185 protein-coding genes, 2 tRNA genes, 1 other RNA gene, 1 pseudogene and 1 riboswitch (1 of these 190 only partly in view) are annotated in these 207,797 nt (G+C 53.9%); of the genes and pseudogenes, 106 read left to right on the top strand and 83 right to left on the bottom strand.

Annotated features, from left to right (window positions below; translation table 11 throughout):
• Together N5923_RS11830 and N5923_RS24795 are read left to right on the top strand one after the other, a co-directional pair.
• The coding region (locus N5923_RS11830) for a hypothetical protein (protein ID WP_267140560.1) at positions 1-206 on the top strand (206 nt) is incomplete at its 5' end.
• Positions 169-333 (top strand): Hok/Gef family protein, encoded by a 165-nt coding sequence (locus N5923_RS24795; protein WP_407704437.1) that lies wholly within the window; start codon positions 169-171, stop codon positions 331-333. The genes N5923_RS11830 and N5923_RS24795, both read left to right, overlap by 38 nt.
• A gap of 290 nt (positions 334-623) precedes the next feature.
• Here the strand turns inward: N5923_RS24795 and N5923_RS11825 are convergent.
• Positions 624-699: transfer RNA gene (locus tag N5923_RS11825), tRNA-Ile, on the bottom strand.
• Between the two features lie 202 nt (positions 700-901).
• A complete protein-coding gene (locus N5923_RS11820; RefSeq protein ID WP_267141134.1) occupies positions 902-1,699 on the bottom strand; it encodes an SDR family NAD(P)-dependent oxidoreductase in 798 nt (265 codons plus the stop codon).
• A gap of 163 nt (positions 1,700-1,862) precedes the next feature.
• On the opposite strand from N5923_RS11820, the gene N5923_RS11815 reads away from it, so the two are divergent.
• Both N5923_RS11815 and mug read left to right on the top strand, forming a co-directional pair.
• A complete protein-coding gene (locus tag N5923_RS11815; RefSeq protein WP_267141133.1) occupies positions 1,863-2,447 on the top strand; it encodes a TetR/AcrR family transcriptional regulator in 585 nt (194 codons plus the stop codon).
• A gap of 18 nt (positions 2,448-2,465) precedes the next feature.
• Positions 2,466-2,993: a G/U mismatch-specific DNA glycosylase gene (gene mug, locus N5923_RS11810; protein ID WP_267141132.1), complete on the top strand. Its 528-nt coding sequence runs from the start codon at positions 2,466-2,468 to the stop codon at positions 2,991-2,993.
• Here mug and N5923_RS11805 read toward each other — a convergent pair.
• The 4 genes from N5923_RS11805 to rpsU all read right to left on the bottom strand — a co-directional run bounded on the left by N5923_RS11805 (position 2,990) and on the right by rpsU (position 8,314).
• Positions 2,990-3,928: a glycosyltransferase family 32 protein gene (locus N5923_RS11805; protein ID WP_267141131.1), complete on the bottom strand. Its 939-nt coding sequence runs from the start codon at positions 3,926-3,928 to the stop codon at positions 2,990-2,992. The genes mug and N5923_RS11805 overlap by 4 nt on opposite strands.
• 250 nt (positions 3,929-4,178) lie before the next feature.
• Positions 4,179-6,020: an RNA polymerase sigma factor RpoD gene (gene rpoD / locus N5923_RS11800; protein ID WP_267141130.1), complete on the bottom strand. Its 1,842-nt coding sequence runs from the start codon at positions 6,018-6,020 to the stop codon at positions 4,179-4,181.
• A 195-nt stretch (positions 6,021-6,215) separates the two neighbouring features.
• Positions 6,216-7,961 carry a DNA primase gene (gene dnaG / locus N5923_RS11795; RefSeq protein ID WP_267141129.1) on the bottom strand — a complete coding sequence of 582 codons (1,746 nt, stop codon included), beginning with the start codon at positions 7,959-7,961 and terminating at the stop codon, positions 6,216-6,218.
• A gap of 137 nt (positions 7,962-8,098) precedes the next feature.
• Positions 8,099-8,314 (bottom strand): 30S ribosomal protein S21, encoded by a 216-nt coding sequence (gene rpsU / locus N5923_RS11790; RefSeq protein WP_001144069.1) that lies wholly within the window; start codon positions 8,312-8,314, stop codon positions 8,099-8,101.
• A 305-nt stretch (positions 8,315-8,619) separates the two neighbouring features.
• On the opposite strand from rpsU, the gene tsaD reads away from it, so the two are divergent.
• Positions 8,620-9,633, top strand: coding sequence for a tRNA (adenosine(37)-N6)-threonylcarbamoyltransferase complex transferase subunit TsaD (gene tsaD / locus N5923_RS11785; protein ID WP_267141128.1), 1,014 nt, complete (start codon positions 8,620-8,622; stop codon positions 9,631-9,633).
• 16 nt (positions 9,634-9,649) lie between these two features.
• Here tsaD and plsY read toward each other — a convergent pair whose 3' ends face one another.
• Complete coding sequence (gene plsY, locus N5923_RS11780) at positions 9,650-10,264, bottom strand: glycerol-3-phosphate 1-O-acyltransferase PlsY (protein ID WP_017801269.1); 615 nt, start codon at positions 10,262-10,264, stop codon at positions 9,650-9,652.
• A 107-nt stretch (positions 10,265-10,371) separates the two neighbouring features.
• Here plsY and folB point away from each other — a divergent pair, with 107 nt between their 5' ends.
• Both folB and bacA read left to right on the top strand, forming a co-directional pair.
• Entirely contained in the window at positions 10,372-10,731 is a 360-nt protein-coding gene (gene folB, locus N5923_RS11775) for a bifunctional dihydroneopterin aldolase/7,8-dihydroneopterin epimerase (protein WP_017801268.1), read from the top strand.
• Positions 10,732-10,879: 148 nt separating this feature from the next.
• Positions 10,880-11,704: an undecaprenyl-diphosphate phosphatase gene (gene bacA / locus N5923_RS11770; protein ID WP_267141127.1), complete on the top strand. Its 825-nt coding sequence runs from the start codon at positions 10,880-10,882 to the stop codon at positions 11,702-11,704.
• Positions 11,705-11,734: 30 nt separating this feature from the next.
• Here bacA and N5923_RS11765 read toward each other — a convergent pair whose 3' ends face one another.
• Both N5923_RS11765 and N5923_RS11760 read right to left on the bottom strand, forming a co-directional pair.
• On the bottom strand, positions 11,735-12,955 hold the full coding sequence (locus N5923_RS11765; RefSeq protein WP_267141126.1) for a multifunctional CCA addition/repair protein: 1,221 nt from the start codon (positions 12,953-12,955) through the stop codon (positions 11,735-11,737).
• A 231-nt stretch (positions 12,956-13,186) separates the two neighbouring features.
• Positions 13,187-13,807 (bottom strand): TIGR04211 family SH3 domain-containing protein, encoded by a 621-nt coding sequence (locus N5923_RS11760; RefSeq protein ID WP_267141125.1) that lies wholly within the window; start codon positions 13,805-13,807, stop codon positions 13,187-13,189.
• A gap of 220 nt (positions 13,808-14,027) precedes the next feature.
• On the opposite strand from N5923_RS11760, the gene N5923_RS11755 reads away from it, so the two are divergent.
• The 3 genes from N5923_RS11755 (at position 14,028) to hldE (ending at position 19,763) form a co-directional block, all read left to right on the top strand.
• Positions 14,028-15,353: a CYTH domain-containing protein gene (locus N5923_RS11755; protein ID WP_267141124.1), complete on the top strand. Its 1,326-nt coding sequence runs from the start codon at positions 14,028-14,030 to the stop codon at positions 15,351-15,353.
• Positions 15,354-15,411: 58 nt separating this feature from the next.
• Positions 15,412-18,267: a bifunctional [glutamate--ammonia ligase]-adenylyl-L-tyrosine phosphorylase/[glutamate--ammonia-ligase] adenylyltransferase gene (glnE, locus tag N5923_RS11750; RefSeq protein ID WP_267141123.1), complete on the top strand. Its 2,856-nt coding sequence runs from the start codon at positions 15,412-15,414 to the stop codon at positions 18,265-18,267.
• 65 nt (positions 18,268-18,332) lie between these two features.
• Complete coding sequence (hldE, locus tag N5923_RS11745) at positions 18,333-19,763, top strand: bifunctional D-glycero-beta-D-manno-heptose-7-phosphate kinase/D-glycero-beta-D-manno-heptose 1-phosphate adenylyltransferase HldE (protein WP_267141122.1); 1,431 nt, start codon at positions 18,333-18,335, stop codon at positions 19,761-19,763.
• A 41-nt stretch (positions 19,764-19,804) separates the two neighbouring features.
• Here the strand turns inward: hldE and ubiK are convergent, their stop codons facing one another.
• Complete coding sequence (gene ubiK, locus N5923_RS11740) at positions 19,805-20,092, bottom strand: ubiquinone biosynthesis accessory factor UbiK (RefSeq protein ID WP_267141121.1); 288 nt, start codon at positions 20,090-20,092, stop codon at positions 19,805-19,807.
• Positions 20,093-20,362: 270 nt separating this feature from the next.
• A riboswitch (FMN riboswitch) is annotated at positions 20,363-20,514 on the top strand.
• Positions 20,515-20,621: 107 nt separating this feature from the next.
• On the opposite strand from ubiK, the gene ribB reads away from it, so the two are divergent.
• Positions 20,622-21,260 carry a 3,4-dihydroxy-2-butanone-4-phosphate synthase gene (gene ribB / locus N5923_RS11735; protein ID WP_267141120.1) on the top strand — a complete coding sequence of 213 codons (639 nt, stop codon included), beginning with the start codon at positions 20,622-20,624 and terminating at the stop codon, positions 21,258-21,260.
• Positions 21,261-21,432: 172 nt separating this feature from the next.
• Positions 21,433-22,218: a 4,5-DOPA-extradiol-dioxygenase gene (ygiD, locus tag N5923_RS11730; RefSeq protein ID WP_267141138.1), complete on the top strand. Its 786-nt coding sequence runs from the start codon at positions 21,433-21,435 to the stop codon at positions 22,216-22,218.
• 50 nt (positions 22,219-22,268) lie between these two features.
• Here ygiD and N5923_RS11725 read toward each other — a convergent pair whose 3' ends face one another.
• From N5923_RS11725 to tolC, 3 genes are all read right to left on the bottom strand, one after another.
• On the bottom strand, positions 22,269-23,429 hold the full coding sequence (locus N5923_RS11725) for a glutathionylspermidine synthase family protein (protein WP_267141119.1): 1,161 nt from the start codon (positions 23,427-23,429) through the stop codon (positions 22,269-22,271).
• A gap of 8 nt (positions 23,430-23,437) precedes the next feature.
• The gene (locus tag N5923_RS11720) at positions 23,438-24,100 is read right to left on the bottom strand and encodes a DUF1190 family protein (protein ID WP_267141118.1); all 663 of its coding nucleotides are present in this window, start codon (positions 24,098-24,100) and stop codon (positions 23,438-23,440) included.
• 147 nt (positions 24,101-24,247) lie between these two features.
• Positions 24,248-25,735, bottom strand: coding sequence for an outer membrane channel protein TolC (tolC, locus tag N5923_RS11715; RefSeq protein WP_267141117.1), 1,488 nt, complete (start codon positions 25,733-25,735; stop codon positions 24,248-24,250).
• A 214-nt stretch (positions 25,736-25,949) separates the two neighbouring features.
• Here tolC and nudF point away from each other — a divergent pair, with 214 nt between their 5' ends.
• The 6 genes and pseudogenes from nudF to N5923_RS11685 all read left to right on the top strand — a co-directional run.
• Positions 25,950-26,585, top strand: a complete 636-nt coding sequence (nudF, locus tag N5923_RS11710) for an ADP-ribose diphosphatase (RefSeq protein ID WP_267141116.1) — start codon at positions 25,950-25,952, stop codon at positions 26,583-26,585.
• Entirely contained in the window at positions 26,582-27,007 is a 426-nt protein-coding gene (locus N5923_RS11705) for a DUF1249 family protein (protein WP_017801254.1), read from the top strand. Before nudF ends, N5923_RS11705 begins: the two co-directional genes overlap by 4 nt.
• Before the next feature lie 45 nt (positions 27,008-27,052).
• Complete coding sequence (gene cpdA / locus N5923_RS11700; protein ID WP_267141115.1) at positions 27,053-27,880, top strand: 3',5'-cyclic-AMP phosphodiesterase; 828 nt, start codon at positions 27,053-27,055, stop codon at positions 27,878-27,880.
• Positions 27,881-27,883: 3 nt separating this feature from the next.
• Positions 27,884-28,465: an esterase YqiA gene (gene yqiA / locus N5923_RS11695; protein ID WP_267141114.1), complete on the top strand. Its 582-nt coding sequence runs from the start codon at positions 27,884-27,886 to the stop codon at positions 28,463-28,465.
• 54 nt (positions 28,466-28,519) lie between these two features.
• Positions 28,520-30,415: a DNA topoisomerase IV subunit B gene (gene parE / locus N5923_RS11690; RefSeq protein WP_267141113.1), complete on the top strand. Its 1,896-nt coding sequence runs from the start codon at positions 28,520-28,522 to the stop codon at positions 30,413-30,415.
• A gap of 105 nt (positions 30,416-30,520) precedes the next feature.
• Positions 30,521-30,805: pseudogene (locus N5923_RS11685) on the top strand (contact-dependent growth inhibition system immunity protein); the annotation flags it as partial.
• Between the two features lie 81 nt (positions 30,806-30,886).
• On the opposite strand, the gene N5923_RS11680 reads toward N5923_RS11685, so the two are convergent.
• Entirely contained in the window at positions 30,887-31,972 is a 1,086-nt protein-coding gene (locus N5923_RS11680; protein WP_267141112.1) for an iron-containing alcohol dehydrogenase family protein, read from the bottom strand.
• Between the two features lie 9 nt (positions 31,973-31,981).
• On the bottom strand, positions 31,982-33,160 hold the full coding sequence (locus tag N5923_RS11675) for an aminotransferase class I/II-fold pyridoxal phosphate-dependent enzyme (RefSeq protein WP_267141111.1): 1,179 nt from the start codon (positions 33,158-33,160) through the stop codon (positions 31,982-31,984).
• A gap of 217 nt (positions 33,161-33,377) precedes the next feature.
• On the opposite strand from N5923_RS11675, the gene N5923_RS11670 reads away from it, so the two are divergent.
• From N5923_RS11670 to N5923_RS11635, 8 genes are all read left to right on the top strand, one after another.
• A complete protein-coding gene (locus N5923_RS11670) occupies positions 33,378-34,193 on the top strand; it encodes a MetQ/NlpA family ABC transporter substrate-binding protein (protein ID WP_267141110.1) in 816 nt (271 codons plus the stop codon).
• Between the two features lie 8 nt (positions 34,194-34,201).
• Positions 34,202-35,215 carry a methionine ABC transporter ATP-binding protein gene (locus tag N5923_RS11665; protein ID WP_267141109.1) on the top strand — a complete coding sequence of 338 codons (1,014 nt, stop codon included), beginning with the start codon at positions 34,202-34,204 and terminating at the stop codon, positions 35,213-35,215.
• Positions 35,208-35,876, top strand: coding sequence for a methionine ABC transporter permease (locus N5923_RS11660; protein ID WP_267141108.1), 669 nt, complete (start codon positions 35,208-35,210; stop codon positions 35,874-35,876). The genes N5923_RS11665 and N5923_RS11660 overlap by 8 nt, the downstream gene beginning before the upstream one ends.
• 78 nt (positions 35,877-35,954) lie before the next feature.
• The gene (locus N5923_RS11655; RefSeq protein ID WP_267141107.1) at positions 35,955-38,276 is read left to right on the top strand and encodes a molybdopterin-dependent oxidoreductase; all 2,322 of its coding nucleotides are present in this window, start codon (positions 35,955-35,957) and stop codon (positions 38,274-38,276) included.
• Positions 38,277-38,429: 153 nt separating this feature from the next.
• Entirely contained in the window at positions 38,430-39,452 is a 1,023-nt protein-coding gene (locus tag N5923_RS11650) for an isopenicillin N synthase family dioxygenase (RefSeq protein WP_267141106.1), read from the top strand.
• 24 nt (positions 39,453-39,476) lie between these two features.
• Positions 39,477-40,280 carry a MetQ/NlpA family ABC transporter substrate-binding protein gene (locus N5923_RS11645; protein ID WP_267141105.1) on the top strand — a complete coding sequence of 268 codons (804 nt, stop codon included), beginning with the start codon at positions 39,477-39,479 and terminating at the stop codon, positions 40,278-40,280.
• Positions 40,273-41,061 (top strand): methionine ABC transporter ATP-binding protein, encoded by a 789-nt coding sequence (locus N5923_RS11640; protein ID WP_267141104.1) that lies wholly within the window; start codon positions 40,273-40,275, stop codon positions 41,059-41,061. Before N5923_RS11645 ends, N5923_RS11640 begins: the two co-directional genes overlap by 8 nt.
• A complete protein-coding gene (locus N5923_RS11635; RefSeq protein WP_267141103.1) occupies positions 41,049-41,717 on the top strand; it encodes a methionine ABC transporter permease in 669 nt (222 codons plus the stop codon). Before N5923_RS11640 ends, N5923_RS11635 begins: the two co-directional genes overlap by 13 nt.
• Positions 41,718-41,897: 180 nt before the next feature.
• Here the strand turns inward: N5923_RS11635 and N5923_RS11630 are convergent, their stop codons facing one another.
• Entirely contained in the window at positions 41,898-43,946 is a 2,049-nt protein-coding gene (locus tag N5923_RS11630; RefSeq protein ID WP_267141102.1) for a DUF4034 domain-containing protein, read from the bottom strand.
• Between the two features lie 270 nt (positions 43,947-44,216).
• Here N5923_RS11630 and N5923_RS11625 point away from each other — a divergent pair, with 270 nt between their 5' ends.
• Together N5923_RS11625 and N5923_RS11620 are read left to right on the top strand one after the other, a co-directional pair.
• Positions 44,217-45,494 (top strand): acid phosphatase, encoded by a 1,278-nt coding sequence (locus N5923_RS11625; protein WP_267141101.1) that lies wholly within the window; start codon positions 44,217-44,219, stop codon positions 45,492-45,494.
• 128 nt (positions 45,495-45,622) lie between these two features.
• Positions 45,623-46,522: a LysR family transcriptional regulator gene (locus N5923_RS11620; protein WP_267141100.1), complete on the top strand. Its 900-nt coding sequence runs from the start codon at positions 45,623-45,625 to the stop codon at positions 46,520-46,522.
• Positions 46,523-46,555: 33 nt separating this feature from the next.
• Here the strand turns inward: N5923_RS11620 and N5923_RS11615 are convergent, their stop codons facing one another.
• Positions 46,556-46,864: a putative quinol monooxygenase gene (locus N5923_RS11615; RefSeq protein WP_267141099.1), complete on the bottom strand. Its 309-nt coding sequence runs from the start codon at positions 46,862-46,864 to the stop codon at positions 46,556-46,558.
• A gap of 29 nt (positions 46,865-46,893) precedes the next feature.
• Positions 46,894-47,475 (bottom strand): NAD(P)H-dependent oxidoreductase, encoded by a 582-nt coding sequence (locus N5923_RS11610; protein ID WP_267141098.1) that lies wholly within the window; start codon positions 47,473-47,475, stop codon positions 46,894-46,896.
• Positions 47,476-47,665: 190 nt separating this feature from the next.
• Between N5923_RS11610 and N5923_RS11605 the strand changes: the two genes are divergently transcribed.
• The 4 genes from N5923_RS11605 (at position 47,666) to N5923_RS11590 (ending at position 51,588) form a co-directional block, all read left to right on the top strand.
• A complete protein-coding gene (locus N5923_RS11605; RefSeq protein ID WP_267141137.1) occupies positions 47,666-48,400 on the top strand; it encodes a transporter substrate-binding domain-containing protein in 735 nt (244 codons plus the stop codon).
• 241 nt (positions 48,401-48,641) lie between these two features.
• Positions 48,642-49,781 carry an LLM class flavin-dependent oxidoreductase gene (locus N5923_RS11600; protein WP_267141136.1) on the top strand — a complete coding sequence of 380 codons (1,140 nt, stop codon included), beginning with the start codon at positions 48,642-48,644 and terminating at the stop codon, positions 49,779-49,781.
• Positions 49,781-50,635, top strand: coding sequence for an ABC transporter substrate-binding protein (locus tag N5923_RS11595; RefSeq protein ID WP_267141135.1), 855 nt, complete (start codon positions 49,781-49,783; stop codon positions 50,633-50,635). Before N5923_RS11600 ends, N5923_RS11595 begins: the two co-directional genes overlap by 1 nt.
• Positions 50,632-51,588, top strand: a complete 957-nt coding sequence (locus N5923_RS11590; RefSeq protein ID WP_267141097.1) for an aliphatic sulfonate ABC transporter substrate-binding protein — start codon at positions 50,632-50,634, stop codon at positions 51,586-51,588. Before N5923_RS11595 ends, N5923_RS11590 begins: the two co-directional genes overlap by 4 nt.
• A gap of 221 nt (positions 51,589-51,809) precedes the next feature.
• Here the strand turns inward: N5923_RS11590 and N5923_RS11585 are convergent, their stop codons facing one another.
• From N5923_RS11585 to N5923_RS11550, 8 genes are all read right to left on the bottom strand, one after another.
• Complete coding sequence (locus N5923_RS11585) at positions 51,810-52,148, bottom strand: hypothetical protein (protein ID WP_267140563.1); 339 nt, start codon at positions 52,146-52,148, stop codon at positions 51,810-51,812.
• A gap of 19 nt (positions 52,149-52,167) precedes the next feature.
• Positions 52,168-53,826 (bottom strand): ABC transporter ATP-binding protein, encoded by a 1,659-nt coding sequence (locus N5923_RS11580; protein ID WP_267140564.1) that lies wholly within the window; start codon positions 53,824-53,826, stop codon positions 52,168-52,170.
• A 3-nt stretch (positions 53,827-53,829) separates the two neighbouring features.
• Positions 53,830-54,717 (bottom strand): ABC transporter permease, encoded by an 888-nt coding sequence (locus tag N5923_RS11575; RefSeq protein WP_267140565.1) that lies wholly within the window; start codon positions 54,715-54,717, stop codon positions 53,830-53,832.
• The gene (locus N5923_RS11570) at positions 54,714-55,715 is read right to left on the bottom strand and encodes an ABC transporter permease (RefSeq protein ID WP_267140566.1); all 1,002 of its coding nucleotides are present in this window, start codon (positions 55,713-55,715) and stop codon (positions 54,714-54,716) included. Before N5923_RS11570 ends, N5923_RS11575 begins: the two co-directional genes overlap by 4 nt.
• Positions 55,703-56,428, bottom strand: a complete 726-nt coding sequence (locus tag N5923_RS11565; RefSeq protein ID WP_267140567.1) for an aspartate/glutamate racemase family protein — start codon at positions 56,426-56,428, stop codon at positions 55,703-55,705. Before N5923_RS11565 ends, N5923_RS11570 begins: the two co-directional genes overlap by 13 nt.
• Positions 56,429-56,733: 305 nt before the next feature.
• Positions 56,734-58,338, bottom strand: coding sequence for an ABC transporter substrate-binding protein (locus N5923_RS11560; protein WP_267143743.1), 1,605 nt, complete (start codon positions 58,336-58,338; stop codon positions 56,734-56,736).
• A gap of 125 nt (positions 58,339-58,463) precedes the next feature.
• On the bottom strand, positions 58,464-59,312 hold the full coding sequence (locus N5923_RS11555) for a VOC family protein (protein ID WP_267143942.1): 849 nt from the start codon (positions 59,310-59,312) through the stop codon (positions 58,464-58,466).
• A 23-nt stretch (positions 59,313-59,335) separates the two neighbouring features.
• On the bottom strand, positions 59,336-60,487 hold the full coding sequence (locus N5923_RS11550) for an amidohydrolase (RefSeq protein WP_267143744.1): 1,152 nt from the start codon (positions 60,485-60,487) through the stop codon (positions 59,336-59,338).
• 246 nt (positions 60,488-60,733) lie between these two features.
• Between N5923_RS11550 and N5923_RS11545 the strand changes: the two genes are divergently transcribed.
• On the top strand, positions 60,734-61,906 hold the full coding sequence (locus N5923_RS11545; protein ID WP_267143745.1) for an amidohydrolase: 1,173 nt from the start codon (positions 60,734-60,736) through the stop codon (positions 61,904-61,906).
• A gap of 5 nt (positions 61,907-61,911) precedes the next feature.
• On the opposite strand, the gene N5923_RS11540 is transcribed toward N5923_RS11545, so the two are convergent.
• The 6 genes from N5923_RS11540 to N5923_RS11515 form a co-directional block, all read right to left on the bottom strand.
• Complete coding sequence (locus N5923_RS11540; protein ID WP_267143746.1) at positions 61,912-62,778, bottom strand: ketose-bisphosphate aldolase; 867 nt, start codon at positions 62,776-62,778, stop codon at positions 61,912-61,914.
• An 87-nt stretch (positions 62,779-62,865) separates the two neighbouring features.
• Positions 62,866-63,717, bottom strand: a complete 852-nt coding sequence (locus tag N5923_RS11535; RefSeq protein ID WP_267143747.1) for a class II fructose-bisphosphate aldolase — start codon at positions 63,715-63,717, stop codon at positions 62,866-62,868.
• An 11-nt stretch (positions 63,718-63,728) separates the two neighbouring features.
• Positions 63,729-64,820 carry a PTS fructose transporter subunit IIC gene (locus N5923_RS11530; protein WP_267143748.1) on the bottom strand — a complete coding sequence of 364 codons (1,092 nt, stop codon included), beginning with the start codon at positions 64,818-64,820 and terminating at the stop codon, positions 63,729-63,731.
• Positions 64,821-64,845: 25 nt separating this feature from the next.
• Positions 64,846-65,160 (bottom strand): PTS fructose transporter subunit IIB, encoded by a 315-nt coding sequence (locus N5923_RS11525; protein ID WP_017801222.1) that lies wholly within the window; start codon positions 65,158-65,160, stop codon positions 64,846-64,848.
• 23 nt (positions 65,161-65,183) lie between these two features.
• Entirely contained in the window at positions 65,184-65,654 is a 471-nt protein-coding gene (locus tag N5923_RS11520) for a PTS sugar transporter subunit IIA (protein WP_267143749.1), read from the bottom strand.
• Positions 65,655-65,675: 21 nt separating this feature from the next.
• Positions 65,676-67,241 carry a BglG family transcription antiterminator gene (locus tag N5923_RS11515; RefSeq protein WP_267143943.1) on the bottom strand — a complete coding sequence of 522 codons (1,566 nt, stop codon included), beginning with the start codon at positions 67,239-67,241 and terminating at the stop codon, positions 65,676-65,678.
• 460 nt (positions 67,242-67,701) lie between these two features.
• Between N5923_RS11515 and parC the strand changes: the two genes are divergently transcribed.
• The 3 genes from parC (at position 67,702) to ftsP (ending at position 72,408) form a co-directional block, all read left to right on the top strand.
• Positions 67,702-69,975, top strand: coding sequence for a DNA topoisomerase IV subunit A (parC, locus tag N5923_RS11510; RefSeq protein ID WP_267143750.1), 2,274 nt, complete (start codon positions 67,702-67,704; stop codon positions 69,973-69,975).
• Positions 69,976-70,122: 147 nt separating this feature from the next.
• Positions 70,123-70,860, top strand: coding sequence for a 1-acylglycerol-3-phosphate O-acyltransferase (locus N5923_RS11505; RefSeq protein WP_267143751.1), 738 nt, complete (start codon positions 70,123-70,125; stop codon positions 70,858-70,860).
• A 123-nt stretch (positions 70,861-70,983) separates the two neighbouring features.
• Positions 70,984-72,408 carry a cell division protein FtsP gene (gene ftsP, locus N5923_RS11500; RefSeq protein WP_267143752.1) on the top strand — a complete coding sequence of 475 codons (1,425 nt, stop codon included), beginning with the start codon at positions 70,984-70,986 and terminating at the stop codon, positions 72,406-72,408.
• Positions 72,409-72,450: 42 nt separating this feature from the next.
• Here the strand turns inward: ftsP and dkgA are convergent, their stop codons facing one another.
• Together dkgA and yqhD are read right to left on the bottom strand one after the other, a co-directional pair.
• Complete coding sequence (gene dkgA / locus N5923_RS11495) at positions 72,451-73,275, bottom strand: 2,5-didehydrogluconate reductase DkgA (RefSeq protein ID WP_267143753.1); 825 nt, start codon at positions 73,273-73,275, stop codon at positions 72,451-72,453.
• 92 nt (positions 73,276-73,367) lie between these two features.
• On the bottom strand, positions 73,368-74,525 hold the full coding sequence (gene yqhD, locus N5923_RS11490) for an alcohol dehydrogenase (protein WP_267143754.1): 1,158 nt from the start codon (positions 74,523-74,525) through the stop codon (positions 73,368-73,370).
• Positions 74,526-74,703: 178 nt separating this feature from the next.
• Between yqhD and N5923_RS11485 the strand changes: the two genes are divergently transcribed.
• Entirely contained in the window at positions 74,704-75,594 is an 891-nt protein-coding gene (locus N5923_RS11485; protein WP_323372743.1) for an AraC family transcriptional regulator, read from the top strand.
• A gap of 30 nt (positions 75,595-75,624) precedes the next feature.
• Here the strand turns inward: N5923_RS11485 and N5923_RS11480 are convergent, their stop codons facing one another.
• The 5 genes from N5923_RS11480 to N5923_RS11460 form a co-directional block, all read right to left on the bottom strand.
• On the bottom strand, positions 75,625-76,290 hold the full coding sequence (locus N5923_RS11480) for a DedA family protein (RefSeq protein ID WP_267143755.1): 666 nt from the start codon (positions 76,288-76,290) through the stop codon (positions 75,625-75,627).
• A gap of 135 nt (positions 76,291-76,425) precedes the next feature.
• Positions 76,426-77,616: a cystathionine beta-lyase gene (gene metC, locus N5923_RS11475; protein ID WP_267143756.1), complete on the bottom strand. Its 1,191-nt coding sequence runs from the start codon at positions 77,614-77,616 to the stop codon at positions 76,426-76,428.
• Positions 77,617-77,731: 115 nt separating this feature from the next.
• The gene (locus N5923_RS11470; protein WP_267143757.1) at positions 77,732-79,024 is read right to left on the bottom strand and encodes a TRAP transporter large permease; all 1,293 of its coding nucleotides are present in this window, start codon (positions 79,022-79,024) and stop codon (positions 77,732-77,734) included.
• Positions 79,025-79,033: 9 nt separating this feature from the next.
• Positions 79,034-79,540 carry a TRAP transporter small permease gene (locus tag N5923_RS11465; protein ID WP_267143758.1) on the bottom strand — a complete coding sequence of 169 codons (507 nt, stop codon included), beginning with the start codon at positions 79,538-79,540 and terminating at the stop codon, positions 79,034-79,036.
• Between the two features lie 13 nt (positions 79,541-79,553).
• Positions 79,554-80,522 carry a TRAP transporter substrate-binding protein gene (locus tag N5923_RS11460; RefSeq protein WP_267143759.1) on the bottom strand — a complete coding sequence of 323 codons (969 nt, stop codon included), beginning with the start codon at positions 80,520-80,522 and terminating at the stop codon, positions 79,554-79,556.
• A gap of 320 nt (positions 80,523-80,842) precedes the next feature.
• On the opposite strand from N5923_RS11460, the gene exbB reads away from it, so the two are divergent.
• Positions 80,843-81,577, top strand: coding sequence for a tol-pal system-associated acyl-CoA thioesterase (gene exbB / locus N5923_RS11455; RefSeq protein WP_267143945.1), 735 nt, complete (start codon positions 80,843-80,845; stop codon positions 81,575-81,577).
• 5 nt (positions 81,578-81,582) lie between these two features.
• Positions 81,583-82,005: a TonB system transport protein ExbD gene (gene exbD, locus N5923_RS11450; RefSeq protein WP_267143760.1), complete on the top strand. Its 423-nt coding sequence runs from the start codon at positions 81,583-81,585 to the stop codon at positions 82,003-82,005.
• A 104-nt stretch (positions 82,006-82,109) separates the two neighbouring features.
• Here the strand turns inward: exbD and N5923_RS11445 are convergent, their stop codons facing one another.
• Complete coding sequence (locus tag N5923_RS11445) at positions 82,110-84,185, bottom strand: putative bifunctional diguanylate cyclase/phosphodiesterase (protein WP_267143761.1); 2,076 nt, start codon at positions 84,183-84,185, stop codon at positions 82,110-82,112.
• A gap of 168 nt (positions 84,186-84,353) precedes the next feature.
• Positions 84,354-86,456 carry a putative bifunctional diguanylate cyclase/phosphodiesterase gene (locus N5923_RS11440; RefSeq protein ID WP_267143762.1) on the bottom strand — a complete coding sequence of 701 codons (2,103 nt, stop codon included), beginning with the start codon at positions 86,454-86,456 and terminating at the stop codon, positions 84,354-84,356.
• A 555-nt stretch (positions 86,457-87,011) separates the two neighbouring features.
• Between N5923_RS11440 and N5923_RS11435 the strand changes: the two genes are divergently transcribed.
• From N5923_RS11435 to N5923_RS11380, 13 genes are all read left to right on the top strand, one after another.
• On the top strand, positions 87,012-87,578 hold the full coding sequence (locus N5923_RS11435) for a spore coat protein U domain-containing protein (protein ID WP_267143763.1): 567 nt from the start codon (positions 87,012-87,014) through the stop codon (positions 87,576-87,578).
• A gap of 80 nt (positions 87,579-87,658) precedes the next feature.
• The gene (locus N5923_RS11430; RefSeq protein ID WP_267143946.1) at positions 87,659-88,132 is read left to right on the top strand and encodes a Csu type fimbrial protein; all 474 of its coding nucleotides are present in this window, start codon (positions 87,659-87,661) and stop codon (positions 88,130-88,132) included.
• 31 nt (positions 88,133-88,163) lie between these two features.
• Positions 88,164-88,868: a fimbrial biogenesis chaperone gene (locus N5923_RS11425; protein WP_267143764.1), complete on the top strand. Its 705-nt coding sequence runs from the start codon at positions 88,164-88,166 to the stop codon at positions 88,866-88,868.
• Between the two features lie 3 nt (positions 88,869-88,871).
• Positions 88,872-91,322, top strand: coding sequence for a fimbria/pilus outer membrane usher protein (locus N5923_RS11420; RefSeq protein ID WP_407704435.1), 2,451 nt, complete (start codon positions 88,872-88,874; stop codon positions 91,320-91,322).
• Positions 91,319-92,314, top strand: coding sequence for a Csu type fimbrial protein (locus tag N5923_RS11415; RefSeq protein WP_267143765.1), 996 nt, complete (start codon positions 91,319-91,321; stop codon positions 92,312-92,314). Before N5923_RS11420 ends, N5923_RS11415 begins: the two co-directional genes overlap by 4 nt.
• 294 nt (positions 92,315-92,608) lie before the next feature.
• Positions 92,609-94,279 (top strand): ShlB/FhaC/HecB family hemolysin secretion/activation protein, encoded by a 1,671-nt coding sequence (locus N5923_RS11410; RefSeq protein WP_267143766.1) that lies wholly within the window; start codon positions 92,609-92,611, stop codon positions 94,277-94,279.
• Positions 94,280-94,291: 12 nt separating this feature from the next.
• Positions 94,292-104,989 (top strand): hemagglutinin repeat-containing protein, encoded by a 10,698-nt coding sequence (locus tag N5923_RS11405; RefSeq protein ID WP_267145235.1) that lies wholly within the window; start codon positions 94,292-94,294, stop codon positions 104,987-104,989.
• Positions 104,989-105,297 (top strand): hypothetical protein, encoded by a 309-nt coding sequence (locus N5923_RS11400; protein WP_267143768.1) that lies wholly within the window; start codon positions 104,989-104,991, stop codon positions 105,295-105,297. Before N5923_RS11405 ends, N5923_RS11400 begins: the two co-directional genes overlap by 1 nt.
• A gap of 222 nt (positions 105,298-105,519) precedes the next feature.
• The gene (locus N5923_RS11395) at positions 105,520-106,857 is read left to right on the top strand and encodes a VENN motif pre-toxin domain-containing protein (protein WP_267143769.1); all 1,338 of its coding nucleotides are present in this window, start codon (positions 105,520-105,522) and stop codon (positions 106,855-106,857) included.
• Positions 106,823-107,116, top strand: a complete 294-nt coding sequence (locus tag N5923_RS11390; protein WP_267143770.1) for a hypothetical protein — start codon at positions 106,823-106,825, stop codon at positions 107,114-107,116. Before N5923_RS11395 ends, N5923_RS11390 begins: the two co-directional genes overlap by 35 nt.
• Before the next feature lie 272 nt (positions 107,117-107,388).
• Complete coding sequence (locus N5923_RS24790; RefSeq protein WP_407704441.1) at positions 107,389-107,574, top strand: hypothetical protein; 186 nt, start codon at positions 107,389-107,391, stop codon at positions 107,572-107,574.
• Between the two features lie 350 nt (positions 107,575-107,924).
• A complete protein-coding gene (locus N5923_RS11385) occupies positions 107,925-108,845 on the top strand; it encodes an Rpn family recombination-promoting nuclease/putative transposase (protein WP_267143771.1) in 921 nt (306 codons plus the stop codon).
• A gap of 431 nt (positions 108,846-109,276) precedes the next feature.
• Complete coding sequence (locus tag N5923_RS11380; protein ID WP_267145234.1) at positions 109,277-110,686, top strand: aminotransferase-like domain-containing protein; 1,410 nt, start codon at positions 109,277-109,279, stop codon at positions 110,684-110,686.
• A gap of 1 nt (position 110,687) precedes the next feature.
• On the opposite strand, the gene N5923_RS11375 is transcribed toward N5923_RS11380, so the two are convergent.
• Positions 110,688-111,173, bottom strand: coding sequence for a YlaC family protein (locus tag N5923_RS11375; RefSeq protein WP_267143773.1), 486 nt, complete (start codon positions 111,171-111,173; stop codon positions 110,688-110,690).
• Positions 111,174-111,291: 118 nt separating this feature from the next.
• A complete protein-coding gene (locus N5923_RS11370) occupies positions 111,292-111,708 on the bottom strand; it encodes a flagellar type III secretion system protein FlhB (protein ID WP_267143774.1) in 417 nt (138 codons plus the stop codon).
• A 433-nt stretch (positions 111,709-112,141) separates the two neighbouring features.
• Here N5923_RS11370 and N5923_RS11365 point away from each other — a divergent pair, with 433 nt between their 5' ends.
• The gene (locus N5923_RS11365) at positions 112,142-113,149 is read left to right on the top strand and encodes a sigma-54 interaction domain-containing protein (RefSeq protein WP_267143775.1); all 1,008 of its coding nucleotides are present in this window, start codon (positions 112,142-112,144) and stop codon (positions 113,147-113,149) included.
• Positions 113,150-113,160: 11 nt separating this feature from the next.
• Here N5923_RS11365 and N5923_RS11360 read toward each other — a convergent pair whose 3' ends face one another.
• Positions 113,161-113,625, bottom strand: a complete 465-nt coding sequence (locus N5923_RS11360; protein ID WP_267143776.1) for a hypothetical protein — start codon at positions 113,623-113,625, stop codon at positions 113,161-113,163.
• Positions 113,600-114,532, bottom strand: coding sequence for a winged helix-turn-helix domain-containing protein (locus tag N5923_RS11355; RefSeq protein WP_267143777.1), 933 nt, complete (start codon positions 114,530-114,532; stop codon positions 113,600-113,602). Before N5923_RS11355 ends, N5923_RS11360 begins: the two co-directional genes overlap by 26 nt.
• A 563-nt stretch (positions 114,533-115,095) precedes the next feature.
• Here N5923_RS11355 and N5923_RS11350 point away from each other — a divergent pair.
• The 10 genes from N5923_RS11350 (at position 115,096) to mdcH (ending at position 123,901) form a co-directional block, all read left to right on the top strand.
• Positions 115,096-115,785 carry a FliA/WhiG family RNA polymerase sigma factor gene (locus N5923_RS11350; RefSeq protein WP_267143778.1) on the top strand — a complete coding sequence of 230 codons (690 nt, stop codon included), beginning with the start codon at positions 115,096-115,098 and terminating at the stop codon, positions 115,783-115,785.
• Between the two features lie 232 nt (positions 115,786-116,017).
• Complete coding sequence (locus N5923_RS11345) at positions 116,018-116,611, top strand: cupin domain-containing protein (protein ID WP_267143779.1); 594 nt, start codon at positions 116,018-116,020, stop codon at positions 116,609-116,611.
• Between the two features lie 251 nt (positions 116,612-116,862).
• The gene (gene mdcA, locus N5923_RS11340) at positions 116,863-118,518 is read left to right on the top strand and encodes a malonate decarboxylase subunit alpha (RefSeq protein ID WP_267143780.1); all 1,656 of its coding nucleotides are present in this window, start codon (positions 116,863-116,865) and stop codon (positions 118,516-118,518) included.
• Complete coding sequence (locus N5923_RS11335) at positions 118,518-119,372, top strand: triphosphoribosyl-dephospho-CoA synthase (protein ID WP_267143781.1); 855 nt, start codon at positions 118,518-118,520, stop codon at positions 119,370-119,372. Before mdcA ends, N5923_RS11335 begins: the two co-directional genes overlap by 1 nt.
• A 17-nt stretch (positions 119,373-119,389) precedes the next feature.
• The gene (gene mdcC / locus N5923_RS11330) at positions 119,390-119,689 is read left to right on the top strand and encodes a malonate decarboxylase acyl carrier protein (RefSeq protein ID WP_267143782.1); all 300 of its coding nucleotides are present in this window, start codon (positions 119,390-119,392) and stop codon (positions 119,687-119,689) included.
• Positions 119,682-120,518 carry a biotin-independent malonate decarboxylase subunit beta gene (locus tag N5923_RS11325; RefSeq protein WP_267143783.1) on the top strand — a complete coding sequence of 279 codons (837 nt, stop codon included), beginning with the start codon at positions 119,682-119,684 and terminating at the stop codon, positions 120,516-120,518. Before mdcC ends, N5923_RS11325 begins: the two co-directional genes overlap by 8 nt.
• On the top strand, positions 120,515-121,318 hold the full coding sequence (gene mdcE, locus N5923_RS11320; RefSeq protein ID WP_267143784.1) for a biotin-independent malonate decarboxylase subunit gamma: 804 nt from the start codon (positions 120,515-120,517) through the stop codon (positions 121,316-121,318). The genes N5923_RS11325 and mdcE overlap by 4 nt, the downstream gene beginning before the upstream one ends.
• Before the next feature lie 108 nt (positions 121,319-121,426).
• Positions 121,427-122,386, top strand: coding sequence for an AEC family transporter (locus N5923_RS11315; RefSeq protein ID WP_267143785.1), 960 nt, complete (start codon positions 121,427-121,429; stop codon positions 122,384-122,386).
• A gap of 4 nt (positions 122,387-122,390) precedes the next feature.
• Positions 122,391-123,002 (top strand): malonate decarboxylase holo-ACP synthase, encoded by a 612-nt coding sequence (locus N5923_RS11310; RefSeq protein WP_267145233.1) that lies wholly within the window; start codon positions 122,391-122,393, stop codon positions 123,000-123,002.
• Positions 122,999-123,901, top strand: coding sequence for a malonate decarboxylase subunit epsilon (mdcH, locus tag N5923_RS11305; protein WP_267143787.1), 903 nt, complete (start codon positions 122,999-123,001; stop codon positions 123,899-123,901). Before N5923_RS11310 ends, mdcH begins: the two co-directional genes overlap by 4 nt.
• Here mdcH and N5923_RS11300 read toward each other — a convergent pair.
• Positions 123,867-124,817, bottom strand: coding sequence for a LysR family transcriptional regulator (locus N5923_RS11300; RefSeq protein ID WP_267143788.1), 951 nt, complete (start codon positions 124,815-124,817; stop codon positions 123,867-123,869). The genes mdcH and N5923_RS11300 overlap by 35 nt on opposite strands.
• Before the next feature lie 262 nt (positions 124,818-125,079).
• Here N5923_RS11300 and N5923_RS11295 point away from each other — a divergent pair, with 262 nt between their 5' ends.
• Entirely contained in the window at positions 125,080-127,542 is a 2,463-nt protein-coding gene (locus N5923_RS11295) for a sensor domain-containing protein (RefSeq protein ID WP_267143789.1), read from the top strand.
• A gap of 36 nt (positions 127,543-127,578) precedes the next feature.
• Here N5923_RS11295 and ftnA read toward each other — a convergent pair whose 3' ends face one another.
• Positions 127,579-128,091 (bottom strand): non-heme ferritin, encoded by a 513-nt coding sequence (gene ftnA / locus N5923_RS11290; protein WP_267143790.1) that lies wholly within the window; start codon positions 128,089-128,091, stop codon positions 127,579-127,581.
• A 526-nt stretch (positions 128,092-128,617) separates the two neighbouring features.
• Here ftnA and N5923_RS11285 point away from each other — a divergent pair.
• The 3 genes from N5923_RS11285 to N5923_RS11275 are packed head-to-tail and all read left to right on the top strand — an operon-like array spanning position 128,618 to position 130,885.
• A complete protein-coding gene (locus N5923_RS11285; protein ID WP_267143791.1) occupies positions 128,618-129,289 on the top strand; it encodes a nucleoside recognition domain-containing protein in 672 nt (223 codons plus the stop codon).
• Positions 129,279-129,752, top strand: a complete 474-nt coding sequence (locus N5923_RS11280; RefSeq protein ID WP_267143792.1) for a YjiG family protein — start codon at positions 129,279-129,281, stop codon at positions 129,750-129,752. The genes N5923_RS11285 and N5923_RS11280 overlap by 11 nt, the downstream gene beginning before the upstream one ends.
• A gap of 29 nt (positions 129,753-129,781) precedes the next feature.
• On the top strand, positions 129,782-130,885 hold the full coding sequence (locus tag N5923_RS11275) for a M20 peptidase aminoacylase family protein (RefSeq protein WP_267143793.1): 1,104 nt from the start codon (positions 129,782-129,784) through the stop codon (positions 130,883-130,885).
• Between the two features lie 315 nt (positions 130,886-131,200).
• Here N5923_RS11275 and N5923_RS11270 read toward each other — a convergent pair whose 3' ends face one another.
• On the bottom strand, positions 131,201-132,832 hold the full coding sequence (locus N5923_RS11270; RefSeq protein ID WP_267143794.1) for an ABC transporter ATP-binding protein: 1,632 nt from the start codon (positions 132,830-132,832) through the stop codon (positions 131,201-131,203).
• A 286-nt stretch (positions 132,833-133,118) separates the two neighbouring features.
• Between N5923_RS11270 and N5923_RS11265 the strand changes: the two genes are divergently transcribed.
• The 11 genes from N5923_RS11265 (at position 133,119) to N5923_RS11215 (ending at position 146,231) form a co-directional block, all read left to right on the top strand.
• Positions 133,119-133,625: a MarR family winged helix-turn-helix transcriptional regulator gene (locus N5923_RS11265; protein WP_267143795.1), complete on the top strand. Its 507-nt coding sequence runs from the start codon at positions 133,119-133,121 to the stop codon at positions 133,623-133,625.
• 112 nt (positions 133,626-133,737) lie between these two features.
• A complete protein-coding gene (locus N5923_RS11260; RefSeq protein ID WP_267143796.1) occupies positions 133,738-135,069 on the top strand; it encodes an NAD(P)/FAD-dependent oxidoreductase in 1,332 nt (443 codons plus the stop codon).
• A gap of 47 nt (positions 135,070-135,116) precedes the next feature.
• Entirely contained in the window at positions 135,117-136,781 is a 1,665-nt protein-coding gene (locus N5923_RS11255; protein WP_267143797.1) for a peptide ABC transporter substrate-binding protein, read from the top strand.
• 21 nt (positions 136,782-136,802) lie between these two features.
• Entirely contained in the window at positions 136,803-137,753 is a 951-nt protein-coding gene (locus N5923_RS11250) for an ABC transporter permease (protein ID WP_267143798.1), read from the top strand.
• A 10-nt stretch (positions 137,754-137,763) separates the two neighbouring features.
• Positions 137,764-138,645 carry an ABC transporter permease gene (locus N5923_RS11245; RefSeq protein ID WP_267143799.1) on the top strand — a complete coding sequence of 294 codons (882 nt, stop codon included), beginning with the start codon at positions 137,764-137,766 and terminating at the stop codon, positions 138,643-138,645.
• 24 nt (positions 138,646-138,669) lie between these two features.
• A complete protein-coding gene (locus tag N5923_RS11240) occupies positions 138,670-139,998 on the top strand; it encodes an NAD(P)/FAD-dependent oxidoreductase (protein WP_267143800.1) in 1,329 nt (442 codons plus the stop codon).
• Positions 139,999-140,273: 275 nt separating this feature from the next.
• A complete protein-coding gene (locus tag N5923_RS11235; protein ID WP_267143801.1) occupies positions 140,274-141,293 on the top strand; it encodes a LacI family DNA-binding transcriptional regulator in 1,020 nt (339 codons plus the stop codon).
• 17 nt (positions 141,294-141,310) lie between these two features.
• Positions 141,311-142,138 (top strand): sugar phosphate isomerase/epimerase family protein, encoded by an 828-nt coding sequence (locus tag N5923_RS11230; RefSeq protein ID WP_267143802.1) that lies wholly within the window; start codon positions 141,311-141,313, stop codon positions 142,136-142,138.
• A gap of 260 nt (positions 142,139-142,398) precedes the next feature.
• On the top strand, positions 142,399-143,127 hold the full coding sequence (locus N5923_RS11225; RefSeq protein WP_267143803.1) for a gluconate 2-dehydrogenase subunit 3 family protein: 729 nt from the start codon (positions 142,399-142,401) through the stop codon (positions 143,125-143,127).
• Positions 143,128-143,145: 18 nt separating this feature from the next.
• Positions 143,146-144,915 (top strand): GMC family oxidoreductase, encoded by a 1,770-nt coding sequence (locus N5923_RS11220; protein WP_267143804.1) that lies wholly within the window; start codon positions 143,146-143,148, stop codon positions 144,913-144,915.
• Between the two features lie 2 nt (positions 144,916-144,917).
• On the top strand, positions 144,918-146,231 hold the full coding sequence (locus tag N5923_RS11215) for a c-type cytochrome (protein WP_267143805.1): 1,314 nt from the start codon (positions 144,918-144,920) through the stop codon (positions 146,229-146,231).
• A 36-nt stretch (positions 146,232-146,267) separates the two neighbouring features.
• Here the strand turns inward: N5923_RS11215 and N5923_RS11210 are convergent, their stop codons facing one another.
• Both N5923_RS11210 and N5923_RS11205 read right to left on the bottom strand, forming a co-directional pair.
• The gene (locus N5923_RS11210) at positions 146,268-147,617 is read right to left on the bottom strand and encodes an amidohydrolase family protein (protein ID WP_267143806.1); all 1,350 of its coding nucleotides are present in this window, start codon (positions 147,615-147,617) and stop codon (positions 146,268-146,270) included.
• An 84-nt stretch (positions 147,618-147,701) separates the two neighbouring features.
• On the bottom strand, positions 147,702-148,184 hold the full coding sequence (locus tag N5923_RS11205) for a heme-degrading domain-containing protein (RefSeq protein ID WP_267143807.1): 483 nt from the start codon (positions 148,182-148,184) through the stop codon (positions 147,702-147,704).
• 305 nt (positions 148,185-148,489) lie between these two features.
• Between N5923_RS11205 and N5923_RS11200 the strand changes: the two genes are divergently transcribed.
• The gene (locus N5923_RS11200; protein ID WP_267143808.1) at positions 148,490-149,938 is read left to right on the top strand and encodes a sugar porter family MFS transporter; all 1,449 of its coding nucleotides are present in this window, start codon (positions 148,490-148,492) and stop codon (positions 149,936-149,938) included.
• A 62-nt stretch (positions 149,939-150,000) separates the two neighbouring features.
• Here the strand turns inward: N5923_RS11200 and N5923_RS11195 are convergent, their stop codons facing one another.
• From N5923_RS11195 to N5923_RS11165, 7 genes are all read right to left on the bottom strand, one after another.
• Positions 150,001-150,708 carry an urea carboxylase-associated family protein gene (locus N5923_RS11195; RefSeq protein ID WP_267143809.1) on the bottom strand — a complete coding sequence of 236 codons (708 nt, stop codon included), beginning with the start codon at positions 150,706-150,708 and terminating at the stop codon, positions 150,001-150,003.
• Between the two features lie 13 nt (positions 150,709-150,721).
• Positions 150,722-151,387, bottom strand: a complete 666-nt coding sequence (locus tag N5923_RS11190) for an amino acid ABC transporter permease (RefSeq protein WP_267143810.1) — start codon at positions 151,385-151,387, stop codon at positions 150,722-150,724.
• Complete coding sequence (locus tag N5923_RS11185) at positions 151,387-152,037, bottom strand: amino acid ABC transporter permease (RefSeq protein WP_267143811.1); 651 nt, start codon at positions 152,035-152,037, stop codon at positions 151,387-151,389. The genes N5923_RS11190 and N5923_RS11185 overlap by 1 nt, the downstream gene beginning before the upstream one ends.
• 7 nt (positions 152,038-152,044) lie before the next feature.
• Positions 152,045-152,698 (bottom strand): urea carboxylase-associated family protein, encoded by a 654-nt coding sequence (locus N5923_RS11180; protein ID WP_267143812.1) that lies wholly within the window; start codon positions 152,696-152,698, stop codon positions 152,045-152,047.
• A 1-nt stretch (position 152,699) separates the two neighbouring features.
• Entirely contained in the window at positions 152,700-153,311 is a 612-nt protein-coding gene (locus N5923_RS11175; RefSeq protein WP_267143813.1) for an urea carboxylase-associated family protein, read from the bottom strand.
• Between the two features lie 4 nt (positions 153,312-153,315).
• Positions 153,316-154,155 (bottom strand): transporter substrate-binding domain-containing protein, encoded by an 840-nt coding sequence (locus tag N5923_RS11170; protein WP_267143814.1) that lies wholly within the window; start codon positions 154,153-154,155, stop codon positions 153,316-153,318.
• A 267-nt stretch (positions 154,156-154,422) separates the two neighbouring features.
• A complete protein-coding gene (locus N5923_RS11165; protein ID WP_267143815.1) occupies positions 154,423-155,274 on the bottom strand; it encodes a MurR/RpiR family transcriptional regulator in 852 nt (283 codons plus the stop codon).
• A gap of 219 nt (positions 155,275-155,493) precedes the next feature.
• Here N5923_RS11165 and N5923_RS11160 point away from each other — a divergent pair, with 219 nt between their 5' ends.
• Positions 155,494-156,318, top strand: a complete 825-nt coding sequence (locus tag N5923_RS11160) for a Cof-type HAD-IIB family hydrolase (RefSeq protein ID WP_267143816.1) — start codon at positions 155,494-155,496, stop codon at positions 156,316-156,318.
• 72 nt (positions 156,319-156,390) lie between these two features.
• On the opposite strand, the gene N5923_RS11155 is transcribed toward N5923_RS11160, so the two are convergent.
• Positions 156,391-156,466 (bottom strand) — tRNA-Phe (locus N5923_RS11155).
• Between the two features lie 568 nt (positions 156,467-157,034).
• Here N5923_RS11155 and N5923_RS11150 point away from each other — a divergent pair.
• The 5 genes from N5923_RS11150 to N5923_RS11130 all read left to right on the top strand — a co-directional run bounded on the left by N5923_RS11150 (position 157,035) and on the right by N5923_RS11130 (position 163,265).
• Positions 157,035-158,507 (top strand): MOP flippase family protein, encoded by a 1,473-nt coding sequence (locus N5923_RS11150; RefSeq protein WP_267143817.1) that lies wholly within the window; start codon positions 157,035-157,037, stop codon positions 158,505-158,507.
• Entirely contained in the window at positions 158,504-159,427 is a 924-nt protein-coding gene (locus N5923_RS11145) for a glycosyltransferase family 2 protein (RefSeq protein WP_267143818.1), read from the top strand. The genes N5923_RS11150 and N5923_RS11145 overlap by 4 nt, the downstream gene beginning before the upstream one ends.
• 25 nt (positions 159,428-159,452) lie before the next feature.
• On the top strand, positions 159,453-160,289 hold the full coding sequence (locus tag N5923_RS11140; protein WP_267143819.1) for a glycosyltransferase: 837 nt from the start codon (positions 159,453-159,455) through the stop codon (positions 160,287-160,289).
• A 27-nt stretch (positions 160,290-160,316) separates the two neighbouring features.
• Positions 160,317-160,595 (top strand): DUF2622 domain-containing protein, encoded by a 279-nt coding sequence (locus N5923_RS11135; RefSeq protein WP_267143820.1) that lies wholly within the window; start codon positions 160,317-160,319, stop codon positions 160,593-160,595.
• Positions 160,596-161,123: 528 nt separating this feature from the next.
• Positions 161,124-163,265 carry an ornithine decarboxylase gene (locus tag N5923_RS11130; protein WP_267143821.1) on the top strand — a complete coding sequence of 714 codons (2,142 nt, stop codon included), beginning with the start codon at positions 161,124-161,126 and terminating at the stop codon, positions 163,263-163,265.
• A 94-nt stretch (positions 163,266-163,359) separates the two neighbouring features.
• Here N5923_RS11130 and N5923_RS11125 read toward each other — a convergent pair whose 3' ends face one another.
• Positions 163,360-163,986, bottom strand: a complete 627-nt coding sequence (locus tag N5923_RS11125) for a TetR/AcrR family transcriptional regulator (protein WP_267143822.1) — start codon at positions 163,984-163,986, stop codon at positions 163,360-163,362.
• A gap of 292 nt (positions 163,987-164,278) precedes the next feature.
• Between N5923_RS11125 and N5923_RS11120 the strand changes: the two genes are divergently transcribed.
• Positions 164,279-165,499 carry a Tm-1-like ATP-binding domain-containing protein gene (locus N5923_RS11120; protein WP_267143823.1) on the top strand — a complete coding sequence of 407 codons (1,221 nt, stop codon included), beginning with the start codon at positions 164,279-164,281 and terminating at the stop codon, positions 165,497-165,499.
• 2 nt (positions 165,500-165,501) lie between these two features.
• Complete coding sequence (locus N5923_RS11115) at positions 165,502-166,332, top strand: phosphoenolpyruvate hydrolase family protein (protein WP_267143824.1); 831 nt, start codon at positions 165,502-165,504, stop codon at positions 166,330-166,332.
• 183 nt (positions 166,333-166,515) lie between these two features.
• Here N5923_RS11115 and mltC read toward each other — a convergent pair whose 3' ends face one another.
• The 3 genes from mltC to mutY are packed head-to-tail and all read right to left on the bottom strand — an operon-like array spanning position 166,516 to position 169,006.
• Complete coding sequence (gene mltC, locus N5923_RS11110; RefSeq protein ID WP_267143825.1) at positions 166,516-167,595, bottom strand: membrane-bound lytic murein transglycosylase MltC; 1,080 nt, start codon at positions 167,593-167,595, stop codon at positions 166,516-166,518.
• 50 nt (positions 167,596-167,645) lie between these two features.
• Complete coding sequence (locus tag N5923_RS11105; RefSeq protein ID WP_017803480.1) at positions 167,646-167,918, bottom strand: oxidative damage protection protein; 273 nt, start codon at positions 167,916-167,918, stop codon at positions 167,646-167,648.
• Positions 167,918-169,006 (bottom strand): A/G-specific adenine glycosylase, encoded by a 1,089-nt coding sequence (gene mutY, locus N5923_RS11100; protein ID WP_267143826.1) that lies wholly within the window; start codon positions 169,004-169,006, stop codon positions 167,918-167,920. Before mutY ends, N5923_RS11105 begins: the two co-directional genes overlap by 1 nt.
• 155 nt (positions 169,007-169,161) lie before the next feature.
• Between mutY and trmB the strand changes: the two genes are divergently transcribed.
• From trmB to N5923_RS11085, 3 genes are all read left to right on the top strand, one after another.
• A complete protein-coding gene (gene trmB, locus N5923_RS11095) occupies positions 169,162-169,881 on the top strand; it encodes a tRNA (guanosine(46)-N7)-methyltransferase TrmB (protein WP_267143827.1) in 720 nt (239 codons plus the stop codon).
• Positions 169,881-170,207 carry a YggL family protein gene (locus N5923_RS11090; RefSeq protein ID WP_267143828.1) on the top strand — a complete coding sequence of 109 codons (327 nt, stop codon included), beginning with the start codon at positions 169,881-169,883 and terminating at the stop codon, positions 170,205-170,207. Before trmB ends, N5923_RS11090 begins: the two co-directional genes overlap by 1 nt.
• A gap of 92 nt (positions 170,208-170,299) precedes the next feature.
• Positions 170,300-171,013: a YggN family protein gene (locus tag N5923_RS11085; protein ID WP_267143829.1), complete on the top strand. Its 714-nt coding sequence runs from the start codon at positions 170,300-170,302 to the stop codon at positions 171,011-171,013.
• Positions 171,014-171,098: 85 nt separating this feature from the next.
• On the opposite strand, the gene hemW is transcribed toward N5923_RS11085, so the two are convergent.
• Genes hemW through N5923_RS11065 form a run of 4 tightly spaced genes read right to left on the bottom strand, consistent with a single transcriptional unit; the run spans position 171,099 to position 174,129 of the window.
• The gene (gene hemW / locus N5923_RS11080) at positions 171,099-172,235 is read right to left on the bottom strand and encodes a radical SAM family heme chaperone HemW (RefSeq protein ID WP_267143830.1); all 1,137 of its coding nucleotides are present in this window, start codon (positions 172,233-172,235) and stop codon (positions 171,099-171,101) included.
• Positions 172,228-172,821, bottom strand: coding sequence for an XTP/dITP diphosphatase (locus N5923_RS11075; protein WP_267143831.1), 594 nt, complete (start codon positions 172,819-172,821; stop codon positions 172,228-172,230). The genes hemW and N5923_RS11075 overlap by 8 nt, the downstream gene beginning before the upstream one ends.
• Positions 172,822-172,855: 34 nt before the next feature.
• On the bottom strand, positions 172,856-173,407 hold the full coding sequence (locus tag N5923_RS11070) for a YggT family protein (RefSeq protein WP_267143832.1): 552 nt from the start codon (positions 173,405-173,407) through the stop codon (positions 172,856-172,858).
• Positions 173,408-173,415: 8 nt separating this feature from the next.
• A complete protein-coding gene (locus N5923_RS11065; RefSeq protein WP_267143833.1) occupies positions 173,416-174,129 on the bottom strand; it encodes a YggS family pyridoxal phosphate-dependent enzyme in 714 nt (237 codons plus the stop codon).
• Between the two features lie 16 nt (positions 174,130-174,145).
• On the opposite strand from N5923_RS11065, the gene N5923_RS11060 reads away from it, so the two are divergent.
• Positions 174,146-175,207: a type IV pilus twitching motility protein PilT gene (locus N5923_RS11060; RefSeq protein ID WP_267143834.1), complete on the top strand. Its 1,062-nt coding sequence runs from the start codon at positions 174,146-174,148 to the stop codon at positions 175,205-175,207.
• On the opposite strand, the gene ruvX is transcribed toward N5923_RS11060, so the two are convergent.
• The 8 genes from ruvX to metK form a co-directional block, all read right to left on the bottom strand.
• Positions 175,176-175,592 carry a Holliday junction resolvase RuvX gene (gene ruvX, locus N5923_RS11055; RefSeq protein ID WP_267143835.1) on the bottom strand — a complete coding sequence of 139 codons (417 nt, stop codon included), beginning with the start codon at positions 175,590-175,592 and terminating at the stop codon, positions 175,176-175,178. The genes N5923_RS11060 and ruvX overlap by 32 nt on opposite strands.
• Complete coding sequence (locus tag N5923_RS11050; RefSeq protein WP_267143836.1) at positions 175,592-176,155, bottom strand: YqgE/AlgH family protein; 564 nt, start codon at positions 176,153-176,155, stop codon at positions 175,592-175,594. The genes ruvX and N5923_RS11050 overlap by 1 nt, the downstream gene beginning before the upstream one ends.
• Before the next feature lie 93 nt (positions 176,156-176,248).
• On the bottom strand, positions 176,249-177,193 hold the full coding sequence (gshB, locus tag N5923_RS11045; protein ID WP_267143837.1) for a glutathione synthase: 945 nt from the start codon (positions 177,191-177,193) through the stop codon (positions 176,249-176,251).
• Between the two features lie 138 nt (positions 177,194-177,331).
• A complete protein-coding gene (rsmE, locus tag N5923_RS11040; protein WP_267143838.1) occupies positions 177,332-178,063 on the bottom strand; it encodes a 16S rRNA (uracil(1498)-N(3))-methyltransferase in 732 nt (243 codons plus the stop codon).
• Between the two features lie 75 nt (positions 178,064-178,138).
• Positions 178,139-178,852: a deoxyribonuclease I gene (gene endA / locus N5923_RS11035; protein WP_323372744.1), complete on the bottom strand. Its 714-nt coding sequence runs from the start codon at positions 178,850-178,852 to the stop codon at positions 178,139-178,141.
• Between the two features lie 120 nt (positions 178,853-178,972).
• On the bottom strand, positions 178,973-179,485 hold the full coding sequence (locus N5923_RS11030) for a SprT family zinc-dependent metalloprotease (RefSeq protein ID WP_267143839.1): 513 nt from the start codon (positions 179,483-179,485) through the stop codon (positions 178,973-178,975).
• Positions 179,486-179,563: 78 nt separating this feature from the next.
• The gene (locus tag N5923_RS11025) at positions 179,564-180,961 is read right to left on the bottom strand and encodes a sugar porter family MFS transporter (protein ID WP_267143840.1); all 1,398 of its coding nucleotides are present in this window, start codon (positions 180,959-180,961) and stop codon (positions 179,564-179,566) included.
• Between the two features lie 514 nt (positions 180,962-181,475).
• Entirely contained in the window at positions 181,476-182,627 is a 1,152-nt protein-coding gene (gene metK / locus N5923_RS11020; protein WP_267143841.1) for a methionine adenosyltransferase, read from the bottom strand.
• Between the two features lie 861 nt (positions 182,628-183,488).
• On the opposite strand from metK, the gene speA reads away from it, so the two are divergent.
• Positions 183,489-185,465 (top strand): biosynthetic arginine decarboxylase, encoded by a 1,977-nt coding sequence (speA, locus tag N5923_RS11015; protein WP_267143842.1) that lies wholly within the window; start codon positions 183,489-183,491, stop codon positions 185,463-185,465.
• Between the two features lie 55 nt (positions 185,466-185,520).
• On the opposite strand, the gene N5923_RS11010 is transcribed toward speA, so the two are convergent.
• A complete protein-coding gene (locus N5923_RS11010) occupies positions 185,521-185,979 on the bottom strand; it encodes a hypothetical protein (protein WP_267143843.1) in 459 nt (152 codons plus the stop codon).
• Positions 185,980-186,263: 284 nt separating this feature from the next.
• Between N5923_RS11010 and speB the strand changes: the two genes are divergently transcribed.
• Positions 186,264-187,187 carry an agmatinase gene (gene speB, locus N5923_RS11005; protein ID WP_267143844.1) on the top strand — a complete coding sequence of 308 codons (924 nt, stop codon included), beginning with the start codon at positions 186,264-186,266 and terminating at the stop codon, positions 187,185-187,187.
• Between the two features lie 8 nt (positions 187,188-187,195).
• Here the strand turns inward: speB and idi are convergent, their stop codons facing one another.
• The 4 genes from idi to loiP form a co-directional block, all read right to left on the bottom strand.
• Entirely contained in the window at positions 187,196-187,756 is a 561-nt protein-coding gene (idi, locus tag N5923_RS11000) for an isopentenyl-diphosphate Delta-isomerase (RefSeq protein WP_267143845.1), read from the bottom strand.
• Between the two features lie 54 nt (positions 187,757-187,810).
• Positions 187,811-188,785, bottom strand: coding sequence for a terpene synthase family protein (locus N5923_RS10995; RefSeq protein WP_267143846.1), 975 nt, complete (start codon positions 188,783-188,785; stop codon positions 187,811-187,813).
• A 2-nt stretch (positions 188,786-188,787) separates the two neighbouring features.
• Positions 188,788-190,155, bottom strand: coding sequence for an NAD(P)/FAD-dependent oxidoreductase (locus N5923_RS10990; protein WP_267143847.1), 1,368 nt, complete (start codon positions 190,153-190,155; stop codon positions 188,788-188,790).
• Positions 190,156-190,253: 98 nt separating this feature from the next.
• Positions 190,254-191,006, bottom strand: coding sequence for a metalloprotease LoiP (gene loiP / locus N5923_RS10985; RefSeq protein ID WP_267143848.1), 753 nt, complete (start codon positions 191,004-191,006; stop codon positions 190,254-190,256).
• Positions 191,007-191,297: 291 nt separating this feature from the next.
• Here loiP and tkt point away from each other — a divergent pair, with 291 nt between their 5' ends.
• The 7 genes from tkt (at position 191,298) to N5923_RS10950 (ending at position 199,754) form a co-directional block, all read left to right on the top strand.
• Positions 191,298-193,289: a transketolase gene (gene tkt / locus N5923_RS10980; RefSeq protein WP_267143849.1), complete on the top strand. Its 1,992-nt coding sequence runs from the start codon at positions 191,298-191,300 to the stop codon at positions 193,287-193,289.
• Between the two features lie 380 nt (positions 193,290-193,669).
• Entirely contained in the window at positions 193,670-194,689 is a 1,020-nt protein-coding gene (gene epd / locus N5923_RS10975; protein WP_267143850.1) for an erythrose-4-phosphate dehydrogenase, read from the top strand.
• 51 nt (positions 194,690-194,740) lie between these two features.
• Positions 194,741-195,904, top strand: coding sequence for a phosphoglycerate kinase (gene pgk / locus N5923_RS10970; protein WP_267143851.1), 1,164 nt, complete (start codon positions 194,741-194,743; stop codon positions 195,902-195,904).
• A gap of 96 nt (positions 195,905-196,000) precedes the next feature.
• A complete protein-coding gene (fbaA, locus tag N5923_RS10965; RefSeq protein WP_267143852.1) occupies positions 196,001-197,080 on the top strand; it encodes a class II fructose-bisphosphate aldolase in 1,080 nt (359 codons plus the stop codon).
• A 194-nt stretch (positions 197,081-197,274) separates the two neighbouring features.
• A complete protein-coding gene (mscS, locus tag N5923_RS10960) occupies positions 197,275-198,153 on the top strand; it encodes a small-conductance mechanosensitive channel MscS (RefSeq protein ID WP_267143853.1) in 879 nt (292 codons plus the stop codon).
• Positions 198,154-198,295: 142 nt separating this feature from the next.
• A complete protein-coding gene (gene argO, locus N5923_RS10955) occupies positions 198,296-198,919 on the top strand; it encodes an arginine exporter ArgO (protein ID WP_267143854.1) in 624 nt (207 codons plus the stop codon).
• Between the two features lie 106 nt (positions 198,920-199,025).
• The gene (locus N5923_RS10950) at positions 199,026-199,754 is read left to right on the top strand and encodes an oxidative stress defense protein (protein WP_267143855.1); all 729 of its coding nucleotides are present in this window, start codon (positions 199,026-199,028) and stop codon (positions 199,752-199,754) included.
• Between the two features lie 30 nt (positions 199,755-199,784).
• Here the strand turns inward: N5923_RS10950 and N5923_RS10945 are convergent, their stop codons facing one another.
• On the bottom strand, positions 199,785-200,684 hold the full coding sequence (locus N5923_RS10945; RefSeq protein ID WP_267143856.1) for a LysR family transcriptional regulator ArgP: 900 nt from the start codon (positions 200,682-200,684) through the stop codon (positions 199,785-199,787).
• 194 nt (positions 200,685-200,878) lie between these two features.
• On the opposite strand from N5923_RS10945, the gene rpiA reads away from it, so the two are divergent.
• Together rpiA and serA are read left to right on the top strand one after the other, a co-directional pair.
• Complete coding sequence (gene rpiA, locus N5923_RS10940; protein WP_267143857.1) at positions 200,879-201,538, top strand: ribose-5-phosphate isomerase RpiA; 660 nt, start codon at positions 200,879-200,881, stop codon at positions 201,536-201,538.
• A gap of 314 nt (positions 201,539-201,852) precedes the next feature.
• Positions 201,853-203,091, top strand: a complete 1,239-nt coding sequence (serA, locus tag N5923_RS10935) for a phosphoglycerate dehydrogenase (protein ID WP_267143858.1) — start codon at positions 201,853-201,855, stop codon at positions 203,089-203,091.
• Between the two features lie 123 nt (positions 203,092-203,214).
• Here the strand turns inward: serA and N5923_RS10930 are convergent, their stop codons facing one another.
• The 3 genes from N5923_RS10930 to zapA form a co-directional block, all read right to left on the bottom strand.
• Entirely contained in the window at positions 203,215-203,805 is a 591-nt protein-coding gene (locus N5923_RS10930) for a 5-formyltetrahydrofolate cyclo-ligase (protein WP_267143859.1), read from the bottom strand.
• A 64-nt stretch (positions 203,806-203,869) separates the two neighbouring features.
• A non-coding RNA gene (gene ssrS, locus N5923_RS10925) (6S RNA) lies at positions 203,870-204,053 on the bottom strand.
• 40 nt (positions 204,054-204,093) lie between these two features.
• Positions 204,094-204,423, bottom strand: a complete 330-nt coding sequence (zapA, locus tag N5923_RS10920; protein WP_017803516.1) for a cell division protein ZapA — start codon at positions 204,421-204,423, stop codon at positions 204,094-204,096.
• Between the two features lie 171 nt (positions 204,424-204,594).
• Between zapA and N5923_RS10915 the strand changes: the two genes are divergently transcribed.
• The 4 genes from N5923_RS10915 to ubiI all read left to right on the top strand — a co-directional run.
• Positions 204,595-205,173: a YecA/YgfB family protein gene (locus tag N5923_RS10915; RefSeq protein ID WP_267143860.1), complete on the top strand. Its 579-nt coding sequence runs from the start codon at positions 204,595-204,597 to the stop codon at positions 205,171-205,173.
• 78 nt (positions 205,174-205,251) lie between these two features.
• Entirely contained in the window at positions 205,252-206,523 is a 1,272-nt protein-coding gene (pepP, locus tag N5923_RS10910; protein ID WP_407704440.1) for a Xaa-Pro aminopeptidase, read from the top strand.
• The gene (gene ubiH / locus N5923_RS10905) at positions 206,520-207,698 is read left to right on the top strand and encodes a 2-octaprenyl-6-methoxyphenyl hydroxylase (protein ID WP_267143862.1); all 1,179 of its coding nucleotides are present in this window, start codon (positions 206,520-206,522) and stop codon (positions 207,696-207,698) included. Before pepP ends, ubiH begins: the two co-directional genes overlap by 4 nt.
• A 13-nt stretch (positions 207,699-207,711) precedes the next feature.
• Positions 207,712-207,797, top strand: partial view of an FAD-dependent 2-octaprenylphenol hydroxylase gene (ubiI, locus tag N5923_RS10900; protein ID WP_267143863.1) — the beginning only. It continues 1,117 nt past the right edge of the window; 86 of the gene's 1,203 nt are visible here — the first part of the coding sequence; it begins with the start codon at positions 207,712-207,714; its stop codon lies off the right edge, out of view.

The raw sequence follows: 207,797 nt of genomic DNA, 5'->3' as shown, positions 1-207,797 counted from the left end.
GGAAATTCATTAAGGTAGACTGTCTGGTGGGTGCTCTGGATCTTTATATCCTGAGCATTTGCAAAGGATATAAAAGAGAAAAGCCCCATACGACTGTTAATCGATATGAGGCTAGTCCAATGCTTGAGAACATCAGGTTAGCCTCTTGCCCAGGAAAATGCAATATGCATGGAGGCCATGATGCTGCAAAAATTTATAGTGCTTAGTCTGAGAATTATCGTCGTAACAATAGTTATGTTGGGATTGATAATACGGGATTCAGTTTGTGAATTCCGCATAAGGCAGGGCAATATGGAGGTTGCGGTTACCATGGCTTGCAAATCCAGCGGGTAACGCAACCCAACGGCGGGGTAAGTCCCCGCCCGTTGGTAGTTATAGAGCATGATCCATGAGCACCCTTTTTATTTTCCGGGTTTTAAACTCCAGATTCGTTATTAGCTATAATTATTTTAAATACCATAATGTGAGTTATTTGATCCGCGATTTCCCTTCATTTAAGGTTTTTAGGGCTTAAGGCAATGATCAATTAATGGCTGCTGCCATTTTATCGCCACTGAAAAGCAGCAAACAAAAAAGCCACTCCTTGCGAAGTGGCTTAATTATATGATTTTAAAGCTAAAATTTGGTGGCCCCTGCTGGACTTGAACCAGCGACCAAGCGATTATGAGTCGCCTGCTCTAACCACTGAGCTAAGGGGCCTGCGGGGCGGGATTATAAAGTAACTCTGGTGCGCAATCCAGTGATAAGCATTCAGTTGTCTTTTTTTTCAGCAACTTCCGCCTGGTGCAAAGCATCTGAATCACAAGGTTTTAATCCGTCGCACCGCACTTGCCATTGATTTTTTGCATCTCACTTTGGTCGGTTTTTGTTTACCCACAGCAGCGAAGCGCCAAAACTATGACTAACGGTAGCGTGAAGCCGACTGGCTAAGCGACAGGCCAGGGATCATCGCTGAGCGCGCACTATCATATTGTTGCCACTGCCCGATATCTTCCAGTGCAGGAATAGTGACCACTTCGCCTGAATCCAGTCCTCGCAGGCTGGCATCCACCATCGTGGTCACTTCCATCAGCATATGTGCCGGCAGATCGTCGATGGACCTGCCTGAACGCTCAAAGATCTCGGTGCGGGTTAAGCCCGGCAGTACCGCCTGTACGCGAACGCCATGTTGTTGCAACTCTCTGGCCAGTGCGCGCGTCAACGTCAGGACAAAGGATTTGCTGGCGTTATAAGCGCCGTTAGAGGTTTCATGCACCAGTGATAATACCGATGACACATTGATAATTGTGCCTTGTCCGCGCGCCTTAAAGCTGTTTCCGGCGGCATGGGCGAGACGGGCTGGCGCAGTGATATTCAGTGCGAGCATGGTTTCAATTTTACTGATATCGGCTGTAAGGAAATCACCGTCGACACTCATTCCGGCATTATTAAGCAGCAATGTGATCTGTGGATCCTCCGTCAGACGCTGAGCGATGCGGCTCAGATCTTTGGCGAGGGTCAGGTCTGCCGCAACCACTTCAACACGAACGCCATGGGTGCTGGCCAGTCTGACCGCCAGTGATTCAAGGCGTGCCCGGTTGCGCGCCACCAGAATAAGGTCGTAGCCGCGCTGCGCAAGGCGTTCAGCGTAGGTTGCGCCGATACCGGCAGATGCGCCGGTGACTAATGCAGTTCCTGAAGATTGTGTAGCGAAAGACATAGTGAACTCCTGAATATGATGGTCATCATTTCTGTGTGTGGATAAATATGACGATCATCATATAAACAGTCAATAGCTGGCAGGGTTTGAATATGACGGTCGTAATAATTATTATGATTGTCATAACCTATAATGGTGACTGATTGCGAAGCGGGAGAGTGAGATGGAACATCTGAGTCACAAAGCGCGCACCCGGCAGCGCATCCTTGACGAGGCCGCCAGTGCAATGCGTGTATTGGGCACTGAGGGCATAGGTGTCGCTGCATTGATGAAACGGGCAGGGTTAACCCACGGCGGTTTTTACGCTCACTTCCGTTCACGTGATGAGCTGGTCGCCGAAACCATCGATCATATTTTTGCTCAGTCGCAGGCAGCACTGGCGGCGACGCTGAATGAACCAGATGCGAAAATCGCGTTGCGGGCATTTATTGACCTTTACCTGTCCGATAAGGTGCGTCTGGCGCCTGAGCAGAGTTGTCCACTGCCTGCGTTGTCTGGGGAGGCTGCCCGGCTGCCAGAAGCGGCCCGGGCGCGTTTTGATTGCGGCGTACAATATATGCATCAGTTAATCCGTTCGCGGCTGCACCAGCGCGGAGAGAGCGATGCTGATGTGATGGCGACCTCAGCGCTGGCAGAGCTGATTGGTGCGATGTCGCTGGCGCGCGCCTGCCCTGATGAGCAGCGTGCGGCGCAGATGCTGGCCAGTTCGCGCCATAGCCTGAAGCAGCGTTTACATCTGTTACCTTAAGTGATAACCCGGAACCTTATGAATAATAATAGTGAACAGCCGATTACCGATATTCTGGCGCCAGGTCTGCGTGTGGTGTTTTGTGGCATCAATCCCGGCAAATCCTCGGCGCATCACGGATTCCATTTTGCCCATCCGGGTAACCGTTTCTGGAAAACCGTCTGGCAGGCGGGATTTACCGACCAGCTGCTGAAACCGGAACAGGAGCAAAGATTGCTGGAGACGCGCTGCGGCATCACCATGCTGGTTGAGCGTCCCACCGTACAGGCAAATGAGTTGTCGGCGCTGGAACTGCGTGATGGTGGTAAGGTATTGATTGAGAAAATTCAGCTGTTCCAGCCAGTTGCGCTGGCGGTGTTAGGTAAAGAGGCTTTTAAGCGCGCTTTTCGCCAGAGCAAGGTGGAGTGGGGCAGACAGGCCATCACTATTGGCGCCACCGAAGTCTGGGTGCTGCCGAATCCCAGTGGGCTGAATCGCGCAACTCAGGAGAAGATGGTGGAGTCTTATAAAGAACTCGACTCCACACTGGCACTGCGCGGTCTTTAACGCCGGCGATAAAGATCGCCAATAATGCTGTTTTTATTGACCAGCTTCAGCCGCATAATAGATTCAATACCGCTGCGATTCGCGCTGTTAAGTTTGATTAGTGGCGGCGGAACCAGCGGCGCATTATTCAGGCACAGCCATTTCGCCAGCTGATAAGCATCCCAGTTAAGATGTTCCTGATATAAAAAGGCGTTCGCTTCGCTGCGTTTCAGATAAAGATTGAGGTTATCACATTGCCGTTGCGCAATCTGCTGCGCCAGATAGACCAGCAAATAGTCTGGTTTATGGATCTTTTGTGCAATCTCGGCATAGTCCTCCCGTGCCTGTATCATATGGTAATAGCCTCTGGCACCCAGCTCTTTTAGCGGTGATAAAATATCCAGCCATTTGCGGATAAAAGGATTATCAGGCGGAACGCAGAGGAACCAGCTTTCTATCACCGGATAATTTCTGTTGGTTGTGGAGATATCCCGATAAAAACCTATCAGGTCGTGATTTGCTGCCTGATTAACCTGATGTACCCACGCCAGGCTGTGATAAAACAGGGTAGAGGCGTCAATCCAGATGCCGCCAAATGTCGCGAGGATCTCCAGGCGAATAATATCGGATTTATTCGCCAGCGGAATATCAGTGGCGGTAAAGTTAACGGGTGGGATATAGTCACTCAGATTTTTTGCATTAAGCAATATTAATGAGTGGTCCGGGTTTTGTAATTGCATGCGGTTGACCATCCGGCGAATATAATCAGGCAGGTTTTCATCCTCCCAATAGATCCAGATAGTTCTGGGGATTATCCCTTTTGTTCCAGACGCCGCAATAACACTGATATCATCTTCGTTTAGCTGATTATAACTGAACAGTGGTGTGTTTTTGTGGGCTAACGCATAGGCGACCACATCCAGTATTTTTTTTACCCGGCTGGCAGTCTTATTCATTTATAGCCTCTGTGAAATGAAGAAGAAATAAAAGAAACTGCTATCCTGGCACTATTTATCGTCATATTCACGACGGTAAAATCTGATTGTTAATCTTCTGACGCTGGGTTGAATAAATGCTGGTCCGAATTTTTACGTCGTTATTATTAGTAATGAGTCAGTTAATCAGCCATTAAAATAAAAAAATAACCAGAGTGCGGGCAATAAAAAACCCCGGCAAGCCGGGGTTTTTTGTCACTTCAGCGCACGATTAATCGTCGAGGAAGCTACGCAGAACTTCAGAGCGGCTTGGATGGCGCAGTTTACGCAGCGCCTTCGCTTCAATCTGACGAATACGCTCACGCGTTACGTCAAACTGTTTGCCCACTTCTTCCAGCGTGTGGTCAGTGTTCATATCGATCCCGAAACGCATACGCAGCACTTTCGCTTCGCGCGCGGTCAGGCCAGCCAGAACATCATGCGTTGCAGAACGCAGGCTTTCTGAGGTGGCGGAGTCCAGCGGCAGCTCCAGCGTGGTGTCTTCGATAAAATCGCCCAGATGTGAATCTTCATCATCACCAATCGGCGTCTCCATAGAGATTGGCTCTTTAGCGATTTTCAGCACTTTGCGAATCTTATCTTCCGGCATCAGCATGCGCTCAGCCAGCTCTTCCGGCGTCGGCTCGCGGCCCATCTCCTGCAGCATCTGGCGCGAAATACGGTTGAGTTTGTTAATGGTCTCAATCATATGCACCGGAATACGGATGGTACGCGCCTGGTCGGCGATTGAGCGGGTGATAGCCTGACGGATCCACCAGGTCGCATAAGTTGAGAACTTATAACCACGGCGATATTCAAACTTATCAACGGCTTTCATCAGGCCGATGTTACCTTCCTGAATCAGATCAAGGAACTGCAGACCACGGTTGGTATATTTCTTGGCGATCGAAATAACCAGACGTAAGTTTGCTTCCACCATCTCTTTCTTCGCACGACGCGCTTTCGCTTCGCCGATTGACATGCGACGGTTGATATCCTTTACCTGCTCAATGGTCAGGCCGGTTTCTTCTTCAATCTGCGCCAGCTTCTGCAGGCTGCGATAAACATCATCAGCCACATCGTTCAGCTTCTCGGACCATGGCTTGTTCATTGCCAGTGCCGCTTTGAACCAGGTCTGGCTGGTTTCATTGCCGGTGAACAGCGTAATAAAGTTCTTCTTCGGCATTTTGCACAGTTCAACGCACAGCTTCAGGATCAGACGTTCCTGCGTACGAACGCGGTCCATCATGATACGCATGCTGTTAACGAGGAAATCGAACTGTTTCGGCACCAGGCGGAACTGTTTGAACACGTCAGACAGGTTCTGAATCTCAGCGGCGGCTTTCGCATGGCTACGGCCATTGGCTTTGATTACGGTACGTGTAATTTCGTACTGGTTACGTAAATCAGTAAATTTCTCGCGCGCCAGTTCCGGATCGATGCTGTTGTCATCTTCTGCATCGTCGTCGTCATCTTCGCTATCATCGTCGTCAGTGTTACGCTCTGCTTCAGAGAGTTCAGAGCCGACGTGAGTGGCCGTTGGTGCGATGTCTTCTTCGGCGTTCGGATCGACAAAACCGGTGATCAGATCGGACAGACGCGCTTCGCCCGCTTCTACGCGGTCGTACTGCTCAAGCAGGTAGGTAATTGCTTCCGGATATTCAGCAACAGAGCACTGTACCTGGTTGATACCGTCTTCGATGCGTTTAGCGATGTCGATTTCGCCTTCGCGCGTCAGCAGTTCTACGGTACCCATTTCACGCATATACATGCGGACCGGGTCGGTGGTGCGTCCAATTTCAGATTCTACGCTGGATAACACTTGAGCAGCCGCTTCAGCAGCGTCTTCATCGGTATCAGAACTGTTCTCATTCAGCATCAGATCGTCGGCGTCAGGCGCTTCTTCGACTACCTGAATGCCCATGTCGTTGATCATCTGGATGATGTCTTCGATCTGATCGGAGTCGACGATATCTTCCGGCAGATGGTCATTGACCTCGGCATAGGTCAGATAGCCTTGCTCCTTACCACGGGTGACAAGTAGCTTTAGCTGTGACTGCGGGTTTTGCTCCATAAGACGGTATCCACACTTCTGTTAAATTAGATTGGTGTCGGTCGGCCATGCAGCCAACAATAACAGTTGAAGGCTTTTAGATTATTGCCGCTGCCCTCGTTGCGGCTGTCGGGACCAGCCCGAACGGTATTCGGCACTTAAGCCGCTGAGTTCTTTTCTGCAGGGGCGGCGTTCTCGCCGCCCGCAATAATTCGGTTACTTCCGCGCCAGCGCCTGGTTTAGTGACCACAGTTCGCGGCGCTCTTCGGCATTCAGACCTTTGGTCCGTTCACGCGCGATAAGCTCTTCCTGACGCTGCTCCAGTGCTGAATCGTACATACTGGCCAGCGAATCTTTAAACATGGTTTCAACTTCTTCATCTACTACCATGTGGTTCCATGTCGCCAGCGTTTCAAGGTTCTGGCTAAAATTTGTTCCGCGATATAACTCTAGTAGCTGTCCGGTGGTCAGGCCAGGGTGAGCAGTGCAAGTATTCACTAACTCAACAAATAGCGGCAGACCAGCCATCTTCGACTGCTCCAGACCCTGCAACGATGGCACCATCGTCGCCAGCTGCGGATTTTGCACCAGCAGTCCAATAAGTATACGCATGGTTGTGCGTTTTAGCTGCGGCGCCAGATTCGGCGTGGCATTTTCCGCTTTTTTTGGCAACAGCTTTTCCAGCTGGCTGTCGTCGAGAATGCCTAAATTTTTCCCCAGCGCCTGGCGCATATAGATGCGCAGTGTTTCACCCGGAATCTGGCTAATCAGCGGCAGCGCCAGGGTGCTGAGACGCGCACGGCCATCACGCGAAGATAAATCGACCTGCGGCATCAGTGAGTCAAATAAGAAGGTGGAGAGCGGTGTTGCCTGCTCCATCCGCGCTTCAAACGCCGCTTTGCCTTCCTTGCGTACCAGTGTATCCGGGTCTTCCCCGTCAGGAAGGAACATAAAGCGTAGCTGACGACCGTCGGTCATGTAAGGTAATGCCGTCTCTAAAGCACGCCATGCTGCTTCGCGACCGGCACGATCACCGTCATAACAACAAATTACGTTATCGGTCGAACGAAAAAGAAGTTGAATATGGTCGGCAGTTGTCGACGTGCCCAGCGAAGCCACAGCATAATCGATGCCAAATTGCGCCAGCGCCACCACGTCCATATAACCTTCCACAACCAACAAACGTGCAGGCTCTGGATGGTTTCTATGTGCTTCATACAGGCCATAAAGCTGTCGGCCTTTGTGAAAAATCTCGGTTTCCGGTGAGTTAAGGTATTTCGGCATACCATCACCTAATACACGTCCACCAAAACCGATAACGCGTCCACGCTTATCGTGAATAGGAAACATCACGCGTTCACGAAAACGGTCATAGCTGCGACCTTTATCGTTGGTCACCAGCATACCGGCATCAATCAGCGACTGACGATTCTCTTCGTCGCGACCAAAACGTTTTAATACGTTGTCCCAGCCTGGCGGGGCAAAACCAATCGCAAACTGCTTAATGATTTCCGCACTCAGTCCGCGTTGCGCCAGATAGTCACGAGCCGTCGTCGCGTTGTCCTGTGGTAGTGCTTGTTGATAGAAGGTGCTTAAGCCTTCCATTAACTGATACAGGCTTTGGCGCTGATGACGTTCCAGCTGAGTTGGGCCACTCCCGGCTTCATACGGCACTTCAAGGCCATATGCAGTGGCAAGCTCTTCAATGCTCTCGACAAATTCCAGACGATCATAGTTCATCAGGAAATCAATCGCATTACCGTGTGCGCCACAGCCGAAGCAGTGATAAAACTGTTTTTCACCATTTACTGTGAAAGAGGGGGTTTTCTCGTTATGAAAAGGACAGCACGCGTGATAGTTCTTACCTTGCTTCTTTAGCTTTACGCGCGCATCGATAAGATCCACGATGTCCGTGCGAGCCAGTAAGTCATTGATAAATACACGTGGAATACGTCCAGCCATAAGCCCCGTTGTTCTGCCTGTGAAAGTGGTTCAGCTCATAAACGAGAACAAGCCGCGCATTCCTTTCGGAAAGCACGGCCTCTTAATGACTCTGTCTGCGCGTAATACGCGGCGGAGGGGTTAACCTCCAGAAGAAATTAGTACAGACGAGTGCGGCGTGCGTTTTCGCGAGCCAGTTTCTTCGCGTGGCGTTTTACTGCAGAAGCTTTAGCGCGCTTACGCTCAGTCGTAGGTTTTTCATAAAACTCACGACGACGAACTTCAGCCAGAACGCCTGCTTTCTCACAAGAACGCTTGAAGCGACGCAGTGCTACGTCGAATGGCTCGTTTTCACGTACTTTAATTACCGGCATGTAACTCTCACCTCGGATAAATTCGGTTTTGCGGCTGACGTCAGTGCCAGCTCATTTCAAAATGGTGCGGAATTTTACTCCAACATACGCTGCGTTGTAAAGCACCATGAACTTATGAAACCAACAGAAGCGCCTGTGCGGCTGCCGGTTAATTTTCAGGGGGCTGATTATACATCAATCAATTTGCTCAAGGGGGAATATTTTACGCTTTTTGCTGATTAAATGCGCGTTCAGCCGTCAAAATAGCCGCAGGCAGAGGGGGGCTTATGCTAAAATGCGCGCCGCGATAATGAGGTAAACAATTGATGCGTGTACTGGGAATTGAAACGTCCTGCGATGAAACCGGCATCGCAATATATGATGATATCAACGGTCTGCTGGCTAACCAACTGTATAGTCAGGTAAAACTGCATGCGGATTATGGCGGTGTGGTGCCAGAACTGGCCTCGCGCGATCATGTGCGTAAAACCGTGCCGCTGATTCAGGCAGCATTGAAAGAGGCCGGGCTGACGGCACAGGATATCGATGCCGTCGCCTGGACCGCCGGCCCAGGTCTGGTCGGTGCGCTACTGGTCGGCGCAACCATTGGTCGCTCGCTGGCGTTTGCCTGGGGCGTGCCTGCGGTGCCGGTACACCATATGGAGGGGCATCTGCTGGCGCCGATGCTGGAAGATAATCCACCGGCATTTCCTTTTGTGGCGCTGCTGGTCTCTGGCGGACATACCCAGCTGATAAGCGTAACCGGCGTGGGTGAATACACTTTGCTGGGCGAATCGGTGGATGATGCCGCAGGTGAGGCCTTCGATAAAACCGCCAAGCTGCTAGGACTGGATTATCCCGGCGGACCGATGCTGGCGAAAATGGCGCAACAAGGACAGGCCGGACGCTTTACTTTCCCACGGCCGATGACCGATCGCCCGGGAATGGATTTCAGCTTTTCAGGACTGAAAACCTTTGCGGCGAACACCATCCGTGAAAACAGTGCTGATGCGCAGACCCATGCCGATATCGCCCGCGCTTTCGAAGACGCGGTTGTCGATACGCTGGCGATTAAGTGCAAGCGTGCGCTGGAGCATACGGGTTATCAGCGGCTGGTGATTGCAGGAGGCGTCAGTGCTAACCGTACGCTGCGCAGCAAACTGGCGGAGATGATGCAGGCGCGGGGCGGTGAAGTGTTTTATGCCCGTCCGGAGTTCTGTACCGATAACGGCGCGATGATTGCCTATGCTGGCATGGTGCGGCTGAAAGGCGGCACCCGCGGTGAGCTAAGCGTCACCGTGCGGCCACGCTGGCCGCTGGCTGAATTGCCGCCTGTCTGACTGAAAAAAATCCGCATCAGGCGGATTTTTTATTTTTACCCTTCTTTCTCTTCCAGATGCGGGTTTCCTGGCCGCGCCACAGACGCTGAATATTGTCGTGATGACGTAGCAGTATCAGGCAGGAGAGCATCGCCACCGGGAAGGTGAACTGCGGCTTAAACCACCAGACGTAGAACGGGGCGATCAGGGCGCTGATAATCGCGCCGAGCGAAGAGTAGCCGCTGAGCAGTACAGTCAGCAGCCAGGTGCCGGTCATCAGCCCGGTCAAGTCCCAGCCGATGGGAGCAATCGCGCCCAATGCCGTCGCTACACCTTTCCCGCCTTTAAAATGGAAGAACAGCGGATAGATATGTCCAAGGCAGGCGGCAATGCCGGTCAGGCCAAGGAACACTGGCGAGACGCCGAGGAAGTAAGCCAGCCATACCGGCAGCATCCCCTTCAGTACATCAAACACCAGCACCGCCGCCGCGGCGCCTTTGCCACCGATACGCAGCACATTAGTGGCACCGGGATTGCCGGAACCGCTAAGGCGTGGATCGGGTAAGCCTGCGAGGCGACAAACCAAGATCGCACTGGAAATGGAGCCGCACAGATACGCGAAAATGATCATACCAGGCGCGATTGCACTCATAACAACGTTCCGTTCCGTAAGGGTCGTTTTATTCTCGTCATCTGTGGATAATACGCATAATCCGCCGGAAGTGGTATCCGGCTAACGCAAAAACAGAGAGCGTCATCATGGATATCGTATTTATTGAGCAACTGACCGTCATCACCACTATTGGTGTTTATGACTGGGAACAGACCATTCAGCAGAAGTTAGTGTTCGATGTCGAAATGGCGTGGGATAACCGTAAAGCGGCAGCCAGCGATGATGTTAATGACTGCCTGAGCTACGCCGATGTCTCGGAAGCGATTATTTCCCACGTCGCTAACGGCAAGTTTGCGCTGGTGGAACGCGTGGCGGAAGAGGTCGCTTCATTATTGTTGTCGCGTTTCGCTTCGCCGTGGGTGCGGATCAAAGTGAGTAAACCCGGTGCGGTAGCGCAGGCGGCGCAGGTTGGCGTATTAATTGAGCGCGGGACTAATCTGAAATAAACCCAATGTGATTGCCATCACAATGAAACCAAACCACATTATGGTGTGTCATAAGCCTGATTCACTCGTAGCTGGCATATTTTTCTGGCGGTAGCCTGCGCAGCGACCGCCTTTTAATGGTTTAAAAATTTAGGGTAGAGGACATTTGATGGCAGATATTCATCAGCTTTGGGTGGCAGCAATCCTCGGGATTGTTGAGGGGCTTACCGAGTTCCTTCCCGTCTCATCCACCGGTCATATGATCATTGTCGGCCATTTGTTGGGATTTGAAGGGCAGAAAGCCGAAACGTTTGAGGTGGTGATTCAGCTGGGGTCAATTCTGGCGGTAGTCGTGATGTTCTGGCGCCGGCTGTTTGGTCTGATCGGCATTCACTTTGGCAGCAAACCGGTAAAGCATGAAGGGACCGGTAAAGGGCATCTGACACTGGTCCATATTTTGCTGGGGATGGCTCCGGCAGTGGTGATTGGTCTGGTGCTGCATGACCAAATCAAATCGCTGTTTAATCCGATTAACGTGATGTATGCGCTGGTAGTTGGCGGCGTGCTGCTGCTGGCGGCCGAGTTCCTGAAGCCGAAGAAGCCAAAGGCGGAAGGTATTGATGATATTACCTGGCGTCAGGCGTTTATGATTGGTTGCTTCCAGTGTCTGGCGTTGTGGCCGGGCTTCTCACGCTCTGGCGCGACCATTTCCGGCGGGATGCTGATGGGTGTCAGTCGTTATGCTGCATCAGAATTTTCATTTATTCTGGCTGTGCCGATGATGATGGGCGCCACGGTGCTGGATCTCTATAAGAGTATGGGCTTCCTCACCATGGCTGACCTGCCGATGTTTGCCGTCGGTTTTGTCACCGCGTTTATTGTCGCGCTGATCGCCATTAAAGCCTTCCTGCACATTATCAAACGTATTTCGTTTGTGCCGTTCGCTATCTACCGCTTTATTCTGGCGGCAGTGGTTTATATGGTATTCGTTTAGATTTAATTCAGGGGCCAGCATAGCTGGCCCTTATCCTGCTTTCCACGCCTCCAGCGCCGCCACTCTTCTGCGCGTCAGCTCTTCCCGCACAGCCGGACCTTTAAAACCTGCTTCAACCACTGCTTTGCTGGAAACCGCCAGCGCCACCTGAAAAGCCTCACGCAAATAGTCACCCTGCGGATAAGGATTGCTTTCAAAGCCAGTGCGTCCGCGCGCATCTGCCTCACTGGTCAAGGCGATCTGCTCCACACGCAGCGGTTTGCGCCAGGCATCAACGCGGTCAAACAGCTGGATCAGCGTTTCCGGCGCGTGGTTCTGTATGCCATGCACTAAATCGTGAAACTCCGCGACCAGCATCGCCAGATCACGCGCCGCATTCGGTACCCGCAGGCGCTGGCACAGTGCGGCCACTAGCGGTACGCCGGCAGGGCCATGACCATGATGGCTGGGCCATTTCTCCGGCGGCGTCAGCGCTTTGCCAAAGTCATGGCACAGGGTGGCAAAGCGGATATCCACTTCCGGGCTGAGCTGGGCGGCAATCGCCAGCGTCATCAGGGTGTGCACACCGGTATCGATTTCCGGGTGCCATTTCGCCGGTGCCGGTACGCCATACAGATTATCGATCTCCGGGAACAGGATCGCCAGCGCCTGGCAGTCGCGCAGCACCTGAAAATAGACCTGCGGATTGGCTGACTGCAAAGCGTTTTCCGTCTCTTTCCACACCCGCTCGGCAGTCAGTTCGGCCAGTTCACCGCTGGCAGCCATCTGCTGCATCAACGCCATGGTTTCATCGGCAATGCGGAAACCAAGATGGGCAAAGCGGGCGGCGAAACGCGCCACACGCAGCACACGCAGGGGATCTTCGTTAAAGGCAGCAGAGACATGACGCAGCAGGCGCTGTTCGAGGTCGTCGCGGCCGCCGTAAGGATCGATATATTCGCCATGCTCATCACGGGCAATGGCGTTAATCGTCAGGTCGCGGCGCAATAAATCCTGCTCAAGGGTCACCTCGGCGGAAAAGTCGGTGACAAAACCGGTATAGCCTTTGCCTGACTTACGTTCGGTGCGCGCCAGCGCATACTCTTCACGGCTGGCAGGATGCAGAAATACCGGAAAATCACGGCCTACCTGTTGATAACCCTGATCCAGCATGGTTTGCGGCGTGGCGCCGACCACCACCCAGTCTCTGTCTTTGATCGGCAGCTTAAGCAGTCCATCGCGTACCGCGCCACCGACAAGATAAGTTTTCACTAACAGCTCTCCAGAACGCTTTGGTCGCGAAATTCGGGGAATGAAAATCAATTAGCGTAATTGTCGCACAAATGGCGGGCATAACAAAAAAGGGTTGCGTCAGCATGGGCGGCGAGAACGCCGTCATCAAGATCGTCGCAAATCATCAACACGGGCGGCGAGAATGCCGCCCCTGGGGAATGCTGCATGTAGAGGCGGCGTTCTCGCCGCCCGTTGCTCAACGACGTAAAATCAGTTCATCCAGCGATCGTTCTTTTTACGGCGCGGGATCATATGCGGCAGCAACAGGCCCAGCAGCAGACCGACGCCCGCCACGCCGCCACCATACATAAACCACTGCATAATAATGGTGCGTTGTTTATCATCCAGCTGCACATTGGCGGCACTGACTTTCTTCTGCGCCACCACCAGCTCGTTCTTCAGCTTCTGATTTTCATCTTTCAGCCCGTTGATCACGCTGTCACTGCCTGAAACTTTCTTCTGCATATCAGCAGTGCGCTGATTCCAGCTGCCATCGATATTGGCCAGCTTATCAGTCAGATCTTTCACCTGTTGTTCCAGTTCCGGCACCCGGGTGCGCAAGCTGGGTTGCGCGCTCAGCTGCGCCAGCGGGATCCAGGTGGTGCGGCCATTAGCATCGCGAATCTGACCATATTTGCTGCTGTCATTGGTCTGCAACAGCGTCACTTCTTCGCCTGCATTGACGCTTCCCACCAGACGGTAATCATCACTCGGACCACTGCGTACCCATGTGGAGAGTTCATCGGAAATATAACGCTTCTCTTCGGCGTGCGCGGAAAGGGCAACGGTAAAAGTGAGCAAAGTCAGGCCAATAAGCTGTGATTTCTTCATTAGATGTCGTTTTTGCATAATGTCCGGAAAAGTAAGGGCACAGTCTGGAGAGGCTCTGCATAAATCTGAATGAGAACTTTCCTGTTCTCAGCGTGATGCAAATGCGCTCGCGAAAATGTAAGAAAGCCGAGACAGCAGTGGTTTTTCTGCATTACTCTTCACTCTTAACCATTTGCTAAATCTCAGCTGCCTGCGCCAGTGAGTAATTGAATAAGAAATTATGACCATCGAAATCGAACTAAAGTTCATTGTATTGCCGGAAGCGGCAATAAAACTTGCCGCACAACTGGCGGCATGGCCACATCAGCACACCCCGGCGGTGGCGCTGACCAATATCTATTATGAAACGCCAGACAACCAGCTACGACGCTGGGATATGGGGCTGCGCATCCGTGGCTTTGGCGAACATTATGAAATGACGTTAAAAACCGCCGGACAGACCATTGGCGGTCTGCATCAGCGCCCGGAATACAATATCGACCTGTCGCAGCCAGAGCTTGATATCAGTCTGTTGCCAGCGGAGATCTGGCCAGCGGGTTGCGATCTGGCTGCGTTGCAGCAGCAGCTGTGCGCGCTGTTCAGCACCCATTTCCAGCGCGAGAAATGGCTGGTGAGTTATCAGAACAGTGAAATCGAAGTGGCGTTTGATCAGGGCGAGGTGTCGGCAGGGGAATTCAGTGAACCTTTACATGAGATTGAGCTGGAACTAAAAAGCGGCGAACGAGATGACTTGCTGGCCTTTGCCGCTGAGCTGGCCAAAATGGGCGGTTTACGTCTCGGCAGCCTGAGTAAAGCCGCACGTGGCTATGCGCTGGCGCAGGGCAAACCGCCGCTGGCGTTACGCCCGGTGCCGGTAATGCAGGCGAAACGTAAAGCAACGGTAGAAGAGGGGATGCGTGCGGCATTTATGCTGGCGTTAAGCCAGTGGCAATACCACGAAGAGCTGTGGTTGCAGGGGCATTCGGCGGCGCTAAGCGCTGTGCAGGAAGCGCTGGAAACGTTGCGTCAGGCATTTTCCCTGTTCGGCGCGCTGGTGCCACGTAAAGCCAGCAGCATATTGCGCCAGAATCTGACCGCACTGGAAGAGGCGTTGCTGGAAGAGAATCTGGATGCGCAAAGCGTCTGTTTCAGTGCGCTCTGGCTGGATACCCAGTTAGCGCTTACTAACTGGCTGGCCACCGAGCGCTGGCGCCAGTTTATCGATGCCAAAGCGGACGCCAGACTGCAAGGCTCCTTTAAGCGCTTTGCCGATATTATGCTGGGTCGTATCGCCGCCGATCTGAAAGAGACTTTTGCCCATGTCCACCATTCGGGTGAATACCAGGATAAAGCGACGCGCCTGATGCGTCAGCTGCTGGCGGTGCATTTGTTAGCCGGCGCCTACGACAGCGCGGTGGTGAATAGCTGGCTGGGCAGCTGGCAGCAGCTGTTGCAGGCGATTCGCGACGGCCAGGAGAGCTGGCTGGAAGCCCATTGCCGTCAGGCGCTGAAACAACCGGCGTTCTGGATGAACGGCAGCGTAAAAGAGCGTCCGGAAAGCGAATAACGATTAGCGGCCACGGGTGTCGTGGCCGATTCTGATGAAACAGGTTCAGGGAGTGTTTATGTTGCCTTTGTTATCACAACCGTTGCCCACGTTAATGCTGGAGCCAGCTGCGAACGCCTGCGAACGGCTGGCGCTGCCGTTATCTCAGGCCAGCGCGCAGCAGCAGGCGGTGCTGGCGTTCAGTGATTTCGTCAGTGAAAACATGGCTCAGCACCCGGAGTGGTGGCAACAGCTGCAACAGGCGACACCTGAGCCTGATGAGTGGCGACACTATGCTGCGTGGCTGGATCAACAACTGGCAGCCGTCAGTGATGAAAGCAGCCTGATGCGCGAACTGCGGCTGTTTCGTCGTCATATGCTGGTGCGTATCGCCTGGATGCAGACGCTGGCGATCAGCAGCACTGAGCAGTCGCTGCAACAGCTCAGCGTACTGGCGGAAACCCTGATTATCACCGCGCGCGACTGGTTATATCAGGTCTGCTGCAGCGATTTTGGCACCCCCTGCAATGCCGCCGGTGAAGCGCAGCCGCTGCTGATTTTAGGCATGGGCAAACTGGGCGGCGGCGAGCTGAACTTCTCCTCTGATATCGACCTGATCTTCTCTTATCCGGAAAACGGCAGTACGCGTGGTGGTCGTCGTGAACTGGATAATGCGCAATTCTTCACCCGTCTTGGTCAGCGACTGATAAAAGTGCTCGATCAACCGACGGTTGATGGCTTTGTCTATCGCGTGGATATGCGTTTGCGGCCATTTGGCGACAGCGGCCCACTGGTATTGAGCTTTGCGGCGCTGGAGGACTACTACCAGGAGCAGGGACGCGACTGGGAGCGCTATGCGATGGTGAAAGCGCGGCTGATGGGCGGCGCAGACGACCGCTGGAGCCAGGAGCTGCATCAGATGCTGCGGCCCTTTGTGTTTCGTCGCTATATCGATTTCAGCGTGATCCAGTCGCTGCGCAATATGAAAAGTATGATTGCGCGTGAAGTGCGCCGCCGTGGCCTGACTGACAATATTAAGCTGGGTGCCGGAGGCATCCGCGAAACCGAATTTATCGTGCAGGTTTTCCAGCTGATCCGTGGCGGACGTGAGCGCTCGCTACAGCTGCGATCCCTGCTGCCTGTGCTTCAGTCGATTGGCGCCCTGAATCTGTTATCTGCTACGCAGCTTAACCAGCTGCATGACGGCTACCTGTTTTTACGCCGTCTGGAAAATCTGCTGCAAAGTATCGCCGATGAGCAGACCCAAACCTTACCCGCTGATGAACTGAACCGCGCGCGGCTGGCCTGGGCGATGGGCTTCAGCGACTGGCAGGCGCTGCATATAGCGCTGGATAGTCATATGGCGGCAGTGCGGGCGATTTTTGATGAGTTAATTGGCGACGACACGCCGGATATCGATGAACAGCAGGATGGTGCCGATTATGGCGTCTTGTGGCAGGACACGCTGGATGAAGCCGAACTGGCGCCGCTGGTGCCACATCTGGACGACATCGGCCGCCACAGCCTGCTGCGCGAAATTAATGATTTCCGCAAGGATGTGGATAAACGCACCATTGGGCCGCGTGGCCGTCAGGCGCTGGATCAACTGATGCCGCGCCTGCTCAGTGAAGTCTGTCCGCGCGAAGATGCGGCGATTACCCTGAGCCGCCTGACGCCACTGCTGCTTGGCGTGGTAACCCGCAGCACCTATCTGGAGCTGCTGACCGAATTCCATGGCGCGCTGAAGCATCTGATTAGCCTGTGCGCCGCATCGCCGATGCTGGCCAGCCAGCTGGCGCGCCATCCTTTACTGCTGGACGAACTGCTCGATCCCGCCACCCTGTACCAGCCTACTGCGACCGATGCCTATCGCGATGAGTTACGCCAGTATCTGCTGCGTATACCGGAAGATGATGAAGAGCAGCAGCTGGAAGCGCTGCGCCAGTTTAAGCAGGCGCAGCATCTGCGTATTGCGGCGGCGGATATTGCTGAAACGCTGCCGGTGATGAAGGTCAGCGATCATCTTACCTGGCTGGCGGAAGCGATAATTGAATCGGTGGTGCAGCAGGCGTGGCATATGATGGTGCAGCGCTATGGCGCGCCTTCGCATCTGACGCAGGACGGTGAGCGCGGTTTTGCGGTAGTGGGTTATGGCAAGCTGGGCGGCTGGGAGCTGGGATACAGTTCCGATCTCGATTTAGTGTTTCTGCACGACTGTCCGGTGGATGCGGTGACCGTCGGCGAGCGCAGTATCGATGGCCGCCAGTTCTATCTGCGCCTGGCGCAACGGATTATGCATCTGTTTAGCACCCGCACCTCATCCGGCATTCTGTATGAGGTGGATGCACGTCTGCGTCCGTCCGGCGCGGCGGGGATGCTGGTCAGTACCTTTGAGGCCTTTGATGATTATCAGCGCAACGAGGCCTGGACCTGGGAACATCAGGCGCTGGTGCGCGCACGCATTGTCTATGGTGAGCCGCAACTTAGCCGCCGTTTTGATGATATCCGGCGCGGCATTCTTTGTCTGCCGCGTGAAGCTGAACAGCTGAAAACAGAAGTGCGTGAGATGCGCGAAAAGATGCGGGCGCATCTTGGGAGCAAGCATCGCGGGCGCTGGGATATCAAAGCCGATGCGGGAGGTATCACGGATATTGAATTCATTACGCAATATCTTGTCTTACGTTACGCTTCACAACAGCCGAAGTTAACGCGCTGGTCGGATAATGTGCGCATCCTTGAACTGCTGTCTGCGTACGGCAGGATGGATGAGGCGGAAGCGAAAGCGCTGACCACCGCCTATGTCACGTTGCGTGACGAGTTGCATCATCTGGCATTACAGGCGTTGCCAGGGCATGTCGATGACGAGTTGTTCTCTGAGGCGCGTCAGGAAGTTACCGCCAGCTGGCAGCGCTGGTTTGATCATCCGCAGGGGTAGCAAGCAGATAGCGCAATTGTGCTATTATCCCGCGCAATATTTTTTCGTAGTCTGGAGTGTCAGGAATGAAAGTAACACTGCCCGATTTTAGCCGTGCAGGCGTGCTGGTAGTTGGCGATGTGATGTTGGATCGTTACTGGTATGGCCCAACCAGCCGGATTTCACCGGAAGCCCCGGTGCCGGTCGTTAAAGTGGATAACGTTGAAGAGCGTCCGGGCGGCGCGGCTAACGTGGCAATGAATATTGCATCGCTGGGGGCCGGATCGCGCCTTGTCGGTCTGACTGGCGTTGACGATGCTGCTGGTGCGCTTAGCGCGACGCTGAATAACGTCAATGTGCAATGCGATTTTGTCGCGGTGCCTACTCATCCGACCATCACTAAATTACGTATCCTTTCACGTAATCAGCAGCTGATCCGCCTCGATTTCGAAGAGGGCTTCGAGGGTGTTGATCCGCAGCCAATCCATCAGCGTATCAGCGCCGCGTTACCGCATATTGGTGCGCTGGTGTTATCCGATTACGCCAAAGGCGCGCTGGCCAGCGTGGAAACCATGATCAAACTGGCGCGCGCGGCAAATGTGCCGGTGCTGGTGGATCCGAAAGGCACTGATTTTGCCCGCTATCGCGGCGCCACCCTGCTGACGCCGAACTTCTCCGAGTTTGAAGCGGTGGTCGGCAAATGCAAGGATGAGGCGCAGATTGTTGAACGTGGTATGCAGCTGATTGCGGACTTTGAACTGTCGGCGCTGCTGGTGACGCGTTCAGAAAACGGTATGACCCTGCTGCAGCCAGGCAAAGAGCCGCTGCATCTGCCGACTCAGGCGCAGGAAGTGTTTGATGTTACCGGTGCTGGCGATACGGTAATTGGCGTGCTGGCAGCAACGCTGGCAGCCGGAGATACGCTGGAAGAAGCCTGCTTTATGGCTAATGCCGCCGCGGGCGTGGTGGTCGGTAAGCTGGGCACTTCCACCGTCAGCACTGTCGAGCTGGAAAATGCCATTCGCGCGCGCCCGGAAACCGGTTTTGGCGTGATGGATGAAGCGCAGCTGAAACATGCGGTTGAGCAGGCGCGTAAGCGCGGCGAGAAAGTGGTGATGACCAACGGTTGTTTCGATATTCTGCATGCCGGCCATGTCTCTTACCTTGCCAATGCGCGCAAGCTCGGCGATCGTCTGATCGTGGCGGTCAACAGCGATGCCTCGACCAAACGTCTGAAAGGCGATAGCCGTCCGGTTAACCCGTTGATCAACCGTATGATCGTACTGGGTGCGCTGGAAGCGGTGGACTGGGTGATCCCGTTTGAAGAGGATACGCCTCAGCGTTTAATCGCAGATGTATTGCCGGATCTGCTGGTAAAAGGCGGCGATTATAAGCCGGAAGAGATCGCAGGCAGCAAAGAGGTGTGGGCGAACGGCGGTGAAGTTCGTGTGCTGAACTTTGAAGACGGTATCTCGACCAGTAATATCATCAAAACCATTCGTTCCGGCAAAAGCTGACGACTGGTAAGGGGACGGGCGTGGCCCGTCCCACATCAGTTTTACTGTGGATCTTCGGTTGTAATCACTTCTTTCGGCGCATTTTCGCTGGCGCGACTTTCCAGAGTTGCCAGACGTTGTTCCAGCGCCGCCAGTTTTTCTCGGGTACGCAGCAGCACCTGAGTCTGGACATCAAACTCTTCGCGATTTACCAAATCCATGCGCGTTAGCTGTGCCTGTATTACCTGACGGATTTTCTTTTCAACGTCGTCGCCGAATTCACGAATGCCCTTTGGCATCGACTCATGAACCTGACGAGCAAGTTGTTCAATTTTTTTCGGGTCAATCATGGCGGTTTCCTGGTCACAACAAGTATCTGATAAGTGTAATGCCTGAGAGCAAAAGGATAAACCTGAATTCGATATACCCGTCATACTTCAAGCCGCAGATGCGTTGGCTGCACCCGCTCACCGCGGTCACATAGTTATCTATGCTCCCGGGATGAGCGGGCTTGCCGCCTTCCTGCGACTCGAATTATTTAGGGTATAAGCAGCAAACTGCATATCAATTTGCCGTTTTTGTTCGTTGCTCTGATTTTTTAATGGCGCTATAGTTAGCTTGCTTATTCTCAGGGCGGGGCGAAATTCCCCACCGGCGGTAAATCAGCTTACGCTGAAAGCCCGCGAGCGCTTCAGACCGCCAGGTCTGAAGGTCAGCAGACCCGGTGTGATTCCGGGGCCGACGGTTAGAGTCCGGATGGGAGAGAGTAACGGCATTTTCGGGCTACGGCCTGACTGCGTTATTTTTTTGTCACAGCATGACACTCCTCAAGATCGCCCTGATTCTGGTAACCCATACACTTATAAAGGTTTATTTACCATGAATCAGACGCTACTTTCTGAATTTGGCACGCCTGAACAGCGTGTAGAACGTGCAATCTCAGCGCTACGTGATGGTCGCGGCGTAATGGTCCTCGACGATGAAAATCGTGAAAACGAAGGTGATATGATCTTCGCAGCCGAGACCATGACGGTTGAACAAATGGCTCTCACCATTCGCCACGGCAGCGGAATTGTCTGTCTGTGCCTGACCGAAGATCGTCGTCAGCAGCTTGACCTGCCGATGATGGTGGAAAACAACACCAGCTCCTACGGCACCGGCTTTACCGTCACCATTGAGGCGGCAAAAGGCGTTACCACCGGTGTGTCGGCCAGCGACCGCCTGACTACCATTAAAGCCGCTATCGCCGATAATGCGCAGCCTGCAGACTTAAACCGTCCGGGCCATGTATTCCCGTTGCGTGCTCATCCGGGCGGCGTGCTGTCACGTGGTGGCCATACCGAAGCCACGATTGACCTGGTGACGCTGGCAGGATTTAAATCAGCAGGTGTATTGTGTGAACTGACCAATGATGATGGTTCAATGGCGCATGCGCCTGAAGTCATTGTATTTGCGAAGCAGCATAATATGCCGGTAGTGACGATTGAAGATCTGGTTGCTTATCGCCAGAGCCGTTAATGTAAGTTACAGGGGCGGCGTTATTGTCGCCGCCCCTGTTATCCCCTCCGTACAATCCCCATCCCCGTTCAAATTTATTGACTATCTCCATCACTGTTATCCGGGTTCATCTGTTAACCAAAGGGCGTAATGTAACTGGCATTAACCATTACATACTTTCCGGGGATAAATGATGAGTCAAACTCGTATGCCGGCTCTGTTCCTGGGTCACGGCAGCCCAATGAACGTGCTGGAAGACAATATCTATACCGAAACCTGGCGCAAGCTGGGTGAGACCCTGCCACGTCCGAAGGCGATCGTCGCGGTCTCTGCTCACTGGTATACCCGCGGCACCGCCGTGACGGCGATGGAAAAGCCGCGCACTATTCATGATTTTGGTGGTTTTCCGCAGGCGCTGTTTGATACCCGCTATCCGGCGCCCGGCTCGCCAGCGTTAGCGCAGCAGATTGCTGAACTGTTGTCACCGGTCGATGTGCAGCTCGATCAGGAGTGGGGTTTTGACCACGGTTCCTGGGGCGTGCTGATTAAGATGTACCCGGATGCGGATATCCCGATGGTGCAGCTGAGTGTCGATGGCACAAAACCACCGGCTTATCATTTTGAACTGGGCCGCAAACTGGCATCGCTGCGCGAGCAGGGGGTGATGATTGTCGCCAGCGGGAATGTGGTGCATAACCTGCGGATGGTGAAATGGCAGGGCGCTGCGGAGGCGTATCCGTGGGCTGAGTCGTTTAATCAGTACGTGCGCGATAATCTGAGCTGGGAAGGGGCAACTGAAGCGCATCCACTGGTAAACTTTATGAACCATGAAGGCGCTGCTCTCTCTAACCCAACGCCGGAACACTATCTGCCGTTGCTGTATGTACTGGGCGCCAGAGCGCAGGGCGAAGCCGTGTCGATCCCGGTTGATGGCATTGAGATGGCGTCGTTGAGTATGTTGTCGGTGCAGGCAGGTTAAGTTGTAGTGCAAATCATTGGCACGGGCGGCGATAACGCCGCCCGTTACAGTCACTCGACAAAAGCATGCGGATAGAAGCGGGACAGATCCTGAGTGATCAATGCGCGATCTTCGCGCAGACCAATGCCAGCTGGTTGATCGTCAATCAGCCAGCTACCGATCAGCGTATAACTGTCGCCAAACTTTGGTAGTTCATGGAACTGCTGCACAATCATGCCCTCTTCGCCATACGGCCCGTCGACACGCGCAATTTCCTGACCATTTTCGACAATGCGAATATTGGCTCCTTCACGCGAAAACAGCGGTTTCACCACATATTTTTCCATCGCCGGAACATCATCTTCAGCGAAGTAAGCGGGCAGCAGGTTAGGGTGATTCGGGAACATCTGCCACAGCAGCGGCAGCAGCGCTTTGTTGGAGATAATGCTCTTCCAGCCCGGCTCCAGCCAGCGCACGCCAGCATCTTCCAGTTTGGTGGAGAACATCTCGCGCAGCATAAATTCCCACGGATAGAGCTTAAACAGGTTACCAATCACCTGATCGTGCACATCGGTAAACTGGCCTTTTTCACCGAGGCCAATTTCATCGATATAGAGAAATTCGCTCGGCAGACCGGCTTCGGTGGCGCAATCCTGCAGATACTGCACGGTGCCACGATCTTCATCGGTATCACGGCAGCAGGCAAAGTGGAGCCAGCTAAATCCGTGTTGCTGATGCAGGTTGGCGAAGCGCTCGATCAGTTTCTCCTGCAGGCTGTTAAACTGGTCGCTGCCCGCCGGAAGATGGCCGGCATTCAGCTGATCTTCCAGCCAGATCCACTGGAAAAATGCCGCTTCGTATAGCGAGGTCGGCGTATCGGCATTATTTTCCAGCAGTTTTGCATCGCCCTTGCCATCCCAGGCGAGGTCGAGGCGTGAATAGAGTGACGGCTGCGATGTTTTCCACGAGTGACGTACAAAGTCCCAGGTGTGTTTTGGAATGCGGAACTTAGTTAACAGCTCTTCGCTGTTAACCACTTTTTCCACCACCTGCAAACACATCTGGTGCAGTTCGCGCGTGGTATCTTCGAGGTAATCGATTTGCTCAAGCGTGAACTGGTAGTACGCGTCTTCACACCAGTAGGGTTCACCGTGCATGGTGTGAAAACGAAAACCGTACTCGGTGGCTTTCTCGCGCCAGTCTGGTCGTTCGGTAATAGCAATACGCTTCATCAGGCTGATTAGCCTCCGTAAGAGCGGCTGGAGCCAGAAGCGGCGCTGCTACGTTGCATGCTGGTTTGCTTCGCTACGCTTTCACCAAAGCCGCCACGGGTGACGGTGCTGGTGGTCGCAGGTTTCGGCGCCAGTGCGGTTTTCGGTACCGTCATGCTACGGCCAGAAGTGGCGTTGCCATAGTTACGACCGGTGGCATCAACAAACTTACCGTTTGCCGGGCTGTTCGGCGCGCGTGAGGTAAACAGCGGCTGCGATGCGCCACCACTCATCATCCGGCCCATCATGTAACCGGCCATCAGCGGCATCCAGAAGCTTCCGCTCTGCTGGGTTTCAGCATTGTTGGTAGTGCCCACACCGGCCTGCGCAGGCGTCTGCTGACACTGGCTTTCGCCAAACTCAGCCACACAGTCTTCGCGGGTCGCATATTTCGGTGCGGTTTTTTCCGCTTCTTTTAATGCAGTGTTATAGGCAGTGGTGCACTGTGCGCTCTGGCCTGGATTGGCTTTTGAGCAGTCATCCGCATTCTGGTACATGGAGATGGTTTCATCAGACTGTTCGCAACCAGCCAACATAAATACTGCAGTAACGGCCAGCGCAACTGGCGTTAAATGACGTGCGCTCCAGCTCTTACGGAAGGAGGCATGATTAATTTGTTTAGTCCGTTTCATAGCAATCTGTCCTGTGCCCAAAGGTAAGCGCATAGAATAGGGGAAGAGTGGTGAAATATGAAGCGATCAACGCAGGTGAAACGGGGATCTTTACTTAGCTATACGTTTGATTGTGAAAGGGGCAGTGATTACTGCCCCTGGTAATGCTTATTGTGCGAACGGATTACGTGAAGAGCTGGCGGCAGCGCGTGGTGCAGCGGCAGGTGTTGCCTGTGCAGCAGCCGGAGCCGGGGCCAGATTACCACCGTTATCGGCGGCGCTGTCCTGTTGCGGATTCTCTGGCGCGACAGCGTCTGGCGTGGTGGCGATATCCTTGCCTAAACGGTTATTCAGCGTCGTCAGATCCTGCTCGTTCAGCGTGCCAAGCGCAGACTTAATATTCAGCTCGTTAATCATATAGTCATAACGGGCGTCAGACAGCTGCTGCTTGGCGTTGTACAGCGTGGTGGTGGCATCCAGCACATCAACGATGGTGCGCGTACCGACCGAGTAACCGGCTTCCATCGCATCCAGTGAGCTTTGCGCCGACACCACAGCCTGTTTGTAGGCATTGATGCTGCTGATCGAAGCATTCACGTTGTTGAATGATGAACGCACGGTCTGCACCGTGGTGCGGTGCGCGCTTTCCAGCTGCTCACTGGCGCTAACGAAAGCGTACTGCGCCTGTTTCACCTGTGAAGTCACCGAGCCGCCACTGTACAGCGGCAGCGTAAAGCTCAGGCCGACCTGGTTGCTGCCGGTAATGCTGTCGTTGGACGAGGTGCTCTGTCCGGCGCGGCTGCCGCCATATTTGCTGTTGGTCATGCCGCTGGACGCGGTCAGGTCAACCGTTGGCATATGGCCGGTTTCTGCTGAACGAATCTGCTCACGCGCCAGATCCTGTGACAGACGAGCGGATAACAGGCTCAGGTTACGGCTTTCCGCCTCTTTCAGCAGGGTATTCACCGGCTGTGGCTTATCCGTCTTAAAGTTATCGACATTCAGCGACGCCAGTGACGGATAGTAGTTACCGGTGACCTGACGCAGGGTTTCCAGCGCATTATCCAGCGCATTGCGGGCAGAGACTTCACTCGCCAGCACGCTGTCATACTCGGAGCGAGCGTTCTGTACATCGGTGATCGCCACTAAACCCACGTTAAAACGCTGGGTGGTTTGATCCAGCTGGCGATAGATCGACTGTTTCTGCGCTTCGATATAAGAAAGCGAGTCAATGGCGCGTAATACATTGAAATAGGCCGTGGCGGTGTTCAGCATCAGCGTCTGCTGCGCCGTCTGATAAGTGACGTCCTGGATACCGGCGGTTTTTTCCTGCAGTGTCAGCGCGCGCCATTTCGACATATCAAACAGGGTTTGCGTCAGCTGCAACGTTCCGCTGGTGGTATTGGAGTGCAGGCCGCTGCTGTCGCGATAACCGTTGTTATAGGTATAATCTGCGCCTAAACCAAGCTGTGGTAACAGTGGGCTGCGAGCTTCATTAATTTTTTCGAATGCAGCATCACGGTCGGCAGCCGAGCTACGAAGGTCAGGGTTAGTAATGCGTGCCTGTTGATAGATCTGCAACAGGTTCTCTGCCTGACTTGCGACGCTGAAGCCACCCAGGCTCAGGCCGATAAGTAATGGGAGCAGTTTCTTCATTTGCATTCCTTGTAGTGCAGCAATATTGCTATGGTAGCGCTGACATAAGTCAAAAAATAATCGCCGATTCTAGCAGAGTCTGCCGTGGGGATAAGTTGGCTGAACGTGCCATCTTTCCTTAATTTACGTAAATAATTCAGAAAGAACCATACTTCTGCAAGATTGAGATTTCAGAACCCCGGTTTTATTGCCGAAGGATTAAGGAAGCGTAACGATGACCAGTGAAAAAAAATCCCCTGTGACTTTTACAAAAAACGATGTAGAAATTATTGCACGTGACTCGCTTTACGACGGTTTTTTTTCATTACAACGCTATCGCTTTCGTCATCGTCTGTTTAATGGCGAGATGAGCGGCATCGTCGAACGCGAAATTTTTGAGCGTGGTCATGCCGCAGTGCTGCTACCCTATGACCCAGTCCGCGATAAAGTGGTGTTAATCGAACAGATTCGGATTGCCGCTTATGATACCAGCCCGACCCCCTGGCTGATGGAGATGGTGGCCGGTATCATCGAGCCGGGTGAAAGTGTCGAAGATGTGGTGCGGCGTGAAGCGGTCGAAGAGGCCGGCGTCAATGTGGGCCGGGTCAGACCGGTGCTAAACTATCTGGCCAGTCCCGGCGGCACCAGCGAGCGCTTATCCATTTTGGTGGGCGAAGTGGATGCCAGCGTGGCAAAAGGATGCCACGGTCTGGAGGAAGAGAATGAGGATATTCTTGTCCATGTGGTAAGCCGCGAACAGGCTTATCAGTGGGTGGAAGAGGGGAAAATAGATAACGCTGCCTCTGTCATCGCCTTGCAATGGCTGGAGCTGCACCATAAGAAACTACGTGAAGAGTGGGATCTGAAATGACCAAGCGCTACACTCCTGATTTCCCCGAAATGATGCGCCTGTGCGAAACCAATTTCGCCCAGTTGCGTCGCTTACTGCCGCGTAACGATGAGGCGGGCGAAGCGGTGACTTATCAGGTCAATAGCGCCAGCTATAGCATCACTATTCTGGAATCTACCCGTTACACCACGCTGGTAGAAGTGAAGCAAACCGCGCCAGCTGTCAGTTACTGGAGCCTGCCATCGATGTCGGTCAGGCTCTACCATGATGCAATGGTTGCGGAAGTGTGTTCAACGCAGCAGATCTATCGCTTTAAAGCACGCTATGATTATCCGAATAAAAAGTTGCATCAACGTGACGAAAAGCATCAAATAAACCAGTTCCTTGCTGACTGGTTGCGCTACTGTTTAGCGCATGGCGCAATGGCTGTTCCGGCCTGTTAACCGTGCGATAAGAAGCGATAATGGCGTGGAGACTAAGGATACTCTTTGGATAGCCTGTTAAAACTTCCTGTGTCGAGTGGGGACAAAATCAGGATTTTACAAATAACGGATACCCACCTTTTCGCAGGTAAAAACGAAACGCTGCTGGGTGTGAATACCTGGGCAAGTTATAACGCGGTGCTGGAAGCGATTGAAGCCGAAGGGCGTTATTACGATTTGATCGTTGCGACTGGCGATTTGGCTCAGGATCATACGGTCGAAGCCTATCAGCATTTCGCTGAGGGTATCTCGCGCCTGCCTGCGCCATGCGTCTGGTTACCGGGTAATCATGATTTTCAGCCTGCCATGTTTAACACCCTGGCCGAGGCGGCAATTGCGGACGCCAAGCATGTGCTGCTGGGCGAACACTGGCAGGTGGTGCTGCTGGATAGTCAGGTATTTGGCGTGCCGCACGGTATGCTGAGCGATTATCAAATTGAGTGGCTGGAAAAGACGCTTGCTCTGCATCCGCAGCGCCATACGCTGGTGTTACTGCATCATCATCCGCTGCCATCGGGTTGTAACTGGCTTGATCAACACAGCTTACGCAATCCTCATACGCTGGATGCGGTGTTGCAGCACTATCCGCTGGCGAGGAACTTGTTGTGCGGCCATATTCATCAGGAGCTTGATCTGCAGTGGAATGGACGGCGTGTGCTGGCTTCCCCTTCGACCTGCGTCCAGTTCAAACCGCACTGCACCAACTTCACCATCGACTCGGTCGCGCCGGGCTGGCGGTGGTTAGATCTGTATGCCGACGGACGCATGGAAACAGACGTTCAGCGCCTGCAAACCCAGGCGTACAGTCCCGATCTCGATTCCGAAGGTTACTGAGTAATGGCCACGCTGCTCTATCTGCATGGTTTTAACAGTTCGCCACAGTCGGCTAAAGCGACGCAGTTTAAACAGTGGCTGGCGCAGCATGCGCCGGATATCGAGATGCTGGTGCCGCAACTGCCGGCTTTTCCCGACCAGGCGGCGTTGCTGCTGGAAAAACTGGTGATGGAACGCGCCGGTGAACCTCTCGGCGTGGTGGGTTCTTCACTGGGTGGCTACTACGCCACCTGGCTGTCACAATGCTTTCTGTTACCGGCGGTGGTGGTTAACCCGGCGGTGCGTCCGTTTGAGCTGCTGGCGGACTATCTGGGCGACAACGAGAACCCATACACCGGTCAGCAATATGTGTTAGAGTCTTGCCACATTCACGATCTGAAAGTCATGCAAATTGACCCGCTGGAGTCGCCGGATCTTATCTGGTTACTGCAACAAACGGGCGATGAAGTGCTCGATTACCGTCAGGCGCTGGACTACTACAGTGCCTGCCGCCAGACGGTAGAAGAGGGCGGAAACCATGCCTTTATCGGATTCGAACGCCATTTCTCGCCGATTCTCGACTTTATTGGTCTGAATCACGCCTGAAGCGCTTGCGCGAGCATGGCTAATCGTTTTTAAGCCACCAATCAGATTTATACGATGACTCAATCCAGCTATAACGCTGATTCCATTGAGGTACTCAGCGGCCTCGAACCCGTTCGCCGACGTCCGGGAATGTACACCGACACCTCGCGCCCGAACCATCTCGGCCAGGAAGTCATAGATAACAGCATTGATGAAGCGTTAGCGGGTCATGCCAAACGTGTAGAAGTGATTCTGCATGCCGATCAATCACTGGAAGTGATCGATGACGGCCGTGGTATGCCGGTGGATATTCATCCGGAAGAGGGGGTGCCAGCCATTGAGCTGATCCTCTGTCGTCTGCATGCCGGTGGTAAATTTTCCAACAAAAACTATCAGTTTTCTGGCGGCTTGCACGGCGTCGGTATCTCGGTGGTTAACGCCCTGTCGACGCGCGTGGAAGTCACGGTGCGCCGTAACGGCGAAGTGTACGAAATGGCGTTTGAAAATGGCGACAAAGTGCAGGATCTTACGGTAACCGGCACTGTCGGTAAGCGTAATACCGGCACACGCGTTCACTTCTGGCCGGATGTCTCCTTCTTTGATAGCCCACGTTTCTCGGTCACCCGCCTGGCGCATGTGCTGAAAGCCAAAGCGGTGCTCTGTCCGGGCGTGGAGATCGTGTTCAAAGATAAAGTGAACAACACCGAGCAGCGCTGGCACTACGAAGATGGTCTGAATGACTATCTGGCGGAAGCGGTCAACGGCCTGCCGACGCTGCCGGAAAAACCGTTTATCGGTTCCTTCTCCGGCGATGTCGAAGCGGTGGACTGGGCGCTGCTGTGGCTGCCGGAAGGCGGCGAACTGCTGACCGAAAGCTACGTTAACCTGATCCCGACCATGCAGGGCGGCACCCATGTGAATGGCCTGCGCCAGGGTCTGCTGGATGCGATGCGTGAATTCTGCGAATTCCGCAATATTCTGCCGCGCGGCGTGAAGCTGTCGGCGGAAGATATCTGGGATCGCTGTGCTTACGTGCTGTCGGTGAAAATGCAGGATCCGCAGTTTGCCGGTCAGACCAAAGAGCGCCTCTCTTCACGTCAGTGTGCGGCCTTTGTTTCCGGTGTGGTGAAAGATGCGTTCAGCCTGTGGCTGAACCAGAATATTCAGATCGCTGAACAGCTGGCGGAACTGGCGATCTCCAGTGCCCAGCGCCGTATGCGCGCGGCGAAAAAGGTGGTGCGTAAAAAGCTCACCAGTGGTCCGGCGCTGCCAGGCAAACTGGCGGACTGTAGCGCACAGGATCTGAGCCGCACCGAACTGTTCCTGGTGGAAGGGGATTCCGCTGGTGGATCGGCCAAACAGGCGCGCGATCGTGAATATCAGGCGATCATGCCGCTGAAGGGTAAGATCCTCAATACCTGGGAAGTCTCTTCCGATGAGGTACTGGCCTCGCAGGAAGTGCATGATATTTCGGTGGCGATCGGTATCGATCCCGACAGTGAAGATCTCAGCCAGCTGCGTTACGGTAAAATCTGTATCCTTGCGGATGCGGACTCCGATGGTCTGCATATCGCCACGCTGCTGTGTGCGCTGTTTGTGCGTCATTTCCGTACGCTGGTGAAAAATGGTCACGTCTATGTGGCGATGCCGCCGTTGTACCGTATTGACCTCGGCAAAGAGGTCTATTACGCCCTAGATGAAGAGGAAAAAGCGGGCATCCTTGAGCAGCTGAAGCGCAAAAAAGGCAAGCCTGGCGTGCAGCGCTTTAAAGGTCTGGGCGAGATGAACCCGCTGCAGTTGCGCGAGACCACGCTCGATCCTAATACCCGCCGTCTGGTGCAGCTGACAATCGACGATGATAATGTCGATAAGACCTTAGCGGTGATGGATATGCTGCTGGCCAAAAAGCGTTCGGAAGATCGCCGCAACTGGCTGCAGGAAAAAGGTGATATGGCGGAAATCGAAGTTTAATTGCCGACTGGCACACGCTGACGTTGATCAACAGCCTCTATATTGAGCCGGGAAGCTCTGTAGAGGCTTTAATATTTATACCCCTGCACAAAATATGCTTCTGTTAAGACCTTGATTGGTGTCTTTTTTGGTCAGGATTTCGATATTTTTGGCGAAAATTTTGATGACATTATGACTGGTTACTTTGACTATGTTAACGACGAAGGGGCATGGAAAAAGCTCCACAGGCAAGTCAACACTCTTTTGGTCATCCCGGATGAAAAAGAGCTGGAAAGCATCATGCTTGAGCTTGCTGAAAATCAATTCAATCCAGAACCCTGGGGATTTACCTGGCACTCTTATTTGCAGGCTGTTGAAAGAACACTTGTTGTAAAGTTGGGCAGGCAATAGCATTTTTATCACTCAATACCGGTCATTTAAGTGATCGGTATTGAGTATTGGCGCGGAGGCGCAATTTACAGTAATAAGTGGTTAAACTGCGGTATCGATACGACCTGTAGCAATAAAGGCGGCAAGCAGTTGCTCGCGGGTAACCGTAAATGGCAGTTGCGCCGGAATATCAGTCGCGATAACCATCGCTTCAGCCAGCGTCGCCAGCAGGCTACTCTGTTCCGCCAGACCAAATTGTTGCAGGGTGGCTGGTGCATGATAACTCCTCAGCAGTTTCCACAACCCCTGTTGCCGTTCAGGATTTTTCTCTTCCAGCTGGCTCTGTACGTTAAGGCTGAATCCGACAATCTCACCGTGTAACCAGCCATGACACTGCGGGTAGCGGGTGAGCACATCATGAATTAAATGCGCCATTCCGGCGCGCGGCACCTCATCGAAAATACTGTTTGCCAGTCCGGCTAAGGCAATATTCGCGTCGATCACCTGTTTTAACGCAACTGAGGCGATGTGTTGTGTATTGTCAGCCACCGCCTGCTCGCCATGGTGATTAATCACCTCCAGCGCCGATTTGGCGGCCTGAATTTTTAGCTGTAAGCCCAGCCCGGCGTCGGGATGGTGCTGATAGAGTGAGAATTCGTACCATTTGGCAATCGCATCGACAATGCCCGCTCGTAAATAACGTATCGGTGATTGCGCAATAATCAGGGTATCGACCAGCACCCAGACTGGCGGACGCTGTTGCACCACGGAGTGATGGTGTCCGCCCTGTTGATCATATAACACCGTAATCGGTGACCAGGCGGCACAGGTCGCGGCAATAGTGGGGACATTGATCACCGCCAGATTATCCAGTAGTCCGCCAATCCCCTTCGCGGCATCCATCACCCGGCCGCCACCGACGCCAAGAATCAGTTCCGCTCCCTGTTTGCCGATCTCAATCGCCAGCTGTTGCAGCGTCTCAAGACAACAGGGGCCGTTGAGAAACCAGACCTGATAGTGAATGGCATGATGCTGCAGGCTGGTTTCAAGCGCCTGACGGGTGAGCTCCCACGCGGTCGGGCTGGTGATCAGCGCAATGCGCTGGGCCAGCGGCGCAATATAATCGCCGATCTGATTAATCACTCCGGATTGATTGAGATAATTATCCGGCGTTTTAATGGCTAGCATACGTCATCCTTACTGGAACAATTGCAGCGCAGCAATACGCTTTAAGGCGCTGAATAAAGCGTCATCATCAGCGGTCAGGCTGATACGAATAAAACCTTCACCACCCGCGCCAAAGCCCGCGCCCGGCGCGACCAGTACATGGGATTCGCTCAGTAATCGCTGCGTCAGTTGCTGGCTGCTATAGCCCACCGGCACCGGCAGCCAGAGGAAAAAAGTGCCCTGATCCGGTGGTACTGGCCAGTTTATCGCCGTCAGTTTTTCTACTACCTGTTGACGCCGTCGGTGATAGTGCGACAGATGCTGCTCAAGACGCGCAGCCGGCAGCGCCAGCGCCGTCACGGCTGCATCCTGAATCGCGCCAAATACCGTGCTGTAGCTATGGGTATGCAATTTCTTAAACGCCTGAATAATGGAGGCATTACCCACCGCAAAGCCAAAACGCCAGCCCGCCATATTGAAAGTTTTCGACAGCGTATAGGTCTCCACTCCCCACTCTTTCCCTCCGGGCATCGACAGCAGACTGACCGGCGCCTGCTGTGGCGTGCTGCCAATCGCCGCATAGGCGAAGTCATGCAGGATCGGTAGCTGGTAACGTTTTGCGAAGGCCAGTGCCGAGTTAAACAATTCAGGTGTGGCCATCGCACCGGTCGGGTTATGCGGATAGTTAAGCAGCAGCAGGCCAGCCTGACGGGCGATATCTGGCGGCACGCGATCAAAATCAGGCAGGAAACCGCGTTGTTGTTCCAGCGGAATGCCGAAAAATTGCGCCTGTGCCTGGATTGCGGCTGAACGATAGATTGGATAGCAGGGATCGGTTGAAATAATGTATTGGCCAGGGCTGAGCACCGCGCGCGGAATGCCGCTGACGCCAATATGCGACCCCTGAAAAACGGCAATTTCGCTCTCCGGATCGAGTTCGACTGCATAATTACGCTGATAAAAATCTGCAATTGCCTCTCTGACCGCTGGCTTACCCCAGAAAGAGGGATAATCATGATTGTCCGCATTATCCACTGCCGCTTTCAGCGAGGCGATAATTTCCGGCGGCGTGCGTTGATGCGGGCTGCCGCTCGACAGGTCAATCAGCGGCTTGTCGGCAGTATTAAACTGCACCGCCATTTTTTCCAGCACGCTAAACAGGTTTTCTTCCAGCTGATTTATCAGCGGTGAGGCAGAAAAATCAGGCATATTATTCTCTGGTTTTTAATTTAGTGCGCAGTAACTCTCTGCGGAAAAAGCATTTATCGGATGATGATAATAACCGTCAGAGATTTAGCAATGCATGGATTTTTTATGGATAACGTTATCAGTAAATAGCAATTGAAAACGCACCAACCTCTCTTTTAAAGCCTATATGCGTATGGTTTAATCATTTTTCTTATGGGAACTGTTCAGAGATTGAGTTATGAATGCATTGTCATTGCGTCGTTTTTTACTGCTGGTTTTATCTGCCGCTTCATTTCTGGCGAGTGCGCAGAGTCAGGATGATAAAACGATAAGATTAGGTTTTAATCCAGGCCCTTACAAAGAGCAATTTGAAAAAGGGGTGGCGCCTTTACTGATAAAAAAAGGGTATAAAGTCGAGTATAAAGATTTTAGCGATGGTATTCAGGTTAACGACGCGGTCAATAGTGGCGCGATTGAAGCCAATATTATGCAGCATCCTATTTATCTGAAATCGGTAAACGACCGTTTAGGTATTAATAATATTGGTATTGTGCAGGTGCCAACGCCGCCGATGGGTATCTATTCGCAGAAATTTAAACAGGCGGATAAACCTGCGGCCGGGACTACTATTTCAGTGCCGAATCAGGCCTCCAATGAATACCGTGCTGCGCTGTTATTACAGAATCTTGGCTGGCTGAAAATCAGCCCGGACAGCGACCCGGCGACCTTTTCGCAAAAGAATATCACTGAAAATCCTTATAAAATCATACTGAAAGAGATGGATAATGCCCAACAGGTCCGTGCCTTACCGGATGTGGATTTTGGCGTGATTCAGGGTAACTTTGCGGTATCCAGCGGCATAAAACTCTCTTCGGCGTTAAAGCTCGAAGATCCGGTGGTTGGCTTTATCAATGTGGTGACCATTGCCGGCAAAAATAAAGATGCGCAGTTCGCCAAAGACATTATCGATGGTTACCATTCGCCAGAATTTAAACAGTACATCCTTACGCATGAGCAGTATCAGGGTTATCTGTTGCCTGATTATCTGAAATGAGTAAACCGATGATTGAATTTCGTCATGTCAGTAAGACCTTTTCGAGAAAGGGCAATGAATTCCTTGCCCTGGATAATATCGATCTGAAAGTAGAACAGGGTGATATTTTTGGCATTATTGGTTATAGCGGTGCCGGAAAAAGCACCCTGCTACGATTAATCAATAATCTCGAAACGCCGACGCAAGGTGAAGTGATTGTAAATGGCAAGGCGTTGCAGGAATTTAGCAAAAGTCAGCTAAATACGGTTAAGAAAAATATCGGCATGATTTTTCAGAATTTCAATTTACTGAATGCCAAAACTGTTTATCACAATGTCGCGATCCCGCTGATTCTGCAAGGGCGCGATAAAGCTTTTATTCAGGCGCGAGTCAAAGAGTTACTGGCGTTTGTTAACCTCAGTGAAAAGATCCATAGCTATCCCGATGAGTTATCCGGTGGTCAGAAACAACGTGTCGGTATTGCCCGCGCACTGGCCACCAACCCCTCGATTTTATTATGCGATGAAGCCACTTCGGCGCTGGATCCGCATACCACCGTACAAATTTTGTTGTTACTGAAAGAGATCAACCTGCGCTACGGCATTACGATTGTGCTGATTACCCATGAAATGTCGGTGATCCAGAAAATCTGCAACAAAATGGCGGTAATTGAGCAAGGACGCGTGGTCGAGCAGGGCGAGGTACTCAGTCTGTTCGCCCATCCACAGCACCCGGTGACCGCCAGCTTTGTGCAGACAGTCATTCACGATCGTCTGCCGGAAAAGGTGGTGCAGTCACTGCGCGACAGCGATAGCGGCGCGTTACTGCGGCTGGAATTTCTCGGCACCACCGCCCGCCAGCCCTTGATCACTGAAGTGATCAAAGCCTACGACTTAGAGGTCAATATCCTGTTCGCCAGTATGTCGGAAGTCCAGGAGACGATCCTCGGCTTTATGATTGTGCAGCTACGCGGTGAGCGCTCGCAAACTGAAGCGGCAATCGGTTTTCTCAGCTCCGCGGGGGTAAAAATCAGCCATGTTTGATCTGTTTAATACGGCGGTCACCGGCGACCAGTTTTTACTGGCGATGCATGACACCCTGGTGATGATCAGCGTCTCGCTGGCCTTTGGCTCCCTGCTGGGCATTCCTCTGGGGATCCTGTTAGTGGTCTGCCGTGCTGGCGGCATTATGCCGAATCGCTTTGTCTATCGGGTGCTGAATCCGGTGATTAATATTATTCGCTCATTGCCGTTTATCATTCTGCTGATCACCATCCTGCCGCTGACCCGGCTGATCGTGAACACCACCATCGGCACGCCGGGCGCCATCGTGCCATTGATTCTGTTTATTGCCCCCTATATTTCGCGGCTGGTGGAAAACTCACTGCTTGATGTGGATGCCGGCATTCTCGAAGCCGCTAACGCGATGGGCGCCACCACGCTGCAAACTATCTGGCATTTTATGTTGCCGGAGGCGGCCTCTTCACTGGTACTGGCGCTGACTACCGCCACGATTGGCCTGCTGGGCGCGACGGCGATGGCGGGCACCGTTGGCGGCGGCGGTATCGGCGACCTGGCGATTACCTATGGCTATCAGCGCTTCGACGCCTTTGCCACTTTCTCTACCGCGCTGGTACTGATCGTCATTGTTCAGCTACTGCAAACCGTTGGCGGCTGGCTGGCTCGCCGCATCCGCCGTGAGTAAACCTCCTCCTGAATATCTTTGGCTGGCGGGCTATCGATGTCACTGACGGCTTAACCATGCATTAATCGGGTGAAACAGATGAAGTCATCAGCAGCGCAATACCATGATTTAGCCGTGATGCACTGGGGCACCTATCGGGTGCGCACCGAAAACGGCCAGTTAACCGGCATCGATCCGGTTGAGTGGGATCGCAATCCTTCAGCCATCGGTCAGTCCCTCACCGCAGCCGTGCAGGGGCCGGTGCGCGTTAAACGTCCGGCGGTGCGCCTTGGCTTTTTACAAAACCGCGCCGCATCGCGTGATGCACGCGGGCAGGAACCCTTTGTTGAAGTCAGCTGGGAGCAGGCGCTGACGCTGGTGGCCAGCGAACTGGCGCGGGTTAAAGACGAGCAGGGCAATCAGGCGATTTACGCTGGCTCCTATGGCTGGTCCAGTGCTGGCCGTTTTCATCATGCCCAGAGCCAGCTGCACCGCTTCTTCAACTGTTTTGGCGGTTACAGCGGCAGTACCAATACCTACAGTATCGCCGCCGGTGAGCGCATTCTGCCGCATATTCTTGGCGATCTCGATACCCTGCAACGGCAGCATACTCACTGGTCGGTACTGGCTGAGCACTGCGAATTATTTGTCGCGATTGGCGGCTTACCACTGCGTAATGCGCAGGTGAATGGCGGTGGCGCCAATGACCATGCGCTGAATGACTGGCTGCAAAAGATGAGTCGCAATGGCGTGCGCTTTATTAATATCAGTCCGGTCAAAAACGATCTTTCCGCCATCCCGCAGGCGCAGTGGCTGGCGATTAAACCGGGAACCGACACCGCACTGATGCTGGCTGTCGGCTATCTGCTGGTAACGGAAAATCTTCACGACAAAGATTTTGTCGCCAGCCATACGGTAGGATTTGCGCAATACCGCGCTTATCTGCTGGGTGAGCAGGATGGCGTCGCCAAAACGCCCGCCTGGGCTGCTGCTATCACCGGGCTGGCGGCCGCTGATATTGCCGCTCTGGCCCGCGAAATGGCGCGCCATAAAACGATGATCAATATCGCCTGGTCCGTACAGCGCGCCCGTCAGGGAGAGCAGGCGTACTGGGCGACCGTGGCGACCACCGCGTTGCTGGGACAAATTGGCACTGCCGGTGGCGGATTAGGCTTTGGCTATGCCTGCACTAACCTTGCCGGAGCGGATCGACGCGTGTTTTCCGGGCCGCGCCTGCCAGTGGGTGACAATCAAGTTGCGACGCGTATCCCGGTGGCGCGTCTGGCGGATATGTTACTGCAACCCGGCGAGCCCTATGATTTTGACGGTCAGCGGTTGCGCTATCCTGATATTCGGCTGGTTTACTGGGCCGGTGGCAATGCCTTTCACCACCATCAGGATCTCAACAAACTGATTCTCGCCTGGCGACGTCCGGAAACGGTAATCGTCCATGAGCAGTACTGGACGGCCCAGGCAAAATTTGCCGATATTGTGCTGCCCGCCACCACCTCGCTGGAACGTGAAGATATCGGCAGCGCCAGCAATGACGGGTTTATGATCGCCATGCGCCAGCATATCGACGCCTTTGCCGAAGCGCGCAGCGATTACGCTATTTTTAGCGCGCTGGCGGAAAAAGTGGGTTGTGCCGAATCCTTTACCGAGGGGCGGGACGCCTTCGCCTGGCTGCAACATCTGTATGAGGCTTCACGACCGCGGGCAGTGGCCGAGGGCATTTCGTTGCCGTCGTTTGCCGGATTCTGGCGCAGCGGTAAGCTGGAATATGCCCGGCCCGATCGCCCGCAAATTCTGTTGCAGGCATTTCGTGATAATCCGGCGCTGGCGCCGCTCAGTACCCCTTCCGGTAAGATAGAACTGTATTCGCAAACCGTGGCGGATTTCGCTTATCCCGAGTGTCCGGGTCATGCTTACTGGCATCAGCCGGAAGCTGACTATCAACAGGCATTAGCCCGTAAGTGGCCACTGCATCTGCTTTCCAGTCAGCCACGCACCCGTCTGCACAGCCAGTACGATCATGGCAAGGTCAGCCAGCAGAGTAAAATTTCAGGCCGTGAACCCATCTGGCTGCATCCCGCTGACGCCGCCGCGCGTGAAATTGTGGCGGGCGATATCGTCAAAGTATTCAATCAGCGTGGCGCCCTGCTGGCCGGGGTGGCACTGAGCGAGGCGATAATGCCCGGTGTGGTGCAAATGGCAACCGGTGCCTGGTACGATCCGCTGGATGTGATGCAGCCTGACTCGCTGGATAAGCATGGTAATCCCAATGTGCTGACCGAAGATTGTGGCAGTTCAAGACTGGGGCAGGGATGTACGGCGCAAAGCTGCCGGGTAGAAATTGTGCGTTTTGACGATCCCCTGCCGCCGATAACCGCGTATCAACCGCCGCTATTTGTTAATTATTAATCGGTTATTACCCTGGGTTATTATTAATATTTCCGCTTGTTGCCAGCTTTTTTTAAATCCCACTTTACTGCTATAGATAGAATATAATTTTCGTAGCTGAGTTTCAGGCAAACTGGCAAGGTGAAGTTTCATAAATAACAGGAGTGTTTATTAATGAGTAACGTGAAGCCTCTGGATCTTCCGGTTATTGATTTTTCATTGCTGCACGGTGATGAAAGTCAGCGTCAGCATTTCCATGAAAAACTTGGACAGGCTGCGCGTGATGTTGGCTTTTTTTACCTTATCAACCATGGCATTGATGCGCAGTTATTAAATAATGTGCAGCGCGTCTCGCGGGCTTTTTTTGATCTGGATAAAGAACAGAAACTTAAAGTGAAAATGGAGAATTCGCCCCATTTTCGCGGTTATAACCTTGAAGGAGTGGAAATAACCCGCAGTCAGCCAGATTATCGTGAGCAATTCGATCTTGGTGCAGAACGGCCGGCGCTGACGTTAGATGAAAACTCACCAGCCTGGGCGCGTTTACAGGGGCCAAACCAGTGGCCCGACGCGTTACCAGAATTGCAGACGGTGCTGACCACTTATCAGCGGGCAATGACCAATATGGCGCTGGAAATGCTGCGTGCCTTTGCTGTTGCGCTGCAACTGCCGCGCAATGCCTTTGATAATCTTTATGGCGCTAAGCCTAACGAACATATCAAACTGATCCGCTATCCTGGCCGGCCGGAAACTGGCTCCCGGCAGGGCGTGGGCGCGCATAAGGACTCCGGATTCCTCACTTTTCTGCTGCAGGATAAACAACCGGGATTGCAGGTTGAAGTGACGCCAGACCATTGGGTCGATGCGGTGCCGGTTGACGACGCTTTTGTGGTCAATATCGGTGAACTGCTGGAGCTGGCGACTAACGGCTATCTGCGCGCCACCGTCCATCGCGTGGTGTCGCCGCAAGCAGAGAATGAGCGTCTGTCGGTGGCCTTTTTCCTTGGCGCTGAACTTGGCGCCGTGGTGCCGGTGTATCAGTTACCGGCGTCCCTGGCCAGCCTCGCACAGGGACCCGCCAGCGATCCGCTTAATCCGCTATTACGCGATGTGGGCTGGAATTACCTGAAAGGACGTCTGCGTTCGCATCCTGATGTGGCAAAACGTTTTTATGCCGATTATATCCAAAATAATTAAACACAAAAAATAAGAGCAAATAAGATGATCAAAGCAACTGCATTAACCTTGTCTGGCTTAGTTCTGTTAATTTCCCAGGGGCTGCAAGCCGCCCCATTGCGGGTGGCAGCCGATCCGCTGCCCCATGCGGAAATTTTAGAATATGTGAAGAAAATAGATCCGTCGCTCGATTTTACCGTGATTGAATTAAGTAATGGCGTTAACGCCAATGAGCTGCTGGCGGCCGGTGATGTCGATGCTAATTATTTTCAGCATTTGCCTTATTTGCACGATCAGGAGAAAGCATTAGGCAAAAAATTTAATGTCGCCGCGACTGTGCATATCGAACCGCTGGGTATCTATTCACATAAAATAAAAAGTCTGGCGGCGCTGCCTGAAGGGGCAAGCATTGCGGTACCCAATAATACGACCAATTTAAGCCGTGCGCTGTGGCTGTTGCAGGACAAAGGGGTGATTCGCCTTAAGACGGAAGGCGGTGCGGGTTCAACGCTGGTGACCCCGGCGGATATCAGTGAGAATCCGAAGAAAGTGAAAATCGTGGAAATTGAATCGCCGCAGATCCCACGCGCCCTTGACGATGTTGATGCGGCGATTATTAACGGCAACTACGCGCTTGAAGCGGGACTGGTGCCAGCCAAAGACTCACTGGGTCTGGAGTCAGCTGCTCATAACCCTTACGCCAACCTGCTGGTCACTAACCCACAGCTGGCTAAGGATCCACGGGTGATTCAGCTGGCAAAAGATTTAACCTCACCGCAGGTGGCTGAGTTTATCCGTCAGCACTATAACGGTTCGGTGATTCCGGTCGCGGATCAGAAGAATGATTAAACTGGAAAAGCTCTCGAAACATTATTCGGATACGCCGACCCCTGCGCTGCAGGAGGTATCGCTACAGATTGATAAAGGGAGCATTTTCGGCATTCTGGGGCGTAGCGGCGCAGGCAAGAGCACCCTGTTACGCTGCCTTAATTTACTTGAGCGGCCCACCTCGGGTGAGATCTTCGTCGACGGACAAAATATTACCCGCTTAAGCGTGGCCGAGTTACGCCGTCAGCGGCAGCAGATGGGGATGATCTTCCAGCACTTTAATTTGCTGCATTCGCTAAATGTGGCGGCGAATATCGCCTTGCCGTTAGAGATCGCCGGTATGCCGGCCGGTCAGCGGCGGCAGCGCGTCAAAACCCTGTTGCAGCTGGTGGGGCTGGAGGAGTTTGCCGCAGCCTGGCCTTCTCAGTTATCCGGCGGCCAGAAACAGCGTGTTGGTATTGCCCGCGCATTAGCCGTGCAGCCTGACTATTTACTCTGTGATGAAGCGACCAGCGCGCTGGACCCTGAAACCACGCTGTCAATTCTCGATCTGCTGGCGGATATTCAGCGTCAGCTGCATATTACGGTGGTGTTGATCACCCATGAAATGACGGTGGTAAAGCGCATTTGCCATGGCGCTGCGCTGCTGGAAAAAGGCCGGCTGATTGAAAGTGGTTCCGTGTCACAGATTATGGCTAACCCGCAGAGCCGTTTGCGCCAGATGCTGGTGCAGGATGGCGCAGCGGATCGCGCCTTCCTGGCAAAACACCATGCAGAGGAGCTTTCGCAATGGGTAGCATAAGCTGGGAGCGCTTTCAGTCATTGTTGCTGAACGCCACGCTGGAAACCTTATATATGGTGGCGCTGGCAACACTGTTTACGGTGCTTATCGGCCTGCCGGTTGGCGTGCTGCTGTTTCTCACCCGTCAGGATGGCATCTTTCCGCAGCGCTGGCTCTCGCGGCCATTAAATGTGCTGGTGAATATCGGCCGGGCATTGCCGTTTGTGGTACTGCTGATTGCGCTGATCCCGTTTACCCGTCTGCTTATCGGCACCACATTAGGCAGCACGGCGGCGGTGGTGCCGATTACGCTGGGGGCTTTCCCCTTTTTTGCCCGTATCGTGGAGAATGCGCTTGAAGAAGTCGATCGCGGACGGGTGGAAGCGGTGGTCTCTATGGGCGGCTCCAACTGGCATATTGTCAGCCGCGTGTTATTACCTGAAGCCTTACCGGCGCTGATGAGCGGCATTACGCTGACGGTAGTGATGCTGATTGGCTTTTCCGCGATGGCAGGCGTTATCGGCGGCGGGGGATTAGGTGATCTGGCGATTCGCTACGGTTACCAGCGTTTCAATAACCAGATAATGTTCGCCACGGTGATTGTGTTGCTGCTGCTGGTCTGGCTGGTGCAACGGATGGGAGACCAGCTGGTGCGCGGGCTGGCGCATCGTCGCTAGCAGCCAGCGCGGCTTAACGCCGGAACGCGTAAATCTTTCCTCGTTCCGGCGTTAAACGTTGCCGCTTACTTACGGCGCGGCAGTGGATCTTTCAGGTAACGCTGAACATTTTTCTTATGCTTACGCTGCGCAAATACGGCGGCGATAAGTCCGAAAAAAATCATTAAAAACATCATGTTGTTATTCTCCTGACGGCATCATATTCACTAAGTCCATTTGCCATGCCGGTACTTTAGAGGCGTCCTGTTTTGCGCGGATACGAAAGATAAAACGCAGAGTAAAATAGTCGGTCATCATCCGGCGCATCTGACGGTAATCCTCCGCGTCATCCCAGCTCTGGGCATACTCAATCCAGTATTTTGCCAGCCACATATTTTTCGCCATACCCCGGCCATTCCAGGCCGCATAAGCATACAGATAAGCGATATAGGCGGTTTGTTGCGGCCCCACTTTGCCATCCAGTAGCAGCAGAGCGCACTGCTGCTCCAGCGCAAAACGCTGATCGTCGACATCATCTGACCAGAACAGCGCGCAGGCGTAATCATATCGCGCCATGGCGTGCCCGTGGTCTGACGCCTCAACCAGTAATGTTATCCGCTCAGCATTCAGGCGATTGCTCTCTGCCGGTGACGAGGCGGTTAGCGCCTGCTCTTCCAGCGCGCGGCTTTTGCGGAACAGCGCCTCAGCGGAGCGCTCCCGACAGGCGATATCGAGGTAGTATTCAGCTTTATCGGCCGCGGGGGCCAGTTCCAGCCGCTCCGCCAGTTTAGGATGTTGTCCGGCAAAGAGTTCTGTCAGTAACAGCGTACCAGGCAGATACTCTCTGGCGCTTAGCTGCAACAAAAAATCTTTCGCCGCCGCGGCATGGCCTAAACCACACAGGCGCTTGAAAATCACCCCCAGCATCTCCACTGGCATCGCCGCAGCAGAATCCAGCAGGCGCTGAAGCCACCAGTCGGCGGGTTGCTGTAGCTGAATATCTTGTGTCGGATAAAGGCGGGCAAAAGCACTGAACACCAGCTCGGTATGATTTTCACCGTTACCTTGTGTCGCTTCCAGATAACGCTTTAACAGGTGATCAGTATCAGCAACCTGGTAATCCGGATGGGAGGGGATTTCACTTAACCACAGGATAAGACTCTCACCGAGGCTGTAGATTACCCAGCTTTGATCGCTGTTAAGCACATACCCGATGCTGTCATAAATACGTCGGGCAAAATAAGGGCTTTGCGCGTAGAGCTTGCCATTATTATCCAGCAGGAAATGTGAACACATACCGATATAGATAATATGCGTCACCGCCATATCATGCGCTGGCATATTAAGTGATAACAGCTGGCGGAACTTTTCATCGTGCTGCTTTAATTTTTTGGCATTACTGTAATCCGGCCAGTGCTCAATGTTATTCACTTTATCCAGCATTTTGGTGCGATACAGGATATTACGCTGAGGCTCGCTCAGGTTTTTACAGTAATCACCAGCCAGAAATGCATCTATTGCCTGGTGCTTCTCATCGCCATACCAGCGGGGATAGAGGTAGTTAATGTACAGGGTGCGGACAACAATATTTTGCGCATCGCATTCCAGTGCACGGTTTAGCCAGTAGAGTGGCGCAAATGTAGCTTCTTCCGCGCTGGGCTCCGGCAGACCAGTGTTAAATGGTGTACTGGATAACGGCACGCCGCCTTTTGACTGAGCAAATTCCAGCGCTGTCGAACCATACCAGGCTAAGTCGAACTGCACCGTCTCATGACGGTTGCGAAACCACTCCGGCTCCTGAAAATGGCCTGTTGCTGAAAGCAGGTGTTGATAAAGGGTAGTGCAATGACTGTCGAGGGAAATGGCTTTTGCCGCCCAGTAGAACATTAAATCATTACTGATAGCGGCACGCTGCCACTGATTATGGCTGACAACCTCAGCGTACTGACCGCCGCGCTCTTCGCCAGCAATAGTCAGCCAGTGCTGCGCCAGTAGCTGGCAGGGATAGCTGCTCATCGGCTGAGCCTGGTGCCAGTCGATTAAATATTGCGAGATGGTTTTGTGGCTGTATATTTTCGGGCTAAGCAAAAAATCAAAATCGATAATATAGAGATAAATATTATTATCGCGATTAGCCTTAAAATCGGCATGGGCGGTGGCGAAGTATTGCGTTAGTTTTTCATACTGCTTGCTCTGCAGGTACTCTCTTAATTGTTGACGTAGAGCAAATATTTCATTTAAAGACAGCAAAATGAGATCCTTCCCGTTTGGTGACAGGCATTCGATTATATGACAATGATTGCATATTGCAGCAAATAAGGTAATAAATTTCAGGGCGTTTAATAACGTATTGGAACTATCTGTTATTTACTGGCGAGGGGTTTCCGCCATGACCGCCCGAAAAGATTTTTTCTGCGCGTATCAAGGCATGTCAAAACGTTACCTTGCAACAAAAATGTCATCCGGCGCTGCCAGACTCGACAACAGGCAAGGTAATATTTTGATTATAAGGAAAAATAAATGAAAATTCGCTTAACGATAGTGGCGGCGGCTTTGCTGTTCGCTCAGCAAGTGCAAGCCCGTACCGATGCTTTACCCCAGGCGGCGGCACTGGCAAACAGCACTTCACCGGCTTCGACCAGTCAGGCGTTTGGCGCGCTGGAAATGCAGATCCTGCAGGCGCAGCGCAATGCGTTAAAAGGCGCGGCGACAACCCTGACGCGCGACCAGCTGGAGAAGGCTAAGCAAACCGATACTCAGGCTGACCGTGCATGGCTGAAGGCCAGCGGCTATGACTTCCAGACCAGAGCCAATCAGCAGGCAGGCATTGAACTGTTATCCGCTTTCAGCGCGCTGCCGGATTCCACATTGCTGGCCAGCAGCGCCACGGTGGCGTCGATCAACCTCAATGCGGTTCAGGGCGCGCGCCATCAGGCACTGGCGGATGCCGAAGGGATCTCATATCTCTATTATCTCGCTGATGCCCTTGGCCCGCGCCTCGGTCAGGCTTTCCTGGCCGCCTATGACAAAGGCGAACTCAGCAAAGCGGCGGCGCTGATTAAAGCCAGCGAAGTCAGCACCAGCGCAGCAAAAAAACACTTTAACTATCCGCGTCCTTTCCTGGTTAAAGGCAACAGCATCCATCTGGTACCGGATGATGTGGTGGTAAAAGATAACCAGCCATATACCGCCGATGGCGGCTCGTTCCCGAGCGGACATACCAATACCGGCTATACCGATGCGCTGCTGCTGGCTGAAATGGTCCCGGAGCGTTTTGACGCGCTGATGGAGCGTGGCGCGCGCTATGGCTACTCGCGCATTGTGCTGGGGGTGCATTACCCGCTGGATATTATCGGTTCCAGAATGGTGGTTCAGCGCAACGTCGCGCATTACCTTAACGATCCGCATTATCACGCGCTGTTTAACGAGGCGCGCGATCAGCTGCGTAGCGCGCTGGAAAAAGAGTGTGGCACATCGCTGGCTGAATGCGCGCAAACTGCAGGTCAGGATGATCCTTATCGCTCGCCGGCAATGAAAGATTTCTATCGCTTTACCATGAGCTATGGGCTGCCGCAGCAGCAGGTGTCGCCGTCGCGCGTGGTGGTGCCTGATGGGGCGGAAGTACTGCTGGAAACCGCGCTACCAAGGCTGTCTGCCGCTCAGCGCCGTGCGTTAATGGTCAATAGTGCGTTACCGGCCGGTTATCCGCTTTCCGGCTCGACTGCCGATCAGGCATTCTGGCAGCGTCTCGATCTGTCGGCAGCTTTTGCGCTGGCGAAACCTGCACACAGCCACTGATTTAGGCCAAAAATGACAATTGATGACGCGGAAAACATGATAAGTTGAATTAACGTTTTGCGTTAAATCTACCAAAGTCAGGGCGACAACCAGGTCGCCCTTCTTGTTTCCGGTGTGCGGGATAGTCTGTGAAAATCACCCTTGAAGAACTACGTGCCTGGGTGGTAGTGGTCGATACCGGTTCGATTACTGCTGCTGCTGAACAGCTGAGCCAGACCAGTTCCGGTATTAGCCGCGCGCTAAGCCGCCTGGAAAACAAGCTGCAAACCACCTTACTGCATCGCACCACGCGGCGGCTGGCACTGACCGAAGAGGGGCAGGTGTTTCTGCAACACGCGCGGCAGATCCTCGCATCGGTGGAAACCGCCGAAGAGCAGATCGCCCAGCGCCGTGAGATCCCTTCCGGACGACTGCGGGTGAATGCCGCCACGCCTTTTATGCTGCATGTGATTGTGCCGCTGGTAGAGGAATTTTCGGCGCGCTTTCCGCTGATCCAGCTTGAACTGCATACTGACGACCTGGTGATTGATCTGCTGGAGCAGCAGACCGATATCGCCATCCGCATTGGCGAACTGCGCGATTCAACCATCCATGCGCGCAATTTAGGCAGCAGTAAACTGCGTCTGCTGGCCAGTCCGGCGTATCTGGCGAAATATGGCCAGCCGGTCAGCGTGGCTGATCTGGCTAATCACCGTTTAATCGGTTTTACCCAGTTAGATAAACATAATATCTGGCCGGTATGGCGCAGTGAGGGGCAGTTTTTGCAGGTGAAGCCGGATGTGTCAGCCTCCAGCGGCGAAACCATTCGTCAGCTGGCGGTATATGGACAGGGGATTGCGCGTCTCTCGGACTTTCTCAGCCGTGAGGATCGCGACAGTGGCCGGCTGGTGCCGGTGCTGGAGCAGGAGACGCAGGAAATGCGCCATCCAGTCAGTGCTGTGTACTACCGTAATACCACGCTCTCCGCGCGTATCACCTGCTTTCTCGATTTCCTCAGCGAGCAGATCGCCAGCAAACCGTTGTTATAAGCCAGGCGGATCAAACACCGCCCGGTTTACGGATTATTTTGCCGCTTCCAGCACAAAAATCTTCACATCCACCACATCATCTTTGATCGCGTTGCGATGGGCTTCCATATGCGGCATCTGCTGATGCTGCTCCAGATGACGCAGCGAATCCCAGTGCTCCAGCATAAAAATGGAGTCCGGTGAATGCTGCTTCCACGGCACCTGGGCTTTATGGTCAAGTAATGCCTGATAAGAGCCACAACCCTCCTCCTGCAATACCACCGGCGTTAAACGCGCGATTGCGGCCATCACCTCGTCGCGACGGCCCGGTTTAACACAGATTTCAGCAATGACGGTCAGCATACTGCGACTCCTGAAAGGGAATAACTAAGTTAAGCAAAGATCTTACCGAGATGCTCACGATAACGCGCGATATCGCGTGGAACATCAGGCAGCTTCATCACATCGTTGCAGATAAAGGTGGGTAATCCTTCCATGCCGAGGAACTGGTTTGCTTTATGGAAATGCAGATACAACCCATCGACGCCGACACCTTCAAAGAACTGTTCCGGATCGGTAAAGGCCTGCAGTGGTGCGTTCCAGGTCAGCGACAACATATAGGTCTTGCCCTGGATCAGGCCGCCGGAACCATATTTTTTCGCCGCATCGGAGCGTGTACGGCCATCACTGGCATACAGCTTGCCGTGACCTTCGGTAAACACTTCATCGATATATTTTTTCAGGGTCCATGGCTCACCCATCCACCAGCCTGGCATCTGATAAATTACGGTATCTGCTGCGAGGTACTTCTCAATTTCGGTAGCCACATCATAACCGTCATCCACCACGGTAATCTCGACATCATGGCCGTTATCGCGCAGGAAAGTGGCGGCAACGTTGGTCAGGGTATGGTTTAGCTCACCTTTGGAATGGGCAAACGATTTGCCCGCATCAATAATAAAAATCTTGCTCATGCGCTTTTTCTTCTCCAGTTCATGAATTTAAGTCAGTGTACGCTGGTAGCGGCCAGAGAAAAATGTGCGATTGATCACAACACCTTTGCTTCGGCAGCAATAATGGTGATGGCTGGGGTAAGGTTTCCGCCGATAAAAAAACAGAAAAGAGGGCAGTGCAGTGATAAATAAATTATGGGCCGTGACATTGATGTTGGTGGCCGGTAGCGCCAGCGCGCAGTCACATCTTGATCGCGTGATGCAGAGCAAAACCCTGAACGTTTGTACCACCGGTGATTACAAACCCTATACGTTTTTGCGCACTGACGGCAGCTATGAAGGCATTGATATCGCCATGGCGCAGTCGCTGGCAGCGAGCCTCGGGGCAAAAGTAAACTGGGTAGCGACCACATGGAAAACCCTGACGCCGGATTTCCTCGCGAAGCAGTGCGATATCGCGCTGGGCGGGGTCTCGGTGACGCTGAAACGTCAGCAAACCGCGTGGTTTGCTAATCCGCTGGGCACCGACGGTAAAATCCCGCTGGTACGTTGCACCGATAAAAAGAAATATCAGACCATCGAACAGCTGAACCAGCCGCAGGTACGACTGGTGGAACCGGCGGGCGGCACCAATGAAGCCTTTGTTCATAGCCATCTGCCCAACGGCAATCTGACCCTGTTCCACGACAATGTCACTATCTTCCAGCAGCTGGTGGATAACAAAGCCGATGTGATGATCACTGATGCTTCGGAAGCGCTGTATCAGCAGAAACGCTATCCGCAACTGTGTGCGGTCAACCCGGATAAGCCGATGCAGTATGGCGAAAAAGCCTATATGTTGCCGCGCGATGATATCAGCTGGAAGCTGTACGTCGATCAGTGGCTGCATCTGAGTACCGCTACCGGCGAGTATCAGAAGATTGTCGGCCAGTGGCTGGCTATCTGATCCCCTCCCCCATTTATGGGGGAGGGTCTGGGGGGGAATAACGTCCTGAGATCTCAGTTTTTAATCCCCCATCCTGTCCCTTCCCCCGCTTCACGGGGGAAGGGACAGTCAGTGCGGCGTTCTCGCCGCCTTATGTCCTCTAATGCCGCATTCAGGCAAAGCTTACCCATTTTGATTGTTTTTCACTGGCTGACGGATTTGCTATTGCTGTGGTTCTTTTTTTCAGCCAGGACACAACGTGATGGAAATTTACTGGTATCTCACCGCGCCAGACGGCCCGCAACCCTGGACTGCCAGCGGCAGTCGTCAGGTGAATTACGCCTATTTTCAGCAGGTGGCGCGCGCGGTTGATCATCTCGGCTTTACCGGTGCGCTCCTCGCCACCGGCGCGCACGATCCCTGGATCCTCGGCGCATCGCTGATCCCCTATACCGAGCGGATGAAATTTCTGATCGCTATCCAGCCAGGCCTGATTTCGCCGACGCTGCTGGCGAAAATGGCGGTCACCTTTAATCAGTTCTCCAAAGGACGCGTGCTGCTGAATGTAGTCAGTGGCGATAAAAACACCCTCGGCGCGTACGGCATGCATCTGGACCATGATGAACGCTATGCGCTGAGTGATGAGTTTCTGCGTGTGCTGCGCCCGTTGCTGGCAGAGCAGCAGGTCGACTTCGACGGCGACCATTATCAGATCTCGTCGGCAAAACTGGCGCTGAGTAATGGTGGCTATCCACCGCCGCCGCTGTGGTTCGGTGGTTCATCCGCTGCGGCACAGGAGGTCGCGGCGCAGCATATTGATACTTATCTCTCGTGGGGGGAAACCCCGCCGCAGGCCGCAGAGAAAATTGCGGAAGTGAAGGCGCGGGCGGCGAAATATGGCCGTCAGTTGCGCTTTGGCATCCGGCTGTATGTGATTGTGCGGGAAACCGATGAGCGCGCCTGGCAGGCGGTGGATGAGCTCTATGCCTCGATGGATGATAAGGCGATCCAGGCGCGGCGGCAGCTGGCGCAAGGCTCCGACTCGGTAGGGCAGGCGCGAATGGGCGCGCTGCACAATAATCAGCGCCCGGACAATGCGCGCGACCTGGAAATCTATCCCGGTTTGTGGGCAGGTATCGGGCTGGTGCGTCCCGGCCCCGGCACTGCGATTGTTGGCAGCCCTGAGACGGTAGAACGTACGCTGCGCGCCTATCAGGATGCGGGGGTTGAAGTGTTTATCCTTTCTGGTTTCCCGCTGCTGGAAGAGGCCTATCGTTTCAGCGAGTTAGTGATGCCACTGCTGGATGTCATGCGTGACGAAAGTCCGGCGGCCGATCGCCATGATACCTTTACCTGGGGCAATCTGTGGGATCGTCCGGTCAGTGAAGTGGAGCCGAAGTGATGCAGATCCGTCTCGGCAGCCACCCTAATAATCTCTCACTGTTTATTTTACGCCATCGCGGCGTGCTGGAGTCTGCTGCGCAGCAGCAAGGCTGGCAGATCGCCTGGCTCGACTATCAGCAGGGCGGTGACAGTGGCCGCCTGTTACGTGAGGATCAGCTGGATATCGTGGGCACCGGCTCGACCCCGCCGGTCACCAGCGCGGCAAGCGGGCTGGATGTCGCTTACCTTGCCAGCTCCACGCCACGTGATGCTAACTGCGCCTTACTGAGCGCGGCAGGCAATGATCTGACCTCGCTGCGCGGTAAACGTCTGGCGGCGATGCCAGGCTCCTTTACCGATCACTTTCTGGCGCGTCTGTTACAGCAGCAGGGGCTGCGCCGTGACGATATCGATTTACAGGATCTGCGCGGACAGGCGGCGCTGGATGCGCTGCTGAATGGTGAGATTGATGGCTGGCTGGCGATTGATCCCTGGCTGACGCGCGCTGCCGCCACTGCTGGCGTGCAGCGTATTGCTGAAGTGGGTGAGTTAATCGTCAATCGTTCACTATTCTGGACGCGCCGCGGCTGGACTGCGGCCCATCCGCAGGCCGCTGCCTGGCTGGTGGCGCAACTCCAGCACAACGATCGCTGGATTGCGCAGCATCAGCCGGACGTGGCCGACTTACTGCACCTGCATCTGAATAACACCATTACCCGTGAAGAGTGGCAGAGCACGCTCGCTGCCCGCCCCTGGGGGATTATCCCTGCCGATGCCGCACTGCTTGATGAGCAACAACAGCAGGCTGATGACCTGTACGCGGCCGGTTTTATTGACACCTCTTTTTCGTTAACACCACGGAGCAACGCATGACCCTCTGGAAAAAAAACGGCTGGCTGGGCGCACTGCTGCTTTGCAGCGCGCTGAGCGGGGCGCACGCCGCTGATGAGATCACCTTACGTATTGGTTTTTTGCGTGGGCCAACCGATCTGGCGCTGGCAAAAGAGAAAGGCACACTGGAAAAATCGCTGGCGGCCCATCAGGTCAAGGTGCAGTGGGCGGGGCCGTTTTCCGCTGCGGCACCAGCTTATGAGGCACTAAATGTTGGCTCGATTGATATGACCACCGGCAGCTCCACCGCCTTTGTCACCGCCATTGCCGCCGGATCGCCACTACGCTTCTTCGCTTATCAGGCGATGCCCGCCGACGGCGAGGGGATTGTGGTGCGCAAAGACAGCCCGATAAACAGCATCGCCGACCTGCGCGGCAAAAAGGTGGCGGTTAATAAAGGCGGCACCGGCGAGTATCTGCTGTCACGCGCGCTAAGCAGCGCCGGGCTGGCGGAAGATACGGTGCAAAAGGTCTATCTCAGTCCGTCTGACACCGGCACCGCTTTTGTTGGCGGCCATGTTGATGCCTGGGCTATCTGGGATCCGTTCCTGTCACTGGCGCAACAGAGCTACGATGCCCGCCTGCTAAGCAATGGCAAAGCGGTAGGATCGGAAAATGCCGCCGGCTACTTTGTCAGCGATGCTTTCTATCAGCAACATCCGCAGGTGCTGAAATGGGTCTACGAGGTGTTGCAACAGGAGAATGCCTGGGCGAAAGCGCATCCGCTGGAGGCGGGTAAAATCTGGGCGTCACAGATGGGCCAACCAGGTGATGCACTGGCGCAGCAGCTGGGTAACGTCAATACCGTGCCGGTTACCACCGTAGGTGAGAAAGAGGTGGCGCATATCGCGCATATCGCCGCCTGGTATCAGCAGCAGGGAATTATCAAAGCATTACCGGATATCGCCAGCCATGTGGTTAATCTGGCTGAATAACTGCCAGGGTAAGGGTAAATCCATAAGGTTAAGCAGATTTCAAACGCCTCGCACCTCGTCATGGTGCATATCATCGGCATGGGCGGCGAGAACGCCGCCCCTACATAAACCTATAAATTTCTGTAGGGGCGGCGTTCTCGCCGCCCGTAAACGGCCACTTTCAACTCTATTTTTCTTAACTGACCAGCTCAGGGGGACGCCCCCTTTTTGCTCAATAAACATTAGTGATTAATAGCGGTTTTTGACACCTGGAAAACGTTTACTTCACTGGCAGAGCACTCTTCCTGAGTGGCATCACTTTGTGTAATCAGGTTGTAAGATTTGCCGTGCTTATCATGAAAGACAAAATGAGAAACCTGAGTATACAAACCCTCCTTTTTCTTTTCAGAGGCGAGTAATTTGAACTCTGTCTTTGGTTCATCCAGTTGGTTTATATCCACGATTTTTTCGTTTTTCAGCCAGACTTCCGCCATATTCATCGGCCAGGAATGGCAATCAGGGGTTTTGGCTGCAACAGATACAGAAAACAGCAGCCCGGAAATAAGTAAAGCCTTTTTCATTGCACAACCTCCATTAAAATCACGCCGCCGCTTCACGGCGTCCTGCCAGCGACTGCAATAACTGCCGGGTATACGGATGCTGCGGCTGATGCCAGATCTGCTGATGATCGCCTTGCTCCACCGTTTCACCCTGATACATCACCATTACGCGGTCGGCGATATATTTTACCACTGCCAGATCGTGGGAGATAAACAGCAGCGACAGCTGACGTTCATGCTTCAGATCGACCAGCAGATTAAGGATCTGCGCCTGAACCGAGACATCAAGCGCGGAGACCGGTTCATCACAGATCAGCAGTGCGGGATCGACAATCAGCGCACGCGCAATGCCAATACGCTGACGCTGGCCGCCGGAAAATGCATGCGGCAGCCGTTTTAAGGCACTCTGCGGTAAACCGACCTGATCCAGTACCTGACGCACGCTCTGGGCATGGCTGGCGCGGCTCTCTGGTCGATGGACGCGCAACGGCGTAGTCAGGATCTCTTCAATGGTATGACGTGGATTCAGTGAGGCGTAAGGATCCTGAAACACCATCTGCATGCGCTGACGCAGCGGCGCCAGTTGCGCCGATCGCCACTGCGCGATCTCATGGCCATCCAGCCAGATCTTACCGCTGTCAGGCGTGAGCAGGCGCAGGATCAGCTTCGACAGCGTCGATTTACCACAGCCGGACTCACCGACCAGCCCGAGGGTTTCGCCAGGCTGAAGGGTCAGCGAGATATTCTTTACTCCGGCAGACCCGCTATCAGCGGCATAGTTAAAGCTGACATCTTCCAGTTGCAGTAACGGCGGCGCAAGACGATTTAGCGGCGCGAAGCTGCGTAGCGGCGGCGTAATCAGGCGCGGAGCCGCTTCCGGCTGATGCACAATCTCGGTCAGCCGCTGACTGAGGTAATGCGGTGCTTCCATACTATGCAGTGAGGCGGCCAATAATCCGCGGCTGTAAGCATGCTTCGGCTGGTGGAACAGTGCGGTTTTACTGTTCTCCTCGACTTTCTGCCCCTGATACATCACCGCTACCCGGTCGGCGCGCTGCTCGACCAGGCCGAGATCGTGAGTGATAAACAGCACGCCCATCTTCAGCTCATGGCGCAGGCGATCCAGCAGGCTGAGGATTTGCTGCTGCACCGTGACATCCAGCGCGGTAGTGGGTTCATCGGCAATCAGCAGCTTTGGCTCGCAGGCGACAGCCAGCGCAATCATAATGCGCTGACGCTGACCACCGGAAAAGTGGTGGGCGTAGTCATCCACCCGGCGCGCCGCGTGCGGAATATTCACCCGATCCAGCAGATCGATCGCCTGCTGGCGTGCGGCGCGGCCTGAGATCGCGCGATGGCAGCGCAGTGTCTCAGTCAGCTGCTGGCCGATGGTCAGCACCGGATTAAGCGAGGTCATTGGCTCCTGAAAAATCATCGAGATTTCATTGCCGCGTAAACCCCGCACTGTTGCCGCCGGAGCGCTCAGCAGATCGCGACCCTGATAGCGTATCGCGCCGGACAACCGCGCATTCTCCGGCGCCAGCCGCATCGCTGACAGCGCGGTAATCGATTTACCGCAGCCAGATTCTCCCACCAGCGCCAGAAACTCACCCTGTTGCAGTGCAAGATTGAGATTGCGCACCGCACGCTGATCGCCAAAACTGGCGGAAAAGTTTTCAAACTCAAGCAGCTTCGCCATGATTCAGTTTCCTTTACGACGTGGATTAAGCGCATCGTTTAGCGCGTCACCCAACAGATTCAGCGCGAGGATGGTGATCGCCAGCGCGCCGCCCGGCAGTACCGCCAGATACCAGGCGTTCTGTAATGACTGACGTCCGTCACCAATCATCGATCCCCAACTAATACGGTTAGGATCGCTAAAGCCCAGAAACGCCAGTGATGATTCGGTCAGAATGGCGGAAGCCATCAGCACCGAAATGCTGATTACCAGCGTTGGCAGCAGATTTGGTAACAGCTCGCGAAAAATAATCCGCAGATGGCTGTAGCCAAGGGTTTGCGCCGCGAGGATAAAATCCTGCGAACGCAGCTGGCGGCATTCGGTGCGCACCAGGCGGGCAATCATCGGCCAGGAAGCGAGGCCGATGGCGAAGGCGATATAACCGACCGTCGGCTGTCCGATAGCCACCAGCACTACCACCAGCAGAAACGAGGGGAAGGTCTGGAACAGCTCCGCCACGCGGATAACCACGCGATCCAGCCAGCCGCCGAAATAGCCAGCTGCGGCGCCTGCCACCACGCCCAGCAGCAGACTGATGGCTACCGCCGCACAGCCAATTTGCAGCGAGACCTGCGCACCATGAAAAATACCGGCGGCAACATCGCGACCTAATGAATCGGTGCCCAGCGGAAACTGCGCATCTTCACCCGGCCAGAGAAAAGGTTGCGCCACCATCTCCAGCGGATCGCCGGGAAACGCCCACGGCGCAATCAACGCCATAATCAGCACCGCCGTTAATAGCAGGAATCCGCAAACACCTTCGGCGGTGCGCCAGAAGCGGTGCAGCCGGGCATGCCTGATATCCGGTACCGGCGATGGCGCGGCATGGATCGGTTCGACGACAGTTTTCATTTGCTTCCCCCGATGCGCGGATCCAGCCAGCTTTGCAGCAGATCGACGGCGATATTGGCCAGCACGACCATAAAGGCTGACAGCAGCAGTACGCCGAGCACCACATTGAAATCGCGGGCGATAATGGCTTCCATCGCCAGGCTACCCAGCCCCGGCCAGTTAAAGACCGTTTCGATAACTGCTGCGCCGCCCAGCAGATTGCCAAAGTAGATGCCCGCCACGGTGGTGACCGGCATCAGGGCGCAGCGCAGGATATGACGCACAATCACTGTGCGCGGAGGCAGGCCACGGGCGTGGGCGCTGCGGATAAAGTCCTGTCCGGCGATCTCCAGCATCGCGCTGCGCGTCAGGCGCGCATAGATGGCGATAAAGTAGCTGCTTAGCGCCAGTACCGGTAACAGCGCATGGCGCAGCGTATCAAGCATCGCTGACCCGCCCGTCAGGCTGGCTCCTACCGTCTGGTTGCCGCCGCTGGGCAGCCAGCCAAGTTGCACCGAGAACAGCAGCAGGATCAGCAAGCCAATCCAGAAACCAGGCAGCGAGTAGAGCAGCAGATTAATCACCGTTAACAGCCGATCGGGCCACTTATTCGCCCACACCGCCATCACCACGCCAAAGGTAATGCCGATAGTCAGCGCCAGCAGCTGGGCCAGCAGCATCAGCAGCAGCGTGCCGGGCAGACGCCCGAAGATCAGGCTGGTGACATCGGTGCCAAAGCGCGGTGAGTAACCGAGGCTGAAATGGGCCAGATGGCTGAGATAGTTAACAAACTGCGCCAGCACCGGTTTATCCAGACCGTATTCGGCACGCAGCCAGGCCATGGTTTCGGCGGTGGCGCTACCGGACTGGCTGGCCATCACATCGACCGCATCACCCGGCACCAGCTGCAGGAACAGAAACACCACCAGCACAATGCCGACTGCGGCAGGGATCGCCTGCAACAACGCATTACCCAACGTGATGATCAGCCGCCGACCACGAATTATCAGAGGGTCCATTGCTGGCCTCCGTCCCAGACCGGTGGGCGCAGTGCCGCCTGGAAACCGTTAACCAGCGTCAGGGTGTCGTACACCGGCAGGCCAAATTCCGCCTGCAACAGCGCGCTAAACGGTGCCAGGTTGGTGCACTCCAGCAGGAAAGCGCCGCTGTGCGGATAGCGTTGCAGCGCGCTGGCCGCCGTGGCGATCACTTCAGTCGCCAGCACCGACCAGGCGACACTGTCATCACCTTGCCGAATCGAGCGGACAAATTCAGAATCAGCAGGCATTCCCGCCACCGCGGCATCGGCCGGAATACCCACCCGTGTCAGATAGTCCGCTTTCAGCGTGCTCTCATCAAAAGTGAGAATCAGTGGCGGACGCTGTGCTGGCAACGACTGCGCGAGGCTGGCATATTGCAGCAGGCTGCTGGTGACTACCGGCACCGGTGACCAGGCCGCCAGCTCCTGCTGATACCAGGAGAGATAGCCGCAACTGGTGGTCAGGCCGTCAACGCCTTGATCAATCAGTTTCTGCGCCGCACGTTTAAACGGTTCCAGCAGCTGATGCTCACCGAGATGCCCCATACGTTGCGGAATGGCTTCCTCCACCACCTGATAAATCACCGGAAACGGCCAGCTTTGCGGATTACCAATATCTCCCTGATAGCGACGGAAGTGGGTCTTAACCAGCAAAATGCCGATCGTAGCGGGTTTTCTGACTGCGATATTCATACTGAAGCCTCAAATTCCCTGACAAAATTCAAACAATAAATTAACTGACCGCTTAATCGCTGGATATCAAGTTTATGCGCATAGCTTTGCCGCTTTGGGCATAAAACTCTGCAGTAACCGCAATGCTGATCAGTTAAGATAAATACAGTTGAAAGTGGCTGTTTACTTATGGGCGGCGAGAACGCCGCCCCTACAGAAAATTCATAGGCTTATGTAGGGGCGGCGTTCTCGCCGCCCGTGCCGATGATCTGCACCATGGCAAGGCGGCAGGCGTTTGAAATGTGCTTAACCTTATAGATAAGATATTAAGGTTCGCTTTTCAGCCAGACGCCGGAAATATTGCCTTCCAGACCATCGGCAGTCAGCGAATGATCCTGTACGCGTTTATTGGCGATGGTAATAAATTGCGGTGAGGCGAGGTTAATATCCGGCAATTCACGCTGCACAATGTCCTGGAATTGCCGGAACTCGGCCAGACGCTTTTGCGGATCATTTTCGGTTTGTGCGGCTTCCAGTAATTTATCCACTTGCGGATTGCTGTAATGGGAAATATTGGTAAAAGGCACACCCGGACGATAGTTCTGCGACCAGTATAAACGCTGCACGCCAACGGTGGGATCATACAGGTTGGCATACTGGTCAATCGAGAAGGCGAAATCACGGTCGGTAAATACCCGCTTCGCATAGGTTGAAAGATCCTGTGAACGCAGGGTGGCGGCAATACCGATACGGCTTAATGCGGAGCGGACAAATTCGGCATTACGCCGGAAGGTATCATCAAAAGTATTATAATCGAGAGTGACCCGCAGACGTACGCCATCGCTGCCTTTTTTATAGCCGGCGTCATCGAGTAATTTATTCGCCGCCGCCAGATCATATTCATAAGGCGAAGGGGTGGTACTGTGGAAGGTTTTCAGCCCAGGCGCCACCGGCGTTTCGGTCGGCGTGGCGTAGCCAAAATAGACCACATTCAGCAGCGCTTTGCGGTTAATCGCATGGGCAATCGCCTGACGTACACGCAGATCTTTAAACAGTTTATCATCAAGGTTGAAATGGATGGAGGCGACGCTGTAAGAGTAATTATTGCCTTTGGTATCAAATACCAGCTCTCCTTTCTCCTTCAATCGCTTCAGTTCGCTTAGCGCCACCGGCGTGCGATAACCGATATCCGCCTGACCGGTTTGCAGATCCAGCGAGCGCACCACCGGATCGGTGGAGAATTTCACCACCAGCTGGTCGATATAAGGTTTAGGGTTGTCCCAGTAATTTGGGTTGCGCTTGTAAATGATATAGCTGCCGCGTTGCCATTTTTCAAAGATAAATGGCCCGGTGCCAACCGGATGATTATTATTCGGGTTTTTCAGCGCATCATCGCTGGTATACAGATGCTTTGGCAGAATAGGGGTTTCACCGGCGGCGAAGGCGCGAATTAAATAGGGCGCCGGATGGCTCAGTTTAAATACTGCAGTTAAGGCATCCGGGGTTTCAATCGACTCGACATTAGCAAAGGTGGCTTTGGCGCGCGGATGGGTTTTCTTTAATAAATTAATCGAGAATGCCACATCTTCGGCGCTAAATGGCTGGCCATCGTGCCATTTTACGCCTTTACGCAGATGGAAAGTATATTGCTTACCATCCGGGCTAATTTCCCATGAGGTCGCCAGTTGCGGCAGCGGATTCAGATCGTAATCATACGTCAGCAGGCCTTCATTAACTTTGCTGCTAACGGCAATAACCGGTTGTGCGACGGTGGCCAGCGCTACCAGTGAAGAGGGTTCGCTGGGTAATATTAAGGTTAAGGTTCCGCCTTTTTCCGGCGTGGTGCTGGCGCCCTGCGCAGCGGCTGAAATTAAACTGATTCCCAGGAAGAGTAAATAAATAGCACGACCGAACAGCCGTTTTATCTGCATAGCAAAGACCTCAATATTTTTTAATTGCGATGGTTTTCTCAGGTGCATCAGCAAACTAACAAATATGCGATCCGTTCACTATTAACTAAAAACGGTTTCATTAGCTGAAATATGGCATAAAGCGCTTAACGATGAAAACGCAGCGTCAGATTAAACGCATTCGCGGCATCGACCACCAGCGCATCCTGCTGCTCGCGCCATGGCACCTCGCCATGCAGCAGGCTGGCGCGGGTTTTTGCCAGATCGTCACTTTGCAGGCTGATTGCCACCATCCGCGCCTCGCCCTGATAATCAGCGGGCAGTGCACCGAAGCGGTTCTCGACATAGCTGGCGGCGGCAAAGCGTACGGTGGCGGCGCCGGCACGTAACACAAACGCGCCGTCCAGGCAGGCCACAATACGATTACTGCCAAACAGCTGACTGTAAACCTGCGCCACTCGTGCCGGATCCTGGGCGACAATCACAAATTCGCTGATATTGCTGACGGCGTTCGGGTGCTGCTGCCACGCGGGTTGCCACACTGACTGCGGCGTCAGGTGCTGGCAAAAAAAACTGCGCCCGTTGACCACCAGCTCCGGGCGTAATGACACGGTGCGAAAGCGCGCCTCCTGCTGGTTGCCGTCGGGCAGGGTGACCGGGCGATAAAAAGCCGCAGGTGCATCGCCATCCAGATCCTGACGTTGCAGATGCTGATAAACCGCATCGGCGTCGTCGGTTTTCCACACCAGCGCATTCAGACCCGGCACCGAATGCTGCAAATCGGGGCGCAAATGGGCGCGTCCTTTTTCCAGCCCCAGCAGCTCAAGGTAATTGTGCTTAAACACCGCCAGATGATTACTGGAGCCGAGCGAATGATGACCACGCGGCGTCAGCTGGAAGCCCAGCCGCTGGTACAGCACGCTGGCGCTATCCAGCTGGTCGGCCACCGTAATCACCACATGATCCAATTCAGGGGCGGGAACCGGAATCACCACCGCGACTCTCCTTGTTTTTGCCATCAGGATGCCAGGCTCTCCGGTTGCGTCAGGGCGAGCAGGGCGCGTGGCGCCAGCGCGGTAAAATAGTCGACCGCCGGTCCAATCAGCGCTTCAGCGGGATCGAATCCCGGATGGTGCAGACCAAATTCGCTGGCACTGCCGATGCTGACAAAAGCGCCTGGGATCTGTTGCAGATAGAAGGCGAAATCCTCGCCACCCATTTGCGGCGTCGCCACTTCGCTGCGATAGCCGGATTCCTGCGCCAGTTGCAGGGCAAAGTCCGCCCACTCTGGCGTATTCACCAGCGCCGGTGGACCGGCCTGCCACTCCAGCTCAGCCTCAGCGCCAAAACCGGCGGCAATACCGTTGATAATTGCCTCAATACGCTGCGGGATCTGCTGACGAATCGCATTGTTATGGGTGCGTACCGTGCCTTCCAGTTCGACCGTTTGCGGCAGCACATTCCAGGTATTGCCTGCGCTAAAGCGCGTCACGCTTACCACCACCGACTCCAGCGAACTGAAAACGCGGGCTGGCAGAGCCTGTAGCGCCAGCACAATCTGGCTGCCAGTCACAATGCTATCGACCCCTTCATGAGGGCGGGCGGCGTGAGCGCCTTTGCCATTAATACGGATCACAAAGCGATCAACATTGGCATACAGCGCGCCGCCACGGGTTTTCAGCGTACCGATCGGCAGATCCGGCGCATTGTGCATGCCGAAAATCGCCTGCACGCCCTCTAAAGCACCGGCATCGAGCAGCTGTTGCGCGCCATTGAAGGTCTCTTCGGCGGGCTGAAACAGAATACGTACCCGGCCAGGCAGCGAGTGCTCCTGCTGGCGCAGACGATACGCCACACCAAGCATCACCGAGGTATGCACATCATGACCACAGGCGTGCATCACACCGGGGTTTTGCGATTTCCAGGGGTGGCTGGTGGCTTCTTCAATTGGCAGTGCGTCGATATCGGCGCGCAGGGCAATCAATCCGGCGCCATGGCCGATTTCTGCCACCACGCCGGTTTTCAGCGGCAGCGGCAGCAGACGAATATCAGCCTGTTGCAGCCAGCGGGTAATACGTTCAGTAGTCTCGAATTCGTGGTTCGACAGTTCAGGATGCTGATGCAGCTCGCGACGCCAGCGCACCAGTTGTTCCGTGGAGATCTCGGCCATGCTTATCCTCAGGATTGTGAAACCAGGAGCCAGCTGTCTATCATGTTCAATTGAACGGTCTGAGAGAAACCAATGATTTGCACTAAGCTTTTGCGAAAATAAGCAATAGGGGGAGCGGGTGGCGGCAAAGTCAGGCGGTGCCTTTCTTATGCCATTTTTCAAGGTCACTAACGCAGATTTGTTGTTTTACCAAATACGCTCCCGATCCCACTATCAATACCATTGATAGCTGAAAAGGAATCTGTGATGAGCGACATTCTGGAAGCCCAACTGATCGCCTGGCGGCGTGAGCTGCATAGCTGGCCGGAACTATCAAATCACGAACAGGCGACCAGCGCGCGTATTCGTGGCTGGCTGGCTGAGGCGGATATTCGCATTGTTGATTATCCGATTGCCAGCGGCGTGATTGCCGAAATTGGTCATGGAGAAAATCTGATCGCCCTGCGCGCTGATATTGATGCATTGCCGATCCACGAAGCCACCGGACTCAGCTATCGCTCGCGCCATGAAGGGGTGATGCACGCCTGTGGTCACGACATTCACAGTGCGGTGATGCTTGGCGCGGCGCGCCTGCTAAAAGCGCAGGAAGCGCAGCTACCCGGTCGTATTCGCCTGCTGTTCCAGCCAGGTGAAGAGAACTGTACCGGCGCGCGCCAGTTTATCAAAGCGGGCGCGCTGAACGGGGTGCAGGCGATTTTTGGTATGCATAACGAACCCGGTCTGCCGACCGGCACCTTCGCCACGCGCGCGGGCGCTTTTTATGCCAATGCTGACCGCTTTGTGGTCCGCGTGGAGGGCAAAGGCGCGCATGCCGCACATCCGGAGCAGGGCGTCGATGCGATTGTGATTGCCAGTCAGATTATCCAGGCGTTGCAGGCGCTGACCAGCCGCAGTTTCAATACGCTGGACAGCCTGGTACTCAGTATTACGCGCATTGATGGCGGTAAAACCTGGAATGTGCTGCCCGGCGTGGTGGAGTTTGGTGGCACCGCACGCACCCATGATTTGCAGGTGCGCGCCCGGCTGGAGCAGCGGGTACGTAAGGTGGTGGAATCGGTGGCGCAGGGCTCGGGAGCCAGCGCCACGCTTAGCTGGCAGGCGGGGCCACCGGTGCTGATCAATGATGCGGAATGGGCAGATTTCAGTAGCGAGGTGGCGCGCCAGAGTGGTTACAGGGTGCAAACCGCCGATCTGCATCTTGGCGGCGAGGATTTTGCGATCTATTTGCAGCAGATACCGGGTGCTTTTGTCAGCATCGGCAGCGGCAGTGAATATGGTTTACATCATGGCGGGTTCAACCCGGATGAAGCGCTGATTGCTCCTGCCGCGCACTACTTTGCCGATCTCGCCAGCCAGGCGCTACAGCGGCTGAAACGGCAAACACCCCGCCCTGCCAGCGCGCTGACAGGGCATAAATAGCGTAATTAATTGCGATACAGATGCGCTTTACCGGTGCCGCCAAACAGCGCCATTTTGTAGCGGATCACCTCTTTTGCCGCCTTGATCGGCTCAGGATAGATAGCGTTCGGATCCCACCAGGTTTCACGGCTGAGGATCTCACGCGCTTTGGCGAAGTAAGCATATTTCATATCGCTGGAGATATTGATCTTACCGACGCCAAGCGTTACAGCTTCCGCCACTTCGGCATCCGGATTGGCGGAACCGCCATGCAGCACCAGCGGGATCGAGACGCGCTGCGAAATATCGCGCAGAATATGCATCTGTAGCTCCGGCTTCATATCTTTCGGGTAGATGCCGTGCGCGGTACCAATCGCCACCGCCAGCGTGTCGACGCCGGTGCGTGTAACGAAATCCTCCGCCTGCGCCGGATCGGTGTAGATCACTTTACTGACCCCGCCTTCAATGGTGGTGCCGGTATCGCCAATCGTCCCCAGTTCACCCTCCACCGAGATACCCACCGCATGCGCCAGTTTCACCACTTCACGGGTCAGCGCCACGTTTTCTTCATAGGGCAGCAGCGATCCGTCGATCATCACCGAGGTAAAGCCACACTGGATCGCCCGCTGTACATGGGCAATCGATGCGCCGTGATCAAGGTGGATCACAAAAGGCACTTTACTGCGCAGGGTTCTTTCACGCACATAGGCAAAGAACTCGTCGGTGACAAACTCCAGCTCGCTGGGATGAATCGAGATAATCGCCGGGGTATCGGTCGATTCGGCTTCTTCCACTACCGCACGGATAAAGCAGCTGTCGGCAACATTAAACGCGCCAATCGCAAAACGGTTTTCACGGGTAGGTTTCAGCATTTCGTGCATTGAAATCAACATGTTAATTCTCCATCAGGGTTAATTTTGGCATAAGTGTTCCCGCATCAGTGCACAGGCACTGACGGGCATTACGGTAAAAGGGTCAGATCAGGCTTTGTTGGCGGCGCCTGACCAGCTGAGGTACTGATACACCACCTGCTGACAGGCGGACTCCATCTGCGCCAGCAGATCGGCCAGTTCGGCAGTGGGCTGCTGGTGCAGGGCGGTTTGCAGCGCATTTTTTCCGGCCTCAAACACCGCCGCGCCAACGTTGATTTTCGCTACGCCATGCTGGCTGACGCGGCGGATATCGTCGGCTTTGGTGCCGCTGCCGCCATGCAGCGCCAGCGGTACCGGTGATTCGCGATGCAGCGCCGCCAGACGCTCAAAGTTAATTTGCGGCGTGACGTTCGCCGGATAGAGGCCATGCGCGGTGCCAACCGAGACTGCCAGCAGATCGATGCCGGTCTGGCTGATAAACGGTATAACGTCCTCGACCTGGGTCATTTTTACCGCCGCATCGTCGAGGTCATACATCGGCGCATCGGCGATATGCCCAAGCTCGCCTTCGACACAGACATCGGCGGTGGCGGCCATCTGCACCACCTGACGCGTCTGGCGAATATTTTCCGCCAGCGGATGGCTGGAGGCATCGATCATCAGGCCGGTAAAGCCCGCGCGGAACGACTGACCAATCAGGTCAAACGCTTTGCCATGGTCGAGACTGAGCGCCACCGGCACCGAGGCCTGCTGCGCCAGCGCCTGCACCAGCGGCATGGCGATATGCGGCGGAAAGTGCCGGCTATGGCCCTGATAAACATTCAGAATCAGCGGCGCCTGCTGCTGTTCTGCGGCGGCGATGGCCGCGCGCGCAGTCTCCAGGTTAAAACAGTTGATGGCTAATACCGCGTACTGGCGCTGCCAGGCGTCATCAATCACGGCTTTCATTGAGGCGTACATAGCTGCTCCTGTTATTCGAGAGTGAATTTAATGTCTTCGTCACGTACGTTATGGTCTTCGACGTCATCGAACTCTTCGTCAGCCTCGGTGACCGGTTTCTTAATCAGCGACAGCATCACGCCGCAGATGGCCGTACCGATACCGAGCGCCAGACAGAACATCAGCGGTTTGGTAAACAGCGGCACCACAAACATACCGCCATGCGGCACCGGCGCTTCCACGCCCCACACCATAATCAGGCCACCGGCGATGGCAGAGGCGACGACGCAGCTGGCCACCACCCGCAGCAGATCGCGGGCGGCGATGGGGATCACCCCTTCGGTAATCATGCAGATGCCCATCGGAAAGGCTGCCTTCAGCGCCTCTTTTTCCGCCCGGGTGTATTTGTGGCGTGTCAGCAGAAACGACAGGGTGATACCAAACGGCGGGATCATCGAACCGACAAACTTCACCGCTTCCGGGCCGTAGATGCCATCAACCAGCATGCCATCGGCAAACAGCGACATAGTTTTATTGACCGGTCCGCCGAAGTCGAAAGTGGCCATTGCGCCGAGGATCGCCCCCAGCAGAAACTTCGAGCCCCCCTGCATCGATTCCAGCAGCGCGATCAGCGCCTTCTGCAGCCAGATAATCGGCTGGCCGATAAAGGTCATCATCAGCAGCCCGGCGATAACCGTGCTCAGTACCGGCAGGATCATCACCGGCATCAGTCCCTGCATTGATTGCGGTAATTTAATGCTGCGCCGCAGCAGCAGCACGGTGTAACCGACGAGAAAACCACCAAGAATGCCGCCGATAAAACCGGTCTGAATCTGGCCGCAGATAAAGCCGACAATCAGGCCAGGAGCAAAACCGGGGCGATCGGCAATCGAATAGGCAATCGCGGCGCTGATCAACGGCACAATCAGTCCCATGCCCCAGCCACCGATCTGATTCAGCATCCAGGCGATGCTGCCGGTTTTTTCTGCGACCTGAGTGCCGCCAATCACCTGGCCGAGGGCGATACAGATACCGGCGGCGACAATCAGCGGGATCATCCACGAAATACCGGTAAGCAGATGCCCCTTAATCTGCTGACCGACGCTGTTTTTGTTATCGTTCATAATGTCTCTTCCGAAAAGTTGATATTCAGGCGCGTTCTAACGAGCCCGCCACTTTTTCCAGAAACTTAACCGGGGACTTAATCACAATATCCGTTTTCACCCGTACCACAGGTTTGCCTTTAAAGCGCTCTTCACCTTTTATCTTGATATCGATGGCTAAAATCACCACGTCAGCAGCGGCGATTTCACTGGCGGTTAATTCATTTTCGGTGCCAATAGTGCCCTGAGTTTCCACGCGAATATCATGGTTTAACGCTCTGGCGCCTTTAAGCAGTTTTTCGCGCGCAATATAGGTATGCGCGATGCCCGCGGTGCAGGCGGCTACACAAACTATTTTCATGTTATGCCTCGTCTTATTAAGGGTTAGCAGAGGTCGGTTTCCGCATACTGACTGAACAGTTGAATAATCCTTTCCGGGTCGGTCTCCTGTAACAGCTGAGCAATCACCTCATCGTCGGCCAGCGCGCTGGCAACCTGAGACAGCAGGCGAATATGGGTGGTGTTCTGATCTTCCAGACGCACGGCAAACAGAATAATGCAGCGCACCTTGCTGCCATCCAGCGTCTCCCAGGCGATATCCTGGCGTGTGCGGCCAATCGCCAGCGTGGTCTGTTTTACCGCCGATGATTTGCCATGCGGAATGGCAATATGGTTTTCAAAACCGGTTGAGCCTTCGGCTTCACGCAGATAAACATCACGAATAAATTCCTCTTTGCAGCTGAGCGCGCCATCCTGATACAGCAACTCGGTCAGTTCCTGAATCACCTCATCCTTGGTGGTGGCGTTCATGGTTAACGTGACCCGATTTGCATTAAGAATTTTATTAATATCCATTTCCTTCACCTCATCAGAAAATTAATGCTCAGTTGCCGGGAGCGCGTTCACCGCCTGATGCAATTTGCTGGCAATCACGCTCTCAGTTACCCGTTTAATATCGTCGTCATTAAAAAATGCCGAAACATAGACCACCGGAATCTCTGTTGTCTGCAGATGAATGGTGGAGATCACCAGCTCAATATCTTCATGCTGGCAAAAGCTGGCCATATTGCTGGCGGAGACCACACCGACGATGATCCAGTCGGGAAAGGCGCGTAAAATCCGGCTTTTCAACAGGTGCGAGGTGCCCACGCCGCTGGAACAGACCAGCAGAATGCGTTTATGGGCAATTTGTCTTTCCAGCGCGGCCTGAAAATGAATGCTCAGATAGCCGGTCTCATCTTCGGCTATTTCCTGTAACTGAAAGCGCTGACACAGCTGGCTAATCGCCTGTTGAGTAATCTGATAAATATCCCGCAGTTCATTTTTAATGTCGTCTAATAACGGATTGCGAATGCGGATATGATATTTAAGCCGGTTCAGCAGCGGTTTAACATGAATTAGCAGGCCGTCATACAGTAATTTATCACTGCGCAGATCGATATTAATCAGATCAGAGAACAGATCAATTAATGACAGTGTTAAACGTCGTGATTCACCATTGGCATATTTATAATGCGCTGGCGGGTTATCGGTATGCTCTTCCAGCACAATGCCGGAGGAGATAATATACTGGTAAATAAACCACACTTCATCGGCCGGCAGCGAATTCGCCACGCGCTGTTCGATTTGCTGCACCATATTACCGGCGATGGCGAAAATATGATTATCCACCTGCTGATAAATGGTCTCATCGCCAAGGGTTAACGAATTTCCCGCTGCCATACGGTGCATCATAATTAAGATATGGGTAAAGATATTGACGTAGTAAGGTTCACCCAGCTGCCACGCCAGCTGTTGTTCCATCTCCTGCAACAGTTGCTGGACAAAATCGACATCCGCCACGCCAAAATAACGGGTCAGGGCATGATAGCTGCCAGGATCGAGGCGCGAATGATTTACCATCCCCGGCTCTTTATGGCTCATCACCTGATTGATTAATGACACCATCGCCTGACGCACGCTGCTTTCGCTGCCTTCAATATGGGTGCCGCTCTGGCTGCGCACCAGCGTCAGTCCGAGCGGTTGCATCCAGCTTTCAATCACCTTCAGATCGTTCACAATCGATGCGCTGCTGATGAAATAGCGTTCAGAGAGTTTACTGATTGAGGTTTCGCGTGGCGTATCGCTCAGCAGCTGCGAAGCAATCTTCACCCGGCGCGCATTGTTGGCCAGCGCATCGCTTTCGCCGTCATCCACCACAATCTGCTGCTCCAGCAGAATTAAACGCTGATTATCGGCGGCGATTAACATAATGCCGGCGCCGACCTTTTTGTCAGGGTAAATATTCCACGCGGCAAGCATGGCCTCAACAAACTGCATATCGCGATGAACGGTTTTTTCTGAGACATCCAGATAATGTGCAATGTTTTTAACCGTTACATGCTCCTGATGTTGCAGCAAGTATTTCAATAGTCGGTTTTGTCGTGAGGTAAGAGGCTGCATCATATTACCCTTCTTATGTGCGTCAGATTTTCTGATGCTTATTTTTGATGAGTGTTGTTTACAGGCTTCCTTAGTTGTTTCCGGGTGGTGAATGGATGTTTAACTGACTGTGATGATTAATCTAGTCGTCGCCAGCCAAAGCGACAATACTAAAACCTGTCCGCCGGATGGGACAAAATTAAAACATCTGCCTGGCGGTTAATTAATTGAGATGGCGGTCACACTCTGTCGCTAAATAAATAAGTGTGACCCCGTTCGCATATTAAATATTATTTTAATCATTGCTGGAAAATAATCCGCTTTAAACTATTCCGTTAACTACCGGCGGTTTTAGCGGCGCGGGCTCGCGGTTCCCTGTGACAGAACATCACCAGATAAGGTACTATCCTCGCCAAACTTACCGCTGTGTGGCGTGTCGAAGTGAGCAGCCATCGCGCTGCGATGTGAGGAAATGAGAATAATGAGTGACCTGACGCAGGATGGTGCAGAGCGTCTTGCCCTGCATACCTTTACAGAGAATGCGTACCTCAACTACTCCATGTACGTCATCATGGACAGGGCGCTTCCTTATATTGGCGATGGCCTGAAGCCGGTTCAGCGCCGCATTGTCTATGCCATGTCGGAGCTGGGGCTGAACAACAGCGCCAAATTTAAAAAATCCGCGCGTACTGTCGGTGACGTGCTGGGTAAATACCATCCTCATGGCGACAGCGCCTGTTACGAGGCGATGGTATTAATGGCGCAGCCATTCTCCTATCGCTATCCGCTGGTCGATGGCCAGGGGAACTGGGGTGCGCCGGATGATCCGAAATCCTTTGCAGCGATGCGTTATACCGAATCGCGCCTGTCGAAATATGCGGAAGTGCTGCTCGGTGAACTGGGGCAGGGCACGGTGGATTATGTGCCGAACTTTGACGGCACCATGCAGGAGCCGAAAATGCTGCCTGCGCGCCTGCCGAATATCCTGCTGAACGGCACCACTGGTATTGCGGTGGGGATGGCGACCGATATTCCGCCACACAACCTGCGGGAAGTGGCGAAAGCGGCGATTACGCTGATCGACAGCCCGAAAACCACGCTGGATGAACTGCTGGATATTGTGCAGGGCCCGGACTATCCGACCGAAGCGGAAATTATTACGCCACGTAATGAGATCCGTAAGATCTATGAAAATGGTCGCGGCTCGGTGCGTATGCGTGCGGTGTGGAAGCGCGAAGATGGCGACGTGGTGATCACCGCGTTACCGCATCAGGTTTCCGGCGCGCGCGTGCTGGAGCAGATCGCCGCGCAGATGCGCAATAAGAAATTGCCGATGGTCGAGGATCTGCGTGACGAATCAAATCACGAAAACCCGACGCGTCTGGTGATTGTGCCGCGCTCCAACCGGGTGGATATGGAGCAGGTGATGAACCACCTGTTTGCCACCACCGACCTGGAAAAAAGCTACCGCATTAACCTGAATATGATCGGCCTCGATAATCGCCCGGCGGTGAAAAACCTGCTGGAGATCCTGAGCGAGTGGCTGGTGTTCCGTCGCGATACGGTGCGTCGCCGTCTGAATTACCGTCTGGAAAAAGTGCTGAAACGCCTGCATATCCTCGAAGGTTTGCTGGTGGCGTTCCTCAATATCGATGAAGTGATCCATATCATTCGTACCGAGGATGAGCCGAAGCAGGTACTGATGTCGCGCTTCGAGATCAGCGAAACCCAGGCCGAAGCGATTCTGGAATTAAAACTGCGTCATCTTGCCAAACTGGAAGAGATGAAGATTCGCGGTGAGCAGGATGAGCTGGCGAAAGAGCGCGATCAGTTACAGGCGATTCTCGCGTCAGAGCGCAAAATGAATACCCTGCTGAAAAAAGAGCTGCAGGCTGACAGCGATGCCTATGGCGATGACCGCCGCTCGCCACTGTGTGAACGTGGTGAAGCGAAAGCGATCAGTGAACATGAACTGGTGCCATCAGAGCCGGTAACCATTGTCTTGTCACAGTCCGGCTGGGTGCGCAGCGCCAAGGGGCATGATATTGACCCGTCGGGGCTGAGCTATAAAGCGGGCGACAGCTATCGTGCGGCAGCACGAGGCAAGAGCAATCAGCCGGTGGTGTTTATTGACTCCACCGGTCGCAGCTATGCGCTGGATCCGATTACGCTGCCATCGGCGCGTGGTCAGGGTGAGCCGCTGACCGGCAAACTGACGCCTCCGCCAGGTGCGGTGGTTGAGCAGGTGCTGATGGAGGCCGATGACCAGAAACTGCTGATGGCGTCTGACGCCGGTTATGGTTTTGTCTGCACCTTTAGCGATCTGGTTTCACGCAACCGCGCCGGGAAAACGCTGCTGACACTGCCAGCCAATGCCAAAGTGATGACGCCAATGGCGATTCACGACGACAACGATCTGCTGCTGGCGATCACCAGTGCCGGCCGTATGTTGTTGTTCCCGGTGGGTGATTTACCCCAGCTGTCGAAAGGTAAAGGCAATAAGATTATCTCCATTCCAGCGGCGCAGGCCGCATCGGGTGAAGATAAGCTGGTATGGCTGCTGTTGCTGCCTGCCAACAGCGCCGTGACCCTGCACGTTGGCAAGCGCAAACTGACGCTGCGCGCCGAAGAGCTGCAGAAGTTCCGCGCGGAGCGTGGCCGTCGCGGTACGCTGCTGCCGCGTGGTCTGCAACGTATCGACAAGGTTGAGGTTGATGCGCCTGCGCGTCCGACGGTGGCGGATAGCGAAGAGTAACGCCAGTTCCGGGCGCGTTGACGGCACGATAAGTGTTGCTGCGCCCGGTGTGTTTTCTGCGGAAGACAGTATACTGAGCGCCTGGCGCCCAAAGGTAAAAATAGCCTGCCGCCAGGTTCTTAGCTTGGAAGTAACCACGAGGTTGTGATGCTCTTAATTTTACGTGCCATTTTTGTCGTTATTTATTCGGTTCTGGTTTGCGTGTTTGGCTGTATTTACTGCCTGTTTTCACCACGAAATCCTCGTCATGTTGCGACGTTTGGACGCCTGTTCGGACGCCTGTCGACGGTTTTTGGCCTGAAAGTGGAGCTACGCAAACCTGAAGGCGCTGAAAACTATGGCAATGCTATCTATATTGCCAATCATCAGAATAACTACGACATGATCACTGCTGCCAATATGGTGCAGCCTACTACCGTGACCATCGGCAAGAAAAGCCTGTTATGGATCCCGTTCTTTGGCCAGCTCTACTGGCTGACCGGTAACCTGCTGATCGACCGTGAAAACCGCACCAAAGCCGTTGGCACCATTGGTGAAATGGTGAAACAGTTCGAGAAAAAAAGAATCTCATTCTGGATGTTTCCGGAAGGCACGCGCAGCCGTGGCCGCGGCTTACTGCCGTTTAAAACCGGCGCTTTCCATGCCGCGATGACCGCAGGTGTGCCGATTATTCCAATCGTGGTATCCACTACGCACGACAAAATTAAACTGAATCGCTGGAAAAATGGCTTAGTGATTATCGAAATGTTGCCGCCGGTAGATGTGAAGCAGTTCGAAAATCAGTCGGTACGTAAGCTGGCAACCCACTGCCGCGAGCTAATGACTGCTAAGCTTGAACAGCTGGACGCCGAAGTGGCCGAGCGCGAAGCGAATAACAAGGTTTAAGCCGCTATTCAGGGCTGGCAGCGCAGTATTGTGCCGCCAGCCATCGACACAGCACATCTCATATCATAAAAAAATGGAAAGCGGCCTGTTCTCCTTAGCCGCGCTTACGGGTACGGAGTTTTTATGTCCTTCAGTCGACGTCAATTTATTCAGGCATCGGGCATCGCCCTGTGCGCGGGCGCAGTGCCTTTCAGCGCCCGCGCGGCAGCCGCTAAGGGAACCGCATTGCCGGTTCCGCCGTTGCTGGAATCACGTCGTGGTCAGCCACTGTTTCTCTCGCTGCAACGCAGCCACTGGTCATTTAGCGGTGACATTAACAATAAGGTGCCGGTGTGGGGCATCAATGGCATCTATCTCGGACCGACGGTACGCGTCTGGAACGGCGATGATGTCAAACTGATCTACAGTAACCGCCTGAATGAACCGGTATCAATGACGGTGGCGGGACTTCAGGTGCCGGGCGCACTGATGGGCGGCGCACCAAGGATGATGTCGCCAGGCATTGACTGGTCGCCGGTGGTGCCGATTCGTCAGGCCGCCGCCACCTGCTGGTATCACGCCAACACCCCGAACCGTATGGCGCCGCATGTCTATAACGGCCTGGCCGGAATGTGGCTGGTGGAGGATGAGATCAGTAAAAATCTGCCGATTCCTAACCACTACGGCGTCGATGATTTCCCGCTGATTATTCAGGATAAACGGCTGGATAGTTTCGGCGCACCGCGCTATGAACCACCTTCCAATGGCGGCTTTGTCGGCGATACGTTGCTGGTAAATGGCGTGCAAAATCCCTTTGTTGAGGTGTCGCGCGGCTGGGTACGTTTACGCCTGCTGAATGCATCCAACTCCCGCCGTTATCAGCTGGTGATGAGTGATGGCCGCCCGTTTAATGTTATCGCCAGCGATCAGGGTTTTCTGCCTGCGCCAGTGGCGGTGCTACAGCTGTCGCTGGCGCCGGGCGAGCGGCGCGAAGTGCTGGTGGATATGTCACAGGGTAAAGAGGTGTCGATTACCGCCGGGGTGGCAGCGGGAGTGATGGATCGCCTGCGTGGTTTGTTTGAGCCGTCGAGCATTCTTACCTCGACGCTGGTGCTGAACCTGCGTCCAACCGGCCTGCTGCCGTTAGTGACCGATAATCTGCCGATGCGTCTGGTTGCCGATCAAATCCTTGATAGCCTGCCGGGCCGTACGCGTGAATTCCGCCTTGGCGACGCGCTGCCGGGTATCAATGGTGCGCTGTGGGATATGACGCGCATTGATACGCAGTCGCAGCAGGGGACGTATGAGCGCTGGATTATCCATGCAGATACACCGCAATCCTTCCATATTGAAGGGGTGATGTTCCTGATCAAGAGCGTTAATGGCGCGCAGCCGATGGGCGAAGATCGCGGCTGGAAAGATACTGTCTGGGTGGATGGCGATGTGGAACTGCTGGTGATGTTTACCCAGTCGTCGTCTGAGCATTTCCCGTTTGTCTATCACAGCCAGATGCTGGAGATGGCCGATCGTGGTTCTGCCGGGCAGTTGCTGGTACAGCCTGCAATGTAATAATTTGGTGCAGGGGCGGCGTTCTCGCCGCCCGTATGGTAATTAATTCAGCTCATCCGGATCCGGCCCTAAACGGTTGCCTTTATCCAGCTTCGCAATATCGCTGATTTCCGGTTTTTCCAGACGGAAATCAAACACTTTAAAGTTCTCTTCGATACGCGCCGGGGTGACGGATTTCGGGATCACTACCAGCCCGCTGTCGAGGTGCCAGCGAATCACAATCTGCGCCGGGGTTTTGCCATATTTCTTCGCCAGGCTTCTGATAATTTCCTGATCAAACACCCCTTTACCACCCTGCGCCAGCGGACTCCAGGATTCAGTCTGAATCTGGTGCATCGCATTCCACGCATGTAGCTCACGCTGTTGCAGCATCGGGTGCAACTCAATCTGGTTGACGACCGGCGTGACGCCAGTTTCATCAATCAGGCGTTTCAGGTGTGGCTGATTAAAGTTACACACGCCGATGCTTTTGGTCAGCCCCTGTTTCTGTAACTCAATGATGGCGTTCCACGCCGCCACATAGTTATCTTTTTGCGGACAAGGCCAGTGCATCAGATAGAGATCAACACTTTCCAGCTGCAGTTTTTTCAGGCTGGTTTCCAGCGCCTGTCCGGCATTCAGCTGATCGTCATTCCACAGTTTGGTGGTAATAAAGATATCGTCACGCGGCACATCCGTTTCCTGTAGCGCCTGACCAATGCCTTCTTCATTTTTATAAATTGCGGCGGTATCTATCGAGCGATAGCCGACGCTGAGCGCTTTTACTGCCGCATTGCGTGCATCCTCAATGCTTGCCTGCCAGACGCCAAGCCCAAGTTGCGGCATCATATTGCCATCGCGGAGTTTAATAATCGGTTGATCTGCCATAATGTCTCCTTTCGAGCGAGTGAACCGGCGCCTGCGACGCCGGTTTAACTTTAGAGTCTAGTCAACAACCTGAGGTTCAATGGAAATTTCGCTTAACGCGCGTCAGCATAAATTTTGCCGCTGACCTCCAGCGTGATGTCCTGATGCTCACCCAGTTGCGTCAGACCTTTCTCTTCCAGCTTCACCAGCAGCGCCGGAATGGAACTGCCATCCAGCTGATAATCCTGCATACGGGTTGGTACGCCCATCGCTTCGAAGAACTCGCGGGTGGCGGTGATAGCCAGATCAATACGCTGCTCCTCATCACCCTCTGTGAAGCCCCAGACGCGCGCAGCATACTGCAGCAGCTTGCCGCGCTTCTGCTCACGTTTGATATTCAGCAGTGACGGCAGCACAATTGCCAGCGTCTGGGCATGGTCGAGGCCGTGCATCGCGGTAAGCTCATGGCCGAGCATATGGGTCGCCCAGTCCTGCGGCACACCGGCGCCAATCAGGCCATTTAACGCCATGGTGGCGCTCCACATTATGTTGGCGCGAATATCGTAGTTTTCCGGCTCTTTCAGCGCTTTCGGGCCATCTTCAATCAGCGTCAGCAACAGACCTTCCGCAAAGCGATCCTGCACTTTGGCGTCTACCGGATAAGTCAGATACTGTTCGATAGTGTGCACAAAGGCATCCACCACGCCATTGGCAATCTGGCGCTCCGGCAGCGAGAAGGTGTAGACCGGATCCAGCACCGCAAACAGCGGCTGCACAAACGGCGAGTGGAAGGCCTGTTTGTCGCCGGTGGCGCGACGGGTGATTACCGCACCGTTATTGGATTCCGAACCGGTGGCGGGCAGCGTCAGCACGGAACCCATTGGCAGCGCCTGTTTGATCTCCGCGCCGCGCGTTTGCAGAATTTGCCATGGATCGTCACCATAGAACGCCGCTGCGGCGATAAACTTGGTGCCATCCAGCACCGAGCCACCGCCGACTGCCAGCAGAAAATCGATATTCTGTGCTTTCACCACGTCGACCGCTTTCATCAGCGTTTCATAAGAGGGGTTAGGTTCAATGCCGCCAAACTCCTGCAGATCGAAATCCTGCAAGGCGCTGTAGACCTGGTCCATCACGCCATTTTTTTTCACGCTGCCGCCACCATAGGTGATCAGCACTTTACTGCCAGCAGGAATTTCGTTGCTTAAATGTGTAATCTGATTCTTGCCAAAAAGAATGCGGGTGGGAGTATGCAGAGTAAAGTTATTCATCGTTGTTATGCCTTTTTCGCGGGGAAATGTCAGTTAACATGGTGACTATTGTCGGGATTCGCTGTCGATCTCTCAATGCTCATTTCTGCCTTTATCTTGCCTGTTTCTCCAATCCTGTGGAGAATTGCGCAGTGAACGGGCACACTCTGCCTATTGCTGACTGACAGAGAACTTCATCATGGATCATCACGCTATCTGCTCACGGCTGGCGCAACAGGTTGTCACCCTGATGACCGGTGACAAAGCCGCGCTGGCTTCGGTGCCGGATATCAATCTGATATATGCCAACCGCCCGATGGGCCGCACGCCAGTGATGTACAAGCCGGGGATTGTGATTCTGTTTCAGGGGCACAAAACCGGTTATCTTGGCACCCGTGTGTTTGATTACGATGCCACCCGATATCTGATGCTGACGGTGCCGCTGCCGTTTGAGTGTGAGACATTTGCTAGCGCAGAAGCTCCGCTGGCCGGGTTATCGCTACATGTTGATACCATGACGCTGCAGGATTTGCTGATTGATATTGGTGATGACGACAGCTTCCATCCGCAACCGCAAACGCGCGGGATTCACTCGTCGTTGCTGACCGAAGAGATGCTGTGTGCCTGCGAGCGCCTGCTGGATGTGATGTCCAGCCCGCGTGACGCCCGGGTGCTGGGACCGCAGATTGTGCGTGAAATCCTCTATCATGTGCTGGTAGGGCCATGTGGTGGCGCGCTGCTGTCGCTGATTAGCCGTCAGACGCAATTCAGCCAGATTGCCCGCGCGCTGCGCCGCATCGAACATCACTACACCGACAACCTCAGCGTTGAACTGCTGGCCGCCGAGGTCAATATGAGCGTGTCCGCGTTTCATCATAACTTTAAAGCGGTGACCAGCACCTCACCGTTGCAGTATCTGAAAAGCTATCGTCTGCATCAGGCGCGCATAATGATGCTGCACGACGGCCTGAAAGCCAGCGCGGCGGCAATGAAAGTGGGCTATGAGAGTGCATCGCAGTTTTCGCGCGAATTTAAGCGCTTCTTTGGCGTGACGCCGGGAGAGGAAGTGTCGAGAATGCGCGCCTCCTGAGGCGGCGCATTATCAGCGGGCCTGAACGACTCAGGCTCGCTGCTTGTTCTTTTTATGTTTCCACACCATCACAATACTGCCGGTCAGACCGATAAACAGCAGCGCAACGGGCAGAATCATCAGTACCGCCATCATCTGATCTTCGTGACGTTTAATAAACGGTACCTGGCTGATGCCATAGCCTGATGCCACCACAATCGTCACCCACAGTAAGCCACTCAGCCAGTTAAAGAACTGAAAACGTCCGTTTTTCAGGCCAGAAATCCCGGCCATCGTCGGTAACAGCGTACGCACGAAAGCGAGAAAGCGTCCTACCAGCAGCGCCATTAAGCCGTGACGGTTAAACATATGCCACGCACGCTGATGATATTGCGCGGGCAGATGCATCAGCCAGCTTTTTACCAGCTGCGTATTGCCAAGCCAGCGGCCTTGCAAATAGCTTAACCAGCAGCCGAGGCTGGCGGCGGTAGTCAGGATCACCATGGTCGGGATAAAGTCCATTACCCCTTTGGCCACCATTGCGCCAGCCAGCAGCAGCAGGCTGTCACCTGGTAAGAAGGAGGCGGGCAGCAAGCCATTTTCCAGAAACAGAGTAATAAACATCACTCCATAAACAATCCACACCACATCCGGATTGGCCAGCGCGGCAAAATCCTGATGCCAAAGCGCCTGCACAATCTCATGTAACACACCCATGTTTCATCCTGTTTGCTGCAGTTATCAATAATTGTAACCGCAAAAGGCAAGCGACATCTTGATCTATGGCGCGAAGGTGCGGGTTGGTTGAGCTTTTATTCACATTTCTCACCGCAGCCTGCGCCAGTTTTGGGATTATTGCGTCAGTCGGGCAAATCCGGCGGCCAGGTCGTCGATTAAATCATCAACATTTTCCAGACCGATATGGACGCGCACCAGTGTACCGCTAAAGTCGACACCGGCAACAGGACGGATTTCCGCCAGCTCTTCCGGCTGGTTAGCCAGAATCAGCGACTCAAAGCCACCCCATGAGTACGCCATGCTGAAATGCGCAAAGTGATCGAGGTAATTAGCCAGCTGCTGCGCGCTTAATTTCTCTTTCAGCACAAAGGAGAACAGACCGCTGCTGCCGCTAAAATCACGTTTCCAGAACTGATGCCCCTTGCACTGCGGCAGCGCCGGATGATTAACCACCGCGACTTCCGCGCGTTCTGCCAGCCAGTTAGCGATGCGGATACTGCTCTCTTCATGCTGGCGCAGACGAACCGCCAGCGTGCGCAGTCCACGGCTGGCCATATAGGCGGTATCGGCATCCACCATCTGACCCATCAGATAGGAGTTTTCCCGCAGCTGCGCCCAGCAGCGTTCATTGGCTACGGCAGTGCCAATCATCGCATCCGAGTGACCAATCAGGTATTTGGTCCCGGCCTGAATCGAAATATCCACGCCGAAATCGAGGGCGCGGAACAGAATACCGGCCGCCCAGGTGTTATCCAGCATAATCACCGCATCCGGCGCTTTACTGCGCACCGCCGCGACAATCGCCGGCACATCCTGTACTTCCATGGTGATTGAGGCCGGTGATTCCAGGAACACGACTTTGGTATTGGGCTGCACCAGATCGGCAATTTCCGCACCACTGCTGTGATCAAACCAGGTGGTGGAGACATTCATTTTGCTGAGGATTTTGGTGCAGAAGTCCTGCGTCGGTTCATACACTGAGCCGCTCATCAGGATATTATCACCCGCGGCGACAAAGGCGAGAATGGCATTGGCTACCGCCGCCGCACCACAGGGGTAGAGCGCACAACCCGCGCCGCCTTCCAGCTCGGTCATCGCTTCCTGTAATGAAAAGTGGGTCAGGGTGCCGCGGCGGCCATAAAACAGTTCACCGCTGGCGCGACCGGCAGTGGCGCGTTTTTTATCGGCCACGGTGTCAAACACCAGCGAGGAGGCGCGCTGAATCACGCTGTTAACCGAACCCTGAGTGAATTTTTTTGCCCGACCGGCGCTGATCAGTGCGGTCTCAATTTTCTTCTTCGTCATACCAAAGCGGCCCTGCTAAATTCATAAGAAAGAAATAACTTAACACGATTAGCCACCACGGGTTTAGACGGAATATTAATAACAGCATTACGCCCGGCTGGCCCCGGGCGTCCTGTCAGTCGGACATCACGCCAGCCATCCGTGGCAGCCACAGGGAGATGGCCGGCACATAGGTAATCAGCAGCAGGACAAACAGCAGCGCGCCATAAAACGGCAGCATCGCGCGTACCACCTGTTCTATTTTCTGCTTACTGACCGCACTGGCGACAAACAGCACCGAACCGACCGGCGGCGTAATCAGGCCGATGCCCAGATTGACCATCATAATCATGCCAAAATGCACCGGGTCGATGCCGAGCGAGTTAGTCACCGGCAGCAGCACCGGCGTTAAAATCAGGATAATCGGCGCCATATCCATCAGGGTGCCAATCAGCAGCAGCATGATATTGATGCACATCAGAATGACGTATTTATTGTCGGAAATGCCGGTGAAAAAACCGGTAATGCGGTCCGGCAGCTGCATCCAGGTCATCACCGCACCAAACGAGGCGGCAAAGCCGATCAGCACCATCACAATGGTGACGGTTTTTACCGTGCGGCACATCAGCTTTGGCAGTTCGCGCCATTTATAATCACGATAGATAAACATGGTGACAAAAAATGCCCACAGACAGGCAATTGCCGCCGATTCAGTGGCAGTAAATACTCCGCTCAGAATACCGCCGAGAATAATCACCACCGTCATCAGCCCCCAGAGCGCATCCAGCAGAATTTTGAATGCCTGTTTAAAGGGAACGCGCTCGCCTTTCGGGTAAGCACGACGATGCGCGAAGCCGATGCACATCACCATCAGCGTCAACCCCAGCAACAGGCCCGGCAGCACGCCAGCAATAAACAGCGCGGCAATCGATACCGTACCGCCCGCCGCCAGCGAGTAGATCACCGCGTTATGGCTCGGCGGGATCAGGATCGCCTGCACCGATCCGCTGGCCGTCACCGCTGCGGCGTAATCGCGTGGATAGCCTTTTTGTTCCATCTCCGGGATCATCACCGATCCAATCGACGCGGTATCCGCCACCGATGAACCGGAAATCGCGCCAAAAAAGGTCGAGGCGACAATATTAACCAGCGACAGGCCGCCGCGAATAAAGCCCACAAACACATAGGCGAAATTCACCAGCCGTCGGGCAATACCGCCTTCGGCCATAATCGCCCCGGCGAGAATAAAAAACGGGATTGCCAGCAGCGAAAATTTATTCACGCCGCTGGTCATCTGGATCATCAGCGCTTCCAGCGGCAGATCGATCCACCAGGCGCCGACCAGCGCGCTGAGTCCCACCGCATAGGCAACCGGCATGCCAACCGCCAGCAGCACAGCTAAAGTAATAAGCAGTACAAAAGCATCCATGACGACCCCTCAGGTGTTACCCATAATGACAACTGGACGATGTTCCTGTGAACCAAACGCCAGACGTTCCAGCACAAACAGCAGCGTCAGTGCCGCACCAATCGGAACCGGCAGATAGCTCTGTCCGGCGGTGACTTGTGGGAATTCAGCAATCGGTTGGATCCAGAGCTGTATGCAAAGCTGGCTGCTGTACCAGAGAATAAACAGCGAGATCACCAGCATCAGCAGATCGGCGATGCGCGACGCCAGCAGGCGCAGATTCTCCGGCAGCCGGTCGGTCAGCATCGATACGGCAATATGCGAACCGGCGCGATAACTCACCGCCGCGCCGACAAAGGTGAAGGTCACCATACACATAATCGCCAGCGGTTCCGGCCAGGATGAGCCGTCGTTCATGACGTAGCGCATAAAGATGGCAAAGGGTACGACCAGCGTCATGACCAGCAACGCCAGTCCGGCTAGCACCATGGCCGCCATATACAGCCCGTCCATCAGGTGATGACATTTATTCGCCATAAAGGACTCCTGATTATTGAACGTCAGCGATGGCTTGCATCAACTGCTGATGCTGAGCGGCATAGCGATCGCGCACCGGCTGCGTCGCCTCGATATAGGGGGTTTTGTCGATCTCGTGGAACTTCACGCCACCGGCTTTCATTTTATTAATCGACTGCAGATTGTAGGCGGCCCATAGCTGGCGCTGTTCCGCCTGCGCCTCTTTCGCCAGCTTCAGAATCAGTTGCTGATCCTGCTGGCTTAGCTTGTCCCATTTTACTTTTGAATAGAGGAACAGCTCCGGAATAATAAAGTGGCCGCTCAGGGTGTAATTTTTCACTACCGGCAGATAGTTATGGGCCACAAAGGTCGGTGGATTATTTTCGGTACCGTCAATCACCCCGGTCTGCATGCCGCTAAACACTTCGCTGACGCCCATCGGCACCGCATTGGCACCCATCGCTTTTAGCGTATCAATGGCGACCGGGCTGCCCTGTACGCGAATTTTCATCCCGTGCAGATCGTCAGCTTTAAGTACCGGGTTTTTGGTGATCAGATTGCGGGTTCCGCCATCCATCCAGCCGAGGAATACCAGTTTTGAGGCCGGGTTCTGGGTGATTTTGTTGCCAATTTCCTGACCGATCTGGCCATCCAGCACCTTATGCAGATGGTTTTCATCGCGGAAGACATAGGGCAGGGTGAAGACTTCGATCTCCGGCAGAATCGCTGCCACCGGCGCCATTGAGACACGAATAATATCGATGGCGCCCAGCTGTGCCTGCTCGATCATCTGCTTTTCATCTCCCATCACACCGCTGGGGAAAATTTTAACCTCAAGGCGATCGTCGGTGGCTTGCGCCAGCTTCTGGCCCATATGTTCTACCGCCACCACATTGGGATACCCTTTGGGGTGGACGTCGGCGGCGCGGAGGGTAGCGGCTTGTACAGCGGGAAAGAAGGTGGTCAACAGACACAAGCTGAGTACAGTTCGGGTTACATTCATCTCAGGCTCCAGAGGTCAGGTCATTGTCAGAATAAGTGGCTAAAAAAAAGTAGCGTTAAAAATGAACAGCGGCGGTGAAGCGACTCACAGTTTTGTAATATTTTGAAATGTCATTCGCTAATTTATAAAACATCATTTCATAACTGTGATGATAGTTGGATGTTCAGCATTGACCTGGACTTGCTTTTAAACAAACCAGGCGCTGAAAAACGCCAGTAAAATGTAAATAGTAATGAGAACTACTATCAATTCACTGCTAATTTGATATGATCCGCGCTTGATTTATTGATGTTGTTAATCGAGGTTGGAGACACAGCGTGGTGACCAATAATCTGATGCAAACAGATCTTTCTGTTTGGGGTATGTATGAACATGCCGACATCGTAGTAAAAACGGTAATGATTGGACTGTTGTTGGCATCCGTCATCACCTGGGCGATCTTCTTTAGCAAGAGCGTCGAACTGCTGTCCGCTAAACGCCGTCTGAAGCGTGAGCAACAGGCGCTGGCGAGCGTGCGTTCGCTGAATGAAGCAACGGAAAACAGCAAAAGCTTTAAATCAGGTAGTCTCAGTACCCAGCTGATCCACGAAGCGCTGAACGAACTGGAACTGTCTGCGGGTTCGGACGATAACGACGGCATTAAAGAGCGCACCGGCTTCCGCCTGGAGCGTCGAGTGGCGGCATTTAGCCGGCATGCTGGCCGTGGTAATGGTTACCTTGCCACCATCGGCGCCATTGCGCCCTTCGTCGGTCTGTTCGGTACCGTCTGGGGCATCATGAACAGCTTTATCGGCATTGCGAAAACCCAGACCACCAATCTGGCTGTGGTTGCGCCAGGTATCGCTGAAGCACTGCTGGCGACCGCGATTGGTCTGGTGGCGGCAATCCCGGCAGTGGTGATTTACAACGTCTTTGCCCGCATGATTGCTAACTACAAAGCCTCACTGGGCGATGTGGCGGCGCAGGTGCTGCTGCTGCAAAGCCGCGATCTGGATCTGGCCAATAGCGCCGATACGCATCGCAGCGCCGCCGCGCACAAGCTGCGGGTGGGTTAAGCGTTATGGCGATGCGATTTAACGAAGATCTCGACAGCAACGGTGAAATGCATGAAATCAACGTCACGCCGTTTATCGACGTGATGCTGGTGCTGCTAATCATCTTTATGGTTGCCGCGCCGCTGGCGACAGTGGATGTCCGCGTTAATCTGCCTGCGTCAACCAGTGCGCCGCAACCGCGCCCGGAAAAACCGGTCTACCTGTCGATTAAAGCGGATAAGCAGCTGTTTATCGGCAATGAAGCCGTCAGCACCAGTAACCTGGTTGCGGTGCTTGAAGCGCAGACCGAAGGGAAAAAAGACACCACTATTTTCTTCCAGGCGGATAAAAGCGTCGATTACGAAACCCTGATGGGCGTAATGGATTCACTGCGTCAGGCTGGCTATCTGAAGATTGGTTTGATGGGTATGGAAACCGTCAGTAAGTAATACGTCTCTCTGCCTTCATGGGCGGCGAGAACGCCGCCCTGCATAAATACAGGCTTTTTCTGTAGGGGCGGCGTTTTCGCCGCCCATGCCGGATAATTTCCCTGCTATTTATCTTCCTCGCCACCGACATAGTTTCTCAGTTCCGCCACTTTCTCCGGTGAGATGGGACGTCCCAGCAGATATCCTTGTAATGTATTGCAGCCCAGTCCGGTAAGAAACGCCTGCTGTTCGCTGGTTTCCACCCCTTCCGCAACCACCTTCAGATTCAGTGATTGCGCCAGCGCCACAATCGCGGAAACAATAGTGGCATCTTCGGTATCCGCCTGTAATTCATTCACAAAGGCGCGGTCTATTTTTAGTTCACTGGCCGGTAAGCGTTTCAGATAGAGCAGGCTGGAGTAACCGGTGCCAAAATCGTCAATCGATGCCTTTACGCCCAGCTGGGTTAATTCCGTCAGAATCCGCACGCTCTCATCCGGGTCGCGCATGGCGGTGGTTTCTGTGACTTCCAGCGTCAGCAGCTCCGCCGGGATCTGATGGGTGTTCAGCGCACTGACCACCGTTTCCACCAGGTTATTCTGCTCAAACTGCAGTGCTGACAGGTTGACGGCCACTGACCAGTGCGAATGCCCCTGCAGATGCCAGATCCGCAGCTGGCGGCAGGCTTCGTCGATCACCCAGTTGCCAATATTGACAATAATGCCGGTTTTTTCCGCCAGCGGCAGGAAGACGTCCGGCGCCAGCAATCCGCGCTCCGGGTGCTGCCAGCGCAACAGCGCTTCAAAGCCAATAATCGGGCCATGGGGCGCGCAATACTTTGGCTGATAAAACAGCCGCAGCTGCTGGTGGTCCAGCGCCAGCCAAAGATCGTTAATCAGCTGCAGCTGATTTTGCGCGATAGTGTTCATCGAAGGCTGGAAGAAGTTGTAGCCGTTACGACCATTATTTTTGGTGTGATACATCGCTGCATCAGCATTAAACAGCAGCTCACGTTCGTCGGCGCCATCGCCCGGATACACCGCAATGCCAATACTAAGCGAAACCACCAGTTCGTAACGCGAGATCTCAAAGGGCCGATCAACCGCCTTTACCAGCATATCGGCTACGGAGGCGGCATCATTGGGATCATCAATCTCGATTAACAGCACAAATTCATCGCCGCCGAGGCGCGCCAGCGTATAGTGATCGGTCATGTTAGCCGTCATACGTTCGGTAACCGCAATCAGCAGATTGTCGCCAATATGGTGACCATAGGCATCGTTGACCGCTTTAAAGCCATCAAGATCCATAAACATCAGCGCAAACTGTGATTTTTCACGGGTCGCTTTATTGATCGCCTGATCGAGACGGTCTTCCAGCAGGATACGGTTTGGCAGACGGGTCAGATTATCGTGCAGCGCCAGCTGCGCCAGTTCGCGGTTGGCTTCAGCCAGCGAGGACGCGAGAATTGAAGTACGCGCTTGCATACGCGCATCCAGCATCGATACCAGCAGCGTAATGCCGAGGATCGCCAGCGTGACGACCATCACCAAGATCGCCAGCCAGTTGCTGTTTACGCCGTAATGCGCGGTGTGACTGCCTTGCGGAAAGTTAGCGGCGGCCATCCCGGTGTAGTGCATGCCGGCAATGGCGATGCCCATAATCACGGCGGCACCTGCGCGTAGCCAGCCGGTATGGGCGCTGCGGTTACGCAGATTAAACGCCAGCCACAGCGCTGCGCCGGACGCGCCGAGTGCAATCAATATCGAGCAGGCTACCCAGCCCCAGTTCCAGACAATACCCGGCTGAAACATCAGCGCGGCCATGCCGGTATAGTGCATGGCGGCAACGCCGCTGCCCATCACTAACGCGCCGATGCACAGCCGCAGCAGCGGCAGTTCGCCATAGCAAACAATCCACAGGGCAAATATCGAAGCAGCAATGGCGATAACCATCGACAGCGCGGTCAGTGAGGCGTTATAGCTCATCACCATCGGCAGACTCATCGCCAGCATGCCGATAAAGTGCATTGACCAGATGCCGATCCCCATGGCGAAGCCACCACCGAACAGCCAGATAATCGCGGTTTTGCCACTGTTGCCGCCGACGCGCCCGGCCATATCCAGAGCGGTGTAGGAGGCCAGGATCGCCACGATAAACGAGACGAAGACCATAACCTGATCGTAAGAACTAACAAGCATAAATATTTCCAGGTGCGGTGAACCAGCAAGCTGGCTGCATAGAGTTAATCGAATTATAAGACATTATTTTTAATATTTATCAGGTTGAAATATCGGCAGATCACCGCTATGGCTTCAATGAAAATCACCGATGCCACGGAGCAGTTTTTTTTCGATCATGCTTCATATTCAGGCGGATGCCAGTGGTTGCTGGCTGTCGATATCGGGCGGAAGAGGGGCCTCACTGATAAACTTAAATTCGCCAACCTGACCGGCAGGCATTGGTTTACCTAATAAATAGCCCTGCAAAGTGTCAAATCCGAGCCGGGTTAGCAGCTGCTGCTGTTCGGCGGTCTCAACCCCTTCAGCCACAATGCGTAAGTTAAGGCGCTGCGCCATCGCCACCATTGCGGTAATGATGGTGCTGTCATCGCTGCCCTGTTTCAGTTTGTTGATAAACGTGCGGTCGATTTTTAATTCACTCGCCGCCAGCCGTTGCAGATGCAGTAGATTGGCGTAGCCAATGCCAAAATTATCTATCGATATCCTGACGCCCAGTGCCGCCAGCGCCGCAATAATCTGCTGACTGAATTGCGGATCGCGCATCGCGATCGCTTCGCTCACTTCCAGCATCAGCGACGATGCCGGCAGCTGACACTGTTGCAGCGCATTCTGTACGGTCATTACCAGCTCGCGCTGGGCAAACTGCAATTCCGATAAGTTGACTGATACCGTCCATTGCTGATGCCCTTGCTGCCGCCAGCTTTGCAGCTGGCGACAGGCTTCATTAATCACCCAGTTGCCGATTGAAATGATAAATCCGGTTTTTTCTGCCCGCGGCAGGAACATCTCTGGCGTCAGCAAACCATGTTGTGGATGCTGCCAGCGCAGCAGCGCTTCAAAACCCAGCAGGGCGCCATCGGCAGCAGAGAACTTCGGCTGGTAGAACAGGCGCAGCTCATCATGCTCAAGGGCAGTCCACAGATCGTTAGCCAGTTGCAGCTGGTGTTGCGAGTGAGTGCCCATCGAAGGTTCAAAGAAGTGCCAGCCGTTACGACCACTGTGCTTGGTGTGGTACATCGCTATATCCGCATTCAGCATCAGATCGTGTTTTTCGACGCCATCAGCGGGAAACAGCGCAATGCCGATACTGAGTGATACCGACACATGGTAGCGCGCCATAATAAACGGCTCTTCGATGGCCCTGACCAGCGTGGCGGCAAGCTGCGCGGCATCATCGGCCCCGGCGTCCTCCAGCAGCAGGACAAACTCATCGCCGCCCAGCCGCGCCAGCGTATGGCGGGCATCCAGTCGTGTTAACAGCCGTTCTGCCACACAAGTCAGCAGTCGATCACCGACATGATGGCCATAAGCATCATTAACCGCTTTAAAACCATCAATATCCATCAGCATCAGGGCAAAGTGGGAATGATGCTGCGTGGCCTGACTGATCGCCCGATCAAGCCGCGTTTCCAGCTGAATGCGGTTCGGCAACTGGGTCAGCGGATCATGGGTGGCGAGCTGCTCCAGCTCGTGGTTGGCGTGCGCCAGACGTGCGGTTAAGCGCGAGGTGCGTATTTGCGCCTCCAGCATCGATACCAGCAGGGTAATGCCGAGGATTGAAAGGGTGATGGCCGTGACCCAGACAGCCAGTCCATGCTCACTGACGCCGCTGGTCAGCATCTGGCTGCCTTGGGCGAATTGCGCAGCAGCCATGCCGGTGTAATGCATACCGGCAACCGCAATGCCCAAAATGATCGATGCCAGCGCGCGGCGCGCCAGCAAACCTCGCTCGCCGCGGCGCAGATGAAAGGCCAGCCACATGGCGCTGGTGGAAGCCAGCAGGGCGATAACCAGCGACAGGGTGACCAGCCCCGGCTGCCACTGAATAGCCGGCGTGATCATCAGCGCCAGCATGCCGATAAAGTGCATCGCTGCCACGCCACACGCGAGCAGCAGCGATCCACGCAGCAGGCGTGCGGGCGTCAGCTCACTGCGGCACACCTGCCATAGCGCCAGTATCGCAGCGACGATGGCGCTAACCAGTGAAGCGGCGGTCAGCGTCAAGTCGTAATGCATCTCCATCGGCAGCATCATTGCCAGCATACCGATAAAATGCATCGCCCAGATGCCGATCCCCATGGCGGTACCGCCACCCACTAGCCAGTAAAGCGCTGCGCGTCCTTGTGATAGCGCCACCCGACCAGCGATATCAAGGGCGGTGAATGAGGCGATAAACGCCACAAAAAAGGAAACGGCGATCAGTACAGGATCCCAGCTGGTGACGAGCATGACTCATTCCTCGTGTGGCCAATAATACCGCCGTTGACGCTGGACGGTTATATAAAAATTATTGTTATGTCGTGCTCAGAATTATGCCGTCAGTACGCCGCATTAACCGCGCCGCCGGTTATTTTTCATCTAAGGAAAGTCTGAGTCACGGGGCGGTCAGCGCTGCTGTCCAATGCCCTTATAATTTATTAAGTTAATTAATAATGCGTGATTATCACTAAAAATAACATTGGAAGGAAAATTCGGATAGATCCCCTCGACATTATCTTTGTTAGCAAACTGTAAGCCTTGATTTGTCACGCAGCTAAACCAGTTGCCGGATGAAAAATAAAACTTAAGTATAATTTTGAAATTTGCTGTAACGATTACTACCAGCCTGTTCTATAGTAAATAAATCTGATGTGTGATGATAAATGCAAACCTTGGGGTCGCACGCAGATAAACTCTTAATATCGCCATTCAGAGCGAAAACATTATGATTTTTTTAATTTCTTGTTATTGATTGCTCACCAGACTGGAAAGCACGCAAATCACTCTTATCAGTAAGGAATGGTTATGAAAATAAAGCTTTTTCTGGTGGGCTGTGGCCTGAGCCTCGGCGTTGCCTCTTCAGGCTTTGCCGCCACCACAACGGGAACAATGAACGCTACGCTGACGCTGACTACCGGTTGTCTGGTCAATGGCCAGAGCGCCACGACCGGCGTTAACTTCGGTACGTTAGACTTTGGTAGCAGCGCCGCCACCTTTGATACGCTTAATGCCACCCTGGTAGGCTCCGCCGGGAACGGTATTTTTGTGCGCTGTACTACCGGCCAGACATTTAACGTACGCGTCACCAGCAGTAACGCCGCACCCGGTACGGTGTATGGCACCGTAACCAGCGCACCGCGTTATCTGGTGCTGGGCAGTGATGCTACTCAGGGCATCGCCTATACCCTCTATAGCGATGCAGCCTTTGCCACCTCAATTGCCAACAATGCCGATCTGGTCTCCAGTGGCACACCTGACCCGGTGCTGGGCACTAACTTCCCGGTTTATGGTCGGGTTGCCGGTGGTGGTCAGAATGCCGCCATTCCTGCAGGGACTTACACGGACACCATTAATGTTGCTGTGAACTACTGATCGGGTCTGCCAGGGAGATCATCGTGGCGGGAAAGCCAGGGTTTATCGCAGTCTGCGTACGGTCGCTGTGCATACTGCTGATGTTTTATGTCAGCAGTGTACAGTCGTTGCCGACGCAGACCTTTCAGGTTGCCGCATCGATTGTGGCGGGCTGCGTGGTTTCCGGTACCAACACCGGCGTATTTGGCGCGCTTAATTTCGGCACTCACTCCGGCGTCGAAACCAGCAGCGTCAGCGCCAGCTATGTACAGAGCTCTTCCATCAACCTGGCCTGCACCCCCGGCACCACCCTGAATATGAGCATTAATGGCGGCAGCAACTACTCCACGACCCGTAACCTGAAACTGGCGAACTTTAGTAATGTTGTCGGCTACAAAATTTTTACCAGCTCCGGCCACAGCGCTGCCAGTGAAATCCCGGTCAATCAGAACGTCGCGTTGAGCTACAGCAATGCCAATAACATCACCTTACCGATTTATGGCCTGCTGCAACTTAACGGCGCCAACCGTGCCGGGAATTACACTGACACCCTGACCGTTACCCTGAGCTGGTAATGCTTCACTTCTCTTTATAAGGACATCAGGAATGAATATCGCTCGCGCCGCACTGCTTCTTCTGGCGACCCTGTTTGCTACTGTCGCCCATGCGGGCAACTCGGTGCTGATTTGGCCCATCGATCCTAAAATCGTCGGCGATGAAAAAGCGACCGAGCTGTGGCTGGAGAATCGTGGCACCAGTACCACCCTGATGCAGGTGCGCGTGTTTGGCTGGCAGCAGATCAATGGTCAGGAGCAGTATCAGACCCAGCAACAGCTGGTGGCCAGTCCACCGCTGGTGCGGATTGAACCTGGGCAGAAGCAGCTGGTGCGCCTGATTAAGCAGACCGCGCCACCGGTCGGACAGGAAGTGGCTTACCGCGTGTTGCTCGATGAAATCCCCACGCCGCAGCAGGAAGGGGAGAATCAGGCCGGGCTGAATTTCCAGATGCGTTATTCGGTGCCGCTATTTGTCTACGGCACCGGCCTGGATGCGAACAGCGCCAAACCGCAACTGAGCTGGCAGATTGTCAATCAGCAGGGTAAACCTTTCCTTGAAATGACCAATCGTGGTGCCGGGCATGCGCGTCTGAGTAAAGTGACGCTTGGCGGACGCAATTTATCCGATGGCCTGTTGGGCTATGTGCTGGCTAATTCCACCTGGCGCTGGCCGCTGTCGTTCTCCGCCCCGGCCAGCTCTGAACTGGTAGCGGAACTGAATAATAAAAGCTGGCGCAGTACCGGTTCACGCTAACGGATGAGCACCTCTTTGCTGGCGCCACCGCAACGTTACTCGCTGTTGATGACTGCGCTGTTAAGCTGCCTGTTCCCGCTAACCAGCAGCGCGGAAACCTATGACGCTTTGCCGCCACCACCGGCGGCGACCACTGGCGCCAGCAATCAGCAATATATGCTGGGGCTGGTGGTGAATGGCCGCGATAACGGCGATATTGTGCCGGTTGAGTTTCGTGACGGACATTACCTGATCCGCGCTGGCGATCTGCAACGCGCTGGTCTGCCGCAGGAGAAACTTAGCACCCCGCAGGTGGATGTGTCGGCGATGCCGGAAGTAAAGGCGGAGTACGACAGTCAGCGCCAGCGCATGTTGCTAACGGTGCCGGTCGACTGGCTGCCTGCACAGACTATCGATGGTGAAAACAAAGGCCCGCGCTATCCCGGACGTACCAGCACCGGCGCGCTGATTAACTATGACTTTTATGCCAGCCGCACCGATAACAGCGGCACGCGGCTTTCGGCATGGAATGAATTTCGCCTGTTTGGCGATGCGGGCCAGTTTGTCAGCAACGGTACCTGGCAGCAGCAGCTGGAGGGTGGCACCGGAACGCTGGATGAAGGTTATCTGCGCTATGACACTTTCTGGACCAATCAGAATGAAGCCAACACCCTCAGCTGGCGCGCAGGCGATCTGGTGACTGACGCGTTGTCATGGAGCAGCAGCGTGCGGCTTGGCGGATTGCAGATCGGCCGCGACTTCTCGCTGCGCCCGGACCTGGTGACCTATCCGCTACCGACCTTTGCCGGTCAGGCATCGGTGCCGTCAACGGTCGATCTGTTTGTTAATGGTTATCGTAACAGCTCAAATAATGTTCAGCCCGGCCCTTACTCGCTGACCAATATGCCGTTTGTTAACGGCGCCGGTAATGCGGTGATTGTCACTACCGATGCGGTTGGCCGCCAGGTGACCACCACACTGCCGTTCTATGTTTCCAGTAATCTGCTGAAACCCGGCTTATCTGATTTCTCTTTTGCTGCCGGATCGATCCGCGAAAATTACGGTATCAGCAATTTCGATTATGGCCCGGCGGCGGTCAGCGGCTCGTATCGTTACGGCGCCACCGACTGGCTGACGCTGGAAACCCATGCCGAGGGGGCGGAGTCGCTGGCGCTGGGCGGTGGCGGGGCGCAGGTCAAAATGGGGCCGCTGGGGGTGATTAATGGCGCAGTGGCGCAGAGCCAGATGTCAGGCCAGACCGGCACCCAATACAGCTGGGGTTATCAATATAATACCAACTGGTTTAGCGTCGGCACCCAGCATACGCTACGTACCAGCGAGTTTGGCGATCTGGCGCTGTATGGCAATCGCCTCGGCAGTACCGCCAGCAGCAGCTATGCGCTGAGTCGCCGCAGCGCGCAGTACAACGCCAGTGTTTCACTCGATCGTTATGGCAATGTCGGCGCCGCCTTTATCGATATTACCGGTGGCGCTGGCGACCGCACCCGTTTATGGAACCTCTCCTGGAGTAAAAATATCTGGGGTAACAGCAGCCTGTATATCTCTGCCAGCCGCGATCAGCAGCAGGGGGACTGGACCGGTGCCATCTCGCTGATGATTCCATTTGGCGAGCATGGTAATGCCAGCCTGAGCGTTGAGCGCGACCAGCAGGGTGGCGCTACCCAGCGTGCCTGGGTATCACGCTCGATGCCGAGTGATGGCGGCATTGCCTGGGACGCCTCCTGGGCGAATCAGAGCGAAGGTGGGGCTTACCGGCAGGGCAGTCTGAACTGGCGCACGCAGAAGATGGAAACGTCGGCGGGCTTCTATGGCAGCGACGACAACACTACCGAATGGGCGGATCTCTCCGGCGCGCTGGTGTTAATGGATGGCGGGTTCTTTGCCGCCAATGCGGTTAACGATGCCTTTGTGCTGGTGAAAACCAGTTACCCGGATGTCAACGTGCGTTATGAGAATCAGTCGATGGGCAAAACCGATAAACGGGGCTATCTGCTGGTGCCGGGCATCAGCTCCTATTATCCGGCGAAATATGATATCGACACCCTCGATCTGCCCGCCGATATGACCGCTTCACGGGTTGAACAACGCTTTGCGGTAAAACGGCAGAGTGGCTATCTGCTGGACTTCCCGATTGAAAAACTCCGTGCGGCCAGCGTGATTCTGCATGACCAGCAGGGTCAGCCCCTGCCGGTTTCGACGCAGATTATGCGTCCCGGCCAGGCGACTGAATATGTTGGCTGGGATGGGATTGCCTGGATGGACAACCTGGGGGCGGAGAACCCGATATCCGCGCTGACGCCGGATGGCCGCAGCTGTGAAACCCACTTAGCCATTGCCGGTGGCCAGCCGAAAGCGCTGAACACTTACGGCCCGTTAATCTGCTCATTGCCGCCGCTGCCTGCGGGTGCTTCCAGCGCGCCACAATCCGACTCGCTTTCAGGAAAACGACCATGACACGACTTTTATCCGCCCTTATCGCGCTGATCGCCCTTGGATTCGCCGCCAGCACTCAGGCGGCCTGCGGCTTGCCCGCGTCGAGCGCCAGCTTTGGCACCGTGACGTCATTTGCCGCCGGTAGCAGCGTCAGTTCCACCTCCACCACTGCCAACATTAACTGCGGATCGGGGCTGATTATCGGACTGCTGACCACTAATAACATCACTCTGGCACTGGGATCCGCCACCAATGTCGCCAGTGCGCGTGGCATTATGAAACGCGCGGGCGATAGCGGTAGCGATAATATTCCGGTGCAGCTCTGTTCGGTCTCCACCTGCGCAACAGAGATGACGATTGGCGCCACGCCGGTTACTTACAGCTCCAGTTCACTGCTTAACCTCGGGCTGGGCGGCACCTATAACTTTGCCCTGCCGCTCTATTTGCGCACTATGCTGCCCAGTCAACCGGTGGCCGCTGGCACCTATACCGTCACCCTGAATGTGGCGGTCACCTACCGGATCTGTACCGGGCTGGGGGTGGGTGGATTACTCTGCCTTGCCGGTCAGGATCAAAACGGCTCCGGCACCATTCCGATTACCGTGACGATGGTGGTCACCAATGACTGCACCACCATTACCGCGCCGAATATAAGTTTCGGCAGCGCACCGCTGGTCAGCAGTTTCTCCACGGTGTCGCAGTCAATCAGTGTGATTTGCACCAAAGGCAGTACCTATACCGTGGGTTTAAGCAATGGATCCCATGCGGTTGGCAGTGTGCGTAATATGGCCAACGGCAGCACGATGCTTAGCTACGAAATATATAAAGGCACTTCCACTACTGACCGCTGGGGACCAACCGGCACTGAGCGTCAGAGCAGTGCCAATGCCAATACCACCAGCACCGATGGCGTGACGCGCACCTATAATTACACAGCCAAAGTACTGACCACCCAGAACACCCCCGCTGCGGGAAGTTATAGCGATAATGTGGTCGTCGATTTATCGTTTTAATGCTGAAAGAAGAGCGTTAATTTGCGTTATCTTTATAGTTAAATAAATATGGATAATGGAAATTACGCTCTGTCAGGAGATTGTAAGTGATATTTGAGTCTTATTTATTTCTGCAGTGCAGTGTGCTGTTGATTGGTTAATTATGATAACTGATTTGACTTTGTTATTAGCGCTGAGCTTATCTTCAGCGCAATTTATTATATTTTATTTTTTATTAGTATGAGTTAACTGTATTTCTAAATATTAATGGTAATCTGTTGCGCATTGTTTGTTCATCAGAATTATCTGTTTATTATGATCACTTTCCGTGTATGGAAACACATACTCGCCCTGATGGTGCTGACTGGCGCGCCGGTGTGGGCCGCGCCGGTGACGCCCGCTGAGCGTGGCCAGCAACAGCAAACTCAGCATTCACTGTTACAGCAAAACCAGCAGCAACGTGAAGAACTTAGCCGCAGTTTTATGTTGCCAAAACCCGAAAACAATCGTCAGCAAAGCAATGATCAACGCTGCTTTATTATTCACTCGATTCAGATTGAGCAGGCGACATTATTACCATTATCGGCGCGTGAACATATTACGCGTCCGTTTATCAATCAGTGTCTGGGTATCACAAAAATAAGTCAAATAGTGGCGCAAATTTCCGACTGGTATATCAGTCGTGGCTATGTCACCAGTCGGGCTTTTTTGATCGAGCAGGATCTCAGTTCTGGTGAGCTGCATATCCCGGTGCTGGAAGGAAAATTGCAAAAGATCGTGATGGATAATGTGCCATCGCGCCAGTTGTACATGGCTTTCCCCGGTCTGGAAGGCAAGGTGCTTAATCTGCGCGATATTGAGCAGGGAATGGAACAGATTAATCGCCTGCGCAGCCAGCCCGCACAGATAGAAATTTTACCGGCCGATCAGGCGGGCTACTCGATTGTTAACCTGACGGCAACGCCAGAATTTCCGTTAACTGCATCCGTCGGTTTCGATAATAGCGGCCAGAAAAGTACCGGTGTTGGCCAGCTAAATGCCTCGCTGGTGGCGAATAATCCGCTTGGTCTGGCCGATAAATGGTTTATCAGCGGCGGACGCAGCAGCGACTTTTCCAGCGCTGGTGATGCCAGCAATCTGCAAACTGGCGTCAGTATTCCCTGGGGCTATGGCTTACTGGACTACAGCTATAGCCGCAGTGACTATCGCAACACCTTCGAGAATCAGGGCTTTGCGTGGTACTCCCATGGTGACAGTCAGGTTCATCGCCTGACCGGCAACTGGGTGGTGTTTCGTAACGGTGATATGAAGACCGGCGTGATGACCGGTATCAGCCACCATATCAGTCGCAACTGGCTGAATGATGCCCTGTTGCGAAGCAGCAGCCGTAAACTTACCAGTCTGCAATTCGGCATTAACCATACGCAAAAACTGGCGGGCGGTGTCGCCACCTTTAACCCGACCCTCAGTCGCGGTGTCAGCTGGTTTAACGCCGAAAACGACGGCGATAAAACCGCCGACCTGCCCAAAGCACAGTTCCGTAAATGGAGCCTGAGCGCCAGTTTTCAGCGCCCGCTGGCGCAGGATCTCTGGCTGTTAAGCAGTCTGTATGGCCAGTGGTCACCGGATCGGCTGTACGGCAGCGAGCGCTTAACGCTGGGTGGCGAAAGTTCCGTACGCGGTTTTAAAGAGCAGTATCTATCCGGCGATAACGGCGGCTATCTGCGCAACGAAATCAATTACACCCTGTTTACTTTGCCGCTGATCGGCCAGGTCAGCGTCCTTGCGGCAGTGGATGGTGGCTGGCTGCAACAGGATCACTATGATCCCTGGGCATCCGGCACCTTATGGGGCAGCGCTATCGGTCTGGGCACCACCAATCGCTATGTGGCAACCCAATTTACCCTTGGTATCCCGGTGAAGTATCCCGACTGGCTGGCACCAGATCATCTTACCGCTTACTACCGTATTTCTCTGGTGTTTTAAAAGGCAATGGTTATGGAAAATCGTCTTCACCCACTGCGTCTCCCGCAACGCCTGCTGAGCTATCTGATTTGCGGCTTAATCGCCTGGCAGCCACTGCTGCCGGCAATTTCGGCCAGCATTAATCCGGTCAATGGCAATACGCAGCTGGACAAAGCGGGTAATGGCGTGCCGGTACTCAATATCGCCACGCCGAATAAAGCGGGTATTTCCCATAACCAGTTTAAAGATTACAACGTCGGTAAAGAGGGGTTGATCCTTAATAACGCCACCGGCCAGCTGACGCAAACACAGCTGGGCGGCCTGATCCAGAACAACACCAATCTGACTGCCGGCAAAGAAGCAAAAGGCATTATCAACGAAGTGGTGGGAGCTAACCGCTCTCAGCTGCAGGGTTATACCGAAGTGGCGGGTAAAGCCGCCAACGTGATGGTCGCCAACCCCTATGGCATTACCTGTAGCGGCTGTGGTTTTATTAATACGCCTGGCGCCACCTTAACCACCGGCAAACCCTCTTTTGACAGCAACGGCAATTTGCAGGCGCTGACCGTCAGCAAGGGCACCATTACGGTTGAAGGTCAGGGGCTGGATGCCAGCCAGAGTGACGCGCTATCGATAATCTCCCGCGCCACTGAAGTGAATGCGGCGATTCATGCCCGAGATCTGAAAGTGATTGCTGGCGCCAATAAAGTGGCGGCAGATGGCGGCGTCACCGCTATTGCGGGCGAAGGCATTGCGCCGACGGTCGCGGTAGATACCGGCGCGCTCGGCGGAATGTATGCCAACCGTATTCATCTGATCTCCAGCGATAAGGGCGTGGGGGTCAACCTTGGTAACCTTAATGCCCGTCAGGGCGATATGGTGCTGGATGCCAGTGGCAAACTGGCGCTGAATAACAGCCTGACCAGCGGCACGCTGACAGCCAAAGGCGCCAGCGTCACGCTGAGTGGCGATAACAAAGTCAGCGGCGGCGCAACCGTCACTGCGCAGCAGGATCTCACGCTGCAAAATGGCACGCTGGTCAGTGATAAAAGTATCGCGCTGAGTGGCGGCGAAAATGTGCGGCTCAGCAACGCGAAACTTACCGCTGGTGCTGATATTCAGCTGGCTGCGGGTGATCTGACGGTAGATACAGCCAGCACCGCCGACGCCACCGGCAACATTAGTGTCAATGCGCAGCGTAGTATGAATAATGCCGGACAACTTACTGCCGGAGCGGATATCGATCTGCACGCCGCCACTGCCAGCAATAGCGGTACGCTGGTGGCAAAAAAACAGCTCAGCAGCCGTAGCGAGCAGCTGACCAACAGCGGCAAACTGGTGGGGGATACGCTGGATATCGACAGCAAGACGCTGAATAACCGTGGCGAGATGCTGGCGGGCCAGCAGCTGAAGATTGCGGCCAGCAGCCTGCAACAGAGCGGCACGCTAAATGCTAAAGGCAGCGCGCAACTGGCGGTCAGCGGAAAAATCGTCAACGCGGCGGGCGGCAAGATCAGTGGCGATCAACAGTTGCAGATCAGTTCGGCGGCGTTAGTCAATAACGGCACCCTGCTGGCAAATGACTTTGCACTGGATAGCCGCGAGATCGGCAACAGCGGTCTGATACAGGGAACGCAGTCGCTAAGCCTGCTTAGCGACCAGCTGGACAACCTGACAACCGGCAGCATTTACACGGCGGGCGATCTGACGCTCGATCTGCCGCAGTTTACCAACAGCGGTTTGCTGACCAGCGACAGCGCTATGTATCTGAGTGGCGACCGGCTAACCAACGATGGAGAGATTAACGCCGCGACACTGACGGCGGATAACCGCCTGTTTAACATTGGCGCGCAAGGGTTAATGCTGGCGAGCGGTACGATGCAGTTAAATCATACTCAGCTGGATAACGCCGGACAGCTGGCGGCAAATCGGCTCGACCTGCATGCTGGCACGCTAAATAACAGCGGCAAGATTATCGGTCAGCAGGCGGTTGACGTTGAATCCGCCACCGTCGATAACCGCGGCTGGCTGATTGGCAAAGCGCTGACGCTGAAGGGCGATCTGGTGAATAGCGGCCTGCTGCAGGGGGATGAGAGTCTGGGGTTGCAGGGCGACCAGCTGGTTAACGCCAGCGAAGGCCAGTTGCTTACTGGCGGCAACGCCACTATTGCTGCGGATAGTCTGGAGAACCGTGGTCTGGTGCAGGCGGATGGCTTGCAGGTCACTGCCCGCCAGTGGGATAACCGCGGCACGGCTCTTGCCACCAGTACGCTGAATGCTGAACTGACCGATAAGCTGGATAACAGCGGTTCGCTGCTTAGCAGTGGAGATATCACGCTAAATGGCGGTACGCTGACCAATAGCGGCAGTGTGCAGGGTAAAACCCTGACCATCACACCGGCACAGGTCATCAACCGTGGCGCGCTGATCGGTCTGCAAGCGCTAACGCTGGGCACGGCACGGCCTGCGATGGGGCGTATGGCGTTAGCTGCACCGGCGCAGGAGCTGCGCAACGAAAACAACGGCACGCTGTTGACCCAGGGAACCCTGACGGTAAATGGCGGCACCGTCACCAACAACGGCAGCTGGCAGGGACAGCAGATCCTGCTGCACGCCCAACAGCTAAATAATAACGGTTCTATCCAGAGTGCAGGCGATTTGCAACTGGTGCTCAGTGACAGCCTGAACTCGGCGTCGGGCAGCAAAATCAGCGCCAGCGGCAATGCCGCATTGCAGGCGCTGGCGCTGACCAGTCAGGGGGAATGGATCGCCAAAAATCTGACGTTAACTGGCGGCACGCTCAATAATGATGGCGTAATAAGTGGTGTGGAGAGCCTGACGGCAGATCTGAGCGGAGGTTTTACTCAGCAGCAGAACAAAACAATGTTAAGCGGCGGCACGCTGACACTCAATGCCGCCTCGGTAAACAACCTGGGAAGTTTGCAGGGCGATACGCTACAGATTGGCAGCGGCGTGCTGACCAACAGTGGCCGCTTACAGGGTGATAATGGCCTGACGCTAAATCTGACCGGCAACCTGACCAACAATGCCTCCGGCACGCTGCTGAGCCAGCAAGGGGTGAATCTCACCACGCCGAACCTGATTAACTACGGTCTGATTCAGGGCGGGGCGACCTCGACGGTCGATGCCACCAGCAGCGCGCGCAATGAAGGTAAATTACTGAATAGCGGTCAGCTGACGCTGACCACCGCGCAACTGATTAACAGCGGCTGGTTGCAGGCAACCACGCTAATTCTGAATGCCGCTAATGCGACTAACAGCGGCACCTTACTGGCGGAACAGCAGGGCACGCTGAGCGGTAATACACTGACTAACCAGGGCGTCACGCAGGGCGGTAATCTGGCGGTCAATTATCAGCAGCTCACCAATAGCGGTACGCTGCTGGGCAATAGTCAGCTAAATGTGACGGCGGCACAGGTGACGCAGCAGGCGGCGGGCAAACTGTTTAGCGGCGGCAATCTGCTGCTGACCAGCAACGGATTCGACCAGCTGGGTCTGGTGGTGGCGCTGGGCGATGCAACCCTGAAGCTGGTAGATGCCTTTACCGGCCGTGGCACTATCGCTGCCGGGAATCGCCTGACGGTCAGCAGTGATGGCAATTTGCTGAATAGCGGCGTTATGCAGGGGCAGGGGCTGACGTTAACCGCTGGCGGCACGCTGACCAATAATGGTCAGCTGACCACTGGCAGCGCCGACAGTGCGCTAAGCGGTAGTCAGATTGCGATGAACAGTGCCGGCTCGTTGCAGGGCGGCGGCAATGTTTCCCTGACCAGCCGGGGCAATATCACTCTCAATGGTTTTACCGGCACCAAAGGCACCATGACGCTGACGGCGCCGGGCAGCATTATCAATACCGCGCTGCTGTATGCGGGCAATAATCTCTATCTGCTGGCGAACAGTATTAAGAATCAACGTGGCGATATCCTCGCCGGTAATAGCTTATGGATGCAGCGCGATGCAGCGGGGAATGCCAATACTGAAGTGGTCAATAGTTCCGGCACCATTGAGACCAATAACGGCGATATAACAATTAAGACCGGGCATTTGTTGAATACGCGGGAAGGATTGAGCGTTACCTCAACAACGCAAAAAGCATCTGATGTGCCAGAGGGAACAGGTGCGGCTACCGTGGATGTCCGTTTGGGAGACCTGGATGAAAGTGAGCTGGGTTACAACCTCAGGACACGCGAAAGTGGTGGGAGTGAAGCTAACGGCGCTGGCAAGCACGAAATTAGATATTACACTCTGGCGCCGAATGAACTGGGAGCTGTGAAACGTTATTTGTCGGAAATTTTGACTCTCGAAGTGACTGCAACAGGCGGTAGTGGACGTATTGCCTCAGGACGTAACTTAGATATTACTGCCACAACACTGGATAACCAGGCCAGCGCCATTCTGGCTGATAAAATGATTACGTTACGAGGCAGCTCACTAAATAATGCATCCTGGTTGAATAGTGTTCGAAATACATATTTAACTTATCAGTTTGATGGCCAGCCAGCGACATACGAACTGGATGAAGATCATGGGATGACCTATTTTGCTGGACTGCCGATCGTAACGAATACCCAGGTTCGGGTTAATAATTTAGATTCACATGTCACTTACCGTCTTGCCAGCGCACCTGAGTATGAAACCCTGTCGACTGGCGGCAATTATCGTTCTGTTATCCAGGCAGGGGGGACAGTTAACGCCAGTTTCAGCAACAATATCAGCAACACCAGTACCAACGCCAATGCAGGCGGCATCAGCAATATACTCGCCGCACCTTCGCTCAATACGCTGAGTCAGGCCGGTATCAGTGGCGCGCAGCAGAAGCAAGCGCTGTCTGGCAGCGACAAAGTAACGATAGATTCGCCACAGTGGCACGATCAGTTGCAGGATGCGCTACAGATAATCAGTGGTGGCGATCCACTGGCTAATTCGGGTACCTCCGGTAATTTGCAGGGAAAATCGGTCGACACCAGTGCTTACCCACTTCCAACCAGTAATAGCGGCTATTTTGTAACCTCGGGCGATCCGAAAAGTCCCTACCTGATTACTGTTAACCCGAAGCTAAATGGTCTGGGGGAATTAGATCAGAACTTATATGGCGATCTGTACAAGTTACTCGGGCAACAACCGACGGGGGCGTCGCAGGAAACCCGCAGCCAGTATACCGATGAGAAGCAATTTCTTGGTTCCGCTTATCTGCTCGATCGCCTGCAACTGAATCCCGAATATGATTATCGTTTTCTGGGGGATGCGGCTTTTGACACGCGCTACGTCAGCAATACCGTGCTGAACCAGACAGGTAGCCGCTACCTTAATGGCCTCGGTTCTGAGCTGGATCAGATGCGTTACCTGATGGATAACGCTGCGGCCGCACAGCAATCGCTGGGGTTAGAATTTGGCGTGTCGCTCACCGCCGTCCAGGTGGGGGCGCTGGATCACAGCATCATCTGGTGGGAAGCGAGCACAGTCAATGGCGAGACGGTGATGGTGCCAAAAGTTTATCTGTCGACAAAAGATGTGGCGATAAATAACGGCAGTGTGATCGCCGGTAATAATGTGGTGCTGGAAGCGGGTGTCGTTACCAATAATGGCAGTACGTTAATCGCTGCAAATGATCTGACTGTTGATAGCCAGAATAGCGTCAGCAATCTAAATGATGCGTTGGTTAAAGCTGGCGGTAATCTGCAACTGAGCGCCCTGGGCGATATTAATAATATCGGTTCCGCTATCAGCGGAAAAATGGTCGCTCTGGAAAGCACCAACGGCAGCATTAATAATATCACCAAGGCTACGCAGTGGCAGTTTAATAGCTCAGAGGAAAGTGGCGAAAAAGTTGGCCTCAGCCATACCTGGCTGGGTAATAGTGCTGCTATTACCTCGCTGGACAGTCTTACGCTGAACGCCGGGAAAGATATTGCCATTACTGGTGCGGAGATTAAAGCAGGCGGTGACTTACAGATGAATGCCAGCGGTGATATTGCCATCACGGCAAATACCATCAATGACACTCAAAGCCAGTCTGGATTTGCTTATAACGCCCGAAAACAAGTGCAAAGCTCCAGTAGTACCGACATTCGCCATGAGGGCAGCACCGTGACTGCTGGTGGCAATCTTGGGATAAGCGCTGGTAATAACCTGACTGCCAGCGCCAGCGCAGTGGATGCGGGTAAAAATGCCAGTCTGACGGCGGGCAATGATCTTAATCTGCAGGCAAAAACGACCCAGCAAGCCAGCAGTAAAGGCAATGCTGAATCACATGCCAGCGGACTGGATCGCGCCACCCTGACCAGCGGCGGCGATCTGACACTAAAAGCCGGTCGCGACCTTACCAGTCAGGCGGCAGCGATGGCGGCGGAAGGCGATGTGGCGCTACAGGGCGGACGCGATATCAATTTGCAGGCGGTGGCGACCACGTCTGGCAGCAGCTATTACTCAGGCAATAAAACCGAAATCGATCAGTCGGTACGTCAGCAGGGGACGGAGATTGCCAGCGGGGGGGATACAACCTTACAAGCCGGGCGTGATATCAGCAGTGCGGCGACACAGGTCACGGCACAGCAGGATATAGCGGTTAAAGCGGGTGGCGATATTAACCTCACTACGGCTAACGAAAGTGACTATCACTTTGACGAAGAAACTACCGTCAAAAAGCGGCTCTTCTCGAAAACAACGACGCATACCATTGCTGAAGATTATCAGACGACGGAGAAAGGGACGCAGCTCTCTGGCAAGTCGATTGCTATTAAGGCGCAAAATGACATCACACTTACTGGCGCTTCGGTCGCCGGTGAGACCGCTGTGACTCTTGATGCAGGAAATAATCTTAATATTGAAGCGGCTACTCAGACTGAATCAACTTACCGGCTCCATGAGGTGACCAAAAGTGGCCTGATGAGTGGTGGCGGTTTGGGGATTACTATCGGAAAACAATCAGCTAAAGGTGAATACAGCGGCGCACAGGTCACGCAAAGCGACTCACGCAGCATGGTTGGCGCGGCTGGTGGTAACGTTACCCTTAGCGCGGGTAATAATCTGGTTATCAAAGGAAGTGATGTGATTGCCGGACGTGCCGCTAATGATACTCAGGGCGCTACCGGTAATATTAATGCCGCTGCACAGAATATTGCGATTCTTGCTGGCCAGGATCAGGTGCGTGAAAGTTATACACAAGAAGCGAAGAGCAGCGGAATTGGTTTGTCGCTTAGCGTAACAGCGCTGGACAGCTTACGTAATATTCGCGATGCATTGCAGTCATCAGGCTCTGTCTATCAGCAAGTTAAAGCGGTGGGAAATGAACTCGGTGCGGCATCGCTGGATAATCCCAGTGGGTTCAGTCTGACCTACAACAAATCTTCCAGCAACGCTTCGCAAGCCAGTGAAAGTCTGTATCAAAGTGGCAGCACACTCAGTGCGGGGGGCGATGTCAGGCTTACCGCCGTTGCCGGTAAAGCCAATGCAAGCGCAGGTAATATCTTGCTTGAAGGTGGGAGTATCGTCGCCGGAGGTATTGCATCTTTGCAGGCAAGTGGTGATATCGCGATTATTACCTCCAGCGATAGCCAGAAAGTAACGAGTAACAGCCAAAGTAAAGCGATGAGTCTCACCAGTTCACCATCGCTGGGCGCGCTGGCGCGTATGGGCGGAAATTCACCTAATAACGGTGACCCCGGTGTCCCCTTTGGTCTGCAAAAACAACAGGAAAATAGTGACGGCGCTTATCTGACGCAGCATGCATCATCCATCACGGGTAATGCGGTGTCGTTAACCAGTTCTGATGGTGATATTACCCTCGCGGGCTCTACTTTAACTGGTGTACAGGGTGTGAATATCACCGCCGCCAATGGCAATGTGAACATCATCAGCGGTGATAATCAGCAACTTACCAGCTCCAGTGGCAGCAGTACAACCCTGGGGGAATTAGGCGGTGATGGCTACAGCGGCACCGTTGGCTGGGGTAATTCAGCCTGGAAGAACGTCAGTGAGGGGAATCAACAGAGTTCAGTACGCAGCGGCATCGTCAGCGAACAGGGCGATGTCCATATTGTCGGGGCAAAGGATGTTCTCTTGCAGGGAGCAGATGTTTACGCAGGTAAATCTCTGGATATTGCAGGTCGGAATATCGAGCTGCAGACCGCTCAGGATAATGAAAAGAGCTCCAGCAACAGCCACTCGACACAGTATGGCGTTACCACTGCGGTTTCTGGTTATGCGGTCAGCATTGCTCAGGCAGCAGATAAAATTGCCGATGCGCGTGCAAATAATAGCGACCCCCGCTTGCAGGCGATATATGCCGCTCAGGCTGCATTAACCGCACTTTCCAGCGTTTACCAGAACACTGCGGCGGTTAAAGTGTCGGTAAGCGCCACCGCTGGCAGCAGCCATCAGTCGCAGGAGCAACAGGCTACCGCGCAGAGCGGAACAACTATCAAAGCCGATCAGGATGTCGCACTCAAAGCGGACCAGGATATTACCGGTAAGGGTGTGCAGATCGCCGGGGAAAATATTTCCCTGACTGCTGGTGGCAATATCGCATTATCAAGTGCTCAGGATACCAGTTCCCTGAAATCTGACAGCGGCGGCAATAAGTTCGGCGTGGGTGTTGGTTTTGGTCTTGGTGGTAGTCAGAATGGTTTTTCCATTGAACTGTCAGCCAGTCAGTACAGCGCCAATGCAAGCGGTAATAACCTGACTAACCATAACAGCCAGGTTGATGCCAGCAAAACGCTGACGGTTACCAGTGGTGAAAATATTACGCTTAACGGCGCGAATCTCTCCGGCAATCGGGTAGAGGTGAATGCTGGCAAAAATTTGTTAATTGCCAGTCAGCAGGACACATCAAGTTATAATAGTAAGCAGAATTCATCAGGTCTTAATGTCAGCATTTGCGTGCCGCCCATTTGCCTGGGTGCTCCGGTTCAGGGGAGCGCCAGCACAAGTGGCGGTAAGCTTTATAATGATTACGCTTCTGTACAGCAGCAAAGCGGGATTGCTGCCGGTGACGCGGGTTACGGCATTTATGTTGGCAATCATACCCAGCTGGATGGCGCAGTAATCAGTTCCACCGCCAGTGCGGATAAAAACCATCTGAGCACCGGCACTCTTGGCTGGACGGATATTGATAATCATGCAGCCCAGGCAGGTAAGGGCTATGGTGTCTCCGTCAGTTCGGAATCAATGCCGGTTGCCACCCTGGGGCAGGCGGGAAGTGATGCCACTTCCACCACTTATAGTGCGGTTTCAGCGGGCACTATTGATATCCGTAATCCGGATGCACAGCAGCAGGATGTGGCATCACTCAGCCGGGATACGGCAAATGCCAGTAATGCGCTTAATAATGATTTTGATGCGCAGAAGCTGGAAGATAAACTCACCATTCAGCGGGAGCTGGGAGCCTTAGGGCAGCAGGCTATCGGGCTGGCCTTTGATTACCAGAAAGACAAGGCGCAGAAGGCGGCGCGCGAACGGTTATCGAAGGAAGATGATGGGTTTTCTGCACTTTCCGCAGAGGAGCAGCAGAAGAAAATCGAGGCCTCGCCGGAATATCAGCAGGTCAATGATGAGTATGGTATCGGGTCAAAAAACCAGATAGTAGCGCAGGCGATAACGGGAGCACTGGCCGCTCTGGCTGGCGGTAACCAGGGTGGCGCGTTGGCGGCGGGTGCGGCACCGTTGCTGGCGCAAACCATTAAGCAGGCTTCGGAAGGTAGCGAAGCGATGCGGGTATTATTACATACCGTCGTATCAGGTTTGCTGGCGAAGGCGCAGGGCGGTAGCGTGGCTGGCGGAGCGGCTGGCGGCCTTGTGGCAGCGGTCAGTGCGGAGGAAATTAGTCAGCTGTTCTTCCAGAAAAGCGCCAGTAAGCTGAATGCGGAAGAAAAACAGCTTTTAGCTACCTTGGTCACCATTGCCAGTGCGGGCGCAGGCGGCCTGGCAGGCAGCGCTGATGGCGCAGCAGGAGCAGCCAGCGGCGCCTTTGCCGGTAAGACTGAGGTGGAGAATAACTATCTGAGTCAGAAGGACATCACGACCTTCACCGAAAAATACGCGAACGCTAAGACTGACGAGGAGAGAGAGCAGCTTCTGGCCGATCTGAAAAAACTGGATGCAGAGCAACAGATACAGGCGTTATCTACGGGAATATCGATAGCCGATCAGAAAGATGTGCTGGCAGATTTGAAGGCCCTTGCCGCATCACCGGAATGTACCGCGAAGTGTCAGGAATTGGCGGCTTACTCCATATCAGAGCTTGAGCCGGTAGCAAACAACACTCAGTTACATGAAGACAATCTTAAAAAGGGAATACTGGCGGGTGTTATTTATGCGCTGACAGTTGAGAAACCAGCATCAGCTAACTCTACTTCTGGCCTGTCTTCGTTGACGAAAGAACAGCAGCAATTAATCAGAAATGCTGAAACTATCACGACAGCGAAAGGTATACAGAATCCGTTCCCGAGGGATCTGAATGAGAAGGTCCTGTGGAATGGGGTCAAGGCTAATCCATCGGCTGGAGAGACGCTTAAAGGAATGAATAATGATCCCCGCTTCCCAGCTTCAGCGGGATTCCAGAAAATGCAGGTTACTCATGAATTACCTGATGGTTCCAATATCACAATACATTATCAATATAACTCAAATACAGGTAAGGCTTATGATATGAAAATAGTGACACCACAAGCGAATCCATTGCAGCCCGGGCCATCATTAAAGGGCAATTAATGAAAATAAAAAATGATAGATCTGAAAAAATTATTGATGTCTACGCTGTTTACTGGAGCGGCGGAGAAACTTATTTTTATGGTTTTTCAAAGGGATATAACGGGCTTCTGGCTTACAAAGCTAATAATGTAAAAATCATTGACCCTGTAATGTCAGGTGATTTTATATTCTTTGAGGGTGGGGTTTTTTATAAGCCTTTGATAGAAGAAAAGCTTCTGGATGATCTTCTTGAATATGATGAAGTTGCCTACAAACGTTTTCTTGAAATCCTGAAAGCTGAAGGTCGAATAGATCCAGACTTTTATTAGTTGAGCGATCCCGGCTTTGAGCCGGGATTTTACTAGGTAATCTAGTTAGTTACCCTTAAGTCGCGAGCCGGATGAGCATCTCTCCCGGCCGGGTGATCACCTCGATCTTCTGGCCGGCCTCAAACCCCAGTTCCGTCATCCAACGGTGCAATTAATCAGACCTTTGACAAAGAGAAAGAGCAGCAACGTCTGCAGACAGCGCAGCTGATAGGCGAGAGAGGGTTGCAGGTTGCGGATATCGCGCGCACGGAAGGGAATATTGCGGCAATCACTGCGGGTAAGGCTGCACTTGAAAAAGGCGGCACGCGGGAACCCGGTAAAAGCGCTAGTAAGAAAGATTGGGCTGAATATAACGACAAGCTGACCAGCTCCCCGGCCTGGAAAGCAGTGCAGGCGGAATGGGGCACCGGCAGCAGTATTCAGCGTGGTATTTCAGCAGCCACAGCGGTGGTGCAGGGGCTGGCAGGAGGCGATCTTGCAGCGGCAATAGCGGGAGGGGCCGCGCCTTATATTGCTTATGAGATAGGTCAGCGTATCCCGGAAGAAAACCTTGCCGGACGCTTGATGGCGCATGCAGTGGTCAATGCCGCACTGGCGGCCGTGCAGGGGAAAGATATGGCGGTTGCCGCAGCAGGCGCGGCGACGGGGGAACTGGCGGCTAAGATTGCGCTGGATGTTTACAATAAAGACGTAAGCGATTTTAAAGAGGACGAGAAACAGACGATATCAGCCCTGGCAACGCTGGCCAGTGCGCTGGCGGGTGGGTTGATTGGTGACAGCAGCGCTGATACGGTAGCAGGAGCGCAGGCCGGTAAGACGACGGTGGAGAATAATGCGCTGAGTGATATCATAGAGAACAAGGTCTCTGGCGTGTCGCAGGAAGAGAAATACCAGAAAGCGCAGCAGCAGCTTAAAACGCTGGTTGAGGAATATAAACAGCAGAACTGCGCAGGGTTAAGTCCGGATGCGTGCTCGGCAAAAATGGAAGCGCACAGCCAGGAACTGCTGACGGGTGCAGGTCTGTTTGGTGCAGACTTTGTTCCGGTAGTTGGTGATATCAAGAGTTTTGCGGAAGCGCAGTCTGCTCTTGACTATCTTGCAGCGATGGCGGGGCTGATACCGGGGCTGGGCGATGTAGCCGGAAAGGCCATCAAGGCAGCGGAAAAGGCGCTGGCGAAGGGAGATGTTGCTGAAGCGGCGAAACTGATTAATGAGGGCAATCAGTACGTATCAGCAAAAGCTAAAGATGTTCAGATCTGGTCAGAAACGAAGAAAACAGATCCTGTTTCAAACGCTTATGGCCACTGGGATAAATACAAAAGTGAATTTCCCGAGTATCAAAACTCGAAGCAATATGTGGAAGCAGCTCACAGCTTTGTCAGTGATCCACCTGCGGGAACATTAACCAAAGTTCGTAGTAATGGTGAGACGGTATATTACAATCCTTCTACTAATACATTCGCGGTGAAAAGGGTGGATGGCGCTCCCAGAACGATGTTTAAACCAGATCCAGCTGATCATGGATATGAAACAAACTTGGATTACTTTAATGGACAGTAATAGCGATCTTTTTATATGCCGGGTCTGTGGAGCCTGGCAATCAGATCCCCTGTGGGGAGATGATGGAAAAAATGCCAGCTTTAATATATGCGACTGTTGTGGCGTTGAATTTGGCTATGAAGATGCCACACAGGTAGGCTTAAAGCGCTTCAGAGAGAAATGGTTGTCTAATGGAGCCAAATGGAACAATCCAAAATACAGGCCGGAAAACTGGTCTTTAGAAGAACAATTAAAAAATATCCCGCAGGAATATCGCTAAAAAAGAATCCCGGCCACCGAGCCGGGATTTTACGTTATCAGCCAGCTGTTGCCAGCTGGATGATCATCTGTCCCGGCCAGGCGATCACCTGGATCTTCTGCCCGGTCACAACCCCAAATACCTTCATCGCGTGGCTCTCGGGCTGACTGCTTAAACTGCCGCTAAGCCTAAGTAAGTCATATGCAGTTGAACCGATATCACCCTCGATGCTGCGCTGGATATCACGCTACAGACGGCAATAGACAGCCAGAAACTCCAGTAAAGGCGGATCTATCGGTATTGATCTGACAGCGGGATCCGACAGAACCGATCTGACTATTTCGGCCAGTGTCAATACCGCAAAAGGTAATGAGAAAGGTAACAATATCAACTGGAAGGAAATCACCATTGATGCAGGCAGCCGAACATATGAAGATAATCGAGTAATAAACGATCACCTCAGGTTGCTGGCAATCTAAATAAAAACTAAATATGGTCGTAATTCAGGTTTTATGTGAGGTGAGATAAAACGGGCTGAAGTTCGTGAAGCGCCAACCCCAATAAAACATAAACTGTCAGGTGTTGACCACTGCTAAAAAATAAAGCTTCGTGTAACAATTTTCTTTCACCTCTATTTATAACACTAACTATTAATTAATGCGTCACTTGTGAAATTTCATGAAATTAGCGATATTTTTTGTGGTTATTCTCACGGATTATTAATTGCGCCTTAGCTTTTACTTTGTGTTTTGCTATTTTAACCACCACTATGATGAAAGCTCTCGACCAAAAGCAGATAATGTCAAACGGAATGACAGGACGCAGTAAAATGACTATCACCTCTACACCACATGATACAGTGTTTAAACAATTTCTCGCCGACCCGACTATCGCCAGGGATTTTCTGGAGATTCATCTGCCGTCCGCATTTTTACGGCGTTGCAACCTGGATACTCTGCAATTGGCGTCTGGCAATTTTATCGACAATAACCAGCGGGAACTTCGCGCGGATATCTATTATTCAATGAAAACGAATAGTGGAAACGGTAATATCTATTGCGTGATTGAACATCAGAGTTCACCACACAAGCATATGGCGTACCGGCAGTTACGCTATGTTGTAGCCGGGATGCAGCCCTATTACGATGCCCGGAGCGAGTCGTTACCGCTGGTGATTCCGATTGTTTTCTATCATGGTCGTAGAAGGCCTTATCCCTATTCACTCTATTTACGCAAGACAACCAATGAGCCAGAACTGGTAATGGGGCTGCATGACACCTGCTTTCTGTTGGTAGACATTACCGCCATTTCCGATAAGGAAATCCTGAAACATAAAGGGATGGCGCTGCTTGAATTTATGCAGAAGAATATCTTTGCGCATGATCTGGCGGTACACTTTGAACAACTGGTTACCTTGCTGGAAAGCAACAACATTACCGAGGCACAGCGCGCTGCGGCGATTGAATATATACTGCGGGCAGGAGATACTGCAGACACGCCATCATTTATCCAGATGCTGGCGAGGCGATTACCACAAGACAAGGAGTTAATTATGACTATGTCACAGAGACTTGAGATGAAAGGACGGCTGGAAGGGCGTCAGGAAGGGCTTCAGGAAGGGCGTAAGGAAGGGCAGCAGGAGGGCTTACTTAAAGTTGCCCGCGCAATGCTGCTTGAAGGAATAAAAACTTCTACCGTAATGAAAGTGACCGGGCTGAAAAAAGGTGTTATCAGACGACTCCGTTTTTGAATGTATTGATAAATAAAACTCAGGCTCATATTTGTAGAATTATTACCTCCGATATAGTTAATGTTATATGTTTTTTTTCGATGGAAGTTGAGCCTGATAATTCTAACCTATAGCAAATTTTAACCTTATTAGCATAAGGCCAGCTAAACATGTATATAGCTGACTGGCAGTTAAATGTTCAGCTATTGAAAACATAAAATTCCCTGTGTTAAAGCCCGACGACCTTAAATGGAATAACAGGGTTAAAAAAATGAAAAAATCGAGCTGCCAGAGAACAGCTGCAGATAGCTTAGCCTGAAGAACTTCTGTTGCACTATGAGCTTGATACTTTGCAGCTGTTGCCTTTATCTGCCACCTTCACCACCCACGACAATCCTGCCGCCATTACCTATAATAGTTCCCTTCTAACCCAAAATGGCCTGTAACAGATCGTGGCAAAATACCAACAGCTGGTGCATCAGATGCGTGCACAGATTGAAGCGGAAGTGTGGCAACCCGGCGAACGCCTGCCTTCATTACGGGAACAGGTGGCACTGAGCGGCCTGAGCCTGATGACGGTAATGCATGCTTATCAGGTGCTGGAGAGCCAGGGCTGGATCCTGTCGCGTCCGCAGTCCGGCTACTATGTGGCGCCGCGTGCGGAGTTCCTGAGTCAGCCGGTCAGCCATCAGAAGGTGCAGCTGGCGGAAACCGTTGATATCAATGCCTTTATCTTTGATGTATTACAGGCGTGTCGTGATCCCGCGATTATGCCGTTTGGTTCCGCCTTTCCCGATCCGGAGCTTTTTCCGCAACGACAGCTTATGCGTTCGCTTAATAGCGTGTCGCGCACACTTACCTCCGCCGATGCGATTAATAATCTGCCGCCGGGTAATGAAGCGCTGCGCAAAATGCTGGCGCAACGCTATGCCCAGCAGGGCATCACCGTATCACCGGATGAAATTGTGATTACCAACGGCGCAATGGAAGCGCTGAACCTTAGCATGCAGGCGGTGACCGAGCCGGGTGACTGGGTGGTGATTGAGAACCCGTCATTTTACGGTGCGCTCCAGGCGATTGAGCGGCTAAAACTGAAGACGGTGGCCATCGCCACCGATCCGCAGCATGGTATGGATCTCGATGAGCTAAGAAGGGCGCTGGCGCGCTGGCCAGTCAAAGCGTGCTGGCTGATGACCAACCAGCAGAATCCGGTAGGCTTTACGCTGACGGCGGAAAAGAAGCAGCAACTGGTCGCGCTGCTGGCGGAATATAATGTGGCATTAATTGAAGATGATGTTTACAGCGAGCTCTATTTTGGCGGCGATAAACCACTGCCGGCGAAGGCGTTTGATCACGCCAGCAATGTGCTGCACTGTTCTTCGTTCTCAAAAAATCTGGTCGCCGGTTTCCGTGTCGGCTGGGTGGCGGCGGGCAAACATGCCCAGCGCATCCAGCGTTTACAGCTGATGAGCACCCTGTCGACCAGTACGCCGATGCAGCTGGCGCTGGCCAACTATCTCGGTACGCGCAGTTACGACAGCCATCTGCGCAAACTGCGTCAGGTGCTGGAGCAGCGTAAAAATCTGGCGCGCCAGTCATTGAAACGCCACTTGCCGCAGGGTACGCGGATTAACGATTCGCGTGGCGGCTATTTTCTGTGGATTGAGTTGCCGAAGCAGGTGAATGCCACCGAGCTTTACTACCAGGCATTAAACCACCAGATCAGTATTGCGCCAGGCAGCATGTTCTCGTCAGGCCAGCAGTATACAAACTATTTCCGTTTTAATGCGTCGTGGGCATGGGATGAAGCGCAGGAAGCGGCAGCAGCGACGCTTGGCGGCCTGATAGCCGCCATGATGTGATTTAAACCGTTGCTGCCGGAGTGTTGCCCCAGGTCAGAGAATAGACGTCGTAAAAATCTACTTCGCCTTTCTTCGAGAGCAACTGGTTAATTCCGGCTTTAACATTCTCCGGGGTGGCGTGGTGGTTGAGGATCTCGCTGATCGCATCATCAGACAGGGTGCGCACATAATACCATTCGCCGTAGTAACAGACGCGCAGATCGTGCAGGTGGTCGATATCCTCAAAGCGGTATTTCGGATTGATATCCAGCAGCATCAGTACGCTCATCACCAGGATAAACACCGTTGCGCCCCAGAATGCCGGCCAGCCAAGAAAATCAGTGGTAAAGATCAGCACCACCGTCAGGGCATAACAGATATACATCGACAGCCACAGACCGGGATGGGTTTTAAGAAAGTTAAAGCTGAAGCGAGGTTTATTATCGCGCTGCTCTTCACGATTGAGTACGTCGATCTCACGCTGCAGGATCTGTTTTATTTCGTTCATTATTCACCTCGGTATACAAACTCCAACCAGGGTAAAATTAGAACACGCTGCGCCAGATAATAACAGACACAGTTATAGCTCTTTTTTCTATAACAGTTGCCGCTGGCAGCTCCATACGCTATTTACTGGAAGGGCTGCGATCCTTTGCAGGGGCACTGCCCTCTTCGCCAGCCTCAGGTTCAACGGGCAGGCAATGACCCCGACGCAGTATCAGGCTGGCGACAATCATAGCCGCCGGGATCGGCAGCAGAGTAACGAGGAATTTGAGTACCATCAGCACGTTGGTCAGTATAAGGTGAGCAGGCGTGCAGTTATCACTGAGGCGCATCGCAATCTGATTTATCGAGTTAATCGCCTCTTCAATCAGCTGCTGATAGTAAGAAAAGAAAAACGTTACGGTAAATACGCTGGCCATCAGGCCGGTAATCAGGGAGATATCAATTGATCGCGGAATTCCCCATTTCGCGCGCATCTCAGGCCGTTTACTAACACCAGGCTTTTCACTTTTGGCATCACTACTGTTACCTGGCATCATTACGTCCTCAAATGTTGAAACTCCTTCGCCAGATCGTAATAATCCTGAAAAATATTCAGCAGAAATACGCGTTCATTTAAACTCTGGCTGCCAATCATGCTGATAAAAAACTGACCATTGTCATGAGTTCATCTGGAATTGCGCCGGTTTTAACATGATAACCAGGTGAGTCTTATCATCATAAGGCAGTAGTGAATATATTCGCCTGCATTAAATAGGATACTTATGTAATATGCAATACCGCTTTTCTTATTAATGAATTAATTTTTATTTTACGAAAAAATTAATATTAATTTCTAACTTTATGATTTATATCAATTAAAGTTTTAATCTCTCATTAATTCTGGTCATAAAATTAGTCCTGAGTATATACTTGCAAACTGTTTTGTCGGCTGTTAATGATATTTCAAGCTAAAGGGAGAGGGTTATTGTTATGGATGGGATTGGGAATGTTCCCGATAAAAAATATGGCAATTATATTGCTAAAGCACCATCCAGTGTCAGTATGTTCTCGCTGGCCAGCCGTCTGGCTAAATTTAATGTTCCGGTATTGATTACCGGTGAAACCGGTACCGGAAAAGAGTGCGTGGCGAAATATATTCATCACGCCGCATTTGATCACACGGCGCCCTATGTCGGAGTTAACTGTGCGGCAATTCCGGAGAATATGCTGGAAGCCACTCTCTTTGGCTATGAAAAGGGCGCTTTTACTGGCGCAGTTAACAGTCAGCCAGGGAAATTTGAGCAAGCAAATGGTGGAACATTATTGCTGGATGAAATCGGCGATATGCCACTTTCATTGCAGGTTAAATTACTGCGTGTGTTACAGGAACAGGAAGTTGAACGGCTTGGCAGCTACAAAAAAATCCCGCTGGATATCCGGCTGATTGCCTCGACCAATAAAGATCTTAGCAGGGAGATCGCTGAAGGGCGCTTCCGTCAGGATCTCTACTTTCGGCTTGCGGTAGTACCAATTCATATTGCACCGTTGCGCGAGCGTAAGCAGGAGATTATTCCGCTGGCCGAATTCTTTATGAGCAAGTATCGCAAACTGCTCCCACAAATGCCGGCGCTGACCGCCGACGCCCGCCTGCTGCTGGAGGGTTATCACTGGCCGGGCAATGTGCGCGAGCTGGAAAACATCGTTCAGCGCGGACTGATTATGAGTGTCGATGGCCAGCTAAACGCCGCCTGCTTTGGTCTGCAACTTGCAACCGGGTTAGCGTCGGAGGCGATGCCGTGCAGCGATGTTGCGTGCGAACTGAGCGGCAACATTTCGATCAAACAGCGCGGACGAATCGCCGAATTTCAATACATTGTCGAGCTGCTCAATCTCCATCAGGGAAATAAAGCCAAAACCGCTGAATTCCTCGGCATTACGCCGCGGGCGCTGCGCTACCGGCTGGCAACTATGCGCCAGCAGGGGTTTAATTTGGGATAACCTGCCTGCATTCACTTATCGTAACTCAATATCAATCCTGACGGCATAACCACCACCCGACGATTCTCAAACTCAAAACCATTCAGCGTTGCGCCATTGTGCACCATGAAACTTAAAATATTCTGGACCAGCCGGTGGCCTTGCGGGTTGGCATAGTAGAGTGGCTGATAGCTGTAAAGTAAGCCGGATGGCGTGCGGTGTTGCAGCTGCATCTTTAATTTACTGCTGAAACTGCTGTCATCCGGGCTGGTAAGAGTAATAAACACTGCACCGCCGCGTACTTCAAAGCGCGGATTGTAAAGCTCACGTTTATCACCCTGCAAATCGTAATAGCCCAGCTGAATATTTTCGTTGGTGATCTGCGGTAAAAAAATATCGCTGTTATTGGTAGCTGGTAACGAACGAACCAGCATCGCCAGCAATAAAATCAGAAAAACCAGTACCATCAGGCTAATTGACGCATACTGCCATTTCATTGAGTTTCCGCTCCGTTTCATTAAAAATCAGGGAATTAAGCTTAGTGATATCCTGCCGCCAGTGAAACAGATTCATTGCCAGCTGACGTTGATCGCAACGACTGCGTAAGCTGATAGTCAGGTTAAGTAAGGTCACTGATGAGTGAAAATAGATATCCATTTTCACCTGCCGCTCTTTTAGCGCGTGTTCCAGCTTTATGAGTGTGGAACCCAGGATGCTATTTATCTCTTCACGTGTTCCCTCATTGCGCGGGTTAAATTGCTCTAATTGCAGCAGCCGAATCTGGCTGTAAACCCCTGCCTGAAATTCCTCAAAGCGAGGCTGTGGCGGATTATCGTTAAGCCAGATGACTGTCGCTAAGGTCAGCACAATAATCTGTAACAGAAAAATCCCCTGCCACAAACGACGCGGATATTTATCGTGTTGCGTGGCCATCTGTTGTTCACTTTCCGGCAGCGGCTCTGCAATCCACTCTTCCGCTGGCGGCAATCTTTCGGCCTCCTCGCCCGATATCCGATCCTCACCGCTCAGCCTGGCGCTTTCAGGCTGTTCGTGCTGCGGATCTTTATCAACATCAAGGCGGCGAAAATGGCAAAATGAGGCATCCAGCATATAGCCTTTTTTCGGAATGGTTTTAATAATGCGCTGCTGTTTACCGTCATCTTCTAATGCCACACGTAGCGCATGAATGGCATTAGGTAAGCTGTTACTGCCAATCACCCGACGTTCCCACACCAGCGTATTCAGCTCTTCACGCGTGAGAATCTGGTCCGCATGCTGGATCATCACAATCAGTAATTTCAGCTGATATTCGCCCAGGCGCCGCTGTTCACCATTCTGCTGGTGAATTAATGCTCCTGCGCTGATATCGATAAGCCAGTTGTTAATGACGCATTCGGCATTCATGCCAGTCCGGAAGGTTGAAATACTTAGCATTGCTATAATGAATCACTCAAAAATGCGCCTGATGTAATTAAGCAAGAAAAATCTCAATCCGTCAGGGCTGAAGATTAATTCACTTGCCGTATATTGTTTATATTTAGCGCAGGGTTATTGCGCCATTTAACCTATTCTGAAACTGTTTAAGTGTAAAGGGCATTTTTTTGATGTTTCATACTTCTCTTTTTTTAATAATGGCTTATCTATCAATATGTTTTTAAAAATGCCATTTCATAATGTTAAAGAACATTAATAATTTTTAATTGATATTATATTTACATAAATGATTTTAACTTTTCGTTTAGGGTTGGTTTATTTTATTTTGTCTTTATTTCCGCCTCAGGGAGGTTAACTTCCCCTGTGACGGAAGAGAAGTTTCCTATGGTTTCATCATCACCCTGGTTTTATTCTGTTTTAAATTCTGGCATGCGCTTTGCTATATCACTGGCCGGGCCTTTGCCATGGATGGTGATAAGTTGCCTTTTGTGGACGTATTAATTCCTGAAATGATTTTCTGAAGATTATTTAGCATGAGCGTATTGAGCGATATTACCACTCTCACGCCAGCAGAAGAGAGTGACTATTTACAACAGTGGCTGCCATTAGTTAAAGGCATCGTACGCCAGCTATCGGCGCAGGCAGATAACGTAATGGATCGGGACGATCTGCAGCAGGTGGCATTAATCGGCTTGCTGGACGCGTTACGTCGTTATGGACGTCCTGATGCGCAGTTCGCCTGTTACGCCTTACAGCGCGTCCGCGGAGCGGTGCTCGATCAGTTGCGGCTGCATGACTGGCGCCCACGTCGTCTGCGGCAGAAAACGCACAAGATCAATGATGCGGTACGCGAACTGACGCGTAAGCTCGGGCACCAGCCAACCGAGGAGGAGATTCGCCATCATCTCGGCCTGAGCAGCAAAACTTTCCAGGAGTATCTGCTGCTGGAAAGCGCCAGCAGTATGGAAAGTTTTGACGATCTGCTGTTAATCGATGGTTTAGAATCTGCATTACAGGGGCGGGTTATGGCGGAGGAAATTGAGGTTCAGCGGACTTTATCGCTGGCGCTCAGTTCACTTGATGAGCGCGAGAAAGTCATTCTCATGCTCTATCATCAGAAAGAGATGAGTCTGAAGGAAATAGCGTTAATTCTGGATTTAACTGAGGCGCGCATTTGCCAGTTGAATAAAAAGATCAGTGAAAAAATAAAAACATTCTTCTGAGTGAAACCTGCGGATGAACCTGTCCGGCAATAAATTGCTCCTGTTTTTTGAACTCTGTCATTGGTTCTACCGGTGAACATCGACACCGGTTTTTTTTCTAATCGATGTGATTTGACTTAAGTCGATAAAAATTAAGTGATTATGTGATCACGGCAGTGATGATTTCTGTTGCACCTCTGTTAATAACTGCCACACTGAATACATCGATGTTCACTTTAACGGGAGTAGTTATATGTTCCCTTCCACAGGCAATTTGTTGTTGATGATGTCATTTGCCGCCGGAACCTTTTCTGCCGGGATCTCAGGCAATCCTCAGCATCTGATGCTGGGATCGCCGTCAAATGGCGTGCCCAATAGTCCCTTGCCGCTGATTATTTATCCGCGCATCGTGCCGGATGAGATTGAAGATATCGCGGCTTATTTTGAACAGCAGTTTGCTCAACATGGCTGGAGCCCACGCTGGCGTGCGCCGGTGTTTCCTTATACCCATTATCATTCCAACACCCATGAGTTGCTGGGCGTCTGTGAAGGCTGGGCCGAAATCCTGTTTGGTGGCGAAAGCGGTCGTATGGTGACCCTGCGCGCAGGCGATGCGGTGCTGATTCCGGCAGGGGTCGGTCATCGACAAGTAGCCGCCAGTGAAGAATTTTTCACCGTTGGCGCTTATCCTGAAGGTATGGAGCCCGATACGCTACGCGATGACCAAAGTAAAATGGCGCTGGCTATCAAAAACATTCAACGTGTCCCAATGCCGCCAACAGATCCCATTACTGGCGGTGAAGGCGCCGTGACGGAACTCTGGCATCCCATCGCGGCCCAGGGCTGATTTTCCCTGTGGCGAGAAGGCCGCACTGATACAGGGGCGGCCTTCTCGCCGCCTGTCCACTCATTGCTGCCATTTTGTGACCTCAGCCACGCCTGGTGTTTTATAACCATATGAATATAAAGATAAATTTATAATCGTTACCCTCAGGCTAATGTTCCGTCGCGCGGCTTTATTGATGCAACAGGACCAACTTCTTAAAATTCATCTCAGTCAGGTTATTCACAGAACTGAATTGAATCAGGAGGTTAACCATGTTGCCTGGACAAGCGTCATCACGTGTCTGGGATACGCGCCGCAGCGAAAAGCGACGTCGCATCGCATCCCTCAATTTGCAGGGAAAAGTCTTACCCACCGCCGACTTACCGGCTTTACTGGAAAAACTGATCGCTCCCGGCGATCGGGTGATCCTCGAAGGTAATAATCAGAAGCAGGCCGATTTTCTTTCACGGATGCTGGCGGAAGTCGATCCGGCGAAAGTGCACGATCTGCATATGATTATGCCGAGTGTCGGACGCAGTGAGCATCTCGATATCTTCGAAAAAGGCATTGCCCGCAAACTCGATTTCTCCTTCTCCGGCACCCAGAGTCTGCGTATCTCGCAGCTGCTGGAAGATGGCGTGCTGGAGATCGGTGCGATCCACACCTATATCGAACTCTATGCCCGTCTGTATGTTGATCTGATCCCCAATGTGGCGCTGGTGGCGGGCTTTAAGGCCGACCGCAAAGGCAATCTTTATACCGGTGCCAGCACCGAAGATACGCCAGCGCTGGTGGAAGCCGCGGCTTTCCGTGATGGTCTGGTGATTGCGCAGGTCAACGAACTGGTAGATGACGAGTGCGATCTGCCGCGCGTTGACATTCCCGGTTCCTGGGTCGATTTTGTGGTGGTGGCCGACAAGCCGTTCTTTATCGAACCGCTGTTTACCCGCGACCCGCGCATGATCAAACAGGAACATATCCTGATGGCGATGATGGCGATTAAAGGCATCTACGCTGAGCATCAGGTGCAGTCGCTGAATCACGGTATTGGCTTTAATACCGCCGCTATCGAACTGCTGCTGCCGACTTACGGTGAACAGCTGGGTCTGAAAGGCAAAATTTGCCGTCACTGGACCCTTAACCCGCATCCGACCCTGATCCCCGCCATTGAAAGCGGCTGGGTGGAGAGTGTCCACAGCTTTGGTAGCGAGCTGGGGATGGAAAACTATATCGCTGCGCGTCCGGATGTGTTCTTCACCGGATCCGACGGATCGATGCGATCGAATCGTGCTTTCTGCCAGCTGGCCGGGCAATACGCGGTGGATATGTTTATTGGCTCGACGCTGCAAATTGATGGCTACGCCAACTCTTCAACCGTAACCCGTGGACGCCTATCCGGCTTCGGCGGCGCGCCAAATATGGGCCACGATCCACACGGCCGTCGCCACGCGACGCCTGCCTGGCTGGCGATGATCGACAAACCCGATCCAATGGTTCGCGGTCGTAAGCTGGTGGTGCAGATGGTGGAAACCTTCCAGGCCGGGGTGAAACCGACCTTTGTCGAAAAACTCGATGCGCTTGAAGTGGCGAAAGCCGCCGCGATGCCGCTGGCGCCGGTGATGATCTACGGCGATGACGTCACCCATGTGCTGACCGAAGAGGGGATTGCCTATCTCTATCGGGCACAGTCGATGGAAGAGCGTCGCGCGATGGTAGCCGCGGTAGCGGGTATTACTGATATCGGGCTGGGTGTCGATGCCGCACGGGTGGCGCAGCTGCGTCGTGAAGGCAAAGTGGCGTTCCCGGAAGATCTGGGGATCCGCCGTACCGAAGCCAGTCGTTCACTGCTGGCGGCCGGTAGCGTGGCGGATCTGGTCGAATGGTCCGGCGGTTTATATAACCCGCCAGCGAAATTCCGGAGCTGGTAATGAGGCTACAACCCGGTTTTTCCGCCACTGACGCTGAGCAGTACGCCGAACGTCTGGCCAGAGTGGCGACGGATTGTCTGATTGCTGAAGCCCGTCTCAGTCCGAAACCCGGACTGGTGGATGCCCGCGGCAACGGCGCGCACCAGGATTTAAGCCTGGCGCTAATGGAGCGCTCCGCCCACAGCCTGACGCCAACCTTCTGTCAGCTGGCGCTGCACAGCTGGCAGCGCCGTGCGGATATCGCGCTACGTCAGCAGGTCGGAAAACTGGGGCGCGAGGGTGAAGCCAGCATGATGGCGGCCACCAACGGGGTAAATACCCATCGCGGCGCTATCTGGGCGCTGGGGCTGCTGGTGTCGGCGGCGGCGATGCAGGGTGATAGCGCCAGCGCGGTGCTAATTACTGACAGTGCAGCTCGTCTGGCACAGCTGCCTGATGAGGCCGCGCCGAAGTCGTTTAGCAAAGGTCTGCGTGCTACTCAGCGCTATCAGTTGCCGGGGGCGCGTGAAGAGGCGCAGCAGCGCTTTCCGCATGTGATGCAGCTGGCGCTGCCGCAGCTGCATCGCAGCCGTCAACAGGGCGCCAGTGAAGCAGCGGCGCAACTTGATGCGCTGATGGCGATTATGACCTCGTTAAGCGACACCTGTGTGCTGTCGCGCGCCGGGCTGGCTGGTTTACAGGCGATGCAGCAGGGCGCAAAAGCAGTGCTGATCGCGGGCGGCTGTGCGCAGCCTGCCGGACGTGCAGCCCTGGCGCGGCTGGACAGTCAGATGCTGGCATTAAATGCCTCGCCGGGTGGCGCCGCGGATCTGCTGGCGGCCACCCTGTTTTTAGACCGAATAACAGAACATTAATTATCTGAGAGGACGTTATGGAACAAATCACCTTATCGTTTCCGGCCACGCGCACCCTGCAAGGCAGAGCGCTGGCGGGCGTGGTGGGTTCTGGCGATCTGGAAGCGCTGTTTGTGGCGAACACTGACAGCACGCTGCATGTCGCCATTACCACCTCGGTAGACAACAGCGAAGCGCGCTGGCGTGCGCTGTTTGACCGCTTAACCGCGCTCAGCAGCCTGCCGGGCGGTACGCTGACCATTCACGACTTTGGCGCCACGCCTGGTGTGGCGCGCATCCGAATTGAACAGGTATTTGAGGAGGCGAGCGATGCGTGACGATCGCAGTTTTATCGAGCTGAAAGCGCGTGAGCGTGCCCGTCAGCTGCTGGATAGCGGCAGCTTCCGTGAACTGCTCGACCCTTTTGCCGCCATCACTTCACCGTGGCTGAGCGGCCAGGGCATTGTGCCGCAAGCCGATGACGGCATGGTGGTCGCCAAAGGCACAATTAATGGTCAGCCAGCGGTGGTTATCGCCGTCGAAGGGGCGTTCCAGGGCGGCAGTATGGGCGAAGTCTCCGGCGCGAAAATGGCGGCGGCGCTGGAGCTGGCGGCGGAAGATAACCGCAACGGCATTGCCACCCAGGCGGTACTGTGTCTGGAAACCGGTGGCGTGCGTCTGCAGGAAGCCAACCTCGGGCTGGCGGCGATTGCCGATATCCACGCGGCGATTGTCGATCTGCGCCGCTATACCCCGGTGATTGGCGTCATTGCCGGCACCGTCGGCTGCTTTGGCGGTATGTCGATTGCGGCGGCGTTATGCAGCTATCTGATCGTTACCCGCGAGGCGCGCCTCGGTCTTAATGGTCCGCAGGTGATTGAGCAGGAAGCGGGAATCGATGAGTACGACTCGCGCGATCGGCCGTTTATCTGGAGCATGACCGGCGGCGAAGTGCGCTACCAGAGCGGCCTGGTCGATGCACTGGTCGGCGACGGTATCCAGGCGGTGAAACAGGCGGTCAATGCGGCGATTGCCAAAGGGGTGCCGGTTCAGCATCGCTCTGATAACTATCACTACTATCTGCCGCTGTTGCAGCGGTTCGATACCAGCAAACAGGCCGACGCGCAGCAAATTCAACAGCTGTTCGCCGACAAGGAGGGGTTATGAGTCATCCAGTCAGTCGCGGTGAACGCTGGCTTTCACTGCTAAGCGCAGGCGGTCAGCGCCTGTCAGGTCTCTGCCCGTCAGTACAGGTGGTGGATGGCAGTCTGGCGGGTCAGCAGGCGCGGTTTATCGCCGTGGTGCCGGATGCGGATAATCACTATCCGCGCGCGGCCAGAGGGGAGGTGGGACTGCTGGAGGGCTGGACGCTGGCCAAAGTGGTTAATGAAGCGGTCGCCGCCGATGCCGGACGTGCGGAAAAACGCATTATCGTGGCGGTGATTGATGTGCCAAGCCAGGCCTATGGCCGCCGCGAAGAAGCTTTTGGCATTCACCAGGCGCTGGCTGGCGCTGCAGGCGCGTACGCCAAAGCGCGTCTGGCCGGTCATCCGGTGATTGGTCTGATCGTCGGTAAGGCGATGTCCGGGGCGTTTCTGGCGCATGGTTACCAGGCTAATCAGCTGATCGCCTTTAACGATCCTGACGTGATGATTCATGCGATGGGTAAAGAGTCGGCGGCGCGCATCACCCTGCGCAGCGTTGAGGCGCTGGAGAAACTGGCGGCCACCGTGCCACCGATGGCCTACGACATTGGCAACTACCAGACGCTGGGCTTACTCGATACCTTGCTGGATATTCAGCAACCCGATCAGCCCACTGCCGCTGATGGTCAGCAGGTGATCGACACTCTGATCGCCGCGGTCAGTCAGGCGCGTGCTGGCGATCGTTCGCTGCGTCACCGCCTGCGTGGCGCCAATCGCCGCAGTTCCGCGCTGGTGCGCGAACGGATGCGCGCCGACTGGTAAATCATTCTGAGACAGACCTGCCAGGGGTGTCCGTGATGGCCACCCCTGAAAAAATAATAAACTCATCGCGCCTGTGCTTAATCTTAACTAATTGTTAACAGGTGATTTATGACTTACGTAATTGTTCATGCCCTTGCACCGATCTTTATTATTATGCTGTTAGGTTTTTATGCCGGTAAGGCGAAAATGGTCGATAACCATAACGTCTCACTGCTGAATATTTTTGTGATGGATTTTGCCCTGCCTGCGGCGCTGTTTGCCGCCACCGTGCAGACGCCATGGAGCGGGATTGTGCAGCAGTGGCCGCTGGTGGTGGTACTGACGCTGGCGATGTGGATCACCTATGGCGCTATCTATCTGCTGTGTACCAAAGTGTTTGGTAAAACCCCGCAGGATGCGGCGGTGCTGACCCTGACCGTTGCGTTGCCAAACTATGCCGCGCTGGGCCTGCCGATTCTCAGCAGCGTGCTGGGCGATGGCTCCACCACGTCGCTGTCAGTAGCGGTGTCGATTGCCTGCGGTTCGGTGCTGATGACGCCATTCTGCCTGCTGATCCTCGAACGTGAGAAAGCGTTAAAAGCAGGTGGCGATGCCGGTTCTTCGCTGGCGATGTTGCCGGTGCTGATGTGGCGTTCCGTTACCAAACCGATTGTCTGGGGACCGCTGCTTGGCGTGGTGCTGTCCGCTTTTGGCCTGCGGATGCCGGAACTGCTGCTGACCTCAATAAAACCACTGGGTCTGGCCGCCACCGCGGCAGCGCTGTTCCTGACCGGGGTGATTCTGTCGGCGCGCCAGCTGAAAATTAATCGGGTGGTAATTATCGGCAGCCTGGTAACCATGCTGGTGCAGCCGTTTATTGCCTGGGGGCTGGTGTTAATGCTGGGCATACATGGATCGCTGGCGATCACCGCGATCCTGATGGTGGCACTGTCAGCTGGTTTCTTTGGCGTGGTGTTTGGCAACCGCTTTGGCGTTGAGTCGCCGGATGCTGAAGCCACATTGCTGATTAGTTCAGTGCTCTGTATTGTCACCCTGCCGCTATTTATCTCACTGACCGCAGGAATCTGAACCGATGTCGCCACGCCCGCACGACCTGATCTGGCTGCATGCCGTTAACGCCCTGCAGGGCGAACTGCCCGCATGGGTCAGCAGCCAGTGGCGCGTAACATTGCCGCTGGTGGTGCGACGTGACATTCATCCACAGGGGCTGATTGCGGTTGGCGTGCGTGGCCTGCGACGCGACCAGCGCGCAGCGGCCTGGGTGGCGCCTGACGCTATCCGGCGCACGCTGGCGCCGGAAGCGCTGGCCGATGTCCCGTTGCTGCTGCGCTCGCCTTTTGTCTCACAGCAGCCGGTACAGGCGGCGATTTTGCTGGCGCAGCAACCCTGGTCGTGGTCGTGGGGGATTACCGGCAGTTGCGGATTTGCGCTGGCCAGTGAAGTGCCGGTGATGCATGGCGACAGCGATCTCGATCTGCTGATCCGCGCGCCGCAGCCGCTGGCCGCTGAAGAACTGGCGCGCTGGAGCCGGATGGTCGCCAGCCTGCCGTGTCGGGCGAACACTCAGATAGAAACTCCTTACGGTGCTTTCGCCCTCAATGAATGGCTGCGCGATGGCCGGGTATTGCTGAAAACCCATTATGGCCCGCGTATTACACAAAACCCGTGGCAGGAGGCCAAATGAAAATCTTATTTACCTTTCCGGGACAAGGTCCCCAGCGTCCCGGTATGTTGCAGAACCTGCCGGATGGCGACAGCATACTGGATTGCGCCAGTGATATCCTCGGCGAGGATGCGCGCCAGCTCGACAGCGCCACGGCGCTGCAACATACCCGGGCGGTGCAGCTCAGTTTATTGATCTGCGGTGTGGCCTGGGCGCGACAGCTTATTGCGCAGCAGGTGGCACCGGATTTTGTCAGCGGTCTGTCGATTGGTGCGTTTCCGGCGGCGGTAGTGGCCGGTGCGCTGAGCTTTAGCGATGCGGTCAGACTGGTGGCCTTGCGTGGTGAACTGATGGAGCAGGCGTATCCACAGGGTTACGGTCTTACCGCGATTGTCGGTCTGACGCAGCACCAGCTGGAGCCATTGCTGGGCGCAACGTATCTGGCGAATATCAATGCTGAACAGCAACTGGTGATTGCCGGTAGCGATGCGCAGATGGCGGCAACCGCGCAGCGTGCGCTGGCGGCAGGAGCAAGCAAAGCATGTCGGCTGGCGGTTAGCGTGCCCTCGCACTGCGCGTTACTTAATGCACCGGCGCAGCAGCTGGTGGCGGCTTTTACCCGGGTGACATTGCAGCGTCCGCGCTATGGCTATCTCAGCGGCAGCAGCGGCCGCGTGTTGTGGCAGCCGCAGCGTATTGCGCAGGATTTAGCGCTGAATATGGCGCATACCGTTTGCTGGCATGAGGCTATGGTGGCCGCCAGCGAGCGCGAAGTCGGGCTGGCGATTGAGATGCCGCCGGGCGCGGTGCTGAGCGGCCTGACGCGGCAGGCGTTTTCCCATGGTGAAGCTATCGCGCTGGAGCAGAGCGGCAGCGAACTGGCGGTTAAACTGGCGCAGCGGGTGCGGGCGCTGCGCTAAAAGCGGTGTCGCGGCTGTACATGCGGCCTTCAGCCGTTAGCGCCAGAATATTGGGGTCATATTCGCGGTTGCGGTTAAAGACGATAGCGATGGTTTGCCGCATCTGATACGGCTCAGCCAGCTTCATCAGTTGCAGCGAATTTTCATACACCTTTTTCATCCGGCCCGGCACCAGGGTAAAGCCCACTCCCGCCTGCACCAGACTCAGCATCGAAAAGATGTCATTAACGCGCATCACAATATCCGGCTCAAAACCGGCGACATGGAAGGCTTCCTGAAAACCGTGATAGGTGGCGAAGCCCTCCGCCAGCGAGACAAACTTCTGCTGGCGAAAGTCACGCAGATCCGCTTCACCGCTGATATTCAGCGCTGAACTGGCAGGGGCGGCGAGAAATATATCATCTTCAAATAGCGGCAATACCTGATGGCGATGGGTATCGATCTGGCTGTCGGTCACTGACAGTAAAATAGCATCCAGCTGACCCTCTTCCAGCTTATTCAGCAGCATCTGGTTGGAGCCCATCATCAGCTCCAGTTCCAGCTCCGGCCGCCGCAGTTTCATGCCCATAATCAGACGCGGTACGGTTTCCAGCGTCAGAGAATAGAGCGTGCCAACCCGCATCCGTCCCTGGCCGACGCCAGCGGCTTTTCGCGCTTCGTCAATGCCGCACGCCATCACCTCCACCGCATCGACACTGTGCGCCAGCAGGGTATGCGCAGCCGGCAGCGGCAGCAGATTACGCCCTTTATGCATAAATAGCGGGCAGCGTACGCTCTCTTCCAGCGTGTGCAGCGCACGATGCACGCTAACGCTGCTCAGACCCAGCGCTTCGGCGGTACGGGCAATATTGCCATTCGCCATAAACGCAATAAAGATTTCCAGTTTGCGGAAAGTGATATCAGCATCAATTTTCATCTGCAGACCTTATGCCGAAATTAACTGACTGTAAATAAGCACATTGTCGGGCGGCAGGGCGCATCAGACCTGACCAGAGCACAAAATAGCTATGAATGTTTTTTCATCAGTGCCGATAGATTATCAGACAAACTGTGACTATCGCTTGATAGTCACTTGTGGGCATTGGCATTTTCAGTTAATAGCTGATTAAGACATTGATTAATCTTGCCGTATTTTTCTTGTTCTCTTCAACCTGCTCAGCAATCGGATTAAAAAAATAATGAATGAAAACTCTGATGTAATGTATCGACTGCTGGTGCAGAGCGTGGTTGATTACGCCATTTATATGCTGAAACCAGATGGCACCGTCGCGAACTGGAATGCGGGCGCGCAGCGAGCCAAAGGCTACCTGTCTGAAGAGATTGTCGGCAAACACTTTTCACTGTTTTACAGCGTGCAGGAGCGGATGGCTTACATCCCGGAGAAAAACCTGCAGCAGGCTTTCCGCACCGGGCGCTTTGAAGATCAGGGCTGGCGTTATCGCAAAGATGGCAGCGCCTTCTGGGCGAATGTGGTGATCGACGCGATTTACGACGACGCCGGCAAATTAATTGGTTACGCCAAAATCACCCGTGACTGCACTGAAGAGCAGCGTGCCAGGCGTGAGCAGAGCGAGCAGGAGCAGAAATTTCGTCTGCTGGTGGAAGGGGTCACCGACTACGCTATCTATATGCTGGATCCGCTGGGCCGGGTAGTGAACTGGAATGCCGGCGCCCAGCGTGCCAAAGGCTATGTGTCAGATGAAATTGTCGGACGTCATTTTTCGCTGTTTTACAGCGCCCAGGATCGTCAGAATAAATTACCTGATGTCAATCTGGCCACCGCACTGAGAACCGGACGCTTTGAGGATGAAGGCTGGCGCTATCGCAAAGATGGCAGCGCTTTCTGGGCCCATGTGGTGATTGACGCCATTTATGATGATAATCGCAGCCTGATCGGCTATGCCAAAATCACCCGCGATGTGACCGAACGCCGCGAATACGAGCAGCAGATCCTGCGCGCGCGTGATCTGGCAGAAGCCAATAGCGCAGCGATGGATGCGTTGTCGAAGTTTCTCGATACTATTATTGCCAATATCCCTTCCTGCGTGATTGTCGAGGATGCAATTTCGCGTGAGATCCTGCTGGTGAACAGCAAAGCAGAATCGCTGCTTGGCAGTTCCAGGACACGCATGCAGGGGAAAAAACCCCATGAGTGCATGACGGCGCAATTAAGCGACTATTTTAATCGTCTGTCTGATGATGCGTTACGCAGCGAAGGCGTGCATAAAAGTGAGCAGTTACTCGCGACTTCCGGTGGCGATCGCATCCTGCATACCCGTGCGGTAATGGCGCGCGGCAATGATGCGCGTACCCATTATGTGCTGCTGATTGCCGATGATGTCACCGACCAGCGCGCAGCCGATGCGCGTATTCACCATATGGCGCATCACGATAATCTGACCAGCCTGCCAAACCGCGTGCTGTTTAGCCAGCGGCTGAATGATGCGCTGCGCCAGGATACAGCCAGCGGCAAACAGACCGCGGCGCTGTGCCTCGATCTGGATAACTTTAAAAACGTCAATGACTCGCTGGGACATCAGATTGGCGACGAGCTGCTGCGCGCGGTTGCCAAACGACTGCGTGGGGTGCTGCGTGATGAAGATACGCTGGCGCGGATTGGTGGTGATGAGTTTGCTATCGTATTGCCAGCCCTTAGCCATCAGCAAGAAGCTGAAGCCGTTGCTACCCGTCTGATTGATGTTGTGCGACCGGTGATTAATATTGAAGGGCATAATTTAGCGGTCGGGCTCAGTATTGGCGTGGCGCTGGCCAGCGCCGATCTTGTCACCACCGATCATCTGCTGCGCTGCGCCGATATGGCGTTATATGAAGCCAAGCGCAACGGCCGCAATCGCTTTGAAAACTTTACCCCCGAGATGGACGATCTGGCGCGGCACCGACGTCTGGTGGAAAACGATCTGCGTGAAGCGATCACCAGCGGACAGCTGAAATTATACTATCAGCCCATCACCAATGCCGAACAGCGCGATATTATTGGCTATGAAGCGCTGATGCGCTGGCAACATCCGCTGCAGGGGCTGATTATGCCCAATGATTTTATCCCGATTGCCGAAGAGACGGGGCTGATCCACAGTCTGGGCGCCTATGCACTGTATGAAGCCTGCCGTGAAGCGGCGAAGTGGCCAGCGCATCAGACGGTGTCAGTGAATCTTTCGCCGTTGCAGTTTAAAAATAGTGAACTGGTGTCGGTGGTCGAAGCCGCGCTAAAAGAGTCGGGGCTGGAACCGCATCGTCTGGAACTGGAGATCACCGAGTCGGTGCTGCTGGATGATTCGCTGGGGAATTTGCGCGTGCTGCAACAGCTGAAAAGTCTGGGCGTGCTGATTGCGCTGGATGATTTTGGTACCGGCTACTCTTCGTTAAGCTATCTGCGTTCGTTCCCGTTCGACAAAATCAAAATTGATAAGTCATTTATCAATGATATGCATGACAGTCGTGAAGCGCTGGCGATTATTCGCGCCATTACCGGTATGAGCCGCAGCCTGAATATTCAGATTACCGCCGAAGGGGTAGAGAGCGCCGCACAGTTTGAAAAGCTGAAGGCTGAAGGTTGTACGCTGTTCCAGGGGTATCTGTTTGGTCGTCCGCAGCCGGCGGAAACCCGGCTGAAGGACTTGTAATCGCAGGGCTGGCCGGGTATCCCCGGCCAGCTGATATCAGGTCACCGGACCGTGATTTTCGCCGCCCATCTTGCCAAGATCTTTATCAATAAAGAACAGACCTTCGCCGCTGTTACCCAGCAGTGCCAGTTTATCCAGCACAGATTTAAACAGCTTCTCTTCTTCATGCTGCTCAGAGACGTACCACTGCAGGAAGTTAAAGGTGGAGTAGTCCTGAGAAGTCATGGAGAAGTGCGCCAGCTCGTTGATTTTGCTGGTGATCAGCTTCTCATGCTCGTAAGCTTCTTTCAGCACTTCACCCAGCGAATTAAATGACACAGGTGGTGCGGTGATGGTGCCCAGCACAGGCATCGCGCCGGTATCCGCCAGATAGTCAAACAGACGCTGCATATGCTGCATCTCTTCGCGTGAATGTTCTTTCAGGAACGCAGCTGCGCCTTCAAAGCCTTTATCACCACACCATGCGCTCATCTGCAGGTAAAGATTGGCGGAGTAGAACTCCAGATTCAGCTGGTCATTTAACCGCGCGGTCATTTCATTGGTCAGCATAGCAGCTCCATAAAATTATACAGGGGAATTTATTCTTAATGGTTAAGTCGTGAATTATGCATCAGGAAATATCAAAGAGATATATTTTTAGTGAAAAAAATGCAAATGCAGATGCTTGTTTTTAAATATAATTACTTCACTTGTTGAATGCTATTGATTCTCATTTTTGCCTGGATTACTGATAAGTGGCGGCAGGTGAGTAAATCGCGCAGTGGATAAATAAAGATATTTGGCGGGTAATGATCATTTTCCTTTATTTAGCCTGATAATATGTTGGGTGAAATGTATTATTTATTGTCCGGTTGGTTATTATTTCCCCACGCACATTCGTAGTGCTGTCGCCCCATTATCATGCACTAAAATGATCGCTTAATTGTGCATTTCCTGAACGAATGAATATCCTGTCTGATAACTCTGTATAAGAAAGCAACAATCCCGGCGGTTAAAACCACTCTGGCACAGAAGATGCTTTATTCCATTATCAACCGACAATTGAGCATCATTTATCGCCACAGGGAATAGCATTATGTCAGATGAAAAAGTATTGCCGCAAACTGAGAGCTGGACCGCCGGGAAAGGGGCCTGGCTGGCGCTGATCGCCGCGATCCTGTTTTTCTCCGGGTTGTTTTTTAAAGTTGATGGTATGCAGTGGCTGGGGGCGTTTGATTTCACTACCCTTGGCGGCAGTTTTGGCACCATGAAAGAGGGCAGCAGCAGTACCTTTATGGGCACGGGCGGCGTCAGTGCGAAAGCCGGGTTCCTGTTTGCCCTGTCGCTGGTGCCGACGGTGATGCTGGCGCTGGGGCTGCTGGAGATTTTTACTCATTACGGCGCGATTCGTGCCGCACATAAATTATTAACGCCGTTACTAAAACCGCTATTAGGTCTGCCGGGCCGATGTGGGCTGGCGTTAATTACCGATCTGCAAAGCACCGATGCGGGTGCGGCGCTGACCAAAGAGTTATATGACAGTCAGCAGATTAATAAAAAAGATGTGGTAGTGATGGGTGCCTGGCAATATTCCGGTGCCGGACTGATTAATAATTACTTCTCGATTGGCTCGGCGCTGTTTGCCTCAATGACATTGCCGATTATTATTCCACTGGTGGTGATGTTTGTGCTGAAATTTGTCGGCGCTGCGCTGGTGCGTGCGGTACTGAACAGCGTATATAAAAAGGACTTCAACCATGGCGAATAATAATCCGGCGACTACCAGTAATAATCCGTTTGATATTTTTGTGACTGGCGCGCGTAAAGGCTTCCATATCGCAATTAATAATCTGCTGCCCAATGTGCTGATGGCGTATGTGATCGCCGAAGTGCTTAACCTGCTGGGCATTATGGGCTATATCGGCCAGATCTTTGCGCCGGTGATGGGGTTATTTGGTTTACCCGGCGAGGCGATCACCGTACTGTTAACCGCATGGCTCTCTTCCTCTGCCGGTACCGGCGTGGCGGTCAGCCTGCTGGCGAAAGGCGTGCTGACCGGCGGCGATATTACTATTCTGGCCCCGGCGATCTTCCTGATGGGCTCGCAGCTGCAATATATGGGACGTCTGCTGGGCGTTTCCGATGTACCGAAAAAATACTGGCCGCTGTTGATGCTGACCAGCATATTGAATGCCGCCATCTCAATGGTGGTAATGCGCTTTTTCGCCTGAGGCTACCCCCTCACCAGGAGATAACAACCGTGTCGAATGTTTTACAGCACTACCACTACTTACATGAAATCCCGGAACTGGGTTTTCAGGAGTTTAAAACCTCCGCTTACCTCGCCACAGCGCTGGAACAGGCGGGCTTCAAGGTGACGCGCAATATTAATCAAACCACCGGCATTGTGGCGGAGCTGGATAGCGGCGTGCCCGGACCGGTGCTGGCGCTGCGCGCCGATATGGATGCCCTCGGCCATGTGATAGATGGCGTCGCCTGCGCGCGTCATACCTGCGGCCATGATGCGCATTCATCTGTGGTACTGACCGCGGCCGAGGAGATTATCCGGCAGGGCGGGGTTAAAAAAGGGCGACTGAAGATTCTGTTCCAGCCAGCTGAAGAGCTGGGTGCCGGGGCGCTGGCGATGGTTGAGGGTGGCGCGCTGGACGATGTCGATATGCTGCTGGGCTTTCATTTGCGTCCGCTGGAAGAGTGTACGCTGGGTCAGGCGGTGCCGGCGATGATCTACTCGGCATGCAGCACTCTTGAAGCCACGATTACAGGCGTGCCTGCGCATGCCGCTCGTCCGCATCTTGGAGTCAACGCGCTGGATGCGGCAGTGATGGCGGTGCAGGCGGTTAATGCCATCCATCTGGCGCCGGGTTTAAGCTGGAGCGCTAAGGCCACCCGTTTCCTGTGTGATGCGGGCGTCACCAATTCGGTGCCGGATGTGGCGCGTGTCTGCTGGGATCTGCGCAGCCAGAGCAATGCGCCAATGGATGAGCTGAAAGCAAAAGTGACCCGCGCCATCGAACAGAGTGTGGCGGCGCTGGGAGCCAGTGCGGAAGTGGTGGTGCTGAAAGAGATGCCTGCGGCGGAAATTCACCCGGAAATGACCGCGCTGATTAGCGAGTCGATTGTTGAAGTGCTGGGCGCGGCGGGCTTAACCGAGCCGAAAACCACCCCGGGCAGCGAAGACTTCTTCCACTATGCCGTCCAGCGTCCGCAGGTGAAAGCCGGATTCTGGGGCTTGGGCACCAATCTGACGCCGGGTCTGCATCATCCTGAGATGCGTTTTGACCTCAGTTCCCTGGAAATCGGCGTGAAGATTTTTAAAACGGCGGTCAGTAAAGTGCTGGGTTAAATCGATAGCGGGCGGCTTAAACACCACCGCTGGGCCTGGATGATTGTCGATACTCTGTTAAGCGTCGAACGATTGCTGAGGTTTTTCGTTGAACAGCTCCCCTGCAACAGTCTTCGGCTTTGTGTAGGGGCGGCGTTCTCGCCGCCCGTGTCGCGGATTTGCACCATAGCAGGTGTGGCATTCGTTATTATGGGAGCCGAAAACGTCTCCCCTGCAACAGTCTTCGGCTTTGTGTAGGGGCGGCGTTCTCGCCGCCCGAATTGAGCTGAAAATTATCCTCAGACCGTTACGGGAAAGTTAAGGCTTACGGCGATCTTATCGGTCACTTCCCGGGATCGCGCTGACCAGCGTTTGCGTATAACGATGTTGGGGCGCGGTAAATACCGCTTCCGGCGTGCCGGTTTCCACCACATCCCCTTTATACAGCACCAGAATTTCATCGCAGATCTGGCTGGCGACCCGCAGATCATGGGTGATAAACAGAATCGAGACATGGGTTTTGCGTTGCACTTCGGCCAGCAGCGCCAGCACCTGCGCCTGCACTGAGACATCCAGCGCCGAAACTGATTCATCCGCCACCAGCAGCAACGGATCGAACATCAGCGCCCGCGCGATGCCAATGCGCTGGCGCTGACCACCGGAAAACTCATGCGGATAACGCTCGTAAGCGCCGGGTTCCAGCCCGACCAGCGCCAGCAGCCGCAGCGCCTTTTGCCGGACCTCATGGGGGGTCACACCGCCATGGGTCAGCGGACCTACCGAGAGGATCGTACCGATGGTATGACGTGGATTCAGTGAGGCGAACGGATCCTGAAAGATCATCTGAATCAGCGGCCGCAGCGGACGAAACTCATTTTCCTTAATCGGCACAATATCGCGGCCATCAAAAAAGATCTGCCCGGAATCTGCTGCCAGCAGTTTTACCAGCACGCGTCCCAGTGACGATTTACCCGATCCTGATTCACCCACCACACCGAGGGTTTCCCCTTTGCGCAGCGTAAAGCTGACACTGTTCAGTGCTCTGACCTGGCGGCCACGGCTAAAGAAGCCGCTATTTTTCTGGTAGGTCTTACACAAATCCACTACCTTCAGCACCACCGGCGGGTTGGCCTGGCGTGACCTCGCCGCTTTTCTCAGTTGTGGCACGGCATCAAGCAGCTGGCGGGTATAGGGATGCGCCGGATCGGTTAACAGCTGGCGCGCCGTGCCCTGTTCAACAATCTGACCACTGCGCATCACAATGACCCGATCGGCAATCTCCTCAACCACGCCGAAATCATGGGTGATAAACATCACGCTCATCTGTTTACGGCTTTGCAGCGTGCGGATCAGCTGCAAAATTTGCGCCTGGGTGGTGACGTCCAGCGCGGTGGTCGGTTCGTCGGCAATCAGCACATCGGGATCCAGCGCCAGCGCCATCGCAATCATTACGCGCTGTCGCTGGCCACCTGAGAGATTAAACGGGTACTGGTGCTGTACGCTGGCGGGATCCGGCAAACCTACCTCTTCCAGCAGCGACAGCACTTTCTCCTGACGGCTGGCAGTGGTGCCGACATTGTGAGCCGACATCACTTCAGCAATCTGTTTGCCGATAGTCATAATCGGATTCAGCGCCGAAAGCGGATCCTGAAACACCATGGCGATGGTTTTGCCTTGCAGGCTGCGCAACATAGCGGGTGAAGCGGTGAGGATATCCTCGCCGGTTAACACTATTTCACCGTGGGTGACGGTTAATGCTGCCGGTAATAGTCCCATTGCGGCATGGGCGGTGACTGATTTCCCGGAGCCGGATTCACCAATAATGCACAGGATCTCGCCGGCAATCAGATCAAAGGAGATATCTTCAACGGCGCAGGCGCGATCCATCCCTTTGGGTAATGACACCGTTAAATGGCGTACCGACAGTAACGGTGGCTGATGTGATGTCAGGGTCTGTTCCATGGTCATTTGCCTCTATCCTGATGGTGACAGAAGAAATACAGGGTTACCGGGAAATCAAATTATCACCCGCTTATCCAGCGCCATAAGATCGTTTTATTATGGCGGAATGAAATCATAAATTTAACCCGCTGTTTACCATGTAATCACAAAATCGTATGGCAAAACTAGTTGTGACTGTCCACTAATCTGTTAATAATCGATTTGCAGCCACAATTAAGCCATTAATGTGGTTTTCTGTGAATGTAACGGGAGTCAGCAAGCAAAGAACTTCTATTCTGTGCGAGGTGAAACCATGACAAAAGTGGAAAGAGCAGCCGACAATAAACCTCCTGGCTTTACCGATTCAGGCGGGCTGCAACAGCTGCTAAGTTTCTCTGTTCGTTGCCTTAATATCGTCGTCTCACGCGATCTCGACAGAAAACTATCCGGTCTTGATGTGGCAAAAGGCACCGGTAAAATCAGTACCTTACTGATTGTCTCTCGCCATCCTGGTATTCGTCCTTCCAGCATTGCCGATCTGATTATGCGCGACCGCTCATCGATGGGCAGACTGATTGATAAAATGGAATTGCAGGGTTTGCTGCGGCGAAAAGTCGCGCCGGATGATAATCGATCGCAGGCGCTATATCTTACCGAACAGGGTTACAAGCTGGCCAGTAAAGTTATTAATCTGGCGCAGAAACAGGATCGTGATTTTTTCCATGCGATATCCGAACAGGATAAATCTCTGATGATTAATCTCTGCAAAAAAATACTTAACAGCCATCGTGAGCAGAAAATGAATTATTTGCTCTATTAGCGCTATGGCTGGAAATTTAACTATTTTTTAACACATTAACCTGCTGCCGGATAAATAACGCGCCAGCCGATATTATCCGGGTAAATAATACAACTTTCGGAAGAGTCAGCTTATGCCTGGTCCACGTGTGGTGCCTGTTTATGGCGATAACGATTTACCTGCAAGTGTTGATGTGGTGGTGATCGGCGGCGGTATTATTGGCGTCTCGACCGCACTGGAACTGGCGGAGCAGGGCATCCGCGTCGCGCTTTGTGAAAAGGGCCAGATTGGCCATGAACAGTCGAGCCGCAACTGGGGCTGGGTGCGTATTTCCCGCCGCGACCCGCGCGAAGTGGCGTTAATGGCCGAAGCATTGTCGATCTGGCAAAACCTCGATCGCCGCATTGAAGCCGATACCGGCTACACCCGGGCGGGGATTGTATTTGCCTGTCACGATGAGCAACAGCTGCAACAGAATCAGCAGTGGCTGGAGCAGGTCAGGGATTATCCGGTCAGTTCGCAGATGCTGGACGCAGGCCAGTTCCGACAAAAATTTCCTGCCGCCAGTTTGCCGGTTAAGGGCGCACTGTATACGCCGGAAGATGGGCGCGCTGAACCGCAGAAAGTGGCGCCGGCGATTGCCGAAGCCGCACGGCGCAAAGGCGCTTTTATCCTGACGGAATGCGCGGTGCGCGGCATTGAAACTCAGGCGGGCAGGGTTTCCTCGGTGATCACCGAGCGCGGCGAAATCGCCTGCCAGAGCGTAGTACTGGCGGGTGGCGCCTGGTCGTCGCTGTTTACTGCACGCCATGGTATCCGCTTGCCGCAGTTAAAGGTAATGAACACAGTGATTCGTACCGCGCCAATTAGCGCCGGGCCGGAAGAGGCGCTGTGGTGCCATGATTTCGCCATTCGCAAACGTCAGGACGGTGGGTATACCGTGGCGAATGGCCATGCCAATATCGCCGATATCGTTCCTGACTCTTTCCGTTATGCCACTCATTTTTTCCCGGCGCTGCGCAGTGAGTGGCGCGCGTTGCGCCTGCGGCTTGGCGGCCGATTCTTTGATGAAGCGCGTCTCAGTCGCAACTGGCGTATGGATCAGGCGTCGCCATTTGAGTATTGCCGGGTGCTGGATCCGCTGCCGTCATATTCGATGGCCGACGGCGCGCTGAATAAGCTGCAGCACTATTTCCCGCTATTTCGTCAAGCCAGAATCGCTCAGTACTGGGCGGGCTGTATCGATGTGGTGCCGGATGCGGTGCCGGTGATATCGGCGGTCGACAGCCAGCCTGGCTTCTTTATCGCCACCGGTTTTTCCGGCCATGGTTTTGGTATTGGCCCGGCGGCAGGACGCCTGATGGCGGATCTGGTGCTGGGACGTACGCCAGTGGTTGACCCCCATGCATTCCGTTTTTCCCGTTTTTCTGATGGCTCAAAAATAGACATTCTCAGCGGTGTCTGACTGCGCTGTGCGCTGAAAGGCAGTTAAACCTAACCAGAGGAATCCAGATGACCAACAAGTTTAACGACAGGCTGCATCTCTCCCGGCGCCAGGCGCTGGTGTATATGGCGGCGGGCGCCGCCTCGCTGGCGCTGCCCAATCTGTTTGGTATCGGTATGGCGCAGGCGGCAGTGACGCCGCAGCGCAAAGGTCAGATGGTGATCGGCTTTTCTCAGGAGCCAACGGTATTTAACCCGCATATGCCGCATATTGAAGTGGATGAAGGGATTCACTTCAGCGTGTTCGACCCGCTGTTTGCCATTGATGACAAAGGGGTGTTTATCCCTTCGCTGGCGCTGGAGGTACCGACGGTGGAGAACGGCGGCATCTCCGCAGATGGTTTACAGTTCCATATCAAGCTGCGCGACAAGGTGAAGTGGCATGACGGCCAGCCTTTTACCGCCGAAGATGTGAAGTTCACCCTTGAAATGCTGGTGGATCCTGATTTCCGCAGCTGGCGTAAAACCGGTCATGACCTGGTGCGCGATATTAAAGTGATTTCACCAACGGAAATCAGCTGGCGAATGGAGAAACCTTTCGCGCCCTATCCGGCGATTCTGGCGTCGACCTTTATTGTGCCGCAGCATATTCTCGGCGCGGTAAAAGATAAAAACAGCGCGCCATTTAATAATGCGCCGATCGGCACCGGGCCATTTAAATGGGTGCAGCGGGTACCGGGCGATCATATCGAACTGGCGGCCAACACCGACTACTTTAAGTCAGGCCCGTATCTCGACCGCGTGGTGTATAAATACATTCCCGATCTCAATGTGATGTATACCCAGTTCGCTTCCGGCGATATTGATGTGGTGGGCTTACAGTGGATTTCCGCCGATCACTACGACGAGGCGAAAAAACTGCCTGGTAAACAGGTGGATGTTTCCTCCAGCGCCACTATTGAAAACTTTGCCTTTAACCTTGGCCGTCCGCAGTTTCAGGAGCTGGCGGTGCGCCAGGCGATCTACTACGCCATCGATAAACAGACGATTATCGACTCACTCTATTACGGTCTGCCGAAACCCACCGAAACCTATATGCCGCTCGGCTCTTATTACTACAATCCGGCGCTGCCAAAACATGAATTTAACCTCGATAAAGCCAGGGCGCTGCTGGATCAGGCGGGCTGGAAACCGGGTTCCGATGGTATCCGCCAGAAAAATGGCGTGCGTTTAGCGTTTACCAACTCCACTACCGCGGGCAACCATCTGCGTGAACAGACGCAGCAGTTCCTGCAGCAGACCTTCCAGGAAATTGGTATGGAGATGAAAATCGCCAACCTGCCACCGGCGGTGATGTGGGGCGAATACTGGATGATGTCGAAATTCGACAGCGTGATTGTCGGCATGAGTTTCCTTACCGGCGCCGATCCTGATACCTCCGACTATCTGCGCTCCAGTTCAATTCCGGCGAAAGGCGGCGCGGGGCAGAATACTTTCCAGTATCAGAGCCAGCAGGTTGACGATCTGCTGACGCAGGGCAGCAAGCTGTTTGTCCCGGAGGAACGCAAAGCGGTGTATCTGAAAATTCAGGAGATCGTGCGTCAGGATATGCCGTTCCTGCCGCTGTTCCCGTTTGCCAATGTACGTGGGCATAAGCAGGGCGCCAGCAATGTGATTCCGAACGTCAATGTGCGTATCGACAGCTGGAATGTGGGAACCTGGTATTGGGCGTAACCGCTGCAGGAGAGGACTTATATGCTGAACTTTCTGCTACGACGTGCAGGCCAGAGTGTGGTGCTGCTGTTTCTGGTGTCGCTGATTGGCTTTGCGGCGCTGACACTGGCCCCTGGCGGCCCGCTGTCGCAATACGCCCTGACGCCTGGCATGAGTCAGCAGGCGCTGGATCGTCTGGCGGAGCAAATGGGGCTGAACCGGCCGCTGCCGGTACAATATTTTGACTGGCTGACCCATCTGTTGCGCGGCGACTGGGGACGATCTTATCGCGATGGTCAGCCAGTGCTGGCGGTGATCTTTTCCCATTTGCCCGCCACCCTGCTGCTGATGGTGACCTCAACCATTCTGGCGATCGGTATTGGCGCCTGGGTGGGGGTTAAAAGCGCGGTCAAACGCTACAGCCTGTTTGATGAGGTGGCGACTATGGCCTCGATGATTGCATTGTCGATTCCCACTTTCTGGTTCGGGCTGGTGGCGATCTACTTGTTTGCTCTGAAACTGCAATGGTTCCCGGCAGGCAATATGTACACCATGGGCGACGGCTCGGTGCTGGATGTGCTGCACCATCTGGTGCTGCCGGTGATGGTGCTGACCTTTGTCGATGTCGCGGTATGGAGCCGCTATATGCGCAGCGCCACGCTGGAGACCATCAATCAGGACTTTGTTAAAACCGCGCGCGCCAAGGGGCTGGCGCCGCGCCGGGTCTTACTGCGCCATGTGGTCGGCAACGCGATGCTGCCGATGATTGCGCTGGCCGGTATGCAGCTGCCGACGATCCTTGGCGGCGCGCTGGTGGCGGAAACCGTCTTTACCTGGCCCGGCATGGGGCGCCTGTTCCTCGACAGCCTTGGCTACAGTGACTATCCGGTGGTGATGGGGTTGCTGATGTTCTCGGCGATTTTGGTGCTGCTGGGCAATCTGGCGGCTGACATTATTACTGCGCTGGTCGATCCGCGTATCCGTCCCGCTTAAGGAGCTGACTATGGTTGTATCTGGCGTTTTGGCCCCGCCCGCAGGCGCGGCGCGCTGGTGGCAGAACCGCACGCTGCGCCGTTTCCTGCGTCATCGTATGGCCTGCGCGGGTCTGGTTCTGATTATCCTGATGGAGCTGGCCTGTGCCTTTGGCCCGCTGCTGCTGCCGTTTGACGATCTGCATATTGATTTGCGTAACCGTTTTGCCCCGCCGCTGACCGGCTGGCATCTCCTCGGCAGCGATCCGTTAGGGCGCGATACGCTGGCGCGTCTGCTGATGGCCGGGCGCATTTCACTGCTGGTGGGCTTCTTTTCGATGCTGCTAAGTATCGCCTTTGGCGCGGTAATCGGCATTATCGCCGGCTATTACGGTGGACGGCCTGGTAGCGTATTAATGCGTATTGTCGATGCGTTTCTGTCGTTTCCCAGCGTGTTTCTGCTGCTGGCGCTGGCGGCGTTTCTTAAACCCAGCCCGATGATGATTACGGTGATCATCGCGGTGACCAGCTGGATGGAAGTGGCGCGAATTGTCGAGACCGAAGTGCGCTCTCTGCGCGAGCGCGAATTTATTCTGGCGGCAAAAATGCTGGGGCTGTCGGGGCGCTGGATTATGTTTCGTGAGCTGCTGCCAAATGTGGTCGGGCCGATTATTGTCGCGGCAACCCTGACCGTGGCGCGTGCCATCCTGCTGGAGGCCTATATCAGCTTTCTCGGTTATGGCATTCAGCCGCCGTTGCCCAGCTGGGGCAATATGCTGAATGGCGCGCAGCAATATCTGGTGCGCGCGCCCTGGCTGGCGCTGGCGCCGGGACTGGCGATTACCCTCGCGGTAACCTGTTTTAACTGTATCGGTGATGGTCTGCGTGATGCACTGGATAGTCGCAGCGAGTAACTGGCAATAATTACTGAGGTAGATATGGGACCAAATGTGGATTTAGTCACCTCGTCAGCGGAGTTTCCCAAAGAAACCGAGGTGGTGGTGATTGGCGGTGGGATTATCGGCGTGGCAACTGCGCTGTCGCTGGTATCACGCGGGGTGCCGACGGTGCTGCTGGAGAAAGGGCTGGTGGCCGCCGAGCAGTCGAGTCGCAACTGGGGCTGGTGTCGCCGTACCGGGCGCGATCTGCGTGAGTTGCCGCTGATCAATCTCAGTATGCAGCTGTGGGAAGGGATGAACCAGCGGCTGGGGCGCGAAACCGGCTTTAGTGTGACCGGTATTGCCTATGCCGCGCGCAGCGAGAAGCAGTGGCAGCGTCATCAGCAGTGGCGTGAAGAGGCGCGGCAGCACGATATTCATAGCGAGTTACTGGATAGCGATCAGCTGCATGCGCGTTTTCCCGATCTGCAGGGGGCGTTTAACGGCGCGCTGTTTACCGCACTGGATGGGCGTGCAGAACCGCAAAAAGCGGCTCCGGCGATGGTGATGGCGGCGAAAGATCTGGGGTTAAATCTGCAACAGCACTGTGCAGTACGCAGTATCGAACAGGCGGCGGGGCAGGTCAGTGAAGTGGTGACGGAACGTGGGATCATCCGCTGTCGTGCGGTGGTGGTAGCCGGTGGCGCCTGGTCGCGTCTGCTGATGCAGGGTTGCGGTCTGACGCTGCCACAATTAAAAGTACTGAGTGCGGTATTTCGCACCAGCCCGACCGATTACGATCCGGGGATCTGCGTCAGCTTCGGCAAAGTGGCGATACGTAAACGCCGCGATCAGGGGCTGACCGTTGCCAGTTCCGCCACCAGTATTACCGATCTGACGCCGGACAGCGTGCGTTTTAGCCGCTTGTATATGCCCGCTTACCGGGAAGAGCGCCAGAGTATCAATCTGCGTTTGGGCAGTCGCTTCTGGGAAGAGCTGACGCGCTGGCGTGCCGGTGAGCCGGATAAAATCTCGCTGTATGAACGTATTCGCGTGCTCGATCCACACCCGGAAGCCCGGGTGGTCCGCGCGATCCGGCAGAATCTGGTGGATACCCTGCCGGGTCTGGCATCGGTAGCGATTGAGCAGAGCTGGGGAGGCCTAATCGATACCATGCCGGATGCGATCCCGGTGATTTCCGCTATCGATTCGCATCCTGGTCTGTTCCTGGCCACCGGTTTCTCCGGCCATGGGTTTGGTATTGCGCCAGGCGCGGGCCAGCTTATGGCGGATCTGGTGACCAGCAGCACGACATCCGTTGATGCCAGGGCTTTCCGCTTTAGCCGCTTCAGCGATGGCGAAGCGATTAAGGCGCAGCACTGGTTATAGATCTGCATCGTCATTAGTTCGGGCGGCGGGAACGCCGCCCCGACAACAAATCGCCTGTAGGGGCGGCGTTTTCGCCGCCCGTAACTGTCTGGTTTAATTTTGCACCCGGTTGCATAAATTGTTTGCAATCGGGTGCAAGCAGCAACATAATCGCAACATGAAGGCAGGTAAAGGTATTAACCTGCGTTTGAATATGATGAAGGTTGATGTCGGAAGTAGTTTTTCCGCTGCGTTTCGCGTTCAATGTCTGAAAGATAAAGCAGAACGCAGGGCATATGACGAAGAAATCCGACGCAATACCGCATAAAAAAGCGACGGCCACTGATGTGGCGCGGCTGGCTGGCGTCTCGAAATGGACAGTGTCGCGCGCCTTTACCGCTGGCGCATCGATATCCGATAGCGCGCGGGTAGAGGTGCTGGCGGCGGCGAAGCGTTTAGGTTATCGCCCGAATCTGCTGGCGCGCAGCCTTTCGCAAAAGCGCACCCATATTGTCGGCGTGGCTATCGATCAGCTGCAAAACCCGCATGCAATGTTATTGCTTGATGAGGTGTCAAAGCAGCTCCAGCTACGCGGTTATATGGCGCTGCTGCTGAATATCACCGAAGGCAAACATTATCAGTCGATAATGGCGATGGCCGATCAGTTGCAGGTGGATGGCATCCTGTTTTTGGGCACCATCCTGACCGATGAGCTGATTACGATTGCCCATGATATGCACCATATTCCGCTGGTGCAGGTGGGACGTAACACCGATGGTCAGGATCTCGATATGGTCAATGTCGATGGCTACCAGGCCGGACAACAGATCGCCAGGTTGCTGCTGGAGCAGGGCTATCAGCGCTTTGGTTATATGAAAGGGCCAGATACGCCTTCCAGTCACCTGCTGCGCATGGACGGATATCGCGATGCCCTGCTGGCGGCAGGCAAACAGCTCGATACTGAGTTAATCGCCGGACATTATGATCGTCAGCGGGCGCATCAGACGATGGCGGATTATTTGCGCGCTACAGCAGCTTCTGAACGCGTCGATGCGATGTTCTGCGAGAACGATATTCTGGCGCTGGGCGCGATGGGCGCGCTGCGCACCGTCGGGCAGCAAAACGCGGTTGCCATCGTCGGTTTTGATGATATTGACGAAGCCAGCGCGCCAGACTGGCAACTGACCAGTTACAGTCAGGGCACGGGCAGGCTTATTCATGAAGCGCTTAACCGTCTGATTGATGGTGAAGCCAGCGAAGAGGGCGAGTGGCGACAGGGGGAACTGCGCGTCAGGCGCTCTCATCTGAAAACATAAACCGGCAAGGAGTAGAGATGAAGTTGTCATTGCACGGCGTCTCAGTGTGGTACAGCAACGCTGTCACTCAGTTACGTATCGCCCGTGATGCTGATTTTAGCGGGCTGGAACTGCTGCCTGAGCATCTGTTTCGTTATCTGGATAATGGCGGCAGTTTCGCCGCTTATCGCCAGTTAATGGCGCAATACCAGATCGAGATCACCTGTATCAACGCCCTGAAGCGCATTGGTCGTCACCAGCCTGACGAGCGTGCAGCGATGCTGCAGGAAGCAGAAAAAATCTGCCGTGCGGCCGTGGAGCTGGGATGTCCGGTGGTGCAGATTATGGCGCTGACTGAACTTGATCATCTCTCTGAATCAGAACGACAGCGTATCCTGCTGGAGAATATCTCCGCAATTGCCGATATCGGTAAGCCGATGGGCATTAAATTCCAGATTGAAGTGGTCGCATTTACCGCTTTTAACTCCCTGAGCCAGGCGCTGGAGATTATTGCGCAGAGCGGTAAAGACAATGTCGGGCTGGTGATCGATTTCTGGCATCTGCATGCCGGTGGCAACACCCAGCCAGCTGAAGTGGCGGCGATGGATAAACAGCTGATTTATGGCGTCCATTTCTGTGACGGGCGCGCAGCGAAGGCGGGTGAAGCCTGGGACGAGTGGGTTCAGCGTAACTATGCGCCGGGCGAAGGCGATGTGGATATTCCACGCTGGGTCGAGGCGGTGAAAGCCACCGGCTATGATGGCGTCTGGTCACCGGAATGGCTCAGCCCGCGCTGCTGGGAACAGGATCTCTGGGATATTGGCCGCCAGAGTCGGGAAAGTCTGAGCCGTTATAGCGTGGAATAATATTACTTATAAAAATAAACTTTGTGCCCTGTCACTATTATAAATATCACACCGGCAGAGAATAATCTGTCGGTAAGTGATCGCATAACTTAATTTCCTCGGGTTAATACAGAGCGCCAATATAATTACACTCTGAGAACAGATAATACCCTGTATTCGTGCAGGGCGACCACTTATTGCCATTTCTCTGGTAAGGCGTGGTTATGCCCGCTCGCCGATAAAACCGATAAAGCATGTCGTGATATTTAAGGGAAAACAGTATGAACCGTAGAGAGGCGATATTTTCGCTAACCACTGTCGTGACTTCGCTGGCCGTGGCGCCAAAGCTCCGGGCGCGCGAAATGCATAACGTGCCATTAGAGACATCGCAGAATGCCGATCATCTGCCGCAGCCGCTGTGGCAGCAGGGATATCGGGTCCTGACCAATGAGACTGATCGCCAGAATCTGACGGCGATTTTTGACCGTCTGATTCCTGCCGATCAGCACGGGCCTTCCGCCAGCGCAGCGGGATGTATCGAGTTTATCGATGGTGAACTGGCGGGTGAGTATGGCGCGGGCGCCGCACTCTATCTTGATGGCCCGATGCAGCGTGAAAATGAAGAGCAACTGATGGGCAGTCCGCAATTTCTGGCGACGCCGAAAGAGCGCTATATGACCGGACTGAAAGCGCTGGAAGCCTGGGCGCAGGTGCATCACCAGGCTTCATTTCATCGCTTAACGGCCGATCAAATCGATAACTTTCTGCACGCGATGGAAGCCGGGGAAATTAATCTCAGTGAGCAGGTAAACAGTCAGGCTTTCTTTGAACTGATGTTGCAAAACGCCCGTGAAGGGTATTTGTCCGATCCAATTTATGGCGGCAATAAAAATATGGCGGGCTGGAAAATGATTGGTTTTCCCGGCGCACGCTATGACTACCGCCCGTATATCGATCGTCGTAATGAAGATTTGGCCCTTATTCCCGTCAGCCTTATTCCTGACAATTAATTTCCCGGAGCAGAGCAGATGTCACAAATAAGAAAAAGAGCCGATGTGGTGATTGTCGGTATGGGTTGGGCTGGCTCGGTGATGGCCGAAGAACTTACTCGTGCCGGTCTGGAAGTGGTGGGGATTGAACGCGGCGCCTGGCGCGATACCTCTACCGATTTCCCGCCAGCGGTCGATCCCGATGAGCTGCGCTGGCATACCCGCCGCAAAATCATGCAGCCGATGAGTGTCGAAACCACCACTTTCCGCAACCGCAGCGATCAGCTGGCTGCTCCGGTGCGCAACTGGTCAGCGTTTCAGTATGGCTGGAACGTCGGCGGCGCAGGCACGCACTGGGCCGGGATGTCCTGGCGCTTTTCGCCGTGGGATTTTGAGGTCGCCACCCAGACGCGCGAACGCTATGGCGCGGCGAAAATGAAAGGACTGCAACTGCAGGACTGGGGCGTGACTTACGACGAAATGGCGCCGTTTTACGATCGCTTTGAGCGTATCGCTGGTACATCAGGGATTGCCGGAAACCTTAATGGTCAGCCGCAGAAGGGCGGCAACGTTTTTGAGGGGCCACGCTCGCGAGATTACCCGACGCCGCCGCTGAAAGATACCCACTGGATGCGTCGCTATCGCCAGACCACCGAACAGATGGGCTATCACCCGTTTACCATTCCGGCGGGCAATATTTCGCAGGCTTATGTCAATCCGCTTGGCGTCACCATGGGACCCTGCACCTATTGTGGTTTCTGTGATTTTCACGGTTGCGGCAACTTCTCTAAATCGTCGCCGCAGGCCTGTATTTTGCCTGCGCTGATGCGCCGCAAAAACTTTACCCTGCTCAGCGAAACCGAAGTGCTGCACGCGGTGAAACACGATGATGGTAAGACGGTAAAAGGGGTGAACTTTATCACCAGAGACGGTGAAGTCGGCTTCCAGCCAGCGGATATCGTCTGTATTACCGCTTATCAGATGGACAATGTGCGGCTGATGCTGCTGTCAGATATCGGCGAGAAATACGATCCGCGCAGCGGCAAAGGTACCATTGGCCGTAACTACAACTATCAAACCTGTTCGACGGTCACCGGCTTCTTTGATGGCGAACATATGAACCCGTTTATTGGCGGCGGCGCGCTGGCGGTGCAGATTGACGATTTCAACGGCGATAACTTTGACCACAGCAATCTGGACTTTATTGGCGGCGCTGGAATTATGGGCTTCTCCACCAACGGGCGGCCGATCCAGAATATGAATGCTCTGCGGCCGGGTACGCCGCGCTGGGGCAGTGAGTGGAAAGCCGGTTATGCCCGTGACTATCAGACAGCGGGCACCATTTTCTGTCAGGGCACCTCGATGCCAGTGCGCGAGGCATACCTCGATCTCGACCCACGCTATAAAGATCGTCACGGTCAGCCGTTAATCCGCATGACTTTCGACTGGAACCAGAATGATATCAATATGGCGAAGTACGTTACCGATCGCGCGGTCGGGATTATGAAGCAGACCGGCGGCCAGCATCTGGTGATTGATAATCAGTCGGAGAAGAGCTGGAACCCCTATCAGCAGCACAGCTCGCATACTATTGGTGGCGTAGTGATGGGCGCCGATCCCACTACCTCGGCCCTGAATCCGTTCCTGCAAAGCTGGGATGCGCACAATTTGTTTGTGGTTGGCGCCTCCGCATTCCCGAATAACGGCGGCTATAACCCAACGGTGACGGTCGGCGCGCTGGCGATCCGTGCGGCACAGGCGATTTATCAGAGCTATATGAAAAATCCGGCTCCACTGGTGGAGGCGTAATCATGAGCAAAAAGAAAACGATAACCCTGACTCTGGCAGCGCTGGCGGTTCTGGTTGGTATTGGCGCTTCCGGCAGAATGTGGATGGTGATGGACAGCTCGCGTTCGGCGGTGGCTGACGATAGTGTCAGGCTGGCGGATTTTCGTAGTCAGGATCGGCAGGCGATTAAGCGCGGCGAGTATGTAATGCGCCTGTCCGACTGCGCCGCCTGCCACCAGCCCGACTTTTCCGGCGGTTATAAAATCGACACACCGTTTGGCGCGCTGCTGACCTCGAATATTACCCCGGACAGCGCAACCGGTATCGGTGAGATGACCGAGCGCGATTTCTTTAACGCCGTACGTCAGGGGCGTGGCGAGCATGGTTTACTTTATCCGGCGATGCCTTATACCGCCTATACCAAAATCAGCGACGACGAGATGCATGATCTCTGGGCATATATGTCGACAGTACCGGCAGTACAGCGTGAGATTGACGAAAATGCCGGGATGAATTTCCCCTATAACATTCGTCTGGCGATGGCGGGCTGGAATATGTTGTTCTTTGATAACAGCAGTTTTAGCGCGGAGAATGCTCAAAGCGGTGAGTGGAATCGCGGTAAATATATTGTTGATGGCCCGGCGCACTGTAGCGTATGCCACACCGCGCGCAATCTGTTGGGAGGCGAAGTCAGCGACGGTTATCTGCAGGGCGGCAGTCTCGGCAACTGGTATGCGCCAGATATTTCGTCCAACCCGCATAGCGGTATCGGCAACTGGAGTGATGAGCAGATTGCTGACTATCTGAAGAGCGGATCGAATGGCGAAAGTGTCGCCGCAGGTCCGATGGCGGAAGCGGTTGAGCATTCAACGCAATACTTCACCAGTGACGATCTGCACGCTATCGCCACTTACCTGCGCGGCGTGCCCGCTTCGGCAACGCCAGCCTCATCGGGCTATGCGATGGCGGCATCACGCCGTGAGCAGGCGGCGCTAAGCTATGAGGTTAACTGCTCAGCCTGTCACGGATTGCAGGGCGAGGGGATAAAAGGGATGGTGCCCGCTTTTGCCGGTAATAATGCGATGCAGCATGATCCAACCAATATGATCCACGCCATGCTGCGCGGCGCGCGCGCGCCGCATACGGAGGAGCGTCAGACCGCTGCCGGTATGCCAGCCTTTGACTGGAAAATGAATGACCAGCAGATGGCAGATATCCTCAACTACGTGCGCAACAGCTGGGGCAATAAAGGCAACGAAGTGACGCCAGATAATGTGGCGGCCATGCGTAAACAGACCGGCGCCGGCGATAAGCTAAAAACGCCTGTCGGTCAGTAATCCGCCTGACAGCCTGTCACCGGCAGGCTGTCAGGTTTAATCTGCCGCGCGTTGCCGCATCCCCGCGGCAGATTGTTGCGCCTGGCTTAACACTTCCGCCATATCGATCCCCTGCATTTCACCGTGATGTTTCACTATTTTGCCATCGACAATCACCGTCTCGACATTCTCCGGTCGGGCCGAGTAGACAATAAACGCCGCCGGATCGCCGCCCGCAAAGCCGCTCATATTCAGCGCCTGCGGATTAATAATCTGCACATCGGCGCGTTTACCGTTTTCCAGCGTGCCGGTAATCGCCCCCAGGCCAAGGGCCTGCGCTGAACGACGCGTGGCCAGCTCCAGCAACTGACGTGGTTGTGGGCGGGTTTCATCGGTAGTCGCACCGCTTAGCGTCAGTGCCAGCAGGCGCATACTGGCGAACATATCCGCGCTGCCTGCCAGCGAGTTGCCATCGATACCCAGCCCCTGACGCGTCACGGCGCTGAAATGGTCGAGCCGCGTCAGGCCGTAGCCCACGCGCTGTTCACTGAGTGGCGTCAGCGCCAGGCTGCCACCTGCCTTTTCCAGCGCCGCCAGCTGCTGCGGAGTGGCATTGGTGGCATGCACCACCGTCACTGAGGGATTGAGATAGTTGCCGCTAATCAATGCGTTAAACATCGCATCGGCATCGCCGCTGACATGCACCTGTAGCGGCAGTTGATGCGCCCCGGCAAACTGATACTCCTGCTTGCGCAGTGCCCAGTTGCTCTGATCGCTCAGGTCGCGTGGCAGACGCCAGGCCAGTCCCGGCTGCACGCGATCATTCGCCTGCGTGGTTAAGGTAGCCAGATGCCTGAGATCGATCGGCTGCTTAGTGGTTTTATCCGGTCCTCCGTAATACATAATCGCGCGAATGCCGCTCTGTTTAAGTGCGTTAAATCCCGCATCGCCCCAGGCTGGCCCCTGGATATTGTCAAAGAAATCGCCGCTGGTGGTGATGCCGCCCTGCAACAGCTCCAGCGCGCCACTGTACATCGCGGTATAGATATCATCGGGTTGCATCACCTGCGCGAGGCGGTTGCTGACCGGGAAAAACTTGCCCTGCTGATTACGAAACTGGCCGCGCATGGTGGTGACCGACAGATGCGAGTGTGCATCAACAAAACCGGGCAGCACCATTTTACCTTTAGCATTGATCACCTGTGCGCCGGGCGCGGCAAGATCCTGGCCGATCTGAACAATCTGATTACCGCGGATCAGTAAATCGGCATCCTGCAAATCTGCCTCGCCGGCTTTCATGGTGAGGATATAGCCATTGCGGATTAGCAGGGTGTCGTGAGTTGCCGCCACGCCGGAAAGGCTGCACAGCAGAGTGGAACCAAGTAACAGTCGCTTCAAATACATCATCAGCTCCGGTTAACTATCAAGATCAAGGGGCGGCACAGGTTTGCATGGTGCCCGCGATGTGAGCGGGAGCCGAAAACGGCTCCCCTACAGAGGTTTTGCGCAGGGTTGCTGTAACTGACGGATACCCCATAACGCCAGGGCATGATCGTCTGCTGAAGGCAGACCACTTACGCTGACCGCGCCGAATAACGCGCCACTCTCATTGAGCAGCGGGAAGGCGCCGCCATGGTCAGTATAGTCATATTGATTAATAAAGGATTGTGTCGCCATCGGCTCGCCATTCTGCGCATTGATGACCCCGACATACATCGAGGAGTTGGCATAGCGCAGCACGGTGTTGCGCTTGCGTCGCATCCATTCCAGATTGTTAGCGGCGGAACCCGGCAGGGCGGCGAGAAACAGCTGCTGACCGAAAGCATAGACTTCAATCGCCACCGGCAGCTGTTGCTCCGCAGCGCGTGCCTGGATCAGCTGGCCCAGCCGCCAGGCGGACTGAAAATCAAACTGGCGCAGACGACTGTCTGCTTCCTGTTGCAGCAACAGGGCGGGCGAGAGTGCGTCAGACATAATCTTCCTTATTGATGAAATTTTATTTTCATTAAACTTACCATCAAAAAAAACATTTTGCATGCGTTCTTCGTCTCAGACGCTTAACCCGCTGGCAAAGGCCGTTTTTTATCGCCTGACTGCCATTCTGCTGGCAAAAAAATAGTTTTAACCGGCTCACATATCAAGAATAAATAATTCGATATTTAATAATTTAGAAAATATATTTCAATTCAGGATTCTGCACTCTGCAGGCACATGCTGATAACAATCATGTCATTTTCGACCGCAAAGCCGGTCAGAGAACACCGATAAGGGCCAGCAAGATGGATACCAGGAAAACGCGTTATAACATGAAGTACGTCATGCTCTGCTGTACGGTGGCGGCCTTTGGCGGGCTGCTGCTGGGCTATGACTCCTCGATTATCTCCGGAGCAATCGAACCGCTAAGCGAGCATTTCCGGCTCTCTCCGGCAGAAACCGGTTGGGCGGTGTCGAATATCCTGCTGGGCAGCCTGATTGGTTGCTTTATCGCGCCGAAACTCAGCGACAAGCTGGGTCGAAAAAAATCCCTCGCCATTACCGCGCTGGTGTTCACTGTCTCAGTGGTGGGTACGGTTATCGCGCATAACTTTACCGTCTTTGTCTTCGCCCGCATGCTTGGCGGGCTGGCGATTGGGCTGGCTTCGGTGATTTCACCGATCTATCTTGCCGAGCTTTCACCGTCGAAATTCCGTGGGCGCACCACCGCACTCTATTCGGTATGTTGCGTTGGCGGTCAGTGCGTAGTGCTGCTGACCAACTACTATATTCATCAGTTTATGGCGGCAGAGGCGATGGTCGATATTGGCTGGCGCTATATTCTGGCTACAGCACTGGTTCCCTGTGCGCTGTTTATTCTGTTTGTGCTGTTTATTCCCGAGTCACCGCGCTGGAATATGTTGAAAGGGCGTGAGAAACCGGCGCTGGATACCCTGACCAAAATCTCCAATGCTCAGCATGCGCAAAGTGTGTTAAATGAGATTAAAGCCTCACTCAAACATTCTGCGGCAAACAGCCATAAGACGCGATTCAGCTTTAATAAAACCACCGTACCACTGCTGATTGTCGGTGTCGGTCTGGCAGTGGGTAATCAGATTAGCGGCATCAACGTGATTCAATATTTTGGCCCGTCGCTGCTGAAAAATGTGTTTCCAGATTCCGGCTCGGCGCTGTTACAGACCTTCTGGTTGTCGATCTGTCAGTTTACTGGCGTGTTAATTGGGATGTCGATGATTGATAAAGTCGGGCGTCGCAAACTGCTGTTATTGGGCGCTATCTCTTCCTGTGTGTTTCTTACCTACTCGTTTATCGCCTTTTACTACCATCTGCCGGGTATGCTGGCAGTGATCGGCCTGTTCGCGTATATGGTGTTCTTTGGCATCACCTGGGGACAGATTGTCTGGACCGTACTGGGTGAGCTGTTCCCGACGGAGATTCGCGCGGTCTGTGTCGGTATTTCCATCTGTATGATGTCGCTGGCGAACTTTATTATCAGTACCACCTTCCCGATTATGAACAGCAATCCGTACCTGCTGGAGCTGTTCCACGGTGGCTTCCCGCTGCTGCTGTTTGCGATTTTCTCACTCGGTATGTATTTCTTCACTTACCGCTTTCTGCCGGAAACCGCGGGCGTGTCGCTGGAAAAAATTCACGGCCTGGTGCTGGAGAAGTTCAACGTCGAGGTCCCGGCGGATCAGCTGCCGGTAAGTGCTGCCGAACAGCTTAAACCTTAAGCGGCCACCGGCCGTTCAGCCAGTTTCCGGGGGGTAATTGGAGAGCGGCACAGTGGCTTTTTTCAGACCGCCGACTGGCAATGATTGTCAGTCGGTTTTTTTTCCGGCACCCACGGTCCTTTAACCGCGGCGCCGGGGAAACCGCCGGTCAGAATACGCAGCTGTGCATCACGCGGAGTGTTATCCCCCTGGCCCTGAATACTGACAATATCCTGCGGACAGGCAGACAGCGCCACATAGCAGTCCATCTCGGCGCGCAGAGTAATATAGTCGCCGGGCTGGGTAACGGTGGGCAGCGTCTTCAGCGTAATGCCATCCGGCTGTACCTGGATATTCATAAAGATATTAAACGACGCCAGGTTGCCGTGCGGCAGAGTGACATCCAGTGCCGCGAGACATTCATGCAGATTATCGTGGCAGTTACGATGTGGCTCGCTGCAACCCAGCAACTCATAGCGACGCGCATCGCAGGCGGCCATAAAGGTATCGTGTACGCCGGGTGAGGTGTCCTCCACCAGCGTCAGAATCGGATGGCGCATATTGGTGATAAAACTGTCGCCCACGCGTGGATTAAGGCGCTGATTCCAGACGCGGGTCGCTTCCATACACATATATTCACTGACGTCGGCGGCAGTGTAAGCCCAGCAATCCACCACCTGAGTGCCGTGCAGATTAATGATCTGTAGCGCTTCACCAGCGGCGAGAAAAACTGCTTTGCCGTGGCGTGCGGGGATCAACTGCTCAGCGCGGCAGTCTGGATTATTGTTCATCTTGTTCTCCTGGTTAATGTGGCATGCGCAGGCTGTAACGCGTCATCCGCTGTTCAAGGCGGCGTGCCAGCAAATCGATAAATGTATTAAGCAGCCAGTAGCAGAGCGCCACTGCCAGATAGATCTCCAGCGGCGCGTAGGTGGCGGAAATCGCCTGTTTCGCCTCGTACATAAACTCCTGTACCGAGACAATCGACAGCAGCGCCGAGTCTTTAATCAGGCCAATCAGCAAGCCCATCAACGGCGACAACATTTGCGGCAGGGTTTGTGGCACAACCACATCGCTCATCGCGCGTAAAGGGCCAAGTCCAAGCACCCGGCAGGCTTCCCACTGGCCAGCAGGTAAGGCGCCAATGGCCGCCCGAATCACCTGGGCAATATAGGGCGCGTAATAGAGCGTCAGCGCCAGTACGCCCACCACCGGCGAAGAGAAGGTGATGTCATATTCCGGCAGCACAAAATAGAGCAGATAGATCACCACCAGCAGCGGCAATCCCAGCGTGAGCGAAGTCCAGAGGCGTAACAGCGATTGCAGCAGCGGCGGTCCGCGCATCAGCAGCAGCGCCAGTACCGCTCCCGCCAGTAACGAGCAGATGGCGGCGATAACGCAGAGTTGCAGGGTGATTTGTAATCCCTGCCACAGCGAAGGCGCCGATGAGATAACTGCCTGCCAGTCCATTATGCCCACCTCCCTTTGCCTTCCAGATAACGCGCGAGGCCAATCATCGGCAGCGCAATCAGCAGATAGCCCACCGCCACCAGCAGCAATACCTGGGTGGCCTCATAGCTGCGGGCAATCACAATCTGCCCGGCATAAGTCAGCTCGGTTAACGCCACCACAGAGGCCAGCGGCGTGGTTTTGAGCAGAATAGTGAACTCATTGACCAGCATCGGCAGGCTGGCGCGCAGCACCTGCGGATTGACCACATACCACCAGGTCAGAAAGCGGCTCAGCCCCAGCGTGCGGCAGGCCTCCAGCTGACCCGCAGTGACCAGACGGCGGTTGACGCGCAGGATCTCCGCCACGTAAGCGCCGCTGTTCATGCCAATGGTGATCACCGCCGCCAGCAGCGGTTGTCCGCCCAGTCCAAGCAGTGGCAGGGTAAAGAACACCACAAACAGCTGCACAATTGCCGGTGTGCCGCGCATCAGGCTGATATACAGCCGTCCCAGCAGACGCGGCAACAGGCGACGGTGCAGTTGCAGATAGCAGCCTGCCTGTCCCAGCAGCAGGCTTAACAGTGCCGCCAGCACAGTCAGTTCGAGGGTGACCAGCAGCCCTTTGGCTAACTCCGGTAATCCGGCGCTGACTTGCGCATCCAGCCACATTCTTGCCTCACTCAGACGGGAAACCCGTCAGATCTTCCGCTACCGACAGACTGATCGGGGCAGGGCGATCGTTGCCTTCAATCCCGGTACAGCAGGCCGAAACGATAAACAGGGTATCCACCACGACACGACAGGTAATGCTGTCACCACGTTTGGTCAGATTGGGTTGCGGCGTAATATCGCCATTACGCGCCAGATCGACATGCATAAACAGATTGATCGGATCCGGCAGCTTTGGCACCGCCATGCCGATGCGCGCCAGTTCCGCGCTCAGGGATTCGACACAGCCCTGCTGGTCGTGGTAGCCACGTTCCGCCAGCCATGCGCTGGTGGAACCCGGTAACAGCAGATCGTGACGTCGCACGCTGTCTTTACCTGATACCATCATCGGACGACGGCGGTTATTCACCATGCGCATGCCGGAACCAAGCAGGTAGCTGTTACTGAACACCCTGGTGTGATGCACTGACAGCCAGATTGCCGGGTCGGCAAGAGTGAAACCAAACAGCGACGCCACTGCGCCGTCGCCAAGTGCGGTAATGCGCAGTAACTGGCCGCGCAATACGCGAATCGAACCGGCGGTTCCCGGCGCAACGGTGACGCTACTGGCCAGGGTGCGTGGCGCGTCTTCACGGGTGAAGCCTTCTTTCATCAATAACATTTCAGGCCTCGGTGGTCAGGGTATCGGAAATATGGATATCAATCGGTGTTACCTGCAAACCGTTGCCCGGAATAATGTCCTGTGGGCAGGAGGAGACGGCGCAAATCAGATCACAGAGCGCGCGGAAAGTGACGCGATCGCCAGCACGACTGTTGGGATCGGTGACTTCCATGCGGCCATCGGGGGTGACCGGACCGTTCTGAAACAGATTAAACGGCTCGGGCAGGGTGAAGTAATTGACGCCGTAAACGCGCATCCCTTCCAGCATATTGTCGACGCAGTTGCGATGTCCCTCGACGCCGAAATCGATGCTAAACCGGGTGCGATCGCAGGCCGGTACATTGGCGTCGTGAATACCGATGCTGTCGCTGATAATCTCCAGCATCGCGCGGTTTTCGCTCGACCAGAGTGCATCACCCGGCTTAAAGAACAGCGAGCGCAGATGCTGGCGGGTATGGACCGGCGACAGTTTTTCCGTGGTGTCCGCCGCGTTAACCGCGACGAAATCCGCGGCCTGCTGACCTTCGCTATCAATGATGGTCAGATATTGTCCCTGGCGGACAGTAAACGCCTGGCCGTGTCCGGCCGTAACATGAACGTGGTGCTGGCACATGGCCTTACTCCTGAGGAATGAAGTTGTCGGCCGGAACCGTGAAGGTAGTGCCAAGATATTGCTTTTGCAGTGCGCCAAGTTCGCCAGATTTCTGCATCGCCAGAATGCGGTCGCTAATCACTTTGTTCAGCGCGTTGTCATCTTTACGAGTCGCCCACGCCATCCATTGTGATGGACCGACGTCACCTGCCTGCGCCACTTTTGTCGGGTATTTCTTCACGATCGGCGCCAGCACCGAGATATCGTCAATTACAAAGTCGGCGCGTTTGGTCATCAGCGTACTGACCGTCTGATCCAGCGTATCGACGCTGATAATGGTGATCGGCTTCAGGCCTTTGCTTTTCAGCGTTTGATTAAAGGTTTTCAGCAGCTGCTCAGGCACGCTGGCGCTTTTGGCGGCGCCGCGCAGACCGGCAAGATCTTCAATCTTCAGCGGCTTACTGGCGAATTTGCCCGCCTCATCATGGCGTACCAGTACTGCGTTGACGGTTTTACTGAACGGCACGGTAAACAGCACTTTTTTCGCCCTTTCGGCGGTGACGTTAAGGGAAGAGCCTTCCGCATGAAACGAACCGGAAATCAGACCGGGAATGATGCCGCTAAAAGCAGTCTTCTGAAACTCAAGTTTCACGCCCAGCTCTTTAGCCACTGACTGCATAATTGCGGCGCTGTAACCCACCACTTCGCCCTTGTCGTTGGTGTACTCATAAGGGGGAAAAGTAGGATCAACGCCGACGGTCATGGTGCCGCTGGATTTAATCTCCGCCAGCGTATCGGCGCGGGCGACGCCACTGAGTGAACCCGCAGTGAGCAGTGCAGCAATAAGTAATGTCATTTTTTTCATTATGATGTTCCCCGGTAGTTGGTGAGATACATCAGGAGTAAGGCAGGTTTCGTGCCAGTTTATGCAAGACAGCAGGCAGCGGAGGGAAGGAGGGAGGGAATAATCCTTAATAATCACAAAGAAACATATGTTTCATGATTATTAAATAATTTTTCATTGGTTTCATTGGGCGGCAGCCGAGTGTGTTGCCGGTCAATGGTGACGCACTAAGATAGCGCACAATAAGTGAGCGGCTGCACCATGGCGATAGCATGGCGCAGCTCAGTGTTACTCCAGCTCATCAAGCCACTGATGAACCGATTCGATTAATGTCAGCTGGTCATTGCTGACTTTGCCGCGCTCACGCGCCACCAGCGAACAGAGCAGATTACACACCCCGGAGAGTGAGGCGGTGCTGTCAAAAATCAGGCTGCCTTCGGTATGGCAACGAATCACCCAGGTCGCCTGTTTTGCCGCTTTACCGGGCAACACATCGGAAAGACAGATCATTGGCACCTTAAGTTCGCTTAAGGCGTTCATCGCCGCCTCCAGCGCCGGCATGCGGCGGCGTAAGCCGATGCAAATCGCCACATCCTCCGGGCCTGATGTAGCCAGATATTCCGCCAGTGAATCCCCGGCACGCGGCAGCAGGCGCACATCGTTATGCACATGCACCAGATCGCGGTACATCAGGGCGGCGATGGTCTGGCTGTGACGCCAGCCCAGCAGCAAAATGCGGCGTGCGCCGGCAAGCGCCTTAACCATCTGATCCAGTTGTTGTGCATCAAGGGCTCGATAAGAGTGAACCAGATTAGCGACTTCGCGTTCCAGATGGCTCTGGATCAGCGCATCCAGCGGCGAGCCAGTCTGGAAGTCCTGCAGGTAGAGCGGCGAACCGCTATTTTGCATTTCCCGCGCCTGGCGTCGCGCTTCCTCATAGTTTTCATAACCGAGATGACGAAAAAAGCGTGTGGTGGTGGCTTTTGACACTCCGGCACTGATCGCCAGTTCGGTGGCGGTATTCATCGCCAGCTGACCCGGCGCCGCGAGGACCACATCCGCCAGACGCTGTTCATGGCTGGAGAGTTGATCCCAATATTGACGAATGCGGCTTTCAAGCGAAACCGTTTTGGCGTTCATCTGTTAACCCTGGAAAAATAAAATCCATCCTGCACAGAGCGGGCGGGCTTGTCATGTAAAAAATGAGATTGATTAGTGATTGGCTATTACCTGCATCGACAATCCACACAAAACCTTAAAAGGGGATCGAAACCGGCAGAGACATCCCTGTTACGTCACCCCTTTTCTGGATAGGATAAACGCACTTCCCCCCATCCCACTTAATCAGCAGGTGCAGGCGTGTCAGTAAAATTAGTCGCAGTTGATATGGACGGAACCTTCCTGAATGCTTCGAAAAGCTATAACCGGCAACGTTTTCAGCAACAGTACCAGGCGATGCGCGCGCAGGGGATACGCTTTGTGGTTGCCAGTGGCAATCAGTTCTGGCAATTGCTGAGCTTTTTCCCGGAGATTGCCGGTGAAATGTCTTTTGTCGCCGAAAATGGCGCTTATGTGGTGAGCGAAGGCCAGGAGATCTACTGTGGCCATATACCGCGTGGCCAGGTGCTGAATATTCTTAACGAGCTTGGGCCGTTTAATGATGTCTGTACGGTGGTGTGCGGTAAACAGACCGCATGGCTACACCAGCGTGCGCCGGAAGCGGTGGTGACGCTGATGTCGCGGCATTATCATCGGTTGCAGCGTTATCAGTCAGTGGATGAGATTGGTGATGATATTTTTAAAATTGCCCTGACGCTGGAAGATACGCGCATTCCGCAGCTTAAGGCGCACCTTCGTCAGGCGCTTAATGGCGATTTAACCCCGGTTACCAGCGGCTTTGGCTTTGTCGATCTGATTATTCCCGGTATCCATAAGGCGCATGGGCTGAAAATGCTGCAGCAGCGCTGGGGCATTGCGGATGATGAGGTGATGGCGATTGGCGACAGCGGCAATGACCGCGAAATGCTGATGCAGGCGGGTTATAGCTTTAGTATGGCCAATGCCAGCGAAGAGATCCGTCAGGTAACCCGTTATCAGGCGGGGCATCACAATGATGAAGCGGTACTGGATGTTATCGATGATCTGTTAAATGGGGTTGACCCTTTTCACAGCTCAGAGCGTTAAAGCCTGCCTGCCACATAGCCCGGCAACCTTAAAACGCAAAACGGACGTCCGAAGACGTCCGTTTATAAATGATGGTGCCCGAACCCGGAATCGAACCAGGGACACGGGGATTTTCAATCCCCTGCTCTACCGACTGAGCTATTCGGGCAACGGGGCGCATTAAACCTTAAGCGAGCCGGAGCGTCAAACACTTTTCCCGGCGGAAAGATTGATTGCTCTCTTTTTCATCCTTTTGCCGGGAAAATCGACAGTTAAGCCAGACTCCTGTCTTTTATGTCTGCAGCTGACTATTTATCTTTATATCATGATGGATGGAGGGAAAACGCACACCATTTATGGCTGAAATTAATATTTAATAACAGCGCCAATAATAATAAAAATGATAACAACATGATCAATGTTAAAACATAATACGGTTTTTTAAAATTAAGTGCCAGCGAATATCCAGGTCCGCAAATAAAATTCAAACTAAAACAATCTAAAGCAATAATTCACTGTGGCTATTGTCAGATTATTACTTATAGTCATTTGTCCTAAAACAAAACCCCCGTATTGATTCGCATCAAAAATATGCTGATATTGACGCCAGAGGAAAAGTCAATTACCACCGTGTTATATCATTTCTAGCTATCTATTGCAGTTTAACGCCTGTTACTGATTTGGCTGGTATAACGGCTTCGCTTGCCAATTGCTTTGACCACCAACCAGGATTTATTATGTCATTAAGAAATAAAACGCTTAGTGCAGTAAAATGGAATCTGCTTGCCACCCTGATTACCACATCGTTGGGTATCATATTACTGTGGGCGCTTTCCCACTTATTAACCACTCAGCAGTATGGTGTGGTCAGTGCGGCATTGATTGTCAGTACATTTTGCATGATGTTAATTGACTTTGGCATCTCCAATTCAATTATACGCAGCCGCTCGCTGCTAGCGGACGAGTTATCATCGTTGTACGTGGTTAATGTGGTACTGGGCATTATTATCTGTGCCGTGATCCTGCTGTTAAGCTCGCAGATAACGGCACTGTTTAAAGCAGACGAAATGCTTACCAGCCAGATTCGCCTGATGGCGCTGGGCTTTATTATTCTCTCTTTTGGACTACAGCCACGTGCATTGCTGACCCGGGAGATGCAGTTCCGTCCGCTGGCGCAGGTTAACATCGCCACCACGCTCACCAACTTTGTGGTCGCTATTAGTCTGGCCTTGATTTACCACACCAGCTGGTGCATCGCGCTGGCCTTTCTGGTCAGTTCACTGGTGAATGCCGTTGCATCGCGCTGGGCTGCACGGCCATTAATGCACTATCGGTTCCGCTTTCGTATTGCGCCGGTTAAGAACCACCTGCATTACGGCATTCAGCTGGTGATGGATTCACTGATTAATCAGATCAGCATTAATACTTATCCGGTACTGATGTCACGGTTGATCAGTATTACCGCTATTGGCGGCTATAGCATCGCGTATAGCATCAGTATCGCCCTGTTTGAAAAGTTAAATCCGGTACTGTCACATGCGCTATTTCCCGCCTTTGCCCAGATTGGTCATAATCAGTTGCGACTGAAAGAGACCTTTTTAAAAGTGACCACCTTTAGCGCGCTGATTAATTTTCCGTTACTGACGGGGATGTTGCTGATAGCCGATCCACTGGTAAACGTTTTTTTTGCCGGGAAATGGCACTTTATTATCCCGGTTATCCAGTTACTCTGTATTGTCGGCGCAGTGCGATCGATTGATACCGCGGTTATTGCGGTGCTGCTGGTGAGGGCCAAAATGTACCTTAATGTACGCTTTGGTATAGTTAAATTACTGTTCGGCATCCCTCTGACCTGGTTTATGGGTACCACTTTTGGTCTGCTGGGAATTGTTTATTCCTTTCTGATTATTCAGGTTGTTAATACTTCTCTGGGATACTTTTTACTGCTGCGACCCTGTATTGGAAAAACCGGATCGGCTTATTTCCGGGCGATTAGCGTACCGGTACTGCATGTTATGCCGATGCTGGTGATATGCAGCCTGATAAGTCAGCAAGCCAGTGCACTGCGTCATAGTGAACTGCTGGCGCTAACCGTGCTCTCCGGCGTCATGGTGTATACCCTGACCATTTTATTATCTCCCTGCCAGACGGTACGCGAGTTTCGCCAGGTCGCGATCCAGGCGTTGATGATAAAGAGGGTGGTAACATGAAATTATCGATTGTTATCCCCTGTTATAACTGCGCTGGCAATATCCTCAGTTTGCTGGAGTCCTTCTGGCGGCAGCGTAACCCGCTGCTGGAAGTGATTCTGATTAATGATGGATCACGCGATGCCAGTGAAGCGGTGATTAAAAGCTTTATCGCCAGCCATCGGCAGGGCAATTTTAACTTATATACCACCGTCAATGGCGGAGCGGCGGCAGCGCGCAGCCGGGGAATGGCGATGGCACGCGGAGAATATCTGTTCTTTTGCGACGCCGATGATGCAGTGGCGCCCGACTTTGTGATTACTGTGCTGGAGAAGATTGCCCTGCGGCCTGATCTGCTCTATTTCAGCTCGGTAAGGGTGCATGGCAGGGGTGCGCAGCAGCGAATCAGCGACAAAATATTCTTTGCTGAAGACCGGGTATGGTCTGACGCCGATGGCTTTTTGCGCTGGCAGCTGGAGCGCAAAGCCTGGACCGCCGCGGTATGGACCTATGTATTCCGGCGACAGCTGGCGCAGGATAGCTATGCCTGTTTTACACCGCGTAAGTCCCATGAAGATCATCTGTTTACCTTACGCCTGATTGCCCATGCAGCGAAAATAATGGTTATCAGCAAAAGGCTATATTTCCAGTATATCACCGCAGGCTCACTCACCCATTCGGTTAAAAACGGACAATATATTAACGATCGTTTATCGGCTTTTCAGGAAGCGCGTAAATATATGCTGCAAAAATTCAGCCAGCAGTCGGTCGCGCTCTATTCCGAATGGTCAGCGCGAGCGCTGCTGGGTCTCTGCTTCAGCAATCCGCTGGCCACGTTTGGTTCATTAATGCAACGAAATGTTTATCTGTTTATCTGGCGCGATCGCCGCCATTTATCACGGACGGTTAAGAAAATGATCTACCAACGATTCTTACGGTAGCTTATCAACCGGAGCAGAAAGCATAATGTATAACATAAACTTAACCACGACACGTGGCCGGCTGGAGTTATGTTCTGCCACGGTATGGTCGCTGATACATCAAACCTTTACACCAGACACTATTATTATTTGGGTTTCACGCGAGCCTTATATGTCTGATGAAGGTATTCATGAATACCCGAGCTGGCTGCCGGAAATTAACCGTATTAAAAATATCGTAAAAGTTGTACATGTGAGAAATACTGGCCCTTACCGGAAAATTATTCCGGCGCTGCGTGCAGCAGATCTGGATGATGTGCTGATTTATGCCGATGACGATGTGATTTATGGCAGTATGTGGCTGGAAACTTTACTGAAATCCTACCATCAGTATCAGGGTAAGCATGTGATAGCGGCGCGAATTCGGGTAAAGAGTAAAAATGTGCTGGGATTTGATAAAAGCTACAATCACTATAAGATTTGCGCTACACCGACCAATTTTACCGCTAACTTTATTATCACCGGCGTCGGCGGCTGTGTGATTGCCCGGCGTCATGTTCGTCGTGAGCTGCTTAATATTGATGCTTTTATCGAAGTGGCGCCAAAAACCGACGATCTGTGGATTAGCAAAATTATAGAATTATCTGGTACTACGGTGACCTGCTCACCGCAGGCGATGGATCATGTGCTGGAAATTAATCACAGTAATAATGCATTGAGCCATAGCAATACAATAATTTCACTGCAAAATACCCTGGTAAATAAAATCGTCAGGAAAATATATTATATGATGATGGGTTATTTTGGTTTTGCGATCTCGAATAATGATACCGCCATGAAAAAAATTAACGCTTTTTTTAAACTGCGCAAAGCCAGACTTTAACCGCTGCTATTAAAAAAGGATATTACAATGGCTAACTTTACTGTCCGTATAGAACTGAATCAGGCCACCTATGATGATCTTGAGCGGTTGCACGATCTGCTGCTGGCGGCGGGCTATTCCAACTTAATTGAAGATATCTCCGGTACGCGCTTTTATCTGCCACTAAAAGAGTATGTGCTGGCCAGCAACAGTAGCGCGCAACAGGTGCTTAAGCAGGTTGAGCGGATTGCCGCATCAGTGCGACCCGATCCGAAAATCCTGGTGACGGAGGCGGTTTCGCGCTGCTGGCTGTTAGCCGAGCGATAAATAGCGTGGCGAGGAAACAGGCTAAAATTTGCATAACTAACGGATTATTAAACATTTATATTACGTTTATTTGATTAGTTTTATTATTAATCAATGAGTTAGTACTTTTCAATTTTTGTGGTTTAATTCACTTTAGCGGGTTGTGTCTGAAAAAAAATAATGCCATTATTGCGCAAATTTTGACGCCATATCATCACCATTCATTTGAGGTCGCCGCCATGAACGGTTCAATGCTGAAACAGAGCACTTGTTCCCGCCATCTTCGGATGTCGCAATACGCGCGATCGTCACTCTGCAACATCCCATCGATACACCCTCTCACCATGCGGTGAGGTCGTCTTGCGCTTGCTGTTGGACATGAGTAAAAACAGACGCGATCTGATTTTACTGATGTCTATTGGTTAAAGCTGAACCCAATTCTGCTTAGTCGAACGCTGACATATTACGTCAGGAATGGCCCCCTGCTGGAGCCCGTTCCTGGGATGTGCCTCTGGCACCCCTCATCCTTGACCGCCAGGGATTTGAGCTATGACAACACTGAAAATTGCTGCCAGCGCCGCCGTTGCGCTGAACCTACACACCACGCGCGAGCTTGTTGCGCTGGACAGTACTGATTTTACTGATGTGGCGGCGGTGGTCGTCTCCGTTGCGGACTCCCGCAGCGGCGTGCTGGCATTGCTGCGCCATACCGGATTTAATCTGCCGGTGTTTATCGCGCTGGACGGCGCAGAGCAGAACCAGGGACTGGCTGAAGTCACCGGTCTGCTGACCGGCGACGCTGAATCAGCGGAACTTCTGGAAGCTGCCGCGGCGCAATATGAAGCCGCGCTGCTGCCACCGTTTTTCGATACGCTGACCAAATATGTGGCGATGGAGAACAGCACTTTTGCCTGTCCCGGCCATCAGGGTGGGGCGTTCTTTAAAAAGCATCCGGCCGGACGTCAGTTTTTTGATTTCTTTGGCGAGAATGTGTTTCGCGCCGATATGTGCAATGCCGACGTTAAGCTGGGCGATCTGCTGATCCATGAAGGCTCAGCCAAACATGCACAGAAATTTGCCGCCAAAGTGTTTAACGCTGACAAAACCTATTTTGTGCTGAACGGCACTTCCAGCGCTAATAAAGTGGTGACTAACGCCTTGCTGACGCGTGGCGATCTGGTGCTGTTTGACCGCAATAACCATAAATCCAACCACCATGGTGCGCTGATCCAGGCAGGAGCGACACCGGTCTATCTGGAAACCGCGCGCAATCCGTTTGGTTTTATTGGCGGTATTGATGCGCACTGTTTTGACGAGCATTACCTGCGCCAGCAGATCAAAGAAGTGGCGCCAGAACGCGCTGCAGAAGCTCGTCCGTTCCGTCTGGCGGTGATCCAGCTCGGCACCTATGACGGCACGGTGTATAACGCCCGTCAGGTGGTGGATCGTATCGGCCATCTCTGCGACTACATTCTGTTTGACTCAGCATGGGTCGGCTATGAGCAGTTTATTCCGGTGATGGAAGCCTGTTCGCCGCTGTTACTCGATCTTAAGCCCGAAGATCCGGGTATTTTTGTCACCCAGTCGGTGCATAAACAGCAGGCCGGTTTCTCGCAGACCTCGCAGATTCACAAAAAAGATAACCATCTTCGCGGTCAGCAGCGTTTTTGCAGCCATAAACGCCTGAACAACGCCTTTATGCTGCACGCCTCGACCAGCCCGTTCTATCCGCTGTTTGCGGCGCTCGACGTCAATGCCAAAATACATCAGGGTGCGGCGGGTCGTCGTTTGTGGCATGAGTGCGTGACGCTCGGTATTGACGCGCGTAAAGCCATTCTGGCGCATTGTGAGATGATCCAGCCGTTTCTGCCGGACAGCGTTGACGGCAAGCCATGGCAGGCTGGGCCGACGGAAACTATCGCCAGCGATGCGCGCTATTTTAGCTTTGCGCCTAAGGCAAAATGGCATGGTTTCGATGGTTACGCGCGCGATCAATATATTATCGACCCGTGCAAGTTGCTGCTGACCACGCCGGGCATTGATGCGGCAACCGGTGAATATGCCTCATTTGGTATTCCGGCCACTATCCTCGCCAGCTATCTGCGTGAGAATGGTGTGGTGCCGGAGAAGTGCGATCTTAACTCGATTCTGTTCCTGCTGACGCCAGCGGAAAGCGCGGAAAAAATGGCGCATCTGGTGGCGAAGCTGGTGCAGTTTGAGCAGCATGTGAAAGATGATGCATTGCTGTGTGATGTGCTGCCAACGGTGTACCGCAAAAATGCCGCGCGTTATCAGGGTTATACCCTGCGCCGTCTGTGTCAGGAGATGCACGATCTCTATGTCAGCTACGGCGTGAAGGATCTGCAGAAGGCGATGTTCCGTCAGGAGAGTCTGCCGAAAGTGGCGATGAACCCGCAGGATGCCAATATCGAATTTATACGTGGCAACGTTGAGCTGGTGCCGATCGCGCAAGCCGAAGGGCGTATCGCCGCCGAAGGCGCGCTACCCTATCCGCCGGGCGTATTGTGCGTGGTGCCTGGCGAAGTGTGGGGCGGCGCGGTGCAGCGCTATTTCCTCGCGCTGGAAGAGGGGATTAATCTGCTGCCGGGCTTTTCACCGGAGCTACAGGGCGTTTACGCCGAAGCCGATGAGCGCGGCGTTAAGCGTTTATGCGGCTATGTGATGGCTTAAAACGCGGCTGTATAAATCTGTCAGGGAGCCGAAATTGGCTCCCGTGCAAACTGTAAACCAGTACCAGGGGCGGCGTTAACGCCGCCCCTGAGTGTTACGATCCTGTATTACAGGCCGATAGCGCTTTCGCATCTTCCCGCGCCTGGCGCACAATGGCTTTTGACATCCATTTCGCCACCTCCTGCAACTCATCGTTATCACAGCCCCAGATATCCTTCATAACCAGAAAAATCTCTGAGCCATATACCAGCGATAGCGCATGCAGTACGCGTTGCATCAGTTCCGGCGACAGCTCGTTTGCCAGCGGCTCCACCACCTTCTGCAGTAACTGTTTGCGGTTACCGCGCACCAGTCGCTCTTTGATCGGAATCGCATCCTGTGACTGCGATTGCGCCCACTGAGTGAGTGACAGATGCAATGCCGCGCGCAGCGTGCCTTCATGCTGCAACATGCGCGGAAAAGCGAAGGTCATTAGTTCATCAATGCGCGCACTGGCTTCTTTCTGCGTTGGCTGCCAGCTATTCATCGGGCTCAGGGTTTCACCGACAATGGCGGTCACCAGCGCGCTTTGCGTTGGGAAGTAACGATAGGCAGTAGCACGCGACAGCTGTGCCGCCTGGGCAACTTCGCTGATCGAGGGAAACGCGCCTCCATCAAACAGTTGCATGGCAGTATTGATTAGCAGGCGGCGCGTTCGTGCGCGAGTAGATGTCATAGACATAGCTTCTTGGTTTTCCTTTTGAACCACAATAACCTCTGTATAAAGCTGCCTGATTTCAGTTACTTAATGGATGCTGGCTATAGTGAACTGCGCCGTTTCCTGCACTGATACCGCTTCAGGCTCGGTATGATAATGAATGAGACTACAGTTTCATTCTATTGATTTATCAATTAAATGGATGGTACTGTAATCCCGGCGTAAAGTGACAGTTTCTATCACAAAGGATATTGTGGTTTTTATTTCAGGTTTATCAACTCTTTATTAACATAAATAACAGGATTGAACCAAAGAAATGAAAGAGAGTACCGGTTTCATCTATGCCGTTGCAACGGCGGATACTAAAGGAAAGGAACTGTATTTCGTTCGCGATTTAATCGCTGCCTGTGGGGCGAAAGTGGTGACAGTTGATCTGTCCACTCAGACACTTAGCAGCGACCCGGCGGCCGATTTTAGTGCTGAAACCGTAGCGAATTTCCACCCTCAGGGGAGGGCTGCGGTATTCTGTGGCGACCGTGGCCGCGCCATTAATGCAATGGCTGACGCATTTGAGATTTTCCTTAGTACCCGTGAGGATGTTGCCGGGATTATTGGTCTTGGCGGCTCCGGCGGTACGGCACTGATTACCCCGGCGATGCAGTCATTGCCGGTGGGTGTCCCTAAAGTAATGGTTTCCACCATGGCCTCCGGCGATACCTCCGGTTACGTCGGTGCCAGCGATATCAGCATGCTCTATTCAGTCACCGATGTCTCCGGTCTTAATCGCATTTCGCGCCAGGTATTGGGTAATGCGGCGCATCAGATTGCCGGCGCGGCGCTGTTTCAGGTTGAACCTGACCCCAGTGATAAACCGGCTCTGGGGCTAACCATGTTTGGTGTCACTACCCCCTGTATTCAGGCGGTGAGCCAGGTGCTGGAAGCGGATTATGACTGCCTGGTGTTCCATGCTACCGGCAGCGGCGGTAAGGCGATGGAGAAGCTGGCTGACAGCGGTATGCTGACCGGCGTGCTCGACCTGACCACCACTGAGGTGTGCGATTTACTGTTTGGCGGCGTACTGGCCTGTGGTGAAGAGCGTTTCGACGCGATTGCCCGCTCAGCAGTGCCTTGCGTTATCTCCTGTGGCGCGCTGGATATGGTCAATTTTGGCCATCCGTCGACGATACCTGCCAGATATGCCGACCGCCTGTTTTATCATCATAATGCGCAGGTCACCCTGATGCGCACTACGCCGGAAGAGAATGTGGCGATGGCGAAATGGATCGCGGCGAAACTGAATCGCTGCCACGGTGAAGTACGCTTTCTGATCCCGCAGGGTGGTTTTTCGGCACTGGATGCGCACGATCAACCGTTCTGGTTGCCGCAGGCGAATCAGGCGTTTATCAGCACGCTGGAAGCGGAACTGTTACAGACTGATCGGCGCAAAATTCACTATCTGCCTTACAACATCAATGATCGGTTGTTTGCAGAAGCAGCGGTGGCGGAGTTTCGCGCCCTCGTTGCCGGGGAGAAATAGTTATGGCTGGATTTAAGCGCCAGGCGTTACTGGCCAAATTTCAGGCGATGATTGCCCGCCGTGAACCTATTATCGGCGGCGGCGCAGGCACAGGCCTGTCGGCAAAATGCGAAGAAGCGGGGGGTATCGATCTGATTGTGATCTATAACTCCGGGCGCTATCGTATGGCAGGACGCGGTTCGCTGGCCGGTCTGCTGGCGTACGGCAACGCCAATGAGATTGTGGTCGATATGGCGAAAGAGGTGCTGCCGGTGGTGAAACATACCCCGGTACTGGCGGGTGTCAACGGCACCGACCCGTTTTGTCAGTTCGACAGGTTTCTCGACGAACTGAAAGCGCTGGGTTTTTCCGGCGTGCAGAACTTCCCGACGGTTGGCCTGATTGACGGCAACTTCCGCGCCAATCTGGAAGAGACCGGCATGGGTTATGCGCTGGAAGTGGAGATGATCCGTCTGGCGCATCAGAAAGATATGCTGACCACGCCGTATGTCTTTAACCAGCAGGACGCGGTGGCGATGACCGAAGCCGGTGCGGATATTATTGTGCCGCATATGGGACTGACGACCGGCGGCAATATCGGTGCCGAAACCGCGCTGAAATTACAGGATTGTGTACCGCTGATTAACCAGTGGGCGCAGGCCGCGAAAGCGGTGCGTGAGGATGTGATTGTGCTGTGTCATGGTGGCCCGATTTCAACGCCGGAAGACGCGCAATATATTCTCGATAATTGCCCGCTTTGCGATGGTTTCTACGGCGCCAGCTCGATGGAGCGTCTGCCCACTGAAGTGGCATTGACGGATGCCACCAGGCAGTTTAAAAAGATTAATCGATAACCATCAGGCAGGCGGCGATAACGCCGCCGCTACGCAGATCTCATATCGGGGCGGCGTTATCGCCGCCCGTGCCAGGGATTTGCAGCAGCCACCCTTTTCTACATCACTTTGATGCCAACACCAGGGGAATTTCCCGTAAGCAAAACGGCGAGCTAATGCTCGCCGTTTTTTTTGCCTGCGCTATCAGTAAAAACGATAGCCTTTCTGCGCCTTACTGACTTTCACCAGATAACGACGTGATTCTGCTGACGGGTGATTGCTGGTCAGCGTCTGATAAACATCGCCCGACGACATAGCGTTAATCTTACTGAAAGCGCTGTTCTTATCGCTGGAGAAGGTACGCAATACGCTGCCCGCGCCACCGTTATAAGCCGTAATCACCGCATAACGACGTGAAGTCGGGTCGGAAATGCCGGACAGATAGCTGCCCTGCAAAATCGACAGGTAAGCAGTACCGGCATCAATATTGTTTTCCGGATCGAACAGATAACTGCGGCTCGGTTTGCCCCATTTGCCCTTCAGACGGAACACATCGACACCCGCGGTATGCTGCACCACCTGCATCAGACCCAGCGCATCCGCATGGCTGACCGCATAGGGGTTGAAGCTCGATTCAATCTGCATAATCGCCAGGATCAGCGACTGATCGACGCCATATTTCTCCGCCGCTTTACGGACCATTGGCAGATATTTATGCGCACGCTTGTCCAGATGGTTTGGCACCATCGGAATGGTGACCGACCAGATGACATGCAGGCCAGAGTTGCGGCGTTGCAGCTTATTCTGAATCAGGTAATCAGCAAAGCTGGCGGCGCGACCCTGCCAGCGGATCGGCTGACCGGTGTTATCCAGCACCTGACCGTACAACAGTGGCTCTTTACTGATCTGAATATCGTTGGCGTCGGAATAGAGATCGACATTGCCCGGATCTTCGCCGATCAGCAAGGTAGTGATAATCGCCTGACGCAGGCTGTCCGTCGGATTGGTGCCGGCGATGGTTTCAATGGTAATGCTGCCTGAATCAAAGTTGATATGGCTGCGGGTGTAGTACTGATCGCTATATTTCACATAGTCCTTTGGACCGGCGATCAGGACCTCATTGATACCCCAAATATTCTCAATGTTATGGGCAAACTGACCCATCAAAATATCAAAACCGTTGGTGTCCTTTACCCATTCTTCGTGGAATGCATCTTTTTTATTACTTGAGCAGGAGATCAACAGCGGTGCTAACAGCAGCAAGGCAATAAATTTTTTTTTCATTTTTACAATGTTTAGCCCAAAAAATGGGGCCTGCGACAGGCCCTGAATCGTTATTCTTCTGGCGGGGTATAGCCTTCGATATGCACATCTTTGCCTTCGAACAGGAATTTCACCATCTCCTGTTCCAGCTGTTTGCGATCGTCAGGGTTCATCATGCTGAGCTTTTTCTCATTGATCAACATGGTTTGCTTGGTCATCCACTGTGACCAGGCCTCTTTGGAAATGTCGTTGTAGATGCGTTTGCCCAGTTCGCCCGGATAGAGCTGGAAATCCTGTCCCTCGGCATCGCGTTGCAGAAACGTGCAGAAAATTGTGCGGCTCATTACTCTTCCTCTTGTGTCGCGCGTGTATTCAGCGTCATTTGCTGTGGTTGCCGTAATTCATGCAGCAGCCGCTCAACCGGAGCGGCCAGTCCCACAGACGGCGGCTGCGCTAAGTTATACCAGAGACCCGCGCCTTCATCCATGGCCCCACGTGCAGAAGGCAGTTCCAGCCACATTGGCACGATATCCAGATGAAAATGGCTGAAGGTATGGCGGAAGGCTACCATCTGGCTTAACTGGCTGCCATCGATGGCGCGGCTTGTTAACCACTGTTGCAGTTCTGGCAGGGTGGTAAATTGCGGGAAGCAATACAGGCCGCCCCACAGGCCGACAGGCGGGCGCTGTTCCAGCCAGACGCCACTGCCGCGCTGCATCAGTAAAAACCAGCCGGTGCGCTCTGGCAGCGTCTGTTTCGGCTTCTTGCCCGGGTACTTTGCCCAGCTGCTGTTGGCATACGCCACACAACGGAGATTTACCGGACAGATCTCGCATTTTGGCTTTGATCGGGTGCAGACCATCGCGCCCAGATCCATCATCGCCTGATTAAACTGACTGACGCCAGCGGCTGGCGTCACCTGTTCACTGATATCCCATAACTTCTTTTCGACATCTTTCTTGCCCGGCCAGCCATCAATGGCGTAGCAGCGCGCCAGCACTCGTTTAACGTTGCCATCCAGAATCGGGAAGTGCTGACCCAGCGCCAGCGACAGGATCGCGCCCGCCGTTGAGCGGCCCACACCCGGCAGATCGGCGACCGCTTCGAAGGTTTGCGGGAATGTTCCGCCATGCAGATTCACCACCTGCTGCGCTGCTTTGTGCAGATTGCGCGCACGGGCGTAGTAGCCGAGGCCAGTCCACAGGTGCAGCACTTCATCCAGCGGCGCAGCCGCCAGATCGGTCACCGTCGGGAAACGCGCCATAAAGCGCTCAAAGTAGGGGATGACGGTAGCAACCTGGGTTTGCTGCAGCATCACTTCCGAGAGCCATACTTTATACGGCGTTTTTTCTAACTGCCATGGCAGGGTTTTGCGACCGAAGCGCTGATACCAGTCCAGCACTTGTTGCGCGAACTGTTGCGCTTGCATCATCAGGAGGAAATTTTCCGTTATTACTCTACACTCAGGCTGGAATTGCAGCACAGACGCCGGATGCTGTAAACCGGAACTTTGTGGGGCTTGCTTCTCAGCCTTAACTTTGCATAATGCCCGCATATTCCTGAATGCGCAGATTAACAGGCAGCCACATGAAGAATGACGTCATTTCACCCGATTTTGATGAAAACGGGCGCGCGATGCGCCGTATCCGCAGTTTTGTCCGCCGTCAGGGCCGGTTAACCAAAGGCCAGCAGCTGGCGCTGGATAACTACTGGCCGGTGATGGGCGTTGAGTATCAGGCGGATCCTGTCGATCTGGTTGGACTGTTTGGCCGCGAAGCGCCGGTGGTGCTGGAGATCGGTTTCGGCATGGGCGCCTCGCTGGTGACGATGGCGGAAAAAAATCCGCAGCAGAATTTCCTCGGTATTGAAGTGCATTCGCCGGGCGTCGGCGCCTGTCTGGCTACCGCCCATGAAGCGGGTGTCGATAACCTGCGTGTGATGTGTCACGACGCAGTGGAAGTGCTGGAACATATGATCCCGGATAATTCGCTGCGTATGGTGCAGCTGTTTTTCCCGGATCCGTGGCATAAAGCGCGCCATAATAAACGCCGCATTGTGCAGGTGCCATTTGCCGAGCTGGTGATGCGTAAGCTGAAGCTGGGCGGGACTTTCCATATGGCCACCGACTGGGAAGCCTATGCAGAACATATGCTGGAAGTGATGAGCAGCATCGAAGGTTACAAGAATCAGTCGGAAGACAATAGTTATGTGCCGCGTCCTGAATCGCGGCCACTGACCAAATTTGAGCAGCGTGGCCAGCGTTTAGGTCACGGTGTTTGGGATCTGATGTTTGAGAGGGTTAAATAATGGCTACACAACGCAGTCGTCGTCTTCGTAAGAAAATGCATATCGATGAGTTCCAGGAACTCGGTTTCTCCGTTAACTTCACCTTCCCGGAAGGCAGCAGCGAAGAGCAGATCGACAGCACCGTTGATGCACTGATCAATGAAGTGATCGAGCCGAACGGTCTGGCGTTTGATGGTAGCGGCTACCTGCAGTGGGAAGGTCTGATCTGTCTGGAGAAGATCGGCAAATGTACCGAAGAGCATCAGGCACAGGTACGTAAATGGCTGGAAGCGCGCGAGCTGAAAGATGTGCGTGTTTCTGAACTGTTTGACGTTTGGTGGGACTAATTATCTGTCGGCGGCGATAACGTCGCCGCCGGGACAGAACAGTTGCAGGGGCGGCGTTATCGCCGCCCTTAAATTTTCATTCAGGAGAGTTCATGATTCGTAAAGCACTGGTTGTCGCACTATTGCTGGCCGCAGGTCAGGCACAGGCCGCTTATGAGTGTAGTGTGAAGCCACAGGATGATGTGGTAATTAAACCGCAAAGCGTGCAGGTGGTTGGGGCCAGCGGTAATCTGGTGATCTCTCCTGAAGGTAATTTGCAGTTTAATGGTAAGCAGGTGGACGTGGATACCGCGACCCGGCAGAAGGCCATTGATTATCAGACCGCGCTGCGTCGCGATCTGCCATGGATCGATCAGGGCGCCACGCAGCGTCTGGAAAAAGGGCGAGTGGCGCTGGATGGCGTGATTGTCGAGAAGCTGGGCAGCGAAAGTCATGCGCGCTCGCGTCTGACCACCCTGAGCAGCCAGCTGAAGCAGCAGATGAACCGTATTATTGAGCATCGCAGCGACGGTCTGACTTTCCATCATCAGGCGATTGATCAGGTGCGTCAGGACGGTGAACGTCTGGCACAGAATGCACTGGGTGGTCTGGTGCAGGACAGTCTGAATGAGATGGGCAAAAAGCAGGCCGGCGCCAGCGATAATCCGCTACAGGCGATTATGGGCAATCTGGGCGGTTTGCAGCAGGCGGTAAAAGACGAATGGAGCAAGCAGGAGCAGGATTTCCAGAACTTCGGCCATGAAGTCTGTAATCGCGTTACCGTGCTGGAAACGCAGCGCAAAGATGTTTTAGCGGGCGTGAAATAATTAGTGCTGGCAGCGGGCGGCGAGAACGCCGCCCCTATACGGATCCTCTGTAGGGGCGGCGTTCTCGCCGCCCGCGTCAATATCGTCACTCCGCCAGAAACAGTTCCAGCAACGAATTAAGAAACAGCTTACCTTTCTGGGTGATCTGCCAGTGCTCCGGCGTTTCCGTCAGATAACCTTTCTCCAGCGCCTGATTGATTTGCGGGCGAATAACCGACTCATCTAAGCCGGTATAGCGTGCAAACTCCTCACGCGGCGCAGCTTCCAGCAGGCGGAAGCGATTCATAAAGAACTCGAACGGCTTCTCGCTGGCTTCCACTTCATGCTGGCGGTCGAGATATTTCCCGGCCATAAAGCCACGCGGATGGCGGGTCTTGGTGGTACGGATAATCCGCCCATCTTCCTGCGTCAGCTTGCCGTGCGCGCCACAGCCGATGCCGAGGTAATCACCAAAACGCCAGTAGTTAAGATTATGCTCGCAGCGGTAGCCTGGTTTGGCATAGGCCGAGGTTTCATACTGCTGATAACCGGCAGCGGTTAGCAGCTGATCGCCCTGTTCGAAAATATCCCACAGCGCGTCATCATCCGGCAGCACCGGCGGGCGCGAGCTGAACAGGGTATTGGGTTCAATGGTCAGCTGATACCACGAGAGATGCGGCGGATTCAGCGCAATCGCCTGGCGCAGATCGTCCAGCGCCTCTTCCAGCGTCTGATCCGGCAAGCCGTGCATTAAATCGAGGTTAAAACTGCGCAGACCGAGATCGGCGGCCAGATGCGCCGCACGCACTGCCTCTTCCGGGCCATGAATACGCCCCAGACGTTGCAGCTTCTCCGGGCTGAAGCTCTGCACGCCAATGGAGATACGGTTGATACCGGCGCGCTGATAGCCGCTAAAGCGATCGGCTTCCACCGTTCCCGGATTGGCTTCCATGGTAATTTCAGCGCCGGGTGCCAGCGGCAGGCGTGCACGCACGCCATCCATCAACAGCATCATCGCTTCACTGCTCAGCAAGCTGGGCGTGCCGCCACCGATAAAAATGGTGCCAACTTCCCGGCCGCCGGTTAACGGCAGATCGTTATCCAGATCGGCCAGCAGGTGGCGCACATACTCCTCGTGCGGCACCTCGCCCTTTAACGCATGCGAGTTGAAATCGCAGTAAGGGCACTTCTGCACACACCACGGAATATGAATATACAGACTGAGTGGTGGGCGATTAGACATTACGCATCGCATCCAGCAGCAGCGTCAATGCTTTGCCGCGATGGGAAACTGCGCGTTTCTCATCTTTAGTCAGTTCCGCAGCGGTTTTACCCAGTGCCGGGACATGGAAGATCGGATCGTAGCCAAAACCGCCTTCACCGGCAGCTGTGCGGGTGATGACCCCTTCCCAGCTGCCGTGGAACACCAGCGGTGTCGGATCAGCGGCATGACGCAGATAAACCAGCACGCAGTGAAACTGTGCCTGACGACGCTCGTCCGGCACATCCTGCAGCGCGACCAGCAGTTTTTCCAGATTCTGCTGGTCGCTGGCATCTTCTCCGGCGTAACGCGCTGAATAAATCCCCGGCGCGCCACCCAGTGCATCTACCGCGAGACCGGAGTCATCGGCAATCGCCGGTAAGCCGGTGATATGCGACGCATGACGCGCTTTCAGAATGGCATTTTCGATAAAGGTTAAACCGGTCTCTTCGGCAGACTCTACGCCGAGATCGGTTTGCGCCACGATATCGAGGCCAAAGGCCGCCAGCAGGTCGGCCAGTTCGCGGACTTTGCCCGGGTTACCGGTTGCGAGAACAACTTTTTGCATAACAGATCCACAATCGTTGACGACAAAATAAGAATTACAGCTGCGCCCAGCCAGGAATAAAATCCATGCCCAGATAGTTCAGCATATACAGAATCAGAATCACCGCCATCGCCGAGAAATCGATGCCGCCCATCGCCGGGATAATTCTGCGCACCGGCGCCATCAGCGGCTCAGTCAGCTGAATCAGCACGTAATCAACCGGGTTGCGGCCCTGGCTAATCCAGCTCATCAGGGAGCGAATAATAATCACCCAGAACACCAGCACACCTGCCGCTTTAACTACGGAAACCAGGCCATAGTAAAAGAAGATAGGATCGAAGATAAATACCCGTGTCTGTATGGCGAACAGCAGCGTAAACGACAGCACGCTAATCACATACGCCAGCAGCAGCGAGGCGCTGTCGAGCGGACCAACTGATGGGATAACACGTCGCAGCGGCTTGACTACCGGTTGAGTTATTTTCACCACAAATTGGGAGAATGGGTTGTAGAAATCACATCTTACCCATTGCATCCAGATGCGCAGTAACAACACTTTTACGTACAGGTTAAATATCGTTGTTACCAGAAAAGTCAGCGTCAGCATGAGGTTCCTCAGTTATTGTTGTGAGAGGCGTGAGAATAATCTCGTGCGCCAAAAATTGCGGTGCCAATACGCACCATGGTGCTGCCAGCCGCGATTGCGGCGTCCATATCGTCGCTCATTCCCAGAGAAAGCGTATCGACGGCCGGATACTGCTGCTTAAGCTGTTCCAGCGCGGCGGCCATCTGCTGGCATACCGCCAGCTGGCGCGCATAATCACTTTCCGGCGCCGGAATCGCCATTAAGCCGCGTAACTGCAAATGCGGCAACTGGGCTATTTCGCGCGCCAGATCCGGTAACGCATCCAGCATGATGCCAGATTTGCTCTGTTCGTCACTGATGTTTATTTGAATCAGCACGTTTAATGGCGCCAGATGCGCCGGGCGCTGCTCATTCAGACGCGTAGCGATGCGCAGCCGGTCCACGGTATGGCACCAGGCAAAGTGCTCTGCCACCAGTCGGCTCTTATTGGATTGCAGCGGACCGATAAAGTGCCAGACCAGCTGCGGATAAGCGGCCAGCGCCTGAATCTTATCGACCCCTTCCTGCACATAATTCTCACCAAATGCGATTTGTCCGGCGGCGATCGCTTCTTCGACCAAGCTCGCAGGTTTGGTTTTACTGACTGCAAGCAGCGTAACTTCTGCTGGATCGCGGCCGCAACGTTCGGACGCCGCTGAGATTCGCTGGCGAACTTCCTGTAGGTTTTGCTGGATTGAGATCATAGTCAGGGAGAACTTTATGGATATGGAAGAAATTGTGGCCCTTAGTGTAAAGCATAACGCCGCCGATCTGCACCTGTGCAGTGGTCATTCGCCAAAGTGGCGCTGTCACGGGCGCCTTTCAGCGATTCCCGGACAGGCGAAAATCAGTACTGGTGCGCTGGAATCGCTGGTGGTGGGCTGGCTCGACAGCAGTCAGCGCGTCTGTTTTGAGTCCACCGGCCATGTCGATTTCGCGCTCACGTTAAGCTGCGGCACCCGCCTGCGCGCCAATATGTTCCAGCAGCGCCATGGGTTGTCGCTGGCGTTGCGCCTGATCGCCAGCCACTGTCCGCCGCTGAAGACGCTGGGGCTTCCCGAGATTATCCCGGCACTGTTACAGCAGCAGGATGGCTTGTTGCTGATCACCGGCGCGACCGGCAGCGGTAAATCGACAACCCTCGCGGCGATGATTGATCTGCTTAATCAGCAGCACGATCTGCATATCCTCACCCTTGAGGATCCGATCGAGTTTATCCATCACAGCAAGCAGTCATTGATCCAGCAGCGGGAAATAGGCCAGCATTGCAGCTCATTTTCTGAAGGGTTGCGCGCGGCGCTGCGGGAAGATCCCGATGTGATTTTACTCGGCGAGCTGCGCGACAGTGAAAGTATCCGTCTGGCGCTGACTGCAGCGGAAACCGGCCATCTGGTGCTGGCGACGCTGCATACCCGCGGTGCATCCCAGGCTGTCGACCGGCTGGTGGATGTATTTCCGGCGCAGGAGAAAAATCTGGTGCGCTGCCAGCTGGCGGGCAGCCTGCGGGCGGTAATTGCACAGCGGCTGGTGCCGGGCGTCCGTGCCGGGCGGGTGGCGCTGTTTGAAGTGCTGGTGAATACCCCGGCGGTGGCGAATCTAATCCGCGAAGGCAAAAACCACCAGCTGCCCGGCCTGTTACAAACCGGGATGCAGGTTGGTATGCGCACCTTTGAACAGAGTTTGCGTGAGCGTATCGCCGAAGGTGCGGTGGCGGAAGCTGTTGTGGATCGCGGGCAGGGGAGTGGCCGGCTCAGTGATTCTCGAACCAGCTTTCCAGGATGATCACCGCTGAGAGGGAGTCGACGCTGCCTTTGGTCAGCGCACGAAAACCGCCGCGGGCAAACAGGTCGGCACGTGCTTCCACGGTGCTCAGGCGTTCGTCATGCAGTTCCACCTGCACACCAAAGCGGCCATGCAGACGATTGGCGAATTTACGCGCTCTGGCGGTCAGCGGCTGTTCAGTACCGTCCATATTCAGCGGCAGGCCGACGACCACCCGATCGGGTAGCCACTCTTTTATCAGGCGCTCGATGGTGTTCCAGTCGGGGATGCCGTCATTGGCTTTGATTGCCGTTAACGGGCGGGCGGTGCCGGTCAGTTGCTGACCGACCGCAACGCCAATACTTTTCGTGCCGAAATCAAACGACAGCAGGGTCATTGTCGACATCAGGCGTGACCCGCTTCACTGGTGATATTATGGATATCCACCCCAATGCTTTTCGCTGCTTCGCGCCAGCGTTCGGCGATTGGCGTATGAAACAGGATATTGCTGTTGGCCGGAGTCGTGAGCCAGGCATTTTCCAGCAGCTCATCTTCCAGCTGATCCTTTTCCCACGCGCAGTAACCCAGCGCGACCAGCACCTGTTCAGGCTGCTCGGGAGTGCCGATCGATTCCAGCACATCACGTGAAGTGGTGATCACCGTATTATCGGAAACCCGGATACTGGAGGAGAATGTCCTCTGCGCCGAGTGCAGAATAAAGCCGCGATCTTCCGCCAGCGGGCCGCCGGAAAATACCGGTTTATCCAGGCTGATTTCAGGATCCCGCAGTGTCGGGGAGATTTTTAATTTTTTGAGGATCCCGTCAACCGTTAAGTTATCCATCGGTTTATTGACGATCAAACCCATGGCCCCTTCATCATTGTGCTCGCAGATGTAGACTACCGAGCGCTTAAACAAAGGGTCCTGTAGCCCAGGCATAGCAATCAGAAAGTGGTGCTGTAAATTCATTGTCACTCGTTCTGTGTTTTGGTTAACAGCAACGGCGTTCACGCACAGTACTGTTAACGGGTTAGCAGCGGGGCTTGCGCCCCGTGTAAACAATCACGCCAGACGTTTTTCAATCGCATCCATCAGCATGCCGGTGATGGATATCGGGAACGCCGCTTCGATTTCACGCACGCAGGTTGGGCTGGTAACGTTAATTTCAGTCAGCTTATCGCCGATAATATCCAGACCAACAAAAATCAGACCTTTGGCTTTCAGCGTCGGGCCAACGCGGCGGGCAATTTCCCAGTCGCTTTCGCTTAACGGGCGCGCTTCACCACGTCCACCGGCCGCCAGGTTGCCACGGGTTTCGCCTGATTTCGGGATTCGCGCCAGGCAGTAAGGCACCGGCTCACCGTCCACCACTAACACGCGCTTATCGCCCTCTTTAATCGCTGGCAGATAGTTTTGCGCCATGCAGTAGAAGTTGCCGTGTTCAGTCAGGGTTTCAATAATCACTGACAGGTTCGGATCTTCCTTCTTAATGCGGAAAATCGACGCGCCGCCCATGCCATCAAGTGGCTTGAGGATAATATCGCCGTGTTGCTGCCAGAATTCGCGGATCTGGTGCGCATTACGCGTAACCAGCGTATCCGGGGTTAGCTCGGCAAACCAGGCGGTAAACAGCTTCTCGTTACAGTCGCGCAGGCTCTGCGGTTTGTTAACAATTAACGTGCCTTGCTCTTCCGCGCGCTCAAGAATGTAAGTGGCATAGATAAATTCGGTGTCAAACGGCGGATCTTTACGCATCAGGATGACGTTAAGATCGGCCAGCGCAATATCCTGCTCGCTACCAAACTCGAACCATTTGTCGTAGTTCTGCTCCACACTCAGGGTGCGGGTGCGTGCACGACCTTCGCCACCACGCAGATAGAGATCGTTCATCTCCATATAGTGAATTTCGTAACCGCGGCGCTGTGCTTCCAGCAACATAGCGAAGCTGGAGTCTTTTTTAATATTGATGGAGGTAATCGGGTCCATCACAATGCCAAGCTTAATCATCTGTTCTCCTGAATTCGCCGGTAGGGGCGGGATTGATGCCGCCCGTGCTTATCATTTGCACGTCTTTTGTATTTACGCTGCCGCAGCCTGACACAAAATCGCCACCGGTATTATACCAGATGGGCTACGGTGGTTTTTCTAGCCAAGGTCACCAAAACGTACCTGCAGGGCGGTGATCGCCGTCAGCGCGGTAGTTTCGGTGCGCAGTACGCGCGGTCCTAACAGAATATCGGTAAAGTCATGTTGCGCGGTCATGGCGATCTCTTCCGCCGATAAACCGCCTTCCGGGCCAATCAATAAGCGTACGCGCTCGACAGGCTGTGGCAGGGTATTAATGCTGTGCTGCGCACGCGGATGCAGATTGAGTTTTAAACCGCCATCGCTTTCCGCACACCAGCTCTCCAGCGTCATGGCTGCGCGCACTTCCGGCACCGCATTGCGGCCGCACTGCTCACAGGCGGCTACGGCAATTTTTTGCCACTGCTGAATCTTTTTCGCTAAGCGATCTGCATCCAGCTTTACGCCACAGCGCTCAGAAAACAAGGGGGTAATGACATTTACCCCCAGTTCAATCGATTTCTGGATGGTAAATTCCATCTTCTCACCACGCGACATCACCTGACCCAGATGGAGATGAAGCGGTGATTCACGGCTGTCGGCGCGGCTTGAGACGATTTTAACTTTGACGTTTTTTTTATCAGCCTGAATAATCTCGGCGGCAAAAGTCAGATTACTGCCATCGAACAATTCCAGCGCCTGGCCACTGCTCATCCGCAGAACGCGGCCAACATGGTTAGCGGCATCTTCGAACAGGGCAATTTCACTGCCGACCTGCAAGCTGTCGGGATGGTAAATGCGGGGTATACGCATGCTGATCCTGAATAATTAGCCGTGCGGCACAACCGCACGGCATACAGATGAATGGCTTAGTTTAGAGGAGTGATTTTACCGCTGGCAAGCTTGCTGTACATAGGGATTATGGTTGCCCTGTACGCGGGCGATGCGTTTATCGCGTTCACACTCCCATGGCGTCACCGGATAGAGCTTGTTCCAGGCGGCCATTAACTGGCTTTGCTGCTTTGACAGCCGCAGCTGGTACTGATCGCGCATATAGAAATAAGTGCGGGCAATTGCGCCACGCGCCCGTACCGGTGGCTCGGCCAGCTTCTGTTTAAAGTCGACTTTCATCTCGCAGCGGCCGTACTGCTGTTCGCCGCCTTTCCACTGACTATACATAAAGTTACCGCGGTCGCCATTCACTTCACCCACCGCCGGTTGCAGATTATGCAGATCGGTTTCTATCTTGCGATAGAGCGGATCTTTGCTGCAGTTTTTGCGCCCGCCATCCTGCCAGCACTGGCGCTGATGACCAAATTGCCAGGCGGGAACCACATGTTCCCACTCGATACGTCCGGCGCGGTTGGCGTTTTTACGCACCTGGTAGCCACAGGAGGCGAGGTCGGGCACCCCTTTTTTGCCGTGCCAGTCTATTTTGCAGCCGCAGTAAAAGCTGCCAGGGGCATCAGCATTAATCCGGGCGGCCCAGGCTTTCGCCTGGGAGAAGCTATTTTGATGGAAGTTATCAAGGCTCAGGCTTTGCGCCGCAAACGACGTCAGCAGCAGCATAAGTGCAAATGGGGATATTATTTTACGCGACATAATCCGTTTTTTACTATTCCGAAAAACAGCGCGCAGGTTAACAGATAGCGCAGCAAACGCGCAGTACGCCGATAGCAATCAGTGAGTTAACGTTTAACTTTTAGCCAGCATTCAGCACTTTTAAGAATTGAGGAAGTCGCCCGGTTGCAGAATATCGCCACAGCGCAGACAACGATACTCGCTCTCACCGCGCAGCACGCGATTGTGGCGGCGTATTGATAACTGATGCTGCTGGCAGCTACAGCGATAGGGGAAGGCGCGGCTGCGTACGGAGTCCAGTTCAAACTGATGCGTGCGGCGTGGGGCGACTTCCAGCACGGTTGCCATCATCCATTTCCACTCTTTGCCGTGCGGCGCCACGCGACCAAAGTATTTCCATACCAGCAGATGCGCCAGTTCATGCGGGATCACCTCATCGATAAATGCCTGCTGATTTTCCAGCAGCAATACCGGATTCAGACGAATTTCCCAGCTTTGCAGCCAGGCGGTGCCAGCCGCGGTACCACGCTGCTGATAAACCAGTTTTGGTTCGGCATAGTCGCGCTCAAGACGCTGATTGGCCTGTTGCAGATTGCTACGCAAAGCGCGCATCACAGATTGCTGTAAAGCGATTGGGAGTCGGGAAGATTTCATATCGGGAAGAATAATTCGGGCGGGAAAGGGATGCAACTGATGACGTACGGGCGGCTTGCGCCGCCCGTACTGCAACGATTAATCGCGTGAACCGATTTCGCGTAGCTTTTTACCCGATAACAGGTTGCGCTCGATATGCTCCAGCGACACACCTTTAGTTTCAGGAATCAGCCACAGGGTCAGCAGAATAAAGAAGATATTCAGGCCCGAGTACACCCAGAAGGTGTTGGCGTTACCCAGCGTGTTCAGCATGGTCAGGAAGGTTGCCCCGACAATCATGTTGGCAATCCAGTTAGTCGCGGTAGAGACGGTGATACCAAAATCACGTCCTTTCAGCGGCTGGATCTCTGAACAGAGCACCCAGATCAGCGGACCGGCGCTCATCGCAAAACCGATGATAAACATCAGCAGCATGGCAACCGCGAAGTACTGCGCGCCTGCGCTGTGAATGCCGATATGCAGCATGGTGCCAAGGATACCCATACCTACCGCCATCACCAGGAAGCCCAGTGTCAGGGTCGGTTTACGGCCCCAGCGATCCACCAGACCGATAGCGATAAAGGTCGCCAGTACGTTGATCAGACCAACGATAACGGTGCCCCACATCTGCTGGGTAGTATTGGTAAAGCCGGCAATTTCAAAGATTTTCGGCGCGTAATACATAATAACGTTCATGCCGGTGAACTGTTGCATCACCTGCAGCAGCACGCCAAGGAACACAGCGCGACGGAAGTTGCTGTTGTCTTTAAACAGACTCCAGCCAGACTGCTTCACTTTCAGGCTTTCACGAATTTCATCCAGTTCACGTTTTGCCTGTTCGCTGGTATCACGCAGGCGATCAAGCACGCGCTGGGCGTCACGGAAGTTGCCTTTTGCCGCCAGCCAGCGTGGGCTGTTTGGCAGGAAGAAGACGCCGACCAGCAGCAGCAGGGCGGGAATGGTGATCACACCCAGCATCCAGCGCCAGTTTCCGGTGTAGCTGAAAGCGGTATCGGAGAGGTAAGCACCCAGAATACCGATGGTAATCATCAGCTGATACAGCGAAATCATACTGCCGCGAATTTTCTCCGGTGCGATTTCCGAGAGATACAGCGGGGCTGTGTAGGAAGCGATACCCACTGCCAGACCCAGCAACACGCGTGCGACAATCAGCATCTCGGCGTTAGGGGAAAAGGCTGACCACAGTGAACCGATAACAAACAGGATAGCGCCAGCCATCAGGCTTTTTTTACGGCCAAGGCTGGAGGACATCCAGCCGCTGATCACGGCACCAACGGCGGCGCCAAACATCATTGAGCTGACGATCCACTCCTGCTGATGGTTGGTGACGTTAAAATCTTTAGCGATAAATGGCAGTGCTCCGGCAATAACGCCGATATCCAGTCCAAACAGCAGCCCTGCGAGCGCTGCAAGAAAGCAGACAAACAAGGTCATTGCCTTATTTGAAGTTCTGCTTTTATGTGTATTGCCAGGCATGTAGCCTCCACGAAGTAACTATGTTGTTTTTATCAATGTTAGAGAACCTTTAGCGGGTGAAAAGTGAGGTCGATCACACTAGTGTAATCGGTTACACTCGCCGGAACCCTGTAAACCAGCATTTTTCACTCTTTCCAGGTTAATTAACCACTCAGTTATAGCACCTGATAAGTTTCTGACATTATTCCAGTTATTGGCTATCAGACGACGCTGAAAATAGCGCATTTTCTGGCTGATTAATACGCCGTAAAATTCCTAAATTACCGATAAATAAAGCGTTTCAAAATGTAATCGTTATCATCTGTTTAATGTCAAATAGTAAAAAAAATGGACCCGGGGGCGGCGTTCTCGCCGCTCGTGCCGATGATTTGCACCGCGCCCGCCATTCAGACGGGAGCCGAAAACGGCTTCCCCTACAAAAAATCAGTGTTTCTCGCCGTCCGTGCGCAAATAAAAAAGGGAGCCGAAAACGGCTCCCCTGCAACAGTATTGCGGATATGAATACTGGCTGAAATTACAGACCTGCAGCGTCGCGCAGCTGCGCGGCTTTGTCGGTTTTTTCCCACGGGAAGTGCTCACGGCCAAAGTGACCATAAGCCGCAGTCTCGCGGTAGATTGGGTGCAGCAGATCCAGCATCTGGATCAGACCGTAAGGACGCAGGTCGAAGAACTCGCGTACCAGCAGCGTCAGCTGTTCGCTGGCGATTTTCTCGGTACCGAAGGTTTCCACCATGATGGAAGTCGGCTCAGCCACGCCGATCGCGTAGGAAACCTGAATCTCACAACGGTCAGCCAGACCGGCGGCAACGATGTTTTTCGCCACGTAACGTGCAGCGTAGGCCGCTGAACGGTCAACTTTAGACGGATCTTTACCGGAGAACGCGCCGCCACCGTGACGAGCCATGCCGCCGTAGGTATCCACGATGATTTTTCGACCGGTCAGGCCGCAGTCGCCCATTGGGCCACCGATAACAAAACGGCCAGTCGGGTTAATAAAGAATTTGGTGCTGGCGGTCAGCCATTCGGTCGGCAGAACCGGCTTGATGATCTCTTCCATCACCGCTTCCTGCAGATCTTTCAGGCCAATCTCTTCCGCATGCTGAGTTGACAGCACGACCGCGTCGATACCCACAATTTTGCCGTTATCGTACTGGAAGGTCACCTGGCTTTTCGCATCAGGGCGTAACCATGGCAGGGTGCCGTTTTTACGCACTTCTGCCTGACGCTGCACCAGACGGTGCGCATAAGTTACCGGCGCAGGCATCAGCACGTCGGTTTCATTGGTGGCATAACCAAACATCAGACCCTGGTCGCCAGCGCCTTGCTCCAGCGGATCGGCACGGTCAACACCCTGGTTAATATCCGGGGACTGTTTGCCAATGGCATTTAACACCGCACAAGAGTTGGCATCAAAGCCCATATCGGAATGGACATAGCCGATTTCACGCACTGTATTACGGGTGATTTCTTCGATATCGACCCAGGCGCTGGTAGTAATTTCGCCGCCAACCAGAACCATGCCGGTTTTGACATAGGTTTCACAGGCAACGCGTGCTTTCGGATCCTGTTCAAGGATGGCATCCAGCACGGCATCTGAAATTTGGTCAGCGATTTTGTCAGGATGTCCTTCTGATACAGACTCGGACGTAAAAAGGTGTTTAGCCATTTTATTCTTTACCTTACTAAAACGGGTTAAAAAACAACTGCATAGCGAAGAGACAGGTTAGCCTGACTCCACGCCCCCTCAGGCAAAGCCGTGAGCAGTTCATTGGTGCAGGCAGGAATGTCACAGTGAAACTGACAGCCTTACAGCGGCATAGCAGTCCAGAAGTTAGCCAGTTTAGACGGATTAACATCTGGATGGCTATTTTAGGTTACTCATTAAACGAATTGCCAGCGATTTTTGCCGTTACGCATTTTTGGCCTCTGCTTAAGTGGCAAATATTCCTGACAGCAGTCTCATTCAGCGCATTTTAACTTTGCATTTTAACGCCCGGAGCTGTATAAAACGCCGCTGCCTTTCAGGCAGATTAAGGGCGCTACTCCGTTACGGTGTGGCCTCCGTCAGACAACCCGCGTTATTGCTGGTTGCACCCTCTGACCCGTTTTTTTCCATATGCTTACAGGGCATATGTGGAGGTGATACGAGTAATGAACCACGTTTTCGCTATGCACGGTTCGCTGCGCCACTCTGGCGTACTTCAATCCCTTTCTGTTTCTCCGTCGATTCTGCTCTCCCGCCGAAGTTATATTCGTTTCGGTAATCTTCACGACACCTGCGCCGGTTAACCTTTTGCTACAGTTCTGCAAGGGGACTCTCAGTTTACTGTGGGTCGACTGCCGCTTTTTCTGACCCGTTTAACGGAGTTCGGCGACGTGTTTTATACTGAAAAATCATTACACCCGCACTGTGCGCTAAAACAGTCATTGATGCCGGGTTTATCGACAGCCTGCGGGTTGTTCTGGCAGGATCGACCTGCGATAGTGGTTAACTGTTCCGCATCATTACTTAAAATTGAGGTTCGCGATGTCTGACGACATGAAGACAATTAAGGGTTCGTCAGCAGGCGAACAGGGTGTACTCCGCTCAATGCAGGAGGTGGCCATGAGTGATCAAGACGCCAGCAAAATGCTGCGCACCTATAATATTGCCTGGTGGGGCAATAACTATTATGACGTCAATGAACTGGGGCATATCAGTGTTTGCCCGGATCCCGATGTGCCGGAAGCGCGCGTCGACCTGGCGAAGCTGGTCAAAGAGCGTGAGGCCGATGGCCAGCGTCTGCCGGCGCTGTTCTGCTTCCCGCAGATCCTTCAGCACCGTCTGCGCTCGATCAATGCGGCGTTTAAACGTGCGCGTGAATCTTACGGTTACAAAGGGGATTACTTCCTCGTTTATCCGATCAAAGTAAACCAGCACAAACGTGTGATCGAATCGCTGATCAACTCTGGCGAGCCGCTGGGTCTGGAAGCCGGTTCCAAAGCCGAACTGATGGCAGTGCTGGCACACGCCGGCATGACGCGCTCGGTTATTGTCTGTAATGGTTATAAAGACCGCGAATATATTCGTCTGGCGCTGATTGGCGAAAAGCTGGGACACAAAGTGTACCTGGTGCTGGAAAAAATGACTGAAGTGAAGCTGGTGCTGGAAGAAGCGGAGCGCCTGAATGTGGTGCCACGTCTCGGTATCCGCGCGCGTCTGGCTTCGCAAGGCTCCGGTAAATGGCAGTCAAGCGGCGGCGAGAAATCGAAGTTTGGTCTGTCAGCGACTCAGGTATTGAAGCTGGTGGAGATTATGCGCGAAGCGGGTCGTATCGACAGCCTGCAGCTGCTGCACTTCCATCTCGGTTCACAGATGGCCAATATCCGTGATATCGCTACCGGTGTGCGTGAATCGGCGCGTTTCTATGTTGAACTGGCTAAGCTGGGCGTCAATATCCAGTGCTTCGACGTCGGTGGCGGCCTGGGTGTGGACTATGAAGGTACTCGCTCCCAGTCGGACTGCTCGGTTAACTATGGCCTGAATGAATATGCCAACAACGTCATCTGGGCGATTGGCGATGCCTGTGAAGAGCATAACCTGCCGCATCCAACGGTGATCACTGAATCGGGTCGTGCGGTTACCGCGCACCACACGGTACTGGTGTCGAATATTATCGGCGTTGAGCGTAACGAGTTCAGCATTCCACAGGCGCCAAACGCGGATTCACCGCGTCCAATCGTCAGCATGTGGGATACCTGGCAGGAGATGCATGAGCCGGACAACCGTCGCTCACTGCGCGAATGGCTGCACGACAGCCAGATGGATCTGTTTGATATCCATAGCGGCTACTCGCAGGGTATTTACGATTTGACGCAGCGCGCCTGGGCGGAGCAGCTCTATCTCAGCATTTGCCACTATATCCAGCTGCATCTGGATCCAAGCAACCGCGCGCACCGTCCGATTATTGACGAGTTGCAGGAGCGTATGGCGGATAAGATTTACGTCAACTTCTCGCTGTTCCAGTCAATGCCGGATGCATGGGGTATTGATCAGCTGTTCCCGGTACTGCCGCTGGAAGGGCTGAACAAATCCCCGGAACGCCGTGCGGTGCTGCTGGATATTACCTGTGACTCCGATGGCACGATTGACCACTATATTGACGGTGACGGCATCGCCACCACCATGCCAATGCCGGAATATGATGTGGAAAATCCACCGATGCTGGGCTTCTTTATGGTCGGGGCGTATCAGGAGATCCTCGGCAATATGCATAACCTGTTCGGTGATACCGAAGCGGTGGATGTGTTTGCCTTTGCCGATGGCAGCGTGGAAGTACAGCTTTCTGATGAAGGCGATACGGTCGCGGATATGCTGGAGTATGTACAGCTGGATCCGAAAGAGTTGCTGCGCCACTTCCACAATCAGGTAAAAGAGACCGATCTTGATGAAGAGCTGCGCGCGCAGTTCCTCGAAGAGTTTGAAAGTGGTCTGTACGGCTACACTTACCTGGAAGACGAATAGCGGTTTAAAGGTTGGGTGCTGACACTGCACCCAACCTGATTAATCTCTCGGTTTGTCAGTACCAGGCTTCTGCCGCCGCCTTCTCACAGGCGCTCAACTTCTGCCGTAATTTATCGATAGTTTCCTGATTATACTGGTTAAATCTTTCCCGATACTCAATTTCTGCTTGCAGAACTGAACCGGCACCGACATCGCGCTGGAAGTCACTAATGGGTTGCCAGCTATGGGTTATTTCGTCATAGAGCGCGCGCTGGCGTGCCGATTTTTGTTCAAATCTTTGCAGGCACTCGTTGTTAGTTTCTCTTTTGGCTTCCGGCGTTGCGATGATTTCAGCCGCGCGGACAGAGGGTGTCGCCAGAAAAAGATTCGGTACTGCGAAGGTAAGCGCCAGCATAAAAAGCAAGGTGCTGGAGGCTGTGAGTGTTAGTAAGATTTTGAATATATTTTTATATTTGCTGTTTAAACGCCACAACGCTAATACGCTGCCAAAACGTGACACCAAAAATCCAGTCATAAACCATGGCTCCAATATGAACTCATTATCAATTTTTTATAGCTAGTATCAGCGATATCGACCTGATATCTGGATCCTTTAGGCTAATACACAATATTTTTTTATGGGTATTGCGGCGAGTTACACAACACTTCTTACCTTTGCAGGTGTTCATGCTAAAATCTGCTGTAATGCATCGATGATGTCAGCTGGTTTAACACTCAATCCCTTCCTCGTCGGGTTAACGACGCGGAGGGGATTTTTTTCATCTATAGCTGAATGATAGATTTAAAGAGGACAGTATTATGAATAACACCCTGGGCAATGAGTATGATAACTCGCTGGTTTCTAACGCCTTTGGTTTTATGCGTTTCCCGGTTAACTTCCAGCCTTACGACGCTGACGCCGAGTGGGTGATTACCGGTATTCCTTTCGATGCCGCCACTTCAGGCCGTCCGGGCAGCCGTCTGGGACCGAACGCTATCCGTCAGATCTCAACTAACCTGGCGTGGGAAGGTTGCCGCTATCCGTGGAGTTTTGACCTGCGTAAGCGTCTGAAAGTGATCGACTGTGGCGATCTGGTGTACGCCTTTGGCGATTCACAGGATCTGACCGACAAACTGCAGGCGCACGCGGAAAAACTGCTGGCCAACGGCAAGCGGATGCTGAGCTTTGGTGGCGATCACTATGTCACGCTGCCGCTGCTGCGCGCTCATGCCAAATACTTTGGCAAAATGGCACTGGTGCACTTTGATGCGCATACCGATACCTATTCCAATGGCGCCAAATTCGATCACGGCACCATGTTCCACCATGCGCCGGCTGAAGGCTTGATCGATCCCGATCACTCTGTGCAGATCGGTATTCGTACCGAGTTTGATAAAGATCTGGGTTATCACGTGCTGGATGCGGCGCAGGTTAACGATCGTGGCGTTGACGATATTCTGGCGCAGGTGAAGCAGATTGTCGGCGATCTGCCGGTTTATCTGACGTTCGATATCGACTGTCTCGATCCGGCCCATGCGCCTGGCACCGGCACGCCGGTGATTGGTGGCCTGACCTCGGATAAAGCGCTGAAGCTGGTGCGTGGATTACAGGGACTGAATATTGTGGGTATGGATATCGTTGAAGTCGCGCCTGGCTATGACCAGTCAGATTTGACCGCGCTGGCCGCCGCGACGCTGGCGCTGGATATGCTGCATGTGCAGGCGGTAAATAAAGGCGAATAAGCCGCGCCTTAATCAGGGCGGAAATCCTTCCGCCCTGATCGTAATAACAGCGGCTGCTGGCGGACAATTTTTGTAAACCAGATGGTGAAGTCAGCGGGATGAGCGCTCAGCGCCTGCTCCACTTCGTCGGGACTTCGCCACGCCCAGTCTGATACTTCGTCAGCATCGGGTTGCGGCGTGCCGCCAAAGGTGCCGGTATACAGATGATCATACTCATGTTCGATCAGACCATTTGCCAGCTCTGCGCGGTAAATAAAAGCCGCTACCCACTGCAAGTTACACTGAAATCCCATCTCCTCCTGCAGGCGGCGTGAGGCGGCGGCGCGGGTCTCTTCCTGCGCGCGCGGATGACCGCAACAGGTATTGCTCCATAGTCCCGCTGAATGGTACTTGACGGACGCACGTTGCTGCAGCAGCAGACGCCCGTCATCATCGAACACAAAAATGGAAAAGGCGCGGTGTAATATCCCGAGCTGGTGAACCTGTAACTTACCGGCAAAACCGATCGGGCAATCGCTGTCATCAACCAGAATTAGCGATTCGTCGTCTGGTGGCCCCTTATTATGCATGATGATCAGAAACCTCCGCGAAAATGGGTTGAGCGGACAGATTGCCCGCGGAAGCTACTGTTGTTGCTGGTGATTGTATCGCGGAGTAGCAGAAGACCATTCGAGATTACCCCGCATCCAGTGTTCCATGCCGGCGATATAGTGCAGCACGATTTTCCGATCTACTGCAGAGAGGTCAGGTTTATACAAAAACGCGGAGAGTTGCGTGCGGGCATGCAGAAAACATTTTACGCGAGAGGTGATTAAGTGATTAACCATTATCATCGCAGCTCTGTTATCGCACCCCATATGATGCTCAAAAATAACCACATAGCTATTATTAGACGGGTGGGCAATCTCTTTTGAATAGGACCAGATATCGTTGGTCATCCCGGTTACATCACAGGTGACATCGGTCAGCACACGGTTGAGGTCACTCTCAAAGAAACCCTGCGGCAGTTCTTTATGCCAGGCGTATTCATTGATGCTGAGGGTAGTTTTTACTGCGCCGGTATTACGGCGTATTTCGGCAAAGGTCAGTAGATCAGGAATATAGCCTTCCGCCGTCATGGCGATCTCTTGTTGTAGTGAAACCAGGTACTGGTCGACGGTCAGCAGAAAGCGTTGTTGCGCATGCTGGCCCATACCAGCCGCGAGTTTCTCCCACAGTATTTTCCACGCTGTTTCAAGCGTGGTCCGGGCAGTGGCCTGCGCATCAGATTTAATCACCAGGCGTAAATGCTCAAGCATCGCCAGCGTATCAGTGGCGGCTGACTGACGGCACGGTTCATCCACCAGGTCATCCAGAACAAAAAGCCAGTTGATCCAGTTAATGATTTGTTCTAATTCTGCCACTCCGACATCAGGACAGGTTCTGGCGGCAAGTTCGCCGAAAGTGGCGAACCGCTGCAAACGGTCGCTTTCGCTTTCTGCATCCACCAGTGCGGTTAATTGCAGCCAGGCCAGTGCGTTTTGGGTGGCCACCTGCTGGTGCCGGTTTATTCGCGTGGTAAATGGAATGTAGAATTCAGCTAAATCGAACGCATGCATGATTATCTCCTGAACCAACCGATTGCCATGCGCGCCGCAACAGAGGGCGCAAACAGGACTGATGGCGGATCGACCATATTCATCACCCGCACAAAACGCTGATAGATATCAGGATATTTTGTCGCCATTATCAGAACCTGATTAAGATAATGCTGAGCAAGTCGGGCATGCCATGCGTTCTCACCGCCTGCGGTGGTGGGATATAACAGATCTGCCCCTGTCGCCATAGTCCATGGCCACGCACAGAGCGCCGCAAGTTGTTGCTGAAACGAGGTGGTGATTTCGGCCAGTCCGGCGCGTGAGTGTAACGTCTTGTCCAGAAGCTCAGCAGAGAGGGCCGCAACCGTCATGCCCTGACCATATATTGGATTAAATCCACAAACTGCATCACCCATCACAATCAAGCCAGCAGGCCATTTCGCCTGACGCTCATAATGGATCCAGCGGTTTTCTGTCCGTCGGTAATGCCAGACAGGTGAGACCGGTTCAGCATCTTTAAGCACCTGATACAGCTCAGGATTGCGCAGGCTGTGGGCAAAGTTAAGAAAACCGGCGTCATCCCTCGGCGGATAATCGCCGCCACCGCCCATCAGCACCACCATCCATTGATCATTCTCAATGGCAAACATCCCGCCAGCGCGAAAACAGTCAGGCGGCTGGGCGCTGATAATTAATGCCTTCCAGGGTGCAGAACGGATGCCAGAAGGGCGTCGATAGAGGCGTGATGAGTAACCCAGGAAGGCGTTAACCACGCGCTTTGGCGCCTGGCCATATCCCAGCTCGTTGAGCCATCTGGCGGTCTGTGACGAGCGCCCGCTGGCATCAACAACAAAATCTGCGGTCAACGCTAGTCTGGCGGTGAGGTCAGAGTGACACGGCATAATCTGTACCGCGCGGATCTGCCCGGTTTGCGCATCAACTTCAAGTCCGGCCACTTTGTGCCGGGTGAACACCTGCACGCGGCGGTCAGCAACGACACGCTGCCGTAGCGCGAACTCAAGCAGATCGCGGCTGGCGGAGCAGGTGATTAACCCATTGCCGCCATATGCCATCCAGCCGGCAGGACCGTACCAACGTACATCGGCGTACCAGTCCAGTGGAATGGCGCCGAGGTTAAATAATTCAGCGTCCAGATGGGGAAAAAAATGGTCGAGCACACGCCGTCCCCGCACCATCAACAGATGGACATGACGGGCCTGTGGCACCCCTTTGCGCGCTTGCGGGGTTGCCGGTAACGCATCCTGTTCGATCAGATAAACATGGGGGAAGTGGTCGCACAGCACCCGGGTTGCCAGCAGACCGGCAATGCCGGCGCCGATAACAATAGCGCAGCGCTCAGGGTTGTTGTTGGCCGGGCGATAGGTGTTCATGATGTGGCGTCACTCTGTGCACGGATGATACTCACTGATTACAATATTGAGTATCATCCGTATCGATCTATTACAGAGAGTGTTACCGGAATTGCAGGTTATTTCCCGGCGGCGATACGCTCTTTAATATGCTCTGCGCGCGCGGCAGAAGCAGGGTGCGAGTCAAACATACTGCTCTGATGGCCGCCTTCCAGTTTCGCCAGTTTCTCGAAGCTGGTGACTAAACCGTTCGGATTGATGCCACGTTTTTTCAGCAGATCAAAGGAATAGTCATCTGCCTGCGACTCCTGGCTCTGGGAGAACTGTGCGTTGACCAGTTTCTCACCGAGATCGCCCAGCTGTGATTGTGACAGTGATGCGGCAACGCCACCGGCAGCACCGGCTGCAGAACGCGCAGCGGTAGTGGCATAAGCAACCTGCATCGCTTTACGCGTGTGGCCCAGCGCAACGTGGCCCATTTCGTGACCCAGTACACCTTCAACTTCGTTGTCGGTCATCATATCCATCAGGCCGCTATAGACGCGGATACAGCCGTTAGCCATTGCCCAGGCGTTGACGTCTTTGGTCACATACACTTTGTAGTTGGCCGGTGTGCCGTTGATATTGTCACCCAGCGCGGCGGAGATTTTTGCCAGTCGTTTGGCATAGGTGCTGCTTGCAGGGGCAATTTGAGCTTCGCTGTCCATCTGCTGACAGGATTTATCGCTCAGCTCTTTAACCTGCGCATCGCTTAGCGTCGCGGCCTGATAAGCCTGCGCGCCGGACTGCATCAGAGCGCTGGTATCAAGGTTCTGGCACCCGGAGAGTAGAGCGGCAATACCCATTGCCAAAACTGCAGTTTGAAGTTTCATTCCATTTATCCCAAATAAGTTAACAAGGTAATAAAAACAAAGACCTGTAAAAACCTCAGCGATGGAGATTTTTGCAGAACAGGCATTTTATAGCCGTTTAGCGAGCAAATGCATAGCAGGCTGTGTCGCAAAGCGCGAAATGTGCTGGTTTTTTTGCAAGATACGCCATGTACATTTCACCTGTTTTTCATGTACATTGATGGTCGTCTTTCCTTCGGCTTTGCCTGATAACTGATTAATTACAATAAGTTAGGGACGGCGAAGCGAATAATTCCCGAACTGGAGTAGAAAATGCCTTCTCGTAAAGAGCTTGCCAACGCCATTCGCGCACTCAGTATGGATGCAGTGCAAAAAGCCAAATCTGGTCACCCGGGCGCCCCGATGGGCATGGCGGATATCGCGGAAGTGTTATGGCGCGACTATCTGAACCATAACCCAACTAACCCGCTGTGGGCCGATCGTGACCGTTTTATCCTGTCTAACGGTCACGGCTCAATGCTGATTTACAGCCTGCTGCACCTCAGCGGCTACGATCTGCCGATGCAAGAGCTGGAAAACTTCCGTCAGCTGCATTCTAAAACTCCAGGTCACCCTGAATACGGCTATACCGCAGGTGTTGAAACTACCACCGGCCCACTGGGTCAGGGTATTGCCAACGCGGTTGGTTTCGCCATCGCTGAGCGCACTTTAGCGGCGCAGTTTAACCGTGCAGGCCACGATATCGTCGACCACAACACTTATGTGTTTATGGGCGATGGCTGCATGATGGAAGGCATTTCCCACGAAGTCTGCTCACTGGCGGGTACGCTGAAGCTGGGCAAACTGGTGGCTTTCTATGATGACAACGGTATCTCGATTGATGGTCATATCGACGGCTGGTTTACTGACGATACGGCGCAACGTTTTGAGTCTTATGGCTGGCATGTCGTGCGCGGCGTTGACGGTCATGACGCTGCGGCGATTAAAGCCGCTATTGAAGAAGCGAAAACCGTCAGCGACAAGCCTTCACTGCTGATGTGCAAAACCGTAATCGGTTTTGGTTCACCAAACAAAGCAGGCACCCATGATTCACACGGCGCACCGCTGGGTGATGACGAAGTCGCACTGACCCGTAAGCAACTGGGTTGGGAGCATGCGCCATTTGTGATCCCACAGGATATTTACGCGCAGTGGGATGCAAAAGAAGCCGGTCAGGCGAAAGAAGCGGCGTGGAACGATAAGTTCGCTGCCTACGCTAAAGCACACCCGGAACTGGCTGCAGAGTTCAAACGTCGTAGCGTCAATGCTCTGCCGGAAAACTGGCAGGCAGAGTCACAGAAATATGTTGAACAGTTGCAGGCTAATCCGGCGAAAATCGCCAGCCGTAAAGCTTCGCAGAATGCTATCGAAGCCTTTGGTAAGCTGCTGCCGGAATACCTCGGCGGCTCCGCTGACCTGGCGCCGAGCAACCTGACCATCTGGTCTGGCTCTAAACCGATCAATGAAGATCTGGCGGGTAACTATATCCATTACGGTGTGCGTGAGTTCGGTATGACCGCCATCGCTAACGGTATCGCACTGCACGGTGGTTTCCTGCCGTACACCGCCACCTTCCTGATGTTTGTCGAATATGCGCGTAACGCCGCACGTATGGCCGCGCTGATGAAAATTCGTCAGATTATGGTCTATACCCATGACTCTATCGGTCTGGGTGAAGATGGCCCGACGCACCAGCCGGTTGAACAGATGGCCAGCCTGCGCGTCACGCCAAATATGAGCCTGTGGCGTCCATGTGACCAGGTTGAGTCTGCTGTTGCCTGGAAGTATGCGATCGAACGTCAGGATGGCCCGACGGCGCTGATCTTCTCCCGTCAGAACCTGGCGCAGCAGGATCGTACTGCTGAGCAGCTGGCAAACGTAGCGCGCGGTGCCTATGTGCTGAAAGATTGCGCAGGCCAGCCAGAGCTGATCCTGATCGCTACCGGTTCTGAAGTTGAACTGGCGGTCGGCGCTTATGACCAGCTGACCACCGAAGGTCGCAAGGTACGGGTGGTTTCTATGCCATCTACCGACGCTTTCGACAAGCAGGATGCGGCTTACCGTGAAGCTGTGCTGCCAAAAGCGGTCAGCGCGCGCGTCGCTATCGAAGCGGGTATCGCTGACTACTGGTACAAGTACACCGGCCTGAACGGCGCAGTTATCGGTATGACCAGCTTCGGCGAGTCAGCACCGGCTGAAAAGCTGTTCGATCTGTTTGGCTTTACGGTTGCCAATGTCGTGGCAAAAGCGAAAGAGCTGATTTAATCGTGTGTAACGGGTGGCGATAACGCCACCCCTGCATAGCTTTGTGTAGGGGCGGCGTTATCGCCGCCCGTGTTCATGATTTGCACCATCCGTAATAACGGCTTTATCGCCGCCTTTTTTTATCTCTTCCCCCCTGATTATTCCTTTTGTAATAACCGCTTTTTGTTCGATTTTGTGATGTGGATCTAATATTGAGCAGCATTATTGATCACAATCATTCCCGCTATTCCTTACTTCATTTACTCTGGCTGAAGCGTTTCAGTTGGTGCGAGTACCAGACTGTGTAACAAAATTCAGGCAGTGAGAATTCCCTGTACAAATTAAGACGGCTGGCACAGGCTATTGGCTGTTTAACCAGTGAATTCTGACGCAGGAGTGTTATGACCGTTCGTGTAGCAATTAATGGCTTTGGGCGCATCGGGCGCAATGTGTTACGTGCTTTATACGAAACCGGGCGTCGGGCTGAAATTACCGTGGTTGCCATCAATGAGCTGGCCGATGCCACGGGGATGGCGCATCTGCTGAAATATGACACCAGTCACGGGCGTTTCGCCTGGGATGTGCGCCAGGAGCGTGACCTGTTAACGGTCGGTGACGACATTATTCGCATTCTGCATCTGGCGCCGATTGCTGATTTACCCTGGCGCGAGCTGAACGTGGATGTGGTGCTCGACTGCACCGGGGTTTATGGCAGCCGTGCCGATGGCGAAGCGCATCTGCAGGCTGGCGCGAAGAAGGTGCTGTTTTCCCATCCTGGCGGGCACGATCTTGACGCCACGGTGGTATTTGGCGTCAATGAGCAAGCGCTGCGGCCTGCTGACCGGATTGTTTCCAATGCATCCTGCACCACTAACTGCATAATTCCGATTATTAAGCTGCTGGATGATGCCTTCGAAATTGAATCCGGCACCGTTACCACCATCCACTCGGCGATGCACGATCAGCAAGTTATCGACGCCTATCATCCCGATTTGCGCCGTACCCGTGCCGCCAGTCAGTCGATCATTCCGGTTGATACCCGTCTTGCCGCTGGCATTACCCGTATTTTTCCGAAATTTAACGACCGCTTTGAAGCTATAGCGGTACGTGTGCCGACGATTAACGTTACGGCCATCGATTTAAGCGTCAGTGTGCGCGAAGCTGTCAGCGCATCCGAGGTCAATGCCTTGCTGCAAAATGCCTCAGAAGGGGCATTTAGTGGTATAGTTGACTATACGGAATTACCGTTAGTCTCTATTGATTTTAACCATGATCCGCACAGTGCCATAGTCGATGGCACGCAGACGCGGGTCAGCGGTCAGCACCTGATTAAGACCTTAGTCTGGTGCGACAACGAATGGGGCTTTGCTAACCGGATGCTCGATACCACGTTAGCGATGGCCGCAAGCGGTTTCAGGTAAGACGCGGTCTGCGTCTGGCAAAACTTATGAGAATCAACGAGAGGGTTCACCATGTCTGTAATTAAGATGACCGATCTGGATCTTGCTGGTAAACGCGTATTAATCCGTTCGGATTTAAACGTGCCAGTGAAAGAAGGGAAAGTGACGTCTGATGCACGTATTCGCGCTTCTCTGCCGACCATCGAACAAGCCCTGAAGCAGGGTGCGAAAGTGATGGTAACGTCTCACCTGGGTCGTCCGACCGAGGGTGAATACAACGAAGAGTTCTCTCTGTTGCCGGTTGTTAACTACCTGAAAGACAAACTGGGTGCCGATAATGTCACCCTCGCGAAAGATTACCTCGATGGCGTTGAGCTGACCGCGGGCAAACTGGTGGTGCTGGAAAACGTTCGCTTTAACAAAGGCGAGAAGAAAGACGACGAAGCGTTGTCAAAAAAATACGCGGCTCTGTGTGACGTGTATGTGATGGATGCCTTCGGCACCGCACACCGCGCCCAGGCATCCACCCACGGCGTGGGCAAATTTGCGCCAGTCGCCTGTGCTGGCCCGCTGCTGGCCGCTGAACTGGAAGCACTGGGTAAAGCGCTGAAAGCGCCTGCGCGTCCAATGGTTGCCGTGGTGGGTGGTTCTAAAGTTTCCACTAAATTCGACGTGCTGAACTCGCTGGTTAAAATCGCGGACACCGTGATTGTCGGCGGCGGTATCGCTAACACCTTCGTGGCTATCGACAACAATGTCGGTAAGTCGCTGTATGAGCCAGACTTCGTTGCAGCGGCCAAAGGCCTGCGCGATCAGTTCGGTATTCCGGTGCCAACTGACTCCCGCGTCGGTACGGAATTCTCTGAAACTGCACCTTCAACAGTGAAAAAAGTTTCCGAAGTGCAGGATAATGAAGAGATTATGGACTTCGGCGATGAAACCGCAGAAGCGATGGCGAAACTGCTGAAAGAAGCCAAAACCATTCTGTGGAATGGCCCGGTTGGCGTGTTCGAGTTCCCTAACTTCCGTAAGGGCACCGAAATCATCGCTAAAGCTATCGCTGAAAGCGACGCATTCTCTATCGCTGGCGGTGGTGACACCCTTGCAGCGATTGACCTGTTCGGCATTGAAGATCAAATCTCCTACATCTCTACCGGCGGCGGCGCGTTCCTGGAGTTCGTGGAAGGCAAAGTACTGCCAGCTGTAGCCATGCTGGAAGAGCGTGCTAAGCAGTAATGCTTACGGCAGGGCGTGTACCCTGCCTGTAGTCGTCTGATACAGGCGAAGCTGAACTAACTTTTTTAATACTGCCAACGAAACAGGACAAATAGCATGTCTAAAATTTTTGATTTCGTAAAACCAGGCGTTATCACCGGTGATGACGTACAGAAAGTTTTCCAGGTAGCGAAAGAGAACAAATTCGCACTGCCAGCAGTTAACTGCATTGGCACCGACTCAATCAACGCCGTTCTGGAAGCTGCTGCCAAAGTTAAAGCACCGGTTATCGTCCAGTTCTCTAACGGCGGTGCTGCGTTTATCGCGGGTAAAGGCTTTAAATCTGATGTGCCACAGGCTGCGGCAATTCAGGGCGCAATCTCTGGCGCGCATCATGTGCATCAGATGGCTGAACAGTATGGCGTGCCGGTGATCCTGCATACCGACCACTGTGCGAAGAAACTGCTGCCATGGATCGACGGTCTGCTGGACGCCGGTGAAAAACATTTCGCTGCGACCGGTAAACCTCTGTTCTCTTCTCATATGATCGACCTGTCAGAAGAGTCTCTGGAAGAAAATATCGAGATCAGCAGCAAGTATCTGGCGCGCATGGCGAAAATCAACATGACGCTGGAAATCGAACTGGGCTGTACCGGTGGTGAAGAAGATGGCGTTGATAACAGCCATATGGACGCATCTGCACTGTATACCCAGCCGCAGGACGTTGATTACGCTTACGAAAAACTGAACGCCATCAGCCCGCGTTTCACTATCGCTGCCTCTTTCGGTAACGTACACGGCGTGTACAAGCCAGGCAACGTTAAGCTGACCCCAACTATCCTGAAAGAATCTCAGGAATACGTCAGCAAGAAACACGGCCTGCCGCACAACTCACTGGATTTCGTTTTCCACGGTGGTTCCGGTTCTTCTGCGCAGGAAATCAAAGATTCAATCAGCTACGGCGTAGTGAAAATGAACATTGATACCGATACTCAGTGGGCAAACTGGGACGGCATCCTGCAGTACTACAAAAAGAACGAAGGTTATCTGCAAACGCAGCTGGGTAACCCGGAAGGCGCTGATAAGCCAAACAAGAAATACTACGATCCACGCGTATGGCTGCGTTCTGCACAATCCTCAATGGTTGTGCGTCTGGAGCAGGCATTTAAAGAACTGAACGCGATCGACGTTCTGTAATCTTTAAACGCGACTGATTAAAAAAGGCCCTGAAGGGGCCTTTTTTTATGGGCAATCGGCGGAAAAGTGTAAGGAAATTCTGCGGTTATTTGGCAGAGGTGAGTTTTTTTGTTTACCCTTTGTAGCGTGGATTGTCAGATCGCTCTGGCAATATTTTGTCTTTTCCCACTGGGGATTTACTACAGGGCTGATAAATGGAAGATTTAAACGTGCTTAATGGCATCAACAGCGCCGGTGGCTGGCTGGTGCGTAACCAGGCATTGCTGCTGAGCTATGCGGTCAATATCGTCGCCGCCATTGCGATCATTATCGTCGGGATGATTGTGGCGCGCATTATCTCTAATGGCGTCAATAAAGTGCTGCGGACGCGCGGTATTGATGCGACGGTAGCAGACTTCCTGTCGGCAATGGTGCGCTATGGTGTAATCGCCTTTACCCTGATTGCTGCGCTGGGACGCGTCGGGGTGCAGACCGCTTCCGTTATCGCGGTGCTCGGTGCTGCCGGTCTGGCGGTGGGTCTGGCGTTGCAGGGCTCGCTGGCTAACCTCGCGGCTGGCGTACTGCTGGTCACCTTCCGTCCATTCCGTACCGGTGAGTTTGTCGATCTTGGCGGCGTGATGGGCACCGTGCTGAGCGTGCAGATTTTCTCCACCACTCTGCGTTCTGCTGATGGCAAAATGGTGGTGGTGCCAAACGGTAAAGTGATTGCCGGTAATATTGTTAACTTCTCGCGCGAACCGGTGCGCCGTAATGAGTTTATTGTTGGCGTCGCTTACGATGCGGATGTTGATGAAGTAAAACAGCTGCTGCGCGATGTGGTGGAAGCGGATGAGCGCGTGCTGAAAGATCGTGGCATCCAGATCGGGCTGAATGAACTGGCGGCCTCTTCGCTGAACTTTGTCGTGCGTTGCTGGAGCAACAGTGGCGATCTGCAGGATGTTTACTGGGATCTGCTGGCGAACTTTAAGAAGGCGCTGGATAGTAAAGGTATCGGCATTCCTTACCCACAGATGGATGTGCATCTGCATCACAACAAGGCCCCTCAGCAGCAGGAGCAGGCTCCGGCTGAGTAAGGCTTTCACAACTGGCGGGTTGCTTTACCCGCCAGCTCTCCTCTATTAGCATATCTGATGCTGCATTAATTCTTTCAATTTCCGCTAATAATTCTGCCAGGTTAAACTTGCCCGCAACATGATGACAAAGAGGATGTTGCTGGTGTTTTCTATTTACTTTCAGGGTGTTGCCTTAGGTGCAGCACTGATATTACCGCTTGGCCCGCAAAATGCTTTTGTGATGAATCAGGGCATCCGCCGCCAGTATCACCTGATGACCGCCGGTCTCTGCTCCCTGAGCGATATCCTGCTGATTTGCGCCGGTGTGTTTGGCGGTAGCGCGTTGCTGAATCAGTCGCCGCTGCTGCTGAATCTGGTCACCTGGGGCGGGGTGGCGTTTCTGTTGTGGTATGGCTGGGGCGCGCTGCGCACGGCATTCAGTGGCAATATTGAGCTGGCTTCCGCTACGCGGTTACAGCAGAGCCGCTGGCGGATTATCGCCACCATGATGGCTGTTACCTGGCTGAATCCGCATGTCTGGCTCGATACCTTTGTGGTGCTGGGCAGTCTCGGGGGACAGTTACCGGCAGAAGCGCGCTACTGGTTTGCGTTGGGCACCATCAGCGCGTCGATACTGTGGTTCTTTGGCCTTGCGCTGCTGGCCAGCTGGCTGGCGCCGCGATTAAGCACCCATAAAGCCCAGCGCATCATTAATCTGCTGGTGGGGCTGGTGATGTGGTTTATCGCCTTCAGGCTGGCGCAGCAGGGGATGGCGGGATTTAACTGATATCTGCGTGTGGCGTCAGGGTTTATAAGAGCATTACGTATGTTGACAATTATCACGATAAGATACTCTGGTAAGAATACTACTATGTCTTCAGGGAGGACTTCAGGTGAAATTGAAAGCGCTGGCTCTGGCCGCAATGATGGGCGCAGGAACACTGCCTTTAACGGTGCAGGCAGATGAGTTGCCAAATGGCCCGCATGTGGTTACCTCCGGGCAGGCAAGCGTCGATGCCTCGCCGGATATCGCCACGCTGGCGATTGAGGTGAATGTATCATCGAAAGATGCCGCCGAGGCCAAGAAGCAGGCGGATACCCGTGTGGCGCAGTACTTCGATCTGCTGCAAAAAAACGGCATCGATAAGAAAGATATTGATGCGGCCAATCTGCGCACCCAGCCAGAATACGATTATACCAAAGAGGGTAAATCGGTACTGAAGGGTTATCGCGCGGTGCGTCAGGTGCAGGTGACGCTACGTCAGCTGGATAAACTCAACGACCTGCTTGATGGCGCGCTGAAGTCTGGTCTCAATGAGATCCGCTCAGTCGAACTGGGTGTGGCGCATCCGGATGAGTACCGTAATCAGGCGCGTAAAGCGGCAATCGATAATGCGACTAAGCAGGCCGCCGCGCTGGCTGAAGGCTTTAACGCCAAGCTGGGGCCGGTTTACAGCATTCGTTACCATGTCGCCAACTATCAGCCGATGCCGGTGGCGCGGATGTATAAAACTGCCGATGCAGCGCCGATGACCTCTGCTGAGCAGACCTACGAGCAGCAGAGCATTCACTTCGACGATCAGGTTGATGTGGTGTTTGAGATTCAGCGTAACCAGCAGTAAAAAAACAGGCCGGATAATCCGGCCTGTTTACTATTCAGTATCCTGTCGCAGTACCCGATGACCATGGGCCAGCAGAGCGTCGGTTACCCGGCGCATCAGACGGCTCTCCGGCGCAAAGCGATGCCAGTAAAGCATCCGGCGCTGTAACAACCCCGGCGTTAAATCAATCAGCTCACCGCTGGCCAGCTCTTTCTCGATCTGCAGGTGCGGGATCATACAGCAGGTCGATCCCTGACGCGCCAGCTGCACAAAGGCTTCCGACGAGTTAACAATATGGCAGGGCACGCTGCCTGGCGACAGATCGAAGTTCTGCTGCAAAAACGCCTGATGCATATCATCCAGATGATCAAAGGCGACCGCCGGTGCTTTCAGCAGCGCGGAGCGCGTAACGCCATTCGGGAAGTAGCGATCGGCAAATTCTTTTGAGCCGACAAACAGATAGTCCAGCGCACCCAGTTGATCGACCAGACAGCTTGGCAATGGCTGCGGCTGGATCGACACTGCACCGACCACTTCACCACGACGCAGACGCTCCTGAGTGCGGGTCTCATCTTCCACCTGCAAATTCAGGCGCACCGGCGAGTCGGTCAGCACGGTTTTCAGCGCTGGCAGCAGCCAGGTCGCCAGACTGTCGGCGTTGACCGCCAGCGACAGCAGCAGCGGGGTGGCGCCACCCTGTTCATCGCCCAGCCACTCCTCTTCCAGCAGCTCAACCTGATGTAACAGCGCCAGCAGTTTCTGCCCCTGTTCCGTCGGGCGCGGCGGCACGGTTCGCACCAGCAGCGGCTGGCCAAACATATTCTCTAACTGCTTAATCCGCTGTGATACCGCGGATTGGGTAATGCAAAGCTTTTGCGCAGCACGTTCGAAGCCACGCTCACGAATCACCGCATCCAGCGCCTGAAGCGTTCTGTAGTCCGGGCGTTTCATTATTGTTGTCTTCTCCTTCAGGGATGGTGCCAGCACTATGCCATAAAAACTGGCGTTTGCCCTGACCTTACTTTTCAATCACTTTGTGCACTGGCTTCCAGTCCTGTCGATCGAACACATCAGAACCGAACATTTTGCGCGATGCTTGCTTTATACTAGCTGCACACTGAAGCAGCACAGGCTTTAAACATACCATGACGCAGGATGAACTGAAAAAAGCAGTCGGTTGGGCAGCGCTCGAATACGTGCAACCCGGAACCATTGTCGGTGTTGGCACCGGCTCTACCGCCGCACACTTTATTGATGCGCTCGGATCGATTAAACATCAAATCGAAGGCGCCGTTTCCAGCTCTGACGCTTCCACCGCCAGACTGAAAAGTTTAGGTATCCAGGTGTTCGATCTGAATGAAGTGGATGCGTTATCAATCTACGTCGATGGCGCCGATGAGATCAACCCGCAGATGCAGATGATTAAGGGCGGCGGCGCGGCGCTGACGCGCGAGAAAATTATCGCTGCGGTGGCGGATAAGTTTATCTGTATTGCCGATCAGTCGAAGCAGGTGGATGTGCTGGGTAAATTCCCGCTGCCGGTGGAGGTTATCCCGATGGCGCGCGCATTTGTGGCGCGTGAACTGGTGAAGCTGGGCGGTCTGCCTGAATATCGTCAGAATGTGCTGACCGATAACGGCAACATTATTCTCGACGTGCATAATCTGCAGATTCTGGAGCCAATTGCGCTGGAAAAAGCGATTAATGCGCTGCCAGGGGTGGTGACAGTTGGTCTGTTTGCCAGCCGCGGCGCAGATGTGGCGTTAATCGGTACTGCTTCAGGTGTCAAAACTATCGATAACTGATCGGTATGCCAGCCGTTATTTACCATAAAAAAATATCTTTTCTTCAGCAGGCCAAATTTGGTGACTTATGTCACATAACTTCAGCCTGCTGCACCATCGTTCTGAGATGGTGAACGGTATCGCTATAATCTGCCGCATTGTTCTGCCTGCCCGTGTGGCCATGCTGAGGCGCAGGCAATCGTTTGTATTGCTGCGCGCGTATTTTTTGATATTTTGACAGAAGGCTGGCTTATATCCCGGTAATCGGTACAGATCACCGGCGATGCCCAATAGCTCTTAAGTTACATCTGAAGTCTGCAAACTAAGGTCGGGAAATGGCAAAGGTATCACTGGAGAAAGACAAGATTAAATTCCTGCTGGTGGAAGGTGTTCACCAGAGCGCGCTGGAAAATTTGCGTGCGTCAGGCTATACCAATATCGAATTTCATAAAGGCGCGCTGGATAGCGACTCTTTAAAGGAATCCATCCGTGATGCGCACTTCGTCGGCATCCGTTCGCGTTCCCAACTGACCGAAGAGATTTTTGCTGCGGCGGAAAAACTGGTCGCGGTGGGCTGCTTCTGCATCGGCACCAACCAGGTGGACCTGAATGCGGCGGCGAAACGCGGGATCCCGGTATTTAACGCGCCTTTCTCCAATACCCGATCCGTGGCTGAACTGGTGATTGGCGAGCTGCTGCTGATGCTGCGCGGTATTCCTGAAGCTAACGCCAAAGCCCATCGCGGCATCTGGAATAAGCTGGCGGTGGGTTCTTTCGAAGCGCGTGGCAAAAAGCTGGGTATCATTGGTTACGGCCATATCGGTATGCAGCTGGGCGTGCTGGCGGAAAGCCTCGGTATGCATGTGTTCTTCTACGATATCGAGAACAAATTGCCACTGGGTAACGCCACTCAGGTTCGTCATCTCTCCGACCTGCTGAATATGAGCGATGTGGTCAGCCTGCATGTGCCGGAAACCGCTTCCACGCAGAATATGATGGGCGCGCAGGAGCTGGCGCTGATGAAGCCCGGTTCGCTGCTGATTAACGCCTCACGCGGCACCGTGGTGGATATTCCGGCGCTGTGTGAAGTGCTGGCGAATAAACATCTGGCGGGCGCGGCGATTGACGTGTTCCCGGAAGAGCCGGCAACCAATACCGATCCGTTTAACTCGCCGCTGTGTGAATTTGATAACGTGATCCTGACGCCGCATATCGGTGGTTCCACTCAGGAAGCGCAGGAAAATATCGGTATTGAAGTGGCAGGCAAGCTGGCGAAATACTCCGACAACGGTTCAACCCTGTCTGCGGTTAACTTCCCGGAAGTGTCGCTGCCAATGCATGGCGCTGCGGTGAGCCGTCTGCTGCATATCCATGAAAACCGTCCAGGCGTGCTGACGGCGATTAACCAGATTTTTGCCGAGCAGGGCATCAATATCGCCGCTCAGTACCTGCAAACCACCCCGCAGATGGGCTATGTTGTAATTGATATTGATGCGCCGCAGGATGTGGCCGATAAAGCGCTGCAATTGATGAAGGCGATTCCGGGGACTTCCCGCGCACGTTTGTTGTACTGATGGCAGGGGCGGCGAGAACGCCGTCATTACATTTCGTGCAAATCATCGGGACGGGCGGCGAGAACGCCGCCCCTACATACTTTTTGTCGGGGAGCCGTTTTCGGCTCCCTTTTTAATGGCGTATCACCACTGCCACACTTTCGACGGCGTAATCATCGCCGACAACGGCACATCCCACTCCGCGACCGGTAGTTCATCCACCAGCTGACAATCATGCGCCAGACCAATCGGCAGAAAACGCTGTTGCCGCCAGTTCTGCAAGGTACGGTCATAGAAGCCGCCTCCCATCCCCAGACGATGTCCGGCAGGGTCAAAGGCCACCAATGGCATCAGTACCACGTCCAGCTCGCTTAACGGCAGCAGATTAAGGATATTCAGCGGCGGTTCAGGAATGCGTAACCGGTTAGGCTGCAACGGCGTCGTGGCGTCATAATGCATAAACAGCAGCTGTCCACGGGCAAAAGGGTGCAGCACCGGCAGATAAACCTGTTTTTTCTGTTGCCACAGTTTGGCGATCAGCGGACGAGTATTCAGCTCACCGTCTACCGAAAGGAACAGTGCGACAGTGTTAGCTTGCTGGATGGGGGCAAAATTAAGGGCGCGCTCGGCGGCTTGTTCGGCTGCCTGTTGCTGTTGCTGGTCGCTTAACCCCTGACGCAGATGGCGAACATGGGTACGAATATCCTGACGATCTGACATTAAAAAGGCTGTCATAGGGAACTCGTTGCCGCTAAGGGTTGCCCGCAGGCAGAAACGGTCTGGCCGTTTTAAGGAAGGGGGAATCTCCGAGATGCCGCAGCTGGCTGTAACCCTTGAACCCATGGTTCAAGGTGAGTATGCCGTCGCAACCATCAGGCTTCTCGGACGGACCGAGCATGCGCACAGGTTACAGAGCGTCACACTCTGTTGGTATTAAATATCGGCTCAGGGGACGGGCCCGCTTGCAAACATCTCAGAGAAAATTTACTTCACCGTCACTGTATCACAGCTAACCATGAAGTGTTATTCGAACTTAGCACCCTGGCGATCAGATATGCGACCTTGTTCAAGCAGTGCCTGCTCAATAGTCTGTTGCAGCATACGAATGCGTTGTTCCATGTTGGCAGCATAGTCGCGTGTTTTGACTTTTTCCTGCGCCAGTTCATGACAAATATTCAATGCAGCGATAAACACCAGTTGCTCGGTATTTGTGACTCTAGTGCGAACTTTTAAATCTTGCAACCGTTGATTGAGGTCTTCCGCAGCCATGTTCAGCGCATCTTGCTGTTCAGGCGGACAATTCACTCGTAATGAACGGCCAAAAATTTGAATATCTACCGGTTGTGCAGACATGCCACCATCCTGACTAATTACCGCGCCCGCTAATCGCCCTTGCCACTCAAGGGCTTGGGAGGGGCGCCACTATATATACCCGAAACAGAAGAAACAAGCGCTTTCTGGAATCCTCAAGGCACCTGGTGTTAGCATAACACGAACTTATCCTGCCAACGACGATGAATACGTATGTCTATACAGAACACAATGCCGGGTTATAACACTCTGGCTTCGGCTCTTACCCAGCAAGGTGTAGGGATGACACCGGCGGAAATGCACGGTTTAATCAGCGGTATTATCTGCGGCGGCCCCGGCGACCGCAACTGGCAAACACTGGTGCATGAGCTGACTAACGAAGGGCTGGCGTTCTCGCAGGCGCTGTCACAACCGTTGCAGCAGCTGCATCAGGGAATCAGCGAAATGCTGGAAGATGACGGTTTTCTGTTCCAGCTCTACCTGCCGGATGAAGATGACATCACGGTATTCGACCGCGCCGACGCCCTGGCGGGTTGGGTTAACCATTTCCTGTTAGGACTTGGCGTCACGCAGCCAAAACTGGACAAGGTCAAAGGCGAGACCGGCGAAGCAATTGACGATCTGCGTACCATTTCCCAGCTTGGTTATGATGAAGACGAAGATCAGGAAGAGCTGGAAAACTCACTGGAAGAGATTATTGAGTATGTGCGCGTCGCAGCGCTGCTTTGTCATGATACTTTTACCCGTCAGCAGCCAACTGCCGTTGAGATAAAGAAACCAACGCTACACTAAACAGAGATTTTAACAGGGAGTCGTATTGTGGTGAATCTTTCAGCGTTTTTACAGCGCCGCCAGGCACTGTTAGCCAAAATGGCTCCGGCCAGTGCGGCGGTAATTTTTGCTGCGCCTGAAGCAACGCGCAATGCAGACAGTGAGTATCCGTATCGCCAGAACAGCGATTTCTGGTACTTCACCGGCTTTAACGAGCCGGAAGCGGTGCTGGTGCTGATTAAAAGCGATGAAACGCACAGCCACAGCGTGCTGTTTAACCGTGTACGTGACAAGACGGCGGAGATCTGGTTTGGCCGTCGTCTCGGTCAGGAAGCGGCGCCGGAAAAACTGGGTGTCGACCGCGCGCTGCCGTATGACGATCTCCAGCAGCAGCTGCATTTGCTGCTGAATGGCCTGGATGTGGTGTATCACGCCCAGGGTGAATATGCGGCGGCGGACAGCATCCTGTTTAGCGCGCTGGATAAACTGCGCCGCGGTTTCCGCCAGAATTTACGTGCGCCGGATACGCTGGTTGACTGGCGTCCATGGGTGCATGAGATGCGCCTGTTTAAATCCGCGGAAGAGATTGAAATTCTGCGCCAGGCCGGGAAAATCAGCGCGCTGGCCCATACCCGCGCGATGCAGCAGTGTCGTCCGGGGATGTATGAATATCAGCTGGAAGGTGAAATTCTGCATGAGTTTAACCGTCACGGCGCGCGCTTTCCCTCTTACAGCACCATTGTTGGCGGCGGCGAAAACGGCTGCATTTTGCACTATACCGAAAATGAATCACCGCTGCGTGACGGCGAGCTGGTGCTGATTGACGCCGGTTGTGAGTTCCACGGCTATGCTGGCGATATCACCCGCACTTTCCCGGTCAATGGCAAATTCAGTGCGCCGCAGCGCGCTATCTACGACATTGTGCTGGCCTCGTTAACCCGTTCGCTGGAGCTGTTTGCGCCCGGCGTCAGTATCCGCGATGTTAATCAGGAAGTCGTGCGTATTATGGTCACTGGCCTGGTTAAACTTGGCGTGATGAAGGGCGATATCGATCAGCTGATTGCCGATGCGGCGCATCGCCAGTTCTTTATGCACGGTCTCAGCCACTGGCTGGGTCTTGATGTGCATGATGTCGGCGATTACGGCACCGTCGATCGTGGCCGTATTCTGCAGCCAGGCATGGTGCTGACCATCGAGCCGGGTTTGTATATCGCGCCGGATGCCGATGTGCCTGCCGAATATCGCGGCATCGGAATTCGTATTGAAGACGACATTGTGATCACCGCTGAGGGTAATGAAAACCTTACCGACAGCGTGGTGAAAGATGCCGATGATATTGAAGCACTAATGGCGGCAGCTAAAGCGTTATGAGCATAATTATCGCAGGTGGCGGAATGACCGGCGCGACGCTGGCGCTGGCGATCTCACAGCTTTCGCAGGGCAGGTTACCGGTGACGCTGATTGAAGCCACCGCGCCGGGCGATCGCGATCACCCCGGTTATGATGGCCGGGCGATTGCGCTGGCCGAAGGCACCTGCCAGCAGCTGGCGGCGATTAATATCTGGCCGCTCCTGCAACAGTGCGCCACTCCGATCACTCATGTCCATGTCAGCGATCGCGGACATCTGGGATTTGTCTCGCTGGAGGCGCAGGACTACGCGGTCTCCGCCCTCGGCCAGGTGGTAGAGCTGCACGATGTCGGCCAGCGATTGTTCAGCATGCTGCAGCAGGCGCCTGGCGTGACGCTGCGCTGTCCGGCGGCGGTGACCGCCGTGTCGCGCACCCGGCAGCAGGTGACGGTGACCCTCGACAGTGGCGAACAGCTGAACGGACAACTACTGGTGGCGGCAGATGGTTCGCGCTCCGGCGTGGCGGCGTCATGCGGCATCCAGTGGCAAACGGAAAATTACCGCCAGCTGGCGGTAATCGCCAACGTATCGACGCAGTTGCCGCATAATGGCCGCGCCTTTGAGCGTTTTACCCGCTACGGGCCGCTGGCGGTATTGCCGATGTCTGCTAACCGCTGCTCGCTGGTGTGGTGTCACCCGCTGGAAGATAAAGCGCGGGTCGATAGCTGGAGTGACGACGAATTTTTAAGCCAGCTGCAAAGGGCCTTTGGCTGGCGACTGGGCAAATTTACGCAAGTGGGGCAGCGGATCAGTTATCCGCTGGCGCTGCAAACCGCGAGCCAGAACACCAGCCATCGTCTGGCGCTGGTGGGCAATGCGGCGCAAACGCTGCATCCGATTGCCGGGCAGGGCTTTAATCTCGGTCTGCGCGATGTGATGTCGCTGGCGGAAACCCTGGCCACCGCCGAACGTCATCAGCAGGATCCCGGCAGTTTTGCCGTGCTGCACCATTATCAACAACGCCGTCAGCCCGACAGGCAGGCCACCGTCGGCATTACCGACGGCCTTGTGCGCCTGTTTGCCAACCGCTATAAGCCGTTGGTGGTAGGGCGTAATCTCGGCCTGATGGCCATGGACAATTTACCGCTGATGCGCAATATGCTGGCCGAGCGTACGCTCGGTTGGGTAAAGCGTTGATAAGAGGATTTAAATGCAAACTTTTGACGTAGTGATCGCCGGCGGCGGGATGGTTGGCCTGGCGGTGGCTTGCGGCTTGCAGGGCAGCGGACTGCGGGT

Source organism: Winslowiella arboricola, from assembly GCF_025527015.1.
Lineage (GTDB): Bacteria > Pseudomonadota > Gammaproteobacteria > Enterobacterales > Enterobacteriaceae > Erwinia > Erwinia arboricola.
Note: the sequence above shows the minus strand (reverse complement) of the source record. Positions and strands in the feature narration are given on the sequence as shown.

What these genes read in the sequence shown, in the direction of transcription:
- N5923_RS11445 (WP_267143761.1), bottom strand. Translation starts at nt 84,185, where the DNA reads ATGCTTGTTAGTTCTTACGATCAGGTTATGGTCTTCGTCTCGTTTATC.
- N5923_RS11805 (WP_267141131.1), bottom strand. Translation starts at nt 3,928, where the DNA reads ATGAATAAGACTGCCAGCCGGGTAAAAAAAATACTGGATGTGGTCGCC.
- N5923_RS11470 (WP_267143757.1), bottom strand. Translation starts at nt 79,024, where the DNA reads ATGGATGCTTTTGTACTGCTTATTACTTTAGCTGTGCTGCTGGCGGTT.
- N5923_RS11295 (WP_267143789.1), top strand. Translation starts at nt 125,080, where the DNA reads ATGAATGAAAACTCTGATGTAATGTATCGACTGCTGGTGCAGAGCGTG.
- N5923_RS11440 (WP_267143762.1), bottom strand. Translation starts at nt 86,456, where the DNA reads ATGCTCGTCACCAGCTGGGATCCTGTACTGATCGCCGTTTCCTTTTTT.
- N5923_RS11665 (WP_267141109.1), top strand. Translation starts at nt 34,202, where the DNA reads ATGATTGAATTTCGTCATGTCAGTAAGACCTTTTCGAGAAAGGGCAAT.
- N5923_RS11485 (WP_323372743.1), top strand. Translation starts at nt 74,704, where the DNA reads ATGGATCATCACGCTATCTGCTCACGGCTGGCGCAACAGGTTGTCACC.
- N5923_RS11165 (WP_267143815.1), bottom strand. Translation starts at nt 155,274, where the DNA reads ATGAACGCCAAAACGGTTTCGCTTGAAAGCCGCATTCGTCAATATTGG.
- N5923_RS11725 (WP_267141119.1), bottom strand. Translation starts at nt 23,429, where the DNA reads ATGAAGCGTATTGCTATTACCGAACGACCAGACTGGCGCGAGAAAGCC.
- N5923_RS11265 (WP_267143795.1), top strand. Translation starts at nt 133,119, where the DNA reads ATGACAAAAGTGGAAAGAGCAGCCGACAATAAACCTCCTGGCTTTACC.
- N5923_RS11425 (WP_267143764.1), top strand. Translation starts at nt 88,164, where the DNA reads ATGAATATCGCTCGCGCCGCACTGCTTCTTCTGGCGACCCTGTTTGCT.
- N5923_RS11420 (WP_407704435.1), top strand. Translation starts at nt 88,872, where the DNA reads ATGAGCACCTCTTTGCTGGCGCCACCGCAACGTTACTCGCTGTTGATG.
- N5923_RS11635 (WP_267141103.1), top strand. Translation starts at nt 41,049, where the DNA reads ATGGGTAGCATAAGCTGGGAGCGCTTTCAGTCATTGTTGCTGAACGCC.
- N5923_RS11605 (WP_267141137.1), top strand. Translation starts at nt 47,666, where the DNA reads ATGTTGGTGGCCGGTAGCGCCAGCGCGCAGTCACATCTTGATCGCGTG.
- N5923_RS11530 (WP_267143748.1), bottom strand. Translation starts at nt 64,820, where the DNA reads ATGAACGATAACAAAAACAGCGTCGGTCAGCAGATTAAGGGGCATCTG.
- N5923_RS11365 (WP_267143775.1), top strand. Translation starts at nt 112,142, where the DNA reads ATGGATGGGATTGGGAATGTTCCCGATAAAAAATATGGCAATTATATT.
- N5923_RS11515 (WP_267143943.1), bottom strand. Translation starts at nt 67,241, where the DNA reads ATGCAGCCTCTTACCTCACGACAAAACCGACTATTGAAATACTTGCTG.
- N5923_RS10930 (WP_267143859.1), bottom strand. Translation starts at nt 203,805, where the DNA reads ATGACAGCCTTTTTAATGTCAGATCGTCAGGATATTCGTACCCATGTT.
- N5923_RS11185 (WP_267143811.1), bottom strand. Translation starts at nt 152,037, where the DNA reads ATGTGGCTGGATGCGCAAGTCAGCGCCGGATTACCGGAGTTAGCCAAA.
- N5923_RS11200 (WP_267143808.1), top strand. Translation starts at nt 148,490, where the DNA reads ATGGATACCAGGAAAACGCGTTATAACATGAAGTACGTCATGCTCTGC.
- N5923_RS11575 (WP_267140565.1), bottom strand. Translation starts at nt 54,717, where the DNA reads ATGAAAACTGTCGTCGAACCGATCCATGCCGCGCCATCGCCGGTACCG.
- N5923_RS11245 (WP_267143799.1), top strand. Translation starts at nt 137,764, where the DNA reads ATGGTTGTATCTGGCGTTTTGGCCCCGCCCGCAGGCGCGGCGCGCTGG.
- dkgA (WP_267143753.1), bottom strand. Translation starts at nt 73,275, where the DNA reads ATGGCAGATCAACCGATTATTAAACTCCGCGATGGCAATATGATGCCG.
- N5923_RS11560 (WP_267143743.1), bottom strand. Translation starts at nt 58,338, where the DNA reads ATGCAGATAAAACGGCTGTTCGGTCGTGCTATTTATTTACTCTTCCTG.
- N5923_RS11705 (WP_017801254.1), top strand. Translation starts at nt 26,582, where the DNA reads ATGACCAAGCGCTACACTCCTGATTTCCCCGAAATGATGCGCCTGTGC.
- N5923_RS11415 (WP_267143765.1), top strand. Translation starts at nt 91,319, where the DNA reads ATGACACGACTTTTATCCGCCCTTATCGCGCTGATCGCCCTTGGATTC.
- rpoD (WP_267141130.1), bottom strand. Translation starts at nt 6,020, where the DNA reads ATGGAGCAAAACCCGCAGTCACAGCTAAAGCTACTTGTCACCCGTGGT.
- N5923_RS11675 (WP_267141111.1), bottom strand. Translation starts at nt 33,160, where the DNA reads ATGCCTGATTTTTCTGCCTCACCGCTGATAAATCAGCTGGAAGAAAAC.
- N5923_RS11535 (WP_267143747.1), bottom strand. Translation starts at nt 63,717, where the DNA reads ATGTACGCCTCAATGAAAGCCGTGATTGATGACGCCTGGCAGCGCCAG.
- plsY (WP_017801269.1), bottom strand. Translation starts at nt 10,264, where the DNA reads ATGAGTGCAATCGCGCCTGGTATGATCATTTTCGCGTATCTGTGCGGC.
- N5923_RS11820 (WP_267141134.1), bottom strand. Translation starts at nt 1,699, where the DNA reads ATGTCTTTCGCTACACAATCTTCAGGAACTGCATTAGTCACCGGCGCA.
- N5923_RS11520 (WP_267143749.1), bottom strand. Translation starts at nt 65,654, where the DNA reads ATGGATATTAATAAAATTCTTAATGCAAATCGGGTCACGTTAACCATG.
- N5923_RS11540 (WP_267143746.1), bottom strand. Translation starts at nt 62,778, where the DNA reads ATGTTGATTTCAATGCACGAAATGCTGAAACCTACCCGTGAAAACCGT.
- mdcH (WP_267143787.1), top strand. Translation starts at nt 122,999, where the DNA reads ATGAAAATCTTATTTACCTTTCCGGGACAAGGTCCCCAGCGTCCCGGT.
- folB (WP_017801268.1), top strand. Translation starts at nt 10,372, where the DNA reads ATGGATATCGTATTTATTGAGCAACTGACCGTCATCACCACTATTGGT.
- N5923_RS11230 (WP_267143802.1), top strand. Translation starts at nt 141,311, where the DNA reads ATGAAGTTGTCATTGCACGGCGTCTCAGTGTGGTACAGCAACGCTGTC.
- parC (WP_267143750.1), top strand. Translation starts at nt 67,702, where the DNA reads ATGAGTGACCTGACGCAGGATGGTGCAGAGCGTCTTGCCCTGCATACC.
- N5923_RS11335 (WP_267143781.1), top strand. Translation starts at nt 118,518, where the DNA reads ATGAGGCTACAACCCGGTTTTTCCGCCACTGACGCTGAGCAGTACGCC.
- pepP (WP_407704440.1), top strand. Translation starts at nt 205,252, where the DNA reads ATGGCTCCGGCCAGTGCGGCGGTAATTTTTGCTGCGCCTGAAGCAACG.
- ribB (WP_267141120.1), top strand. Translation starts at nt 20,622, where the DNA reads ATGAATCAGACGCTACTTTCTGAATTTGGCACGCCTGAACAGCGTGTA.
- idi (WP_267143845.1), bottom strand. Translation starts at nt 187,756, where the DNA reads ATGCATAATAAGGGGCCACCAGACGACGAATCGCTAATTCTGGTTGAT.
- N5923_RS11570 (WP_267140566.1), bottom strand. Translation starts at nt 55,715, where the DNA reads ATGGACCCTCTGATAATTCGTGGTCGGCGGCTGATCATCACGTTGGGT.
- nudF (WP_267141116.1), top strand. Translation starts at nt 25,950, where the DNA reads ATGACCAGTGAAAAAAAATCCCCTGTGACTTTTACAAAAAACGATGTA.
- N5923_RS11120 (WP_267143823.1), top strand. Translation starts at nt 164,279, where the DNA reads ATGAAAGAGAGTACCGGTTTCATCTATGCCGTTGCAACGGCGGATACT.
- N5923_RS11610 (WP_267141098.1), bottom strand. Translation starts at nt 47,475, where the DNA reads ATGAGCAAGATTTTTATTATTGATGCGGGCAAATCGTTTGCCCATTCC.
- exbD (WP_267143760.1), top strand. Translation starts at nt 81,583, where the DNA reads ATGGCGATGCGATTTAACGAAGATCTCGACAGCAACGGTGAAATGCAT.
- N5923_RS11085 (WP_267143829.1), top strand. Translation starts at nt 170,300, where the DNA reads ATGATTCGTAAAGCACTGGTTGTCGCACTATTGCTGGCCGCAGGTCAG.
- N5923_RS11505 (WP_267143751.1), top strand. Translation starts at nt 70,123, where the DNA reads ATGCTCTTAATTTTACGTGCCATTTTTGTCGTTATTTATTCGGTTCTG.
- yqhD (WP_267143754.1), bottom strand. Translation starts at nt 74,525, where the DNA reads ATGAATAACTTTACTCTGCATACTCCCACCCGCATTCTTTTTGGCAAG.
- N5923_RS11150 (WP_267143817.1), top strand. Translation starts at nt 157,035, where the DNA reads ATGTCATTAAGAAATAAAACGCTTAGTGCAGTAAAATGGAATCTGCTT.
- N5923_RS11550 (WP_267143744.1), bottom strand. Translation starts at nt 60,487, where the DNA reads ATGGCCGAGATCTCCACGGAACAACTGGTGCGCTGGCGTCGCGAGCTG.
- N5923_RS11660 (WP_267141108.1), top strand. Translation starts at nt 35,208, where the DNA reads ATGTTTGATCTGTTTAATACGGCGGTCACCGGCGACCAGTTTTTACTG.
- N5923_RS11285 (WP_267143791.1), top strand. Translation starts at nt 128,618, where the DNA reads ATGTCAGATGAAAAAGTATTGCCGCAAACTGAGAGCTGGACCGCCGGG.
- N5923_RS11325 (WP_267143783.1), top strand. Translation starts at nt 119,682, where the DNA reads ATGCGTGACGATCGCAGTTTTATCGAGCTGAAAGCGCGTGAGCGTGCC.
- N5923_RS11670 (WP_267141110.1), top strand. Translation starts at nt 33,378, where the DNA reads ATGAATGCATTGTCATTGCGTCGTTTTTTACTGCTGGTTTTATCTGCC.
- ftnA (WP_267143790.1), bottom strand. Translation starts at nt 128,091, where the DNA reads ATGCTGACCAATGAAATGACCGCGCGGTTAAATGACCAGCTGAATCTG.
- N5923_RS11645 (WP_267141105.1), top strand. Translation starts at nt 39,477, where the DNA reads ATGATCAAAGCAACTGCATTAACCTTGTCTGGCTTAGTTCTGTTAATT.
- N5923_RS11525 (WP_017801222.1), bottom strand. Translation starts at nt 65,160, where the DNA reads ATGAAAATAGTTTGTGTAGCCGCCTGCACCGCGGGCATCGCGCATACC.
- N5923_RS11250 (WP_267143798.1), top strand. Translation starts at nt 136,803, where the DNA reads ATGCTGAACTTTCTGCTACGACGTGCAGGCCAGAGTGTGGTGCTGCTG.
- speB (WP_267143844.1), top strand. Translation starts at nt 186,264, where the DNA reads ATGAATAACACCCTGGGCAATGAGTATGATAACTCGCTGGTTTCTAAC.
- pgk (WP_267143851.1), top strand. Translation starts at nt 194,741, where the DNA reads ATGTCTGTAATTAAGATGACCGATCTGGATCTTGCTGGTAAACGCGTA.
- tsaD (WP_267141128.1), top strand. Translation starts at nt 8,620, where the DNA reads ATGCGTGTACTGGGAATTGAAACGTCCTGCGATGAAACCGGCATCGCA.
- N5923_RS11600 (WP_267141136.1), top strand. Translation starts at nt 48,642, where the DNA reads ATGGAAATTTACTGGTATCTCACCGCGCCAGACGGCCCGCAACCCTGG.
- mltC (WP_267143825.1), bottom strand. Translation starts at nt 167,595, where the DNA reads ATGAAAAAAAAATTTATTGCCTTGCTGCTGTTAGCACCGCTGTTGATC.
- N5923_RS11405 (WP_267145235.1), top strand. Translation starts at nt 94,292, where the DNA reads ATGGAAAATCGTCTTCACCCACTGCGTCTCCCGCAACGCCTGCTGAGC.
- N5923_RS11465 (WP_267143758.1), bottom strand. Translation starts at nt 79,540, where the DNA reads ATGGCGAATAAATGTCATCACCTGATGGACGGGCTGTATATGGCGGCC.
- N5923_RS10915 (WP_267143860.1), top strand. Translation starts at nt 204,595, where the DNA reads ATGTCTATACAGAACACAATGCCGGGTTATAACACTCTGGCTTCGGCT.
- trmB (WP_267143827.1), top strand. Translation starts at nt 169,162, where the DNA reads ATGAAGAATGACGTCATTTCACCCGATTTTGATGAAAACGGGCGCGCG.
- N5923_RS11190 (WP_267143810.1), bottom strand. Translation starts at nt 151,387, where the DNA reads ATGGACTGGCAGGCAGTTATCTCATCGGCGCCTTCGCTGTGGCAGGGA.
- yqiA (WP_267141114.1), top strand. Translation starts at nt 27,884, where the DNA reads ATGGCCACGCTGCTCTATCTGCATGGTTTTAACAGTTCGCCACAGTCG.
- ftsP (WP_267143752.1), top strand. Translation starts at nt 70,984, where the DNA reads ATGTCCTTCAGTCGACGTCAATTTATTCAGGCATCGGGCATCGCCCTG.
- N5923_RS11650 (WP_267141106.1), top strand. Translation starts at nt 38,430, where the DNA reads ATGAGTAACGTGAAGCCTCTGGATCTTCCGGTTATTGATTTTTCATTG.
- N5923_RS11070 (WP_267143832.1), bottom strand. Translation starts at nt 173,407, where the DNA reads ATGCTGACGCTGACTTTTCTGGTAACAACGATATTTAACCTGTACGTA.
- dnaG (WP_267141129.1), bottom strand. Translation starts at nt 7,961, where the DNA reads ATGGCTGGACGTATTCCACGTGTATTTATCAATGACTTACTGGCTCGC.
- N5923_RS11225 (WP_267143803.1), top strand. Translation starts at nt 142,399, where the DNA reads ATGAACCGTAGAGAGGCGATATTTTCGCTAACCACTGTCGTGACTTCG.
- N5923_RS11375 (WP_267143773.1), bottom strand. Translation starts at nt 111,173, where the DNA reads ATGAACGAAATAAAACAGATCCTGCAGCGTGAGATCGACGTACTCAAT.
- N5923_RS11545 (WP_267143745.1), top strand. Translation starts at nt 60,734, where the DNA reads ATGAGCGACATTCTGGAAGCCCAACTGATCGCCTGGCGGCGTGAGCTG.
- N5923_RS11115 (WP_267143824.1), top strand. Translation starts at nt 165,502, where the DNA reads ATGGCTGGATTTAAGCGCCAGGCGTTACTGGCCAAATTTCAGGCGATG.
- N5923_RS11760 (WP_267141125.1), bottom strand. Translation starts at nt 13,807, where the DNA reads ATGAAGAAATCACAGCTTATTGGCCTGACTTTGCTCACTTTTACCGTT.
- metC (WP_267143756.1), bottom strand. Translation starts at nt 77,616, where the DNA reads ATGACGAAGAAGAAAATTGAGACCGCACTGATCAGCGCCGGTCGGGCA.
- N5923_RS11400 (WP_267143768.1), top strand. Translation starts at nt 104,989, where the DNA reads ATGAAAATAAAAAATGATAGATCTGAAAAAATTATTGATGTCTACGCT.
- N5923_RS11205 (WP_267143807.1), bottom strand. Translation starts at nt 148,184, where the DNA reads ATGTCTGACGCACTCTCGCCCGCCCTGTTGCTGCAACAGGAAGCAGAC.
- N5923_RS11075 (WP_267143831.1), bottom strand. Translation starts at nt 172,821, where the DNA reads ATGCAAAAAGTTGTTCTCGCAACCGGTAACCCGGGCAAAGTCCGCGAA.
- N5923_RS11565 (WP_267140567.1), bottom strand. Translation starts at nt 56,428, where the DNA reads ATGAATATCGCAGTCAGAAAACCCGCTACGATCGGCATTTTGCTGGTT.
- N5923_RS11615 (WP_267141099.1), bottom strand. Translation starts at nt 46,864, where the DNA reads ATGCTGACCGTCATTGCTGAAATCTGTGTTAAACCGGGCCGTCGCGAC.
- N5923_RS11680 (WP_267141112.1), bottom strand. Translation starts at nt 31,972, where the DNA reads ATGCTAGCCATTAAAACGCCGGATAATTATCTCAATCAATCCGGAGTG.
- N5923_RS11240 (WP_267143800.1), top strand. Translation starts at nt 138,670, where the DNA reads ATGGGACCAAATGTGGATTTAGTCACCTCGTCAGCGGAGTTTCCCAAA.
- rsmE (WP_267143838.1), bottom strand. Translation starts at nt 178,063, where the DNA reads ATGCGTATACCCCGCATTTACCATCCCGACAGCTTGCAGGTCGGCAGT.
- fbaA (WP_267143852.1), top strand. Translation starts at nt 196,001, where the DNA reads ATGTCTAAAATTTTTGATTTCGTAAAACCAGGCGTTATCACCGGTGAT.
- glnE (WP_267141123.1), top strand. Translation starts at nt 15,412, where the DNA reads ATGTTGCCTTTGTTATCACAACCGTTGCCCACGTTAATGCTGGAGCCA.
- zapA (WP_017803516.1), bottom strand. Translation starts at nt 204,423, where the DNA reads ATGTCTGCACAACCGGTAGATATTCAAATTTTTGGCCGTTCATTACGA.
- N5923_RS11145 (WP_267143818.1), top strand. Translation starts at nt 158,504, where the DNA reads ATGAAATTATCGATTGTTATCCCCTGTTATAACTGCGCTGGCAATATC.
- N5923_RS11280 (WP_267143792.1), top strand. Translation starts at nt 129,279, where the DNA reads ATGGCGAATAATAATCCGGCGACTACCAGTAATAATCCGTTTGATATT.
- N5923_RS11255 (WP_267143797.1), top strand. Translation starts at nt 135,117, where the DNA reads ATGACCAACAAGTTTAACGACAGGCTGCATCTCTCCCGGCGCCAGGCG.
- N5923_RS11385 (WP_267143771.1), top strand. Translation starts at nt 107,925, where the DNA reads ATGACTATCACCTCTACACCACATGATACAGTGTTTAAACAATTTCTC.
- N5923_RS11720 (WP_267141118.1), bottom strand. Translation starts at nt 24,100, where the DNA reads ATGAAACGGACTAAACAAATTAATCATGCCTCCTTCCGTAAGAGCTGG.
- N5923_RS11595 (WP_267141135.1), top strand. Translation starts at nt 49,781, where the DNA reads ATGCAGATCCGTCTCGGCAGCCACCCTAATAATCTCTCACTGTTTATT.
- N5923_RS11310 (WP_267145233.1), top strand. Translation starts at nt 122,391, where the DNA reads ATGTCGCCACGCCCGCACGACCTGATCTGGCTGCATGCCGTTAACGCC.
- N5923_RS11815 (WP_267141133.1), top strand. Translation starts at nt 1,863, where the DNA reads ATGGAACATCTGAGTCACAAAGCGCGCACCCGGCAGCGCATCCTTGAC.
- mutY (WP_267143826.1), bottom strand. Translation starts at nt 169,006, where the DNA reads ATGATGCAAGCGCAACAGTTCGCGCAACAAGTGCTGGACTGGTATCAG.
- N5923_RS11010 (WP_267143843.1), bottom strand. Translation starts at nt 185,979, where the DNA reads ATGACTGGATTTTTGGTGTCACGTTTTGGCAGCGTATTAGCGTTGTGG.
- N5923_RS11435 (WP_267143763.1), top strand. Translation starts at nt 87,012, where the DNA reads ATGAAAATAAAGCTTTTTCTGGTGGGCTGTGGCCTGAGCCTCGGCGTT.
- N5923_RS11215 (WP_267143805.1), top strand. Translation starts at nt 144,918, where the DNA reads ATGAGCAAAAAGAAAACGATAACCCTGACTCTGGCAGCGCTGGCGGTT.
- N5923_RS11370 (WP_267143774.1), bottom strand. Translation starts at nt 111,708, where the DNA reads ATGATGCCAGGTAACAGTAGTGATGCCAAAAGTGAAAAGCCTGGTGTT.
- N5923_RS11430 (WP_267143946.1), top strand. Translation starts at nt 87,659, where the DNA reads ATGTTTTATGTCAGCAGTGTACAGTCGTTGCCGACGCAGACCTTTCAG.
- loiP (WP_267143848.1), bottom strand. Translation starts at nt 191,006, where the DNA reads ATGAAACTTCAAACTGCAGTTTTGGCAATGGGTATTGCCGCTCTACTC.
- N5923_RS11585 (WP_267140563.1), bottom strand. Translation starts at nt 52,148, where the DNA reads ATGAAAAAGGCTTTACTTATTTCCGGGCTGCTGTTTTCTGTATCTGTT.
- speA (WP_267143842.1), top strand. Translation starts at nt 183,489, where the DNA reads ATGTCTGACGACATGAAGACAATTAAGGGTTCGTCAGCAGGCGAACAG.
- N5923_RS11130 (WP_267143821.1), top strand. Translation starts at nt 161,124, where the DNA reads ATGACAACACTGAAAATTGCTGCCAGCGCCGCCGTTGCGCTGAACCTA.
- N5923_RS11195 (WP_267143809.1), bottom strand. Translation starts at nt 150,708, where the DNA reads ATGAACAATAATCCAGACTGCCGCGCTGAGCAGTTGATCCCCGCACGC.
- N5923_RS11300 (WP_267143788.1), bottom strand. Translation starts at nt 124,817, where the DNA reads ATGAAAATTGATGCTGATATCACTTTCCGCAAACTGGAAATCTTTATT.
- N5923_RS11390 (WP_267143770.1), top strand. Translation starts at nt 106,823, where the DNA reads ATGAAACAAACTTGGATTACTTTAATGGACAGTAATAGCGATCTTTTT.
- N5923_RS11170 (WP_267143814.1), bottom strand. Translation starts at nt 154,155, where the DNA reads ATGAAAAAAATGACATTACTTATTGCTGCACTGCTCACTGCGGGTTCA.
- tolC (WP_267141117.1), bottom strand. Translation starts at nt 25,735, where the DNA reads ATGAAGAAACTGCTCCCATTACTTATCGGCCTGAGCCTGGGTGGCTTC.
- N5923_RS11350 (WP_267143778.1), top strand. Translation starts at nt 115,096, where the DNA reads ATGAGCGTATTGAGCGATATTACCACTCTCACGCCAGCAGAAGAGAGT.
- N5923_RS11260 (WP_267143796.1), top strand. Translation starts at nt 133,738, where the DNA reads ATGCCTGGTCCACGTGTGGTGCCTGTTTATGGCGATAACGATTTACCT.
- N5923_RS11410 (WP_267143766.1), top strand. Translation starts at nt 92,609, where the DNA reads ATGATCACTTTCCGTGTATGGAAACACATACTCGCCCTGATGGTGCTG.
- N5923_RS11345 (WP_267143779.1), top strand. Translation starts at nt 116,018, where the DNA reads ATGTTCCCTTCCACAGGCAATTTGTTGTTGATGATGTCATTTGCCGCC.
- N5923_RS11140 (WP_267143819.1), top strand. Translation starts at nt 159,453, where the DNA reads ATGTATAACATAAACTTAACCACGACACGTGGCCGGCTGGAGTTATGT.
- N5923_RS11625 (WP_267141101.1), top strand. Translation starts at nt 44,217, where the DNA reads ATGAAAATTCGCTTAACGATAGTGGCGGCGGCTTTGCTGTTCGCTCAG.
- ubiH (WP_267143862.1), top strand. Translation starts at nt 206,520, where the DNA reads ATGAGCATAATTATCGCAGGTGGCGGAATGACCGGCGCGACGCTGGCG.
- endA (WP_323372744.1), bottom strand. Translation starts at nt 178,852, where the DNA reads ATGTCGCGTAAAATAATATCCCCATTTGCACTTATGCTGCTGCTGACG.
- parE (WP_267141113.1), top strand. Translation starts at nt 28,520, where the DNA reads ATGACTCAATCCAGCTATAACGCTGATTCCATTGAGGTACTCAGCGGC.
- metK (WP_267143841.1), bottom strand. Translation starts at nt 182,627, where the DNA reads ATGGCTAAACACCTTTTTACGTCCGAGTCTGTATCAGAAGGACATCCT.
- N5923_RS11180 (WP_267143812.1), bottom strand. Translation starts at nt 152,698, where the DNA reads ATGTTATTGATGAAAGAAGGCTTCACCCGTGAAGACGCGCCACGCACC.
- N5923_RS11480 (WP_267143755.1), bottom strand. Translation starts at nt 76,290, where the DNA reads ATGGGTGTGTTACATGAGATTGTGCAGGCGCTTTGGCATCAGGATTTT.
- mug (WP_267141132.1), top strand. Translation starts at nt 2,466, where the DNA reads ATGAATAATAATAGTGAACAGCCGATTACCGATATTCTGGCGCCAGGT.
- tkt (WP_267143849.1), top strand. Translation starts at nt 191,298, where the DNA reads ATGCCTTCTCGTAAAGAGCTTGCCAACGCCATTCGCGCACTCAGTATG.
- N5923_RS10945 (WP_267143856.1), bottom strand. Translation starts at nt 200,684, where the DNA reads ATGAAACGCCCGGACTACAGAACGCTTCAGGCGCTGGATGCGGTGATT.
- serA (WP_267143858.1), top strand. Translation starts at nt 201,853, where the DNA reads ATGGCAAAGGTATCACTGGAGAAAGACAAGATTAAATTCCTGCTGGTG.
- mdcE (WP_267143784.1), top strand. Translation starts at nt 120,515, where the DNA reads ATGAGTCATCCAGTCAGTCGCGGTGAACGCTGGCTTTCACTGCTAAGC.
- N5923_RS11050 (WP_267143836.1), bottom strand. Translation starts at nt 176,155, where the DNA reads ATGAATTTACAGCACCACTTTCTGATTGCTATGCCTGGGCTACAGGAC.
- ruvX (WP_267143835.1), bottom strand. Translation starts at nt 175,592, where the DNA reads ATGTCGACAATGACCCTGCTGTCGTTTGATTTCGGCACGAAAAGTATT.
- ubiK (WP_267141121.1), bottom strand. Translation starts at nt 20,092, where the DNA reads ATGATTGACCCGAAAAAAATTGAACAACTTGCTCGTCAGGTTCATGAG.
- hldE (WP_267141122.1), top strand. Translation starts at nt 18,333, where the DNA reads ATGAAAGTAACACTGCCCGATTTTAGCCGTGCAGGCGTGCTGGTAGTT.
- N5923_RS11125 (WP_267143822.1), bottom strand. Translation starts at nt 163,986, where the DNA reads ATGTCTATGACATCTACTCGCGCACGAACGCGCCGCCTGCTAATCAAT.
- gshB (WP_267143837.1), bottom strand. Translation starts at nt 177,193, where the DNA reads ATGATTAAGCTTGGCATTGTGATGGACCCGATTACCTCCATCAATATT.
- rpiA (WP_267143857.1), top strand. Translation starts at nt 200,879, where the DNA reads ATGACGCAGGATGAACTGAAAAAAGCAGTCGGTTGGGCAGCGCTCGAA.
- N5923_RS24795 (WP_407704437.1), top strand. Translation starts at nt 169, where the DNA reads ATGGAGGCCATGATGCTGCAAAAATTTATAGTGCTTAGTCTGAGAATT.
- N5923_RS11755 (WP_267141124.1), top strand. Translation starts at nt 14,028, where the DNA reads ATGACCATCGAAATCGAACTAAAGTTCATTGTATTGCCGGAAGCGGCA.
- mscS (WP_267143853.1), top strand. Translation starts at nt 197,275, where the DNA reads ATGGAAGATTTAAACGTGCTTAATGGCATCAACAGCGCCGGTGGCTGG.
- mdcA (WP_267143780.1), top strand. Translation starts at nt 116,863, where the DNA reads ATGTTGCCTGGACAAGCGTCATCACGTGTCTGGGATACGCGCCGCAGC.
- N5923_RS10990 (WP_267143847.1), bottom strand. Translation starts at nt 190,155, where the DNA reads ATGAACACCTATCGCCCGGCCAACAACAACCCTGAGCGCTGCGCTATT.
- bacA (WP_267141127.1), top strand. Translation starts at nt 10,880, where the DNA reads ATGGCAGATATTCATCAGCTTTGGGTGGCAGCAATCCTCGGGATTGTT.
- N5923_RS11315 (WP_267143785.1), top strand. Translation starts at nt 121,427, where the DNA reads ATGACTTACGTAATTGTTCATGCCCTTGCACCGATCTTTATTATTATG.
- epd (WP_267143850.1), top strand. Translation starts at nt 193,670, where the DNA reads ATGACCGTTCGTGTAGCAATTAATGGCTTTGGGCGCATCGGGCGCAAT.
- N5923_RS11355 (WP_267143777.1), bottom strand. Translation starts at nt 114,532, where the DNA reads ATGAATGCCGAATGCGTCATTAACAACTGGCTTATCGATATCAGCGCA.
- N5923_RS11580 (WP_267140564.1), bottom strand. Translation starts at nt 53,826, where the DNA reads ATGGCGAAGCTGCTTGAGTTTGAAAACTTTTCCGCCAGTTTTGGCGAT.
- N5923_RS11135 (WP_267143820.1), top strand. Translation starts at nt 160,317, where the DNA reads ATGGCTAACTTTACTGTCCGTATAGAACTGAATCAGGCCACCTATGAT.
- rpsU (WP_001144069.1), bottom strand. Translation starts at nt 8,314, where the DNA reads ATGCCGGTAATTAAAGTACGTGAAAACGAGCCATTCGACGTAGCACTG.
- hemW (WP_267143830.1), bottom strand. Translation starts at nt 172,235, where the DNA reads ATGTCTAATCGCCCACCACTCAGTCTGTATATTCATATTCCGTGGTGT.
- N5923_RS11025 (WP_267143840.1), bottom strand. Translation starts at nt 180,961, where the DNA reads ATGCCTGGCAATACACATAAAAGCAGAACTTCAAATAAGGCAATGACC.
- N5923_RS11175 (WP_267143813.1), bottom strand. Translation starts at nt 153,311, where the DNA reads ATGTGCCAGCACCACGTTCATGTTACGGCCGGACACGGCCAGGCGTTT.
- N5923_RS11065 (WP_267143833.1), bottom strand. Translation starts at nt 174,129, where the DNA reads ATGATCTCAATCCAGCAAAACCTACAGGAAGTTCGCCAGCGAATCTCA.
- N5923_RS11105 (WP_017803480.1), bottom strand. Translation starts at nt 167,918, where the DNA reads ATGAGCCGCACAATTTTCTGCACGTTTCTGCAACGCGATGCCGAGGGA.
- N5923_RS11360 (WP_267143776.1), bottom strand. Translation starts at nt 113,625, where the DNA reads ATGAAATGGCAGTATGCGTCAATTAGCCTGATGGTACTGGTTTTTCTG.
- N5923_RS11210 (WP_267143806.1), bottom strand. Translation starts at nt 147,617, where the DNA reads ATGATGTATTTGAAGCGACTGTTACTTGGTTCCACTCTGCTGTGCAGC.
- N5923_RS11640 (WP_267141104.1), top strand. Translation starts at nt 40,273, where the DNA reads ATGATTAAACTGGAAAAGCTCTCGAAACATTATTCGGATACGCCGACC.
- N5923_RS11090 (WP_267143828.1), top strand. Translation starts at nt 169,881, where the DNA reads ATGGCTACACAACGCAGTCGTCGTCTTCGTAAGAAAATGCATATCGAT.
- ygiD (WP_267141138.1), top strand. Translation starts at nt 21,433, where the DNA reads ATGAGTCAAACTCGTATGCCGGCTCTGTTCCTGGGTCACGGCAGCCCA.
- N5923_RS11460 (WP_267143759.1), bottom strand. Translation starts at nt 80,522, where the DNA reads ATGAATGTAACCCGAACTGTACTCAGCTTGTGTCTGTTGACCACCTTC.
- N5923_RS11030 (WP_267143839.1), bottom strand. Translation starts at nt 179,485, where the DNA reads ATGAAATCTTCCCGACTCCCAATCGCTTTACAGCAATCTGTGATGCGC.
- N5923_RS11060 (WP_267143834.1), top strand. Translation starts at nt 174,146, where the DNA reads ATGGATATGGAAGAAATTGTGGCCCTTAGTGTAAAGCATAACGCCGCC.
- N5923_RS10995 (WP_267143846.1), bottom strand. Translation starts at nt 188,785, where the DNA reads ATGCATGCGTTCGATTTAGCTGAATTCTACATTCCATTTACCACGCGA.
- N5923_RS11270 (WP_267143794.1), bottom strand. Translation starts at nt 132,832, where the DNA reads ATGACCATGGAACAGACCCTGACATCACATCAGCCACCGTTACTGTCG.
- mdcC (WP_267143782.1), top strand. Translation starts at nt 119,390, where the DNA reads ATGGAACAAATCACCTTATCGTTTCCGGCCACGCGCACCCTGCAAGGC.
- N5923_RS11235 (WP_267143801.1), top strand. Translation starts at nt 140,274, where the DNA reads ATGACGAAGAAATCCGACGCAATACCGCATAAAAAAGCGACGGCCACT.
- N5923_RS11590 (WP_267141097.1), top strand. Translation starts at nt 50,632, where the DNA reads ATGACCCTCTGGAAAAAAAACGGCTGGCTGGGCGCACTGCTGCTTTGC.
- N5923_RS11220 (WP_267143804.1), top strand. Translation starts at nt 143,146, where the DNA reads ATGTCACAAATAAGAAAAAGAGCCGATGTGGTGATTGTCGGTATGGGT.
- N5923_RS11655 (WP_267141107.1), top strand. Translation starts at nt 35,955, where the DNA reads ATGAAGTCATCAGCAGCGCAATACCATGATTTAGCCGTGATGCACTGG.